Origin of the sequence: Afipia sp. DC4300-2b1, assembly GCF_049895725.1 — a bacterium.
GTDB classification, from domain to species: domain Bacteria; phylum Pseudomonadota; class Alphaproteobacteria; order Rhizobiales; family Xanthobacteraceae; genus Afipia; species Afipia broomeae.
In genome coordinates this window covers 19,608-244,558 of sequence record NZ_JAFCSX010000006.1, presented here as the reverse complement: position 1 = coordinate 244,558, position 224,951 = coordinate 19,608, and the positions used below count along the sequence as shown (strand labels likewise).

Here is a 224,951-nt window from a genome sequence, read left to right as displayed (position 1 = left end):
GAGATGTGGTAGATTTCTTCATGGCGTTGCTCTCCTTTGCGGATTCGACACCCCGAGCCTACAGGCTCAAGGTGAGCAACGCCTGCCCTCCAATTTCAACATTGACCGGGACATCCCCGGCCCTCCGGGCCGAGTTGGATAGCGTGATCAACCAATGCAGTTGTGGAACGATTGCTGATTGCCGCATCATCGATGCGTTGGCTCCGGCCCTGTAAGAGAAGAAGACACGGCACCTACCAAGGCTGCGCTCGGACCGACTTGCACTGCAGGCGGCTTCTGACTGCTCGCAGCTCCCGCCCTGCATCGGCTGCGAACAAAGCAAAAGAAATGACAGGGGCCGCAGACCGAGCCAACGCCCGGCCGGCGTGGCGGGCAACGGGTTTGGATCGCATAACCGATGTGATCGCACGATCTTGTTCGTTGAATGGCATCCAATCCGTCAGGGAGTTCGCCCCGCAATTGATTTTCCTACTTTTTGAATTTTACCTGTCCCGATTTTCCCTCGGCGGTTTTGATGGTCAATGTGATTATCGCGCCCGCCGCTATCGGGGTTTTCGTGTCTCCCTTCAGCGAATTCTCGCCCTGAGGCACAAGAAAAAGAAGCGCACCCGAAAGCGGGCGAAATTTTGACCCGGCTGCCGCTCACCATCCCGCTTGGCCCAAGCGAGACGCCGACCAGCTTCACCTCACGCCTAGCTGCCGAGAACGGCCTGACCGCGGATGAATTCTGCGGCGACTGGGGCCTCGCTTTCGTGCAGATCATTTGGGGCGACAGGCGCGCGATCGCCAAGATCGCCGACCTGAGCGGTGCCTATCAAACGTCCCTCCAGGAACAGGCCTTCGTCCGGCACGATAGGATTTTTCGCCATATGGGTCAGCCAATTTGAAAAACGCCATGCTTCATCGAGCGATGTCTTGAAGAGGTGACGCCGTTGCTCGTGCGTCTGGCCTGCGAGGCTGACCGAACACACATGCTCGACCCGTGCCTTGAAATCCGCTTGCTTGGGCTTTTCCGTGGCGTTTCCCGACCTAGGCAACACAATTTGCGCAGCGCCTGTGGACGCTAGCAGCGCTTCCCGCGTGTTGATGGCTCAAGACGTTCTCGACATAGACCTTCTGCAGAAACTCGACCGTGAGGTCGGGAGCCTGCGAACGCAGGTAGTCGATGATGTCCTGTTTCTCTTCGGGTGTAGCGGGAAGCATTTTGGTGATCGCAATAGGAGTATCTTTTTTACTTACCGCGCCGCAGCGGTTCTGCGAAGCGCTGCTTTGCCAGTGGCGCAGGAAGAGCAGATGTATCCCGTTATCTGCTCGGGCCGTATGACCAAACAGTTCGATTAGACGCCGGACATACTCCCCGTCGCGTCAGCGTCAAACCCGAATCGGCCCAAGGACTCAAAATCGCGAGAATGACAAGGATTGTACTTCGAATTTTCTCTCGCCATCATTTGATGTCGCAGCCATTGATGAGTCGCGCCATGGCCGAAACTCAGTCGTCCGATCCGTCGCTTTGGCAGGCCCGCGCCGCGCGGGCGCGACGCATCGCCAGCATGTTGCTCGGACGTGACGCGGAGACGGTGTTGGCCTATGCCCGGGAATGCGACGAACAAGGTCGGGGCGTCTCCGCGAAAACCATATCCTCCCCCTCCCTCGTACCGGCCGCTTCGCCCCGCGTCGTGCCGTTGATGTCGGTCCGTTCTTCGGCTGGCACACGCGCCGCCTAGCACCTTCACAGCGGCCAGTTCATCTTACCGCCGGCCAATCAGCGACGTGTCGATTCCGCCGATCGCAAGTTTGTCTACGCCATCCTTCGCCCACCAGCATTGGCTTGTTGCGGAGTGGGCGTTCATGCCTTTTCTACTTGTCCCCGACGTTCGGTGCATACGCGACCGAACGGCTTGGGGGACGCGATGGCTGGGACCGCACGCTTCGATGAAACCGCGTCTCGCGGTGCACGCATGTTGCGCACGGCGCTCGGCCCGGCCATCGCCACCTTCCTGCAGGATTCATCCGTCGTCGAGGTGATGCTCAACCCCGACGGCCGGCTTTGGATCGATCGGCTCAAGGGTGGACTGGAAGACACCGGCGAACGGCTGTCGCCGGCCGATGGCGAGCGCATCGTACGCCTGGTCGCGCATCACGTCGGCACCGAAGTGCATCCGGGTTCGCCACGGGTCTCCGCCGAACTGCCGGAAACCGGTGAGCGCTTCGAAGGTTTGATCCCGCCTGTCGTCGCCGCCCCCACATTCGCAATCCGCAAGCCGGCGGTCGCGGTGTTCACGCTCGACGATTATGTCGCCGCTGGCATCATGCAATCGCGACAAGCCGATCTGCTGCGCCTCGCCGTTCAAAAGCGCCGAAACGTGTTGGTGGCCGGCGGCACCTCAACCGGCAAGACCACACTGGTCAACGCGCTGCTGGCCGAGGTCGCCAAGACCTCCGACCGCGTGGTGCTGATCGAGGATACGCGCGAACTGCAATGCGCGGCGCCGAACTTGGTGGCGCTACGCACCAAGGACGGCGTCGCCTCGCTGTCCGACCTGGTGCGCTCGTCATTGCGGCTGCGGCCAGACCGAATCCCCGTTGGCGAAGTGCGCGGCGCCGAGGCGCTGGAGCTTCTCAAAGCCTGGGGCACCGGCCATCCCGGCGGTATCGGCACCATCCACGCCGGTTCGGCCATCGGTGCGTTGCGCCGCCTCGAACAGCTCATCCAGGAAGCAGTCGTCACCGTGCCGCGCGCGCTGATCGCGGAGACGATCAATCTCATCGTCGTCCTCGAAGGCCGCGGCTCCCAACGCCGCGTCGCCGAGTTGGCCGCGGTCCGCGAGCTCGCGCCGGGTGGCGACTACGTCCTCGTCTCCAGCAACCCCGAAACCATCCCCGAAAGTATCTCATCATGATCGTCCATCGCGTTCGTCCGCCAAGCCGTCTGCCCATCACGGCGATCTTGTTCGCCTTGACCACGCTTCCCGCACACGCGGCCGGCGCCAACATGCCGTGGGAGCAACCGCTCAATCAGATCCTGCAATCGGTCGAGGGGCCGGTCTCCAAGATCATCGCGGTCATCATCATCGTGACGACCGGACTCACGCTCGCCTTCGGCGACACCTCGGGCGGTTTCCGGCGGCTGATCCAGATCGTGTTCGGGTTGTCGATCGCGTTCGCGGCGTCGAGTTTCTTCCTGTCGTTCTTCTCGTTCGGCGGCGGTGCGGTGATCTGATGACTGAGCCCGTCGAACCCGTTCCCGGCTTTTACGCGCCCGTGCATCGGTCCTTGAGCGACCCGATCCTGCTCGGCGGCGCGCCGCGCACGGTCGCCATCGCCAACGGCACGCTCGCGGCAGCGATCGGCCTCGGCCTGCGGCTTTGGATTCCAGGTCTCCTGCTGTGGGCGATCGGACACGCGGCCGCGGTGTGGGCCGCGAAGCGCGACGCGCAATTCGTCGATGTCGTGCGGCGTCACCTGCGCTATCCCGCGCATTTCGGAGGGTAACACGATGATGAACCTCGCCGAATATCGCAAGCGTCCTGCTCTCCTCGCGGACTTCCTACCCTGGGCTGCACTGATCGCGCCCGGCGTCGTCCTCAACAAGGACGGCAGCTTCCAGCGCACCGCCCGGTTTCGCGGACCAGATCTGGATTCCGCGACACCTTCAGAACTCGTCGGCACCACGGCGCGTCTCAACAACGCGTTGCGACGATTGGGCTCGGGCTGGGCGATCTTCGTCGAGGCGCAGCGCAACGCCGCCAACCGCTATCCGGACAGCCGCTTTCCCGATCCGGTGTCGGCGTTGGTCGATGCCGAGCGCCGCGCGCAGTTCGAAGAGCAGGAGGCGCATTTCGAGAGCGCTTATTATTTGACGCTGTGCTGGCTGCCGCCGGCGGAAGACGCCGCGCGCGCCGAAGCCTGGCTCTATGAAGGGCGCGAGCGCGGCGGTGTCGATGGCCACGAGGTGCTGCGCGGATTCATCGATCGCACCGGGCGCGTGCTGCAACTGATCGAAGGTTTTGTCCCCGACGCCGCGTGGCTCGATGATAGCGAGACGCTGACTTACCTGCACGCCTGTATCTCGACCAAACGCCATCGCGTGCGGGTGCCCGAGATCCCGATGCAGCTCGACGCGTTGCTGGTCGATGAGCCGATGGCGGGCGGACTTGAGCCGCGATTGGGATCGCAACATCTGCGAACGCTCAGCGTGATCGGATTTCCGACCGCGACCTTCCCCGGCGTTCTGGATGAGTTGAACCAACTCGCGTTTCCGTATCGTTGGTCGACGCGGGCGATCATGCTCGACAAGACCGATGCCACCAAGCTGCTCACCAAGATCCGCCGGCAATGGTTCGCCAAGCGGAAGAGTGTCGCGGCCATCCTGAAGGAGGTGATGACCAACGAGGCCTCGACGCTGCTGGATACCGACGCGGCCAACAAGGCCGCCGATGCCGACGCCGCTTTGCAAGAGCTCGGCAGCGACATGATCGGCCAGGCCTATGTCACCGCGACCATCACGGTGTGGGATGCCGATCCGCGCACCGCCGACGAGAAGCTGCGGCTGGTCGAGAAGGTCATTCAGGGCCGCGACTTCAACTGCATCGTCGAGACGGTGAATGCGATAGAGGCCTGGCTCGGCTCCCTGCCCGGCCATGTCTACGCCAATGTCCGACAGCCGCCGGTCTCCACCCTCAATCTCGCCCATATGATTCCGCTCTCCGCGGTATGGGCGGGGCCGGAACGGGACGAGCACCTCGGTGCCCCCCCGCTGTTCTTCGCCAAGACCGAAGGCGCGACCCCGTTCCGGTTCTCTGTCCATGTCGGCGATGTCGGCCACACCCTGATCGTCGGTCCGACCGGCGCCGGCAAGTCCGTGCTGCTGGCGCTGATGGCGCTGCAGTTTCGCCGCTACGAGCACAGCCAGATTTTCGCGTTCGATTTCGGTGGTAGCATACGCGCCGCGGCGATCGCCATGGGCGGCGACTGGCACGATCTCGGCGGCGCTTTGTCCGACGACAGCGCGACCTCCGTTACGTTGCAGCCGCTGGCTGCGATCGACGATGCGGCCGAGCGCGGCTGGGCGGCGGAATGGATCGCGTCGATCCTCGCCCGCGAAGGCATCACCGTCACGCCGGAAGCCAAGGAGCATCTGTGGACCGCGCTAACGTCGCTGGCCTCCGCGCCAGCCGGCGAGCGGACGTTGACAGGACTCTCTGTTCTTCTTCAATCGACCGCCCTGAAGCAGGCTCTACGGCCTTATTGTCTAGGCGGGCCATTCGGCCCCTTGCTCGATGCCGAGGCCGAACGCCTCGGCGATGCGCCGGTGCAAGCGTTCGAGACCGAGGGCCTGATCGGCAGCGCCGCGGCCTCCGCCGCGCTCTCCTATCTGTTCCATCGCATTGAAGGCCGGCTCGACGGCTCACCGACGCTCCTGATTATCGACGAGGGTTGGCTCGCGCTCGACGACATCGGCTTCGCGCAGCAATTGCGCGAATGGCTCAAGACCTTGCGCAAGAAGAACGCCTCGGTGGTGTTCGCCACGCAATCCCTCGCCGACATCGAGGGCAGCGCGATTGCGGCCGCCATCGTCGAGAGCTGTCCCACCCGGCTGTTCCTGCCGAACGAGCGGGCGATCGAACCGCAGATCATGACGGTCTATCACCGGTTCGGGCTGAACGACCGCCAGATCGAGATCATCAGCCGGGCGACACCGAAGCGCGATTACTACTGCCAGTCCCGCCGCGGCAACCGCCTGTTCGAGCTCGGCCTCGGCGATGCCGCGCTCGCCTTCACCGCCGCGTCGTCCAAGACCGACCAGGTCACCATCGCCGAACTCGTTGCCGAGCACGGCCGCGACGGGTTCGCCGCCGCGTGGCTGCGCCGCAAGGGCAATGACTGGGCGGCCGACCTTCTTCCCACCTTCATCACGGAGCCATCGCCATGACTCGTATCCGCTCGCTTGCAGTCGTCATTACAATCTCGGCCTCCCTCCTCGCGGCCGTTCCCTGCCCGGCGCAGATCGCTGTGTTCGATCCGTCGAACTACAGCCAGAACCTGATGACGGCGGCGAATACGCTGAAGCAGATCGATAACCAGCTCACGGCGTTGCAGAACCAGACTCAGATGCTGCTCAATCAGGCCCGGCATCTCACCAGCCTACCGACGTCACTGCTCAACGACATCGACCGCACCTTCACGCAAACCCAGAACCTGCTCAAGCAGGTCGACAAGATCGCCTATGACGTCCAGGCGATCGAGCAGACGTTCCAGAAGTACCAGGGCTTCAGTGCGTCGCAGAGCGATCAGCAGTTGATCAATGGCGCGCGTGATCGCTGGCAGACCTCAGTCTCGGCGTTCCAGCATTCGATGAGCGTCGGCGCGACCGCCGTCAACAACCTCCTCGCCACGCAATCACATACCGACACCTTGATCGGCGCCAGCCAATCGGCGGTCGGCGTGCTGCAGGTCAGCCAAGCCGGCAATCAATTGCTCGCGGTGCAGGCCCGGCAGATGGCCGATCTGACCGCGCTCGTCGCCGCGCAAGGCCGCGCGCAGTCGATCGAGCAGGCGCGGCAGACCGCCGGTGAAGACCAGGCCCGCGAGCAGGTGCGCAGATTCTTGACGAGCGGCCGAGGCTATCAGCCGCAATCCGTCCAGATGTTCCATTGAGGCCACGCATGATCACCCTCGTTCGCACCGCAGTCCTCTCGTTACTCGCGCTCGCCGCGACCGGCTGCACGATCCCATTGCGGCAAGCCCGCGACGAGGCTCCGCCGCCGGCAAGCGATCCGCTCGATGCCCGCCTGCTGCGCTGCAGCGCGCTGGGGCCAAAAGCTGCTGCCGACGATGCCGATTGCCAAAGCGCCTGGGCGGAAGCGCGCCAGCGCATCCTGCCGCCACCCGTGGGGAAGTGAGCCATGAACAACACCGGTGTCATCGATCGCTTCCTCGACGTGTTCACCCGCTACATCGATTCCGGCTTCGGCTTGGTCGGCGGCGATGTCCAGTTCCTCAGCACAACGCTGATCGGGATCGACATTACGCTGGCCGGCCTGTTCTGGGCGATGTCCGCGGATGACGACGTCATCGCGCGGTTGATCAAGAAGACACTCTATATCGGCTTCTTCGCCTTCATCATCGGCAACTTCAACAGCCTGTGCCGGGTGGTGTTCGAGAGCTTCTCCCAGTTGGGGCTCAAGGCTGCCGGTTCGGCGCTGTCGTCGGCCGACTTCCTGCGGCCCGGCAAACTCGCCCAGGTCGGTGTCGATGCCGGCAAGCCATTGCTCGAGGCGGCCAGCGGACTGATGGGCTACGTCTCGTTCTTCACGAACTTCGTGCAGATCTTCGTGCTGCTGGTCGCCTGGGTCATCGTCGTCGCCGCCTTCTTCATCCTGGCGGTGCAGCTCTTCATCACGCTGATCGAGTTCAAGCTGACGACGCTCGCCGGCTTCGTGCTGATTCCGTTCGCGCTGTTCAACAAGACGTCGTTCCTTGCCGAAAAAGTACTCGGCAATGTCGTCGCCTCCGGCGTGAAGATCCTGGTGCTCGCCGTCATCGTCGGTATCGGCACCTCGCTCTTCAGCGAATTCACGCAAGGCTTCGGCGGCGATCAGCCGACCATCGAGGACGCGCTCGCGATCATGCTGGCAGCGTTGTCGCTGTTCGGGCTCGGCATCTTCGCGCCTTCGGTCGCGGCGGGCCTCGTGTCAGGCGCGCCGCAACTCGGCGCCGGAGCCGCGGTCGGCACGGCGCTCGCGGCTGGCGGACTGGGTGTAGCGGGAGCTATGGGAGCCCGCGCCGGCGCCAGCATCGCCGGCAGCGCGATGGGTGCCGGCGCACGCGGCGTTGGTTCGCTCGCCGGGATGTCGCCGTCGTCTTCGTCATCATCATCGTCCTCACCGAGCGCCGGCACCCCCACCTGGGCGCAACGCCTGCACCGGGTCCAGAGCATGAAAAGCGGCGCATCCACTGCCGCCCACGCGGTCCGCTCCGGCGATCACGGCGGCTCGAATTCCGTTCCTCTCAATCAGGATGACCGCGCATGAATCCATTCCGCAGACCCAGCGTCCGCTACGGCAAGACGCCAGCGCCCGAGACGCCGTATCAAAAAGCCGCTCAAGTTTGGGACGAGCGCATCGGCTCGGCGCGGGTGCAGGCGCGCAACTGGCGGCTGATCGCGTTCGGCAATCTCGCGCTCGCCGCCGGACTTGCCGGGGGTCTCGTCTGGCACGCGATGCGCGGCACCGTGGTGCCGTGGGTGGTGCAGGTCGACCAGCTCGGCCAGGCCCAAGCCGTGGCGCCAGCGATCGCCGACTATAAACCGACCGACGGCCAGGTCGCCTGGCATCTGGCGAGATTCATCGAGCAGGTGCGGTCGATCCCGGTCGATCCGATCATCGTTCGGCAGAATTGGCTGACAGCCTACGACTTCGTCACCGACCGCGGCGCGATCGCGCTCAATGATTATGCCCGCACCAACGATCCCTTCACCAAAGTCGGCAAGATCCAGATCGCGGTCAATGTCTCCAGCGTGATCCGCGCCTCGGCGGATTCATTCCGGATCGCCTGGGTCGAGCGCCGTTACGAGAACGGCAGCCTTAGTGCGACCGAACGCTGGACCGCCATTCTCACCATCGTCATCGAGACCCCGCGCGATGCAGAGAAGCTGCGCCGCAATCCGCTCGGGGTCTTCATTCACGCCCTCAACTGGTCGAAGGAGCTCGGCTGATGCAATCCAGATCCCTGCTGCACATTATGCTATGCGCCGTCCCGGTGGCCGGGTGCGCCAACAACTGGAAACCGCCGCAGATCGGATACGACGATCTGGAACCGGCGGTGCTGCAAAGCGAACCGCCGAAGCCGATCCAGGTGGTCGAACTCCCCAAGATCCTTCCCCTTCCCGGCCAGCTCAAGCCGCTGCCGGGCAAGACCACGGCGAAACCTGAACCGAAAGACCCGAAGGAACGGGTCGCCAAGGCCAATGACGCCGCGCGCGTGCAGCCGACGCGGCATGGCTATCTCAACGCCGTGCAGGTCTATCCCTTTGTCGATGGCGCGCTCTATCAAGTCTATACGGCGCCGGGCCAAGTGACAGACATCGCGTTACAAGAGGGCGAACAACTGGTCGGCTCCGGCCCGGTCGCCGCCGGCGATACGGTGCGCTGGGTGATCGGCGACACCGAAAGCGGTGCGGGTCCGACCAAACGCATCCACATCCTGGCCAAACCGACGCGGGCGGATCTGACCACCAATCTCATCATCAACACCGACCGGCGGACTTACCTGATGGAGCTGCGCTCCACCGAGAAGACCTACATGGCCTCGGTGTCGTGGCAATATCCGCAAGACCAGTTGATCGCGCTGCGCCGGCAGAATGTGGCTGCCGATGCGGCGGCACCGATCGACAGCGGCCTCGATCTCGGCAAATTACGTTTCCGTTACAGCATTGAAGGCGACACGCCGCCGTGGCGACCAACCCAGGTGTTCGATGACGGGTCGAAGGTCTACATCGAGTTCTCGCACGGAATTACGCAAGGCGAGATGCCGCCGCTGTTCGTGATCGGCAGCGACGGCGGTGCCGAACTCGTCAACTACCGCGCCCGCCAGAACTACTACATCGTCGATCGACTGTTCGCCGCGGCCGAACTTCGTCTCGGCGGCGACAATCAGCAGAAGGTCCGGATCGTGCGCACCGACGGATGGAAACTATGGTGAGCGATCCCCGTCCCCATCCCGACGACGCGCTCACGGCGCAATTGCGGCTGCGGCCTGAGCGCCCGCGCGTGACCAGGCTGTCGCGCAAGGTGCTGGCCGGGCTCGGCGGTATCGTCGGCATCGCCGTGCTCGGCGCGATGATCTGGGCGCTGCAATCGCGCTCGGTGCGCCAGGACAACGGCACCGAGCTTTACAGCACCGACCACAAGACTACGGCGGACGGACTTCAGACGTTGCCGAAGGATTATGCCGGGCTGCCTCGCGAAACGGTGCCGCCGCCGCGCACGGTACCGCAACTCGGCCCGCCCCTTCCCGGCGATCTCGGGCGGCCGATCCTCGCCGCGCAAGGCGCTTCGACCGCGGGGCTCGATGCCGGCGAACAGCGGATCGTGCAGGAGAACGAAGCGGCCCGCGTCAGCCGCGTCTTCGCCTCGACCTCCGTGCGGCAGACCGCGTCAAGCAGCGCCGCGTCTCCCGCAACGTCCACGGCCAATGCGACAGTGGCCGACGGCAAGCCGCCACTCGATCCGGACTCGTTGCAGAACATGCAGGACCGCAAGCTCGCCTTCGTCAATGCTGCCGCCGACAAGCGTACCGTCAGTCCGGACCGGATCGAGAAGCCAGCGTCGCGCTACATTGTTCAAGCCGGCGCTGTGATTCCGGCGGCGCTGATCACCGGCATCCGTTCCGACCTGCCCGGTGAAATCACCGCGCAGGTCACCGAGAATGTGTACGACAGCCCGACCGGGAAATTCCTGCTGGTCCCGCAGGGCGCACGCCTGATCGGGCAATACGATAGCCAGATTTCGTTCGGCCAATCGCGTGTGCTGCTAGTGTGGAGCCGGATCATCATGCCGAACGGCAAGTCGATTGTGCTGGAGCGCCAGTCCGGCGCCGACAGCCAGGGCTATGCCGGCCTCGAGGATGGCGTCGACTATCACTGGGGCAATCTTCTGCGAGCGGCGGCGATCTCGACGCTGCTTGGGATCGGCAGCGAACTCGTGCTCAGCGGTGACAACTCATTGGTTCGCGCGTTGCGCCGCGGCAGCCAGGACACCATCAACCAGAGCGGCCAGACCCTGGTGCGTCGCCAACTCAACGTGCAGCCGACGCTAACGATCAGGCCGGGCTTCCCGGTACGCGTGATTGTCAACCGCGATCTCGTGCTCGCGCCTTACAAGACGTGATGGATGACTCCATGGCAAGGCTCAAGCTCGGTCTCCTTCCCGACGACAAACCTGTGAAGATCACGACCGAATTGCCGGGCTCCGTGCACCGCGATCTCCTTGCCTATGCGGAAGTTCTCACGCGCGAGACAGGCCAGCAGACCGATCCGATCAAGCTCGTCGCCCCGATGCTGGCGCGCTTCATGGCAACCGACCGCGTGTTCCTGAAGGCGCGCAGAGCGAAGCCCGTGCAGCAGGATTAGCCGGCGCGCGCGCGGCGCGGTTGATGCTGCGGACCCTTGTGCTGACGGAGCAGATCCAGAAAGTGCTGAAGCGCCGGATTGTCGTTGCTGGTGATCCAACACGCGAAGTAAGGTACCAGGCTCGGCCCATCGTGATCGGCCATCTCACGATAGATCACGCCCGGGTGCCGCGCTCCGGTGTCAGCCTCGTAGAGCAGGGTGATGTCGGATTCGATATCGAGGAGGCTCAGCACGAAATCTCGACCGATATGGGAATGACGAATGGCCGGCAGATCGCCGGATGCGTTGAGCCTGGACAACAAATGGTCCCTGAGTTCGGGACCGGGATCGCGGCCGAGCAGAATATGTTCCTTGCGCAGATCGTCCCACGTCAACGTGGCCTTCTCCGCGAGCGGATGGGTTGCTACCATCGCGACCAGGATCTTCTCGGACCATAGCGGGACGACGTCGTGCATGCCGCTGCGGAAATGACCGGCGACGATGGCGACATCAATCGAACCCGCGTTGAGCCGCTCCATCAACTGGCTGCGTTCGCCTTCCACATATTGCACGTCGACACTTGGGAAGGCCTGCTTGTACTCGCGGATCGCCATGCGCAGATGGCCTGAGGACGGCGAAACGTAGAGGCCGATGTTCAACGCGCCAGTCTTGCCGCGCGCGATGGTTTTGGCATTGATCAGCACCGTGTTGAGTTCGTCTAGGATGCGACGGATCGGTTTGAAAAACGCGTTGCTGGCGGCGGTCGGACGAATGCCATGGCGATGGCGGTCGAACAACTTGACGCCGAGCTGGGCCTCTAGACTCCTGACGCGGCGGCTGACCGTGGATGCGGGAATGCCGAGCAGCGTGCCAGCTTTGTGAAAGCTGCCCTGCTCGGCCGCGATCAAGGTCTGCAGCAGAGTCACCATCTTGATGCTTCTGATCATGGCCACACGCCCTAACGAAGGTGGATGGATTTGTCGGGCGTCATTCGCCCGAACAACGGTCGCGTCCAACAGGTCGGGATAACTATGCCACCGCGCGCACAGCCATTGGCTCGACGAGGACAGGGCCCGCGATGCCGGCCTGGCGATACATTACGGCCAGCGATTTATCCGATCCGTCGAGGTATCCTGCTAGCGCCATGGTCTCCCCGAGCCGTTGCGGCTCCGCGATGCGCGCAAGTGGCCACCCGGCGCGGCGCAGGACGCGCTCCATACGGGTGTCGGTGACCGTGACGATCTTCTCGGCGCCTGCAGCCTGCCCGGCCTCGATCATCGCCGCGAACAGCATGAAAGTTACTCGGTTCAACCCGTTCTCGTTGAGCGCGAACACGAGTTCGGTGTCGACGCAGAAACGCGAGCTCTCGAGAATTCGTTCGCTGCATGGCGGCTGTTCGCCGCCAAGCAGAATAGCGAACGTATCGGCCAACATGTTCGCCCCGGTAGTCGGAAGCAGCCGGACGCTGCCTGCCACCTTTCCGGCACCCGTCATGACCAACAGGTAGGTTGGACTCAATATGTCGTAGACATCCAATTCGACGTCCCCCGAGACTGAAACGGTCCAATCCAGGCGTTCTTTGAAGACGCGACGGCGTAGCCGGTACATGGCGTTGAGCAGATCAAGGTGCTGACCGAACATCCGATTGGTGAGCGCGATAGCATACATTGTGACCTCCGGGTTGGCGGAGCAGTAACAAAAGCAAATCTTCGCGACGTACGTCGCCTGTAAGATTCAACAGGGTGATGTTGCGCATTCAATTCGAGCTGGTGATGCATTGCATGGACGCGCGCAAGTGGCCCATCGCTAGGACACAACGCGGCGGAACGGACGGAAATCAGGAATTAGATCAACAGACCCTGGCGCAAGGCCTCGGCGACGCATTGGGCGATGGACACCGCGCCGAGTTTGCGGCGCGCATTGTCCAGGTGGAAGCTCGCGGTGCGCGGCGTGATTTCAGCGAGGACGGCGATGTCGGCGGCGGTTTTGCCGCGCGAGGCCCACATCAGGCATTGCCGCTCTCGCTGGGTCAATGTCACGGTCGGAGTCATTACGGGTACTCGGAGCTGCAGCTTCGCGGTGAGATGACTATGAAAATAGAGACCCAGAAGCTGAAATATCTCCTTAGATTCACCAATGAGCGAGTCTGGCATTCTCGAAAGATCGTCGCTGGCGAGCGTGAACGCCGCGACACGTCCGAAGCCACCGCGGATCGGGACAGTGAGGCCGGACCGGATCCCAAACGTGGTCGCTTCGTCGAAAAAGTCACGCTGCGCCCGCGTGCCCAGGGGTTTTGCGGCCTCTCCGCTCCAGGTGAACAGGTCATGTTCGAGCGCGGCGCGGCGCACGACCGGGTCCAGCTGCTGGTAGCGCGACGCAAAATACCGGTTGGTCCAGGATTTCGGGTAAGAAGAGATAAGGATCGGCTCATTATCGGTTATCCGCAAATATGCAAACCACCGAAATCCGAGCCGCTGTGCCACGCGTATCGCTATGCGTTCGAAATCACCTTCATTTTCCGCCGTATGAATGGCGTCGATGAATTCCTGAAAGATGTGCTCGACGGATTTCATCGGGACCGTCTATCGGCGTGGACCCAATGGGGAGGTGAATACCGGAAGCGCCGGGCGATATGGAATGACCGACACGCCGAAATTGCGGCCGTACTGCTGCTGAACCGCCGGCGTGTTGATTACGCCGACACGAATATCGGACGAACGTGACTCAGCTGCGGTCGGACTAACATTGAGGCCATTCATTTGGCGTAACGAGGATAATGCAAGGTGTCCAAAAGTTCTGCGGCGTAGGGATAGAACTTCTGCAAGCGGTACAGCGCCAGGCGTGGCGAGCCGGTATTCGACATCAAACATGCAGCACGGCCTCCTCCGCCCTCAAGACATCGTCCTCGACTTGGATTGTGACGTGGTCGATACCGAAATTATCCTTCATCACGCGGCGGGCGTTCTGCAGTGCGTCTCTGGCCTTCGAGATGTCAGCGACGACGAGATGGCAGCTCATTGCGTCAAACCCGGACGTCACAGTCCAGACGTGCAGATCTTGAACAGCGGTCACACCGGGGATGTCCATGAGCTTCCGTTCCAGCAATGCCAAATCGATATTCGGCGGCGTGCCCTCCATCAGGATATGCGTCACTTGTTTTAGGAGGGTCCATGTCCTTGGCACGATGAACAGGCCAATGCCGGCACCCATAATCGGATCAGCCAATCGCCAGCCCGTCCACATGATGATCAGGGCCGCGACAATAACGCCGACGGATCCCAGCATGTCGCCCAGCACCTCCAGATAGGCGCCCTTGACGTTCAAGCTTTCGGCTGACCCGCCGGCCAGCAACCGCATACTGATCAAGTTCACAACGAGGCCGATCGCCGCGACAATGAGCATCGGGCCGCTCAGAATTTCTGGCGGCGCTAGAAAGCGCTGATACGCCTCGTACAAGATGTAGACTGTCAGCAATAACAAAACTACGGCGTTGGTAAGCGCTGACAACACCTCCGTTCGCAAATAACCGTAGGTCAATTGTGGAGTGGCCTCACGCGCCGCGAAACGGATCGCGAGCAACGCCAGCGCAAGGCCGCCGACATCGGTCAACATGTGCGCCGCGTCCGCGAGCAGCGCCAAGCTGCCGGTAACCAAGGCACCGACCACCTCTGCAATCATGTAGGTGCCGGTCAGCGCCAGTGCCCAACGCAGTCGATTTGCGTGTTTTGCCGCTGCAGTTCCCGTCGAACCTCCGCCGTGCATCGCTAGACCTCCGCGTGTTTGTTATGCTGCGTGGCGGCGCCCCCGCCGAGCGACTTTCGCAGCCTTTCTTCGAGTTCGTCGAACAGAAAGAAACTGACGTCGTCCAGAGATCCATGCCCCCTTGCGAAGGGCTGCTCCAGAAGACGGACGAGGTACAACGCGTAGATAAACATGTAGGAGATGAAGCCGAACATCATTGCGGATGCCGGGTCCCCCTCCGTCTTTAGGAAGAGCATCATGATCACGATGGAGAACACCAGCGTCTGTACCAGCACGTGAACGGACGGTACGAACTCGACCCGCTGTATCTGATAGATGCGCAACATCGACCTGCGCAATACATCCTGCGTCGTCCGCAGGCGGACGACGAAATTTGCCGCCATGCCCATCCCTTCGAGGCGCCCGAAAATCGGCGTCAGCTTTGCAACCTCTTCCAAGACAGGTGGTATGTCCTTGTGATTGCGCGCATGGCTTAGACCCGCTCGCAATTTGTCAATCGTCGCCAACAGGATCTGCCGACATCCGCGCAGATCGAAATCCTTGTTAACCACAGCAAACGATTCGAGATCGCCGTCGATCGCCTCGATCGAGGTGCGAATGTCGGCGGGTATGCGCTCAGCTTCCTTGTAATCGGCGAGGATGCTGGAGAGAAGGAAACCGATGATGAAGATGGCGCCGCCGATCCCACTGGTCAGCAGCGCGTTCAGCTCGAGAAATTCCAATCCGAAATAGTGCACCCCGATCTTGACGCATCCGAGCACCAGGACGACGGCCACAACCGTAAAGAACAGCCGAAATTTCTTACGATAGCTAAGGCTCGCGCCTCCGAGATGGAGGTGCTGGATAATTGAAGACGCCATCTATGGTCCATTTCTTTCGGTTCGAACCGGCGTGAAGCCACGACCGTTCCACCGATATGTTTCACTAGTATCCAACTGCGAGACCTCTAAGCCGGCAATTCCTCCGGCGTTCGTCATCCTCACATCCAAAGCCTTCCTGCTAAACACGATCCGATAGCGGCCACGCGACTCCGCGTAGATTTCATGGAGACAGCCGTTACCGTTGCAGACGGCTGCCCGGTTCCCGCAGGCGAATTCCTCGAAATGCAGCGACACAAAGCGCCGGCCTCCTGCCTCAATTGAAACCGCGAAGTAATGGGCGGCGGCCGCCGCATTGCCGCACACGCGCTCAAGCGCAACTATTCGCCGTCTAATGTCGACTGGGAGTCCCTCGATGTGCTCGGATGCCCACGGTCTTTCCGTGGCCATGCCGCTGCGCGCCGACGACTGCCCGCTGGCCTGCAGGGACATCAGCAAAAACGCCGCGACCGGGATTGCCGACCGTCTTTTCAAGAGACGTTTCCTTTTGTCTGCACTGGCGTGCCTTCGTCCGTGCGATCGAAGAGAACCCCGATGCGCCGTTCGGACACCCAGATCCGCCGGCACGATCGAGAAATGTGATCCGAAGGGATGACGAGAACGAAACGAAGTGGAATGCCGAGAGGACTCGCGACCTCGAGCAACGCTCCGGAAGTACTCATGTTTCGGACGGTGCAGTCGATGACGGCGCCGCCGAAAGCAATCGTGCCGGCTTTCAGCACCCTTGTCCGCGGGCCCGACCTTTTCTCCTCCATGACTTTACTCCATGTCAGATCAATCGACTTTCTTCTCGGCAGCCTCCCCGCGCTTCACGATATCGCCCTTCGTGAAAAGGATGCCCTGCAGTTCGGTCCGCCAGGCTACCTTCTTGCGTAAGAGAAACTCCAGATTCATGCCGAAGTGCTTGAATTCTTCCTTCTGCGCGTTCGCCATGATCGCCTTGGCGCTTTTGTCTTTTTCGACAGACATTCTCTGTTCGTACCAGCTGATGGCCTCCGCCTCCTCGATCAGAGAAGTGATCATCCGCGCGAAGGTGCGAATTTCCTGCGAGAGTTCTTCCGGCGGTTCGTGATACTGGTCGAAACCCATGTTGATATCCTTCTGTTCAAACAAATGTTGCCTCGACGTCGTGTCCGATCGCGGGTGGCTTCAGCAGGCGCAATGCATTCAATGTCACCACGACGGTCGCACCGGTGTCCGCGAGAATGGCCGGCCACAACCCCGTCACACCGACGACCGTGGTGACGAGGAAAACGGCCTTGAGACCGAGCGCAACTGTGATGTTCTGCTTGATATTCAGCATCGTCCGCTTCGACAGATCAACCATAGCGGCCACGTCCGCGACGCGGCCGTGAAGCACCGCTGCGTCGGCGGTTTCCAGCGCGACATCGGTACCGCCACCCATCGCAATCCCGACGTCCGCAGCAGCGAGCGCCGGTGCATCGTTGATACCGTCGCCAACCTTGGCAACAGAGAAGCCCTCCTTCTGAAGCTCGCCGACGATTCGTTGCTTGTCTTGGGGAAGCAGTTCAGCCTGCACCTCGATTCCAAGTTGTTTGCCGATCGCCGCCGCCGTGCGTCGATTGTCGCCGGTCAACATCAAGGTCCGAATGCCGATATCCGCCAGAAGCTTCAGGCCTCTCGCCGCGTCCGGACGCGGTTCGTCGCGCATCGCGATCGCGCCTGCAGGCATCCTGTCGATCAGCACGACTGATACCGTCTTGCCTTCATCGTTTAGCGCCACAATGCGACTGTTTTGCTCGTCGCTCAGTGCCGTGATATCGTCGGCTGCCTGAGGCGAACCCAGAAAGATCTGTTTGCCATCGACCGTCGCACGGACGCCCTTTCCGCCGATGGCCTGTGAATCCGAAGCCGGCGGTAACGATAACTTCTGCTCCGAGGCTTTCGCCAGGATAGCCGTCGCCAACGGGTGACTGGATCCTGACTCGAGTGCCGCGGCGACCCGCAGCACATCGGCTTCTGTGGTACCGAACGAAACGATATCGGTGACTTGCGGTTTTCCGGCCGTGAGCGTGCCCGTCTTGTCAAAACAGGCCATCGTGATCTTGCCGATCTGCTCCAGCACGGCGCCACCCTTCAGCAGAAGCCCACGCCGCGCACCGGCAGACAGGCTGGCGGCAATGGCAGCCGGTGTCGAAATCACCAGAGCACAGGGACAGCCGATCAGGAGGATAGCCAGTCCTTTGTATATCCACTCATTCCATAAACCGCCCATGAGCAACGGCGGGACGGTCGCGATTAACGTTGCAACGACGACTACGCCCGGCGTGTAGTAGCGGGAGAAACGATCGATGAATCGCTCAGTCGGTGCTTTCGATTCCTGAGCTTCCTCGACCAGCCGAACAACCCGTGCGATCGTGTTGTCAGCGGCTGCAGCGGTGACCCGAACACTGAGTAGCCCATCACCGTTGATCGTCCCGGCGAACAGACTTTGCTGTGGCCCCTTTCGGATAGGCATGCTTTCCCCGGAGACCGGCGCTTCGTCGATCGAACTCTCTCCGGATACGATGATGCCGTCCGCCGGGATGCGATCGCCGGGGCGGACCTGGATCATCGCGCCTACCGTAAGCGTATCGGCCTGAACTTCGCGAACTTGGCCGTTCTCTTCGAGCCTCGCGGTCTTTGGAATGAGTTCAGTCAGATTTTGGATGCTGGCGCGCGCACGACTCGCAGCAACGCCCTCCAACAGTTCTCCGATCAGGAACAGGAAGACGACTGCGGCCGCCTCCTCCGTTGCGCCTATAAAGACCGCGCCGATGGCCGCGATCGTCATCAACATCTCGATTGAAAATGGCGTGCCCGTGAACGCCGCAGAGATAGCTCGTCTTCCGATCGGGATCAGCCCGACCAGCATGGCTATCAGAAACGCCCAACGTTCCGTTGCCGGAAATGCTTTCCCCAGCAGGAATGCCGCGGCTAAAGCCGATCCGGACGCAATCGTGAGAAGTCCTTTGCTCGTCCGCCACCAAGACCCATCGATTGGACCATGATCGTGGGAGTGACCGTCCTGATGCACGTCCGTTGATTGCCCTACAGTTGGGTCCACCTTTGCAAACACGTGCTCGGTGCCAATAACCTTGTAGCCCAGAGCCACTATCCGAACGCGCAATGTTTCCGTGTCCGGAAGGTCATGTTTTACAATGACAGTTCCTCTGGACGCGGAAACATTGACTTCCGTAACACCGGCAACGCGCTTCAGCGCGTTCTCGATCTTGATCGCACAGGAAGCGCAGTCCATTCCCTCGACCCGCATCCGCGTTGTCACCAGCGTTTCTTGGGTCATCGGCGACTCCTGTTACCGAAAATCGGAAGATTCATGAGCTTGGTGCCGCTACATCGGCCCCCGAAGAATGTGATCGAAGGGTCGTCGTCCAAGGTCTGGCCAGAATTCCGGTGTTTTGGCCAGTCATGTCTTGCTTTCCTTGAGTAGCCGTTGGAAGAGCGCCGCGACGGCGTCGGAAAAGCGGAGCGCCGAATTCTGAGAGCAGTGATCCTCGAGAAAATGCAACTGACTGACGAGGTCGTACGTGACCGGGTTGAGATTGATCTGTTGGTCAGCCCCGCCCGGCTGGCTCGCCAGCATTCCACTCATAAAGCCTTGCGCCCAAGCCATGTAATCGCGACGGAGTATGGCGTTGGACTTCACGTCATCTTTGAACCGCTGGCACGTGGCTGCGCCCAGGCCGACGACCTTGCCTTTGGTCGACTGCGCCTCGGCTCCGGACCACGAACCAGCGACCGCCAGAAGCAGCATCCCAACGGTCAGCTGGATTGACAGATGACGGACGCGCCGGCGAGATAAACGCCTCGCGGATTCTGACGCATCAGTAAAGCCGGTATGCCGCAAGCTCGACTTTATCGTCATGGAATTGTCCGTTGCTGCTCGCACTGGTCTATTTCGCAAACTTTGCCTGGCCCGATTTTCCCGCTTTCGTCTTCAACATCAGCGTCACGGACGCATTGGCGGGGATCGCCTTCTTGGCTTCTCCCTTCAATGCGCTATCTCCCGCGGGCGATAGAGTGATCGTTTCCTTCTCGGCACCGCTTGCAACGAGGGCCGAACCCGTAAAACCGTTCGTGGTAACCGGCTTGCTGGCCTCATCGACGATGTTGAACGTGATGGTGTTTCCGGAAGTGATGAGCTCGGCATGCACGCCCGCTACATCCTCCATCATCCCCCCGTTTGGGCCTTTCGAGCCGTGAGCATGTTGAGCCGCCGCGGGAACCGCCGACAACAACATCGCAGTCAGAATCAGAATAGCTCTCATGAGGTGTCTCCTTTTCAGTGTTGAGTTATGGCGTCGTCAGACACCGGGGTTTCGCGCCTAAACAGGACGTAGAGTGCGGGAAGAACCAGAAGGGTAAGAAGAGTCGAAGAAATGATGCCGCCGATAACAACGGTCGCCAGCGGTCGCTGAACCTCTGCGCCGGCCCCGGTCGCGATTGCCATCGGGACGAATCCCAACGAAGCGACCAATGCGGTCATCAACACTGGCCTCAACCGCGTAAGCGCGCCCTCCTCGACCGCCTCGACGATCTTCTTGCCTTCATGGCGCAACCGCTCGATGAACGTGATGATCACCAGACCATTGAGCACAGCGACACCCGACAGCGCGATGAAACCGATGCCCGCACTGATCGAGAGCGGAATGTCGCGTAAGATCAGTGCGAATATCCCTCCGGTCAGCGCGAGAGGGACGCCACTGAAAACGAGCAATGCATCCGGTGCAGACCCGAGGCTGACGAACAGCAGTATGAAGATCAGCATCAGCGCGATGGGAACGACAATCGTTAGCCGCTGGGTCGCAGAGACGAGTTGTTCGAACTGTCCGCCCCAGCCGATCCAGTAGCCTGCGGGAAGTTTGACCTTTTCCGCGATCTGGCGCTGCGCATCGGCGACGAACGATCCGAGGTCCCGTCCACGCACGTTTGCTGAGACGACGATGCGGCGCTTTCCATCCTCACGGCTAATTTGGTTGGGGCCCGGTGCAAGGTCGATTACAGCAAGCTCAGAGAGCGGGGCATATCGTATCTGGGCTAGCGGCGAGTTACCCCATAGCGCCGGCATCGCCTTCGCTTGGTTCTCGAGCGGCGGCAACGGAATCGGAAGCGCCTTGATCGCCTCCACATTCGACCGGAGATTTTCTGGAAGACGCACAACCAGATCGAAGCGACGATCGCCCTCAAAGACGAGACCTGCGGTTTTGCCTCCGACCGCGATCTCGACAAGATTCTGGACGTCGGCGACGCTGATTCCGTATCGGGCAAGCGCCTGACGATCGAGCTTGACGGTCAGAACCGGAAGACCCGAGACCTGCTCGGTCTTTACGTCGGCAGCGCCCTGCACAGTCTGGAGAACGGACTGAACCTGCCCAGCGACCTGCGCCAGCACGTCCAGATCGTCCCCGAATATCTTGACGCCGACGTCGCTTCGCACCCCCGAAATCAATTCGTTGAAGCGAAGCTGAATGGGCTGCGAGATTTCGTAGCTGCTTCCCGCGATCTCCTCGGCGGCTTTCTCGACCTCCTTGACGACTTCGGATTTGGGCTTCTTTGGATCCGGCCACTGGTCCCGCGGCTTCAGCATAACGTAGCCGTCGGAGATCGATGGCGGCATCGGGTCGGTCGCGACCTCCGCGGTGCCGGTTCGGGCGAAGGTCTCTTTGACCTCCGGGATCTTCAAAAGCCGCTTCTCGAGCAGTTTCTGCATCTCCAATGATTGCGTCAGGCTGGTCCCCGGAACACGCAAGGCCTGGACCGCGATATCTCCCTCGTCCAAACTCGGAATGAATTCGCCGCCCATCCGCGACGCGGCAAAGCCGCTTACAACAACCAGAACCGCGGCAAAGACGGCGACAGATTTGCGATACGTGATCGATTTTTCAAGAAGCGGCACGTAAACGTGTCGCGCACCGCGCATGAACCAGTTCTCTTTCTCCGATACTCGCCCGGTCACCATCAGCGCGACGGCGGCAGGAACGAACGTCATCGACAAAATGCTGGCTCCGAGGAGCGCGAGAAGCACTGTCAGCGCCATCGGCGTAAACATCTTGCCTTCGACGCCCGTTAGGGTCAGGACCGGCAGATAGACCACCGCGATGATCAACGTGCCAAAGAGGCTCGGCCGGATGACTTCGCGAGATCCGGCAAGGATCGTGTCGAAACGCTCTTCCCGTGTGAGGATACGCCCTTTCCGTTGCTGTTCATGAGCCAGCAGCCGCAAGCAGTTCTCCACGATGATCACGGCCCCGTCGATGATGATGCCGAAATCGATAGCGCCAAGACTCATAAGATTGGCGCTGACCTTGTTCTGGAACATCCCAGTGATCGTGAACAACATCGAGAGTGGGATTACGAAGGCAGTTGCGATCGCGGCCTTAAAGTTTCCGAGAATAAGGAACAGGATCACGATGACCAGCAACGCGCCTTCGACGAGGTTCTTTTCGACGGTTGCGATCGTTGCATCGACCAGATGTGTCCGGTCATAGATCGCGCGGGCCACGACACCGTCCGGAAGGGAGTTACCGATTTGATCGAGCTTGGCGGCAACGCGCTGCGCAACGGATCGACTGTTCTCGCCGATCAGGAGCATCGCGGTACCCAATACGATCTCATTTCCGTCGAGCGTGGCCGCACCAGTCCGTAGATCTTTGCCTTCCCTCACGTCGGCGACATCGGAGATGCGAACCGGCACTCCATTGCGGGATCCGATAACAATTTGCTTGATCTCATCGATGTTCGCGACCTGACCCGGCGTGCGGACGAGATACTGTTCGCCGTTGCGCTCGATATACCCCGCGCCGACGTTGGCGTTGTTGGCCGCGAGCGCGGCCATGACTTCGCGAAAACTAAGCTTGTAAGCCATCAACTGCGCGGGATTCGGAAGCACGTGGAATTGCTTCTCGAAGCCGCCAATCGTGTTGACCTCGATGACGCCCGAGACATTCCGAAGTTGCGGCTTGATGATCCAGTCCTGAATCGTGCGCAGATCGGTCGGACTGTAAGCTTGTCCGTCCGTTTTCTTCGCTCCGGCCTTGGCTTCCACCGTGAACAGATAGATTTCCCCAAGGCCGGTCGACACGGGGCCCATAGCGGTCTCGATGCCGGTCGGAAGGACATCCTTCACCCGTTGAACCCGCTCGTTGACGAGTTGCCTCGCGAAATAGATGTCAGTTCCGTCCTTGAAGACGACCGTGACCTGACTGAGTCCGTAGCGTGATAACGACCGCGTGTTCACCAAGTTCGGAAGTCCGCCCATGGCGGTCTCGATCGGAAAGGTGATCCGCTGCTCGACTTCGAGCGGTGAGTATCCCGGCGCGTTCGTGTTAATCTGGACCTGGACGTTCGTGATGTCCGGAACGGCATCGATTGGCAGACGCATAAAATTCCACACGCCAAGCCCGGCCATCAGCAGCACGCCGATCATCACCAGCCATCGCTGGCGTACCGAGAACAAAAGGATGGTGTCGATCATCGGACGTCTCCAAAGTGCAGATTGGGGAACGTGACGCCGAACCACGAAGCTGACGCGTAGCGTGTATGATGGTCGTCACGGCGCATGGATGAGCGCGTGGGATTATCAATGCTCATGAGATGCGGAGCCTTTCGCCAGCTCGGCTTTGACAACGAAGCTGTTCTTCGCGGCGTACTTGTCGCCTTCCAGAAGACCGAAGACGACTTCGACCTGCTCTGGATCTCGGGAGCCCAGTTCCACGTCCCGCACTTCGAACTTGTTTCCGTTTCTCACGAAGACGACATTGCGATTCTCAACGGTCTGTAACGCTTCGGACTTCACGACGACGGGGACCTCCTTGGCGGTCAAGATCAACTGGGCGGAAACGAACAGGCCGGCTCTCAGCCGAAGGTCGTCGTTCGATACGACCGCCCGTGCGAGCGCGCTCTGCGTGTCGCTACTGCCGATGGGCGAGATGTAGGAAAGCTTGGCTTCGATCGGCTTTCCGCCGTCTCCGATGTCAATAAGGACCGTGTCGCCGAGCTTTACCCTTGGAAGATCACGTCGATAGACCGACAGATCCACCCAGACGGTCGAGATGTCGGCAACCGTGAAGGCAGGTTTCTGCTCCGACGCGTACTCGCCGAGCGAAATCTGCCGGTCAATCACCGTGCCGGCGATCGGCGCCCGCATTTCGTAGACGGTCAGGCTCTGGTTGCTTTCGATCTTGGCGAGCAGTTCGCCTTTCTCGACCTGGTCTCCGATCCGCTTCTTAATTTCACGTACCACGCCCGGAAAGCGGGGCGTGACTTGCACGAGGGCTTCTTGATTGGGTTGCAGGATGCCATTCAACTGAAGAGCGTCGCGCAATGTACCTTTGGAAGCTGCAACGACTTCGATGCCTGCGGCAGCGACCTTCGCGTCGCTCATTTCGACACCTTCAGCGCCGTGTCCTTCCTCTTTTCCAGCGGCCGCTTCTTTCGTGGCCGGCGCCGCAGATTTGGACGGAGCGAAAGCATAAACGCCAGCTCCGACAGCGATTAGCGCGCCAATAATGAGCATGGTTCTGGAAATCTTCATCTTGCGCTCTCCCGCGCCAGTGCAAATGGATTGCCGACCAAACCTTCGATGGTGGCGACGGCGATGTGGAAATTCTGTTGCGCTTCCTGCTCACGCAGGCGCGCTTGCGCGACGGAAGCCTGCGCATCGAGGACTTCAAGAAGGGAAAAACGCCCCTGCCCATAACCTTCGAGGATCGCATCTGATGCCTGACGCGACTTCGGAATCGCCGTTTCACGCAGAATGGCGAGTTCGCGTAATGCGCCCTGAAGAGAGTCGTAAGCTCGTCCTGCGATCACGATTAGCGCGTTGCGGTTCGCCTCGCGCTCGGCGCGAGTCTTCGCCAGGCTCTCCTGAGCCGAGAGAATGTTACCCTGGTTCTGATCGAACACAGGAATTGCAGCCGAGATGCTCAACCGTACAGCGTTGTCTGCAGTCTCGTTGTAATGCCGCCATCCTGCGCCCACACGCAGGTCCGGGTATGGTCGCAGCCGCGCCTGCAGGAGCTCGGCATTACGCTGCGCATAAACCGCGGTCCATCGCACCAGTTGGGGATTGGCGTCGATCGCCGCGACGACGGCGCCGAACGATGGTGGGCGTCCCGTCGCATCAAGCCGCCCAGAGACGGCCGAGAACTTCGGAGCTGTATCACCCATCAACACAGCCAGTTCGCGTCGTGCGCTTGCAAGGAGTGATCTCACACGTTCGCGATCGGCCTTGACCAAAGAGGATGCGACCTCTGCTCGACCCGTTTCTGCCTGCGAGGATGCACCAGCCTCAACCCGGCGCTGCAGGAGAGGAGTTATCCTGTCGATCTGAGCGACCTGCTCGTCGAGAATCTGAATCCTGCGCTGCGCTCCAAGCACGCTGAGGTAGGCAACGGCCGTTTCCGAAAGCACCTCCAGGCGAATGGCCTTGCGCTGAATTTCGGCTGTATCAACACCCGCCTGACCAACGGCCATGCGTGCCTCCCGCTTGCCGAACAGTTCAAACAATTGACTGATCTGCAACGTGCTTTCGGCAGAGCGAGTGCCGCGGTATGCACCGGAGCCAAGGGAGTTGTCCTGTTCATAGGACACTTCCGGATTGATCAACGCACCGGCCTGTATCCGTTGGCCGGATGCAATGCCCACATCGCGTTCGGCCGCCGTCAGGCGGGGATTTGCAGCCAGAGCGCGTTGTAGCGCCGTCTGGAGCGACAATGTCTGGGAGTACGACACACCTGTGAGCCAAGGGCTGACAAGCAGTGCCGACGCACACGCAATTCGCGTGGCGACACTTCTGATCGACATGAAAATAGGAACCTGAAGAGCGGTCGAGAAAAGGCGCTCACGCGCCTGGCGAATGCATTCAGGTCAGGAATTTGGGGGGCGGAGTATCAAGTTCCGGGACGCGATCCCGACGGCAGACCTGCGGATATGCCAAGGAGGAGATCCGAGGCTCAACCGTGGCCGACATCTCGGGTGGCGCGGATATCGATACCGGGAAGCACCCATGACAGTGGTGCCCCGCCGCGGTCCCCTCATCAGAGTGACCGTCGTTTGTATCCACCGATGAAGCCACTACCGCGTTCGCCGGCGAACTGAATGGGCTGACGTCCGTCAGACCGTGCTGCAAGCAGCCAAACACGTACGTCAGCATCAGCAACACGACCGCAATCCTGCGCGGGGTACGCAGGTAGGAAGTCCGGTTGATGATCAGACGAGGTGACAAATCAGAAATCCAGTTCCTGTATGGGTTTACATAGCATGCATGACGAATGCATGTCGACCCGCAACAATATTACACTCTTGCCGCATGTTTGCCACGAACGAACAGGTGGCGATCCCGCCCTCGCCTCACGTTTTCCACGAGTGTTTTTCGGCAGAAAGTTCCCAACTTCCTGCCGAGGTTGAATTGATTTGGCGCTGACTACACTCAATCCCAAGCTGCATTATCATTCACCAGTAGCAACTAACGCCGTTTCCTTGCGCATCCGGTCTCGTAGCGCTGAAAGTATGTTTGACAGTTGCAGAAGTGCGGGACCATCGAGGTCGCCGCGAATGGATTCTTGAAGCCGCGCGCGGGTCGGAATGAGAGGCTTCAGACGTCTGATCGCTTTATCCGTCAGCGAAAGAAGCATAATTCTTCGATCCTCCATACAACGACTCCGTTGAATGAGATCGCGTTGTTCCAGCATCTTCGACTGAACCGAAACAAAAGATGAGTCGACGTGAAGAAGTGCCGCCACGGCTTTGACGGACAATCCGCTCCCATCACTCAGTTCTTCGATCGCCATCAAGATCATCCACTGCGGACCGCTGACACCAATCCGTTTTCCTAGAAGCTCCGCGATCCGCATTGTATAAACGCTAATCGCCGATATATGCCAAACCAAGCGATGAGTGACGTCGTCACCTTCAGATGTATCCTTGCGACGAGATCTCGACGGAACGTTGAGTGCGCGCCCCGCTCTCTTCACGGAATGCCCTCGGTCTGAACGCGGGGATGCTTCCGTCCTCGCGTGGTCGGCACGTTTGTCTGTTCTACTTATCATTTCATTCCTCACCAGCCAGCCGCTTGAGTTCGTTTGGGTCACTCTCGCGGAGGATGGCGTTAGCGACCTGATCGTAAGCGCGCGTTGCCGCCACCAGCTTGCTCATCTCATGCACGGTCCTGACGTTGGATCCCTCAAGTACTCCAGAGGCGAGCCGCACTTCGGTTGCCGCGACGTCCGTCGGCGAAGCTGCAGCAGAAAACAGTCCGCCACTCTCCGCGGAGAGCTGCCGCTGGTCCGCAAACCGGACAATGCGTAAACGCCCGATGGATCCCTTGCCGGTAGAGATTGAACCGTCGGGACCGATCGTGACCGGCCCGTCCTGCTGCGAGACCCTGATTGAGCCGGTCGAAGTCATCACCGGTTGACCGCTGAGCGTGACCAGTTGGCCTTTCGCGTCGAGCGTGAAGGCACCATTCCGCGTATATCTCTCACCACCAGGCACCGCGACGACGAAGAACCCGTCTCCGATCATCGCAACGTCGGTGGAATTGCCGGTCGCCTGAAGCGGCCCAGCTGAGAAATCCGTGAACACCGTGGCGGCGACGAGCGACCGCAACGGTGACGATCGGACGTCTTCTTCCTTCGCTTCCGTCAGATACTCCCGGAAGCGCAGACCTTCGCTCTTGTAGCCTGTGGTGGACTGGTTAGCGATGTTGCGGGCCACCGTATCGACCTGCTGACGCAATGTTACCAACCGCGAAAGACCGATAATGGACTTGTCGCTCATGGGTTGCCTCTCGGACGAGAGAGCTCCCTGCGCCTTTCCACGCAGCCGCAAGCGGTACGCTCTCGCGGTGGCGCGAAGTTGATTGCTCAACCGACGCCAGCGCGATCGTTATCGGAAAGTGACAGTCAGCTCGAAACGATTTCAGGAACGCATCAGCGTTCGGCGAAACACGTTCAGGCGAGCGACTTTGGGGGTGGAGTATTGAGGGTCGGCGAAAGCCCGTCGATTGAAATGGCTGTCCACTTCAGCCCGTATCCCATGGTCTCGCCAATCGCACTTGCGCAGGGAACTGGTATGACGCCGGCAAAACAACTGTGGCAGTGATGACTTAGCACTGCGGATTCGGAGTTATGCGATTTATCCGATGTCTGGCACGAAACGCCGGGGTCTGCTCCGAGAAACGCCATTCCGCACGCCCCATGTAAGGCGCCGCCGACCAGATAAACAACCAACAGAAAAACCGCCCCGAAAGAGCGCAAACTTCCTATATTCAAGCTGGACGCTGGTCGATAGTTGATCGCCAATTTGATTCTCCGGACACAAAATGTGTACCGCATGCTCATTGTGTCGTACTGCGACAAATCGCCATTCACATTGTGTGGGTTGCACTACGTGGAATGCCTGCGTTCTCCATATCCTGTGCCGACATCTTGCGCGATATGCCTATGGAACGATCATTTTGTACCGAAGGTCCGCTTGTGCGCGGGCGTCTAACTCCCGAAGCCGGGGTTCGGGGTGCTCCAGCAACGCGACCGCGATATCACTGCACATTTGAATTGGCGTGTTGTCTACCGCAAGCAATGGAACGGCCTCATCGAGTAAACCGCGGTCGATCAGCAACTGGCCATAACGATACTGCCCGCGAAATCTCCCTCCTCTGCCGAACGTCGATACAGTTCGACTGCTGTCGATATATCTTGAAAGCATTCCCAACCGTGTTTGACTGGCCCCCATGGAGTGGTCCGATTGGAATGTTAGCTTAGAGCCGGAAGAACGCACACAGGTACGGGACGACGTGTTGCGCACTCTGTCCCCGGATTGGGTGCATGAGCAGAACCTGGCTCCTTCCACCGAACTGTCGGCGCGGCTTAGCTCCTTTTTCGCGCCCTGACGCGATCCCGCAAGCCGCTCATGACATACCCCTACCAAGACTAGTACTTGGATCGGTATAAGGTCAAAGCCTCCGGCGTGGCGATTTCTCGGCGGGAAACTGATGAAGTCTGGATGTCGTCGTCCAAGGCAACGCTCCGCCGAATGGTCGGCGGAGAACTCTGCCCCACCGGCCATGTCAAATTTGAGACAGGCTGACTAGACTGGCTTTTCCTCTTCAGTGTCCTCCACTAACTTCGATCGAACTTGACGTCATCGGGTATCTCCCGCAGCAGCGTCTGTCCCTTGTTGAGACGCTCCGCCAGTGCCTCGACGAACGTCTGGAACCGCTCGCGTCCCTTCGCGTCTGCGCCGCCATTCACATCGGCGGGCAAGGACGGCGTCGCCGTCAACCAGAGACGGATGAAGAGTCCCAGCGTCTCGGTTCCAATCGCAGTGTCACGCTCCAGGCGCTGCACCTGCCGCGACAGACGGTCAAGCCGGCGCGACAACGCAGCTTCGGCCCGATCGGCGCCGTCCGGGGACAGGAAACTCGTGATCGCCGCATCGGCGATGGACGACCGGGAGATACCCTTGCGATCCGAATGATCGATCAATAGTCGCAAGGCTTCCGGCGACAAATGCATACTCGTTCGGACTTTCATCGCCATCGCCTCACAGCGTGATCCCATCGTCCGGGTCCATAGCGACCTGCCGTGCAACGCTGCGCATCCTGTGACGGATGGTGGCAGACCGAATGCCAGCCTCGCTCGATTGATCGTCGACAATGGCAACCGTTGGCGTTGGGTCCATCCCTTCCGGCACAATCGCTTCGTGTTTTGATAACGCGGGCTCACGACGGATTCCGCCGTTGGCATTATCGTTGGCGCGTTGCAACCTCTCCTCCTGTGGTACAGATGGGGGAATTGGCAGCGCCATCCAGTCATCCCCATTCTCTTGTGCTCGCGTGCTTGCCCCCACACAAGGGGGCGGCCGAACACGATCGGTGAGACGGCGATCCTCGAAATAGCGGACCTTCTTCGCACGGATCGGCGACGTCCCTGAAACCAGCACGACTTCGTCGGAGGGCGGCAATTGCATCACCTCACCGGCGGTCAGAAGCGGACGCGCTGTCTCCTGACGCGACACCATCAGGTGGCCGAGCCATGGCGACAGGCGATGACCGGCATAATTTTTCATGGCGCGGAGTTCAGTCGCGACACCCAGTGCATCCGAGACCCGTTTGGCGGTCCGCTCATCATTGGTTGCGAACGCGACACGAACATGGCAATTGTCGAGAATTGAATTATTCTGGCCGTAGGCCTTCTCAATCTGGTTGAGTGATTGCGCAATCAGAAAGCTCTTGAGGCCGTAGCCTGCCATGAAGGCCAATGCCGACTCGAAGAAATCCAGCCGTCCGAGCGCCGGAAATTCATCGAGCATGAGCAACAGTCGCCGGCGTTTTGCCTTAGCTTGGAGATCTTCTGTGAGACGCCGGCCGATCTGGTTGAGAACAAGACGAATGAGCGGCTTGGTTCGCGAAATATCCGATGGTGGGACCACCAGATAGAGTGTCGCCGGCGTCGCTCCCTCGACGAGGTCTCCAATGCGCCAGTCGCATCGCGCCGTCACCTTTGCAACCACCGGGTCGCGATAGAGGCCGAGGAATGACATCGCGGTCGAGAGCACACCGGATCGTTCATTCTCACTCTTATTAAGGAGCTCTCGCGCCGCCGATGCGACCACGGGATGCGAACGATCGGCCAGATGCAACGTCGTCATCATGGCACGAAGCGTCGCTTCGATGGTTCGCTTGGGGTCCGACAGAAAGTTGGCGACGCCGGCGAGCGTCTTATCCGCCTCCGCATACAGAACATGGAGAATGGCTCCGACCAGCAGAGCGTGGCTGGTCTTTTCCCAATGGTTGCGCCGCTCAAGCGCCCCTTCTGGATCCACCAGGATGTCGGCGATGTTCTGCACATCGCGTACCTCGCTATCGCCGCGGCGCACCTCGAGCAGCGGATTGTAGGCAGACGAAGCCGGATTGGTGGGATCGAACAACAGCACGCGGCCAAAGCTGGCGCGCCATCCGGCGGTTAATTGCCAATTCTCCCCCTTGATATCGTGGACAATGCAACTGCCAGACCATGTCAACAACGTCGGGACAACCAGACCGACACCCTTCCCGCTACGTGTCGGCGCGAAACACAGCACGTGCTCCGGTCCGTCGTGACGCAGATATTGACGATCGATCTTGCCGAGCACAACGCCATCGGGACTCGACAGGCCCGCGGTGCCTATCTCTTTGGTTGTGGCCCAGCGGGCCGAACCATAGGTCTTCGCTTCCTGCGCCTCACGGGCACGCCACACCGACATGGCAATGGCGACCGCGACTGAGACGAAGCCTCCCGAAGCAGCGATCAACGCACCTTCGACGAAGGTACCGGGTGCGTAGGCATCATAAGAGAACCACCACCAAAAGAACGCCGGCGGCGGGTACAGCGGCAAGCTGCCGATATGGGTCCAGGGCGCGCCGAGCTGCATCTGATAGGCGAGACGCCAAGCGGTCCACTGCGTCGCACTCCATGTCGTTGTGAGTACGATTATGCCGACAACGAGTATCTGACCCCAAAGAATCTTGGTTGCGGGCACGACGTCACCCCTAATGGCAGGCTATTGCCGTCAGAGAAGCGATCTACCTGGTTCGAAACAAGCCGCTTTGGTCGCTGATCGCAATATCGGCGAACACAGCGTGCAAAGACTGACGGTCGGCTACTTTGAGATTGAGGATGGCTGGGAAACGCAAGCCGCTTTCAGAGAGGCCAGTTCAGCAGTTGCAATGATTTCCTGGCGTCAGCAGGATCTGCTATTTTCTCTACCGCTTTCAACAACCGTAAGCTCGGTTCATAAGAGCGGCCAAGGAAAACAGCGATCGCATCGATGCCCTTTCTCGCACAGTCGCCGTTCGGTAACCTAAAGGAATTGGGCCACTTTCAGGACGGCCAACAACAACCGAATTCAATACGACCCTACTCCGACGCTAGGAACGGCGGACCGCGTGGCGGTGTCGGCATCCTAAAGGCCGGGTCACGAGGCCGCCTGAATGGCGCCATGCGGCTTTCCTTCGATGCGACGCCATATTCGGCAATCACAGTCCGAGGGATCGCTTCCGTCCAAAGCTCCAGTCAATGCTGCCGCCATCACGAACGATGCCGGTGATGTGCTGGCCGATGCGTTGATCCAAAACGGACTGCCACGGCACTAGGCTGAAACCAAGGCCGCCATCACCGTTTTCGATCATGGCAAAGCGCCCGCTGGCAAGATTGGTGGCGCCGACCAACGTTCCGCTCACACGTTCGTCAACGCCGGCCTGTTGGAAGGTGCGGCCACGGGCGGCCGCCATTTGCGGTCCGACGCGAGATATCTCCTGTTGTTCGAGACGGGCGACGAGATCGCGCGGCGCGCGGATGCCGCCGTCCGGCGCGCGCCAGGCATGACCCTGTTCGACCAACGCGCCCTTCCGTTGCTCCATCGCTTGCCGGACTTGCTGGCCGAATCCCGTTTCGGTCAGGGGTGTGCGCTGGCGTGAGGCCAGTTCGCGGTCGAGCCAGGTCGCACCTGCGCTGGCGATCTGCTGTTCCAGATCGAGGGTGGCAAGGATGCGCACCGAGGTCTGCGCCCCACGACGCGCATCATAATCGGCAGCACGAGACACGAAGTCTTGAGGGATACGCCAATGGTCGGCGTCGATGCGTTCGACGATACCGGCGCGGCGCAGTGCTTCCAGCCGCCGGACATGACTGCGAACATAGCTATCGGAGTCACCACCGGCGATGCGAACCGCGCCGCTCTCGGCGAGCGCGCGATGGACGCTCGGCAGATACACGCCGCTGCCGCCGGCCACCTCCGCGATGTTGCGATCGGAGGCGCGCGGGCCGGCGGATGTCCCGCTTATCTGGACGATGCTCCCCATGGCTGGAGCCTCGCTGCTGGAGGCCTCGGCCAGCGCCATATGATGGACACGGCCATCGACGCCGTCGATGACAAGACCGATGCGCTCGCCGAGTTCATCGTCGAGCCGCTTGCCGATGACCTGGCCGACGATGGGCTCCGGCGTGGTCGCGCTATGCAGAACATAGCTGCCGAGCGCGCGCTGCTCGCCACGCTCCGCAAGCGAGCGATTGATCGCCTTGATGATGTCGCCACGCTCACCCAATTCGCGCAGCGTGGGCTCCAGTCTCTCGGAGAACGACCAGACCCCTGGCTCCGTCTGCGTCGCCAGCCCGTACCGCTCCAGATTCCCCAGCCGGCCGATGAACAACGTCTGGTCGAGATCGGCGCGGAGCTGGCCTGCGTCCGGCCGCAGATCGAGCCGGCGTGACGGCACCTCCTCGACCAGGATACGGTCAAGCCGGGTGAAGCGTTCAGCCGTCATCTCGGCCTCTAGCTTTCCACGCAATTCAAGATCGGTCTCCGGGCCAAGCGAGAGGGTGACCCGCTCCTGGGCGCGGATGCGCAGGCCATCGGTGATGTAGTCTTGGGCAATGATCAAGTCCTTGCCGAGGTCGTCCTTGCCGCGGATCACCACATGGCTGTGCGGATGGCCGGTGTTGAAATGGTCGATCGCGACCCAGTCGAGCTTGGTGCCGAGGTCTTCCTCCATCTGGCGCAGCACGTCGCGGGTGAAGCCGCGCAGATCCTGCAGACGGTCACTATCCTCGGGCGCAACGATGAAGCGGAACTGGTGGCGGTCGTCGCGGCCACAGTCGAGGAACTCCCGGCCATCCGCGGTGTCGGTGCCCGGCCCGTAAAGCGTTCCGCGCGCACCATCACGTGTGGTGCCGTCGCGCTGGAGATAGCGCAGATGCGCGTCCGCACGTTTGCTCCCAACGTTGAGCTTGACGATGCGCGCCTTCACGATCACGCGCCGCAGGCGCGTGCCAAGCCCCTTCCCCTCGGCAGCACGCTTCAGCCGGTCAGCTGCGGCCTGCCCGCGGCCGATGCGAGAACACTTCCCTTTCCGGGGCCACACCGCGCCGGGACCGCGGCGCCTGCGGTTTGAGAATTGCGCCGGTGTCAGTGCGGCGCCGTTCGCCTTGGCAGATGCTTTCAGCACCTGATCGATGAAGGAGCGTGGGCGTCCGCCGGCGCGGGTACCGCGATTACCGATACGGCCAGTGCGGATACGGAAGTCGGAGGCTTCGTCGCTCATGCGAGCAAGAATGCGGACACGACAGCAAGGCGCAAGACTGTTTAAGCGACCGTCGTAACGGCGCGCGCAAATACAGGAGATCGGCGGCACGGCGATCTCCGCGCCTATCGCCGCGAAACGTCACGATCGACTGGCCGCGAGATGGCAAATACGACCGGTGCCGCGCCGACCATTGAAATCACACACCAACTGGTCAAACGCGGCATCGCTGCCATCTCGCCCGCATTCTCAAACTCGCGCTAACCAATGTGCAGACAACAACAATTTGCAAACGGGCACCGAAGGGCACCGTTTGCTTTAATCTTGCCGTCCTCCGCTCGTCTGCTGGTGTTCTCAGAGACTCCAGCCTGGCTTACGCCATTGCGCGAGACAGCACGAAGATGTGCGCGCGCAATTATGGCTTAGTTTGAGCGGGGGTTTGTCCGACGAACAAGCCGCCCGGAAACGGCGTGAGTGCCGACAGATCGACAGCACCGCGGTCATGTCCAACGGAGGATGACTGCGGCGTGAACGACATCCGCGTGTCCGAGGATTTGCGCTGCGATCGCGCGACGAATAACGACGCCCCGCGCCAGGTGTTCGGCTCGCCGGCTGCAGTCGCGTTGTCGCCAGATTGCGCGTCGGACAGCAGCGGTGCCAGAGATGCAACGTAGTTCCGGGTCTCGTCCGGCAGCGGACGGCCCGTCGCGAGGTGATCTTCGTAGCGGGCCGGGCCGACATTATATGCGGCCAGGAATCCGGACGCGCCGAAGCGGTCGTGCATTTCGCGGAGGTAGGCAGCACCGGCGAAGATGTTATCGTGCGGATCGTAAGGATCAGCACCGAGCGCATAGCGCTCGCGCAGTTCGGCGTAAGTGGCGGGCATGATCTGCATCAACCCGACCGCGCCTTTTGGCGAGACGGCCTTGACGTTGCCGTGACTCTCGATCCACATCACGGCGCGTATCCATGCCGCGGGAATCGCGAAGCGCTCGGCTGCTTCGCTGACGAATTGCGACCACGGCTCGACCGCGGCGGCGACGTGTGCCGGCGCGGTCTCGCAGCGGGCCGTCAAGGGAATGACGACCGCAAGCGATGCGGTGACGATCACGGCAACGCGCAGCGGCTTCGCGAGCGGCGCCACGGATTCACTCGCGCGGCGCGCGACGCGATGGACGGGTCCAGATCAGATGGAACGTGTCACCGCCGCTCACCACCTGGAACAGGTTGGCGCGGATCGGTTGGCCGAATGATGGATCGTCGATCAGCAGCGAGAGATAATCGCCAGCCTTGTCTCCGGTGCGCTTCCACCCTGCTCCGATCTCCACGTCGTCGGCAAGGACGCGGTAGTTTGGCGCATTCTCCGTGTCGGTCGCGATGGCCGGCACGATGATGATGATATCGCGTTTGAGCGTAAAGGTCCGGATGGTACCGGTGTATCCATCGACGGTGCGGGTAAAGGTGCCGATCTGTGCCATGGTGGCCTCCGTTGCTGGGTGGGTAAAACAAAGTGTCATTGCGTCGGGGCGCGCCACGCGAAGCGTCCGTCGCCGGCCTCGTCGGTCCAGATCGGCACTGCGCGCGCGACGATCGCGCTGCGTGGCAAGGGGCCGAAGTAACGGCCGTCGAGGCTGTCGGGCTCGTCCCAATTCATGAGGAAGATTTCGTCATCGGCGATCAGGCGGCAGCCTTGCCAGACCGGCAGCGGATGGCCGCGCAGATCGCGCTCGCGCGCCGGCACGGCTGCAATGCCATCGACCGTAATCTGCACGCCGAAACGACAGACGGTCTGCCCGGAAAGGGCGAAGATGCGTTTGAGGAGCGGCACGCCGCGCGGCAGATAGCCGCCATCTGACAATGTCGTTGCCAGCGGTTCAGGCGGCGTCACCACGACCAGCATGGTCACGTATAGGCGGTCTGGCGGCTGTACAGCGTAAAGACCGAGCGGAACGCTCGGCGTGAGGTTCCAGATATAATGTGGCCGAGGTTGCGCGCCGACGGTCGCGAGCAGGCTTATGACAGCGAGTGACGCAGCGAAGGTGCAGCCAGCGCGAAGTGTCATGGCGCAACTCGCCGCCGTTTGAGCCACGCCTTATGGCGCGTCATCGTGTAAGCGCGCGGTGTATCGCCGACGCTGAGGCGGTTGTGGATGTGATGCCAATGTTCGGGGGCGGCGTCGGCGGGGTCGATGCCGAGCGCCTCGACACCGTCGATCGCCTGCAAGACCCGCTCGACCTTCGGCCAGCCGGATATCGACAGCAGGATGACGCCGCCCGGTTGCACCAGCGGCACCGTCGTGAAGGACTCTTCCCCCTGGACTGCCCGGAGGATGTCGATGCGCGACAGCACCGTGCCGAAGTCGTTGGCGGCCCAGCGCATGACAGCGAAGATGGCACCTGCCGCGAACGACACACGGCGACGGTGACGATCGAGCCGCACGGAGGCGACGGGCTGGCCAAACCGGATGCGGTGCTCGATGCGTTTTGCTTGCCACGTCAATTCGACATGCGTCAGCGTGTCGATTGCGGAATGCGTGGTGCTCGGATCGCACGGCGCGGGCCTGCCGTTCAGTAAACCCGGTGACTCGCTACGCGCAGTTTCTGCGGGGTCTGGTGGGCGGGCGATCATGGCTATGATCGCCTCACCGGGGATCGGCCGCCGACGAGCGGGCCCAAGCCGCTCACCGGCTTGGCGGCATGGACGACGCCCTTGCCTTGGTCGGACGTTGACTGGCGCAGACCGATGTCGGCCCAGGCCTGCAGGTCTTCGAGGGCGTAGACGACACGGCCGCCGAGCTTGCGATAGCTCGGCCCGGTGCCGTAGGTGCGGTGCTTTTCCAGCGTGCGACCCGACAGGCCGAGGAACCGGGCCGCCTCGGTGGTGCGCAAATAGCGTTGCTGCGAATTGGCGAGGTTATCAGCCATGAATGCGCCCGGTTAAGTTCGGCTGCCATCGGGGATCGACGGCGCGACAGGCGCACGATTGCGAATTTCAGGCCCGGACAAGGATGCCGAAGATGCGGCTGTCGTTTATGTCCATCCCCTCGTCGTTGCGAACGACGCGCAAACACAGCGTTGCGTCCGACGGGCACTGACGCCCGGCGTCGCAAGTCGGATAGCTTGCGCGTCGGTTATTGGCCGATCAGCAAGTCGCGGTAGCCGCCTTGCATCCGACCGACGGCGTCTTTGACCAGCCGGATGATCTGCGAACGATAGGATGAGGTCAGCCAGTCGCGCCGGCTTTGGGTCCGCACATCCGGATCAAGCAGGGTGGCGGCGAGATCGCGGTAGGTCGCCTGTTGCTGATGACCGTCAAGTGCCCTCAGCATCAAGATCATGCGGCGGCGCTGCTGTTCGGTCAGGGGCGAGACGACTGGGCGCACCGCCGCATCCGTCAGGCGATGCCAGAGGTGAAGGACGGCTTCGACGCGCTGCGCCACGTGCATATCGAATGGGATAACGGCGGCGATCGGAGCGGATGGGTTCGTATCGGGAAGAATCCAGATCCGCTGCTCGTCGCTCGCCTCCCGCCACAAGATGTGGCGACCGTCTTCGCGTTCTACGGCGGGCGCCGATGGAATCCGGTCGAGCGTGATCGTGGATACGGTCCCGTGCGGCGCCGTCGTCAACATCACGGCAGCTGGAAGCACGTTGAATTCCCACAAGACCAGCGAGCGGTCGCTGCGTTGCCTCGGGTCGCACGGGAAAACTCAACCCCCAGTGCTGGGACAGCGCAAGGGCTGCCTCCAGCATGACGGTGGTCCCGCTCGCCGCATCGCGGCTCATGTCTTCGTAGTCTTGGCGGTAGTCGGGATTGCGCCGCAGGAACTCCCAGGCGAAACCGGCACGTTGCACACGATCGAGATAGGCGGACGCGTCGTGCGACCGCCAACTTTCATCATCCGGCATGCGACCACTCCAGCGTTACTCGGCCTTAAGCAAGGCATGCCCCTTCCCGTCGCCGAGTATTTGGACGCGTCGTCACGCGCAGAAGTCACCGCCGTTGCAACGCGTGTTGCAACACCGCGGTCAGTGAAAGGTGATGGAATAGGCGTGGTGCTTTGAAAACCGCGCGTCCTCAAATCATTGGAGCGGCGGTTTGAGCAAGTCCCGGTACCCGGCCTGCGTCATCCACTTGGCGCGTGCAAGATGGCTGTCATGCACGTGACGCGCGCGATCAGGTTCGCGGCTGGCATCAAGACCGAAAATCACCTGCACGACCTCACGCCAGTCGGCCCCCTCCTCATCGGCATCAAGCAGCCGAAGGTAGGTCTTGAGGTGCCGCTCGTCGTAAGGGGTGACATGCGGCAGGTCGGGAGGATGATCGTCAAAGGCTATCTTCGTCATGGCGAAAACCCGCGCCAGTCATCTGTCGAGATTCGTACCGCGCAAATACGGCGCTCTTGCTTCGGACCGATGACAGGTTTTGGGCCATTAACAGGTCGCCCGGCTTTTACCGCAAATAGTCAAGAGGTCCGTGTCCCGGCTGCCTCCGAACTCCATCGGATTCCAGGGGGCAAGCAGGATCGGTTTGTCGAGTATACTCCGTAGTGAAATACCCTACAAGACGAACACTTTTCGAATGGAGATTCGAGAGGTGTTCGCCCGCAACCTGCGCCGAACCCGGCACGCCAAGGGGCTGTCGCAGGAGGCGTTGGCGCATGAAGCGGACGTCGACCGCACCTATATCAGTTCGCTCGAACGCGGCGTTTACGCCGCGACCATCGACATGGTCGGAAAATTGGCCGAGGTACTCGGTGTCGAGCCCGATGCGTTGCTGCGCCGTGCGTCGAAGCCGTCGCGCGGCAAGTCCTGATCCGACGGCATCGCATCAGTTCTGGTCTCAAGATCCCATCGCGTGGCGGAGATTGCATCCTGCGATCTGCTGCGGCTGCGAAGACATCGTTCGCCCGGACTTGTGCCACAAAGAGACCTTGAATCTTCACCGTAGAAGTCATGTCGTCTTCACACCGGCCGCTTATGCGGTGCACCGAGGAACCGGTGCTGATGACGACAGATTCTCGCCTCCGGATATTTGCGCGCTTCATGGGGTTCCGGGATTGCCCGGCCTGTGGGGAGACGCTATTCGCGGCCGAGCATGCCGCGTTCGTCAGCGCGGATCGTGTCATCCTGCACTGGCGCTGTGACGCTTGCGATCATGCCTTTCAGACCCACGTCGACACGCGGCGCGCCCCGTCGGCGCGGGAAGCTGCGTAGCACTCCCTTCGGAGATGGACGCCCTCGCCGCGCATGCTTTGCGCGCAGCCGATCGGGTGACGCCTTGAGCGCGCGAGATGCCCCGCCTCGCGGCGGGGCATCTGAGAGCGGATCGATCAATCGGCGGCAGCCGTGCGAGCCTTCTGCGGGCGCGACCAGATCAGGGTGTAGCTACCGCCCTCTTCGTCGTCGAAGAGGTTCGCGTAGATCGGAGCGTTGAAGCTCGGATCGTCGAGCTTGACCGACAGGTAGTCGCGCTGTTCCGCGGAGCGCTTGGGCCAGGCGGCGCCGATCTCGGCCCGGCCAACATAGGCGCGGTGGCTCGGGGCGTTCTCGTTGGCCCGGTTGGTCTCGGGGACGAGGCGGACGTTCTTGGCCTGGAAGCTGAGCGTGACGATTTCGCCGATGAATGCGCCAGCTTCGTTCTTGGTGAAGGTGCCGATGTTCGCCATGGTAGTTCTCCTTGCTCTCTGTTTCCGAGCCGCGACCATCGCGGTCTCGATGGCGATCGACAGGCCGAAGGCGAGCGGCGCTGCATCCGTCTTCGGACCGAAGCGCAGCGGAGGATGCCAGGCGGGCAACTTTCTTGTCTTGCGCGAGGAATGGGCGAAGCCCAGGGGAAGAAAGTTGAACGACGGCATTGCAGCTAGCCGATCGAGGCGCAGCCGTCGTTCGGCCAGATCAGGCCATCGTAGAGACCCGATGACCCGCGCTCGGCGTGCCAGAGTCTTGCAAGGAGATAGGGGGAGCGAACATGCGCCTTACCACGCAACATCTGGCAATCCGGGATAGCGTCGTCGATGTCCGGGCCGTTGTGCGCCTGTCACTCCAACACGGCCGACCGAATGCGCCGCGCGCCACGATGTCGGCCAGCCATCGGCGCGCTGGCATCAATTCATCCGCGACGCGCGGCCCGTTCGAGGTTAATGCACGAACATCAGGCGACGCTCCGGGTGAGGTAAATCTCGCGACGGGCGACCGGCTGCCTCAGGTCGAGGTCAGACCGCCGCGCCGGGCGACGTCCTGATCCCCCCGCGATGTTCCACCGCCGAGCGGGGCATCGGCCAGCCGCAGCCAGGCGGTTGCACCGATGACTATCGCGCCGACGACGGCAAAGATGTTCTGCCACATCTCCGAAGGCGTCGTGAACGCGGCAAGGCCGTGCGTCGCGCAGAACCCGGCGACCGCGGCCGGTCCCGCGAACAGCACCGCAAGGACGAAACGGAGGAACGGTGCTCTGACCAGCGCGAAGGCGATCTGCCCCGCTGCGAGGGTCGCGCCGCCGGTAAGGAGAGCGAGCGTAATGGCGCCGACCGAACCCGCTCCGCTGTGATAGGCAAAGAGCCCAGCGGTGACGGCGACAAAAAACGGCAGGGCATAGACGGCAAGCGTGAACAACAGCCAGCAGAAGACGCCGAGTCCGACGAGATTGAGAACAACGCCGATTGCGATCATGGTGGTTCATCCTGTCACAAGAGTGCAAGGGTCGCGCCTTCCACCACCACCACGGCGCAAATCGAACCATAGCAAATTTGATCCGTTGTGGCAGCAGATATTCTGCGGCGCGTTTCAATGCGCCGCATCGTGTTTGAAATTCGAGGAAAAGGTCGTGACGCTTACGCGCCTCACTCCTCGGGTTTTTTGCCGAATTTCCAGACCGGGATGCCGAGCTTGCGCGCCTTATCGGCGAGGTTCTCCTGGATGCCGGTGCCGGGGAACACGAGGACGCCGATCGGCAGTACATCGAGCATCGCATCGTTGCGCTTGAACGGCGCGGCCTTGGCGTGCCTGGTCCAGTCCGGCTTGAAAGCGATCTGCGGTACCTTGCGATTGTTGGCCCATTTGGACGCGATCAGTTCGGCACCCTTCGGCGATCCGCCGTGCAGCAGCACCATGTCGGCGTGTTTGATGCGGGTCTTGTCGAGCACGTCCCAGATCAGGCGGTGATCGTTGAAATCGAGTCCGCCGCTGAAGGCAACCTTCGGTCCGGGTGGCAGCATCACCTCGGTCTCGGCCCGGCGCTTGGCGGCGAGATAGTCGCGGCTGTCGATCATGGTCGCGGTGAGCGCGCGGTGGTTGACCATCGACCCGGACCGCGGGCGCCACGCCGTGTGGGTTCGTCGTTCGTAGTGATCGGCGGCATGGTCACGAAAGAATTCCATGGCGTTGCGACGCTCGCTGAGTGTCATGCCCTCGGCGATGAGGCGTTCCAGTTCGACCGACCGCACCTCGGAGCCATCCTGTTCGCGCTGGCCACGCCTTTGCGCCTGCTCGTTATCGTCGAGGTGGCGTGCGATCCGCTCCGTCGCGCGATGGAATAGATTGACGGTCGACCACAAAAGGTCGTCGAGGTCGGGTTCGAGCCGGGTGTCTTCGAGGCTGACGATGAGGGCGTCGAAGATGTCGGCGACGGCGACGGCGGCGATGCGCGGGTCCGGCAGGGGCCGCGGATCGGGTTCGTCCTGGAACGGGCGGTGACCGTAGAGCTGGAGTTCGGTCAGCAGATGATCGGTCGGGGATGATGCCTGCGGCGGCTCGTAGCCGGTGATGTCGTCGTCGGTCGTCATGGCGGCTTCCTTTTGCTCGGATCGGCCGCGCCCACCGCGGCCTTCGTGGCGACGAAAGCCGTCGGGCGGGCCGGACCTGCACCGCTGAAGCGAAGCGGAAGCGGCCGGAGCACAGCGGAGGATGGTGGGGGCCGACTATTTTGTTTCGCGATGTAAAGGCGGGCCTGCCCGCCGACGGAAAATAGTCGGCCATCCGCCATTGCGGGGCCGGACCGTTTGACGGCTCGATCGCCCTCTCAGAAGGCCGGGGACGCGGACCTCTCCGACACGATGAGAAGCCCACAACCGGAGACGACGCATGATCGGAGCGCCGCTTGCCTCACCTCGTCCCGGCGCTGATGTCTGCATGCAAGAAGCGGCCAACGTCTTCCGGGGCGATCTGCACCCGCATCGCCGCCCGTAACGCACCGACGCCGAGACGCCGCAGATCTCCGTTAAAATCGCCGCAGCGTGGCGACAGCGTGATCGCCTCGATCCCGGCCGCCTGTGCTCGTGCACTCAAACTTTCCATCGCGCTATCGCCTGCCGGATCGTCATCGCGCACGATATAGAGACGGCGCAGCGTTGCCGGAAACAGGATGGCGGAAAGATGCGCCGCCGAGAGCGCGGCATTCATCGGCAGGGTCGTCATGACGCAGCGGAGCGACAACATGGTCTCGATGCCCTCGCCCGCCGCCATCACGTCGTCGGCAACACCGAAGCGGACAGCGTTGCCGAGGAGATGGCCCATCGCGCGTCGCGGCGTGTCGACTGGCGCCTTGTCGCAACCGGATGGGTCGAGCCAGGTGCGATGTGCGCCGGTGATGTGGCCTTCGAGATTGGTCACGGCAGCGATCATCGCCGGCCAGATCTGCGTCGGCGCGTCGGCATCGGGGCGATAATAGCAGCGCGGGTGGAATCGCAGTGCGCTGACGTCATCAAAATGGGTGATACCGCGGTGGCGCAAATAGAATTCGACGAGCGTGCCGGCGATCGGCCGCGATATCGCAATCAGCCGGCGGGCCGATTCCGGCGAGCCCATTGGCGCGGGCGATAAGCTCCTAGGAATTCCGGGCCTCGGCTCGGGCCGTGGCAGACTGAGGAAACTTCGTGCCTCCTCGGCGACGTCATGGAAATCGACCAAGCCGCAGCTTTCGCGGATGACGTCGAGCAAGTCGCCGTGCTGGCCGGTCGCCGCGTCGGTCCATTTTCCGGGACGGCGTTTGCCGGACGGGTCGCCGGAGAGCCGCACGAACATCGAGCGGCCCTGCGTATTCTTGGCGTCGCCGACCTGCCAGTAGTTTCCGACCCTGCACCCGTGGGAGAGATAATGTCGGCACACCGCTTCGGCCTCGCGCGCGAGGCGATGCGCCAGCTCTGCCGCATCATGCGCCATGTTACGCCGCCGCCCTGTCGGCGATACGCGCAATCGGGTAGCGCTCCAGCACCTTGGCAAGGATCGCTGGGCCGGTTGCATCGACTGGAACGAAGAACCGCAGCTTCCAGGAGATGATCTCGCTGAACAGACCATAGGCGCGCAGCCGGTCGCGCATCACATCTGTAAAGCCGGAAAGTTCGATCCGGTTGGCGCCCATCACGCGCGCGCGTCGAAGCTGAAGACCCTCGGCAAGATCGAGAATGGTCTTGCCGTCCATCAGCGCGGTGAAGGCGGCATCCGGAGATAGAGTTGAAGTCCCCGCCTCCAAAGCACTGGTGACCCAGGCCGGGGAGACCTTGCGGCCGATGATGCGCTCGCCGCTGTCGGTCTGAAGCCGATAGACCCGTGTCGATTCGTTCGGGAGACGCTTCCAGATCGGCAGCAGCAGACCGGCGACAATATGGATCTCGCTGTTTGTGAACGGCGGGACCTCCGCGACTTCGGCCTGCCAGGATCTCGTAAAGCCGTCGCGGTTGGCTTCCTGCCAATGGGTCTGCGGCATTGCCGCCAAAGGCATGGCGGCATGCTCCATCGGCCGGATCAGCCGAATGCGGCGTTCCACCTCGCCGTCGTCGAGCATCACGCTGCGCGCCGGCACCTGGACGGCGGCTCGGCCTGACTGGGTGTTGATCAGCAGCAAGGCGCGCGGGTCGGACAGACGCTCGAACGCCTCGTCGAGCGTCACCGGGCGGTTGCGCTCGCGCTGCGTGATCGTCAGGAGCCGGGTTTCGGCGGATGTGCCAGGATGGGTGTAGATCGTCTCGCGCGCGGAGACGGTAAAGCTCTCGGCCCGCAGCGTCTCCAGCCCGACATCGTAGGTGCCACTGGCAATCGCACCCTCGATGCGTGCGGTCAGCAACTGCTCGAACGCCGTGAACAGGATGTTCTGCAGGTCGATGGTCAGCGCCAGCAGGCGATTGAGGAACGTGGTGATCGGCGGCAGATCGTCCTTGATGCCCCCTGAGTCCGTCAGCTTCAATCCGGTCTCATCCTCGAACGCTTGAAGCGAACAGCCCGCGACCTTGCCGGTGACGAGCACGACATAGAGCTGGCGCAGCGCATCGCGCGCGTAATGGCTTTCGAGATTGTCCTCGGCGCGGAACAGGCCCTGCCCGCCGGTCTGGCGCTGGCCCTTGGTGATGGCGCCCAGCGTGTCGAGACGCCGCGCGATGGTCGAGAGGAATCGCTTCTCGGCCTTCACGTTTGTCGCAATCGGGCGGAACAGCGGCGGCTGCGCCTGATTGGTGCGGTTGGTACGGCCCAGTCCCTGAATAGCGGCGTCGGCCTTCCAACCGGCCTCCAGGAGATAATGTATGCGGAGACGCCGATTCCTGGCCGAGAGCTCGGCGTGATATGAGCGCCCGGTGCCGCCGGCGTCCGAAAACACCAGGATACGCTTGAGGTCATCCATGAATGCTTGGGTCTCGCCGAGATTGGCGGAACCAGCGCGGTTCTCGACCACCAGCCGATCGACGTGGTCTGCCCCGGTCTTGCGGATGATGCGCCGCGAGCGGCCTGTGACTTCCGCCACCATGTCCGTACCGAAACGCTGAACGATCTGGTCGAGCGCGCCGTGGATAGGCGACAGCGACGCAAGTTTCTCGATCAGCCGATCGCGGCGGGCGACCGCGTCCCGGCATTGCACCGGCTGGCCGTCTCGGAATACCGGCCGCGACGACAGATCGCCCTCGCTGGTGGTGAACGGCTCATAGAGCTGGGTCGGGAAGGAGTGCGCGAGATAATCCAGCACATATTCGCGCGGCGTGATGTCGACCTGGACGTCGCCCCATTCCTCGGTCGGAATCTCGGCGAGGCGCCGCTCCATCAGTGCCTCGCCTGTCGAGACGATCTGGATCACGGCGGCGTGGCCGGCTTTCAGATCGCGCTCGACTGACGCGATCAGCGACGGCGTCTTCATCGCGGTAATGAGATGATTGAAGAACCGCTGCTTGGCAGATTCGAACGCCGACCGCGCGGCCGACTTGGCCTGCGCGTTCAGCGTGCCGGTCGCGCCGGTGATATTCGCAGCCTTCATCGCGGCGTCGAGATTGTTATGGATGACGCTGAAGGCGCCGGCATAGGCGTCGTAGATGCGGATCTGCTCGTCGGTGAGTTTATGTTCGACCAGCTCGTATTCGACGCCGTCATAGGAGAGCGACCGCGCGGCATAGAGACCGAGCGCCTTGAGGTCGCGCGCGAGCACTTCCATCGCCGCGACGCCGCCCGCCTCGATCGCCTCGACAAACTCACCGCGCGTCGCAAACGGAAAGTCCTCGCCGCCCCACAATCCGAGACGTTGGGCGTAAGCGAGATTGTGCACCGTGGTCGCGCCGGTCGCCGAGACATAGACCACGCGCGCGCTCGGCAGCGCATGTTGCAGGCGAAGCCCGGCGCGGCCCTGCTGCGAGGCCGCGACATCACCGCGTTCACCCTTCCCGCCTCCGGCATTTTGCATCGCGTGAGACTCGTCGAAGATGATGACGCCGTCGAAGTTGGCGCCCAACCATTCCACGATCTGTCTGACCCGCGATACCTTCTCGTCACGCGCGTCGGAGCGTAGCGTGGCATAGGTTGTAAAAAGGATGCCTTGCTCAAGGCGGATCGGCGTGCCCTGGCGAAAGCGCGACAGCGGCGTGATCAGCAACCGCTCCATGCCGAGTGCCGACCAGTCGCGCTGGGCATCCTCGATCAGCTTGTCGGATTTGGAGATCCAGACCGCACGGCGGCGGCCCTTCAGCCAGTTGTCGAGCAGGATGCCCGCGGCTTGCCGGCCTTTGCCAGCGCCGGTGCCGTCGCCCAGGAACCAGCCGCACCGAAAACGCACCGCATATTCGGCATCGTCGGACGCGGCCGAGACGGCGTCGAAGGTTTCGTCGACCGTCCACGACCCGGCAAGAAAGCGGGAATGCGCCTCCCCGGCGTAGATCATGGATTCAAGCTGGGCATCGGACAGCAATCCGGCCGGCACGGTATTCGCTAGAACATGCGGGCGGTAACTCGGTTGCGGCGGCGCGACCGATGCCATCGCCGCCGATTGCACGAGTTTGGTCGGATGCGCGCACGCGCCGGGAATCCGGATCGACTGCAATCCGTATTCTTCATACAGCGCGTCGGTGATATTGCCGCCCTCAACCGGTTTCCAATCGATGACCTCATAGGCAAGCTCGATCGCTTCGGGTTCGGGAGCCGACGCCGGGATGGAGGAAGGGCGCGAGACGACAGGACGCGATGCGCCGGTGGCCACCGATCGAACGATGATCGGGCTGTCCAACGGGGCCGTGATCGGCAGCCGCGCCGGCACGCGTTCGGCGATCCAGCGGAGCAACGTGGCAACGTCAGGCGCGAGACCGGGCGAAGCTGGAAACGCGGTCGGATCGTCGGCCGCGCGCTTATCGATCACGGTGAGGCGCGTATCCATGGCGGTGCCGTGCCGGGCATAGACCGCCCCGTCGATCGCGGCCGAGAACACGATCCTCCCCCGCTCCTGCAAGCCGACGAACGCGTCGCGCCACACCGGACTATCCGGTGCGCAGTTCGCTCCGGTGATCGTGATCAGACGACCGCCATCGGTGAGCCGCGCCAGCGCCGACGAGATATGACGCAGCGCCGCGTCGGCAATGCGACGATCGACATGTGCGACGGCCGAGAATGGTGGGTTCATCAGCACGACGCTCGGCGTGATGCCGGCGTCGAGATGATCGTCGATATGTGCTGCATCGAAACGGGTGACGGGAACGGCAGGAAAGAGCAGTGAGAGAAGCGAAGCGCGAGCATCGGCGAGTTCGTTGAGCACGAGGGACGCGCCTGACAATTCCGCGAGAATGGCGAGCAAGCCTGTACCAGCCGACGGTTCGAGCACGATGTCGGAGGGCGTGATCGCGGCTGCGACTGAGGCTGCAAGACCAAGCGGGATCGGAGTCGAGAACTGCTGAAACGCATCGCTCTCTTCCGATCGCCGCGTGTGGGTGGGAAGAAGGCCCACAACCTTCGCCAGCATCGGCAGCATAGCGGGCGGCGACGCAGCACGCGCCCGCATCGCTGGACCGAATTTGCGGACGAACAAGACCGTCGCGGCCTCGCAGACGTCGTAGGCGGTCTTCCAGTCCCAAGCACCACCGGCATCGGAACCGGCGAAGGCGGATTCCATCGCCGCGCGCAGGCTGGCGGCGTCGACGCGACGGCCACGTTCGAGGTGGGAAAGGATCAGTCGCGCGGCCACAACGATACGAGCGGCGGGATTGGCATTTTCAAACATATCGGTCTCCTGAAATGGAAAAGCCCGGCGCGTCCCTGTCGCTGCAGGGGCCGGGCATGTGATGGGATGCTGTGAGATGGAGAGATGCGGAGCGGCTGGCGCCGCCCCGCGTTGGTCAATCATTCCGCCGCGATGACATGCGGCTGATCTTCATCGGCGTCGGGCTGGACTTCGTCGTCACCGGCGAGGAACGCGGGCAACGATTCCGCTTCACCGGCCGCCGCATCGGCCACAACTTCGGCATCGGCGGAACGCAGCGGCTCGGGCAGCCAGCCGGTGCCCTCCAACAGCCGCTCGGCCTCGCGCGCCATATCGCCCTTCTTGAGGTGGTCGATGAGCTGCACGGACGGTTCGCCCTTGGCCTCGCGCACCGCTTCCAGAATGCGGGGCTTGGTGACGCGGCCGAGATAGTTATCGACGCCGGTCTTCCAGCCCGCCGCCGCCATGTCGAGACCGACGGCGCGCGCCAGGACATCGGCCTGATCGAGTCTGCGGCGAACGCCATGCGCGGAGACGCGGCCCTCATTATATCGGTTGGCCGGTTCGTAGAGGGCGTTGACGCTGAGCGAGGCGCAATGCGCGAGCAACGATGCCTGTTCGGTCGCGTCGAACGCCATCAGTGCGTCCCAAAGCCCGCCGTCCTCCTTCGGCAATCGTGCCTTCCACACATCGTGACGCGCATCAATCGCCTTGGCCGAGGCGCAGTCGTTCAGTCCCGGCGCCTGGGCGGGAAGCGTCGGGGAGCGCACCGCGATTTCCAGACATCCGCTCGATGACGCGAAGCGATAGAACGTCGCCAAGACAAAGTTGTGCAGCACCGCCACGAAAGCCACCGACGTGTGGGTTGCCAAAGCATCGCGCAACGCCAGCGTCCGATGCGCGGTCAGGTCGGTCATGAGCCGATCCGGCAGCGGCTTGATCGCGTCGTCCTCATCATCTTCCGGTTCGGCCGGCGCGCCGCCGACCGTGATGATGGCGCGTTGGACCGCCACGTCGGCCTCGTCGCCGTCAGCGGTTTCAACGCCAACGTCGGATGCCGCCTCGATGTCAACGCCGAGAGGCGCTTCGTCCTCTCGCCGCACATAGCCGCGGTCGACTGACAGCGCGCCTTCGTCATCGACGCTGATGAAGACGCCGGCACGGGCGATCTCGGCCGGATCGTAGATCACCGGCCGGGCGTCGAAGGCGGATAGCGCCGCCTCGATTTCGCCGAGCCGTTGATCGATCTCGTCGGGCAGTTCGTCGGCTTCGGCGTATTCGGCCCCCAGCTTGTCGTACTCGGCCTTCAACGCCTCGATCGACGCCCGTTCGTCGTCGGTCAGATCGGCCGGGACGCCCTCCAACTCGCGCAGGTCCTCGGTGTGGCCATAGGGGAAATTGACCGCCACCGCGATCCACTTCCAGCCTTCGGCCCCAATGATTTCAGCCTCCGCCGTCAGCTTCTCGGTGACGAGGCGATCAAGCAACGGCACATCCTGCAGCCACCCGCCGTCATCGTGTTCGAACAGGTCGCGCATGACGGCGCCACCGGCCTGCTCATAGACGTCGAGCCCGACGAACTGGGCGCGACGGTCCGAAGCGCGGACGGTGTTCTCCGTCAGCATTCGTCTGATCTGGTACGGCTCGTCAAGTTGGGAGCGGCTGACATTGTCCCAGACCTGCTCTTGCCGCGCCTTGTCGGCGGTGACCGAGAACGCCATCAACTGTTCGAGCGTCATGCCGTCGTCGGCATAGACGTCGTGCAGCTTCGGGGATACCGATGCGAGACGCAGGCGTTGCTTGACGATCGCCGACGACACGAAGTGCCGGGCGGCGATGTCGTCCTCGCTCATGCCGCCATCACGCAGCAGCTTGAACGTGCGGAACTGGTCGAGCGGATGCAGACCGACCCGCTCATCGTTCTCAGCCAGGGAATCGTCCTCGGCGAGACCGTCGTCACGGATCACGCAAGGCACAAGCTGTGTCTTCGTCATGCGCTTCTGCTTCACCAGCAGTTCGAGGGCGCGATAACGCCGGCCGCCGGCCGGCACCTCGAACATGCCGGTCTCCTTGCCGTCTTGGTCGAGGACCGCCCGGACGCTCAGGCTTTGCAGCAAGGTGCGAAGTGCGATGCTCTCCGCCAGTTGCTCGATTGACACGCCGGCCTTGACGCGGCGGACGTTGGACTGGCTCAAGACCAGCTTGTTGAAGGGGATGTCGCGCGAGGGACTGAGTTTGATTTTCTGAACGGCTGTAGCCATGTCGATCACTCCACGACGGGCGGCCGAAAGGCTCTCTCTCGACCTCCAACCCGTCGCGGACACCCCGGCCCCCCTCTCACTCTCAAGCGCGCCGCAACGACGAACGGCTGAGGTAGAAGGCGAACGCATCACGCGGCCTCCTCGTTGCCCTCGGCGCCGGCGTCGATGGCGTGCGGCAGGAATGCGAGCAGGAAATCGGACGCCTTCGATGCCGCGCTCGCCGCGCGCACCACGGCGCGGTTATCCTCGCGCAGCACCTCCAGCCACGAGCCGATGTAATCGGCGTGGCGCACCGTCGGCACGATGCCGAGCGAGGCGCAGACGAAGGCGCCGGCGATTTCCGCGACCAGTTCTTCGCGCGCGTAGCATTTCGAGCCGAACGAACCGGAATGATCGCGCTTGAGCCGGCCGGCGGCGCCGGTCCAATGACCGAGTTCATGGAAGGCGGTGCGGTGCCAATTGATCGGCTCGAAATAGGCGCCCGACGGCGGCACCTGCACAAAGTCACCCGTGACATTATAATAGGCGCGTGCGCCGCCGATGCGGAAATCCGCACCGGTCGCGGCGATCAAAGCCTCGGCCTGCGGCTCGATCTGGCCCGGCGGTGGCGGAACGATCGATGCGGCGATCTCTTCGGGCAAGCCGTCGCATTGGTCGGTGTTGAAGACGGTGAAGCGCTTGAGGAACGGGATCGCACTTGGCTCTTCGCCAGTCTCGGCGGCGCGCCGGCGTTCGTCTTCCGGCGTGAAACGATCGGCGTAAACGACGGTTGTACCGCGTTCGCCTTTCCTGACATGGCCGCCGAGCCCAAGCGCCTGGCGGAAGGTCAGCCAGCTCTGGCCCGAGTAGCCGCGTTCGATGACGGCGCCCCACAGGATTAGCACGTTGATGCCGGAGTACCGGCGCTGCGTGGTGGCGTTGCGCGGCATCGCCAGCGGTGCCTTGACCGCCGCCGTGCCCCATGGCTGAACCCATGGCACCCGCCCGGCTTCCAACTCGGCGATGATCTTGTCGGTGATTTCCGTGTAAAGGCTCGCCCGCTCCTGGCCGGCGCGCACGCTGCGATCATGTCTGGACATCGCGGTTCTCCGCGACGGGCGCCGGAAGCCTCTCTCCCGACCCTTAACCCGTCGCGGCAACCCCGGTCCGCACTCTCACTCTCATTCGCGACGAATCCGCACCCGACGCAGGAGATCGCGCCCGGGACGCGCGCCACACCTCTGGCGTCAGGGATGGATGCCCGCAGGGTGAAGACCCGCAGCTCGCGGGGCTTCAGCGCAGCCGACAGCCCGGCCCGTAGGGCGACGCCACATGAATCCGCGGTTTCCAAGGCCGCCAGAACGATTGGCGCCAGCGGCAACGCCGGAAATCCCTGATTTTCACGGATTCTCGCTCTATGCTCGCGGCTTCACGAATCAGAGGAGCCATGATGGCAACGCAGATGACGAAATCGCAGTTGATCGAGCAGATTGCGACCAAGAACGAACTGGCCAAGAAGGACGTCAAAGGCGTCATCGAGACGCTCGCCGAGATCGGCTACAAGGAGCTGAAGAAGAACGGCGTGTTTCTCGTCCCCGGCTTTGCCAAATTCGTCGTCATCAAGAAGCCTGCCACCAAGGCCCGCGAAGGCACCAACCCTTTCACGGGCGAGGCGATGACCTTCAAGGCGAAACCGGCGCGCAAGATTGTCAGGGCACGCCCAGTCAAAGCTGCGAAGGACGCGGTGTAGCAGTTGGTCGCGACACCGGCGCGCCAGATCTACGCTGGTCTGGAGCCGCTATGACACGAACGTTCGATTCTCGTCGGTGACCGGACATGCCGAAAATAGGAGCCGCGTCGTGCTACGGTCCAGTTGCGGACATCGGCCGCCGCGAGGATAGCGGACGTTACTAACCGCGCTGACGTGCTCCCCTTAAACAAGCAAAGCCGAGCCTAATTTGTGACCCGTTGAAATCGAGGAAGCACGTCAACGACGCGGAATTCAGATCCGCAGAAACGACCTAAGCTTATGGTATGCTCTCGCGATTGCGGCCCGGACTCGGCGGCTCCAAGACTGCGCCTTCGCATCACGAACGGCATGCCGGGCGATTTGACCGCGCATGACCGACATGGCCATGGCGTCTGAAAAAGCCGGCAACCACTCGACCCGGCCAGCGCTGATGTAATAGTGCGATTTGCACGGCGCGTCACACACGGCGATGGATGGGCGAACCGTGGCCATGCCGCCTTCCGACGTAATCTGATGACTGTCCGGCACCAACAGGCTGACGCGATGACCGCAACCGCAGGCGCAGAGCAGCGCGCCAACCTCAAATTCTTCGCTATGGTAGACGACGCCGTTGCTGAGCGGCTTGGGTATGCGCTCGACAGCCTGATAAATGTATCTCACCCTGCCCGCCTTTCTCAATCGATCTCGAACGTCACCGAGTCAAAGATATACGATGTCGCGGCGCCTTCCCGGTCGAACAAGCCGAAGCGCTGTTTGAACCGGATCACGGCCATCGTCGCGTTCAGCGCATTCAATTCCGTGATTTGGGCATGTTTGCGGTATTCGTCGTCTTTGGCGTTTTCGACCGGCAGACGCACCGTGCCGACATTGTCGTCAAACGCCTTGCGATCGACGCCGGTGATACGCACAAATCCGCTGAGGCCGACGATTGAGCGGTTGAGACCCATGCCGCAGTCGACGAACGGAACGTCATTGGCGCTCAGCCAATCCACGATCAGACGACGCGCAGGGCCGTCATCGACGGAAACGAAGACGAAATCAAACTCCTTCAGGCGCGCGACGTTCTCGGATGTGATGCGCTCTGCGACCGGCTCGATCCCTGCGTGCCATTGGTCGTAATGTCGCGCCAGCACGTCGACCTTGAGCTTGCCGATGGCTTGCGAAATGAACCCCGGCAGCCTGAAGATCGTATGCACATGCACCTTGTCGTCGTCGAACAGCGCGATCTTCTCCAGATGCGTTCGCGCGAGGAAATCGAGAATATAGGAGCCCGTGCCGCCGAGGCCGATGATCGCGACTTTCTTGCCGCGCAGGAGGGCTGAGAGATCATTGATGTGATAGCGCGACGACATCGTATCCGGAAACCGGAGCGGCGAGCCCTGTGCCGCAGCCTTGACTGCGATGGCGCGCAAGGGCGTCGCCTGTGGATAGGCGGTCATCGCCGGCGCCGTGATTGTATCGAGATAAGTCTGCACCTTTTCTTCAAACGAGCGGTAGGTGCGCATCGCGCCGTTTTCATCGTGCAGTTTGAAAGAGAACGAGAAGTCGGTGACGAGGTCAGGTGTGACCGTGACGCGATCCGGGCCGCCGCCTAACCTAAGCTCGCGCCCCTGCTGATCACAAGGCCTGCTGCCGCGCCACCACGCCTGGTGGTTTGGGGGCGGATCGATGACGGCCCCGTTCAGATCGACGGGGCTTGCCCAGTCTCCATGCTGGAGCTGGCCGTCTTTATCGAGATACGGCAGACCGTAGAAGACGAGGTACCCGCCGACAAAGTCGATCAGATACCCCGTTTCCTCGAAGTCCTTGAGGAAGGCGTTATGATTCACCAGTTCCGGCAACCCGAAAGCGCATGCCATCTTTCACCTTTACTTTCTGACCGGGCGCCAAGGTTCCGCTCGGATTTTCGACAGGGCCATGTGAGTATTTGACGAGATATTCGTTCGACGGCTTGCCACCGCTGCCGAGATAGAGATCCACGACCCGGGCGTAAGTGATCTCTTTCGTATCGATCTCGTGGTCATCGCCATTGACGAGGATGTCGAACACCTTCTGGCTGTAGAAGTGCTCATCCTGCGTCAGATGGATCAGGGTCTCATCGCGCGGGATCTGCTCGTCTTCCTCGTCGCCCTCAACCTCGCGGTAGAGCTTCTCGTGCTTGGCGATGTCGGTAAGCGCGTACAGCGCCTCTCCCGTCGTGGGATTGGGCGACTGGTACGCCACCCGGTTGATGTGGACGCGCACCAAGTGCGCTTCGACAATGACAGACATTTCAGTTTTCCTTCTCCGCGTGTTGCGGCGCTTGCGTTTGACCCTGGCCGGTGGCATCTTGGTGTCCGGCCAGACAACAGAAAGGGCCTGAAAAAGCCCCGCACTGGTAACGGCCAGATTGGGGCCTGTTGTCTGTCCAGACAACAATGCGACATTACATAAGCTTTGTCAAGGATAGCGGATGCCGGAATCAGCGATGGGTGTTTGGTTGAAGGGCCTGAGGGAGGGCAGCAAGCTGACCTTGAGAGATCTGGCGCAGCGCAGCGAAGTCGATCACGCTTACATTCACCGGCTTGAGACGGGTGCGAAGGAGTCGCCATCGGACGAGGTGGTGAACAAGCTGAGCGTTGCCCTGTCGCCAAAGGAGCGCGATGCCGAAATATTCCGGTTTCTCGCTAACCATCCTAATGTCGACGTCGGTATGCTGAATTTCGTCCGCGAGAACGCAGATGTCACGTTCGCGGAATTTCACATGCTCACCACGGTGGTGAACCGGGGCACTCGACCTGACTACGCGACCTCGCTCGCCCGTATCCGTCGGATTCTGCAGGAGGATGACGATGGATGAACTGTCCGTCGCCATGAAGGCCCGAGAGTTTATCGCAAGCTGCGGGCCTTCGGCGCTCCCGGTGCTGGTTGAGAGGTATGCGGCCGAGATTGGCGGCTCGATCAACCAAGATACGCTTGGCGAAAATGAAGATGCGTGGTCCGTCAGGCTGCCATCGGGCAAATACAGAATCTGTGTGAACTGCGCTCACAACAGCAGGCGGCAGCGATTCAGTATCTGCCACGAGGTGGCTCATGCGGTTTTGGAAATCCCGGCAGATCATGCCCAGCCGAGCTGGCGTTACACGCAACGACCGCAAGGCGAAATCTTTTGCGATACCTTCGCAGCCGAACTTCTGCTGCCGTACAAGCTCTTCAAACCGCGCGTGGATATGGCGGATATGGGTCTCGCGGCGGTCAACGCGCTGGCAGACGAGTTCGATGCCTCATTGATCTCGACAGGATCCCGCTTCGCCACGTTCTCCCGCGCACCTTGCGCCTTTGTGCTCGCTGAAGGCGGCAAAGTCCGCTACAGCGCCCGATCTGCCGCCCTTCGCGATGCGCGAGCCTGGATTAAATCAGGTTCGGCTTTACCAACGAGTTCCTACAGCGCCCGCGCGCGCGCAGGTGAAAAACCGACAGGCCCTGAAGAAGCAGCGCCGGAGGAATGGTTTGAGGATTGGGAGCGTGAGGGCGCGCTCTACGAAGACGTGCTTCATCTTGATCGATGGGATCAGACGCTGACATTGCTGTGGTTTGAAGAGGACGAAGTTCCCCCGCCACGGCCGGAGCGAAAGCAGTGGGAAGAGCGGTCCTACGGTCTGCGCGAACTCGACGGTACCCTGCCTTGGCCGAGCGGGAAGAAGCGTCGATAGCGCCAAAGAAGGCAGCAGCGACAATCGCAGCCAAGACAAGGCCGCGAATTCATTCGACTTAAAGCCTCGTTCATGGTTTGTACCATAGGCTCGGGATTCGGGGCGAGAGCATGCTGCAGCAGGTCAGAACGGCAAATGGACAGGGATTAGGCGCGGCCTATCTCGATGCGCTGAATGCTGAGCAGCGGCGGGCGGTCGAGCATGGTTGCGATGTCCTGGCTGAGGCCCCACCCCTTCTGATCATCGCCGGCGCCGGCTCGGGCAAGACCAACACGCTTGCGCACCGTGTCGCGCATCTCGTCGTTTCGGGCGCCGACCCGCGACGCATCATGCTGCTGACGTTTTCGCGTCGGGCGGCAGTCGAGATGCAACGCCGCGTGGAACGGATCATGAAAAAAGCGCTCGGCCCGAAGTCAGGCGTGATGGCAGACGCCCTCGCCTGGTCGGGGACGTTTCATGCGATGGGCGCGCGACTGCTGCGCGAGTATGCGACCGATATCGGACTGGACGCTGCCTTCACGATCCATGATCGGGAAGACTCCGCCGACCTCATCAATCTCGTGCGGCACGATCTTGGCTTCTCGAAGATGGAGAAGCGTTTTCCGATGAAGGACACATGCCTTGCGATCTACTCACGGGCGGTGAACGCGGAACTGCCGCTCGGCGAAGTTCTCGGCGCGACCTTTCCATGGTGCGCGGAATGGGAAGCCGAATTGCGGAAACTGTTCAGCGGCTATGTCGAGGCCAAGCAGAAGCAGAACGTGCTCGACTACGATGACCTGTTGCTTTGCTGGTCGCAAATGATGATGGCGCCCGCGCTTGCCGACGATCTGTCAGGCCGCTTCGATCATGTCCTCATCGACGAATATCAGGATACCAACCGCCTCCAGGCGTCGATCCTACTCAACTTCAAGCCGACCGGGCGCGGCCTGACCGTCGTCGGCGACGACGCGCAATCGATCTATTCGTTTCGTGCGGCCACAGTGCGCAACATCCTGGACTTTCCCGGACACTTCACGCCCAAAGCCGAGTTGATCACGCTGGAACAGAACTACCGCTCCACCCAGCCCATTCTTGCCGCGGCCAACGCCGTGATCGATCTCGCTGCCGAGCGCTTCACCAAGAACCTCTGGTCGAACCGGCCCTCCTCCGATCTGCCCGCGCTTGTGAACGTCGCCGATGACAATGCGCAAGCGGGATATATCGTCGAGACTATCCTCGCCAACCGCGAAGCCGGGACTCGCTTGAAGTCACAGGCTGTTCTGTTCCGGACGTCGAGCCACAGCGCAACGCTTGAACTCGAGCTGACCCGGCGCAACATCCCGTTCGTCAAATTCGGCGGCCTCAAATTCCTCGAAGCGGCTCACATCAAAGACGTGCTGGCGACCCTGCGCTGGGCGCACAATCTGCGCGACCGCGTGGCCGGATTCCGGGTTGCTCAGCTTCTGCCCGGCATCGGCCCCGGCACAGCGGCAAAGTTTCTCGATGGGATTGCCGCGGGCGGCAATGCGGCTGCGGGTCTGGATGGCTTCCGGCCACCCTCGGCCGCGGCGGAGCATTGGCAGAATTTCGTCGAGACCATGAGCACGCTACATCTCGGCGCCGCGGGTTGGCCGGCCGAACTCGACCTCGCCTGCCGCTGGTATCTGCCGTTCATGGCGCAGCGTTACGAGGACGCCGCTCACCGTGAGGCCGACCTCAGCCAGCTCGCGCAGATTGCCGCGACCTATCCGACGCGCGAGCGGTTCCTGACCGAACTGACCCTCGATCCACCTGATGCCACCAGTGACCAAGCCGGGCCGCCGCTGCTTGACGAAGATTATCTGATCCTCTCCACCATCCATTCCGCCAAGGGACAGGAATGGTCGTCGGTATTCGTCCTCAACGTCGTGGACGGCTGCATCCCTTCCGACCTCGGCGTCGGCTCGACGCCGGAGGTCGAGGAGGAGCGCCGCTTGCTGTACGTCGCCATGACCCGTGCCAAGGATCAGCTTCATCTGATGGTGCCGCAGCGTTTCTTCACCCACGGCCAGCGCAGTTTCGGGGATCGCCACGTCTATGCCCAGCGCACGCGTTTCATTCCGAATGCGATGACGAAGCATTTCCAGAGTTGCCATTGGCCCCGGCCAAAGGCCGGCAGCGCTCCGGCACGAGCGGCCCGCGCCCCCATCGACGTGAAGTCACGCATGCGCGGCATGTGGGGATGAGCCGTCTCTGCCAGCCTTCGCCTCACACGTCTTTGGCCGAGGTCATCCGAACATCGCCCACTCAGCACCTCATTCCGGCATGTGGGTGAATGGATTGCGCGGTGGACTCAAGACGGCTTGCGGCCGATGCGCTTTCAGAAAACGCTCCCAGAAGATAACCATCTCTTCGACGACAATAATTGCCTCGATCCAATGACCATCGACCTCAACTTCCAGGTATTGCTCTTGGTAGCCGGGCTCGACGTAGTCATTGTCGACATAGGTGCCGGTGGATTTGGTCCTACGTATTAGATTATTCGTAGGGTAATTCGCCAAACAAACCGATCATGAGGTCACCATCGAGTTGTGCGAATGGGATGTCCACATAGTGATCAGGATGCCGTGGCTTCGCTCTTCCGTCATTCGGACCGTTCCGGGTATGGCCTCGAACCTGCTCTCCGCTTTCCTTAATATAGGGCAAGATGACCAATCGACCGTGGTTGATCGAGCGGATGGTGCCTTCCTTCCATAAAGTGCTTCCCTCGGACTCTTTGGTGGAAGTGGTGTGCTTCACCTGCCAGCCGATGCCACCGTCCTCCTCGTACCAGAAGACGACACCGTTCGAGACCAGCACCCTTTGACCATTGGCTAACGCCTCGGCCAACATTCTTTGCACGCTCGCGAGCTGGAGCAACTGATTGGCCCGCGGCAACAAGATTTGGCGAATCTTGGCTTTGGTCTTCCCCCAATGGGCATCAGCGCTAAAGCCAAACCCATTGGCAATGCGTGCCCGCATTGCGATGGCCGCGGATCGTTCACCCGCCGCATAAGGCTTGGACCACATATTGTCGTGCGAGAGGTAGAGAATTGAACGATGCCAGCGGCGTGCCGGCTCGCCGACCAAGACGACCCTCAGATAAGGCATCTCCGAAAGTTGCTCGCTCAATTCCTGCCGGAACGGCTCCGACTCCGCCGGGAGAACGATTTCCGAGGACACCGGGCGCGGATCGTTCGCGTGCCGCCGACGAGCGTCTGCCAGCATGAGCCCCTCTTCGTCGTGAAGCCGCTGCTTGGATTGCAGGCTCTTCTCGACTTTGAGCTGCAGCGAATGCTTCTTTGCGGCTTCCATGTCCCGGGCCGCAAGTGCTTCACGGAAGGCTTGGTTGAGAGTAGCTGCCGCCGACGCGGCAGCCTCGCGATCCGGATAGAGGTCGCCACGCACGCGCCCGTCCTCGGTCGGCACCCTCCGGTCGCGCCAGATGGGAGCTTTGTCACCCTGCTCGACCAATTCCTGCATCAACCAGTTACCGAACCGCGGACGATAGTTCGGCCACACTGCTAGTGCGATTTCAGAGTCGCGGGTGCTATCTCCCCATTTCATCGCATGCCTCGTTATTGATCAGCAGTGGTTCATCCGGCAAGGGGCCCGCCTCTGCGTCAGAGATCCACCGTACTGGGAGACCGGTCACGCGTCCGCGGCCGCTGTCATATCGACGAAGACGTGCTTCAGCCGAATGGCGTGGCCACCTTTTTGGGTCAGCGCGCCTTCAAAGATCGCGAGCGAAAGCGTGTGTGCTGCCTCTGGCGTGAGCTTGGCTGCCGCACCGTAGACCGTTTGCAGCCGCTTATCGATTGCATTGATCACATCTTGGACGGGAAGCGCCAAAACGTAGCCCAGCATGAATCCCCATTGGTGTTCGCTTCCGTATTGACCGGTGACAAACCGGTCAACCCCGTTCGAAACATATTTGGCGTTGAGATCGGAATGACTGGCACCGACCCGCTTGCACTCGATTGCCACGTAGGCGTCTTCATTGCCGAATTGATGTAGAAACTTCAGGGTGATGTCGATCCGGCCCAAAATCGTCGCATCACTGGCGGCCATATCTTCCAGTTCGTGTTCACCGCGGATCTCGAGATTTGTCAGTTCGAGATCCTTCTTCACCCGGCGCATGGCCTTGCGGATCACAATCGTCGTTGGCACTTCGAGCATGCCCGATTTGATATCGGGCTGCGCGGCCTGCGCGCCGCGACAAACGAGATCGAGCACCGTGGCGATCTGATCGGCCGACAATGCAAAGGCTGGCTGGCCGAACGGAACGTCAGGTGTGAGCAGCGCCATCCCGCCTCCTGAGCCAGTGATCGGCGAGAATGATGTCCGCGTCGTTAAGCCCGGCGGTCGCATCCCAGTAGCGAATCTCGCTGGGTTTCAAGATGAAGAGGTCGTCGGCCCCGTAGATGCGCAGTTGTCGCCGCTCGTTCAAATACGGCGGGACGTCGCTTTCGAGGCGGCCGCGAAGAAGCTCCACAAGCGCGTCGAGGTCGGCCGGATCACCCTCGTGCACGATGGCATCGCGCTTGGGTGCGCCGGGGACCATGATGAATCGCACCGCCGTCACGCCGGGCACACCGGTCGCTAAATCGGTCTTCTTCACACGCTTGGTATAGACAAATGCCTCAAGATGGCGCTCACCCCGCGCACGCAGGTAAGCATCCACGGATTTGCTGACCTGTCTTGCGTATTGTTTGAGATGGCTGGGCGACGGCGATTGCACCATGCTGATGCGTTCAGCGCGGTTCTCAAAGATCAGATGGCGTGCGCGAACGACGCTATCGCCTACGATAACGCATTCATCCGGCTCCAAGCCGTAGAGTGCGAAAACCGTCTTATCGAGTTGTCTCAACGCATCAGGATCGTTCGGATTCGCCGCGGCAGTGCGCTCCGCCGCGACCACGTCCGCAAGCCGATCCGCGTCGCAAGCCTCAAGAACTGGCATTCGCAGCGACAGCAGGTCGTGCGGCAGTACGGTGGGCCGTTCTAGGCCCCACGCCGGACCACCAAATGCGAGTTGGAAAGATGTTACACTCGAGTTGAGAATACCGCTCAAGACATTCGCGAGTGTGCCCTTTGTCTCAGCGAAGGAAATGCCAGTAAAGTTTTCCGTGTACAGTACATCGTGCTGGCTAATGGCCGCACTGTAGCGCCCTCGCTCGGCGCTCGCCTCTGATCCAGCTTTCAAGCAGATCAGAAGAGGCCCCCGAAAAATCGACCGGCTGCGGACCCGGTGAAGCGTCCGGTGCTCTAGCGTATCGAGCTTCCGCTTGTTGAGCCGAAACGGTGTAAAGACAGCCGGGGTAACAACAGGAAGCTCGAAGTATTCCGCGGGGGTTTTCGTTTGTCCGACCCCATTGACCTTATATCCTTGGCCGCGATTGACGCGCCTGATGATCCCGATGGAGGTCAGAACGTCGTCGAGAGTCGGGAAATTTCGCTCAAGGCGTTCGATCAACCAACCGTCTCGAACCGTACCGAATGTAGCTGCTTTCAGCATAGGCGGAGTGGCGAGCACGCGTGCGAGCGGGATGGTGCGGATTTCGGCAGGACCGAGATGGAAGACGCCGGTTCTTCTGAAATCAGGAGTCCATGGAATCGAGCCCACGAGCATGCGATCCGGCGTTGACGCCAGTGCGCATCGGGCGAAGAACAGCAAAGCCGGACCGGTCGCATCCGGAAACAATCCCTCCTTGCGCAGGAAGGAAAGATTGATCAGTGCCACGGGCGCGGCACGCTTCAACAATGCGGAGCGAGCCTGGACCGCGTGCACATCTTTGGAGAAAAACGGCGTCGACTTCATCACCATGCCGATGCGCCCGGTCTCGCCGGCGAGATCGGCAGCAACCGACAGGAACTCGTGGTCAGGGCTCCTGCGCGGCCGCAGCGTCTCGTCGTTGTCGACTTCGCGCTTGCGCGATCCGTCCTTCCGCCGGACAAATGTCCATGGCGGATTGCCTACGACGGCATCGAATTTCACAGTCCTGACGGCGTCGGGAAGCGCCTCCCCGATCGTATCGGCTTCGAACAATGTCGTGTTGATAAGCCGGTCGAATTTGAGATCGCGGATATCGCTGATAGGTTCTTCGTCGAGCTCAAGTGCCGCAAGGTACAGGCTGAACGCGGCGATCCCAAGTGCTGAGCGATTGATGTCGATACCGAAGAGCTGCGTATAGAGAATCTTGCGCACGAGTTTGCGATCAGCCTGCTTGCCTTCTGCGGCACGCCAGACAAGTCGGCGAAATGCCTCGACAAGGAATGCGCCCGACCCGCAAGTCGGATCGATGATCCGCGAGTCCCCCGGCAATTGCTCAAACACCGGGTCCAGCGTGAGGTGAACGAGTTCGACCGGAGTATAGTGCAAACCTTGTGACGCCGCTTCATCGGCAGCGGCTGATCGTGCGAATTGTTGGTAGATCGAACTGATGAGATCCACAGGAATCGCGTCAAAGCGGAATCTGAAAAGGCGACCTTGGCCGCGACGTTCCGCTACCAGGCTGCGCCCTTCGACGAAGTCCCGTATAAAATGAAGATGCTGATCTGTCAGGTAGTCCCGCTCGGCGCCGGGATTGTCCATCGGAAACAGATCGCCGTTGAAGGTTGCGCGAAGCCAGGCGAACAGTGCGAACGCGCTGGTCTTCGACGCAAACATCTTGCTCAAATCAGGAGAAAGCGATGCAGGAAGGAACGGCTGGGCAATGCCGCGGTCGAGAAGATACCAGGTGAAGATACACCGCCCAATAAATCGTTGGGCCAACTCGCGGGGCATGCGGCCGCTGCCGGCTCGTGCGCCCGGCAATGGCGGCGGATCCGTCAGCAGATCCTCAAGTGCGCTGATTTCGCTCAGGAGATCACGATCGACCCGGTGCCGCCGGTCGATCTTGGCTCCCACCGCACTCGACCAGAATGCACCAGTCTCGGTTGCGAGGCGGCCGCACATAGCATCAAGCGCGCGCAGCCGCTCACTGGAATCAAGGGCGAAGCAATCAAGCGGTGGCGTGGTTGTACCGGAGTGCGTGGCCGGCGCTGCGTAACAATCGTAAAGCCGGACCTCGGTCGGCGTGACGATCCACAATAGTGGCGCAACGCCGATATTCCACGCGGCTTCGTGCCAGCGATTGAGATCGTTGGCGCTCGGCGCATCCTCGCCTGCATCCTTGAAGATGCTTGTCGGAGTATTCTGTGCTGTAAAGACGGCATCCGCTCTTAGACCAATCCGGTCATCGGCGAAGACCCTCTTGAGCGTCGCGGACGCGCGGTCGTCGGCTGCGACGAATCCGGGCGCAGACTTGCCCGCCGGCGTCAAATATCCGGCGGCCTCGAGCGCCTTCTTGAAGGCGGAGCTGCTCATGCAGACCTCCGCCGTCGGACAATCGGACGCAATGCGACCGGGCGCTGTCGAGGAGACTGCGCGGGCGCGATGGCCTGAGCGGGAAAGAAATCGAGTTGCCCAGGAGCAGCCGATGGTCGCGGCAAGGCGAAGCCCTGCGAAAGAATATCGAGATGCGGATCGAGCTTGATGAGAAGGGCGTCGGCGACAGGAAGCAGCTCGGCATCATCAAGCCAGGCCCAGCGATGATCAGCGTGGATGGCGAGCGTTTTCCCCCACAGAGCCACGAACGAAGTATTACGCAATCTGCTGCGCAAGCTTGCGAGTACTGGCCGGTAGGCTTGCAGTTCGAGATGAAAACCATCGCGCAGCGTGACCGCGATCCGAAGCAGCAGGATGGTTTGCCATGAATATTTGGCGGGCGAGCCTTGGGATTTCGGGCGGATGTCGGCCGGAATCAAGGCGCGGCGGCTCGTCCACTCGCGAAGCTTGTTCGTCGAGAGGCCTGTTAGGCGGGAGGCATCGCGGGTCGAGACAACGCGCATTCTTGGTCCAAATTGAAGTTTGAGTCTTATACCCGATCTTTTCCTAAGATTGGGTATCATACCCGATATTTTGCCTGTGAATCCGGCGGAAATAGGCGGTCGGTGGGTCCCTCGGCTCACCGGAAGTCCCTCGTTTTCACTTTGATCTGCTCGAGATGGCGATAAGGATCCTCGATGTCCCGCGGCTTCGGCCCTTTGGGCAGGCTGCGCGGGTCGAGACTGGGGGCGCCGTAATGGAATTCGTCGCCGCGGCCATGCGGCACCGGGAACGCCATGTCGCGGTCACCGACACTGGCCAGTTCCGATGAGAGATCGGTCAGTTCCCGGGCGACCAGATGCACCACCTCGCCTTCCCGCTGGATACAGCCCCGCACGCCGATCATGCCGGCGCCGAGGATGACACGGCGCTGCCGCTCGAACACCTGCGGCCAGACCACCAGATTGGCGATGCCGGTCTCGTCCTCGATGGTGACGAACAGCACGCCCTTGGCTGAGCCGGGCATCTGCCGCACCAGCACGAGACCGGCGGTCTCGAGCCACCGGCCATCGCGCGCCGCCATGGCTTCTGAACATGTGACGATGCGCCGGCGCCGCAGATCGTCGCGGAGGAACGATAGCGGGTGGCCCCGCAGGGTCAGTCCGACATGGCCGTAATCCTCGACTACCTCGCCGCCCGCCGTCATCGGCCGCAGCGCCACGGGCGGCTCGATGATTTCGGGGACTATCGCCATCGCGCGGGCGGCAGCAGCCGCAAACAACGGCAGCGGTTCGTCACGCAGCGCCTTGATCGCCCACAGCGCCTCGCGGCGGGCGAGATGCAAACAGGATCGGAATCCATCGGCGTCAGCGATCTCGACCAGCGAGGCCGCAGGCACGCGGGCGCGCCGCCACAGGTCATCGACCGAGGCGAACGGCCGGTCGGCGCGCACGGCGATGATCGACGCCGCATCGGCATTGGCGAGACCCTTGACCATGCGCAGGCCGAGCCGGACCGCGAAGCGATCCCCATCATCGGTCGGCTCCAGCGTGCAGTCCCAGCGCGAGGCGTTGATGCAGACCGGCCGGACCTCGACGCCGTGATCGCGCGCATCGCGCACGATCTGCGCCGGCGCGTAGAATCCCATCGGCTGTGCGTTCAGGAGCGCGGCGCAGAACACATCGGGGTGATGGCATTTCAGCCAGGAGGAGGCATAGGCGATCAGCGCGAACGAAGCGGCATGCGATTCCGGAAAGCCATAACTGCCGAAGCCCTCCAGTTGCCGAAACGTCTGCTCGGCGAATTCCCGGGTGTAACCATTGGCCACCATGCCGCCGATCAGCTTCTCGCCGAACTTGGAGACGCCGCCGGTGTGCTTGAAGGTCGCCATAGCGCGGCGCAACTGATCGGCCTCGCCTGGCGTAAAGCCAGCGCATTCGATTGCGACCCGCATCGCCTGTTCCTGGAACAGCGGCACGCCGAGCGTCTTGCCCAGCACCTTTTCCAACTCCGGCTTGGGATAGACCACCGCCTCCTTGCCTTCCCGGCGCCGCAGATACGGATGCACCATGTCGCCCTGGATCGGGCCGGGACGGACGATCGCCACTTCGATGACGAGATCGTAGAAGGTGCGCGGCTTGATCCGCGGCAGCATCGACATCTGCGCCCGGCTCTCGATCTGGAAGGTGCCGAGCGTATCGGCCTTGCGGATCATGGCGTAGGTGCGCGGGTCTTCGGCCGGGATGGTGGCGAGGTCGAGCCTGGTGCCCTTGTGCTCGGCCAGGAGATCGAGGCCGCGCTTCATGCAGCTCAACATCCCGAGCGCCAGGCAATCGACCTTCATGAAGCGCAGCGCGTCGATGTCGTCCTTGTCCCATTCGATGACCTGGCGATCGGGCATTGCGGCGGGCTCGATCGGCACCAACTCGTCGAGCCGGTCGTGGGTCAGGACGAAGCCGCCGGGATGCTGCGACAGATGCCGCGGCGCGCCGATCAGGTCGCGCGCCAGGTCCAGCGCCAGTCGCAACCGCCGATCGCCGATATTGAGATTGAGATCTTCCGCATGCTGCGGTTCGATGCCGTCGCGGTGCCAGCCCGAGACCTGCGACGCCAGCATCTTGATCAGATCTTCGGGCAGACCCAGCGCCTTGCCGACATCGCGCAATGCGCCTTTCGATCGGTAACGGATCACGGTCGAGCACAGCGCCGCATGATCGCGGCCATAGGTTTCGAACACCCACTGCATGACGATCTCGCGCCGCTCGTGCTCGAAATCAACGTCGATGTCCGGCGGCTCGCGGCGCTCCTCGGAGACGAAGCGCTCGAACAACAGGTCATTGCGGTCAGGATCGATCGAGGTAACGCCAAGCACGTAGCAGACCGCGCTGTTGGCGGCCGAGCCGCGGCCCTGACAGAGGATGTCCTGGCTGCGGGCGAAGCGAACGATGGCATTCACGGTCAGAAAGTACGGCGCGTATTCGAGCTTCTCGATCAGCCGCAGCTCATGTGCGAGCGACGCCCTGACTTTGTCGGGCAATCCCTCAGGATAGCGTTCGATAGCGCCCTCCCAGGTCAGCTTCTCCAACGCCTGCTGCGGCGTCAGCCCCGGCAGGCTGCGCTCTTCCGGATATTGATAGGCCAGCTCATCGAGCGAAAAACGACAGCGATCGGCGATCTCGTCCGTCCGCGTCAGCGCCTCGGGATAGCGCGCAAACAGCCGCATCATTTCCTCCGGCGGCTTGAGGTAGCGATCGGCATGACGCTCGCGGCGAAATCCGGCGTCGTCGATGGTGACGTTGTGGCGAATGCAGGTAACGACATCCTGCAGCATGCGACGCGCCGGCACATGAAACAGCACGTCGTTGGTGATGACAGTCGGCACCCGCGCTCGCGTGGCCAGGTTGGACAGCTCATGCAGCCGCAGCGCATCGTTCGGCCGCCGCCGCAAGGTCAGCGCCATATAGGCGCGATCGCCGATCGCCTCGCGCAAATGGCGCAGCCGCCGCGCGCAGGTATCGTCGGCCTCATCGGGCACCAGCACCGCGATCAGGCCGTCGCCGTAAGCGACAACATCATCCCAGTTCAGATGACATTGGGCCTTGCCGCCGCGCTTCTTGCCGAGCGAGAGCAGCCGGCACAATCGCGCATAAGCGGGCCGATCGGTCGGATAGACCAACAGCGACATCCCGTCCGTGAGATCGAGGCGACAGCCGACGATCAACCTGACGCCGGTGACCTTGGCCGCTTCATGGGCGCGGACGATGCCGGCCAGCGAATGGCGATCGACGATCGCGAGCGCCTCAATGCCGAGCATGGCGGCTTGCGCGAACAATTCCTCGCAGGAACTGGCACCGCGCAGGAACGAAAAATGCGACGTCACCTGCAATTCGCTGTAACGCCCGCCGCTCATGCGAATATCCCGTGCACAAACCAGCGTTGCGATCCGGTTGCCGTGTCTTCACCATCACCGGCACGGAAGATCCAGAATCGTTCGCCGGCGTCGTCCTCGACCTGGAAATAATCGCGCACGGCGATCAGTTCGGCATCGCGCTTCCACCATTCACCGAATACCCGTTCAGGTCCGTCGGCACGCTTCACCCGGCGGCGGATGCCGCGCCAGGTGAAACTGACCGGCGGATGGTCAGGCAGGAGCGCCAGGGTTTCGATCGGCTCGGGCGGCGTGAACAGGCGCGACGGCCGCGGCCAATGCTGTGGCCAGCCCTCCCCGGTTGGCGGTGCGGTCGGCGCCACGCGGCCAACCGACCGCTCCGGGACGTCGCTGGCGATGGGCGTGATGCGATAGAGCCGCTCGCCGCCGATACGGTTGGACAAGGTATCGATCAGACCAGAGATGTCGGCGACCGTCTCCTCGGTCAGGGACGAGATGCCCTGCTTGGCTTCGAACGGCTCGGTGAGCGTCGCGGCCAGACTCATGATCTCGATGCCGAAGCCGGGATCAACGGTCTCGATCTTGTCGCAGAGCAATCGCGTCAGGCGCTTTATATCGCGCACGGGCTTGGCGGTGCCGATGCGGACCGCTTCGACGTAGCCGTCGGTGCGATGAAACAGCAGATCGAGCCGCCGCGCGCCGAGGCCCCTCGCCTCCAGCGCTTCGCAGAGCTGGACGACGAGCTTGCCGGTATAGCGCGCCAGCGTCTCAGGCGCGCCGATCGGTTCGGCGAACCCGCGCCGAACTTCGACGACATCGGGCGGCCGGATCGGATCGATTGGCTCGGCGCGCTCGCCGGTGGCGTGATCGAGGCGGCGGCCGAGTTCGGGGCCGAAGCGCAGCGCCAGCGGTGCACGCGGCTTTTCCATCAGGTCGCTGATGCGATCGAAACCCAACCGGCGCAGACTGTCCACCATGTCGATCGGCAATCGCAGCGCCGCGATCGGCAGCGGCATGATCGCCGCGGCGCTTGCGCCCGGCGGAATGACAATCGCGGGCCGCGCCACATAACGAGCGAGCGCGTGCGCCGCGCCCCAGGTGTCGGCCATCGCGGCCCGCGCGCCAATGCGAGCCCCCGCGAGCCGTTCGATCATGGCGACTAGCATCGCGGTCTCGCCGCCATGCAAATGCGTCGCGCCGCTGGCGTCGATGACGAGCCCGTCGGCCGGATCGGCGGCAACGACCGGCGCGTAACGCAATGCCCAGGTCGCCAGGCGCTCCAGCGCCGCGGCATCGGCCGCGAGCTCGGCGTCCTGCACGACAAGCCCCGGCACCAAAGCCCGCGCCTTGGTCGCCGGCATCCCGACCCGCACCCCCGCAGCGCGCGCCGCCGCATCTGCGGCCAGCACCACCCGCCGCTTCCCGTCACGGCCGACCAAGACGAGCGGCGTTTCACCGGACGGCGAAGCGCCGTTCGTGATCCTTCGCACCCGGTCGGTCGACCAGGTCGGAAGGAACAGCGAGACAACCCTGGGCATCACATGCTTCCAACTCAAACTCCGCGCTGTCTCCGGCGCGGCAACGGATTAGTTCTATCTGCCAGCGGGCGCGTCCGACGCCCGGCACCGGCAACGGCGATGAAGGCAGCGCGGTCACGCGCCAGCGCGTCACCGCAGCGGTGGGTTGTCCGAAATCCGCCGCTTCGGTCTGGCGGCGCCAGCGCCGAATGGCGATGCCGAGCGTCCCGCTGCTTTCGGCCGAAAGCTGTAATCGCCGCGAAGCCGTCATCGACAGCCGAGCGACCTCGGCGACCACAGCGCCCAAGCCGCCATGCCGTAGCCCTTCCTCAAAACAGGCGAGCACGGCCTTGTCGTCGCCAGCCTCGACATAGATGACGCGGTCCGGCGCCAGACCGGCCTGCGCCAGCGCCGGCGCGAACAAATCCGGTCGCGTCACGCACCACAGGATTTGTCCGTGACTGCGGGCGGCGATGCCGGCGGCAAACAGCGCTGCGGCAGCGCCATGGATGGCGCCGTTGCCGCCACCGGCCACTTCATGCAGCGCGCCGAGAGCCAACCCTCCTCCCGGCAGCACGCGATCGAGCAAGTCGATGCCGAACGGCAGCACCTGGCGATCACGCGTAGGGCTTGTCTCGAGCGACGCGATGCGTTCGCGAAGCCGGTCGACGATCGCCGTGTTATCGATCATGGCCGCCGCCGCGATTTTCCTGCGGGCGGCGAGACAACGAGATCGTCCCCGGCATAGGGAACGAGAAGATCGTGCGGATCGTCTTCGGGTCCGATCCAACGCCTGAAATCGCTATTGTGCAGAATGGCCGGCATCCGATCATGCACCGGTGCGATCAACTTGTTGGCCGGCACGGTGATGATTGCGAAGGTGCGCTCCCAGCGGCTGGTCAGCGGGTCTTTCCAGTTTTCCCAGATGCCGGAGACACCGAAGGGCGCGCCGTCGATGCGGCTGATAACGCGACGTTTGCCGTTCTGATCTTTCAGATTGAATCCGGTCATCGGGACGATGCAGCGTCGTTTGCGGTAGGCGTCGCGGAACATCCGCTGTTCGGTGATGGTCTCGGCGCGCGCATGGATTGGCTGAATGTGGGGTCGCGCATCGGCGTAATGCGGGATGAGACCCCAGCGCAACTCGCCTTCGGCCGGCTCGCCGGTTTCTGGGTGACGGCGAAACACCGGCAGCACCTGCGCGGGCGCGCCGCTGCGCATAACGGTGCCGGTCTCACGACATGATTGGTTCTCTGCGCCACCCATCCACGCGATCTCACCACTCCCAGATGCGATTAGAACAAATAGAGAACGATAAAGTTCGGACCGGAGTCAACCGGCATATTTTGGCTTTGAAATCGCTTGTGAAATCCAGCGGGTTCCCGTCGCCGCCCTATGAGGTTGGCGGCACGGCTGACCCCGGCCAATATGGGCGGGGGTCGGCTATCCAGGGCATCATGTGTAATCTCTACAGTATCACCACCAACCAGGAGGCGATCCGGGCGCTGTTCGGCGTCCTGAAAGACAGCGCCGGCAATCTGCCGAGCCTGCCGGCGGTGTTTCCCGACTGGGAGGCGCCAGTCGTTCGCGGCCCCGATAGCGCTCGCGAATTGATCAAGATGCGCTGGGGCATGCCGAACCCGCCGAAATTTGGCGGCATCAGCACCAACATCCGCAACCTCGCCTCGCCGCATTGGCGGCGCTGGACCAAGCCCGAGAACCGCTGCCTCGTGCCGGCGACCAGCTTTTCGGAATATAATGACAAGGCCAATTCGAAATCGCTGAAGAACACTGACGGGTCGCCTCACCCGATGGCCGGAAAGAAGGACGTCGTCTGGTTCGCGCTTAATCCCTCGCGGCCGCTCTTCGCCTTTGCCGGAATCTGGTCCGAATGGGAAGGCGCGCGCGGCACCAAATCCAATCCGATCGACGGCAAGCACCTCGTCTACGGCTTCCTCACCTGCGAGCCCAACAGCATCGTCGCGCCCGTTCATGCCAAAGCGATGCCTGTGATCCTGACAACCAAGCAGGAATGGGATGTATGGATGCGCGCTCCGTGGGATGAGGCGTCCCAGTTGCAGCGTCCCCTGGCCGCTTCGTCACTTGCCGAAGTGATGCGCGGCAGCGAAAAGGAAGACCGTGGCGATACTCTAAAATAACAGAAAATAGTCCGATCATGCTATGCTTGGCGGCCCAGAGTTCTGCCATGCCGCCAGCCACGCTCACCATCGAACAAATCCGTAGCCCGATCCGACGTCCCGGCGATCAAAGAGCAACTTTGATCGGGCTCGGGTTGAACCGCATTGGCCGGTTTATAGAGCTGCCCGACACACCGGCCACCCGTGGCATGATCGCGAAGGTCGGCCATCTCATTCGCGTCGTCTATGCGACCAGCGAACTCGATGCTTTCGCCGCGGAGGTCACGGCGGAATACCGGGACATCCTGATCGGGCAAGGAAGCCGCGTCGTCCGCGGCAATGTTCTTTGGGATCAGTTTGAGGCCGCGGTGGCCGAATATCATGCCTCGCATGGCAAGCGCGACCGGCGATTGCTCGAGGTTGTCAACGAACTATCTGTCGCCAAGGTTCTCGTCGACGACCCGGCTCTGCAGGCGGCGCGGATCGAATACGAGCCTGACCTGCTGCCCGACGGGCGCAGGATTGATTTCGTGGTCGATCGCGGCAGGGACAATCTGTACGTCGAGGTGAAGACGGTGCGGCCGAAGACCAAGGCGACACGGGAGGCTTACAGCAAGTTCGAGAAACGAAAGAAATATCATCCGGAGAATGTCGAGTTCATTGTAAATCCTCAACAGATGGGCGGCGCCATCTACGGCGACGCCTTCGCCTCACGCTCTCACTTCCTTGAATACACCATGGACTTTGAGGAGCGCCTCGCCGCCGCCAAAGCAATTCGACCGGGACCTGGCGTCCTCGTCTTCTGCGGCAATGGTTTTGCCTGGCGGAAGTCAAATCTCGAGGATTGGGCCGACTTCTACCATCTCGGGCGACATCGAGCGGACGATCCGTTCGGCCCGATGGAGAAAGATCATATCGAGAAGAAGAAGATCGAGCTCAAACGAAATGTCGATCATTTTGCGTGGCTTCAGCGTCCCTTTGAACAGGCGCGACGGTCAGGCCTTACTTTCCCAATAAGAGGTCCGGCATTCGGTCGCGGACGCTAGATACGCCCCTTGCGGGCAAGGGCTCGTCTTCCTTCATACGTCAATGGGATTTGCTTTCATCATGGCTTGGTCAAAGACCCCGGACGGATCATTTCTCGACAGCACCGGCAAGGTTCTGTTTTTCAGCAAAGACCGATTTGTGAACGACATCTGTCTCGGCCATTGCTGCTTCATATGTGGGGCACAGCCCGGCTCGAAGCCCTTTAACGATGAACACGTCATACCCGACTGGGTCTTGCGGAAGTTCAATCTGTTTGACAGGACGCTCACGCTTCCAAATGGAACGACGATCAAATACAGCAGATACAAGGTTCCTTGCTGCGAAGAGTGTAACTCACTCATGGGACTCCAGATCGAGCAGCGCATCAGCGCCGTGGTCAATTCCGGCCCGCAAGCGATCCGAGATCATATTGCGAATGGAAACTCCCTCGAATTCTTCGTGTGGCTAGGCCTGATCTTTCTCAAGACGCATTTGAAGGATCGCGACTTCCGTATCGAACGCGATCGCCGGCAGCCGGCCGACAAGATCGGCGATCTTTACGACTGGGAAACATTGCATCACATCCACTGTATCGTCCGCTGCTTCGTAAACGGCGCACATCTCGACAAGGACGTGTTTGGCTCACTCGGCGCGTTTGCCGCGAAAAGCGAAGGGTCGCTTGACGAATTCGATTACGCAGACCTGTTTGCGGCCCAAACGATGCTGTTGAGGCTTGGAGACGTTGTTCTGATAACAACTTTCAATGACGCCGGCGGAGCGCTTCAGGGGGCGATGCCGCGACTTGAGCGGATCGGAGGCGCTCTCTCGGAAATCCAGACCCGGGAGGTCATGGTCGATTTTGCATTTGTGAATCTGAGCCTGAAGGAACGGCCACGATTCCACACCGAGTGCGATCTGCTGAACGAAACTCTCACAGAACGCGCCGTGCTGTCCGATCAGTTTGAACTCGGCGATCTTGACTATGCAATGAGAGGCGCACTCTTGCGGCAAGCGCTGGGCGACCGGATCGATCATTTGCAAGCTGCCGGTAAGTCTGCGCAAGAGGTCGAGAAGGCCATCGACGACGGTCTCTTCACAGTTCTTTTCGATGACGATGGTAAATTTATTGAAAGAAGTTTCATACCTTTGCCGCCAAGCGCTCCAGCATCTTGAGATTTATGGCGACCACAAGCCGCACGACGGGGGACTCGTAATTATGGCGAAGCGAAAACGGCAGACACTGAAGCGAGAATACGAACGAAGGATCATTCTGTTTCTCGACTTCCTTGGCTTTAAAGAGATCGTCGAGAACACAGTCCGCGATGATGAAAAACTGCAATCCCTCCTGAAAGCGATTGATCGGTTGTATGACATAGGCCAAGAGGATGCGGATCTCTACAAGACACGAAGCATCACCACCTTTTCCGATTCCGTGGTGTTGTCGTATGCAATCCACGAACAGTCGGCCGTATTCTATCTACTCAACGACATAGCTTTTGCGGTCATCGACCTTGCGATCCAGGGCTATTTGGTGCGTGGCGCTGTCACCGTCGGAGACCTGGTCCATACGACACGCTATTTGGTCGGCCCGGCGATGGTGACGGCATATGAGATGGAATCCAAGCTCGCGAAGACCCCACGTGTGCTGATCGACCGCAAGTTGGTTTCGATCGCGCGCAAGGCTCATGCAGAGCAGCATGATGGAAAGCACGAAGCGGACTATGTGCGAAACTTCATGACCAAGGATGAAGACGGGCACCACTACCTCAACTACGTGTCGTGGAAGTCGGTGGTTGAAATCGTAGGAATGGATGACGACAACTATCCGCTCTACCTGCGCGATATTGGCATCATACTAAAGCGCGGCCTTGCGAAGACAGATCCCGGCGTGCTCTCGAAATATCTTTGGATTCACGAGCAATACGTTGCCGCGATCGAGCAGTTCGAGAAGCTCGGTGCAAAGCACGCCTACCGCATCAACAACCCTGAGAACTGCGAGGCGATCGAAGGGCTTTCTAAGCTGACCGAGGACGTAAGAAACGCAAAGCGCATCATAAAGGCGGCCAGGAAAAAGCAGGTGAAAGGAGGTTCGTAGCTCCGTCGTCTTGCGCGAAGTGCCCTCTTCATGGGCCATCATTTCTCGATCCTATCGCGATAGCAACCAAGCCCATTCAGAGGCGTTGAAGGAAGGCGACATGGAACAGGAGCGCGATGAACTAGCCCTTCAATTCGATGATCGAGACCTTGCTTCACAACTGCTCGATTCACTGGATTACGATGCCCAGCTGCGTGCGATTCACGCCCTGCTCGGGCGGCACCGGCGGGCCGCTGAGGAGTTGTCCAAAAGCATCAATGAGCTGGATGAATTCGCGCGGCGTAGCTCCGGGCTGGTCAACCAGCGTGCCGTCGACGACTGGGTAGATCATCTTCACGATTCAGTCTTTCAGGACGCCGCGCACAGCATGGCGGCAGTCGGAATGCTTGCGCCGTTTGTCGAAGCTCTCTTCAAGCAAGCGTTTCCAGGAATTAAATTACTGCTCGATCAACGATGCCTCACGCCGTCACCTCATAGCCGGTGGAGTATGAAAACTGACGTACGTTGGGACTGCCGTTTCACTTCTCCGCGCCGCCGCGATCTCGTCTCAGGAATTGTGGAGTTGGCGGATGCAACTGGCCTGAGCGCAGAACTCCCCGCCCACCTTCCTGCCACGTTGAGCGCTCTTTTCGGCTATCGCAACAAGATGTTTCATTTCGGATTTGAATGGCCCGAGTCCGAGCGCCAATCGTTCGCCCGTCGGATTCTCGACGAGGGCTGGCCGACGGACTGGTTCGGCCGCGCGACCACCGGCGGGGAGCCTTGGGTATTCTACCTCAGCCCCGCCTTCGTCGATCACTGCCTCGGAACGATCGACGCTGTCATCGTCGGGCTCGGCGCATTCGTGCGCCGCACGTCGCGAGCGCGCGCCTTAAACAATAAATGACTAGTCATCTTTGGCGGCGACATATGCGTGATACCCGCATAATCCATCGTGCTCATAATAGTCTTCAGCGCTAAGGCCGCTGCCGCAAATTGCGCAGGTCGCGTCAGTCGGAACAACGAAGTCGCAGGCGGCGCACCTACTCTCCTCGATCACATAGGTCTCTTCGCTGCATTCCGGACATGTCGAGATCGGCGCATCACCGCCATCTTTAATGGCGATGTGGGCTTCGCCGCCAAAGGTCTCGTCGAAAGCTAATGTCAAGACCGGTCCAAGCTCTGTTTCCGTACCGCACGCTGCGCAAAGGAGAACTACGTTCAACTGGACCGTATTGCCCGGCTCACGCTGTCGGACCAGAGACGACCTGCAGGAGGGACAGGTGAAGTCAGGAAGCGCACGCACGGCGGCATCCGTCTCCCATGCAACATTCTCTAGCGTCTTCCGGCAAGCTTGCAGTTCGGCTTCGAACAGGTCGGCATTCTCCAGAAGCGCGTTCCAGCACTCGGGTCCGAGCACTTTCAGCGGGTCCTCCTGCAACGCCTCGACGAGAAGCTGGCGGATGACCATAAACGCATCGGCGACCGCTTGCCGCGCTCGCTCTCGCGTTCCTTTGAAATAGGAATGCTCCATGTGGTGGCGGATTTCCGCGATCCCGTCGAAACGCTTCCAATCGAATGCGACGTCGAAAGTTTTAAAGCGCTTCTTAATGTCTTCGAGGCCGACGGTGTTGCGGCCTACGCCTTCGATTGAAACGTCGCCCTTGTCATTCCGCTGCGGCTCGAAACGTTGCGCCAGAAGAATCTCGTCCCCGGGTGACAGCCGGCGCAGCTTCTCCTTGCAAAGCAGCAACGCGCCAGCGTGAACATTGCGAACGGCCGACAGAACGCGACGGTCGTCGTTTCGCAGAAGATCCTCGACGCCGATCTGGATCGACTCGATAGCGTTGTCGAACAAGCTCATATGTGCATCCTGATCGGTGTGACAGATTGTCTACATCCCTTACTTCCATACAGGATCTGAGCGCAACGCGGGAGAAACCGGGCGCGGCAAGGCAATGAATTTGCTCGAACCCAACGACCACCATTAAGCCGTCGGCAAGCGCCGCCCGGTCGTGAGCACGAGCCACGATGATCGTCAGGTTGGTGAAGCCGGGAGACCTCTAGCCGTCCGGCCGTCCGATACGCGCGCCAATGTATCCGGCACTACGCTCACGCCATTTATTCTATTTATTTTCCCCGCATGCGCAGTCCAAGGTTCGGGAGAAATCGCTACAGGAATGATCGCATGGTACGCAGGTCGTCTCGAGAAAACGCTGTGCCGCCTTCCAAGAACGGCGTGCCGCGTCCGGTCGAACAAATACACGACGCTCTCACGCGCCCACTAACCCAAAAGGTAGTACAATCCGGTCGAACCATTCGCCGTCCCGAGCTGCGGAAAATTGTGCCTCTGGGCGACACGACGATTTACGAGATGGAGCAGCGCGGCGAATTTCCCCGCCGCTTTTATTTGACGGCGCGGTGTGTGGTCTGGGATCTCGCCGAAGTGGAAGCGTGGATCGAAGAGCGGCGCCGCGCATCCGACGCTGCACAGTTCAAGCGAGCTCCCGCCCCCGACGTCCGGTTGCGGAAGAACCGGCGGGTGAGGCAATGACGTCAGGTGCGATCGCCCGCATGGATGGCGGAAAGAGCGTCGGGGTGTGGCTCCCGCCCTTCGTCCAGGCGTTGATCATATCGGCCCACTCCTGCAGCATGTGCCGGCGTTGCTGCTCATATTCGGCCTTGTTGTAAACGCCGCGCGAGCCACGGCCCTCTTCGTGGGCGAGGCATTTCTCGATCCAATCGCGATTAAACCCGAGCTCATTGAGCAACGTCGAGCCGGTGCGGCGCAGGTCATGGACGGTAAAAGGCTCCAACGGAAGCCCTTGCGCCTTGGCACGTTCCGCGATCGCGGTCGTAATCCGGTTAAAGGTGGCACGAGACATCGGCGCGTCGGCATCGTAGCGCGACGGCAGGACGTAACGGGAGTTTCCGGCGCAGGTCTTTAGCGCGATCATGATGTCGAGCGATTGGCGCGACAGGTAGACATTGTGAGGCTTGCGCCGCTTCATCCTATCCTTGGGGATGCTCCAGACCGCATTCTCAAAATCAACCTCATCCCAAACAGCGTCAAGCAATTCGCTCTTGCGCACCATCGTCAGCAGAATGAAGCGGAGACCGAGCCGGATGGTCGGCAGTGTCGGCACGTGCTCGACCACTGCCAGTGCGATCTGGATCTCGGACGGGGAAAGTGCTCGGTCCTTCGACGTGAACGTCGCGATGGAGGCCGGAGCGACCTCGTTCGCGGGATTGGCGATCTTCTCACCATGTAGAATGGCGAAGGCGTAAATCTGTTTGACAATGTCGCGCACATGGATGGCGGTGGCCGGTGCGCCACGATCTTTGACCTTGATGCACTGTGCGCGAAGATCATCGGGCGTTATCTCGTCAAGGCGGCGGCTCTTCCAGACAGGATAGATGTCGCGATCGAAAATCGACTTACGCATGGCGCGGGTGCTATCGGCCATCGGGGCTTCTTTGAGCCATCGTTTAGAGATGGCGCCGAAGGTTTCGCCCGCCGCGATCCGGCGCTTGTCCCGCTGCTTTTGCTGAGCCGGCGAACGTCCCTCCTCGACCGCCTGCCTTGCTTTGAGACATTGCTCGCGAGCCTTAGCGAGGGACACCCCGCCAGCTCCGTAGCGCCCGATGGTCAAGGTTTCCCGGCGGCCGGCGAGACGGTAGTCAAATCGGAAAGTGATATGACCTGAGGGCGCCACTGCCGCGTACATACCGTCACGGTCTGCGACCTTGTACAATTTCTGCTGTGGCTTCAGTTGTTTAAGCGCGATGTCGGTAAGCATCGTCGTCGTCCCGGGCAGGTGAAAATCGCTGCTTCAGGGGCATTTTTACCGTCGGAAAAAATACCGTCAAGAGAAAACATTTAATAAGTAATTACAAAGGCATACGCCGATATCATGCCAGTGATTGGCTCGAAACGGGCTGACGGTATCGGGAAAACGACCAAGATGCCAAAATGCGATACCGTCGGCCATACCGTCAGGACCAAGCGCTCGCTCGCAAATGGCGGCGAATGATTTCGGCTGATTCTTTGAGTTATTTCAGTAGCTTGTGTCGTACTATGGCGTGGTTTCGGCGACGTTCGGATAGGCTCGGATTATTCCCACTCGATCGTGCCCGGCGGTTTGCTCGTCACGTCGTAGACCACGCGGTTGACGCCCTTCACCTCGTTGATGATGCGCGTTGCGGTTTCGCCCAAAAACTTCATGTCGAACGGATAGAAGTCCGCCGTCATGCCGTCGGTGGATGTCACCGCGCGCAGGCCGACCACATACTCATAGGTGCGGCCGTCGCCCATCACGCCCACGGTCTTCACCGGCAGCAGCACCGCGAACGCCTGCCAGATGGTGTCGTAGAGACCCGCCTTGCGGATCTGGTCGATATAAACCGCATCGGCCTCGCGCAGGATGTCCAGCTTCTCGCGGGTGATCTCGCCCGGACAGCGGATCGCAAGCCCCGGACCCGGAAACGGATGGCGTCCCACGAACACGTCCGGCAGACCGAGTTCGCGGCCCAGCGCGCGCACCTCGTCCTTGAAGAGTTCGCGCAGCGGCTCGACCAGCTTCATCTTCATGCGTGCGGGCAGGCCGCCGACATTGTGATGCGACTTGATCGTCACCGACGGGCCGCCGGTGAACGAGACGCTTTCGATCACGTCGGGATAGAGTGTGCCCTGGGCGAGGAAGTCCGCGCCGCCGATCTTCTTGGCTTCTTCATCGAACACATCGATGAACAGACGCCCGATGGTCTTGCGCTTCACTTCCGGATCGGTGACGCCTTCAAGCTCGCCGAGGAAGGTCTTCGACGCGTCCACGTGAACCAGTGGAATATTGTAATGATGCCGGAACAGATCGACAACGGTCTTGGCCTCGTCCTTGCGCAGCATGCCGTGATCGACGAACACGCAGGTGAGCTGATCGCCGATGGCTTCGTGAATCAGGATCGCCGCGACGGATGAATCGACGCCGCCCGACAGGCCGCAGATCACCCTGCCGTTGCCGACCTGCGCGCGGATTTTTTCAATCGCTTCCTCGCGGAAGGCGCGCATGGTCCAGTCGCCCTTCAGTCCCGCGACCTTGCGCACGAAATTCCTGATCAGCTTCGCGCCATCCGGCGTATGCACCACTTCGGGATGAAACTGCATCGCGTAGAACTTGCGCTTGTCGTCGGCGATCACGGAGATCGGCGAGCCCGGCGCTTTCGCCACGCCGCGAAAACCGTCCGGCAGCTTGGTGACTCGGTCACCGTGGCTCATCCAGACGTAGTGCTTTTCGCCGACCTTCCAGACATCCTCGAACAGCGCACAATCGTCCGTGACCTCGATCAGCGCGCGGCCGAACTCGCGGTGATGGCCGGCCTCGACGGTGCCGCCGAGCTGCTGCGCCATGGTCTGCTCGCCGTAGCAGATGCCGAGCACAGGCACGCCCGCGGTCAGGATCGACATCGGCGCGGACGGTGCATCCTGATCGAGCACCGAGGCCGGGCCGCCGGAAAGGATCACGGCTTTAGGCTTCATCTCCCGGAAAGCCGCTTCGGCCTTCTGGAACGGCACGATTTCTGAATAAACGCCGTCCTCACGGACACGGCGCGCGATGAGCTGGGTCACCTGCGAGCCGAAATCGACAATCAGAATCTTTTCGTGAGCGGCCGCCACGTCGGGCGTCGCTGGAGCGGTCTGGCTGTGTGCTGTCATGGGCAGGAAATACGCGACGGGGCGCGGAGTCGCAACCCGGCAAAGCGGGTCCACTGGCGCAATCCACCCATCAAAAAGCTCCCCGTTGACTTGCCTTAAATTAGGTCAATATTACTGACCTAATTGTATATCGGGAGGGGAACATGCAAGATCTGGAAAAGACTCTCGACCAGCGGACCGCCTTCGCAGACACGTGGATCGCCGCCTGGAACAGCCGCGATCTCGAGCAGGTTCTGGCGCTCTATGCCGACGACAGCGAAATGGTCTCGGACAAGATCATCAAGCTGGGTTTCGATCCGACCGGACGGCTGCGCGGCAAGGACAACCTTCGCGCCTATTGGGGCCGCGCCCTGCCCCTGCGCCCAAAGCTCCATTTCACGCTGATCAATGCCTTCGTCAGTCCGGACAGCCTTGTCGTGTTTTACCGCGATGAACTCGGACACGAGATCTGCGAATATCTGCGCTTAAATGCCGACGGCAAGATCGTTCAGGGATCGGCCAACCATCTTCACGGCTGACAGATCAGGTCCGGCGCGTCATCACCGACACAAAGAACCCGTCCGTTCCGGTCCGGCGCGGGGTCATGAGCAACCCCTCGTCCGACTGGATCGTTGCGGCGGCGAAATCGTCCGCCTTGTCCCAAAGCACCGACATCACCTGCTCAGGTGGCACCACCGTATAGTCCGGATGGCGCGCCGTGAAAGCTTTCACCTGCGCGTTGTTCTCCTGCGGCAGAACCGAACAGGTGATGTAGGCGATCCGCCCGCCCGGCTTCGCCAGCGAGGACGCGCGATCCAGCACTCCGATTTGATCCTTGATACGAACCTCCAGTGCGCCGGGGCGCATCCGCCACTTCGCATCGGGATTGCGCCGCCAGGTTCCCGTGCCGGTGCACGGCGCGTCGATCACCACGAGATCCGCCGACGCCTTGATATCGGACAGCGTATCGTCGGGGCCCTTCGGCGTGCGTACATCGGCGTTGTGAACGCCCGCGCGCGACAGCCGCTCGTGGATCGGCGCGAGCTGCCGCTTGTCGTGATCCGTAGCAATGAGCCGGCCCTTGCCCTGCATCATCGCCGCCAGCGCCAGCGTTTTCCCGCCCGCACCGGCGCACATGTCGATCACCTGCTCGCCGGGCTTCGCCCCGGTCAGGAACGCCGCAAGTTGCGAGCCTTCGTCCTGTACCTCGACCCCGCCCTTGATGAAATCCTCTTCCGAATGGATGCCCGGATTGCGCGCATCGGCGCCGAGATCGATCCGCAAACCCCATGGCGACCACGGCGTGGCCCGGGCACCAAGGTGCTTCATTGAGCCAAGCACCTTCTCATGCTTGGCCTTCAGGGTGTTGACGCGCAAATCGAGTGGCGCACGACTGGCCATCGCGGTGGCTTCCTCCACACGCGTATCACCGAACACGGCGGCGAATTGAGCATCGAGCCATTCAGGGTAATCGCCCGCGACATGCGCCGGCGCATCCTTCAGCGTCCGCGATGTGAAAGCGGCGCGTTCGGTCTCCGTGAGAGGCTCGGGCGCGAAACGCCCGCCATCGCACAGCGCCGCAACGGCATCGGCGCTGAGCCCGCGTTCAAGCTTGAGCATGCCGAGCAGCCGCGCACGCGGCGTGTCGGCATCCATCAGCCACGCCGACGACGCGCGGCGGCGAAGCACGTCGAACACCAGTCCTGCAATCGCGGCGCGGTCGCCCGAACCTGCGAAACGATGCGCGGTGCCCCACTCCTTCAGCGCGTTCGGCGCGGGAATGCGCTGCGCGTCGATCGCTTGAAGAATCTCAATGGCTGCGGACAGCCGCGCGGCAGGCGTCATCGTGGTCTTTCAGGCATGCAAGATCAGAGAACAGACGCCTGACCTAGCCGCGTCTCAGATGAGAAACAAGACGCGAATGGCGAAATACAGCCACATGGCCAGCAGGACCAGCGCCCCTGAAATGAAAAACAGCGATCCGCGCGCATTTGCGGTGGTGACCAGAAATCCGGCCTGAAACACCTGCAGCACCACGAACACCCAGGCCAGCAAGACCATGATCAGATCGGCATGCCGGGTCTCGATCGCCAGCACGACCACCACATAAAACAGCGTGTGGAGATGATAACCGAACCAGTCGCCATCCACGGCAGGCCTTGTCCCATCGCGGCCGCGCCAGAACAGGACAAGCAACGTCAGGCCGACCAGAACGAATGTCGGCAGCAGAATCATCTGAATCATCATTTGAAATACCCCAAATCCGGCGCAGCCCGCGCCTGAGCAGCCTCTGCCCGCCCGGAAAATCATTCCCGGCGGACTGTGAACCTGTCCACAGACAACGACGACCAATGCTCAGAAGTTCCATTTTCAGGGTCAGACCGGGTGCTGAGATGACCAACGCAACAAAGGGCATGACAACTCTCCGCGGCGTCGCCGTGCGCAGCCTCGGCGTCGTTCTCATGATGGGCGCGCTGGCAGCCGGCGCTTTCAGCCTGCGCACCGCCGCGCTCACGCATCTCGGAATCATCGCCAAGGCACCCGCTGTGGAATTTGAAATCCGGCTGCCGCCCGCTGCGGCGGGGGCCGACCTGAAGCGCGATGCGCAGGTGCAGCTCCTGACCGATCTCAATCAGACGCTGGCGCAGCTCGATGACGATCTGCGCGCGACCGCAGACGGACGCGCCGTGCTGCGCGGCCACGTTCCGCTGAAGTTCCGGACCTCGGAGCGCATGGTCATTCTCAGCCTGCCCGGTCAGGCGCAGCGCGCATTCAAGCTGCGGCTGCCGCCGAACCCCAGCCCGTCCGATGAATTCGGACCATGGCACATGGTCGATCGCGTCGTGTCCGGCGCGCACACTGAAACGGCACGAGGACGACCGGACGACACCTTCGCTATCCGTTACCGCGTGCTGTGAAGCACCGGTCGCCAGAATTTTTATAACCGAAGCATTTTCAAGATCGCTATTTTCAACGGGGACGCACTTCATCACCTAAAAATTTTTCCATTTTCTCCGCACGTTTTAAACGCACCACACTGATCATCAGGCCATCTCACTGACATGCGCCGCGTGTAAGTTGCTCCGCAAAGGAGCCTCGCCATGTCCAGCGTAAAGCCCAGCTTCCGTCTGACCCAGATCACCGACACACATCTCGGCGCCCGCTTTCCCGAGTTCATCGAAAATTTCCACCGGGTGAGCCAGCACATCGACGACAACAGGCCCGACATCGTCATCAACAGCGGCGACGTTGCGTTCGACGGCCCGGATCATCCGGACGATCTCGATTTCGCAAAAGCCCTGCACGACGCGCTGCCCGTCGACTGCCGGTATCTTCCCGGCAATCACGACATCGGCGACAATCCGACCCTGGTCGGCGTGCAACCCACACAGCGCGCCTCCGAAGAAAACCGGCAGAACTTCATTGCGACATTCGGCGAAGATCGCTGGCAGTTCGATGCCGCGGGCTGGTGTTTCATCGGACTGAACTCGCTGGTGATGAACACCTCACTCCCCTGCGAGGCCGAACAGCGCGAATGGCTCGCCGAGCAATTGTCCGAAGCGCGCGGCAAGCCGGTGGCGCTGTTCATTCACAAGCCGCTCTACAAGGACTCACCAGACGATGCAGAGCTTGCGGCCACATCATTCCGCTACGTCCCGATGCCAGCGCGCAGCGATCTGGTCGACATGCTTGGCAGCGCGAAGCTGCGGCTGGTGGCCTGCGGCCATGTCCATCAGCGCCGGGACGTCACGTTCGGCAACGTGCGCCACATCTGGGCGCCATCGACCTCCTTCGTGATCAAGTCCAACGCGAAGCAGGAACTGATCGGCATCAAGGAAACCGGGCTGGTCGAATACGCTTTTCAGCCGGACGGTTTCGAAGTCCGCCACGTTCGCGCGGCGGGGCAGGTCAATCTCGATCTGTTTTCGGTGCTGGAGCCCTCGACGGTGGTGTGACCTTGAATGTCGGAACTGAAATACCTCATTCGATGCACATGCGATGCAATTCCCTCTCCCGTGGGGAGAGGGTTGGGGTGAGGGCGTAGAATCTATCGAGAGAGCGTACGCCCTCACCCGATGCACTTCGTGCATCGACCTCTCCCCACGGGAGAGGTGAAGCCGCGTTACACCTTGTCGGGCCCGACGCGCACAAGCTGCTTGCCGAAGTTCGCACCCCTGAGCAGGCCGATGAACGCTTCCGGCGCGCTCTCGATACCCTCGGTGACGAACTCCTTGTGCTTGAGCTTGCCTTCCTTGAGCCACTGCGACATGTCGCGGATGAAATCCGGGAACATCGCCGCGAAGTCGCTGACGATGAAACCGCGGAATGTCAGGCGCTTCACCAAGATGGCGCGCATGATCGAATTCGCCCAGGGCGGCGTCGGCGTGTCCTTGCCGAAGATGGTGTTGTAGTCGGCGATCAGTCCGCACACCGGGATTCGCGCGAACGGGTTCAGCTGCGGAAACACCGTATCGAACACCTTGCCGCCGACGTTCTCGAAGTAAACGTCGATGCCCTTCGGACAGGCGTCCTTCAGCTTGGCCTTCAGGTCTGGATCGCGATGGTCGAGACAATCGTCGAAGCCGAGTTCGTTCTTGACGTAGTCGCACTTGTCCTTGCCGCCCGCGATGCCGACCGCGCGCGCGCCCTTGATCTTCGCGATCTGGCCGACCGCCGAACCAACAGCGCCCGACGCAGCCGCAACCACCACCGTCTCGCCCGCCTTCGGCTTGCCGATTTCAAGCAGGCCGGTGTAGGCGGTCATACCCGGCATACCGAGCACACCCACCGCCGTCGAGATCGGCGCGATTTTCGGGTCGACCTTGCGCAGTCCCTTTCCGTCCGACAGGCCGTACTGCTGCCAGCCCGAATGCGCGAGCACGATGTCGCCCTTGGCGAAACCGGGGTTGTTTGACGCAACGACTTCGGCGACCGTGCCGCCTTCCATCACGCCGTCGATCGGCACCGGCGCAGAGTACGACGGCCCGTCGCTCATGCGGCCGCGCATGTACGGATCCAAAGACAGCCAGATCGTTCGCAGCAGGATCTGCCCCTCGCCCGGCGTCGGCACCGGATATTCCTCAAGCCGAAAATTGCCCGGCTTCGGTTCGCCCTCAGGACGGGATGCAAGGACGATACGCTTGGCTGACTGGGACATGGTGTTTCCTCGGTTTCTATGAACGTGAGTGTTATTTAGCCGAGAGAACCACGCATGGCCATGTCGCCACGCGCGGGCGGAGCGGCATGGCATCCATGCCGCTCATTTCCGTTTAAAACAGAATAAAAATGGTCAGTGACGCGAGCGCCGTCAGGCCGTCAGCTTCGCCAGCGCCTTGTCGAACGCCTCCGCAGCGCTCGGCAAGTCCTTGAAGGACAGGCCGCTGTCCGCGGGCTGCTTCTGCTTGTCCGTGGCCGTCGGGCGAATTTCGGCGACCGGCTTGCCGCCGTCGAGAAATGCCTGCGGCGCGATCACATGGAATTCGTGATCTTCCGCCGGTGCGTCCTTGAGGAGAAACACCCCGAGATAGGCCGTGCTCTCGCCGCGGCGATAGGAGATATAGCGCTCGATCGCGACCGAGCCGTCGCGCTGCATGCCGCCGAGCTTGGCGTAGCCTTTCGAGTCCAGCAGCCGGTGCGCCTTGAAGCCTTTCACGCCTTCCGACTTCGCTTTCGCGGTCTCCTCGGATAGGTCGTATTTGGCCGCCATCTCCTTGCCGACTTCGGCAAGCTGTTCCGACACCGAGTGCTCGAACTCCTTTAGCTCCGAGCGCGGCTTCGATGCCTTGCGCGGCTTGGCGGCGTTGCGCTTCTCAAGCTCCGCCTTGCACTTATCCGCGACATCCGCGACCGACCTGCGCTCAGCGTTAACCAGCAGGTTCTTCAGATCCTGATCGGAGAGCGCGGTAATCCTGTCGTCTGTCCAGTCAACCATAGTGTTCTTCTTTTCTGAAATGTTGGACGCATTGCGGCCGAACCCGGCCGGTTCAATAAGCGAGGGATGTGCTTGAATGAGCGCGGCCATATTGCGCGAAGCAACACGGATGCCGCGCGAGTGTACGCGTTTTGACAGGCCGTTGAGGCCGAAATTGGACGGGCTTTTTAGCTGCCGCCCGGATAGTTCGGGCTTTCGCGGGTGATGGTGACGTCGTGGACGTGGCTTTCGCGCAGACCCGCGCCGGTGATGCGGACGAATTCCGCCTTGGCGTGGAAGTCCTCGATATCCTTCGCACCGACATAACCCATCGCGGCGCGCAGGCCGCCGGCGAGCTGATGGAGCACGTTGGCGACTGGGCCCTTGTAAGGCACCTGCCCTTCGATGCCTTCCGGCACAAGCTTGAGCGTGTCCTTGATATCCTGCTGGAAGTAGCGATCGGCGGAGCCGCGTGCCATCGCACCGACAGAGCCCATGCCGCGATAGGCCTTGTAGGAGCGGCCCTGCCACAGGAACACTTCGCCCGGCGTCTCGTCGGTGCCAGCCAGCAGCGAGCCGACCATCGCAACGTCCGCGCCGGCGGCAAGCGCCTTGGCGAGATCGCCGGAATACTTGATGCCGCCGTCGGCGATCACCGGAATGTTCGCCTTCTTCGCAGCTTCCACCGCATCCATGATCGCGGTGAGCTGCGGCACGCCGACACCTGCAACAATCCGCGTGGTGCAGATCGAGCCCGGCCCGATGCCGACCTTGATCGCATCCGCGCCGGAATCGATCAGCGCCTGCGTTCCCTCGGTGGTTGCGACGTTGCCTGCGACAACCTGCACGGCATTCGACAGCCGCTTGATGCGGTTGACCGCCTCCAGCACCCGCATGGAATGACCATGCGCGGTGTCGACAACGATAACGTCCACACCCGCCTCGATCAGCTTTTCGGTGCGCTCGAAGCCGCCATCGCCAACGGTGGTTGCGGCAGCAACACGGAGGCGGCCCTGCGCATCCTTCGACGCGAGCGGATAAGCCACCGCCTTTTCCATGTCCTTGACCGTGATGAGGCCGACGCAGCGATACTGGTCATCGACCACCAGCAGCTTTTCGATACGGTTCTGATGCAGCATCTTCTTGGCTTCAGTCTGGCTGACGCCTTCCCTGACCGTGATGAGGTTCTGATGCGTCATCAGTTCCGAAACCTTCTGCTCCGGATCGGTTGCAAAGCGCACGTCGCGGTTGGTCAGAATGCCGACCAGCTTGCCCGGCTGGCCGTTGCCGCCGCCGGTCACAACAGGAACACCGGAAATGCCGTGATCCTTCATCAGCGTCAGCGCATCGACCAGCTTGGCATCAGGTCCGATGGTGAGCGGGTTCACCACCATGCCGGATTCATATTTCTTGACCTGACGGACCTGCGCGGCCTGGCCGTCCGGATCGAAGTTGCGGTGAAGCACGCCGATACCGCCCGATTGCGCCATCGCAATTGCCATCGCAGCTTCGGTGACGGTGTCCATCGCCGAGGCAATGATCGGAATGTTGAGCGGAATGGCGCGGGTCAGGTGGGTCCGGACATCGGCGTCGGACGGCATGATGTCAGACAAACCGGGTTTCAGCAGCACATCGTCGAATGTGAATGCTTCGCGAATACCCTGACCCGATTGCGTGATTGCCATTGCCAACTCCGTTCGGCAGCCCGTGGCTGCGGTAAAAACCTCTGGATGTGCAAAATCGAGCGGTCCGCTAACGCGTCGCTCGAATCGAAGCCCATCAGTGGGGTTGGCGGTGGTCGATAGCACGCCCCCATGACGTTTCAAAGCATTTCGCTCGAAAATCAGAGGTTTTTACGCATGGGACATCTGCAATAGCCCCTCTGGCAACAGGCTTTCCCGGAACGGGTCACCTCACGGCGAGTTTATTGACCCCGCCCCTCAAGACTGGCCTAACAGGTGTCATTCTCTTTTCGCCCGTCTTTTCTTCAAATCCTTCCACACAGCAGAGCCGATGCAGAAGGAACGCCTGATACCGCTGATCGTGGCTTGCGCCCTGTTCATGGAAAACATGGACTCGACGGTGATCGCGACCTCCTTGCCCGCCATCGCCGCCGACATCGGCACCAGCCCGCTGACACTGAAACTCGCGATCACGTCCTACCTGCTCTCGCTCGCCGTTTTCATTCCGGCAAGCGGCTGGACTGCCGATCGCTTCGGCGCGCGCGCCGTGTTCAGCATCGCCATCGGCGTATTCATGGTCGGCTCGATCGGCTGCGCCCTGTCGACGTCGGTCACCGATTTCGTCATCGCGCGCATCATCCAGGGCATCGGCGGGGCGATGATGACGCCGGTCGGGCGGCTGGTGCTGCTGCGCTCCATCGACAAGAGTGCGCTGGTCAACGCGATGGCGTGGGTCACGGTGCCCGCGCTGATCGGCCCCGTGATCGGACCGCCGCTCGGCGGTTTCATCACCACGTATTTCTCCTGGCACTGGATTTTCCTGATCAACATTCCGATCGGGTTGCTCGGCATCTGGATGGCGCTGAAGTACATCGATCCGATCAAGAGCGAGAATCCCGAACGCTTTGACGTGGTCGGGCTGGTTCTCGCGGGATTGGGGGTTGCCGGTCTGGCCTTCGGGCTGTCGGTCGCCGGTCTCGGCCTGCTGCCATGGCAAATCGTCGTCGGATTGATCGTGGGCGGCGCGATAAGCATGGGTCTCTATCTGTATCACGCCAAGCGAACCGCATCGCCGGTGCTGGACTTCACCCTGATCAAGCACCCGACCCTGCGCGCCAGTCTCACCGGCGGCTTCATGTATCGCCTTGGCATCGGCGCGCTGCCGTTCCTGCTGCCGCTCCTGATGCAGGTCGGTTTCGGTCTGTCGCCGTTCAAGTCGGGTCTGGTGACATTCGCCTCCGCGGTCGGCGCGCTCGGCATGAAGACTCTTGCCGCGCGGATCATCCGCACCTTCGGCTTCCGCAACATCATGGTCATCAACGCGGTGGTGAGTTCGTTCTTTCTGGCCGCCTGCGCCCTGTTCACGCCATCGACGCCGCTGCTGCTGATCATGATCATTCTGGTGGTCGGCGGCTTTTTCCGCTCGCTGCAATTCACCGCGATCAACACCATGGCCTACGCAGAAGTCACCCCCGGCGAAATGAGCCGCGCGACGACGCTAGTCAGCGTCAACCAGCAGCTTGCGATTTCAGCGGGCGTCGCGGTCGGCGCCTTCGCCGTCGAGGCGACAATGGCGGCGAACCACTCCATGGAGCTCAGCGCGGGCGATTTCTGGCCGGCGTTCCTGATCGTCGCCGTGCTGTCGGCGCTGTCGGCGTATTCGTTCTGGAAATTGCCCGAGGATGCAGGCCACGAAATTTCGGGCCATCGGGTGCCAGTGGAGGAGACCCCGCAAGCTGCGGAAGCCGCCGCGGCGGAGCAAACCCACGACGCTCGCGACCAGAAGCTGGGTTAATCGCTAAGACGATTCGTTCTGCGCATTGTCGCCGCGAAATCCCAGCGCCAACACATAGCGCTCGGATGAATCCTGCCGGCTGGCGGCAGGCTTCACATGCTTCACAGTCTTGAAATCGCGTTTGAGCTGCGCCACCAGCTCCGCCTCCGCGCCGCTCTGAAACACCTTCGCCAGAAAAGTCCCGCCGGGATTGAGGATTTCGCAGGCGAACGCCGCAGCGTTCTCGACCAGGCCGATGATACGCAACTGATCGGTCTTGCGGTGACCGGTGGTGTTGGCGGCCATGTCCGACATCACGACATCCGCGCCGCCGCCGATCATTGCGCGGAGCTTCTCGGGCGCGCGGTCGTCGAGGAAATCCATTTGCGCGAACGCCACGCCCGGAAGTTCCGGCATCTCCAGAAGATCGATGGCGATAACCTTGCCCCTGCCCTCCATCGCGCCGACGCGTTTCGCAGCGATCTGGCTCCATCCGCCGGGCGCTGCGCCGAGATCGACCACCACCTGCCCTTGTTTGAGGAAGCGCTGCTTGTCGTCGATCTCGCGCAACTTGTACGCGGCGCGCGAGCGGAAGCCGTCGCGCTTGGCCTGCACGACATACGGATCGTTGAGCTGACGTTCCAGCCAGAGTTTCGACGACAGCTTGCGCTTGCCGCCGCTTTTCACTGTGACATGCAGCCGTCCGGTGGTGTCTTTCGCCATGAGAGTTGGTTTCCAGCGGCATGATCCCCGAAAAGCGGGAACCGGTTTTCGGAAAGGATCATGCCGAACAAAAAGCAGATGCGCTCACGCACCCCTTACGACGTTTCAGCCGCGCCGTCACGGCATCTGAACGGATTTAGCAGGCCAGGATCGCGCCGTCGGCCCGCATCATTTCCACCAGCATGCCTTCGCGCAGGCCGCGGTCGGCGACGCGCAGGCGCGGCAGCGGGAATGCCTTGCGGATGGCGTCGAGGATGGCACAACCCGCGAGCACGAGATCGGCCCGCTCGGTGCCGATGCATGCATTGCGCGCGCGGTCCTGATAGGTCATGTCGAGCAGCCGCGCGATCGCGTGGTCCATATCACTGTCGTTCATCCACAAGCCGTCGACCTTGCGCCGGTCGTAGTGGGAAAGACCGAGATGGATGCCTGCAACCGTCGTCACGGTGCCGGACGTGCCGAGCAGATGCATGCCGGACAGATTGTGGCCGTGGCTGGCTGCGAACGGCGCAAGATGCTGCGCGACTTCATCGACCATCGCGCCATAGGATTCGCGGCTGACATGGGTGCCGCCAAAACGCTCCGCGAGCGTGACCACGCCGAGCGGCAGTGAAATCCACGGTCCCTTCAAGGGAGGCGCATGCGGCTCGCCCGCCGGGCGCTCGATCCGCACCACTTCGGTCGAGCCGCCGCCGATGTCGAACAGGATTGCGCCCTTCGCACGGGGGTCGAGCAGCGGCGAACAGCCGATCACCGCCAACGTCGATTCCGTCTCGCGGTCGATAACTTCAAGCTTGATGCCGGTCTCGCGCTCGATCAGGTCGAGGAATGCGTCGGCGTTGTCGGCGGCGCGGCAGGCTTCGGTCGCGATGGTGCGCAGCCGCTTCGCGCCCCTGGCGCGGATCTTGTCGCCGCAGACGCTCAGCGCACCGACCGCGCGGGAAATGGCTGCATCGCTGATCCGGCCCGTGGTCGAGATGCCCTCCCCCAGCCGGATGATACGCGAGAACGAATCGATCACGCGGAAGCCGTCGTTCGAGACTCGCGCAATCAGCAGACGGCAATTGTTGGTGCCGAGATCGAGGGCGGCATAGGCCGCGGGGCCGCCCTGAACGCGGAGATGTCCGCGGCCATGCGCCTCCTCCGAAACCGGTACTGGCGGGCTGACGGACGGTTCGCCACCGTCGTGCAACCGCACGTCTTCGTTCATGGCTAGTGTCCCGTATCCGACGTTCGATTCACCCCGCAGCACCTCCCGAACGAACGTCGGATACGAAAGGACACTAGCAAGTTATAATTCCAGTGATCCTATGGTTCTGACATTCGTAAAGTGCCGGGTGAGACGGGATACGAATGTCAGAACCGGATCACTGGTCCATCTCTGCGGCGTGAGCGTCACGCCACGGCAATCCTGTTCAAATAAAGTTTAACAGCGTACGTGCCCGGCGCAACCGCAGCATACCCGATCACGCATTGTGGCTGGGATTCAGGCGTCTTAAGTTTAACGCGCAGCCCACACCCCACGGCCGGAGTGCGATTTTCGTCGCCGGACCGTGATTTTCAGCGGATTTTTCATGCTCGATCACCCCTCCCGCGTCTCGTCCGACAACGATATCGCACTGCAAAAATTCGGCGTGGGACAGCCCGTCCGGCGCAAGGAGGACGATACGCTGGTGCGGGGCAAGGGAACCTACACCGACGACATCAGCCTGCCGGGCCAGGCTTATGCCTGGATCGTCCGCAGCACCCACGCCCACGGCATCATCAAGGGCATCGATGTGGAGGCCGCCCGCGCCATGCCCGGCGTGCTCGGCGTGTGGACCGGCAAGGACCTCGCCGCGGCCGGCTACAATCCCTTCACCGTCGGCCTGCCGATGAAGAACCGTGACGGCTCACCGCTGCTGCAAACCAACCGGCTGCCGCTGATGACCGACAAGGTGCGCTTTGTCGGCGATCCGGTTGCGTTCGTCGTCGCGGAAACGCTGGCGCAGGCGCGCGACGCCGGAGAAGCGGTCGTGGTCGATATCGACCCGCTGCCGTCGGTCACCAGCGCGGAAGACGCCGCAAAGCCCGGCGCGCCGCTGCTCTACGACCACATCCCCGGCAACGTCGTGCTCGATTATCATGCCGGCGACGACGCGGCGCTCGATGCCGCATTCGCACGCGCGTCTCACGTCACCCGCCTCGACATCGTCAACACGCGCCTCGCCGTGGTTGCGATGGAGCCGCGCGCGGCGCTCGCCAGCTACGACAAAAAGAGCCAGCGCTTCACCATCGAAATCCCGACGCAGGGCGTCGCCGGCAACCGCACGTCGCTGGCGAAAACCCTGAATGTCCCAAACGACAAGGTTCATCTGCGCACGCATCATGTCGGCGGATCGTTCGGCATGAAGAACGCGAACTATCCCGAATACATTTGCATCCTGCATGCCGCCCGTGAGCTCGGCCGCGCGGTGAAATGGACCGACGAGCGCTCGACCAGCTTTCTCTCCGACAGTCACGGCCGCGCGCAGGACGTGCATTGCGAACTCGCCCTGGCTGCTGACGGCGCATTCCTCGGCGTGCGCGTGCGCGGCTTCGGCAATCTCGGCGCCTACATCACCGGCGTCGCGCCGCTTCCGCTGTCGCTCAACATCGCCAAGAACATCAACAGCGTCTATCGCATGCCGTTGATCGGCGTCGACATCAAGTGCGTGCTGACCAACACTACGCTGATGGGCGCCTATCGCGGCGCGGGCCGCCCGGAAGCCAACTACTTCATGGAGCGGCTGATCGACCGCGCCGCGGACGAAATGGGCATCGATCGCCTTGCAATGCGCAAGCGCAACTTTATCAAGCCCGCACAGATCCCCTACGCGGCCGCGAACGGCCTGACCTACGACAGCGGCGACTTCCCCGGTGTCTTCAGCAAGGCCGTCGAACAGGCTGATGTCGCAGGCTTCGCCAAACGCAGGAAGGAAAGCCGCAAGCGCGGCAAGCTGCGCGGCATCGCCGTCGGCTCCTATCTCGAGATCACCGCGCCGCCGAGCGCGGAGCTCGGCAAGATCGTGTTTGAAGCCGACGGGACGGTCAGGCTCATCACCGGCACCCTCGACTACGGCCAGGGCCATGCCACGCCATTCGCGCAGGTGCTTGCCGCGCAGCTTGGCGTGCCGTTCGACGCCATCAAGCTGACGCAGGGCGACAGCGACATCGTTCACACCGGCAACGGCACCGGCGGCTCGCGCTCGATCACCGCCAGCGGCGCCGCGATCGTCGCCTCTTCGAAGCTGGTCATCGAGAAAGGCAAGCAGGCGGCGGCCTATGTGCTGGAGGCTTCCGAAGGCGACATGGAATTCGCCAACGGGCGCTTCACGATTGCCGGCACCGACCGCGGCATAGGCATCATGGAACTGGCGGCAAAGCTGCGGAATTCGAAAATGCCGGAGGGCGTGCCCTCCTCGCTCGACGTCGACCACACCGTGCAGGGCGTGCCCTCCACATTCCCCAACGGCTGCCACGCCGCCGAGGTCGAAGTCGATCCAGACACCGGCAACGTGCAGATCGTCCGATACAGCGGCGTCAACGATTTCGGCACCGTGGTCAATCCGATGATTGTCGCCGGACAAATTCACGGCGGCGTCGCGCAGGGCATCGGTCAGGCGCTGATGGAATGCGTGACCTACGACGACAACGGCCAGCCGGTGACAGGCTCGTTCATGGATTACGCCCTGCCACGCGCCGGCGATATTCCGTCAATGACATTGGGCAGCCACCCCTCGCCCGCGACCTCGAACCCGCTTGGCACCAAGGGCTGCGGCGAAGCGGGCTGCGCCGGAAGCCTCGCGACCATCGTCAACGCCGTGCTCGACGCATTGTCAGATGAAGGCGTGACCAGCATCGACATGCCGCTGACATCGGAAAAGGTCTGGCGCGCGATTCAGGATGGGCGGAAAGCGAAGAAGTCAGCGTGAGACGGCGTTCCACTACCGTCCTCAAATATTAAGTCGTCATTCCGGGATGCGCCGAAGGTGCAGGCCCGGAATCCATGATGATGCGCGGGAATCCGGTGAGTGGCCATGGATTCCGGGTTCGCGCGAAGCCGCGCGCCCCGGAATGACGGCGGAGAATGTCGAGCGCTTCAACACATTCGATGTCGTCCCCGCGAAGGCGGGGACCCATAGCCACCGCATATCGTGGTGATGCAGGGACACGATCAAGCAGAGCGATACAGCTGTTGTTTCTGTCATTCCGGGGCGCGCCTCTTCGCGCGAACCCGGAATCCATTTCTCCAACACCGCGATGGATTCCGGGTTCGCTCGCAAGTGTGCGAGCGCCCCGGAATGACGGCGGATAGTATCGCGCAGATGGCTGCAACATTTCGTGATGGGGATACGCGTCCCCGTGTTCTGAAGCGCGCTTAAGTTCACTGCGTCCTGTTCGTGAGGGGCGCTTCTCGAGGGCGCTTTGAAGCGGAGCAGGATGCGGCGCCTGCGCGTGTGTCTCGCAAACACAACGTCCGGGAGGCTGGGGTCACCGTCCGGGCCAACTATGTGGCTCTGCCGTTCGCCGGCTGGACGCGGAGCGGACGAAGGCGGCGAAAGCCGTCCGGATCAGGGGTCGAGTAACCTCCCCCGTCCGCACCCGGAAGTACGGTCCCCTCGCCCAAAATCGCCGCAATGGAGCGCCGCAAGGCGATGCGCTTCCGGAAGACCATCGCCTCGCACGCGATGCCGGAAGCGAGACGATACAAAGGTGCGCCTCGCGGCGCTCCATGCCCCTCAAATTTCTAGGGGCAGAACGAAAGCTTACCTCGCACGATGCGCGAGAACGAATGCGCACGCCTTTCGTTGGCGCGAATGGGGCAAGCCCCACACGCGCATGCTGTTTGAAAATTGAATCTGGAAGAGCCGAAGCGACGCACGCTGTCGCATCACACTCAGTCGTCGTCCCCGCGCAGGCGGGGGCCCATAACCACAACAGGCCTGGTGACAGCGAGAAGATTGCTCCAGCATCTCCCTCAAGTCGATGACTTAGGGAGTATGGGTCCCCGCCTGCGCGGGGACGACGTGGAGAGACTACGCGATGCCTGATGATCCGCGAACCCACGCAAGAATGAACGAACCTATGCCGCCATGGTCTCGCGCGGCTGGTAGATCGCGATATGCTGGCAATGCGCGATAGGCTTTGAGCCGTTGGCGACGATCACGCCGTCAAGCTCGACGAACTTGTGGCCCTTGCGATCGTAGTTGCCGGTGACTTTCGCACGCACGGTGAGTTCGTCCTCAACCGCCGCCGTCGCCAGATAACGGATCGTGCTGCCGACATGAATCCACGGGCCCAGGATGGCATTCTCCATCAGCGCCCAGTTCATGGTCCGCAGCAGCATGCCGGTGTGAACGATCTTCTCGTTGCCATAAAGCGGATCGGTCTCACGCACGTCGCGCAGATAGTCGGCTGAACCCTGCACGCCCAGCGTGAACGGCGGAATGGAAAGCCACTTGCCGGTCGCGTAGGACGTCTCGCTGGCGGGAGCCGTCTTGCCGACAACCGCAGCGCTCTGGAAATCGCCGAGCGAAATTTTCGGTGTATCGGATGGCATCGATGCGGTCCCGGTGGCGCACAACTCGCCGCGGCTCTCGATCTTGATGGCAAGACCGCCGTCGATCTCTTCCGCCGTCACAACCGCCGTCTCGCCGTCGTAGACCGGCTTGAAGAACCGGCCATCCATCAGACCCCGTTCCAAAAACGCGCGGCCCCATTTCGCCACCGGCATGTGGGTCATGTAGGCGAACACATCGACGCCGGGCACCAGTCCGCCCTGGAATCCAAAGCGGCGCGCGACCTGATCGTCGTGCATCTTGTTTTCGGAGTTTTTGGCCAGATTGTAGGCGTTGACGCTGTAGGGCTTGAGCGCGGTCATCAGTTTCCTCGGTTTCGCTGCGTTTCTTGGCCAAATCGTACGCAAAGCTCGCCCGAAGACAAGCTGTTCCAATGCATGCCTTGCAGTCGACATCCCCGGCCTTCCACTCGCCATTTTCACGCCGTTGGGTTACCAGCAGCGCAAACCTGAACGGAACAGCCTTGACCCACACGACCCGCATCTATGTCGACGCCGACGCCTGCCCGGTAAAGGACGAGATTTACCGCGTGGCAGAGCGCCACGGGCTGCCCGTCAGCGTGGTCGCAGGTAATTTCATCCGCGTGCCGAACCATCCGCTGATCGAGCGGGTTGCGGCAGGTTCGGGGATGGATGCCGCCGACGACTGGATTGCGGAACGCGCGCAAAAAGGCGATATCGTCATCACGTCGGACATCCCGCTGGCGGCGCGCTGTGTCAAGGCAGGGGCCGACGTGATCGCCCCGAACGGCAAGCCGTTCTCCGAAGAATCCATCGGCATGACACTGGCGGTGCGCAACCTGATGACCGACCTGCGCTCCAGCGGCGAAATCACCGGCGGCCCGCGTTCGTTCTCGCCGCGCGACCGCTCGGCGTTCCTGTCGGCCCTCGACCAGACCATCCGCCGCATCCAGCGCGCGCAACAGAAGTAAGAGCACCGCGACGATATGGCGCCTCCCCTCATCCAGTTGAAAGACATCGCGCTGACCTTCGGCGGAACGCCGCTTCTGTCCGGCGTCGAGCTTGCCGTCTCGGCCGGCGAGCGCGTCTGCCTGATCGGCCGCAACGGCTCGGGCAAATCGACGCTGCTGAAGATCGTCGCGGGTCTTGTGGAAGCCGATCGCGGCAGCCGGTTCGTGCAGCCCGGCGCGACCATCCGCTATCTGCCGCAAGAGCCGGACTTCGACGGCTTCAAAACCACGCTGGCCTATGTCGAAGCGGGGATGAATCCCGGCGACGACCACTATCAGGCGCAGTATCTCCTTGAGCAACTGGGTCTGACCGGCACGGAAGATCCGGCGAATCTCTCCGGCGGCGAAGCGCGCCGCGCGGCGCTGGCGCGCGTGCTGGCGCCCTCGCCCGACATCCTGCTGCTCGATGAGCCGACCAACCACCTCGACCTCACCACCATCGAGTGGTTAGAGGGCGAACTCGCCAGCCGCCGCAGCGCGCTGGTGATCATAAGCCACGATCGGCGCTTCCTCTCAAACCTTTCGCGCGCCACCGTCTGGCTTGACCGGGGCCAGACCCGCCGCATCGAGAAAGGATTCAGCGCATTCGAGGAATGGCGCGACGAGGTGCTGGCGGAAGAAGAGCGAGACCAGCACAAGCTGGATCGCAAGATTGTCATGGAAGAACACTGGCTGCGTTATGGCGTCTCAGGACGCCGAAAGCGCAACGTCAAGCGCCTTGGCAACCTGTTCGAACTCCGGCAGCAGCGCCGCGACTATCGCGGCACCGCCGGCAAGGCGAACCTCGCCGCTGCGGAAGCCGAAACGTCCGGCAAGCTGGTGATCGAAGCCAGGCACATCGGCAAGTCCTACGGCGAGCGCAAGATCGTCGATGATTTCTCCACCCGCGTCACGCGCGGCGATCGTATCGGCATCATCGGCCCCAACGGCGCAGGCAAGACCACGCTGGTCGGGCTTCTGACCGGCGGCGATGCGCCGGACACCGGCACCATCCGCCTCGGCGCCAATATCGAGATGGCGACGCTGGATCAGCATCGGGAAAGCCTCGATCCGAAAACCACGCTGGCCGATGCGCTGACCGGCGGACGCGGTGACAGCATCATGGTCAATGGCACGCCCAAGCACGTCATCGGCTATATGAAAGACTTTCTTTTCGCCAGCGAGCAGGCGCGCACCCCGCTCGAAGTCCTTTCGGGCGGCGAGCGCGGACGGCTGATGCTGGCCCGCGCGCTGGCAAAGCCTTCGAATTTTCTGGTGCTGGACGAACCCACCAACGATCTCGATCTTGAGACGCTCGACGTGCTGGAGGAAATGCTCAGCGACTATCAGGGCACCGTCATTCTGGTCAGCCATGACCGCGATTTCCTCGACCGCGTGGTGACATCCGTGATTGCGCCCGAAGGCAACGGCAAATGGGTCGAGTATGCCGGCGGCTATTCCGACATGCTGGCGCAGCGCGGCGCAGACTTGCAGGAAAAGAACATCAAGGCGGTGGCCGCCGAAACGTCAAAATCCGCAAAAAGCGCTGCCAACGCACCGGCGACGTCATCGAAACGCCGCCTCAGCTTCAATGACAAGCACGCGCTGGAAACATTGCCGAAGACGATGGCCAAGCTGCAAGCCGAGATCGCAAAGCAACAGAAGCTGCTGGACGATCCCGAGCTCTATACGAAAGATCGCAAGGCATTCGATGCCGCGTCCGCCGCGATCGCCAAGGCGCACGGCGAACTCGACGCCGCCGAGGAAAAGTGGCTGGAGCTTGAAATGTTGCGCGAGGAAATCGAAAGCGGCGTTTAGCGCTTCAGATAGTTCAGCGCACCTCGTCCGGCAGCAGCGCCTGTCGCGAAACACGCCTGCAACAGATAGCCGCCGGTCGGCGCTTCCCAGTCCAGCATTTCGCCGGCGACAAAGACGCCGGGCATTTTTCGCAGCATGAACTGCGTATCGATCTCGTTCAAGGCAATTCCGCCTGCGGTTGAAATCGCGCGATCAAGCGGTGCGACGCCGGTGAGCTTGACGGGAACAGCATCGATCAAGGCGGCCAGCGCTTCGGAATCCATCGCCGACAGGTTCAGTCCGCCCGCAATCGCTGCCTCCTGCAACAACCCAATGGCGACCGGCGGAAGACCTGCGGCCTTTCGCAGATAGGTTGACATCGACTGCTTCTGCCGCGGCGCGCTGACGCGTGCGATCAGATCGTGTTTCGCAAGATCGGGCCGCAATGCGACGTGGAGCACGACCTCGCCATGCGCAAGCACCGCATCGCGCAACGGCGCCGACAGCGCATAGATCGCGCCGCCTTCAATGCCGTCGCGTGTAATCGTCGCTTCGCCGCGCACAGTCTCTCCGCCAAAGGACAATTCAACGCCTTTCAGGGGCTGCCCCTCAAAGCGGTCGCGAAACAAATCCGACCATCCAACGCGGAAGCCGCAATTGGCAGACCGCAGCGGCGCGATCTCAATGCCCTTCGCCTTGAACGAATCGATCCAGCCACCATCTGCGCCTAACTTGGGCCAGCTTGCGCCGCCGAGCGCAATCACCGTCGCGTCGGGCTCAAGTGACGTCCGACCTGCCGGGGTCTCGAACTGCAGCCCGCCATTCGCGCTCCATCCCGTCCAGCGATGGCCAAGCGCCAACTGCACGCCGGACTGATCGAGACGCCGCAGCCACGCGCGCAGTAACGGCGATGCTTTCATCGCTTGCGGAAACACCCGCCCGCTCGATCCCACAAATGTCGGCTGGCCGAGAGTATCGCTCCATGCGCGGAGCGCCGTAGGCGGAAACGCTTCAATGGCCGCGCGCAGATGCGGGGCGGCTTCTCGATAGCGCCCGAGAAACGCGTCGAGCGGTTCGCTGTGGGTGAGATTGAGGCCGCCGCGCCCGGCCAGCAGGAACTTGCGGCCGACCGACGGCATGCGATCATAGACGGTGACGTGCGCACCGCCTGCGCTCAAAACTTCAGCCGCCATCAGCCCCGCAGGACCGGCACCGATGACGGCGATATTCAAGACGCTTACCCGCCCATCGACGGCAGCTTGATACCGGCTGCCTTCGCGGCCTGCTCCACATATTTGAAGGTCTGGAAGAACGCGCCGCCAAGATCACGCGCGGTGGACATGTCGCCGATCTTCGCGAAGTTCGCGGCGATGGCATCCGGCGTCCACTGATCCTGCGGAAGGTTGAGGCCTTCGGTCTCGACCACCTTGATGACTGCGAAAGAACCTGCGCCAGCGCCCATGATGGTGCGGGTGGGTGCGTCTTCGCTCAGCAGATAAAGCACCGCAGGCGTAATCGATTCCGGCTTCATCAGAGCAAGGATTTCCGGCCCGATCAGGCCTTCGGTCATGCGCGTTGCCGCCGTCGGCGAGATGGTGTTGACCTTGATGTTGGTCTTGCGGCCTTCCTCGGCCAGCACATTCATCAGACCGACCATGCCGGCCTTGGCTGCGGCGTAGTTCGCCTGACCGAAATTGCCGAACAGGCCCGACGACGAGGTGGTGAGAACGATGCGGCCATAGTTGCGCTCGCGCATCCCGTCCCACACTGCCTTGCAGCAGTTGTAGGTGCCGGTCAGATGCACGGCGATCACCTTGGCGAAATCCTCCGGCTCCATCTTGCCGAACGATTTATCGCGCAGGATGCCCGCGTTGGCGACCATGAGATCGACGCCGCCCCACTTCATCGCAGCGCGTGCGACCATCTCCTTGACCTGCTCGAAGTTCGAGACGTCTGCGCCGTCCGCCATCGCCTCGCCGCCAGCCTTGCGGATTTCCTCGACGACCGCTTCAGCTGGGCTGACCGAACCGCCACTGCCGTCGCGGGCCGCACCCATGTCATTGACGACAACCTTCGCGCCAAGCTTGGCCAATCCCAGCGCGTGCGCGCGTCCGAGGCCTGCACCTGCGCCGGTGACTACCGCAACGCGTCCGTCGAATCTGATTGCCATGATCGTCCCTTAAAGTTTGGCGAAAGAAATGCGTTATGCGAAGAAGTGCATTCCGAGCCAGTCCGCGACCAGCGCAGGCTTGGGCTCACCCTCGATTTCAAGCGTCGTGTTGGTGCGTGCCAGCAGTTCTTTCGGCGACTTCATGGTCGCCTCCGCCAGCACGAACCGCGCGCGCACACGCTTGCCGGCGCGGACGGGCGTGAGAAACCGGATCTTGTCGAAACCGTAATTGATCGACATCGCCGCGCCATTCAGCGTCGGCATGGTTGCATAGGCGAGCTTCGGCAGCACCGACAGAGAGAGAAATCCGTGCGCGATGGTCCCGCCAAACGGCGTCTCACGCTTTGCGCGTTCCGGGTCGATATGGATGAACTGGAAATCCTCCGTCGCATCGGCGAATGCGTCGATCTGTTTCTGATCGATGGTATGCCACTCCGAAACACCGAGCTCCGTGCCCACGAGCTTCAGGTAGTCTTCAAGATTCATCGCTGCGCCCACGAACCATCTCCCGGCTGAAATTCGAATTGCGTTCGCACATTCCACAGATCAGCCGTCCGGCCAAGCAAAATTTGCTGACCAGCACGGTTGCATGAGCGGCATTCGCTCTCGCTGAGGGCGACCATGAACGCCGTTTCAAACAAGTTATGAGATGGAGCCGGGACGGAAAGCCGCCCGGGCGTTATCGGGCCGCGCTCTGACCGCTCTGCAATTCCGGAAAATCCTCCTCCCGGAATTCCTGGCCGCGCAAAGCATCCTTGCGGTCGTTGTCATGCTCGAGGCGGCGCAGTTGCACGCGGCGAATCTTGCCCGAGATCGTTTTCGGCAACTCCGTCACCAGTTCGATACGGCGGATGCGTTTAAATGGCGCCAGCCGCGAATGAACATACTGGAAGATCGACAGGGCAGTGTCGCGGGACATCGCAGTACCGGACACCACAGAGACGTAAGCCTTCGGAAGCGCAAGACGGATCGGATCCGGCGTTGGCACCACCGCGGCCTCGGCAACCAGGTCATGTTCCAGCAGCACACTTTCAAGTTCGAACGGGCTGATGCGGTAATCGGAGGACTTGAACACATCGTCGGAGCGGCCGACGAAGGTCAGGTATCCGTCGTCGTCGAGAAACACCACATCGCCGGTCTGATAGACCTCGCCATCTGCACCTTTCGGTTTGCCGTCCTCGCCCTGATAGCCAAGCATCAGCCCCGCCGGACGATTGGCGCCGAGCACAAGGCAGACCTCGCCTTCCTTCGCCGGATTGCCGTCAGCGTCCGCGACACGCACCGTATATCCCGGCATCGGCCGGCCCATCGATCCGATCTTCACCGGCTGCCCCGGCGAATTGCCGGCAAGCGCGGTGGTCTCGGTCTGGCCATAACCGTCTCGGATCGTGAGGCCCCACGCCGCCTTGACCTGATCGATGACTTCTGGATTGAGCGGCTCGCCAGCGCCGCAAACCTCGCGCACCGAGACCTTGTAGTCCGCCAGCCGCTCCTGAATGAACAGCCGCCACACCGTCGGCGGCGCACACAACGTGGTCACACCGCAGCGGGCAACCGTTGCGAGCAACCCTTTCGCATCGAAGCGCGGTTGATTGACGATAAAGATGGTCGCGCCGGCATTCCACGGCGAGAAGAAACAGCTCCACGCATGCTTGGCCCAACCCGGCGATGAAATGTTGAGGTGGATGTCGCCCGGCTGAAGGCCGAGCCAGTACATCGTGGATAGCGATCCCACCGGATAGCTGCTGTGGCTATGAAGCACGAGCTTCGGCTTGGCGGTGGTGCCCGAGGTGAAATAGAGCAGCATCGGATCGTTCGCGCCCGTCGCACCCTCCGGCGTGAACGTCTCCGTATAGTTCGCCGCGTCTTCGAACTTGCGCCAGCCCTCATGGTCGGCTGTCGCCGCGACAACAATCTTGGTGAAATCCGCGCCGCCAAGCCCTTCGAATTTCGCCACTTGATCCTGCGTGGCAACAACGGCCTTTGCCTTGCCGCGATCAAGCCGATCACGCAGTTCATCCGCTGTCAGCAATGTGGTCGCGGGGATGACGATGACACCCAGCTTCATCGCAGCCAGCATGGTCTCCCACAGCGGGACCACGTTGCCGAGCAACAGCAGCAGGTGGTCGCCGCGCTTCAGGCCGAGATCACGCAGAAAGTTCGCGGTCTGATTTGAGCGGCGCGACAGTTCCGCGAACGACAGTTTCGTCTCGGTGCTGCTCGCCGCATCGACGATCCAGAGTGCCGTGCGGTCCCGGCTCTCGGGACTGGACGCCAGCCCGGCATCGAACCAGTCGAGCGCCCAATTGAACTGCTTCTCATCCGGCCAGCGGAAATCCGCAACGGCCTTGTCGTAATCGGTGCGATGTTTGAGCAGGAAAGCGCGCGCGTCCTGGAATGTCGTCATCAAGGAATCCTATTTCGCCAGTCCACGCACATGCTTGATGATGCCGGAAAAGTCCACGCCGCCATGGCCGGCCTTCTCGAACGCATCATAAATACTTTCGGCATGCGCGCCGAGCGGCGTCGCAGCTCCCGCGGCCTTCGCAGCCTCCTGCGACAAACGCAGGTCCTTCAGCATCAGCGCCGCGGCAAAGCCCGGCTTGTAATCGTTGTTTGCGGGCGAAGCCGGAACCGGCCCCGGCACGGGGCAATAGGACGTCAGCGACCAGCACTGGCCCGACGACGTCGAAGCCACATCGAACAACGCCTGATGCGACAGGCCGAGCTTCTCGCCGAGCGCAAACGCCTCTGAAACGCCGATCATCGAGATGCCGAGGATCATGTTGTTGCAGATCTTGGCCGCCTGCCCTGCACCGGCCTCGCCGCAATGGACGACCTTCTTGCCCATGTTCTCAAGGACAGGCTTTGCGGCCGCGAAAGCAGCAGCGGTCCCGCCGCACATGAACGTCAGTGTCGCGCCCTTTGCACCTCCGGTGCCGCCGGACACCGGCGCGTCGATCGATGGCAGGTTGTGTTCTGTTGCATGAGCGTGCGCCAGCCGCGCGCTTTCCACATCGATGGTCGAGCAGTCGATCATCAGTGTGTTCTTGCCGACTGATGGAATGATCTCTTTCCAAACGCCCAGCACATGCTTGCCCGCGGGCAGCATGGTGATGACGATCTGCGCGTCCTTGACGGCCTCACCGGCGCTGGCGGCGATGCCGACGCCGTCCGCTTTCGCCGCATCTCTGGATGCCTGCGCGAGATCGAAGCCCTGCACCTTGTGCCCGGCCTTGACGAGGTTGGCCGCCATGGGTCCGCCCATGTTGCCGAGACCGATGAATGCAATGTTTGCCATTTCCTGCCCTCGTTATTGCTGCTTTGGAACCAGTCAGTCCGGAAAGACCAGCTTATACTTTCTATTCGGCGCGAAATACTTCCCGACAATCTCCGGCGTCACATCCTCGATCCGCGAAGGCGACCATTTCGGATTGCGATCCTTGTCAATGATCGCGGCGCGGACGCCCTCCACGAATTCCGCGCTGGTGAAGACCGCCAGCGCAGAATTGTACTCACGGATCAGACACTCCTTGAGCGATTTGGAATTTCGCGCGCGGCGAAGCAGTTCCAGCGTCACCTTGAGCGCTGTCGGGGATTTCTCCGAAAGCGCCTTGAGCGCCGCGAGCGCGAAATCCGAGCCGTCGCCTTTCAACGCGGTTACGATCTCTTCGACTGTGTCGTGAGCGAACGCGCGATCGATCAGGTCACGGTGCTTCGCGATGGGAGCCTGACCGTCCTGAATGCCAAAACGCGCCAGAATTACGCGAACATCGTTATCTTTTGCCTGCAATGGAGCATTGGTTAGTGCATCCCGAAGCGCAGGCCACTCATTCGTGGCAATCAGCACATCCGCGGCGCCGGCATACACCGCATCGGCACCGCTCATCGTCTGGCCCGTCAGCGCGAAATAGGTTCCGATCTCGCCAGGGGCGCGGGACAGCAGCCAGGTTCCGCCGACATCCGGGAAGAAGCCGAGACCGACCTCGGGCATCGCCATTTTGGTCTTTTCAGTCACGATCCGATGCGCGCTGTGCGCCGAGAGACCGACGCCGCCGCCCATGACGAGACCATCCATGTAGGCGACATAGGGCTTCGGAAAATCGGGAATGCGCGCATTCAGGATGTATTCCTCGCGCCAGAACACCGGCCCGAGATCGCCGCCCGCTTTCGCACTTTCATAAAGGCCCCGAATGTCGCCGCCTGCGCAAAGGCCGCGCTCGCCTGCACCTTCGAGCAATACCAGAGATACACCGGGGTCCGTCTCGAACGCATCAAGCGCGGTGACAATCTCGCGCGTCATCTCAAGCGTCAGTGCATTGATCGTCTTGGGACGATTGAGCCGGATAATTCCCGCCGCGCCCTCGCGGCAAATGATCACGTCTTTCTCGGGCGTTTCCGTCATCGCCGCGTGCGCGCTCATCGCGCGCCCTCGACCAGCTTGCGGGCGACAATCACGCGCATGATTTCATTGGTTCCTTCGAGAATTTGGTGCACACGCAGATCCCTGACGATCTTCTCGATTCCATATTCCGCCAGATAGCCATAACCGCCGTGCAATTGCAGCGCCTGATTGGCAATCTCGAAACCGGCATCGGTCCCGAAGCGCTTGGCCATGGCACAGAGCATGGTCGCATCGGGGTCCTTGCGATCGAGCGCCGCCGCGGCCCGCCACAGGAACGTCCGCGCGGCTTCCAGTTCGGTCGCCATATCGGCGAGCCGAAACTGCAAGGCCTGGAATTCATCGAGGCGCTGGCCGAAGGCTCTGCGCTCTTTCGTGTAGGCGAGCGACTTGTCGAGCGCCGATTGCGCGCCGCCGAGCGAACACGCCGCAATGTTGAGACGTCCGCCATCAAGACCAGCCATTGCGACCTTGAAGCCGATACCCTCCTCGCCAAGGCGATTTGCGACCGGCACGCGGGCGTTCTCGAAAATCACCGCACGGGTCGGCTGCGCGTTCCAGCCCATCTTGCGCTCGTTCGCGCCGAACGAGACACCCGGCGTGTCGCGATCGATCACCAGTGTGGAAACGCCACGTGCGCCTTCACCGCCGGTGCGAACCATCGCGACGTAGATATCGCTGGTTCCAGCGCCGGAAATGAACTGCTTCTGTCCGTTGAGAACGTAGTGATCGCCGTCACGCACCGCGCGGGTCGAAAGCGCGGCGGCATCCGAGCCTGCGCCCGGCTCGGTCAGAGCGTAGCTCGCGATCAGTTCCATGGAGCACAGACGCGGCAGCCATTTCTGACGCTGCGTGTCCGAGCCATAGGCATCGATCATCCACGATGCCATGTTGTGGATCGAAATGAATGACGACACCGTCGGGCACCCGGTCGCGAGCGCCTCGAAGATCAGCGCCGCGTCGAACCGCGTCAGCGCCGAGCCTCCCACATCGTCACGGATATAGATGCCGCCCATGCCGAGCGCTGCCGCCTCGCGCATCACGTCGACGGGAAAAAACTTTTCCTCGTCCCACTTTTGCGCGAAGGGAGCGATTTTCTCGGCGGCAAACTCGCGCGCCATGTCGCGAACCGCGATTTGATCCTCGGTCAGGGCGAATTGCATGGCGCGCTCGCTTGCTGGATTTAGTTCATCGTTGGGATGGTGAACTCAGCGCCGTCCTTGACGCCGGATGGCCAGCGCGAGGTGACGGTCTTGGTCTTGGTGTAGAAGCGGATCGAGTCCGGTCCGTGCTGGTTGAGATCGCCGAACCCGGACTTCTTCCAGCCGCCGAACGTGTAGTAGGCAATCGGCACCGGGATCGGCACGTTGATGCCCACCATGCCGACATTGACCTTGGCCGCGAAGTCGCGCGCCGCGTCGCCGTCGCGGGTGAAGATCGCAACGCCGTTGCCGTAGTCGTGATCCGACGGCAGCGCCAGCGCCTCGCTGTAGTCGTGGGCGCGCACCACCGACAGAACGGGGCCGAAGATTTCTTCCTTGTAGATCCGCATATCCTTCGTGACGTTGTCGAACAGACAGCCGCCCATGTAGAAGCCCTTCTCGTAGCCCTGCATCTTGAAGCCGCGGCCATCGACCGCAAGCTTGGCGCCTTCCTGGATACCGATCTCGACGTAATCCTTGACGCGATCCAGCGCAGCTTTGGTCACCAGCGGGCCGAAGTCGGCGCTTGGATCGGTCGAAGGACCGATCTTCAGGCTCTCGACCCGCGGGATCAGCTTCTCCATCAGCCGGTCCGCGGTGGTCTTGCCCACCGGCACCGCCACCGAGATCGCCATGCAGCGTTCGCCCGCTGAACCGTAGCCTGCGCCGATCAGCGCATCGACGGTCTGGTCCATGTCGGCATCCGGCATGATGATGGCGTGGTTCTTGGCGCCGCCGAAGCACTGCGCCCGCTTGTTGGTCTGCGCGGCACGCTCATAGATATACTGCGCGATCGGCGAGGAGCCGACGAAGCCGACGGCCTTGATGTCCGGATCGTCGAGGATCGCGTCCACCGCTTCCTTGTCGCCGTTGACCACATTGAGAATGCCGGCGGGCAGTCCCGCCTCCATCATCAGCGCCGCCAGCGCCATCGGCACCCCCGGATCGCGCTCCGAGGGTTTCAGGATGAAGGCGTTGCCGCAGGCGATCGCCGGGGCGAATTTCCACATCGGGATCATTGCCGGGAAGTTGAACGGGGTGATGCCGGCCACCACGCCGAGCGCCTGGCGCATCGAATAGATGTCGATGCCGGGGCCGGCGCCTTCGGTGTACTCGCCCTTCATCAGGTGCGGAATGCCGCAGGCGAACTCCACCACTTCCAGCCCGCGCTGGATGTCGCCCTTTGCGTCGGGCACCGTCTTGCCGTGCTCGCGCGCCAGAAGTTCCGCCAGCTTGTCGTAGTCGCGCTGCACCAGTTCGAGGAACTTCATCATTACCCGCGCGCGGCGCTGCGGGTTGGTGTTGGCCCACGCTTCCTGCGCGGCCTTCGCATTCTCGACCGCAGAGCGGACTTCCGCCTTGGTCGCCAGCGCAACCTGCGCCTGCACCTCGCCCGTCATCGGCTCGAACACGTCCGCAAAACGCCCCGACGTGCCCTTGACCTCGCGCCCTCCAATAAAATGACCGATCGTGCGCATGCGTATCCTCCAAAAGCGTGTGTTTGGAGGCTTTTAGCATCGCGAATACGGGGTTAGGAACCGGGTTCTGCGCACAGCACGGTGGCGCGCAATGCAAAGAGACCGGGTAGCTCAGTTCTCGGTTTTCGCCGCTTTGGGCTTCTTCGCGCCCGGTTTCGCTGCATTCTCGGATCGCAGGGCCGCCTGGCGACCAGCGCTGAGGATTTCGTCGGAGAACTCACTCGTACCCGCGGCACGCGCCAGAATCATCGCCCCCATCATGGTCGAGATGACGCCGATGGCTTCGCGGCGGGCTGTCTTCGGCGGCAGTTCCGGCAATTGCTCGACCACCATCGAAATCATGTCTTCGACTTTGCTGGCAAAAGCCTTGCGTGTCTTGGGATTGGCACGAGATACCTCCGTGCCGAGCGACGGCAACGCGCAACCGTTGCCAACGTCGTCGCGATGCTCGGCTGTAAGATAGCCATTCACGATCGCAGCGAGACGGCTGCCGTCGGTCTCCCGCTCCGCGCGCTTGCGCCACCGCCCGGTGGTCTGCTGCATCGCATACGCAAAAGCTTCACTGATCAGGGCGTCGCGAGACGGAAAGTGAGCGTAGAACCCGCCGTGGGTGAGACCGGATTCCTTCATCAGTTCCGCAACACCGAGGCTCGCGGCCCCACGCTCGCGCAGCCTCACGGACGCGTTCTTCACAATCCGGGCGTGGGTCTCAGCCTTGTGATCTTTCGAATAGCGCATCGTCGCCTCATCAAATGTCCCGGATCATATAATAACACATTCCTGAGCCAGAAGCGCTCATTTCGCACTGTAAAATAGCTGCCATGCGCGGATTTGACGGCAGGAAGGAGATCGCGCACCATTCGCATCTACCCGCTGCACTGCGCAAATGTCAGGCTCCCCAAAAATGCAAACAATCAATGACCACTGCACCGTCGCACGCGGCGACAACGGCATCGCACAATTGACAATCTGCAATGCGGGTCCGCTGAACATCATGAACTCGGCCGTCATTCGCAGCGTTCGCGAGGGACTCGAGCTTCTCGCCACAGACACCAGCATCCGCGTGCTGGTGGTGCGAGGCTCCGGCGAGAAAAGCATGATCGGCGGAGCGGACATCAAGGAGATGGCCACGCTCGATCAGGCCTCGGCTGAAAAGTTCATCACCGGCCTGCGGGACCTGTGCGAAGCGGTTCGGCAATTTCCCGCACCGGTCATCGCGCGTTTGCGTGGATTTTGCCTCGGCGGCGGACTCGAATTTGCCGCAGCGTGCGATCTGCGCATCGCTTCGCAGGACGCAAAGTTCGCCATGCCCGAGGTCAAGGTCGGCATCCCCTCCGTCATCCATGCGGCATTGCTGCCGCGATTGATCGGCTGGGGACGCGCGCGCTGGCTGATCCTGACTGCGGCGACCATCGATGCGCCGACGGCACTCAACTGGGGCCTGGTCGATCAGGTCGTGGCCGAGACCGATCTCGACGCAGCGATCGCAGCAACAGCCTCAGCGATTGCGGAATGCGGACCGGAAGCCATGCGAAGCCAGAAGGCTTTGCTGAAACAGTGGGAGGAACTCCCCCTCACCGAATCCGTCAATCTGAGTGTCGGTGTCTTCGGAAAGTCGTTCCTCACCGGCGAACCCCAGCGCCACATGCAGGCCTTTCTCGACAGACGAAAATAATTCATCCGTCGCACGAAAATATCTCATGCCTGTGGCATGCCACGGCATGTTTTAAACGTCGGGCTGCTTGTCCGCATATGATTCATGCTTTTATTGTCATCACGCGGATTGCTATTTCCGCATCTTTTCATATGATGCATGTCATCTAACACGGCGCTGCTCCGTGCGCGAACCAGGAGAGTTGCATGTCTACGTCCGATCCCGTTGTCATCGTATCCGCTGTCCGCACTCCCCTTGGCCGCTTTCAGGGCGACCTGTCTTCGTTCAGCGCGCACAATCTTGGCTCACACGCCATCGGCGCGGCGCTCGAGCGCGCAAAACTTTCACCCGAGCGAATCGACGAAGTTTTCATGGGCTGCGTTCTGCCCGCCGGACAAGGGCAGGCCCCCGCCCGCCAGGCGGCACGCGGCGCAAAGCTGCCTGATGCCACCGGAGCCACCACCGTCAACAAGGTGTGCGGTTCGGGCATGAAGGCCACCATGCTCGCCCACGACATCATCAGCGCAGGCTCCGCAGACATCGTGATCTCCGGCGGCATGGAGAGCATGACCAATGCACCGTATCTGCTTCAAAAGGCGCGTGGCGGTTATCGCGTCGGCCACGACCGCATCATCGACCACATGATGATGGATGGTCTTGAGGACGCCTACGAGACCGGCCGCTCGATGGGCGATTTCGGCGAAGCCGCCGCGGAAGCCTATCAGTTCAGCCGCAAGGATCAGGACGAATATGCAATGGAGACGCTGACCCGCGCACGCAATGCCGTCGAGAGCGGAGCGTTCAAGAAGGAGATCGCGCCTATCTCCGTGAAAGAGAAAGCCGGCGTTCGCGTCGTCGAGAACGACGAACATCCGTTGAAGGTCGATCCGGCTAAAATTCCGAATCTGAAACCGGCATTCCGCCCCAACGGCACCATTACGCCAGCGGCCTCCTCGGCCAATGCCGACGGCGCAGCAGCGCTGGTTCTGACGCGCCGCTCGATCGCCGAGAAGGAAGGCCTGCCGATCCTTGCCGAGATCAAGGGCCATTCGACTCACAGCCAGGCACCCGACTGGTTCACCACCGCTCCTATTCCGGCGATCCGCAAGCTCCTCGAAAAGATCGGCTGGACCGCAAGCGACGTCGATCTCTACGAGATCAATGAAGCCTTCGCCGTGGTGCCGATGGCGGCCGCACGCGATCTGGGAATTCCGCGCGACAAGCTCAACGTCAATGGCGGCGCATGCGCGCTCGGCCATCCCATCGGCGCAACCGGTGCACGGCTGATCGTGACCCTGCTGCATGCGATGGAAAAGAACAACGTCAAGCGCGGCATCGCTTCGCTGTGCATTGGCGGCGGCGAAGCGACCGCCATCGCAGTCGAGCGCAAGCTCAACTGATCGCGCGCCGCGCAAACTTGTAGTGCATCGGCTGGATTTCCGCCGGTGCCATGTGCCGCACACCCGACAAGCGGGCTGCGTTGTTCCTGTGCAAGCAACCTGTGGTGAGATCGTGAAACGAAACAGCGCGATACGACGCATCGTCGTCACTGGAATGGGTGCAGTGTCCCCGCTTGGCGCCGGCGTAGAGGCCAACTGGTCGCGGCTGATTGCCGGGCAGTCCGGCATCCGCGCACTGTCCGATAATGTCGCGGCTGACCTGCCGGTGAAAGCCTGCGGCATCGTCCCCGACATCGTCGAAGATCCGGAATTCGGATTCGATCCTGATCGCGCAATCCCGAAGAAAGATCAGAAGAAGATGGACCGCTTCATCCAGTTCGCCATGATGGCGGCGGACGAAGCGATCGCACAGGCCGGATGGAAGCCGGAAGATGCGCGGTCCCGCGAGCGCACCGCGACCATTATTGGCTCAGGGGTCGGCGGATTTCCCGCCATTGTCGATGCGGTCCGCACCGCCGACGAACGCGGCGTGCGCCGCCTCTCGCCGTTCACCGTGCCGTCATTCCTGGTGAATCTCGCGGCGGGACAGGTTTCCATCAAGCATGGCTTCAAGGGAGCACTTGGTGCACCCGTGACCGCATGCGCAGCCGGCGTTCAAGCCATCGGCGATGCCGCCCGCCTTCTTCTTGCGGGTGAAGCGGATGTCGCAATCGCCGGCGGCGCGGAAGCCTGTATCGATCGCGTCAGCCTCGGCGGCTTCGCCGCCGCACGCGCGCTCTCGACCAATTTCAACGACGATCCGCAGCGCGCATCGCGCCCATTCGACCGCGACCGCGACGGCTTCGTGATGGGCGAAGGCGCGGGTATCCTAGTCATCGAAACACTCGACCACGCGCTGAGCCGCGGGGCAACGCCGATCGCCGAACTCGTCGGCTACGGCACCACGTCCGACGCCTATCACATGACCGCCGGTCCGGAAGACGGGGACGGCGCGCGGCGTTCGATCGAGATTGCCCTTCGGCAAGCAGGGATTTCGCCGATCGAGGTTCAGCATCTCAACGCGCATGCGACCTCGACACCTGTCGGCGACAACGGCGAGCTCGCGGCGATCAAAGCCGTATTCGGGACCGAAGGCCGGGTCGCGGTCTCCTCCACGAAATCTGCAACGGGTCACCTGCTCGGTGCAGCCGGCGGCCTCGAGGCGATCTTCTCGGTGCTGGCGCTGCGCGATCAGATCGCTCCCGCGACCCTCAATCTCGATCATCCGGATGCCGCAGCTGAAGGTGTCGATCTCGTTCGTGGCGCCGCACGGCCGATGGCCATGGAGCACGTACTGTCGAATGGATTCGGCTTCGGCGGCGTCAACGCAAGCGTTCTGTTCCGCGCCTGGTAAGGCGCGACCTGACGCGGAAAGCTAAACTGGCTTGCGTGTCAGCCGCTTGTTCTTCGCGGTGAGATAGTCTCGCGTCACCGGCGTCGCACCGCGCCCGGGCTTGTACATCAGTTCGTCCGAAGAAACAGTGCGTCCTGATGTGGAGCGCAAGACCAGTGGTGCAACCGCCGACTCGCTGACGCGGTCGAACGCGACGGCCGGTTCGTTGCCGCGCCCCGACACCCAGCGGTCGCCCCATTGCATGATGGCCATCAGCGCGACCTGAAGTTCCTTCGCCTTTACTGTCGGAACGTATTCAAAGCGCGTTCCGCGCTTGCCGACATCCATCTGGGTTAGCATTCCCTCTTCCACGAGGTGCCGGAGCCGATCCGTGAGCGTATTCCTTGCAATGCCAAGACCGCTCGTAAATCCTTCGAATGTGCGGACGCCCGCCAGCGCATCCCGCAGGATCAAAAGCGACCACGCGTCGCCGAGCACGGCGAGCGAACGGGCGATCGAGCAGTTCAACCGGCTGAAAGAAGGCTCTCGCATACCAGTCATTTCCTTCATTTAGTTGTTAATCGAGACTAGTTGCAATATCGGACTATTTATAACATTTCGCACCGGGCCGCCAAGCGGCGATCATGGGAGGTCATCATGCACAACGTTCAGATCAACGCTTTCGGCAAGCCATGGGAAGTTGTCGAGACTGTCAGCCTCCCCGATCCCGGAGCACCGGGTGCCGGCGAAATCGTCGTCGACATGGAATTTTCTCCGATCAACCCGTCCGATCTCGTGCTGATGCGTGGGATGTATGGCGTGAAACCGAACTTGCCGGCACCGGTTGGCGCCGAAGGCGTCGCCCGCGTCGCCAAGATCGGCTCCGGCGTGACCGGAATCAAGGAAGGCGATCGTGTTCTGTTTCCGCGGGGCGCGTCGACCTGGCTCACACGCGCCAAGGTCAAGGCCGACGGTCTCTTTGCATTGCCGGCGAACGCAGACCCGCAGCAGCTTTCGATGCTGATGGTCAATCCGCCGACGGCGTATCTCATGCTGACCGAGTATGTCGCCCTCAAGAAAGGTGACTGGGTGATCCAGAGCGCGGGAAATTCGGCCGTCGGACGCGCCGTCATCGCCATCGCAAAGAAGATGGGCATTCATACCGTCAGCGTCGTACGCCGCCCCGAACTGATTGAAGAACTCAAGAAGCTTGGCGCCGATGTGGTGCTGGTCGAGGGTCCGGATCTGGCCAAGCGTGTCAGGGAAGCGACCGACAAGGCCAAGATCATGCTCGCGCTCGACAGCGTCGGCGGACCTGGCCTGATGCCGCTGAACGATTGTCTCGCCAATGGCGGCACGCTTGTCGCCTACGGCGTGATGAGCGGCGGACCCGGCCCCTTCTTCACGGCTCCGAATATTTTCCGCGACCTGACGCTCAAGGGATTCTGGCTGTTGAACTGGTTTAACAAAAACTCGCCGGAACGCGCTTTGGAGGTTCAGAAGCAGGTGGCGAGCTGGATCGCGGATGGAACAATCTACACACCGGTGGAGGCAACCTACCCCCTCAGTGAGTCCAAGGCCGCGATTTCCCACGCCGCCAAAGGCGCGGGCAAAATCCTGTTCAAGGGCGGCTGAGAAATCGCTTCAAAACCGGAAGCGAACGTTCATCGGCGCTTCGATGATGCATGGGTGGGCTTCCCTGTTCAGGGCAGCCAGACTGGCCTAGAACAATCCGCATCATCGGAGCGCCCCATGACCCAACCTGCTATCGACCACCGCAATGCCGATCAGATCGCCTACTGGAATGGTCCAGGTGGCCGGCACTGGACCGACCGGCAGCAGCTCCAGGACGTTGTGCTTGCGCCGGTCTCCAAAATCCTGATCGAACGTGCGACCGTCAAGGCTGGCGAAGCCATCATCGACGTCGGTTGCGGCTGCGGTGCCACCTCCTTTGATCTCCTGAAACAGGTAGGAGCCACCGGCCGCGTGACCGGTATCGACATTTCCGAGCCGATGCTGGGCCGGGCCCGAGAGCTTGCGCCGGCGAATGCGCCGGTCGAGTTCGTGCTGGCGGACGCCACAGTGTATCCTTTTGCGCCGGAAAGCGCGGACATGCTGTTCTCCCGCTTCGGCGTGATGTTCTTTGCACAGCCCACGGACTCTTTTGCAAACATGCGCAAAGCTTTGCGGCCGGGCGGTCGCCTCGCCTTCGCCTGCTGGCGGACACCGCGCGACAATCCATGGATGATGCTCGGCCTGCAGGAGGCTTACAAATTCGTGCCGAAACTTCCCGAGGTGAAGCCGGACGATCCGGGCCCGTTCTCGTTCGCGAGCGAGGAACGGGTCCGCGGCATCCTTGGCGACGCAGGTTTCTCGGATATCAAAATGGAGCGAGCCGATCTGTCGCTCGACATCGCGACAGGCCGCGGCCTCGAAGCGGCCATCGAGACTGTCCTTGCGATCGGTCCCGCCAGTCGCGCGCTCGACAACCAGCCGCCGGACAAGATCGAAGCGGCCACGCAGGCGATTCGCACAATGCTTGCCGCGCACCAGAAGGGCGACACGGTCCCTCTCGGCGGCTCGATCTGGATCGTTACCGCGGCGAACAGCCGCTAGTCCCTGGCAATCCGAATTCCCTGCCCGCATGGGCCGCGTGTTGCTGCGGGAACATAACATCGTTCTCGGCGCTTATTCGTATGCAGCAATCCATTGCGGAGACAACGATGGCGCGGAAATACTCGAAAGGTGCAGCAAAGAAAGTCGCGCGTGCGATGCACAAGCGAAAGAAGGGTACGCTAAAGAGCGGCGGATCCGGCAAAACGGTCAAGAGCCGGAAGCAAGCCATCGCGATCGGCCTTTCCGAAGCCCGCAAGGAAGGAAAGAAGGTGCCGGCAAAGAAGTCTGCGTCAAAAGCCCGGAAAACAAAGAAGGCAAAAAAGACGAAGCGGTCGACGTCATAACGCGCAGGTCAAATCCTCCAGCACCGCGGACATTAAGTTTGTCGCGTAATGCCGATGGCAAATGTGGTTTTCCACTGGCCCCAGCCTGCCCGCTCGACAAGGCCAAGGCGGACTTTTAGTCTGCGCGCCGAATCCGGGGACAGGCTGAACGATGCTACCGAAGATCTGTCGTGCGCTGGCGCTTGCAGTTGCCTTGTTGGTGCAACCAGGCGCGGCGACGGCACAGGCGGACACCAGCGTTGAGATCACCTTCTGGAACTCGGTGAAAGACTCAAAAAATCCCGCTGAAATCTCAGCCTACCTCGATAAATATCCGAATGGCACATTCGCCGCCCTTGCCAGGATACGGCTGGACGCCCTGAGACAGAAAGCCAACCAGCCTCCCGGCGAACAATGGGCCGCCATCGGGTTTGCCGCGCGCGGCGCCTGGGGCGCCGTGTGGCAGAAGGCAACGCGGGATGAGGCCGAGGCGCGCGCGCTGACCCTGTGCGTCAACAACGGCGGGCGCGGTTGCAAGGTCTCATCCACGACCAAATGCGGCGCGATGTCGTTCTACACCACACGTATCCGCCGGACCCGTTACTGGGGCGCTTTCACAGCCGAAGGCCCTACGCTCGGTCAAGCCATCGATGCTGCGGCAGCGCGCTGCCGCAAGGAAGGCCGCAGCCCGTCGGATTGCAACATCCGGGTTTCGTTCTGCGCGGATGGAAGCCACAAGAGCTGATTGCCCGGGGCCTCAGCGGCGCTTAGGCCGCCGGGATCACATCGACCGCCACGGCCAGCTTCTGCTTGCGCGATCCGACAATAATTCCATCGACAGGCGAGACATCGGTGTAGTCGCGGCCCACCGCGAGAACGACATGATCGTTGCCGATCACCAGATCGTTGGTGGGGTCGAACCCCACCCATCCGATCTCCTCGCCACACCACACCGACACCCAGGCATGCGTCGCGTCCGCGCCCTGGAGCCGCGGACGCCCCGGCGGAGGCGTGGTCCGCAGATAACCGCTGACATAAGCCGCAGGCAGCCCGAGGCCGCGCAGCCCCGCGATCATGATATGTGCGAAATCCTGACAGACCCCTCGCCGCTTCTTGAAGACCTCTAACAGCGGCGTCGATATCTCCGTTGCTTTCGAGTCATAGACAAAGTCACGGTTGATCCGTCGCATTAGTTCAACCGACGAGACGAACGCCTCACCGCCGGCCGGAAAACATTCCGCAGCATAGGCGGTAATTATCGGCTGGATCGGCACAAGCGGGCTGGCGAACAAATATCCGACAGGAGAGACCGCTGCGAGGCCGTTCGACGTGAAGGCTGCCTCGCGCACCTGTTCCCAACCGGGAGAGGCCATGTCGCGCGGCAGAGCAGTGCGTGTAACGTCCACGCGCGATCGCGCATCAATACGCAGAACGCGGTGCGCGGTCTCGATCACGATACTTTCAGTACGGATGCCGAAGAAGTCCGTCCTCACCGCACGATCGAGCGGTGTCGGCTTGATCTCGACGTGATGGGAGATCAAATGCTGGCCATCGCCGTTTTTTGGCTCGAGCCTCAGTGAGCAGCGCGCAAAGCTGACCGGGCTCTCATAGGAATACGTGGTGACATGACGAATGTCGTAAATCACGCAAACCCCGTGAGCTTCTCGGGGCGCAACGCGAGACTTCCGTGCGGAAAGTAGTGCGATCCGATCGCATCAGCCAGATTCAGCAGGTCCTGCTCAAGCGAGAACAGGGTCTTTGCATCGAATGACTCTGCCTCCCCCGCGATCATCGCAGCCTGGAGGCTGACAGCACAACGATGCGGCGGGTCGATCAGGCCGCCTTCGCGCATGCTCGGCAGGCTCGCGATGTGCTCGTTGAGCGCCGCGATCTGGAACGCCACCGAACGCGGATTGAAGGAATCCAGCACAACCAGGTCGCGCACCGGCGCCAGTACGGGCCCGACCATATAGCGCGAACGATAGGTGATCTGGCAATCGACCAGCGTCAACAGCAGGTCGAGGTCCTCGGCAGTTGCCTTGTCGTCGGCGAACTGACGCGCAAAACGCGCAGTGTTAATGGCCCGCTCGACGCGGCGGCCCATCTCGAGAAAGCGCCAGCCCGCGGCGCGGTTCATGTTCTCTTGCGCAAGACCTGCGAACGTCGCCAGTGATTGCAGGGTCCACTCCGCGGCCTCAAGCAACGCCTCATCGTCTTCGGCCTTTTCCGACAAGCGTTCGACCATGCCGGTGATGACATGCCACGCATCGGGCGAAAGGCGCTCGCGCAATGTCGTGGCGGTGCGTTGCGCGGAACGAACCAGCGACAGCGCCGAGCCGAACTTGTCCTTGGCCTGAAGCGCTTGCGCCGCTGTGGTCGCGAGTTTGGTGCGCGTCGATGGCGAGGTTGCGCCCCACGCCACAAGCAACCGCTGAATGCGTTCGATCACCGGTTGCATCGGCGATGGGCCCTTGCCGGGTTCACGCAATGCGCCGCCGAGCGCACGAACCAGCCGCAGCGTGGCCTCGGCCCGCTCCAGATAACGGCCAAGCCAGAACAGATTGTCTGCCGCGCGGCTTGGCACCCATCCGGCAATGCGCCTGATACGAACGGCATCGCTCGGCGGCAACAACGTGGACGTCGCGACTTCCTTCTCCGATACAACCCAGACGTCGGCGGCGCGTGCGCCCTCGCCCATTGAAACCGCGCGCGCATCAGGCTTGTCGGCGATGCGGCAGAACCCGCCCGGCAGGATGGTCCAGCCTTTCGGCGTGGCGGCGGCGAAAACCCGAAGAACGAAGGGGCGTGGAGAGATATGCCCGTTGTCCCAAACCGGCGTCGTGGAGAGGCGCACCATCTCCTGCCCGACATAGTCGATGCCGCGTTTGCCGATAGCATCGACCAACTGCGCGCGCTCATCTTTGGAAAGGGAACTGCCGACAATCGGACCACGGCCCGGGAAACCAGGTACAGACGGTCCGTAAGCACCGTCGATCGCCATGTCATCGAGGCGCGAAAGCACCTCGTCACGGGCGGATTTCTGCCCGCACCACCACGTGGCGATGTGCGGCATCTTCAGGTCTTCGCCGAAGAAGCGCTGGCTCAGGCTCGGCAGGAAACCGAGCAGCGTCCGCGCTTCCATCACGCCGGAACCGGGCATGTTGGCGACAGCCACGCCGCCCTTTCTGATGACATCGATCAGGCCCGGAACGCCGAGCATGGAACGCGCATCGAGTTCGAGGGGATCGAGAAAATTCGAGTCGACCCGCCGCAGCAGCACGTCAAGGCGCTTCAGGCCGGCAACGGTGCGGACGTGCAGCCGATCCTCGCTCACCGCGAGATCATCACCTTCCACCAGCAGAAAGCCAAGATAACGCGCCAATGTGGCATGTTCGGAATAGGTTTCGCTGGAATTGCCCGGCGTCAGCACCCCGATGCGGGGTTCGTCGCGATCGGCAATGGCCCGCAGGCTGTCGCGGAACGCCTCAAAGAACGGCGCGACGCGCTCGACATTCATCGATGTGTAGAGGTTCGTCAGTGCGCGTGACAGCACCAGCCGGTTTTCGAGGGCATAACCCGCACCGGACGGCGCCTGCGTGCGATCATTCAGCACCCACCAGCGCCCGTCGGGCCCACGGCCGATGTCGGCCGCGTAGAGATTGAGATAATGTCCGCCGGGCGGCGTCACGCCGCAAACCGAGCGCAGATATTCCGCGCTACCGGCGACGGCGGCCGCCGGCAAAGCACCCTCCGCAATCAACCGGCCTTCGCCATACAAATCGCGCAAGATCTGTTCCAAAAGCTCCGCGCGCTGGGCGACGCCTTCCGAAATCTGCTTCCATTCGGCTTCGTCGATCAGCAGCGGCAGATGGCTGAGCGGCCAGGAACGATCCGCAGCGTCACCCGGTGCGCGATATGTGACGCCGGCGTCGCGCATATGCTGATCCGCGGACGCAAAGCGGCGTTCGATCTCGCCCGGCGTGAGCGTGGAGAACGCGTCGAAGAACCGGGTCCATACCTCGCGGGGCTGGCCCTCTGAGTCGAGGAATTCGTCCGGAATTCCGGGCAACGGCGTATAGCCGCGGGTGCAATCCAGAAGATCGCGCTGCGCTGCTCGCGGTGCCTTTTCTCCGCTGTCCGTGTCCGCCATCCGACTCGCTTTCTGCTCTTCGCGACAACTTCGCCGATTATGGCGGCGGCCTCAATGCGGGAGCGGCGTCCGGAGGTCCAGAGTCAGGGGAAATTCGAGGGTCCGTTCCTCGGAAGGCACAGTTATCGGGCCCGGCGTGTGCCCGTGGTCCTGAAAGCGGGCAAGCCGCCTCGCTTCGGCCTCGTAGCTATTGACCGGCTTGGTGTCGTAGCTCCGCCCCCCTGGATGGGCGACATGGTAGACACAGCCGCCCAGCGAGCGGCCATTCCATGTGTCCAGAATGTCGAAAGTCAGCGGGGCGTGAACCGGGATCGTCGGGTGAAGACCCGACGATGGCTGCCACGCCTTGAAGCGCACGCCGGCGACGGCCTCGCCCGCGCGTTCGGTATTCGTCATCGGCAACCGGCGGCCATTGCAGGTGATCACGTGCCGGCCCTCGATAAAGCCGTTGACCTTGACCTGCAATCGCTCGACTGACGAGTCGACATAACGCACCGTACCGCCTGCGGAGCTTTCCTCCCCGAGCACATGCCAAGGCTCCAAAGCCTGACGCAGCTCAAGCGTCACACCGCCGTGCTGAACGCTCCCGAACACCGGAAACCGAAACTCGAGTTGCGCCTCGAACCACTCCGGCTCGAAATCGTAACCAGCCTGCTTCAAATCCCAGAGCACACCCCTGAAATCCTCCCAGAGGAAATACGGCAGCATGAAGCGATCATGCAGTGTCGTTCCCCAGCGAACGAAGCGGCCATCCTGCGGTTCGCGCCAGAATTTCGCGATCAACGCGCGGATCACAAGCTGCTGCGCAAGGCTCATGCGCGCGTCAGGCGGCATCTCCAGCGCGCGGAATTCGACGAGACCGAGACGCCCTGTGGAGCTGTCGGGTGAGTAAAGTTTGTCAATGCAGACTTCGGCACGATGGGTGTTGCCGGTAATGTCTACCAGCAAATGCCGGAAGGTGCGATCGACCAGCCACAGCGGCACTTTCTCGCCTTTCGGCGGAATGTTAGAGAGCGCGATTTCCAGTTCATAGAGCGCGTCGTGCCGAGCTTCATCGATACGCGGGGCCTGACTGGTCGGTCCGATGAACATCCCGGAAAACAGATAGGACAGCGACGGATGGCGCTGCCAATAGAGCACCACGCTCTTGAGCAGATCGGGCCGCCGCAGGAACGGCGAGTCCGCAGGCATGCCGCCCCCCACAACAACGTGGTTGCCGCCGCCGGTGCCGGTGTGACGGCCGTCGATCAGGAAACGGTTCGCGCCGAGGCGAACATGCGCCGCCTCCTGATAAAGGCTGATGGTCGTATCGACGATTTCGCGCCAGTTCTTCGCCGGATGAATATTGATCTCGATCACACCGGGATCTGGGGTGACCTTGATGACCTCTACGCGCGGATCGTAAGGCGGAGCGTAACCTTCGACATGAACCTGAAGCTTCATGTCCTCTGCGGTTGCCTCCACCACCGCGATCAGTTCGAGATAGTCCTCGAGCTTCTCCACCGGCGGCATGAATGCGCAGAGAATGCCGTCGCGAATCTCAATTGACAGCGCCGTGCGGACACCGCCCTTTCCGCCAGCCTGCTGCTCCTGAATGAACTGGCGCGGCCCGCCATCTGCCAATGCTCCCCCATCGAATACGGGCGGCTGAGCGACCGGCTCGGATGAAGCAGCCGTAGCATCGAACACCGGCAGCGCTTCGCGCTCTTCCGTCGGGTCCTGCTCAACGATATAGGGATAATCCTCCGGCGGAATCCATTGCAGTGAATTCATCGGCAGCCGCAGACCCAGCGGCGAATCGCCGGGCATCAGGAACAGATTTCCGCGCCGGAGATTCCATTTCTCGCTCCGCCAGCGGCTGGCGGCCTTCGCATTCCAGCGCTGTACCGGCAGCACGAAGCCACGCGGCACGTTCAGTCCCTGCTGAAACACCTGCGCCATGCGCGAGCGTTCTTCCGGATCGGCGAGTTTTGAATCGCTTGGATCCACATTGCCGGGAAGACTGTTCTCCTTCAGCAACCAATGCGCCTGATCCTCATAAGCCGGCAAAACGTAGTCGGCATCGACACCGAGTTTCTCGGCAACACCTGCTGCGAATTTTTCCGCCTGCTCGATCTTCGCAGAGCGTGGCCCTTCCATCGGCGCGATCAGATCGGGATTCCGCCAGATCGGCACGCCGTCCTTGCGCCAGTAGAGCCCGAAAGCCCAGCGTGGCAGGCTTTCACCCGGGTACCACTTACCCTGCCCGTAATGCAGCAGGCCGCCTGGTGCAAAGCGCGTGCGCAAGCGGCGGATGAGATTATCGGCAATGCCGCGCTTGGTCGGGCCGACTGCGGCTGTATTCCACTCAGCGGACTCCAAATCGTCGATCGAGACGAATGTCGGCTCACCGCCCATCGTCAGCCGGACGTCTTCGGCCGCGAGATCGGCATCCACCTTTTCGCCCAGCGCATCGAGACGCCGCCATGAATCGTCGGAGAATGGCTTGGTGATGCGCGGCGCCTCGTTGACGCGTGTCACCTTCATCTCGAAACCGAAATCGACATTGGCAGAACTGACATTGCCGCTGATCGGTGCTGCGGTCCGGTAGTGCGGAGACGCCGCGACGGGGATATGTCCCTCGCCTGTCAGCATGCCCGACGTCACATCGAAACCGATCCACCCGGCGCCTGGCAGATAAACCTCCGCCCACGCATGAAGATCGGTGAAATCAGCCTCGACTTCTCGGGGCCCCTGCAACGGGTCGATGTCAGGGCGTAACTGAATGAGATAGCCGGAGACGAAGCGCGCCGCCAATCCAAGATTGCGTAGCGCCTGGATCAGAAGCCAGGCGGAGTCGCGGCACGAGCCCGCGCCGCTCCGCAACGTCTCTTCAGGCGTCTGAATTCCCGGCTCCATGCGGATGACGTAATTGATCCTGTCGCGCAGCTTCGCGTTGAGTTCGACAAGGAAGTTCACAGTGTTGGTCGGTCCGCGCGGAATGCTCGCAAGATATTCCGCGAGCAAAGGCGTGACTGGCTCGGTCTTCAGATAGGGCGCAAGCTCGTCGGCAAGGTCAGCCGGATATTGAAATGGAAACGTTTCCGCGTACGGCTCGACAAAAAAATCGAACGGATTGACCACCGCCATATCGGCGATGAAGTCCACCTCGATCTTGAATTCAAGCGTCGGCTCGGGAAACACGAAGCGCGCTAGCCAGTTCCCTTGCGGATCCTGCTGCCAGTTGACGAAATGCTTCTCGGGCAGAACCTTCAGCGAATAGCTGGAAACCCGTGTGCGCGAATGTGGCGCCGGCCGCAATCGAATGACCTGCGGACCCAGGCTGACGGGCTGATCGTACCTGTAATGTGTGACGTGATGCAGGACGACGGCGATGGACACTGCGCAACAACCTCAATGGCTTGTTTTTTGAGCAGAACACCTGGCTGAGCCTCTATCAAGCGCTAACAACGAGCAGGAACTGCCTAACGCATTGGCGAATCGGGGTTTCGTGCCGAAATGCCGAGCGATTTGATGCGCGACGCCAGCGTTGTGGGCTTGATCGCAAGCAGTTCCGCCGCGCCATCCTTGCCAAATATCTTGCCGCCGGACGCCTTCAGCGCAGCCAGGATATTGTTGCGTTCGTGTTCCCGCATTTCGTCGTCGGTCATGATGGCTGGCGGCGCTCCATTTCTGGGACGCCGCGACGCTGCGGGGAGTTCGGCCCCCGCTTGTTGGATCGGCAGGTCAATCCGTAGCCGCCCGTTCTGGGCCAGAATGGCCGCGCGTTCGATCACATTCTGCAGTTCGCGGACATTGCCGGGCCAGTCGTATTGCATCAGGCGGCGAACATCGCCTTCCGACAACCGCAGGTCGGATTTCAGCGATTTGCCCTCGCTGCTCAGGAAGTGCTGTGCAAGCAATGGAATGTCTTCACGGCGGTCGCGCAGCGGCACGGTTTCGACCGGAAATACATTGAGCCGGAAATAGAGATCCTCGCGAAAACGCCCCTGCTTCACCTCCTGTTTCAGTTCGCGGTTGGTCGCGGCGATAACACGGACATTGACGGCGCGCGTGCGTTCCTCGCCGACGCGCTCGAAATGCCCTTCCTGCAACACGCGCAGCAGCTTGCCCTGAAGCTCCAGCGGAATTTCTCCGACTTCATCGAGAAACAGCGTCCCGCCATCAGCCAGTTCAAACCGTCCGACGCGATCGCGCAACGCCCCGGTGAACGCTCCGCGGACATGGCCGAAAAATTCACTCTCGAACAGTTCACGCGGAATGGCTGCACAGTTGACCCGGATCAGCGGGCGGTCGCTGCGCTGGCTCGCCTCGTGGATAGCGCGCGCGATCAGTTCCTTGCCGGTCCCGGATTCGCCGGTGATCATTACGGTCGCGTCGGTCGGCGCAACGAGGCTGACCTGCCGCAGCGTCTTCTGCACTGCCGCGGTACGCCCGATAATGCCGCGGGGATTCGTCTCGGTGCGGATTTCCTCCTGCAAATAGGCGTTTTCCTGCTCGAGACGCTCGCGCAATTGATCGACTTCCGCGAGCGCCGCGCGAAGCTTTTCGTCCGCCTCGCGGCGCTGGCTGACATCGCGGAACACGATCACCGCACCGACCACCACGCCACGATCGCGGATCGGTGTGGATGTGTACTCGACCCAAACCGGCGTGCCGTCCTTGCGCCAGAACACCTCGTCATTGACCTGATGCACCGCGCCGTCGCGGAACGCGGCATAGATCGGACAGTCCTCGTGCGGATAATGCCGCCCATCGTGATGGGTATGATGCACGGTGGAGTGAATATCGGTGCCGACCAGTTCCTCAGCCGACCAGCCGAGCAGGCGCTCGGCGACAGGATTGACGAATGTGGTCTTACCTTCGGCATTGACGCCGTAGATGCCCTCGCCCGCCGCACGCAGGATCAACTGGTTCTCGCGCTCAATGTCGCGGAAGACGCGCTCGACGCGCTGCCAAGCTGCGATGCCGCCGCGCATGTGATCTTCCGCTGTGACATCGACCAGCCGGCGGCGGCGCTGTTCAAGATCGCTCATCGCCAGCAGCACCAGCGGCGTGCCCTCCTGCGGGATCAGCGACCCGGTATATTCCAGCCGAAGTTCGTTTCCCGCAGCGTGACGCGGCGTCAGCGACGTGGTCCAGAACGAGCCCCTGTCGAACACGGCCTGCGTGAAAACAATCAGCGCGGGCAACTGCCCGGCATGCAAGGCGCTGATCTTCATCTGCCGCAGCAGAGCACGGTCGTATCCGAGCAGCGTGCACACGGCAGGGTTGGCATCGACGATGCGATCCCCGTGGGGGTCCAGCAACATCATCGGCTCAGCCGCAAAATCGAACGCCGCGCCCCACAGATCAAGGCTCTTTTCCGGTCCCGACGACAGGGAAACGTCCATGAGCCCTCGCTACGAAATATCGTAATTAGATTACGAATAATCGTATAACACGAAATCTCGTAACCGACAATGTTACCGCTGCGGCGCATTGACATTGATAAATCGCGCAAAACGGCGGTGGCACGAGGTTTGCGTAATGGATTGAAACGCCATGCAGGAGGTTTCATGTCCACCTTCGATAATCCGTTCGATCCGAACCGCCGCCTCTCCTCTTTCGGCTGCGCTTGCGGCCGACACACGAGCGAAGCCGAGCACGAAGCCGCGCTCCAGCTCCAGGCTGAGACCCCACACAGCGAGGACCGGCGCTACGAAGGCGTTGTCGCCTCCGCCGTCATGCGCGCGATGTTTCCTCAGGATGCTGCACGCCGCGCATTCCTGAAATCGGTCGGCGCGGCGACCGCCGTCGCCGCCGTCTCGCAATTCTTCCCTCTGAAGACCGCGACCGAAGTGTTTGCGCAAGGCGCACCGCTCGAGAAGAAGGATCTCAAGGTCGGGTTCATTCCGATCACATGTGCGACGCCGATTATCATGGCGAAGCCGATGGGCTTCTACGAGAAGCAGGGCCTCAATGTCGAAGTGATCAAGACCGCCGGCTGGGCGGTGATCCGCGACAAAACCATCAACAAGGAATACGACGCGGCGCACATGCTCTCGCCGATGCCGATCGCAATTTCAATGGGCGCGGGCTCCAACCCGATTCCCTACACCATGCCCGCCGTCGAGAACATCAACGGTCAGGCCATCACCCTCGCGATCAAGCACAAGGACAAGCGCAACCCGAAGGACTGGAAGGGTTTCAAGTTCGCGGTGCCGTTCGACTACTCGATGCACAATTACCTGCTGCGCTACTACCTGGCGGAGCACGGTATCGATCCCGATACCGACGTTCAGATCCGTGCGGTGCCGCCGCCGGAAATGGTCGCCAATCTTCGCGCCGACAACATCGATGGCTTCCTCGGTCCCGATCCGATGAACCAGCGCGCGGTCTATGACGGCGTCGGCTTCATCCACATCCTTACGAAGGATATCTGGGAAGGCCATCCCTGCTGCGCGTTCGCGGCTTCCAAGGAATTCGTCACCACGATGCCGAATACCTATGCGGCGCTGCTGAAATCGATCATCGATGCAACGGCGTTCGCCCACAAGGCCGAAAACCGCAAGCAGATCGCGGAGGCGATCTCGCCAGCGAACTATCTCAACCAGCCGCCAATCGTGCTCGAGCAAATTCTCACCGGCACCTTCGCCGATGGACTCGGCAACATCGTGACGCAGCCGAACCGCGTCGATTTCGATCCGTTCCCTTGGCAGTCGTTTGCGGTCTGGATCATGACCCAGATGAAGCGCTGGGGACAGATCAAGGGTGACGTCGACTACGCCGGCATCGCGAGCCAGGTCTATCTCGCCACCGATACGGCGAAGCTCATGAAGGAAGTTGGTCTGACACCCCCGACAACTATCACGAAATCGTTCAGCGTAATGGGTAAGCCTTTCGATCCGGCAAAGCCCGAGGATTACCTCAAGAGCTTCAAGATCAGCAAGGCGAGCTAAGCATGACCTCATCGCTGAAACTTCGCGCGGCCGTGCTGTCGATTGCGATCTTTCTCGCCTTCATCGGCGCGTGGCATCTTGCCACGCGCGGCAGCGGATCGGTCGCCACGATGAGTCCGGAATACGCAAAGCTGATGGGTGTGACAGCGACCCAGGGCAAATCGGCAATGCCGGGCCCGCTCGATGTCGGCGCCAAGCTCTGGCAGCACATCAAGAGCCCGTTCTACGACAACGGTCCGAACGACAAGGGCCTCGGCATCCAGCTCGGTTATTCGATCGCGCGCGTCCTGCTTGGCTACTTCCTCGCCGTGATTGTGGCGATCCCGCTCGGATTTTTGATCGGCATGTCACCGCTGATCAGCAAGGCGCTCGATCCTTTCATTCAGGTTCTGAAACCTATGTCTCCCCTCGCCTGGATGCCGCTGGCGCTCTACACCATCAAGGATTCCAATACGTCCGCGATCTTCGTGATCTTCATCTGCGCGATCTGGCCGATGCTGATCAACACCGCATTCGGCGTCTCCGCCGTGCGCAAGGAATGGATCAACGTCGCCCGCACGCTCGAGGTTGGATCCATGCGCCGTGCCTTCACGGTGATCCTTCCGGCAGCTGCACCGACCATCCTGACCGGCATGCGCATTTCCATCGGCATCGCATGGCTCGTCATCGTCGCCGCGGAAATGCTGGTCGGCGGAACGGGCATTGGCTATTTCGTCTGGAACGAATGGAACAATCTCTCGATCACCAACGTCATCATCGCCATTCTGGTCATCGGCCTGGTTGGAATGATGTTCGATCAGATCCTTGCGCGATTTACGCGCATGGTCACGTTCCCGGAGTGATGTGATGATCGATAAATTCATCTCTATCGAAGGCATCGCCAAGCACTATCCGGCACCGGATGGCGGGAAGACGACTATCTTCGAGGACCTCTGGCTGTCGATGCCGCGCGGAGAGTTCGGTTGCGTGATCGGCCATTCCGGCTGCGGCAAGACGACCGTTCTCAACATTCTAGCCGGGCTGGACGAACCCTCCGAAGGCACCGTGATCGTCGATGGTCAGGCTATCGAGGGCACCAGCCTCGATCGAGCCGTGATCTTCCAGAGCCATGCCTTGCTGCCGTGGCGCACGGTGATGGGCAACGTCGCCTACGCGGTTTCGTCGAAATGGCGCAAGTGGGACAAGGCGCGCGTTCGTGCCCACGCTCAGAAGTTTATCGACATTGTCGGTCTCACCGGGTCCGAGCACAAAAGGCCCTCAGAGTTGTCCGGCGGCATGAAGCAGCGCGTCGGTATCGCGCGCGCGCTGTCGATCACGCCGAAAATCATGCTGATGGATGAGCCCTTCTCCGCACTCGACGCGCTGACGCGCGGAACGTTGCAGGACGAGGTTCGCCGCATCTGCCTGGAGACCGGCCAGACCGCCTTCATGATCACACACGACGTGGACGAAGCGATCTATCTCGCCGACAAGATCTTCCTGATGACCAACGGCCCCGGTGCGGTGCTTGCGGAGGTTCTGGAAAATCCGCTGCCCAAGGATCGCGGCCGCATCGATCTTCACCGTCATCCGCAATACTACGCCCTGCGCAATCACATCATCGATTTCCTCGTGACGCGCAGCAAAACCTTCGTGGACACCAACAAGGCCCACGATCCTCGCAACGTGCCCGTCGTCCGCCCCGGATTCACTGAGCCCGCGATCGTCACCAGCAACACACCTCTCGATAAGACCGCAGCCGGCCAGACCAGTGCCGCCTGACAGCCCTTCAAAACTGGAGAATTGACATGAAGCGATCCGACCTCACCGAAAAGCTGCTCGACATCAAGCGAGAGAACGGCTGGACCTGGAAGCACATCTGCGAACAGATCGGCGGCCATTCCGACGCGCTGATTGTCGGCGCCATTCTCGGACAGATGAAACTGACCAAGCCACAGGCGGAGAATGCCGCCAAGCTGTTCGGCCTGTCGAAGGCCGAGACCGCGATGATCAACGAAATTCCCATGCGCGGCGACGGCACCCAGATGCCGCCGACCGATCCGCTGATTTATCGTTTCTATGAAATGGTGATGGTGAATGGACCGGCCTGGAAGGCACTGATCGAGGAGGAATTCGGCGACGGCATCATGTCGGCCATCGATTTCGATTTCGCCATGGAACGCGTGGCGAACCCGAAGGGTGACCGCGTCAAGTTCGTGATGACGGGCAAGTTCCTGCCGTTCAAGTATTACGGCGCAACCGGCAACAATCTCGAATACGGCTACAAGGAAGCCTGAATCACCGCATCAGGCGGATGGCGTCGTTGAAAAAATCCGGGCCGCCAAAGTTACCGGACTTCAGCGCCGTCACCGCATCGCCTTTGCTCCAGCCCACGCAGCGGAGCACCGGGACGCCTGCGGCAATCTCGGGACCGACCAGAAACGCCGGGATGCCGAGGCGGTCGACCACAGCGCCCGAGGTTTCACCTCCCGCGATCACAAGCCGCCGTACGCCGGCAGCGACCAGACCTTCGCTGATCGCCGCCATCGCCTGCTCGATGGCGTGACCGGCAGCGTCACGGCCATGCCTCGCCTGTAGCGCAGAAACCTGATCGGGCGTCGAACTGCTCGCTATCAGGACCGGCTCCTTGCCAAGATGATCGCGCGACCAATCAAGCGCGCGCCGGACCTCGGATGATCCTGCCACAATCTTTTCAGGATCGAGCCGCAGCACGGGCATCGATTTCTCCGCATGCGCGATCTGCGCCAGCGTGGCCTGCGAGCAGCTTCCGGCAAGACAAGCGACGGGGCCACCGATCGCCTTTTGATCGGCACTCGCTGAGGCCGCCCTCACCCTGCCCGACGCGACAAGGCCGCGGGCAAGCCCAAGGCCCATTCCCGACGCACCCACCGATAAACGATGATCGAGCGCAACCTGACCAATGATCTCAAGTTCGGGATCGAACACGGCATCGATGATCGCAGCACCAATGCCCTGTTTGGCAAAATCGATCAGCTTTGCTCGGATCGCTTCGGCGCCCTTTGCGACGGTGGCGAGATCAACCAAACCGACCTTGGATTTACTCTGCCGCGCCAGCACCCGCACCAGATTGGAGTCATGCATGGGGTTCAGCGGATGATCCTTCAACGGGCTTTCATTCAGCGGCACGCTACCCACGAACAGGTTGCCTTGGTAAACTGAGCGCCCCGTTCTGGGAAACGCCGGCGTCACCAATACGATGGCGTCGCCGGAATCAGCGCGCAGCGCGTCCATCACTGGACCGATGTTACCCGAATCGGTGGAATCGAACGTCGAACATATCTTGAACAGCACATGCGTGGCGCCGCGCGCCCGCAGCCACTTGTCCGCTTCGCGAGAACGCGCAACCGCCTGAGACGCCTCGATGGAACGGCTCTTCAGCGACACCACCACGGCATCGACATCGGGCAGCGCCAGCGCGTCATCGGGAACGCCGATGGTCTGCACCGTCCGTAGCCCGCAGCGTGTCAGCATGTTGGCAAGATCGGACGCGCCGGTGTAATCGTCCGCGATGCAGCCCAGAGCCAGTGTCACGCGCGCGCTCCGGTCCTGGACTTCGCAGCATAAGGCGCGAACCAGCCGAGGCCTTCGGCCGTTTTTCCTTTCGGCCGGTACTCGCAGCCGACAAAGCCGCCATATCCCAAACGGTCGAGTTCATCAAACAGGAAGGGATAGTTAAGTTCCTCGGCTGACGGCTCGTTGCGCGAAGGAACGCTCGCAATCTGGATGTGGCCGATCATCGGCATCATCTGCCGCAACGCCATGGTGACGTCACCATGGACGATCTGCCGATGATAGATATCGAACTGCAGTTTCAGATTAGGCATTCTCAGATCGTTGATCACGCTCGCAGCGAAGTCGAAATCGTTCAGGAAATATCCCGGCACGTCACGCGGATTGATCGGCTCCAGCATGAGATCGATGTTTTCCTTGGCGAGCGCCTCGGCAGTCCAGGCCACGGAGCGGCGAAACGCATCGACTGCTTTCGGATCGCGGCGATCGGCAATTCCCGCCATCAGATGAAGCCGTTTGACGCCGGTCGCAGCGGCATATGGCAACGCCTGCTGGACGCTGTTCTGCACGTCGGCAAAGCGATCCGGCAACGCCGCAAAGCCGCGCTCGCCCTTGCTCCAGTCGCCCGGAAACAAATTGAACAGTGCCTGTGTCAGGTTATTGCCGTGAAGTCGTTGACCGACTTCGTCAGGCGAATGCTCGTAAGGAAAGAGAAACTCCACCGCTGAAAAGCCCGCCTTCGCCGCCGCGTCGAAGCGGTCGAGAAACGGCACTTCGTTGAACATCATGCTGAGATTTGCCGCAAAACGAGGCATTCGATGATTCCGTTTCTTGTAATTACAACTCTGCTCTACTCACCTGGCAGTTTCGTTCCAGTCACACGCGCATACATCCGAGCCACCGAGGCGTCATCGTCGCGGCCCATCCCCGCGGCCGACGTCATCAGGAACATCTGCAATGCCGCCGCCGAGACCGGCACCGGGAATTTCGCGGTTCGCGCCATGTCCTGAATGATGCCAAGATCCTTGACGAAAATATCGACGGCGCTGCGCGGCGTGTAGTCGCCGTCCAGCACATGCGGCATACGGTTCTCGAACATCCATGAATTTCCAGCCGACGCCGTGATGACTTCGTAAACCTTGGCGATGTCGAGACCCTGCTTCGCCGCAAAGGCCATCGCCTCGCTGGCCGCTGCGATATGCACGCCTGCCAGAAGCTGGTTGATCATTTTGAACGCCGCGCCCTGCCCTGGTGCATCGCCGAGTTCGTAGAGCTTTGCGGACATCGCATCGAGCGCAGTCCTTGCCTTGGCGAATGCGGCTTTGCTGCCGGAAGCGAGGATCGTCAGTTCACCCTGCGCGGCGCGTTGCGCACCGCCGCTGATCGGCGCATCGAGATAATGCCGTCCGGTTGCCTCGAGCTGTTTCGCCAGCCGCCGCGCGACATCCGGGTCCATCGTCGCGGACGATATAAAAACCGACCCTTTGGGCAAGGTCTCCGCCACACCTTGCGGGCCGAACAGGATCGCCTCGGTCTGCGCGGCGTTCACGACAACACTGACGACCGCATCTGCCTCTCGCCCGGCCTCCGCTGGCGACGCTACGCCCCGGCCACCCTCCGCCGCAAGACGCGCGACCGCTTCCGGCGCGACGTCGCAACCCGCGACATCGAAGCCTGCGCGCTTGAGCGACAGCGCCATGCCAAAGCCCATCGAGCCGAGACCGATGACTCCAACGCGTCCCATTTTTTCGGACATATCTCTCCCTGTTTTTGCCTGTTCGTACATTGGGCGTCGAACGGTTACGGGCTTGGTAGCACGGCCAGCGGCCCGTCCAAAATGGCGTTTGAGCCGTCCCGAAAAGCATGAGAAAAGGCGATCCAAGGGGCTCCACAATGTCAGAAACACGACTTCGCGATCAGATCTGCCAGTTCGGCCGCTCGCTGTTTGAGCGGGGTTTGACCCCCGGATCGTCTGGGAACATCAGCGTCCGCCTCGACGACGGCGGTTGGCTGGTGACGCCGACCAACGCATCACTCGGATTTCTGGATCCTGCTCGAATCTCGCGGCTGAATGGATCGGGGCGCCTGCTGTCGGGCGATGCGCCCACCAAGGAAATCCCGTTGCATGCAGCGCTGTACGAGACGCGGCACAACGCACGGGCCATTGTGCATCTGCATTGCGCCCACTGCGTTGCCGTATCCATGCTACCCGACATTGATCCGAAGGCAGCGTTGCCGCCCCTGACGCCCTATTACGTGATGCGCTGCGGTGCAACAGCGTTACTGCCTTACTACCGTCCCGGTGATGCTGCGGTTGCAGATGCGATCCGGGGACTAGCCGGCAAGTATTCGTGTGTGATGCTATCCAATCACGGGCCGGTGGTCGCGGGCGACACGCTGGAAGCAGCCGTGTTTGCCATGGAAGAGCTTGAAGAGACCGCAAAGCTTTATCTGATGCTGCGCGGCATGAACCCTCGCACGCTCACCCCGGAGCAGGTCGCCGATCTGGTTTCGACATTCCATTCCCCCGCGACGGCAACTGGCGGGAAACAGAGCCCCGGGTAACCCCGCGACAATACGGCACGGAAAAGACGTGCATCGTTACTGAAGCGTCACGGCCATGTAACGGCACTGACACATAGAACTCCGACAAGCAGCGCATGTCTTGAAGGAGGATTCCATGCGCATTGCTGCTACATTGTCGTTGCTTGCACTGACCGCTCTGCCCGGTTTTGCATCGGCTCAAACGTCCGGTCAGGCCTTCCCTGCAACACTCGCCGGCCACGCCGTTATGCCGGCCGGGTCGTTTATCGAAGCCCCCGCGGATGCTCCCGCGGATCTGAAGGTTTCCGGCAAGTTCACCACCGGCGTCCGCGTTGATGCAGTTGGCACCATTGAGGGCAAATCCTTCGATCGCCCAACCGGTGTCAAGCTGCCGTTCAAGGGCCAGCCCCTGCAAGGCCACTCCGGGATCAAGAAAGCCGCCGATGGCACCTTCTGGGTGCTCAGCGACAACGGTTTCGGCAGCAAGGCGAATTCGCCGGACTCGATGCTCTTCCTGAACAACTATCGTATCGACTGGGGCAAGGGGACCGTTGAGCGCGTCTCCACCGTCTTCCTGCGGGACCCGGACAAGAAGGTGCCCTTCCGCATCGCAAACGAGGGTACCGAAACGCGCTACCTGACTGGTTCGGATTTCGACACCGAAAGCTTCCAGCCGATCGGCGACAAGATCTGGATCGGTGACGAATTCGGCCCTTACCTGATCCGCGCCGACCGTACCGGCAAGATCGAAGCCGTGTTCGAGACCGAACTCGACGGCAAGCCAGCTCGCTCGCCGGATCATTATGCGATCACCTCGCCGGCCACGCCCACCACGCCAGTTGCATTCAACATCCGCCGCTCGAAGGGTTATGAGGGCATGGCCGCTTCGCCGGATGGAAAATTCCTTTATCCGCTGCTCGAAGGCCCGGCCTGGGACGCCGAGAAGAAGGATTGGGAAAAGACTGCTGACGGCAAGGAATATCTTCGCATTCTTGAGTTCGATGTCGGCGCGGGCAAGTGGACCGGCCGTCACTGGAAGTACGTTCTCGAGAGCAACGGCCTCGCGATCGGCGACTTCAACATGATCGATGCGACCACCGCGATGGTGATCGAGCGTGACAACGGCGAAGGTACCGCCGACAAGGCTTGCGAAGGCCCGAAGAAGCCTGACTGCTTCCACGACCTCGCCAAGTTCAAGCGCGTCTACAAGATCGAAATAACCGACGCCAATGCCAACGGTCCGGTCCGCAAGATCGGCTATATCGACCTGATGAAAATTGCGGATCCGGACAAGAAGGCGCGCAAGCCGCTGAACGAAGGCGTCCTCACCTTCCCGTTCTGGACCATCGAGAACGTCGATGTCGTGGATCAGACGCACATCATCGTCGGCAACGACAATAATTTGCCGTTCTCCACCAGCCGTGAGCCTAACAAAGCTGACGACAATGAGTTCGTGCTGCTGAATGTCGCGGAATTTCTGAAGGCCCGCTAGTTTCAATTACAACCAAGCAACATGAAAGGCCGCCCGATAGGGCGGCCTTTTTGTTTCTGCCGTATACAACCTCAGGAGCGCTCGCGTCACGCGTTGCTGCAATCGCAAATCACAATCACGCGATGTAATTTTTCATGTTGCGCCGCCAGAATGATTTACGCGCGGCTCGTCTTGCGTCACCGCAAACCTGCGATACGCTCTCGCCTCGTAAAACGTCAAAAAGCCAAACTCCCCGGGAGGATAAATTATGTTTTACGCTTTCAGCCATCATGCTCTGAATTCGGTTGCCGCCGCAGCGTTCCTTTGCGCTTCGGCGATTTCGGCGTCGGCTCAATCGCAAAACAATAATCTCGACAAGCTCGGCAACTTTCAGAAAACAGGCGTTACTGAAATACCAACTGTGCCGCAGACAGGCCGAAAGGTCGATGCGATCAAGGCCAATCTCGCCAAGATCAAATTGCCACCAGGATTCAAGATCAGCCTCTACGCACTGGTGCCGGACGCACGGCATATTGCCGTCGGACCGCAAGGCGTCGTGACATTCGTCGGCACGCGCAAGAGCAAGGTCTATGCGGTGACCGACCGCGGCAAGGCTGGCTTCGCGGAAGAGGTGAAGGAGTTCGCGCCTTCGGTGAATTTCACCATTCCGAACGGCGTCTGCTTTTCCAGGGATGGCTTCCTCTTCGTTGTCGAACAGAATCGCGTTCTCAATTTCCCCGCGGCAGAATTCTTCTATGAAAGCCCCGACATCGCCGTGGCCGTCGTCGCCCCGCAAGGCGAGTTGATCCCGAAAGAGGACGAAAGCTTCAATCACACCGCGCGGGTCTGCCGCATCGGCCCGGACAACAAGGTCTACATCTCGCTCGGGCAGCCGTTCAACGTGCCGGCGAAGAACAAACTCGATGGCTTTGTGAAGAATGGCATTGGCGGGATCATCAGAATGGATCAGGACGGCAAGAACCGTGAGGTTTATGCCGGAGGTATCCGCAACTCCGTCGGCATGGACTTCAATCCGAAGAACAATCAGCTCTGGTTCACGGATAATCAGGTCGACGGGATGGGCGATAACATTCCTCCGGGTGAGCTGAATCGCATTACGCAGCCCGGACAGAATTTCGGCTTCCCCTATTTCGGCGGCGGCAAGGTTCGCACCGTCGAGTACAAGGCCGATACGCCGCCCGCCAACGTGGTCTATCCTGAAGTGGAGATGGACGCCCATGCCGCTGACCTCGGCATGGTGTTCTACAATGGCAAATCGTTCCCCGCCAAATATCGCGGCGGCATCTTCTCGGCCCAGCATGGATCGTGGAATCGGACCGATCCAATTGGAGCGCGCGTGATGTTTACATCGCTCAAGCCTGACGGCAGCGCAGACAAGACCGAGGTCTTCGCCTCCGGCTGGTTGACGCCGGACGGCGAATACACCGGTCGCCCGGTAGACGTCGCAACGCTGCGCGACGGCTCACTTCTGGTGTCGGACGATCTCGCCGGCGCGCTGTATCGTATCACGTACGAGGAGAAGTAAGGCACCCATCACCTGCCGTGAACCGGCCCTCCGGTTCACGGCAGAGCTGATCCAACAACAAGAAAAGCAGTTCATGCGATCGAAGCCAAACAAACACACCGGACCATATCTGGCCAGCCTGCTGGTTCTGCTGACGCTGAATGGAGTGGTCAGCACATCGCAGGCCGCGGGTGACGCCAAGGCTGGACGAAAGAAGGCCCAGATGTGCTCGGCCTGTCACGGCATCGACGGCATCGCGAAGATCCCGATTGCGCCCAACATTGCGGGTTCGCCCGCGATGTACCTGGAGAAGCAGCTCAAGGCCTTCCGCTCCGAGGAGCGCAAGGAAGAGAACATGAATGTCGTGGCAAAGCCGCTGTCAGACGCCGACATCGCCGACCTCGCGGCCTGGTATTCCGGGATAGCCGTTGAGGTCACTTTGCCAAATTGAGAGACGCGCAAACGCCCACCTATCGTACACGCGCGATGTAGTAAGCGAGATCGGCGATCTGCTCGTCGGTGACCGGCTGAAGGACGTCTGCCATGGTCGCATCATAGCCATGGCGGCTGTTGTCCTTGTATTCCCGCATGGTCTTGGCGAGATAATCCTCGCGCTGATTGGCGATGCGCGGGATATTGTCGCGCCCTGCATAATCGGTGTTGTGACAGGTATTGCAGCGGTGCTGCTGTGCCAGTGCCTGTGCCCGCTGCATGCGCGCCGGATCTCCTGAATCATCGGGCGATGAAGGCTTCTTCAATGCCGCGATAAAATCAGAGAACGCGCGCAAATCGTCATCAGTCAGCGGTTTCGCCATTTCGTTCATGATGTCGAAGGTCCGCAGTTTCTCGCGAAACATATAAAGTTGGATCAGCACATACGCCGGCTGCTGTGCACCAAGCGACGGCGTGTTCTCGATTTCTGATTTCCCCGTCTCGCCGTGGCAAGCAAGACAAGGCGCCATGCGTTCCTGCAGCGTCTCGGCCGATGCTCCGGCAGAAGCGACAATCAGGGCGAGAAAAACCAGCAGATGGTGCATCGGACAGTCCAATAAGTGTCATGCCGCTGCTATTGCGGCACGCTTCAGGGGGCCGGAAGCGTTTCCGCTTCCGGCTTTTGATGCTGATGAGTTATCGCGAGGCGGTCTTCTGCTTGCCGTAGGTGATGCGATAGACCGCACCATTCCAGTCGTCGGAGACCAAAAGTGAACCGTCCTTCATCTGCTGTACGTCGACAGGACGGCCGATATACTTGTTGTCTTCAAGGAAGCCTGTAAGGAATGGCTGCATCGATTTAACAGTGCCATCCTTGTTCAGCGTGACAGCGACCACGTCGCCGCCCTCCTTCTTGCTCTTGTTCCACGATCCGTGACGCGCCACGAAAATCGTGTTCTTGTAGTTTTTCGGGAACATGTCGCCGGTATAGAAACGCATACCCAGCGCAGCTGTATGCGGTCCCATCAGGCCGACGGGCGCTGTGAACTCCGAGCAGGCGCGGCCCCATCCGAATTCAGGGTCGGTGAAGTTACCCTGATAGCAGTACGGCGATCCGAAGTGCTCACCAACCTTCTTGACGCGATTAAGTTCGTCTTCCGGAAGATCTTCTGACAGCCAGTCACGTCCGTTGTCGGTGAAGTACAGCTCTTTCGTCGCCGGATTCCAGTCAAAGCCGACTGTGTTGCGCACGCCGAGCGCGACAACCTCAACACCCGAGCCATCGAGATTCATACGGCGAATCTGCGCATGCTTGTCGCTCGGCATGACGTTGTTTCCGGGCTGGCCAATCGGAACATAAAGCTTGTTGTCCGGCCCAATGCCAATGAACTTCCAGCCGTGCGCCTCGTCCTTCGGCAGGTCGTCATAGATCAGCGTGGGCTTCGGCGGATTATCCAGCTTGTCCTCGACATTCTCGATCTTTGATATCTTCGACAGCTCGGCGATGTAGAGCGTACCGTTGTGAAAAGCGAGCCCATTTGGTCGGTAAAGACCCGAGGCAAGAATCTTGACGCTGCGCTTTCCATCCTTGCTGGTGATGGCGTAGACCTTGTCGACCAGCCGGCTGCCGACAAACACCGTACCCTTGTCGCCTTCCCGGAGCGAACGCGCATTCGCCATGCCCGATGCGTAAACTTCAATGTTGAACCCGGGCGGCAGTTTCAGCTTGGCCGTCGGCAACTTGTCAGCGGCAGCCGGAATGGGTGGCGGTGCAACCGGCGCCAGCTTGGCGGCCGCCGCATTGTCCGGGCGTCCGATCAAAGGTGAACCGGGCGGCAATGCAGCCGGGACCTGTGCAGTCGCGGCGGGTGCCGGCGCCGCAGCCGCTGGAGCAGGAGAAGCCGGTGCAGGCGCTGCTGCCGGGGCTGATGAACTGGAAGCGGCAGGCTGCTGACCGTGAGCACTCAGCGCAAACAAGCCGGCAAAGGCACTCGCGAGCAGCATGCTGCGCGACGTAGATGCTAACTTCGTCATTCATTCCTCCCTGTGAAAAAGGCTCTTATCACTCACCGACTATGGAGCGGTACGCGTGAGCCTTTGGTCGCAGTGTCGGATATTTTCTGTTCGCTTTGCAATTGGAAAAAGCACTTTTGCATCGCGCTAGATGCGCGACAGCTCTTCGATGGCTGCAACGACAGCGTCTTTCACACCGGGGTCGTAAAGCGAATGCCCGGCAGTCTCGACCGTTCTCAGCTTTGCACCGGGCCATGCCTTGAGCAGCGCGTGGGCTGTTGATGGCGGGCACAGGAGGTCGTAGCGGCCTTGCACGACAATTCCCGGAATGCCCTTCAGGCGTCCGGCATTTTCCAAAAGGTGTCCAGGGTTCATGAAGCAGTTGTTCTGAAAGTAATGCGCTTCCATAAACGGCGACGACGGAAGACCGCGGGCGTCATTCGCTACCGCAGCAAAGTCCAGCCGTGTTTTCGAAGGCTTGTGTTCCGACAGAATACGCTCGGTGTCGTGCCACGCGCGGGACGCGGGTCCATGGATGGCTGGATCGGGATCGAGAATGCGCCGCCAATAGGCGTCGAGCGGCTGGTCGCGCTCGTCTGGCGGCAGCAGGCTGAGAAAATCATCGTTCAGGTCAGGATAGAAGCGCCGCAAGCCGCCGATGAATGTCCATTCCAGCTCATCGCGGGTGCCTAGAAAGGTCGCGCGCAGCACGATGCCGCTGACGCGCGACGGATGCGCCTGCGCATAGGCGAGAGCCAATGTCGCGCCCCACGACCCGCCGACAACCAGCCACCGCTCAAAGCCCAGCCTCGCGCGGATGATTTCCATGTCGGCAATCAAATGCGGCAGCGTGTTGTCTTTGCGCGATCCCTTCAGGCGGCTCCTGCCCGCCCCGCGCTGGTCGAACAGCACCGCATGAAAGCGAAGCGGATCGAACAACCGGCGATGGTCGGGCTGGCAACCGCTACCGGGGCCGCCGTGCAGATAGACCACGGGGATGCCGTCGGCGCGGCCAACTGTCTCCACATAAAGCTCGTGGCCCCCGCCCACCGGAAGATGCTGCACGGTCAGCGGCGCAAACCTGTCAGCCTTTTTGGACGAGGCGGTGTCAGCGGCGTCAGGCCCCATGTGGATCAGCCTCGAATGTGCCGCCTGCAAAGTTCCGATAGATGAACCGGCGGCTGTCTCCGGCCGCCTCCGTCATAGCTGTCTTGAATATCCGCTCGTGAGCAGGCGACAACGCACAGGCCGGATCGGTGTTGCCGGCATTGCCGGTCAGCGCAAATGCCTGACAGCGGCAACCGCCATAATCGATCTCCTTGTACTCGCAACTCTGACAAGGCTCCGGCATCCAGCCGGTGCCGCGATAGCGATTGAATGCTTCCGAATTCTGCCAGATCCAGGCGATAGAGTGATCACGCACTGATTCAAACGCGAGGCCGGTGATCGTTTCCGCGGCATGACATGGCAATATCTTGCCCGACGGCGAGATATTGAAGAACTGTCGCCCCCAGCCCCCCATGCATTTTTTTGGACGCAGTGCGTAGTAATCCGGGACGACGTAGTCGATGGCGAGGATACCCTTCAGCCGCACCTCGGCTTCCTCGACGATGCGGGAGGTTTCCTCGATCTGTTGCACCGTCGGCATCAATGCAGCGCGGTTCTTCAGCGCCCAGCCGTAATACTGCACGTTGGCGACTTCCAGCCGATCGGCATCGAGATCGACGGCCATCTGGATAATGTCGGCAAGCTGAAACAGGTTTTGGCGATGCATCACAGCGTTGACCGTCAACGGCAGGCCAAGTTCGCGCGTCCACCCCGCAACCTCGATCTTCTTCGCGTGCGCGTCCCTCAATCCTGCGACGCGGTCGGCGGTGCCCCGCTCGCTGCCCTGGAAACTGATCTGCACGTGGCACAGCCCGGCCTCGGCCAAAGCAGCCAGCCTGTCCTTCGTCAACAAGACAGCGGAGGTGATCAGATTGGTATACAGGCCAACATCGGTCGCATGCTGAACGAGTTCGACCAGATCCTTCCGCGCGGTGGGCTCACCGCCGGAAAAATGGATCTGAAGCACGCCGATTGCCGCGAGTTCACTCAGCACGCGCTTCCACTCTTCGGTGGACAGTTCCGCGCTCCCTCGCTCCAACTCCACCGGATTTGAGCAATACGGACACTGCAGAGGACAGCGATGTGTCAGTTCCGCCAGAACAGCCAGGGGGATGCCGAACGTTTCTGCGTGCGATTTACGCTGTTCCAGCACCGCCAATCCATCCGTCGGATCGGCGTCAACAGGGGAAGCATCGGCGAGCGTCGGGCTCATGATTTCCTATCCTGTGCCTCCGCAAGAAACCCCTTCTCGGCGAGGTCCCGCAGCATGGCAATGACGTCCGCGCCGATCATACCACGATCGGCGGCATACTTGGCAGCGAGGACATCGATGATCTGATCGACAGTTCGAACACCGTCGCAGAGTTGCAGGATTTCCACGGCAATCTCGTCCGGCGCGAGCACCCGCTCCGGCACCAGAATGACCCAGACTCGCCGGGCTTCGTCGAACTTGAGCTTGGCGTGCCGGGCCAGCACGGGCCGGCTCCCTTCAGTTATGTCGATCCGGCGGCTCCGCAATGCCATCAGGCCTGCTCCGGCACAAAAGCGCCCGGAGGCACGTGGCCATCGACGTACGCGTGATAGAGCGCATCAAGCTGGACCCACAGCACGTTGGTCTTGAAGATCAGCGCATTGCAGACCGCTTCCCGTTCCTGCGGCGTCGCCGCATGGCGCTTGACGAAATCGAGAGCGAAGTTCGCGTCTCGCGGCGCCTGTTCCATCCGCCGCTTGAAATAACTCATGATGTTCGGATTAATGAAATCGTAATGCGCGAGCATTCCCGAAATTCGCTCCTCATGCAGATTCGGCGCGAACAACTCGGTCAGCGAGGATGCGATCGCCTCCAGCGGAGTCTTGTCGCGGACGAAATGAACGTAGGCATCGACTGCGAAGCGCGTCGCCGGGAGAATACCCTCCGCGGATTCCACATAGGCACTGTCCAGCCCGAGTCCCTCGGTCAACTTCAGCCAGCGCTCGATGCCACCTTCGGTGCCAACATATCCGTCGTGATCTTCGATGCGGTGCCGCCACTCGAGCCGGATGTCGCGATCGCGGAAACGCGAGATCACCACCGCGTCCTTGATGGGAATGGAACTTTGATAATAGTAGCGATTAAGCGCCCAGGCCTGCACCTGCCCCTTGTTCAGCTTGCCGCCATGCAGCAGCCGGTGAAACGGATGCAGGTTGTGATACCGGGTCGCCCCGATCTGCCGCAGCGCGGCTTCAAGATCATCCGCCGATGCGAGCGGCGTGCCTGCCTTCAATGCGAACACACTCGTTGCGATCAAATGGTGATCTCCATTCCGTCCGAGGGAATCTGCCATCCTGAACTCTCGGCGGCTTTTCGCTCTGCGGAGTCCGGAAACAGAACTGGATTCGAATTGTTGATATGCAGAAATATCTTGCGCGCGATGCCGAGGTCCGCAAGCGCCGCAATGGCGCCGTCCTCACCCGACATCGCCATATGCCCCATGCGCTGGCCGGTTTTTACCGCCAGCCCGGCGGCGATCAATTCATCGTCGCGCCAGAGTGTACCGTCGAAAAAGATTAAAGGAGCGCCCTGAAGCCGCTGCCGGAGATCGGGAGTGAGCGCTGCGCAGGCCGCGAGAAAATAAAGATACTGTCCACTTCTCTTATCGATGATCCGCAACCCGAGCGTATCGCCGGGCTCGTCGCTCTCAGGTTGTGGCGCGCTTTCGAGATACCAGGCGCGCTTACCGGGCACGGCAAACGGCAGGATTTCGAGCCCCGACGGTGACCCGTCCGGAAGCACGGGTTCGAACGCCGTATCAAACTCAATCGGCTGGCGCCGCACCCGCTTCTCGTCGAGCACGTTGAAAATACTGTTCGACTTGAGAACGGAAAGCACGCGCTGATGGGCATAGATCGTGAATGGCCAGCCCTCACGGAGCGACAAAAGCCCGGCAACAGCATCGACCTCGCCGTTGGTCAGGATAATGCCGGCAATCGGGCTATGGCGGAGATGGCCCGTCTTGGGATGAAGCTGTGGCGTCGCGATCACCTGCTGGCGCAGGTCAGGCGAGGCGTTTATCAAAAACCAGTGCTCGCCGTCAGCGCTTACTGCAATCGAGGCCTGGGTCGCCTGCAGTTCAGGCTGCGAGCCGCGGGCCGCGCGGCAGACCTCGCAATTACAATTCCATTGAGGAACACCGCCGCCCGCCGCAGCCCCAAGAACGACGACGCGCATAAATAAACTCCGCGCTCGATCAATGTGACCGAACTTTATCGCGACGAAATCTCATGTCACGGAACTCGGTGTCACAGACGCAACAAACCCGGCGTCGCGCAGGAATGCTCCCGATGGGAAGAATTCCTGACGCAAACCGGACAGCTCAGCTGCTGAACTATTAACGATACGCGGCTTACTTCCGCGCCGCGCAGGCGTACATATTGATTTCCATACCAACTGGCACTTCGACGATCTTTGGAGTCTTCCAGGCCATTTTCTTGGTCTCCTTCCCATTCCAGACGGGACTTTGCGCCACCGCCGACTCTGAAGCTAACACGGACTTTCGGGGTGGTGTCATCCATTTTTCGGAGCCTCCGGCACAAGTTTGTGACCGCACCCCCGATAGTGTGCGACGCACCAATTTCCGTTCCGATACGCAGGACGCCGGATAATTTTCCAAACAATGGGCTTTACTTGGATACCTGTCAGCTTGAACCTAGAGCCAACAAAGACGCCGTGAACGGCGCGATTCTTTACGCAAGCACACAGGTCGATGCACCGTTCGGACCGAGCAACGGAACTCTCCTGCGTTGACCGTTAAGGGAGGAAACCCAAGTTGAGCCTGCCCCGCACACGCATCAAAATGTCCGATGCAGATATCGTCAGCCGATTTGAACGCCTGGGTTACAAACTCGCGGTCGACCAGATCGCATTCACAACGGAGAGCGTTGAAGATTTTTATGATGCCCGCGAAACGCTGTGGACTGGCGTAGGCACTGTCAAAATTTATGAAGAAGGCGGCATGTTGTTGGTCGAGAAAGCGCAGCCGCGCGCCGGCCAGCCCACCCGCGACATCGCGGTTATCAGCCTCGGACACGCACGCGCCGTGATGGGCGTGCTTAAACCGGACAAATCCGCAGAGTTGCCGCGTTATGCCGGCACCATGGCATAGCGGATAATTCCATAGCTTGTTGATAGCGCGTGCCGCCGGTTCAGATTTGAGCGGCGGTGTTCTTCGGTATCCGATCCGCGAATTCCGAGTCGGCGTTATGTCGCTCCCTGCAGGTCCCGACGGAGGCGGGTCAACGATCAAGTGCTGCGCGCGAATGGCGGCGGCGTCCGACCGCCGCCGATGACTATTAGTGGCGCCCTATCACTTGTAAAAGCTCGGCCGCGTGGTCCTCCGCGCGGCCGATGTTCTCGATGACGACATCGGGTACTGCCGCAATAACGGCCCTGCGAAGCCTCTCATCCAGTTGACCATCGCTGGAGCGCGCCCTTGCAGCAAGACGTTGCGCAAGGACTTCCGGCGGAGCCGTCACCGAGACCACCGTCACGTTGGCATATGATCTGCGCGCAAACTCGACGATGGTGCGAGACGCGTTCACGACAACGGCATGTCCGGTCCGGATGTCATCGACGATCGAGCGCGGCACGCCATAGCGCAAGCCATGCGCCTCCCACTGAAAGGCAAAGTCGCCGTGCGCAAGCATCTGTCCGAATTGCATCGGGCTGACGGCCTCGTTGTTTTCGAACGACGAGGCCTCTCGGGTGACAATCCGCTGCGGGAAGACGACCTTGATGTCGCCGGCACAGGCTGCCTGTGCAAGCCCAATCAGCGTATCCTTGCCCGCTCCGCTTGGGCCAACAACCAGAACCAACCGGCCCGGCCCGATCAAATCCGTGCTTGGCACGGACAGTGTCGCGATATCGGTCATGCTACACGATGTCCTTCACGCCAAACGCTGCGCACCACCGGCAGATCTTGTGCAAGATGCACGCGGATCAGATCCGCGCGTTTGCCGGCAACGATTTCACCCCGGTCAGAGAGGCCAACAGCTTCCGCGGCGGTTTTAGTGACGGTTCGCACCGCTGCTGCCAGATCAATCGCCGGCACATGCTGGGGCAACTGCATCGCCGCCATGAGAAGACTCGACGGGATATAGTCAGACGACATGATGTCGAGCAACCCCTCGCGGGCGAGATCGACAGCAGCAATATTGCCGGAGTGCGAACCGCCACGCACGACATTCGGCGCACCCATCAGAACGGCGATGCCTGCCTGGTGAAGCCCCCGCGCCGCTTCCATCGTGGTCGGGAATTCGGCGACGGAGACGCAGTCGCGGATTGCATCGGCAACATTCTCCTCGGTGGTGTCGTCATGACTGGCAAGCGGGATATTGTAGCTGTGCGCAAGCGCCACGATCGCGCGCATGTTTGTTTCACCATAAGTCTTTTGGTAGGCAAAACGGCGCTCGAACATCACATCAAGTTCTGCGTCCGTCAGACCGCCGCTCTTGCCGCGATAATAATCACGCAGCTTGCCTTCGTCGCGAAACTGGCGCTGACCCGGCGTGTGATCCATCAGCGACATCAGCCGTATATCCGGCCGGCCGACCAGTTCCTCCGCTTCCTCGACGACGCTCGGCATCGGAATTTCACAGCGCAGATGCAGGAAATGCTCCGCGCGCAGCAACTTTGCATCGCGTGCCGATGAAATAGCTTCCGCTAGGATGCCTGCCTGACCATCGACATCCTCCGCACCTTCCTCACGCCAGACGCGCAAGGAATCCAGAACCGTGGTGATGCCGCTGGTGGCGAGTTGCCCGTCATAAGACACCACTGCCGCCACCGGGTCCCAGAACACCTTGGGCCGCGGCACATAGTGAGCTTCCAGGTGATCGGTATGCAGTTCGATCAGCCCCGGCATCACAAGATCGCCTTCCATATCCTCGCCGCGCTCGGGTGCGTCACCCTCGCCAACCTCGGCGATCGCGCCTCGAGCGACTGCAACCCAGCCCCGTTCGATGACGCGGTCCCTCAGGACCACGCGTGCGTTGCTAAAGATGCTTTCGTTCCGTTCGGAGACCATTCTTTTCCTCTTATGCTGCCGCCGCGAATGACATGACGTCAATGACACGATCGGCAATCAGATGACGAACCTCGTCGTCGTGAACGATGGCTACCATCGCCACGCCGCGCATTTTCTTCTCAGCAACCAGATCCACGACAATCTTTCGGTTGACGCCATCGAGTGAGGCGGTCGGCTCATCGAGCAGCAAGATCGGCATGTCGGATATGAAGCCACGGGCGATGTTAACTCGCTGCTGTTCGCCCCCGGAAAAAGTCGATGGCGGCAATGTCCAAAGCCGCTCCGGGATGTTGAGACGACTCAACAATGTGCCGGCCTGCGAACGAGCATCGTCGCGCGCGATGCCGTTCGCGATAAGTGGCTCCGCGACAACATCAAGCGTGGCAACACGCGGTACGGCACGCAAGAACTGGCTGACATAGCCGATGGTCTGGCGGCGAACGCGGAGAATATCCCGAGGCTGCGCTGTGGCAATATCGATCATCGCTTCGTTGTGGCGCACCAAGATATGCCCTTCATCGCAGCGATAGTTGCCGAAAATCATTTTCAGGATGGACGACTTACCCGCGCCTGACGGGCCGGACAGGACCACGCACTCTCCCGCATTGACCCGCATCGAGACGCCCGACATGATCGGCAGCCGGACGCCGTTCTGCAGATGCATCGTAAACGTCTTGCTCGCATTCGAGATTTCGATCATCGGAGACATGGGCCGCTCATGCAGGCAGGATCGAGGAAACAAGGAGCTGCGTGTAAGGCTCGTGCGGATCGTCAAGCACCTGATCCGTCAGGCCTGTCTCGATCACCTCGCCGCCCTTCATCACCATGACTCGATGCGACAACAGCCGGGCCACCGCGAGATCATGCGTTACAATCACGACCGCAAGCCCGAGTTCGTTGACCAGTCCGCGCACAAGATCGAGCAGCCGCGCCTGAACGGAAACATCGAGCCCTCCAGTCGGCTCATCCATGAAGACAAGACGCGGTTCGGTAACGAGGTTGCGGGCAATCTGAAGCCGCTGCCGCATGCCGCCGGAATAGGTCTTCGGCGCATCATCGATCCGATCGGTCGAAATCTCGACACGCTGCAACCATGACGACGATGTTTCACGAATTTTACCGTAATGCCCCCAGCCGACCGCCATCAGCCGCTCGCCGACATTCGCGCCCGCCGATACCGCCATGCGCAGACCCATCGCCGGATCCTGATGCACGTAGCCCCAGTCGGTGCGGAACAGAAACCGCCGCTCCGCCTCCCCTAGGGTTGCAAGGTCGCGCGTAACGCCATCTCGCATACGGTACGCTACACGGCCTCTGCTCGGGTGAAGCTGCGTTGACAACATTTGCAGCAGCGTCGATTTACCCGAGCCGGACTCTCCGACGATCGCCAGCACCTCGCCTGGATAAAGCTGAAACGAGACGTCCTTGCAGGCGAGGTGCCGGCCGTAGGACTTGCTCAAGCCTTCGCAGATAAGGAGCGGCTGATCGTCGTCACGCATCATGTCACCTGATGGTCGGCGCCGAAACCGGCGCCCTGATGGCCGTCCGCGCGGCGCGTTTCGCAATAGTCCGTATCGGAACACACGAACATCCGGCCGCCCCGATCGTCAACCACAACTTCATCGAGATAGGACGTCTTCGATCCGCACAATGCGCAAGGCGCGTCGAAGCGGTAGGTTTCGAACGGATGATCCTCGAAATCGAGCGATGTGACCTTGGTATGCGGCGGAATCGCATAGATGCGCTTCTCACGTCCGGCACCAAACAGTTGCAAAGCCTCACAGTCATCCATTTTTGGATTGTCGAACTTCGGCGTCGGGGACGGATCCATCACGTATCGCTCGTTGACCTTCACCGGATAGGCATAGGTCGTTGCGATGTGGCCGTGGCTCGCGATGTCCTCGTACAGCTTGACGTGCATCAAGCCGTACTCCCCAAGCGCGTGCATGCGCCTCGTCTCCGTCTCGCGCGGTTCAAGAAACCGCAGCGGCTCCGGAATTGGCACCTGATAGACCAGCACTTGATTATCGTTCAACGCTGTTTCCGGGATGCGATGCCGGGTTTGAATCACCGTCGCATCCGATGTGACCGTGGTGGTTCTCACGTTCGCTGTCTTCTCGAAGAATTTGCGAATGGAGATCGCATTCGTGGTGTCGTCCGAACCCTGGTCGATCACCTTCAGGGTATCCTTGCGGCCGAGGATCGCCGCCGTCACCTGCACACCGCCGGTGCCCCAGCCGTACGGCATCGGCATTTCGCGGCTGGCGAACGGCACCTGATAGCCTGGAATGGCGATTGCTTTGAGGATCGCGCGGCGGATCATCCGCTTGGTCTGCTCATCGAGGTACGCGAAGTTATAGACGGGCGCATTCATTCGGCGGCCTCCGCCAGCGAAACGTCGCTGTCCTTGGCAGCCTCGAATTCCTTGCGCAGTTTCCGCAGCAGGCCGAGTTCGGACTGGAAGTCCACGTAGTGAGGAAGTTTCAGGTGCTCGACGAAGCCTGTCGCTTGCACATTATCGGAATGTGACATCACGAATTCCTCGTCCTGCGCAGGCGAGCGCACCTCTTCACCCAACTCGCGTGAACGCAACGAACGATCGACCAGCGCCATCGACATGGTCTTGCGTTCGCTCTGCCCGAAGGCCAGGCCATAGCCACGCGTGAAGCACGGCGGCTGCTCCGCCGAGCCCTTGAACTGGTTGACCATCTGGCACTCCGTCAGCGTGATGGACCCGAGCGGCACCGCGAAGCCGGCATCTTCCGCAACAAACTCGACCTCGACCTCGCCAAAGCGAATCTCGCCTGCGAATGGATGCGTCCGGCCAAAGCCACGCTGGGTCGAATAGCCCAGCGCCAGCAGAAAACCTTCATCGCCCCGCGCAAGATTTTGCAGCCGCAGATCGCGATCCGCCGGAAAGCTCAGCGGCTCCCGCGTGAGATCGCCGACTGGCTGAACGGCGTCTGCTTCCGGAGACGGCTCGATCAGGCCATCTGCACCGAGAATATCGGTCACGCGCGGCATCGGAACGTCGTCAATGACGCCCTGTGCCGGTTCCGGGATCGCCACACCTTCCGTAAGCGAGGGATCAAGTAATCGATGGGTGTAATCGAATGTCGGCCCCAGAATCTGCCCGCCGGGCACATCCTTGAATGTCGACGAGATGCGGCGGCGCACCTGCATATTTGCAGTGTCGAGCGGTTCGGTCGCGCCAAAACGGGGGAGTGTCGCCCGGAATGCGCGTAGCAGGAAGATCGCCTCTATCATGTCGCCCCGCGCCTGTTTGATTGCCAGCGCTGCAAGTTCGCGATCGTAAAGCGAACCTTCGGTCATGACACGATCCACGGCCAGCGAGAGCTGCCCGGAAATCTGTGACAGTGAAAGATCGGGAACTTGCGGATCGCCACGACGCTCATGCGCGAGCAGCCGGTGTGCATTCTCTATGGCGCGTTCGCCGCCTTTGACAGCAACGTACATGGATCAGGCCCCTCTCGCAGTGATGAGCGTATTGCGCGGCAACGCCACCAGCTCAGCCCCGCACACCAACAGCAGGTCAACACCACGGGGAAACAGCGCGTGGTTGGCCTGCATGCGCTCGGCAAAATCGGAAGGCAGCCCGCCCGCGCGCAATGTCGAGGTGCCGCGAATACCGGGACCGCTCAAGGTCTGAGCCGGTCCTTCCGTCAGCGTGCCAACCTGAATCACCAGCGTGGTCGATCGATCCGGATATTCCGGCGTCCCAGGCGCAAAACCCTCGAAGTCGGGCAACGCCGCGCCATCATGTATCAGGGCGAAGGCGGCGCGGGATGCATCGCTTGTCAACGGGGCACCTGTCTGAAACCGCAGCCATGTATCAATCGCGGGTTCGGCTGAAAAGCGGTCGTCAATCCAGATTGGCGTGTCGTGGTCGAACAGGGCCAGCGAAACGGCGGCAGTGGCGGTCATCATAGGCGACGGTGCATGAACTCCCTCTGCGACGGTTTGGACCGAGCCGGGGCGCGCCAGCGCGTTCATCACGCTGCGGAACACGGATTGCGATGACTGTACTGGATCGACAAAGCCACCACTGGAGCCAAGGCTGGCATTGAGTGTCATCAGCCCTCACCCCTGACCAGCGTGTAGAAATCGACGCGGGTCGCCGCAGTCTCCGCCGCTTGCCGCAATCGCGCGTCTTCAAGCTCGCGACGCAACGGAGCAATGACCTTTTGTTCGACATCAGCCTTGAAACCGCTGTTCTGGATCAGCGCATCGCACAAGGCGATCAGCCTCGCCTTCTCACCATCCCGCCCCAGCACATAGCCGAAGCCAAGTTCACCGGAGGCTAGCCGCACCGCTGCGCGTGAAACGCTGGCCTCGCCGAGATTGAAAGGCGCGCCGTCACCGCCGATCCGGCCCCGAACCATGACAAGCCCGTTCTCGGGCTGCCGGGCTGTTTCGTGAGACGGAACATCGAGCGCTTCGAGGCAGGCCGAAATCCGCTCCGTCGGGGTATGCGCAAGCACGGACATCGCGTTACGGCGACAGGCTTCCGGTGTGGCGTGCGGTTGGGTCATGTCCAGCTTGCCGATTCCAAGTTGTCTATGTTAGTAGACAACTTCGTAACGCGGTGCCATGACAAACTGGTGACGTCGCCATGATTTTCACAGCGTCTGGAATTGGCCGCCCAAACATGTCGTTGCATCCATGAGTTTGTCAGGAGAGCCAGCGACCGGTGTCGCACTCTGGCGCCGTGTCGCGGATTCCATCGAGCAGGCCATCGCCGACGGAACCTATGCCCGCGATACACGCCTTCCCGGTGAACTGGAAATTGCGGAAATCCACCGTGTCAACCGTCACACGGTGCGGCGCGCGCTGGCGGCGCTGGCCGAGCGCGGGCTCGTCCGCGCGGAGCGTGGCAGCGGCACCTATGTCGAGGCTCCGCGTATCGCCTACCCGCTGCGCTCGCGAACACGTTTTTCCGAGATCGTTGGCGCTGGCGGTCTTGAGGCCAGCGGTCAATTGCTGAGTGCGTCAGTCGAACCCGCGACACGCGAGCTTGCCAAACGGCTGGGGCTCAAGACGGATGCGCCGCTGCTGCGGATCGATGCGTTGCGCATGGCGAACCGTGTTCCAATCTGTCTTGGCACCACCTGGCTCGACGCAAGCCGCTTTACCGATGGCGGGCGGGTCTATGAGAAGACCCGGTCAATGACCAAGCTGCTCGCGCATTTTGGCGTGCGTGATTATCGCCGCGAATGGACCAATGTCTCCGCTTCTATCGCGGATGCCGCCGATGCGACGCGGCTTGATCTCGCCCTTGGCCGCCCTGTTCTGGTCGCCGACAGCCTGGATGCGGAGCCGACTGGGACGCCCCTGCTCACCACTCGCGCTCGCTTCGCGGCGGAGCGCGTCCAGTTCGTCATCGAGAACAAGTAGGCTTGAAAGTCAGTGCGGCGCTTCACCGGCGCGACCGATGATCGCAAAGCGCAGGCGGCTTGAGATCAAATCGATCACAGCGACCGCAGCCAGAATCATCAGGATCAGGGTCGAGACTTTCTGCCATTCCAGCACACGGATTTGTTCGGCCAGTTGCAATCCGATGCCCCCGGCGCCGACAATACCGATGATGGTGGCCGAGCGCGTGTTGGATTCAATGAAGTAGAGAATTTGCCCGGCCAGCACGGGAAGCACCTGCGGCATCAAACCGAAGCGAATTTCCTGTAGTTTGCTGCCGCCCGCCGCGCGGATACCCTCGACCTGCTTGCGGTCGGCTCCTTCGATAGCTTCGGAGAAAAGCTTGCCGAACGCACCGAAATCCGAGGTCGCAATCGCCAGCACGCCGGCAAACGGTCCAAGTCCCACGACATTGATCCACACCAGCGCCCAGATCAGCGTATCGACGCCCCGGATCGAATCCAGAAAGCGGCGCACCGGAAAGCGCAGGAAAACTGACGGAATGATGTTCCGTGCCGCCAGCAGGCTGACCGGCAGCGCCAGCACTGCCGCCAGCAACGTGCCGAGAAACGCGATCGACAGCGTTTCCCCCATCGCGACGAGATAGGTCGGAAACGACGTGCCGGGGTCCGGTGGGATCATCAGCGTGATGAACCAGCCGAGTTGCCTAAATCCGGTCACCAGGCGATCGATCGAGAATTCAAGATACCAGCAGCCGAAGATAAACAGCGCGATCGCGGCCAACCCGACAGCGAGTGCCTTAATGCGTGACGTGTGCGATCCCCGGAAAAGGTCCGGATACTGAATTGCAAGTTCCTTTGGATCCCGTGTTGCCGGCGTCATATGCGCTGCTCCGATCCGAACAGCCGCCCGCGCAGCCAGCCGGTGCAGATATCGATGACAAACACGGTGACGATGATCATCAGCAGAATTGCGCTGACATCGGAGTAGAAGAACTTGCGCACCGCCACGACCAGTTCCTGGCCGATGCCGCCTGCCCCGACAAAACCCATCACCGACGCTTCTCGCACATTGATCTCGAACCGCAGCAAGGTGTAGCTCGCGAAACCCGGCATAACTTGCGGAAGCACGGCAAAGCGGACGGCGGACATCCAGCTTGCGCCGGTGGAGCGGACACCTTCGAGCGGCTTCATGTCGATATTCTCGGCCTGCTCCGAATAGAGCTTGCCCAGCGCGCCTATCGAGTGAATCGCGATGGCCAGTACGCCGGCCATCGGACCTAGACCAAAAGCAATCACAAAGATCAGCGCAAACACGATGCTGGGAACTGTGCGGCAGAACTCCAGAGACCTGCGCACAACAAACCGCAACGCGGGATGCGGCGACAGATTGGCGGCAGCGAAGAAGTTGAGGCCAAATGCACCTAATGCGCCCATCGTGGTGCCGACATAGCTCAGCAGCAGCGTTTCCGCGAGCAGCTTGAGCCATTTTTGCCAGCCCCAAAACCATTCGGCGGGATCGGTCCAGACGCGCTTGCCCGTGTCAAGATTCAGGATGCGGTCGAAGTAACCGACAAAATTTCCGATCTTTTCGACGAAAGTCTTCGGCGCGACCTCAGCGCCAAAGCCCGCGACGATCAGCAACACGATGAATACGACGAGCCCTGCCGCAAAGCGCAGTCGTTTGCGAGAGATAGCCGCGTTGTAGGCGGATTCGAGCGCCGCGATCTGCTGGGGCGGATAGCTGGAAAGGCTGATTGTCAAAATGAAACTGTTCTATGCAGGAAAGAGGAAGGGCCGAACAGGCACATCTGTCCGGCCCTCCGTCAGTCAGGATGCCTTCTTCTTGCGAAGACTGTCGACGAACTTGATCAGTTCGATCATGCCGTCCCAATCCTTGGTGGTGGCCGGGGCGAAGTCTTTCTTCTGTCCGTCGGAAAGCCTGTCGAAGGCTGCCTTGTCCTTGGCAGGAGCCTCAAAGAAAGCCTTCTCGATGCTCGCCTTCAGATCGGCAGGCATGTCGGTCAAAACCGCGTATGGGCCATTGAGGATCGGGGCTGACTTGTGAACGATGCGGAAGTCTTCCTTCTTCATCGCCGAACCGTCGGCATTCTTCAGCATGCCCTTGGTCAGCATCTGGGCAAGGGTCGAGTCGTTATCGGCGGTCCACTGATTGGCAGCGACGTCAACCGTCCCCTGCGAGAGTGCCAGCAGCGCATTTTCGTGGCTACCGGTGAAAACCACCTTGCCGAAATATGATTCGGCGTCGGTGATCTGCATCTTGTTTAGCTCGAAGCGCGGAACATTGTTGCCGGAGGTCGAATTCGGATCGACCAGACCGAGGTTCTTGCCCTTGAGATCGTCGATGCTCTTGTAAGGGCTCTTCGCCAGCACGAAGAACATCGAATAGTAGCCGGTAGTGCCGTCGATGTTGCGGTCATGTGCGAACGCATCGGTATGCACACCCGTCAGACGAGCGCGGGCGAACGACGCCGAGCCGTAGCTGGCAACATGGATGGTTCCGGTGCGCTGTCCTTCGATCACCGCGGCGTAGTCATTGGCGATGCGAAGGTTCACCTTCACGCCAAGTTCCTTGCTCAGGTAGGAAATGAAAGGCGCCCAGCGCTCGGTGACGCCGGACGCGTTCTCAGCAGGAACAACTGCGAAAGTAAGTTCGGGATACTTGGTCTTCCAGTCCTGGGCTGACGCAGCGGTGGCGCTGAAGGCGAGCGCAGCAGCACCCGCAATGACGAGACGGCGATTGATCATGGTGTCCTCTGTATGGTCGGTTATCGCAGGGTTCAGGTCGAATTCGATGGGTCAAAGCATGACGCAATCCAAAGACTGCTTCACGACATCGGCACGCTTATGCAACCGCGGCAGTTCCGAAAGCTGGAGCGAGATTCCCGGGCACAAAGCCCGGGGTTTCGTCCATCACTTCGCCAGCCTCGAGATCGTAGAGTTCGCGCGCGATCGTGTCGGTGAGTGCAGCAGGCACTCCGTCGAACACGATACGCCCGGCGGACATGCCGATCAGGCGGTCGCAGTATGTCCGCGCCAGATCGAGCGAGTGAAGATTGCAGATCACCGTGATGCCGAAATGCTTGTTGATCCGCAGCAGCGCATCCATCACGATCCGGGTGTTACGCGGATCGAGCGACGCAATCGGCTCGTCCGCTAAAATAATGTCGGGCTGCTGAACCAGCGCCCGGGCAATCGCCACGCGCTGCTGTTGGCCGCCGGAAAGCTGATCGGCGCGCTGTGCAGCCATCGGCATCATGTCGAATTGCTCAAGAGCGGAAATCGCAATGGCCTTGTCGTCCTGCGGCCAGAGCTGAATCAACGATCGCCACTGGGGCACGCCCGCAAGACGCCCCATCAGGACATTGGTCAGGACATCGAGCCGCCCGACGAGATTGAATTGCTGGAAGATCATCGCCGATCGCGCGCGCCAGCGGCGCAGATCACGACCCTGCAAGGCGGTCACGTCCACGCCTTCGAACACAATTCGTCCACCGGTCGGCTTCTCCAGCCGATTGATCATTCGCAGCAGCGTCGATTTTCCCGCGCCCGAACGGCCAATCACGCCGACGAAGCATCCCGGCTGAACCGAGAAAGAGGCATTGTCGACGGCCGTCTTCGCGCCAAACCGGCACGTTAATCCGTCTACCTCAAGCATGTGCCAACTCCGTCTCAGTAAGTTCATTCCTCGCTAGCGTGGGTTTCCTACAGTTGTGTGACACATCCGCCTGCGGCGGTTGCCCTCCCCCGAAATCGCGTATGCTGTGACGAAAAGCCTTTGTCATCCAAACTTCACGATGTCGTCATGAAACGGCATGAAGAGATGTTGACCTCTCGTCCAATGCATCGGCATTCACCGGGAAAAACCACCTCGAGAACAGACATTCATGGCCGGCAAGATTCTATCAGCACAACCGCTTATCGATCCGACCGCGAACCTGCGTGACAGCAGCGCCGGGGTTTATTGCGAAATTGGCGCGCGCACCGTCCTGCACGAGGTCAAGCTCGGCGATTATTCCTACGTCGTGAATGACAGTCAGATCGCCTACGCCACCATCGGGAAGTTCTGCTCGATCGCTGCGATGACGCGAATCAATCCCGGCAATCATCCGATGCATCGCGCGTCGCAAGCGCACTTCTCTTATCGCGCGAGCGCCTACTTTCCCGGCGAGGCAGATGAATCCGAGTTCTTCGCCTGGCGGCGCAGTCACCAAGTGACATTCGGTCATGACGTCTGGATTGGACACGGCGCCATTGTGCTTCCGGGCCGCAACATCGGCACCGGTGCGGTGGTCGCAGCCGGTGCTGTCGTCACGAAGGACGTCCCGGCCTATACGATTGTCGGCGGAAATCCCGCCAGGCCGATCCGGCGGCGTTTTCCGGAGCGAATCGCAGATGAGCTGATGACGCTGGCATGGTGGGATTGGGACCACGAGCGCCTGCGGGCCGCATTACCTGATTTCAGGAATTTGCCGGTCGAAGCCTTCGTCGAGAAATACCGCCATAACGCATCCCCGGATCTGGTTTTGAAAGCAGTTGGCACATGACGGACATCCTGATTGAAGGCGGCGAAGCGCTTGTTGGAAACGATCTTGTCGATGCATCCATTCACGTTGTGGGCGGAATGATCGCTGAGATAAGGTCCCGCAGCGGCGCAGCTTCCCTGCGCCTCAATAGTAATGGCCTTATCGCTCTTCCCGGCATTGTCGACATGCATGGTGACGCGTTCGAGCGCCAGATGATGCCGCGTCCCGGCGTCGACTTCCCGATCGATGTCGCACTTGTCGACAGCGACCGCCAGGCGATTGCCAACGGCGTCACCACTGTCTTCCATGCCACCACATGGTCCTGGGAACCCGGCCTGCGCGGAACCGAAAACGCGCACCGGCTACTCGATGCCATCGAAGGCATGCGGCCCCGGCTCGCGGCCGATACCCGCTTTCATCTGCGGCAGGAGACGTTCAATCTCGATGCCGAGCCAACCATTGCCGAGTGGATGGCCGCTGGACGTGTCGATCTCCTCGCCTTCAACGATCACATGCATATGACAGCCGCGTCGATGAATAACCCGAAGAAGCGCGCTCGTATGGTGGAACGATCAGGTCTCACTGAAGGTGAATTCGACACACTGGTCGAGCGGGTCATGGCCCGAGCCAGCGATGTGCCGGATTCGATTGCACGGCTTGCCTCCATTGCCCGCGACCACGGCATCCCGTTGCTGTCTCATGACGATGAATCGCCGGATCAGCGCGCTGGTTTCCGGACCATGGGAATCGACATCGCCGAGTTCCCGATCAATGAGGAAACCGCACGCGCAGCGATCGAGGCCGGCGACTTCACCGTGTTCGGAGCGCCGAACGTCGTGCGCGGGGGCAGCCATACCGGCTGGACCAGCGCGGCCGATATGGTGAGCAAAGGCCTGTGTTCGATTCTGGCTTCTGACTATTACTACCCTGCACCACTGCTCGCGGCGTTCCTGTTGGCCGCAGACAACATCCTGCCTCTGCCACAAGCCTGGGCGCTGATCTCCAGTGCTCCCGCGGCGGCCACAGGCCTGCGTGATCGCGGCCAGATCGCGACCGGAAAGCGAGCCGACATCATTCTTGTCGATGCGCAGGAGCCGCTCAGGCCTCGCGTCGTCGCGGCGATTGCCGGTGGCGATATGGTTCATTTGACCGAACCACAGCGGCTTTTGTCGGCAGCACCCGCCTTACGCAGGGTTGAACCGGCCTGAGCGAGCGGCTACTCAGGACCGCATGCCGCAACACCCCCGTTACGCCATCTACTTTGTGCCATCGGCGCAGAATGCGCTTTATCGCTTCGGCGCGGACCTGCTTGGGTACGATGCGTACTCGGGCAAGCCGCTGCCCTTTGCCGATGGCATCGAAACGGAAATCAAAGGCTGGAGGAAGCTTACCGTCGATCCGCGCAAATACGGCTTTCACGCCACGCTGAAAGCTCCAATAAACCTCAGATCCGGCAAGACTGAAGATGAACTTGCCGGAGCCCTGCAGGAATTTGCCCGCGCGCCGCGCGCGATCCCCCGGATTGCACCCGTCGTTCGCGCTATCGGGAGTTTCATCGCGGTCGTGCCGCGCGATCATTGTCCCGATCTCCAACAGCTTGCGGCCGAATGCGTCACTGCGTTTGACGATTTCCGTGCACCGCTGACACCCGAGGACCGAGAACGGCGTAACATATCCGCGCTGACGGACGGACAGGTCATGCATCTGGATCGCTGGGGCTATCCGTACGTGTTCGAAGACTTCCGTTTTCACATGACGCTGACGGGCTCTCTGCCGTCCGAGCAGCGCACGGTCGTGCTGAGTATCCTTCAGAAGCGCTTTGCGGCGCTGAACTTGCAGTCGGTATCGGTCGACCGGCTGGCGTTGTTGCGTCAGAGCGATGCGACGTCGAACTTTACGATTTTGTCGGATTGGCCGCTTGTGGTCGCCTGATCGTGATTACGTTTGCAGCACCGTTGCGACCAGACGCGTCTGATAAGGATTCATTGTCCGCAGAGCGTTCAGAACCTTGCCATATTGAGTTCTGTCTGCATCGACCACGACCAGGATGATTCCAACCACGGAAAGCAGGGACGCGAAGTCCTGACCGTCGATGGCTCCCCCGTCGATCAGGGTGGTGCCGTTGTAGGCAAGTGCGCAGCCATTCTGCGTCGACAGTGCAGTTTGAGGTGAAGGTTCAGACTTGCTGCGCGCGCCAGACGGAAGAACGCGAAGCTCGCCGACCTCGACTTCGAGCTCATCCAAGGTAACCGGGCTTCGCATCGCGTCGAAGAAGCCCGGCCTGCCTTCGAGGCCAAGCTGCTTCGAAATTTGTTTCGTCTCCGTCGCATCCACAGTTAAGGCACGCATGCCGCGCCGGGCGAACTGTTTGGCCAGCGCAAGTGTGAATGCGCAACTTGCAGCCGGACCATTGGCTCCGACGATCAGAATCGCACCGGGCGACTTCTCCAAGGCCTGGGCAAGGATACCTGGCAGATCGCCAAGCCCATCAACATGAAGGGCTTTCGCCTTCGGATCAGCGCGGCTCGCGGCCAAGACCGCCTTACGCGAAACGGTCGCGAGATTGAATATCTCGCTGCGCTCGGGCAGATCCTTGTCGTCACGCCTGACGCCGTCAAACTGATTGAGGAAAGCCGCCGCAAAAATTCCCGCAAGCAATCCGATGACGAGGCCGCCTGCCACCACCAGAGTTCGTGGCACGACATACTGCGCGGGTTGAATGGCCGCCGGGGAAATGACGCGGGAATTTGTCCGATCCAGCATCCCTTCTTCGCGAACTTCCTTGGCACGCCGCTGCAGCGTTTCATAGACGACCCGCTGTGCCGCGACGTCGTTCTCCAGATCCTTCAATTTCTGAACAGGCGGCTGTCCCAATGCTGAAACCTGCCGCGCAGCGATAATCTGCCGGTTGAGCTCGCCTTCGACCGATTTGGTCCGTTGATACTCCGTTTCGAGACTGCGCTGGATTCTCGCAAGCTCGGCGTCGATCAGCTCGCGAATCTGCTTAACCTGCGCTCGGGCCGTAATAACGGCCGGGTGCAACGGACCAAGCGATACGGCGCTATCGGTTTCGGCCTTTTTGGCCTCCGCGTAACGCGCACGTAAATCGAACATGGTCTGCGATTGCAGCGCTTCCGCGATGGTATCGATCGGCGGGTTGTTCGCATTGCGTTTGCGAAGAATATCCATCCGCGCCAGCAGTTCGGCGCCGCGTATTCTCTGGGCGGAAAGTTGGTTGGTCAGATCTGTCAGCTCGCGCTCGCTCAGAAGGTTCCCTTCTCCGCCAACGAGGTTGTTCTGAATGCGATAGGTTTCGACCTGCTTCTCAGCGTTCGTCAGGTTCTGGCGCAACGTGCTCAAGCGGGATTCGAGGGCCTTCGCCGTCCGGCTTGCAGCCTCGGTTTGCATTTGCACTTGCACTTCGAGATAGGCCTGAGCAATTGCGTCGGCTATCTGTTTCGATTTTTCGGGAGAGGATGACGTCCAAACCGAAACGTCGAGGACAAATGTACGGTCGGGCCGGCGAACATCGATCCGCTTCCGCAATGTGCGAAGCACGGCTCGGGTGCGCGCGTCCACCTCGGAGGATGACCCAGCCGAATCCCCACCGTCACTCGCGACGAATTCGGGATCGCTGGTCAGATTGAGCTTGATAACAACCTTCTCAAGCACTTCCGTCGAGGTGATGACCTGGACCTGGCTCTCGACCACCGCGAACGTCGCGTCGGCAGACGCCGCGGCAGGGCTGAGATCGTTCGGCAAAATCTGGAGCCCGCGTGGATCGATCAAGATCTTGATCTGCGAAACATATCGCGGGGTCATGAAGAGAGCGATCACCAGCGCCAAGAGCGCACATGTCGCGGTGATTGCTGCGATGAGTTTCTTGCGGCGGCCAAAGGCGGTCGCGAGGCCACGAAAATCGATGACCGCGGCCGGCGTCTCGCGCATGTCGATTGTCATTGCCATGCGCGAGCACCTGCTGAGCGCACCGAGAATGACGGACTTGACCGCATACGCATGGGACTGCCTGAACGCAACAAGGTCACCCGAGCCAACACCCCGAGCTTGGGCGGAGTTTGGTCCGGTTATGGTTAATATTGCTTGAAGAAAGGGCCTTTCGCAGGGCTGATAACCGCCGTCGCCCTCGAAATCGTCAGGCTGAAGTACCGTAAAGATCGATGGCTTCGATTGTACTCGTCCGGTTCACACTGTGCGGCCCCCGCTGCACTGCTCCATCCCGCAGCCGCACGGTGCTGTGCACGCTCTGGCGGACAACCTTCCGGTCCAGCGTGTCGATCCGGCAAAACGCCAGGCCCGTACCATAGCCTTCCGAGCAATCCTGCGCGGGCCGCCACAACGAGCCGTCGTAGTGAAAGAAGTCGCCGGCGGGACGTGCGCAGCGATGGTCCACAAGGATCGGATTGCCGGCGTGCGGTTGCCATGGCCCGGCGAGATCGGGAGCCCAGAACACACTGAGCGTATCCCAGTTTGAACCCCGCCAGGTTCGCGTTGCCGCGAACATCCACCACAACCCATCATGTTGGCAAACTGTCGCGTCCGAGGCTTCGACGTTTTCAAGCAGTATCGCTTCATGAACCCAGCGGTCTGGGAACCGTTCCGCGCGATAAAGATCGACGGTTCTCGACTGCAGGGATTCCGGTATCATCCATATTGCACCGGAATGCGTGAAAACGTGCGGATACGACAGATGAAACTGCGTCTCGAGAACGGGTCTCGGCCGCTCGAAACCGTCTGCTCCCAACAACGATGTCGAGATCAAACCCTTTCCTGATGCGTGGTCGTACTCCTCGACAAAGAGATGCGTCTGCCCGTCAGACACGAACAGAAATGGGTCGGCATAATAGCGCCCGCCGTCATCAGCCAGCCGACGGTAAGCGCTTGCGCCCGGCAGAGACGTCCTGGATTCCGTTTCGTTTATTTGCCGCCACGCGACAAACCATCGCGGCGCGCGATGACAGAGCCGCGCAATGCGCGCATTCAATTTTTCGGCAAGCGACGTTGCACCAAACGACAACACCGGACCTGAGTGAATTGCTTTTGACCTCGCCTGTATCGGCGACGGTTGGGAATCGCGCATCAACGGTGCGGTCATAGCCTTCACACACAACTGCAACAGCGCCGAGAAGATCGTATCTAGCGCCCGCGTCGCCACCGTCCTGTCTTCAACGGCGGGCAGCCCCGAGATGACGACCCGCCCCTCTCGGTCCACAATCGTCAATACAGGGCTGCGCGCGTCCAGCACAGCCAGCAAGGCCGCGTCATCCGATGCCGCTCCGTCGTAGAGAACTGCTATATCCGGCAAAGCACTAGTCGCAGTTTGCCCGGCCAAATCCACGACCAGACCGCCGCTCATTGCGTCGCGCCTTTCCAGATATGGCTCGAATGCCTTCTCATTGAGAAGGTCGCAGGCATTTCCGGCTTGAAGACGAAAGGCAAACTTCTCCAACATCAGAAGGAGTGTGAATGCGCGCGGCGGCGGTGGGCCATCGACCAGCCGCACCACTGGATCGATATCGGGATGACGTGCAAGACGCATGACCAGTTCGTGTTGCCACCGCCACAACCGCGCATGGTTGAGGCATATTGTTATTGTGCGCTTGCTTGTTGTCTCGGTCATGAGGGACAGCCGGGCTTTAGGAGGCCGAGCGCGTCCAGCGTTGTGCGATCCAGCCTGCTTTCATTGGCGCGATCAACGATTGCCATTCCACCGGATCCGTTGAGCTCCCAGATCGACCAACGGAATGTTCGGCGCTCAGCCGCGCACCGCACATCCAGTAACCACGTCGCCCGCGCCTGATCGCCAGCCGTACTATTACGGGTCGCGCCAAACTCGCCGAGCAGGATACGGCGGGTGTCAATATTGTTGCGCGTAGCCCATGCCGCGACGCTATCGAAAGCGGCGTCGATGACCTTGGCGTCCCAGCCCTCGCTAAAGTATGTAGCGATTGCGGCCTTTGCCGCGATCGACTGCCTGGCTTTATCGGCAGCGGAGAAAGCCGGATCTGCGGCAATCCGGTCTTGCACCGCGCGGATGGCTGAACTCTCCTCACCCTTGATCGCCGGATAAGGGAGCGCCTGCATGTCACGCCAGAACCGCTCGCGCGGCTCCGATGACTCGACACCCTGGTGCGTGAAGAGATGCGGCTCGTAATAGTGAAACGAGTAAATAACATTCTCGTCGCGAAACGGAGCGGGATCGAGAAGCCCCAGCCCTCTCCAACTGCCTCCCTGAGCTCCGGTGACCACTAGGGTCAAGCGCGGAGCTTCCTGTCGCGCAGCCCGGTACAATGCCTCCATCATCGTCTGCCAGCGACCCGCCGTCGCCGTATCGTAACCTGCAGGCGGCTCGTTGACAGGCTCCAGCGCCACGTTCGGGTCATTCATGTTTGCAAGCAGTCGCGCGGTGCGTGAAACCACCGCCGCATAGGCCGTAAACAGCGGCCTTTCTGCACCGACGAAGATCGCTTCAGGGCGATATTGAGCAACCTGAGAATTGGAGTGAAAATTGACGATCACGCTCAAACGTTGCGCACGGAATCGCTGGATCGTTGCCCGCAGGATGGTATCGAGCGCGTCGCGCCGCTCTCCTGTCATCTGGAGAAACGGCCCGGGGTCGACCGTCAGCCGGACAAAATCAAACCCGGATGCTTGAACCGCTGTGATCAATTCATCCGGAACGTAGTGTTCTGCGGTCGCGAACGGCGGCCAAGTGTACAAGGAACTGTCCAGGGGCGAGACAGACGCCCAGTTCAGCGGCCGGTGTACACCGATCCCTCGCTGGAATGTCTTGGCACCATCAACGGCGTAAGCCGTGGTCACCGTCATTGCAGCGATTATCATCGCCAGTATGCGCAGAAACCTTCGCATCACGAAATCCAGCGGCGGAGCCGTGCGGTGTGGTCGCACATCGTCAATAATGTGATGATCAGAATGTCCGCCGATTTGACCGACAGCGCATTGTTGGTCAGCGCCAATGCGAAAAACATCCCCGTCGCCAGCATAACGATCGCCGATCGTCCTTTTAGAAGCGCCCGGAAAAGATTGGCCAGCAGCAGCGCGAACAGAATCGCACCTATCAAACCAAACTGGACGGTAAAGACAACGAAAGAGCTCTCGATGAACGGTAGTCCAAAAATATCGAGCGCGATCCGCTGAACCCGCGCAATATCGGCGCCGAACAGGAACTCCTTCCAGCTCAGATAGTCGAACACGCCATAGATACTGACGCGCGCGAGAGAGCTTTGATCGACGAAACCTCCTTCGAACCGGCTCAAAGCGCCAGCGGCAAACATGATACCGATGACGGCGATCAGTACGATCAGCCCCGCGATCGCAAGCATCATTTTCCGCTGGATGGAATCGACCCGCGATCGTGCCGGCATGGGCTCGAGAATCAGAAATAGCGCACATGAAACACAGGCGGCCACACTCGCAATTCGCGCTCCGGATGCGAGAGCACCCACAAACAGAATGACAACACCCATCAGCTTGAACGACGGCCTCCATCGCGCCACGCTGAGGAAGCAGATGCCGACAGCACACCATTGGCCGAGCTGTAATGGATGATCAGACAATCCGGTCGGGCGGAAAACATCCTCACCAGCGGCATAAGGCAGCAAACGCATCCTGAGGGCGAATTCGGCGATGCCGACCGCTGCGCTCAGGATGAGAAACAACAGGATCAGTTCGCCAAGGTTCGATCGCCACTGATTTGGCAGCGTCATCATGACGAACACAGCCATGCACGCGACGATATATGTGTCGAGGATATAGCCGGATGACGTGCTCTGGCCGCTCATCGAGAGCATGAGAAGCAAGCCGCAAATGCCAGCCAGAAAAACGATAATCGCGCGAAGGATACCCACATCCTGTGCGCTCAGCTCGATGCGATAGTTGAACAGAATCGTAACTGCAATCAGACCGATCCCGTAGAATGCGGGGTGGATCTTCTCGATCGTCGAGCCTTCAAGCGTCGTATAATTGACGAACTGGTTGAGAATGAGCGCGTTAAGTCCAATCCTGAGCAGGACAAAAGCAAGGAACGACAGATAAAGCATGCGCAGCAGAACACGGCTGTCGCTCGGCTCGGTAACGGCGTAACCGGAACGGATCATGGAAAGCTGCGCTATAGTGGCCAGTGCAATTTACCCTAGGCAATCCGCGTTAACAGTTGGCTAACCAAACGGTGCGTAAGGGTGGATGTTGGTTTCCGCCATGCGCAGCGCCGCGGTATGCGACGAATGCAAGAAACTCCGAAAATGTCATCCGTCCGCGTTTTGTGCATCACGCCTTTCGGTCCTTCGGGCAAGGGCGGCATCGACCGGCTTTATCACTATTTCCGCGAGTTCATTGCCGAGCAAAACGAGCCGGGGATTGATCTACGCTTTGCGCAGTCTCGTGGCGATGCGCGAGGCAACCGCTGGATTGCGACATTTCCGCTCATCCTCGCAAAAATCGGCTTCACACTCAGCCGCTTCCGTCCGCATGTGGTCCATATCAACTACGCCACCGGTGGAAGCTTACCGCGCAAATATGCCATCCTGAAACTCGCGAGGGGATTTGGCGCGCGAACCATCGTTCATTTCCACGGCCAGTTTATTGAGGATCAGGTTGCTGCGCGCACGGTGCCAGGCCGGCTGTTTAGCGCGATTGCCAATCAGGCCGACTGCGTCGTCGCGCTCGGCAAAGTCCATGCAGACGCCTTCGAGCGCATCGGCGTTCAGCCTCAACGGATCGTGATCGTTCCCAACGGAATTCCCGATTTCGCAGCCGATCTTCCGCTGCCCAAGCAAGACACCGGCTCGATGGAAATCCTTTTTTCCGGCCTGCTGACCGAGAACAAAGGTATGCACGTCCTGATTCCGGCACTCGCTCGCCTTCGTCAGACGACCGAGAACTGGCACTGCACAGTCGCCGGTAATGGTGATGTCCAGCACTTCGTAGACATGGCCCATGAAGCGGGCCTCGACCAGAAAATGACTTTCACGGGATGGATCGAAGCGAGCGAAATGCTCGATCAAATGCGCAAGGCAGATGTGGTGATCCTGCCCTCCCGCACCGAGGCCTTGCCGCTCAGCTTGATAGAGGGTGCCTGTGCCGGCGCAGTTCTCGTTGCGACCGATGTCGGCAATGTTCGTGACATCGTGGAAGACGGTGTTAACGGGCTTCTCGTAGCGCGGGAACCGGAGCCAATCGCCTCAGCGTTGCTCGAAATCGCCGCCAACCGTTCTCGTTTGGGCGAGATGCAATCCGCCTCGCGTCAAATCTATCAACGGCATTTTACGCTGTCGGCGTTCGCCCAGCGGCTTCGCGAACTCTATCGGCAGGTCGCGAAAGCCCCCTAGCAGCTTGCATCCGGCTCACGTCATGTGAGGGATAGCCAGCCGCTGATCGATGAATTTGCGCTTTCCCCTGCCCGTCATTGGCAGTTCATCGACGATCTTCAAGTGAATTGTGAGATCGCCAGCGGCACGCTCCGTCATTCGTGTGAGATAGTCCGAGAAATCGGGTTGCTGACCGCCTTCCGTGACCACCCTGAGTTCGACCTCGCCTGGAACAAACTGACAGAACTGTACTTCACGCGTCAGATCATGCCGGTCGATCGGCACGCACAGTCCATTAAAGGGAATAAGAGATCCGGACCGGCTAACCAGGTATTCGCTGCTCCGCCGCGGCGCCAGGTGATTCAGAACGAGCCGGTATCCATTACTCGCGCTTGGCAGTTCGACCAGTTGCGCGGCATCGCGCGTGTCGTAACGGATGAGCGGCATGCCTCTGAACATCAACCCAGTCGATACGACACGGCCGGTTTTACCGGGCGTGGTGATCGGCTGGCCGTCATCGTCGACGAGTTCCGTGTATCCGTAAATCGGGTTGAATTCGTACGTATCCGGCTCATTGGCTCGCTCCACGGCGAACGCAACCTTCTCGCTCAATCCATAGAAAGGCACGATGGTCGCCTGATCGAATACTTGTGCGAAGAGATCACGCTGATGCGGGAACAGTTTTTCCGAAATCGGAAAGATTCCGCGGATCTGCGGCAATGGTGCAGTTCCGGTCCGGAGCAGATACTGAGCGAAAATTGCCATCGCGGAAGGATAGCCATGAATGAAGCGGATATTCTTTTCCCGGATGGCCGCCAGATAGGACGCCATCGTCGCATCATCGAGATGAAAAACGGATAACCGCAGTTCCTTCAGCGCCGGCTCTATCTCCATGTGGGAGTTCTTGCCGTCGATCAAATCAAATCCGCGAAAAACGCAGCGCCAGTCATGCGCCGTGAATCCGGTCCTCGACCACGCATCGTGAATGAAAGCGTACTCGATCGGGCTGCGATTGCGATCAAGCATGATCGACAACGGCTCGCCGGACGACCCATCGGTCGAAGCGCGGTCGAGGCGATCGAGCGGAACGGTGCACATCTTGTCGCGGTGGTCGAGCACGATCTGTCGCGAAAGGACAGGCAGCCGAGACCAGGCTTCGCTTCCCAGCAGTTCGTCGGGAGCGATATGACCAACCACAGGCTTGAGCGTACGAGCGTAGTATGGCGCATTCCGGATCGCCAGCTGAACCACTTCACCAAGCGCCTGCTGGCGATAGGATCGTACAAAATCTGTATCCGTCTTCGCGCGATCGATCACACCGCGCCAATGACGATAGGTCTTGCCGAATTTGATAGAAGTTGGCACGTACTGAAGGAAGCGGCCGAGATGGGCCCGCGTCGATAGCGGCAACCGGACATATGCACCGCGCGCGACGTCTAGAACTGTCATCGGTTTCCCCCCTGATTTGGCGAACATGTCTATGTACCGCAGCCAATAAGAGGCCTGCGGTAAATCGGACATTTACCTTAACCGTGCATGGTCAAATTGATGGTTATTCAATCAAAACACGTCGCGGTTTACGTACCGGCCCTGAACCGGGGCGGAGCGGAACGCGTGGCAGCCCTGCTGGCATCCGGTTTCTTCAAGGCCGGCTGGCGCACCAGCCTGCTCGTTGATTTCGAGGCGTCTGAGAACCGCGCCCTGATCGACGCGGGCGTGTCAATCTGCGTGCTCGGAAGCTCCCATGCTCGCTCGATTCTCACCCTCACCGGTTTCTTACGGTCGCAGAAGCCAGACGTCGTCCTCGCGATCGGCGGTGCCGCGAACGTCAAGCTTTCTGTGGCCCGCCTTTTGGCGGGCGGCCAATCCCGCATTGTACTTTCGTATCACGGACGTTCCGATGTCGGACGCGGGCGGCTTGGTCACTTGTCGTACTCATTCGCGCCGTGGCTGGCGCGACGCGCCGACGCGGTCGTTTGCGTATCCGATGGGCTGCTCGAACATCTCCGTGACGACTGGAAGGCGACGCCGGACAAGCTGACGCGTATCTACAATCCGGTGTCGGTTGAGCACGCGATACGCGCGAGCCATAGCGACATCCTCCAGCGCCCACCCGTCGTTCTCGGCGTTGGAAGACTTAATCCGGAAAAGAACTTTGCTGCACTGGTTCAGGCGCTTCCCCATCTGCCCCCTGATGCACGCGTCGTGATCTTTGGCGAGGGTCCCGAACGCGATAACCTGCTGGTCCTCGCAAAACAGTTGGGCGTCGCAGACAGACTTGAACTTCCAGGCTACCGCGATGACCCATGGCCCTGCTATGCGCAAGGCCGGTGTTTCGCATTGACGTCGCGCCGGGAAGCCTTCGGCAATGTAGTTGTCGAAGCGCTGGCCTCAGGACTTCCCGTCGTATCGACACGAAGTGGCGGCCCCGATGAAATTCTCCAGCACGGCCGTGTCGGCTCGCTCGTGGACCATGGCGACATCGATGCGCTCGCGCGGGCCATCAACCAGGCACTTGCTGATCCCGGCGATCCTGCACCGCGGATCGCACGCGCGCGCATGTTTGACGCCGAGACCGCGATCGGCAGCTATCTCGGCTTGTTCAATACGATACTGATTCGGCGGTAGCCGTTGGGGCGGATTGTCCGCGCCAGATTTCCCACGGCCGGTCAAGCATCCGCACCAGCGCAAATCCAGATGCAGAAAGCGTTGATGCATACACCGCGATGAATGTCGCGGTTCCTCCGAACAATATGATCAGTGGCAATTGCCCGCCCAGAAGCACGCGGGTGCCGAGGGTCGCGGCTGAGGCCAGCCCAAATGAAACTGCCAGCCCTGCAATTGCGCGCCACGGAACAGTAAATGGCAACAGGCGTGTGGAGAGAAATGCGCTGCCCGCAAGCGAAACCAAGGATGAAAACGCCGCGATTATGGCGGCAGTCTGCGGACCGCCTTGCGGAATCAAAAGGAGGCCGAGCAGCAGCGAAATCACCGCAGGCGGAGCCATGCTCACGAACTGCTGCCAGTTCTTTTTCGTGATGTAGAATGCGTTATCGAAACAGAAGTTCTTCAGGCTCGCGAACAGCGTTGCGAAGGCAATCCATGGCATGACCCGCGCGGCCTCAACGCGGTAAGCCTCCGGCAACACCAGTTCAGCAAATGGCTGCGCAAGCAGCGCGATGCCGACCGCCACGGCACCGCACAGCAGGATCAGAGTCAAAATATTACCGCTCTGAACGCGGCCAGCCGCTTCTCGCCCTTCAGATGAATAGCTGCGGACAAGCATCGGAAACAGATACGGATTAAGCGAGCCGCTGAACAACTCAACCGGCTGCCTGGCGAGAGCATACGCTGCCGCATAAAGCCCGACGCTCGCAGGTCCAAGGGCATGATTGAGGATGAAGCGATCGAGCCACCCGACTGTCTGCGCCAGCAGCGTGACCGATACGATCGGCACTCCGAACAACAGAGCGGCGCGATAACCCTGACGTGAAAAATAAGGCCACGGCAGGTCGCGGAAAGCCACGGCACAGGCGAGCGTTCCCAAAACAAGTGTTACCAGGGAAATCCCAAGCGACGCAGCAAAGAACGTCGGTTCAATCGCCAGGACAGCTCCTACCCCGCAACCGAGCGACAGAACGCCCCGCGCGATCTCGACACCCGCGTAAAGCCCATGACGCTGCTGTGTCTGCAACAGCGTTAAACCAAGCCGCAACACCGCGAAAGCCAGCACATAGACCGCGACGGCAACCGTGAACCACCCGGACAGGCTGGGCTGGACGATTGCCAGCAGCAGCGCGCCCAGCAATGACAGGACGCAAGACACAACGGTCAGAACAAGCGCCCGGCCGAGCCTGCCTGCGGACGGAACACGATCCTTGCTCTCGCTGCTCAGTACAAACAGACGCACCCATCCGCCGGTGGCCATATCGAGAATTTCGCCTGTCACAACGATGAGAGCAAACATCCCGTAGTCGTCCATCGACAGCAACCGGGTCAGCACCAGCAGCAGGGCGAATGTCGACAGACGGGGCACCAGATTAGCCCCGAAATAGAGCACGACGTTCAGGTTTTTCATCGGAGACCTGCGTCTGCGAAATTCGAGGCCGGCGCCTGATCCGGCTGCAAAGCCGGCAAAACATTACTCATGGAAGTGGCGGCAGACTGAACATCGATCCGTGTGCGGAACTCCCGCGTCTTCAGATCATTCGCACGAAAGACGATGCGTGCGGCAATCTCCATAACGCCGAACGCTGGTGAATATTCCGCACCCTCAAGCGTAACGGAGACGTTCGGCTGAGCGGAGACCTGCATCAGCGCCTCCCCGCCACGTGTGACAACGACAGTCGCCCCCTCAATCCTCGCCGAACATTCCGGATGAAGCAGAAACCCAATGCTGATTGAGGTCAGCGGCTTTGACGCCTGGTCTCCCGTCGCGAGGAGTTTGTCCCGCACCGTAAGCCCGCTGGCATCGACAGTGATCGTGCGCTCACACAACAGCCCAAAATCGCGAGCATACCCGTCATGTTGAGCTGAGACATCGACGCCGTGACCCGTCTCACGCAGACCGGTAAATTCCGAAGTGGCCTTACGCCGCCAATTGAATGCACCCGAAATTTCACTCTGGTCGGCTCCATTAATGCAGAGTGTATTGTGAACCGCCGTCCCGCGCAGGCGGTCGCGGACGCTGCCACCAGAGTGGTACAGGTACGTTCCGGGATCGACGAGCACCGGTCTTCCGTCAAGATGCAGCGTCAGCGACAGCGCATCAGCGTGGCCGTGCGCCGCAATCGACAGATAGCCGAGGGGGCCATGGTCAAACACGGCCAACGACTCGCGCCCGCTCATCCGGCCTCTTGAGACCGTATATCCTCCGCGCTCGAATATGCGCGTGCCTGCGCCTGACATCGATGTAGCGTCAGGCCAGCCGACAAGAAGATTTCGCAACTGTGGAGCGACGTAATCCGCAGCGAGATCCTGGCGGCCGGTCAAGGCCGCAATCCCGTTCACAACTGATCCTACATAAAGTGGCTCATGGCCTGCGCCGGACGCTATGACACGGCCCTCATCGTCATCACCGATGCGAGGATGATTTCCCGAGCTATCGAGCAACCATCGCAAATGTTCTCCAGCGGACGCGACGCGTGCAATGACGTTATCCGGAAACGGCATGCCGGCCGCTTCCGCGACAGTGAATGCAAGCACATACCACTCGCATGTAAACGCGGTGTATGTCGGCGACTGTTCCGCACCCACGCCATCGTCGTGGATCTGACGGAATGCTTCGGCGATCAGTATTGCCCTCGCCGCCGACGCATCAATTTCAGCCCCCTGCCAAAGCGTGCCCAGAACGAAAAGAGCCGCCTCCTCCGCAATTAGATGGTTGTTTGCCGACGAATAGCGCGATGGAAAACGCTTGAGCCAATAAGCATGCGCGGCCAAGCAAGCCGCGATCTTGCGAGAAAGCCGCGCCCCAACCCGCTCTCGGCCAACCAGTCCGATTGTCAGCAGGATCGAGACGACGCGCAGGGCCAGTTCGATTCCGGAAATCCAGTTGATCCCCTTGAACGGCGGGTTCGCATCAATCCAGCTCTCGATCAGATCGAGCGCCGACTGCGCCAATTCATCATCGTTTTCCAGTCTGGACAGCGCCGCGATCACCGGCACGAATTGCAGGCGGTTCAGTTCCCAGACCAGCTTCACGTCGCCGCGGAGCCGATCGTGCCGGTACTCGATATCAAAGCAATAGGCGTTATCCGGCCAGCGCAACCCCGACACGGGATCGAGATGCCAATCCATCTCAGTGGACAGATGGAAATCGTGGCCGAGCGCGCGATAGATTCCCGGCGACATCGCGGTCGGGGCGACCGATTGCCAAAGCGCACGCGTGCCGGCGTCGATTGACTGCAGCCGGTCGATATCGATTGAAAGAAACGGCAGATCCGAAGATTCGATCGCAAAGGCTGAATAGTCGTAAGATCTTGTCGCGGACAGGCGGCGCTTTCCGGCTTCGCGCAACCGATGGCCAAGCTCCGGAATGCTCATAGCCCGCAGCCGGTTGACGTACCATCCAAGTTTGGCGAACGAAGCTGCCATGTCGACAGACGATCCTAGCGTGCTTGCGGGGTCACGGTGACCGGCGCTTTAGCCTCAGGCCGGGTGGTCCTGTTCTTGATCAGCGCGGCGTACGCTCCGAGCAACTTCGGCGCCTCGTGCTCCCAGGACAAGTCGCGTTCAATGCGCTGCCGGCCGAAAGCGCCCATCGCTGCACGACGTTCAGGGTCATCGAGGAGTTCGATGATCTTGGCCGCCATGTCTTTCGGATCGTTGTGCCGGGCATAGAGCGATGCATCTGCTGCGGAGACCCGCCCTTCTGTCAGATCGAATTGAACGATCGGCTTGCTCAGCGCCATGTATTCCATGATCTTGTTCATGGTGGACTTGTCGTTCATTTCGTCAGCTTTGTCTGGATTAACGCAGACATCCGCCGTGTTCAGCATCTCGAAGAGATCGTGATCACTGGCGCGGCCCGTGAACGTGACAAAGTCATCCACGCCGAGCGTTTTCGCCAGCGCCTTCATTTCTTCGAGCGCGGGGCCTCCGCCGACCAGCCCGAAATGAATGTCAGACCGCTTGAAATCTTCCACAATCACCTTCACTGCGTTCAGCAACAGATCGATCCCCTCCTGTGCGCCCATGACGCCGACATAACCGACCAGGAAGCGGCGGCCCTTTCGCAACAGCGGGTTGGGCGGAATGATTTGGATGCGGTTGAGGTCCGGGCCGGAGCGGACAACGAAAACGTTTTCGTCACGCATGCCGCCGCGGCTCAGGGCGATCCTGCGATAGGATTCGTTTGTCGCGAGCGAGATGTCAGCCGTTTTGAACGTCAGCTTCTCAAGCAGCACAAGCAACCGATACAACACATCCTTCCGGCCGAATTTCGATACGTAGAGTTCCGGATTGATGTCGTGATGATCGAACACGAACATCTTGCCGAGGAAGAGCTTGTAGAATCCGCCGATCAGAAAGATCGTATCGGGGGGGTTGCATGCATGAATCACATCGAACCCGCGCGCGAAAAGAATCTTCCAGCTCAGGAAGAACTCACAAGCCAGCGCCCAGCCGTATTCGAGCGGATAGCCCGATGCACGCTTTGCTTCGAAGGGCATCCCGTGGCGATGAACATGAACGCCATCGATCAGTTCGTAGCTCTTCTGCGCGTTAAACCCCTTCGGGCAGATCACGGAGACCACGCAGCCGGCTTTCACCATCGTTTTTGCTTCCGACCATACACGACGGTCGAAAGGTACGGATAAATTTTCGACGATGATCAGGACGCGAAGCGGCCTTCCATCCTTGACCAGGCGCGGATCACCAGTTGATTCCGACATAACGCGCCTTCATCTCTGGAGATTCCCACAACCGGGCAAGATCGAGAACGATCTGATCTTCGCTGAGCATCGGCTCGATGCTTCGGAATTCAGGCGAGGCGTTGCCGATGATAATGACGTCGGCTGCGACCACGGTCTTTCGCAGCGAAGTCATCATGATCGAACCAATATGCGGGATCGCTTTCTCGATGTACTGCCTGTTCACACCCGTAAGCTTCGAGAGATTGACGCTCGGGTCATAAAGCTTAAGGTTGAACCCCTTGCCGATCAGACGCTCGATTAATTCGACCTGCGGGCTCTCGCGTAAATCGTCCGTACCGGGCTTGAAACTGAATCCGAGCACGGCAATGTCGCGTTGGCCGAACCCAACAACCTTCGCAATAGCTCTTTCGATCTGATTGCGGTTACTCGGAAGAATATTGGAGAGGATCGGCACTTCAACGTCGAGTTGACGTGCAAGATACGTCAGCGCGCGTGCATCCTTGGGCAGGCAGGATCCACCGAACGCATACCCCGGCTTGAGATAATAAGGGGAAATGTTGAGCTTCGTATCGGAGCAAAACACATTCATCAGCTCATAGCTGTCGATATTCAACGCCTGGCAGATGTTTCCAATCTCGTTTCCGAAGCAGACTTTCAGGGCATGCCATGTGTTGTCAGCGTACTTGATCATTTCGCTGGCTTCGAATGATACCGTGAAAAGCGGCGCGCGAATTCCTTCGTAGAGGTTAGCAACCGCAAGGGCGGCGGCCGGATCGTCCGCCCCGACGACGGTCTTTGGCGGTGCAAAGAAATCGGCAACCGCCGTGCTCTCGCGGAGAAATTCGGGATTGTACGCGACGGATAGCCCTTCGCCGCAGCGTCGTCCGGATTCACGCTCGAGGATCGGAATGATTGTGTTGCGCATCGAACCCGGAATCATCGTCGATCGCACGATGACAAGGTGATCGCCCTGCTTTTCCCGAAGCGCACGGCCGATTTCCGCAATAACGCTGCAGACGGTATCGATGTTGATGCTGCCGTTATCCCGGCTCGGCGTCCCGACGCAGATCAGCGAGATGTCGGTATCGCGTATCGCCTGATTGACGTCGTCGGTTGCCGTCAAGCGTCCAGACCGGACCCCTTGCTGCATAAAGTCGTCAAGACCGGCCTCCACGACCGGCGGCTTGCCTTCGCGAAAGCACTGCCGCTTGATGTCATTGGTATCAAGTCCAATAACCGTGTGGCCTGTGCGCGAAAAACATGCGGCCGATACGGCTCCAACATAGCCCAACCCGAAAATGCTGATGCGGCGGGGAGCAGTCGTTTGCGGTATAACGGGAGCGATGACCGGCAAGCGATCAGTCGCCGTTTGCGCGCTTCCCGGAGCGAGTTCGATTAGATCGGAGCCATCGAGCCATGAATTCATTTGAGCCGCCTCGTCTTTTTTTTATGTCGTATGCTGACGATGATGAAAGGGAAAGACAATGCGGGATCTCATCGCTTGTTAGGCTTACCTTGCCTCAAAATGATTGGATCGATTAACGCTTTGTTAACCTACCGATCAGAACAGGATTGGATGTATAAAATTGGCTCTATAAGCGCGTCACAACGGCGTAGGATCTAAGGGCGAAGCAAAGCGTAATGCTCAGAACCACATTTCAGGTGCTTGCGTGGACTTCTATTCTCGCAATCGTGATTATAACGGACGGCCCGATTGGGTTGCGTCCGGTCACTCACCTGCCGGGCAGCGTTGAACGATTTTTCGCTCTTCTCACGGTCGCGACGCTGTTCACGCTCGCCTATCCGAACCGAATTTCCTTTATTGGGCTTTCGCTCGTGCTCGCCGTCTTCGTTCTTGAGTTTGCACAGGTCGCCTCATTCGGCCGCCATGCTCGCTTGCGGGATGCTGGCGTCAAAGTGCTCGGTGTCTTCGCCGGACTGGCGGTCGGCTATTTCTTGCGGGCCGGAATTGACCTGATACGCGCGAGATTCTCGGGCGATCCAAAAGCGCTTCCCAAGGCCGCAAACCAGTCCTGATAGTCAGGTAACTGCGCATCCGGCCTTGGTGCTATCGTAAAGTTGATCGCGATTTTCCGTCAGCGACAGAACCGCTTTTTATCCAGGACAATCAGACTTCAAGGGTGTCACCACCCTTGAGATGGAGGATTTCGCGGGCCTCATCAGGCGTGGCGACCTCCAGGCCGAGCCCCTCGATAATCTTGCGCGCCAGGCGCACCTGCTCGGCGTTGGACTCTGCCATGCGGCCCGGCGCTGCCCATAGGGAATCTTCAAGTCCGACGCGGATGTTGCCACCCATGGCAGCCGCCATTGCCGCGATCGGTAACTGGTTTCGGCCGGCACCCAATACGGACCAAACGTACTGATCGCCAAACAACCGATCCGCTGTGCGCTTCATATGCAGCACATCCTCCGGATGGGCACCGGTGCCGCCCTGCAAACCGAACACCGTCTGCACAAACAGTGGAGCCTTCACCAAGCCCTGATCGAGGAAGTACTTCAGATTATAAAGATGAGCGGTGTCGTAGCACTCGAACTCGAAGCGCGTTCCGCTTCCCGAAAGCTTGCTCAGCACATACTCGATGTCCTGGAATGTATTTCGGAAGACGATATCCTTGTTTTCGACATGCTTGCGCTCCCACTCGTGTTCGAACTTCTTGAAGCGATTGAGCATGCCGAAGAACGCAAAGTTCATCGACCCCATGTTCAGCGATGCGACCTCCGGTTTGTAAAATTCCGCGGGCCGGACCCGTTCATCGACTGTCATGGTTGGCGAACCGCCGGTCGTAAGATTGACCACCGCATTTGAACGCTGCTTGATCACCTTGAGGAATGGCGCAAACGCTTCCGGGCTCTGATCTGGCTGGCCGGTTTTGGGATTGCGTGCGTGAAGATGAACGATAGCGGCACCCGCTTCCGCCGCGCCGATAGCAGCGTCGGCGATTTCCTGCGGCGTCACCGGCAGCGCCTTGGACATCGACGGTGTATGAATCGCGCCGGTCACAGCGCAAGTGATGATGATTTTACGGCTCATTTCTTGTCTCTTTCTTTTTTGCAGGCTCGTGGAACTAGTCGCTCTGTTTGGCCTTGTGCGCAACCAGCGCCGCGAGACGCTCGTTGCGGCGGATCGTCAATTTTTCAACGCGCTCAGGCGTTGGCAGGTGCGGCCAAGCCTTAATGACGTGATCGACGTTAGGGCTCTGGTACACCTCAGGTCCGGCGGACGCTGCCGCGAGTTCCTTGTAAAACCCGGTGTAGCGCGCGCAGTAATCCGGGATTCCACCGGGCGCGTTGAGTTCGATTGTCTCGAACGGCCCGAGGAATGACCATCGCAACCCGAGGCCATCCTTAACAGTGTGATCGAGGTCTTCGGCCGATATGTACCCCTCGCCCACCAGCCGGAAAGCTTCCGCCAGCAGCGCGCCCTGTAACCGATTGAGCACGAAGCCGTTGATCTCCTTGTTCACCGTGACCGGCACTTGACCGATGGCGCGATAGATTTCGCGTGCACGCGAAATTGCCTGAGGGGATGTCCACGGCGCACCGCAAAGCTCGACCAAAGGCACCAGATGCGGCGGATTGACCGGATGACCGACGAGACAGCGGGCGCGGCCTTTCAGGTTCTCCGTGAAACGTGAAGCCACGATGGCCGATGTCGACGACGCCAGAATCGTATCCGGCGCGGCAAGACGATCCATTTCGGCGAACAGCGCAATCTTGTCGTCAATTTTTTCGGGACCGTTCTCCTGAACGAATTCAACGTCCTTCAGGGCATCGGCCAGATCGCTCGCCACCGAGACATGCGCCGCTGCGCCATCCGGGTCCTCGGCAAGCCCATGCTTCGCGAGCGAACGCAGCTCATCCCTAATAAGATCGGGCGCAGCACTCAATGTCGGCGCATGCGGATCGGTGATCCGCACATTCCAGCCCGCGCGCGCAAAGATTGCGGCCCAGGCGCGTCCGATCAAACCAACTCCGACAACGGCGACGCTTCTTTTACTGGACATATTTTCTTGTCTTTCGCCTTACAACCACAATACCTTGCGCCGCAGATCGAGATCGTCGCGCAGAGCCTTCGAGGGCCCCTCGTGAATGATACGCCCACGCTCAAGCGCCACTGTCGTATCCGACAACGCCAGCGCAAGATCGAGATGATGGTCAACGATGATGATCGCGACCTCCTTGCGCAACCGGTCGAACGCCTCGAACAGTTGCTCGACGACGGCGGGAGCGAGTCCCTCGAACGGCTCATCGAGCAGCAGCACGCGCACGTCACCCGACAACGCGCGCGCCACCGCCACCATCTGCTGCTCGCCGCCAGACAGATAGTCCGCGGGGCTATCCAGCCGCTCCCGGATACGCGGGAAGTATTCGTAAACCCGCTCGCGGGTCCAATGTACACCATTACCGGTCTGTCGTTTCAAGCCGCCCAGATCGAGATTGTGTTCAACACTCATGCCCGCGAACAACCCTCGCCCCTGCGGGACATAACCGATGCCAAGCCGCGCGCATTCGGCGGATGCACGCCCGACCAGTTCAGCGTCGGCAAGCTTGATCGACCCGTTTGATGCCGGCGCGATGCCGACCAGCGTCTTCAGCAGCGTGGACTTTCCGGCGCCGTTGCGGCCGAGCAGCGCGACGATTTCGTTGTTATGCAGCGTGAAATTGACGCCGTTGAGAATATGGCTCTTGCCGTAGAACGTGTCGACGCCCGCTACAGTGAGCAAGGCGCTTGCTTTCGCCGATGTCTCGCGCGGCTTTGCCGCCACGGCGGCAGCACCGGAGCCGATATAGATCTCCTGAACCTTCTTGCTGCTGCGCGCATCCTCGACGGTGCCGTCAAGTAGCACACGCCCCTCATTCATCACCGTCACATGGTCCGCGAGCTGGAACACCCGATCAATGTCGTGTTCCACGAGCAGCACCGGTAGATCAGACGAGATGCGCTTGATGATCGCTCCAATGCGTTCACGCTCGGCAGCGGCAAGCCCCGCGAGCGGCTCATCAAGCAGCAGCACACGCGGCGCGGTCGCCAGCGCAACGCCCATATCGAGCAGCCGCTGGCCGCCATAGGATAGCGCGCCCGCCTCCGCCTTCTCGATGCCCGCGAGGCCGAGATAACGGATGACCTCGTCGGTCTCGCGGTTGATCGCCTCAATAGACAGCGCGTTGGTGAAGGGATCGAACCGGCGCGGATGGCGCGCCTGCACCGCGAGGCGGATATTTTCGCCGACACTCAGTTCCGGAAACAGATTGGTGATCTGGAATGAGCGGCCGATGCCTGCTTCAGCGATCTCTTCCGGTGAATGACCGGCAATAGGCTTGCCCATCAAGGAGGCCTGCCCCTCATCTGGTGGAAACATGCCGGACAGGAGATTGAATGCCGTGGTCTTGCCTGCGCCGTTGGGGCCGATCAGCGCATGCAGCGTTCGGTCGGCGATTGAAATATTGATTCCCTGCACCGCCTTGATGCCGCCAAAACTCTTCACCATGTCGCGGGCGGCCAGCACCGGCCCTTCGATCACGGCTTTTGGCCGCAAGAATTCCGGCAGCGGCAGCGCCTCGACTTTGCGGGCCGACATCGCTGCTTCCTCCGTGATCCTTTTACGGAACGGCGCAAGAAGTTTCTCGCCCACGCCGATCAGGCCGTTCGGCGAGAACACGATAAAGCCAACAAATACGAGGCCAAACCAGAGCAGCCAGTTTTCGGTGTAGATACCGAGAAACTCGCGAAACAGGATGAAGAACAGCGCGCCCAGCGCCGGACCAAGGAAACTGCGCATACCGCCGATCACGACCATGGCCAACAGCTCGCCGGAGAATGCCACCGAAATCGGGTCGGCGGACGTCATGCGATTCTTGTACAGCAGCAGAATGCCGGCGAGCCCGGTGAGCGCGGCGGACAACACAAAGGCCGCAAGCTTGTAGCGGTTGGTCGGATAGCCGAGAAACCGCGCGCGCTGCTCGTTCTCGCGGATCGCCACCAGCACGGAACCGACCGTCGAATTATGGAATCGCCACAGCAGCAGCAGCACCGCAAAGGCGATGGCCGCGACGAACCAGTAATAATTGGCTTGGGAGTCGAGGTTGAATCCAAAAATGGCCGGCCGGACGATACCGCCAATTCCGTTCTCACCGCCGGTCACATCGGTCCAGCGGAACGATACCGAGTAGAGCATCGCCGCCAACGCCAACGTCAACAGCGAGAAATACACGCCGCGCCGCCGCAAGATGAGAAAGCCGAACGGCACTGCTACCAATACGATAATAAGGATCGCGCCGACTGCCGGGCCGAAAAACGATTCCGGCATCAGGTTGCGCTGGAGCAGCGCAGCGGCATAGGCCGCGAGGCCGAACCACGCGCCGTGGCCGAACGACACTAAACCGGTATGTCCGACGAGAATGTTCAACGCCATGCACGCGATGCCGAACACGACGACTTCCGTGGCCGACGTCGTCGTCAGGCCGAGCGCGTTCAGTACCGGCGGCAGCACAAGCAGGCCGATGGCAGCAATGACCAGTTGAACGGGAATCCGCTTGAGCATGACAGACGGCCTCACTCGAAGCGCGTGATTCGCTCGCCGAACAGGCCGCGCGGCCTGAACACAAGCACCAGAAGCATAAGGAAATAAATCGCAGCGGTGGATGCCGCCGAGTAGCCGATGCCGACCATGACGCCCTTCACCAGCCCAACCAACAGCGCGGCAACGACGACGCCCCAGAACGATCCGAGACCGCCAATCACCACCACGACGAAGGCCGGTGTGATGATCTCATTGCCCATCGCAGGATGGATCGCGTAGATCGGCGCGAGCAGCACACCGGCCAGTCCCGCAAGCCCGATACCGAGTGCAGCAACAGCGGACATGTAAGGCTGCAGGGAAATCCCGAGTGCGCCGACCATGTCCGGGTTCTGCACGCCCGCACGCACCACACGGCCGAACGCAGTTTTTCTCAGCAGGAACCATAATCCCGCGACGCAAGCGACGGCGATGCCGAGCAGGACAACGCGGTAGAACGAATAGATGAAAGAGCCGATCGCCACCTGCCCGCGCAAATCCTGCGGGATCGAGTATGACAGCGGCGGCGCGCCGAAGATCATACGCAGCGCCTGCTCCGCGACCATCGCCAGTCCGAATGTCAGCAACAGGGAGAGAATGGGATCGGCGCGATAGAAACGCCGGAACAGCAGCCGCTCGATCACGACGCCGAGCAATGCCACCGCCACCGGCGATAGTACAAATGCTCCGCTGAACCCGAGATAGGGCGAGATCACCAGAGTAAGGTAAGCACCGATGGCAAAGAACGCGCCGTGCGCAAGATTGACGATGCCGCCGAGCGAAAAGATCAGCGATAACCCAAGCGCAATCAGAAGGTAGTAAACGCCGTCAAGCAGTCCATTCAGAATCTGCTGTGCGAGCAATATGCCGGACATAGTCGCCGCCCCGCGATCGATGAGCCACGTGCAACACGTGTGCCGAAACAAGGAAAGAAGAGTGCGACCCTCCGAATGCCACGGAGGATCGCATCAAGTCGGTGTTACGACGGGAACGTGCAACTGTTCTCTTCTTTGGTAGCAGCGATGACTTCGAGGTCTTCGTTCGGACCGGGTACGGGACCGCTCGATGAGAAGATGTCCCATTGATTCTTGATCTGAGCTGCAGGTAAGGCCTTCACCGCATACATCTCGTGCATGAGCTGATGATCCGAGGCGCGGAAATAGCCCGGCCTGGTCTTCAGAAGATCAAACTTTGCACCCTTCTCGAGGTGCTCGATGATCTTCGGCGATTCCGCCGACTTCAGATCGTTCATGGACTGCGCCACGATCTTGGTGGCGATGTAATCGCCCCACGCCTGATTTTCCGGAGGCTTCCCGTACTTCTTGCTGAAGGCTGCCACGAACGCCTTGCTGCCGGGCGTGTCGAGCAGATGATGCCAGACCACCGGCCATGTGCCGACGAAGTTACCCTTGCCCGCCGCCCAGGCCAGTGCGGTGTCGAAGCCGAAGCCCCCCACCGGATAGGTCAGGCCGAACTCAGCATATTGCTTGAGGAAGTTGGTGATCTGGTTTCCGGCGAGATTGATGACGACGAGATCCGGTTTCGCATCACGGATTTTCAGCAGATAGGCCGAGAAATCGGTGGCGTCGGTCGGCACCAGATCGTCACCGGCAAACTGGCCGCCGCTGCCTTCCATGAAGCGCTTGGCGACGCGCAGCAGGTCATGACCGAATGCATAGTCCGCCGTCAGCGAGTACCACTTCTTACCCTTGACGAGACCTTCCTGAAGGAATGAGCGGCCCACCGTCTTCACATACATCGAGTTCTGGGACTCGACATGGAACATGTAACGCTGGCAATCCTTGCCGCGCAGCGCATCCGAGTTGCCGCCGGTGTTGATGAACAGCGTCTTGTTGCGCGATGCGACCTGCGCGATGGTCAGGCACGACGCCGACGAAATCTCGCCGATGATACAGGCGACCTTGTCGCGCTCGATCATGCGTTCCGCCTTGGTCGAAGCGGTCTGCGGATTGACCGAGTCTTCCTTCAGCAACTCGACCTTGCGGCCCATCACGCCGCCCGCCGCATTGATTTCTTCCGCCGCAAGATCCGCGGCCATCACGCCGTATTCGCCAAGTGGCCCGAGAAAGCCGGTGCGCGGTGTCAGATGGCCGAAACGGATGACGTCGGCCGACTGAGCGCGCAGGATCGACGGCGCGGAAAGTCCAGATACCAGCGCCAGACCGCCGGCCGTCTTCAGCAAACGGCGTCGCGTGAATTTATCCTTGATCGACATAAGCCTTCCTCCCTGTGACGGCCGCGTTTTGCGGCGCTTACTTTCCGGCCGGGCGCCGCGCGATTATTGAGCGCTTATATCGCTTGCCGTGATCTGTGATCACACTTAGACTGACAAACCATCGTCGCCTTGTCGAGTCCCTTGTTTCGCGATGCACGCCCCGCAGGATAAACGGTCATGAATCGCCCCGCCGCGCTTGATCTGGTTGAGCCGCTTGACCGGCAGACGTTGGGCGGGCGCACCTATGCGCAATTGTCTGACCTTCTGATCTCCGGCCGGATGGCGCCGGGCGAAAAGATTTCGCTGCGTCAAACCGCGGAGGTCCTCGGCGTCTCTATCATGCCGGTGCGCGAGGCCGTCTCGCGGCTGGTGGCCGACGGAGCGCTCGAAGTGACACCGAACCGCGCCGTCCGCGTGCGTCTGATGACGGCAGCTCAATTCCGCGATCTGACACAAGCGCGCATCGCGATCGAAGGACATGTCGCGGCCGCAGCCGCCAGAAACCGGAATGACGACGATCTCAAATCCATCGCGCGAGCAGAAGCCGAGATGCGCTCGGAAAGCCGTGCGGCCAAGCCGAACCTACCCCGTGCGGTTGAATACAATAAATCGTTCCATTTTGCCGTCTATGAGGCGGCACATTCGGCGACTCTGGTGGACATCATCCGCGCGCTCTGGCTGAAGGCCGGGCCGGTCATCAACCTCGACCTGCGTGCCAATCCTGAACGCCTGGCGAAAGGCGACGCCGTGCGTTTCCACGCGAAGGTTCTGGCCGCCATCAAGGCCGGGGATGAATCCGGCGCGCGCGAGGGCATCGCCGCCGACATCAACAACGCCGCAAAGGTCATTCTGTCGCGCGGCGGTCTTCCTGAACAATAGTTGTTATTGCCTGGAGATGACATGAATCTCGATATCAAGGGACTGCGCGTGCTGGTGACGGCTGGCGCCAACGGAATCGGGCTCGCCATTGCGCGGGCGTTTGCCGGCGAAGGCGCAAATGTTCACATTTGCGACGTCGATACCGAAGCACTTAAGGCACTAAGAACCAGCGATCCGGCGTTGACGCAAACTGTCTGCGATGTCGCGGATCGCGCGGCGGTGAAATCGCTTTTCGCGGAAGCGACTTCCGTTCTCGGCGGTCTCGATGTGCTGGTCAACAATGCCGGCATTGCCGGACCGACCGCCAAAGTCGATGAGATCAATCCCGAGGACTGGGATCGCTGTCTGGATATCTGCCTCACGGGACAGTTCAACTGCACTCGTCTTGCTGTGCCATTGCTGCGCGAGAGCAAGAATGCGTCGATCGTCAACATTTCGTCCGCAGCAGGACGACTTGGATTTGCGATGCGTGCGCCCTATGCCGCCGCCAAATGGGGGGTTATCGGGTTCACGAAATCCCTTTCCATCGAACTCGGCCCGGATAACATCCGCGTCAACGCCGTCCTGCCCGGACTGGTGGCTGGAGACCGCCAGCGGCGCGTGCTTGAATCCAAGGCACAGCAGCGCGGCATCTCATTCGCACAGATGGAGCAGACGGCGTTTTCCTACACATCGATCAAGGAATATGTCACGCCGCAGCAACTTGCAGATCAAATCATCTTCATGTGCAGTCCGAAAGGCCGGACCATTTCAGGTCAAGCCATCTCGATCTGCGGCGACACGCAAATGCTGGGCTAATCCTGGAGCAGGAACAGAAATTATCAGCATTTAAGGGTATGCCTCTCCTCACCTGGCGCCCAAACACATCCGGTGAAGGGAAACCGCGCTAGCGGATGCCGAAGGCAGCCATTGTCAAACAGCAGCCGCCATCCGTTTGTCGAATCCGTTGGGAAGTTCGATATCGACCTCCAGCGTCGAAACGCTCTTGCCGCGGTCCATCCGAACGATGACCTTTTCCGGATCGAGCACGACATGCCGTGAAACCACGGCAAGGATCTCTTCCCGCAGGATTGCCAGAAGATCGGGCTGGCCGCGTAAGCCGCGTTCATGCGCCAACAGAATCTGCAGCCGTTCCCGAGCAACCGGCGCGGAAGCAGGACGGCCGCTGAACAGCCGCAACAGATTCATGCTCATGCAGCCCTCCGTCCCAACAATCGGTCCATCAAGCCCTTGCGCTCGACCGGCACTGTCATTGCGATCGATTCACCCATCAGGCGTCGGGCGGCATCCATGTAGGCGCGGGCCGGTGCGCTCGCAGCATTGTTGAGCGTAACGGGAGAACCGACGTTCGAAGCCCGCAGCACGTCCTGGCTCTCGGGAATGATCCCCAGAAGCGGTGTGGCGAGAATCTCGAGGATGTCATCGATGCTCAGCATCTCTCCCCGCGCGGCGCGCCCCGGGTCGTAGCGGGTGATCAGCACATGCTTCTTCACCTGTTCGCCCTTCTCGGCCTTCACGGTTTTGGAATCGAGCATGCCTATGATGCGGTCTGAATCACGCACAGACGAGACTTCGGGATTTGTAACGATGACGGCTTCGTCCGCATAGCGCATCGCAAGGGTCGCTCCGCGCTCGATGCCCGCCGGGCTATCACAGAGAACCCAGTCGAACTTGCTGCGCAGGTCTTCGATAATGCGCCCGACACCCTCTTCAGTCAGTGCATCCTTGTCCCTCGTTTGGGACGCTGGAAGCAACCAAAGATTCTCAAGGCGCTTGTCGCGAATAAGAGCCTGGGAGAGCTTTGCTACGCCCTGCACGACATTGATCAGGTCGAACACCACACGGCGCTCTGCTCCCATGACAAGGTCGAGATTGCGCAACCCGACGTCGAAATCGACGACAACGACCTTCTCCCCGTTTTGCGCGAGTGCTGCACCGAGTGCGGCGGTGGAAGTCGTTTTTCCCACGCCGCCTTTACCTGACGTCACGACCAAGACTTTGGCCATCCTTACCTCCTTCGCTGGTTAATTCAGCGGTGTAATTCTCATGATATCGCCGTCGAGCCACGCCTGAGCGGGCCGATTGCGAAGCGTCGCGTTGATGTCTTCTGCAGTCTGGTAGTAACCGTCGATGGCCAGAAGCTCGGCTTCGATCTTCTGGCAATAAATCCGTGCGGCCGCGTTGCCATTGACGCCCGCCATCGCCCGGCCACGCAGCGTTCCGTAGACGTGAATTGAGCCGCCGGCGACAATCTCGGCACCGGACCCGACTGAACCCAGCACCGTGACGTCGCCTTCGGTAAAGACGACGGATTGGCCTGAGCGCACAGGCTGTTCCAGCAGAAGAGACGTTGGTTGCGGTTTCGCTTCCGGCTTCTTCGTTTCGGTCTGCTCGAGCACGCAGTGGCGTCCGCCGCTCAGCATCGGCGGCATGCTCGTGGTGAGCAGTGACGCATCCACGCCCTCGATCCCGAGAACGCGGACATTCCGATCTTCCAGGCTTTTGACGAGATGAGCGATCGCGGATTGGCTAAGGGCCAGTGCCGATAGATCCAGAACGACCGGCTTTCCGACAAAAAATCCGGGCGAACGCGCGAGTGTCGCGTCTATTTCCTCAAGCCAACCGACAATTGGAACCGTTGGGGAAAACACGAACGCAACATAGGACCGCCCCCGGAGACGCACCAATTGACGTTGTGGTACCGCTTCTGCGTCCATGACCGCCGACTCACTCTTCGTTATTGAATAGTTAAAGACTGAGCCGCGTTGGTTAACGGTTAGTTAATGCGCCCTTTTTCATTGCGATAACGAACAACTATCGGTGTGACCGCCAACACAAGCCTTCCACACTTGCAATCGAATCTGTTGCGGCAGCATTTTCATATGCGATTGCGTCGCTCTCCGAACACACATCGCATCTGCCGAAAGACAATTTTCTGCGCAATCAACGGCTGTAAAAATAGAATCAAAACAACTGAAAATTGTCGAGAACCAATTCTTATCTCAGTTCGGTCGAGTTTTTGACTTACTAATGTCCGGTCGCGGTTCCATCAAATGTGGGTGATTGTCCGCCGCTCGTTCAGCAGACGGAACATTTGCCGAGGGACAGGCGATGAAAGCGTTTTGGACGGAGCAGCCGCGAGATGTGACTCAATGGCTGAAGCGGACGACATTGCATTATGCAGGTCCGGTATCCGACGCCCTGTTTCAAGTTTCCCGACTCCCAAACTTTGTGTCTCGTCTTGACCGATCCCGTGGATTTTCCGTGCGACCGGCTTTGACCACTGGAATCTTGTTCATCACACCCACGAAACCATCCACCGCCATGGCCACATCACCTCTGAGGTGACTGAGACCCAACGGTTAAACGTTGTGAGGAGTAGCGTATGAGTACCTTGAGCCCGCAGGACCATCTCAATCCCCAAAATCCGTTGTATTATGCGCCGCGCTGGTTGCGTGAAAGATCGGCGCGTCCTTCAGCCTCGCTTTCAGAATCGATATCCGGGTTTTCAGAAACAGGATCCGAGCGCCTCCGGCGCCCAATTTCCACTCGGTCTTCTTACGACGCCCTGCTTGAGGGAGCGGTTGCCGAAGCCTTGCAGCATCCCCTTGATCCTGAGGTCATCCACGAGCCGCCGGAATTCGCGCATGACCGTGACCAGCGGCGGGCTCTGCTTGGCGTCGCCGGCCGCTTCGGCGCAGCCATCGGCATTTCGGCCATTGTGGCACTCTTCTTCGTGATCATGGTTCCTGCTTCGCAGGACAATGCACGACTGCCAGACGGCGCCGGTTCATCCGCCTCCGGGATATTCCAATCGATGAAAGCCGCACTTTACGCGCCAACTCAGGAACGCGAGGATTCGAAATCCGCTGTTTCAGAGACCGTTCTCACGTCAGCCCGAACCAACCAGCCTGCTCCCACGCACGAGCAGTCCGAAACGCTGCTGCAGCAATTTCTGCAATGGCAGCAAAAACCAGCTCAGGTGCCTTAATCACGAGGGTGAGCGACCGGAACGCGAAGGACAATTGACGATGATGCACGACAGGTCCAGTGTGACCGTGGTCTCGTGGAGTGAGCGATGACCTGTCGTTGGATCGCTCCGGCACTTGGTGTTTTGCTCGCAGGCTCCGCGGGTGCGGCGCTTGGAGACAAGCTGGATGTTGTCCGAGACCTTGCGGGTCGCGTCGGGCCGGTTATCGGTTCGGCGCTGGTCTGCCGCGACATCGCCCGGCCCCGCATTCAGGTGATCGTCGATAAGTTTGCCGTCGTGATCAAGGAAGCCTCGCCCGGCGAGGCGGAGCGCGCCGACGTTACGCAGCTGTTTGATCGCGCCGTGGCGGACGGCCGCCGTGCAGTAACGGCAGGTCAGATCGATTGCGCTTTGGCAGAACGTCAGCTCGCTGATCTCGAAAAATCGATCACCGGGCCAGTCTCACCCGGTGCGGCCGCTCCCGTAACTTCAGCGCCAGCGACTTCACCCAGTGCCGCAAACACGGCGGTCCGCGGCATAAGCGATCGAGAAATCCGGTTCGGGATTTCGGCACCATTCTCCGGATCCGCAAAGGAGCTTGGACGCCAGATGAAACTCGGGATCGACGCTGCCTTTAATCGAGTGAACGACGCCGGGGGCGTGGAAGGCCGGATGCTTCGGCTGATAGCGGCAGATGACGGTTACGAGCCGACACGAACCGCGGAGACAATGAAGCAGCTTTACGAGAAAGAGCGGGTGTTCGGCATCATCGGAAATGTTGGAACGCCCACAGCCGTCGTCGCGGTCCCGTACGCACTTGAGCGAAAGATGTTGTTCTTCGGCGCCTTTACCGGAGCCAATCTCCTCCGCCGGGACCCGCCCGACCGCTACGTGTTCAACTATCGCGCGAGCTACGCAGAAGAGACCGATGCCGTGGTGCGATACTTGGTGAAAGTGCGACGGATACCGTCGAAACAGATCGCCGTTTTTGCCCAGCAGGATCCCTACGGAGATTCAGGCTTTGCCGGCGTTGCCAAGGCGATGCGGACGCTGGGAGCTGGCGACAGCACGGTTCTGCGGCTTAATTACCAGCGCAACACCGTGGATGTGGATGATGCAGTTGCTCAGTTGAAGGCGCATAAGACGCCGATCAAAGCGATTGTCATGGTTGCGACCTATCGAGCCGCCGCAAGGTTCATTGAAAAAACCCGCGACCTCTATCCTGCGATGATTTACACCAACGTATCGTTCGTCGGCAGCACGGCCCTTGCCGATGAATTGATGTTGTTGGGAAAACGCTATGCCGCTGGCGTTATAGTAACGCAGGTTGTGCCCGCGGTGGCCGGTTACTCGAGCGTGGTTCTCGAATACAAGTCGGCCTTGGCGAAATATTTTCCCGGTGAAGCGCCGGACTATGTTTCGCTCGAGGGGTACGTTGCGGCGAACGTGCTGGTGGAAGCGCTAAGACGTGCCGGTCCGCAACTCGACACCGAGAAACTCGTCGATACGCTCGAAAGTATGCGCAACCTGGACATGGGACTTGGCACATATCTTAATTTTGGGCGCGGTGAACACCAGGCCTCTCACAAGGTGTGGGGTACAGCGTTGGATGAAACCGGAAAGTATCAGGCAATCGAACTGGAATAGAGTTTGATGTCACCCAGGCGAAGCGTGAACGCCCTTTCGAGGCACATTATTGCCAATGTTCTAACTCAATCGGGAATTATCGACGATTGTAACAGGCAAGAACCTGGCCTGTGAGCTTGCATGCTTTAACAATCCTGCGTGGAGTTATGTGATGTCCTGGGATCAAACGTTTGCAGCGCAAATCGACTTACCGAACGGCACGGTTGCGACAACTCTTCGCGACGCCATGGGGTATATCGACGAGCTTTCAGAAGCTGAAAGGGAAACGAGTGAATGGAAGAATGCTCGCGATGCAATCGCTCAAGCTGCAGATGAGATCGGTTCTATCTGGTTCGCGCGGATCGCAGTTGTTCGTGCAATTCAAGTGAACGAACTCGAGACCGAACACGCGAAGAATGAGCTCGTCTGATTGCGCGCGGTGCCCGCATCCATCGGATGAAATCTAGCAACGCCAGCGACGCCTGAGCGTTGCGCGCAGGATTTCATTCTTCCCCACAATTCACCGCTCCATGCGGTCAAACGAACGCCATTCGGGGTTCCAATTGACGCGTGCAGCTTCTGATCTCACAGTTGCACTATGGCCCGATCAACGACTCCCATCTGCCCAAACTGCTATTTTCCGGAGCGGCTTCTTTTGCCGCAGACAGGCGTTGGGCCGCGTTTCTATCGATGCATCGAGTGTGACGAGCCTGACCCGTTAAACCTCCCGGACGTGAGACGCTGGTTGAAGGACGTAGAGGAAACCGGGATCGAGCATACCTCTCTTGACTGATGCGAGCTTACCGATTGATCGTTTAACAACGTCCCTTGGATCGGGTATCTGACGCTTCTTACGACAGGAGCGTGCCATGAATTCTCAGCGCACATTATTCAACCCCGATGAGATCGCCCTGCTGAGAACCATTCTGGATGAAGTTGCGGCCCTGCTTCCCGCCCAAAAGCGCACTTCAGAAACTAAGGCACTTATGGCGCATAGAATCCTGATCTGCGCCGCGAAAGGAGAGCGTGATCCCGTCCGGCTTCGCACTGCGGCTATTCTTGAATGCAACACAGGTGGCCGCGACCAGTTTAGCGAAACCTTGGATGGCTCCTGGTGGGGTGGATAATCCCAAAGTGCAATACCACTGCGCAAACTTCTCTCATCACCGCAATCAGTAGCCGCGCTGGCGATCCACCACATTTTGAAGCGGTCGCCCTGCCTCGAAGCTCAATATCTGCGTGGCAACATATGACGCGATAGAGTCGGGATCTGTATCCGCTGCATTGTGTGGGGAGATCGTCACCGCAGGATGTGCCCAAAGAGGGCTGTCAGACGGGAGTGGCTCTCGTTCGAACACGTCCAGCGTCACTGCTTTAAGCGTTCCATCCTCAAGACAGGCGACGATGTCCCTCTCGTTCTGGAGTCCGCCACGGCCGGCGTTAATCACCACCGGCCCGCCAAGAGGACCGTCATTTGCAAGCTGCTCAAAAAGATTTCGCGCAAGAAACCCTCGCGTTTCGGGCGTCAGAGGCAGAAGCACGACAAGAATATCCGTTCGTGCAAGAAACGCACTAAGCTGGCCGGATCCTACATAGCATTGGATACCGTCGATTGATTTTGCACGCTTGCTCCATCCCGCGACCTGAAAGCCGATTTCGCGAAGTGCGAATGCAGCCTGCCGGCCCAATACGCCCATTCCAAGTATGCCCACACGGACAGCTCGGGCTGGCCATTGCACGCGGGGTGCCCAGACACGCGTTCTCTGACAGTCAGCGAGATAAGCCTGTTGCCGATGATGCATCAGCGTATGCATGACGACATACTCTGTCATGCGAGACGTCAGATCATCATCCGCGACGCGGACAAGCGGCACGGCTGGAAGCAGCGGATCTTGCAAGACGGCATCAACACCCGCACCAAGATTGAATATCGCTTTTAGGTTCGGGAAAGTGCGAAGAAGGCCCGGTTCCGGCTGCCAAACAGCCGCATAGTCCACCGCGTCTGGGTCAGTTGCGTCAGCCGGAAACAAAGCAACATCCCGGTCCTTGAACTTTTGATTGAACCGCAGCTTCCAGCGATCAGGAGCCCAATTATCAGTGCCTCCGCTGATAAGCAGCGCCAACGCACCCTTCGACATCCGGAAACTCCAATTGCGTTATGGCTTCAGCTGCTCAGCAAGCAAACTCAGCCGCTTATAGCGGCCAAGGAAGCGCGTGCCAAATCCGCGTCGGCTGCTCTATGGATGGTCCGGTACATCGCGCCGCCTAGGTCCGCATCACCTATCGCTTCCAAGCAAATGATGCTTCGCCCTCTCTGAAGCTATTCAATTGATCGGATATGGAGAGCGGCTCTTTCGGAAGCCGCTCGAATCGCGTTAGGCCCGCTCGATTTCAAGAAACGCCTGATTTTATTGCTCCATTTATCATCTTGCGTGTATGATAAATTATTAATATCGTCATACTCACCATGCGACGTGAAAGTCTCACGTAACGTTGTTGAGTGCAGGTGCACCAGTGATTGATGTTGTTCTTCGGGCTTCAGGAAAATCGCTGCTGACGCATTTTTCCCGCCGCTTCAAGTCTGGAACGGCACAATGCGGTGCCGTCGCTCTCGTTTCATCCATCATGTGCGCACTGGATGCATCAGCACATGACTCTTCGTCTTCGGCCACCAGCACGCTTCCCTCAATCGAGGTCACCAGCAAGCGACAGGACAACAGCGCTCCTGCAAATCCGGTCAGCAGCACGTCCGGGTCTCCCGATGCACCGGAGAATGAACCTGTCACGTCGGCCAGCCAGAAAAATGTCAGCGGCGAAGAGGTCAACGCACGGCTCTTCTCGCGGCCTGCCGAAGCTCTCGAGGTCGTCCCCGGTCTGATGATCACGCAGCACAGCGGCGAAGGCAAAGCCAACCAGTACTTCCTGCGCGGCTTCAACCTCGACCACGGAACAGACCTTGCCATCTCCGTCGACGGGATGCCCGTCAATATGCGTACCCATGGCCACGGGCAAGGTTACGCGGACCTGAACTTCCTGATCCCTGAACTGATCGGGTCGGTCAACATCAAGAAAGGCCCCTACTTCGCGGACGAGGGCGACTTCGCTTCGGTAGGAGCCGTGCACGTCAATCTCATCGACAGCATCGCGAAGTCGACGCTGTCGACCAGTATCGGCAGCTTCGGCTATCGCCGGATGCTTGGGATCACGTCCACGAAAGCCGGAGACGGCACGCTCCTCATCGCCGGTGAGGCGAGCACCTACAATGGACCTTGGGACAATCCCGACAAGGTGCGCAAGCTGAACAGTGTCGTCCGCTACACACAGGGTACAGCCGACAACGGCTTCTCGCTGACAGGCATGGCTTACAGCAATAGCTGGAATTCGACCGACCAAATTCCGCTGCGTGCGATCACGTCCGGACAGATCGGGCTTTACGGCGCGCTGGATCCGACCGACGGCGGCAGATCCAACCGCTTCTCGATTTCAGGCCAGCTTAGAAAAACCGAGGCGGAAGGAACCACGAAGCTCAATTTCTACGTCGTCAGGAGTTCGCTCGATCTCTACAACAACTTCACCTACTTCCTGAATGAAGCTGCCCCAGGCTTCGATCCCAACGCTCCCCTTCTCGGCGACCAATTCCACCAGCGCGACAGCCGCGTGATCGGCGGGCTGAACGCGTCTCATACCTTCAACCATACGTTCGCCGGCCTGCCGATGCAGACCGAGGTTGGCATACAGAATCGCTACGACAGCATTAGGGTCGGCCTCTCGAACACCGTTCAGCGCCAGTTTGTGTCGGGCACGCGAGAAGACAAGGTCCAGGAAGGCAGCACCGGCCTCTTCATACAAAACACCGTTCATTGGACCAGCTGGCTCAGGACTATTGTCGGCTATCGCGGCGACTTCTATGCAACCAACGTTGACTCACTTCTCACTCCAGCCAATTCCGGCAAGGCGACTTCTTCGATTGGCAGCCCCAAAGCCAGCATCGTATTCGGACCGTTCGCTAAGACCGAATTCTTCATCAACGCCGGTGAAGGTTTCCACAGCAACGATGCCAGAGGCGTGACAATCAAGGTATCGCCGACCGATCCCAGCGAAGCCGTGTCGCCGTCGCCATTCCTGGTCAAGACACGCGGAGCTGAAGTCGGCATTCGCACCAGGATCATTCCCGGCCTGGACAGCTCTCTAAGCCTGTTCATGCTGGACTCTGCGTCCGAGATTCTTTTCGTCGGTGACGCCGGCGACACCGAGCCAAGCCGTCCCAGCCGGCGTTACGGTATCGAGTGGACCAACCATTATCAGCCTACCCCCTGGCTGGCGTTCGACGGTGACATCGCTGTGACTCATGCGCGGTTCCGCGGCACCAATCCGGATCAGGCTACTGCCTATGCGGACCTGGCTGGCTACCCCGAAGCCCAGATCGGAAATGCGCCCGGCAACTATATTCCGGGCGCGCCGAACATGGTCGCGTCCGCCGGCGTCAGGATCGGCGAGCGAACGGGATGGTTCGGCGCACTGCGTTATCGCTATTTCGGGCCGCGGCCGCTCACCGAAGACGGCGCCTTCGTTTCACCGGCGACCGGCCTTCTCAACGGCCAGGTCGGCTACCGCTTCGAGAATGGATGGCGCGTTCAACTCGACGCCTTCAATCTGACCGACAGCAAATCCGACCAGATCACTTACGCCTATGGATCGTTCCTGAAGACCGATGCGTTGTTTGCGCAATGCCGGTCCGCAAATCCACCGCCTGCAGCGGTGTGTGCGACCGGCGTAATGGATCGTGTCCTGCACCCCGTCGAACCCTTCGCCCTTCGTCTGACTGTCGCTGGCCAATTCTGACGCAGCCATCCTTGACCGATTCATCTACCTGGATGACATCTGAGCCAGCAGCGCATTGAACGTCGCGCTCGGACGCATCACCTCTGCACATTTTTTCGGGTCGGTGAGATAATAGCCACCGATGTCCACAGGCTTGCCCTGAACCGCTTGGAGTTCCGCTATAATCTTTCCTTCATTTTTGGTGAGTGCTTCGGCCAGCGGCTTGAATTGCTCCTGAAGAGATTTGTCCTCTGTCTGGGCTGCCAACTCCTGTGCCCAATACATTGCCAGGTAGAATTGGCTTCCGCGATTGTCCAATTCGCCGGTGCGCGGTGAAGGAGACTTGTTGTTGTCGAGCAGCTTGCCGGTGGCAGCGTCCAGCGTTTTCGCCAAGAGCTTGGCTTTCGAGTTGCCCGCCTTGATCCCGAGATCTTCCAGAGAGACTGCAAGCGCGAGGAATTCGCCGAGAGAATCCCATCGCAGATGGTTTTCTTCCACCAGCTGCTGCACATGCTTGGGTGCCGAGCCGCCCGCTCCGGTTTCATACAGGCCGCCCCCTGCCATGAGCGGAACGACCGACAGCATCTTGGCCGAAGTACCCAGTTCCATGATCGGAAACAGATCGGTCAGATAATCGCGCAGAATGTTGCCAGTCGCGCTGATGGTGTCGAGACCGCGGATAACACGCTCAAGCGTGTAACGCATGGCGCGGACCTGACTCATGATCTGGATATCAAGTCCGGATACGTCGTGTTCCTGCAGGTACAATTTGACCTTGGCGATAAGCTGCGCCTCATGCGGACGATAGGGATCCAGCCAGAACAGCACGGGCATCCCGGAGTTGCGAGCGCGGCTCACAGCAAGCTTCACCCAGTCCCGGATGGCAGCATCCTTGACCTGGCACATGCGCCAGATATCGCCCTGCTCGACGTCCTGGCTGAGCAAGACCTCGCCGGTCGCAATATCCGTAATATTGGCGACACCATCCTCAGGGATTTCAAACGTCTTGTCGTGCGAGCCGTACTCCTCGGCCTGCTGCGCCATCAGGCCGACATTGGGCACGGTGCCCATCGTCTTTGGATCGAATGCGCCGTGCCACTTACAGAAATTGATCATTTCCTGATAGATGCGGGCGAAAGTGCTTTCCGGCATCACCGCCTTGACGTCCTTCAGGCGGCCGTCGGCGCCCCACATCTTGCCGCCATTGCGGATCATCGCAGGCATCGACGCATCGACGATGATGTCATTCGGCGAGTGGAAATTCGTGATTCCCTTGGCGGAATCGACCATCGCCAGTTCGGGACGATGCGCGTGGCAGGCGTGCAGATCGCTCTTGATCTCATCCTGTTTGCTCTGTGGCAGACTGGCGATCTTGTTGTAGAGGTCAACCATGCCGTTATTGACATTGACGCCTAGCTCTTCGAACAGCGCGCCGTGTTTTTCGAAAGCGTCACGGTAGAAAATCCTGACGCAGTGGCCGAACACGATCGGATGCGAGACCTTCATCATGGTGGCCTTGACGTGCAGCGAGAACATGACGCCGGTCTTGTAGGCGTCGTCGATCTGCTGCTCATAGAACGCCAGGAGGGCTTTCTTGCTCATGAACATGGAGTCGATGACTTCTCGATCCTGGAGCGACACCTTGGGCTTGAGCACGACCGTCTTGCCGCTCTTGGTGATAAGCTCCATCTTGACGTCACGCGCGCGGTCAAGCGTTATCGACTTCTCTCCGTGATAGAAGTCGCCGTGATGCATATGCGAGACGTGCGAACGCGACGCCTGACTCCATTCAGCCATGCTGTGGGGATGCTTGCGCGCAAAATTCTTCACTGCTAGCGGCGCGCGGCGATCGGAATTTCCCTCGCGCAGGACCGGATTCACGGCACTGCCGATACACTTGGTATAGCGCGCACGGACCGCCTTTTCCTCGTCAGTCTTTGGACTGTCGGGATAATCGGGGACTTTGTACCCCTTGTCCTGCAATTCCTTAATGGCCACCTTTAACTGCGCGACCGAGGCGCTGATGTTCGGCAACTTGATGATGTTGGTGTCAGGCAGAAGCGTCAGGCGACCGAGTTCAGCCAGATTGTCGGACACGCGCTGTTGTTCGGTCAGAAATTCCGGAAACTCGCCGAGAATGCGGCTCGCCACCGAGATATCGCTCGTGGCGACATCAATGCCCGCCGGCGCAGCGAACGTGCGCACAATAGGCAAGAAAGATGCTGTCGCCAGCGCGGGAGCCTCATCGGTCAGAGTGTAGATGATCGTGGGAGATGCCGTAGTCATATCCTGGTTTCCTCACTGACCGGCGTGCCTGGAGCCGTAAATTCCAATGTACAAACAGGACATGCTTGTCCCTCGCCAATAGCTTTCTCACGAGCTACTGGCGACCGCAATCGGCAATTTGGCGATCATTCCCACAGTAACACCCGGCCGGAATAAAGAATGAATCGGTGGATCTGGGCGCTGATAGCCCTGATCGGCCTGACCCGATTCTCTGGCGGATGACGGGCCGGTCTTGATCGATGCATTGGTCAACCAAACCGAACTCGCCGTGCCACTGTCCATCAATACCGGAACATTCTGGCTGCATAGACCCGATCGTCCCCTGCTCCATGAGCGCCTGTGCCGATGACCGCCATTGCCGGTAACCAAGCGGCAAGCATCCGTCAAACCGCGCTGCCCTTCAGGAAAAGCCGGGCCGTGGTCCGCGCACGCCGTTCAATCTCCCTGTGGCCGGGAACCGCTGCGTGACCGAACATCACCGCACGCTGCGGCTGGAACGCAAACATTCCGAGCAGCATGCCGGCGGCTTCCGCGGCATTTTCGATCTTGATCAGGCCACGTTCGGCCTGTGTCTTCAGCCAGCTGGCAAGCGTATTCTCGCTACGCTTGATCGCCTTGCTGTAGAACGTCTCGGCGATCTCGGGAAACTGCTCGCTCTCGCTCAGCACCATTCTCTGCATCGCAATCACTGTGTCGTCGAGAACAAGCTCACCGAACAGCGTCAGCGCTTCGGTCAACGAGGCTTCAATGTTGCTACCGTCGCAAGCCCTCAATCGAATCCGCGTGGTGAACTGGTCAAGGCCATCAGTGATAATCGCTTCAAACAAAGCAGCCTTGTTGGGAATCAGCCGATAAAGCGTCTTCGTGGAAACCCCCGCTCCACGCGCGACGCTTTCCATGCTTGTCGCGGCATATCCGCTGACAGCAAATTCCTCCCTCGCTGCGCCGATAATCACCGCGCGCGTTTCGTCGTCGGGGCGCGCCTGTGGTCTCCCGCGACCGCGCCGCACCTCACTCTTCCCTGGTTCTCTCGATTTTGTGATCGCCATCGCGAGCCATGCCTTTAGATGATGACTGTCATTCCATTGACAGTCCCAACATGGTCTCTATTTTGGAAAATATCAAGTTTCCTAATTGCGAGGCTCGCCATGAGCACCCAGACCGCCGGATTGAAGACTGTCGACAGCTTTCAGCCGACCACCCAAAAGACGGTTACGGAACCGGAAACAGCCGATCTTGCCACCGCGCCCCCGTCGCAGCCCGGAAAAAGGAACCGGGTCCAGCGCACCCTGATCGCTGGGGCTGCGGTCGCCCTTCTCGCCACCGCCTCCTGGTATGGCTGGGATTACTGGTCCGTCGGACGCTTCCTGGTCTCGACCGACGACGCCTATGTGAAGGCCGACAACACCACGATCGCCCCAAAAGTTTCGGGCTATCTCGATCTCGTTCCGGTCGGCGATAACCAACAAGTGAAGGCCGGTGATGTGCTGGCACGGATCGACGATCGCGACTTCAAGGTCGCGCTCGATCAGGCCAAAGCCGATGTCGCCGCAGCCGACGCTGCAGTGGAAAGCAAGCGCGCCCAGCTCGATGTGCAGCAGGCAGTGATCGCCGCAGCGGAGGCGACACTTAATGTCGACATTGCCACGCGGACATTCACAGCCCAGGAAAACAAGCGATACAGCGATCTCGCGGCGACGGGATTTGGCAGCATCCAGAACGCACAGAATGCACAGGCCCGTGACGGAACAGCGCTTGCAGCCATCGAGCGCGACAAGGCGAACCTGACGTCCGCACAGAAGCAGGTCGAACTGTTAAACGCGGAGTTGGCACAGGCGATCGCGGCCAACGCGCGAGCAAGGGCGCAACAGCGGCAAGCCGAGCTCAACCTTTCCTACACGACCATCACCGCTCCGATCGACGGCGTGGTCGGCAATCGAACCCTTCGCGTCGGGCAGTTCGTGCAGGCCGGCACGCAACTGATGTCGCTGGTGCCCTCGCACGGCGCCTACATCATCGCGAACTACAAGGAAACGCAGCTCGGCAGTGTGCAGGCCGGCCAGCCGGTCGATATTGAGGTCGATATGTTCCCCGGCAAGTCCGTGCACGGCCATGTCGACAGTCTCGCACCCGCCAGCGGACAGGAATTCGCGCTGTTGCCGCCGGACAATGCTACAGGCAATTTCACCAAGATCGTGCAGCGCATTCCTGTGAAGATCGTTCTCGATAGCGCTGATGTGGACCTGCGGCCCGGCATGTCGGTGCTTCCCAGCATTCAGACAAAGGCCGTAGTAGCGGCCAACATGCAACACCCGCACGGTCAGTCCGCCAAATCACAGCTTGTTTCGAACAGGTGATGCCATGTCCAGCCTCACCCTCTCCGGTTCTGCACCCCGCCCAACTCCTGCGCCGGTAGTTCAAGGAGAGCGCGCCAGCGCCACCGTATGGGTCGCCATTCTGGCCGCCATGATCGGTGCGTTCATGGCGATCCTGAATATTCAGATTACGAATGCCTCGCTGCTGAACATCGAAGGCGGCATCGGCACCGGCGTCGATAACGGATCATGGATCTCCACGTCCTATCTGATCGGCGAGATCGTTGTGATCCCGCTGACTGACTATCTAAGCCGCGTGTTTTCCTTCCGCAACATCATGCTGAGCTTTGCGAGCCTCTTTGCCGTTTTCTCGGTAGCGTGCGCGTTTGCGACCGACCTGCCGACGATGATCGGGTTTCGCGCCTTTCAGGGATTCTTCGGCGGCGTGCTGATTCCCATGGCCTTCACGCTCGTGTTCACCAAGCTACCGAAAGCACAGCAGCCGATTGGACTTGCGATGTTCTCGTTAGCGGTGACTTTCGCGCCGGCGATCGGCCCGACCATCGGCGGCTATCTCACAGAGAATTACGGCTGGCAGACGATCTTCTTTGTCAACGTTGTGCCGACGGCCGTAATGGTGACGACGCTCTACTTTACGCTTGAACGGCAGCCGCTGAACCTTGCCTTGCTTCGCGAGGGCGATTGGTTCGGCATTGCGACCATGGCGGTCGGCCTTTCTGCGCTGCAATCGGTGCTGGAAGAAGGCAACAAGGACGACTGGTTCGGCTCGCCCTTTATCGTCAAGCTGGCACTCATCGCCGGTGTGAGCCTGTCTCTGTTCATCGCCAACGAGTTACTCGTTGAGAAGCCGCTCATTCGTTTGCGCCTGCTGAAAATTCGCAGCTTTGGACTGGGAACCGTCGCAGCCGTCTTTATCGGTTTCGCGCTGTTTGGATCGATCTATCTGCTGCCGGCCTATCTCGGCCAGGTGCAGCGCTACAACGCGGAGCAGATCGGTGCCGTGCTGGCCTGGACCGGCCTGCCGCAGTTGTTGCTGATTCCGCTGGTGCCCAAGCTGATGGAGCGTTTCGACATTCGTTTCATCGCCTTCCTCGGCACTGCCATCTTCGCGGCAAGTTCTTTCATGAATACAACCATGTCGCTCGACTATTCCGGCGACCAGCTCTTTCTCCCGAACGTCGTTCGCGCCGTCGGTCAGGCGCTGCTGCTGACCCCGCTCAGCGCGATCTCGCTGGGAAGCGTGGCGCCGCAGGACGCGCCGGCCGCCTCGGGCATTTCCAACATGATGCGAAATCTCGGCGGCGCGGTCGGCACTGCGATGCTGTCCACCATCGTGACCAAGCGTGAGCAGTTTCACTCCAACATCATTGGTCAGTCCGTCGATCTCGCCCGCGAAGAAGTCCGGGAGCGGATCGCGACCATGACAGACTACTTCATGGCACACGGCATGACCGATCCTGCAGGAGCCAGGCACCAAGCCATCATCGCGCTGGGCAAGACCGTCAAGCAGCAGGCGCTGATCATGGGCTTCAGCGACACGTTTGCCGTCGTTGGCATCGTACTGGTGCTCGCAGGCATCGCCCTTCTCCTGACCGGAAAGCCAAAGGGAGGCGTCGCTGCGGGCGGCGCCCACTAAGTCTCGAGAACGGAAGACCACCAAATCCACCCTAACGCAGTATGGAGCATAAGATGTCGACGATCCGCCTTCACCGCACCACCCGTTTGACACCCGAGCAGTACATCGCCGGTCTGACCGATTTTGGACCCGGCCGGTCGAAGCTCTTTGGCAACAGCGCCGACGAATATCTCAAGGTGCATCACCTTGACCGCACGATGGCCGATGTCACTGAGGGCTCCGGAGGCGTCTGGGAACGACTGCATTATGACTGGTCAGACCCTAACCGCGTGGTTCTTGTAACGACCGACTCGAACGTCTGGGGCGGCACATCGGGCCATACCTACATCTTCAAGCGCTGGTCCGATGGCACAACCGACATCGATGTCGTTGTCGTCCGCGAAGGAAAGAACCTCAAAGGATACCTGCTCGGCTTCGTGCTTGCGACCATTGGAAAGCGCGTCCTGAGCACCGCGTTTGAAAACTCCGTCAAAGCGATCGAAGACAGAAACGGCGCCGCATCGCGCTCAGACAAGGCTAACTCCAGCCTCGCAGCCTGAGCGACGGGCACGCAAATGCTCTTGAAGATGCGAAGCACGGCTGCACTTGCCGCCGTGGTTCCCACAGACGGCTGATGCGGCGTGGAGGCCTTGACCTATCCTTCACCTCGTCTCGTTATGGCGCAGCGATGGATAGCGCCAGTCGATCGGACCTCTGAGCGCCAATTCTTACCCGCCGCGAGTGGTAAGCGCTTAGGTCTGCGCGGTGCCCAATACTAATGATCGTTGCATGACCCATCTCTAACTGAAGAAGCTGCATCATCCGTCTCTGGCTGGGAGCATCCAGCGCAGAGGTAGCCTCATCCAGAACAATGATGTCCGGCCGATGCAGCAGAAGCCTTGCAAAGGCGAGCCGCTGTTTTTCGCCTCCCGATAAGATTTGATCCCACGGCAAATCACAATCAAGCTGAGATTGAAGATGCATCAATCCAACCTTGGCGAGTGCATTGCATAGTTGCGACGTTGACCATCTATTTGGCGCCTCTGGATAAGCCACTGCCCGCCCGAGCGTGCCCGATGGCAGATAGGATTTCTGCGGAAGTAACAACAAACGGCCGGGGCTCACACCAACGTTTCCCCGCCCCCAAGGCCACAATCCTGCGATCGCTCGAACCAGCGTACTCTTGCCAGTGCCGGATTCCCCTTCGATCAGGACGCGATCTCCATGACCGACTGAGAGACTGAACTCGTCCAACACCATCTTGCCGTCGTCCAGAGCCACCGACACATTTTCCAGACTGACGGCAGTGGAACCTGTTGTCACCTTGTGGCGGATACGGTTGTCAGCCTGCGCACCTTCCGCTTCGAGCCGATCAAGCGACACCATGAGCGATGCCACCCGTGACGCATTGGCCGTCCAGTCGGCAAATCGCGGATAATTGTCAACTAACCAGCCGAACGCACTTTGCACGAACGCAAACGCTGATGCCGCTTGCATCATTTGTCCGAGCGTCATGCTACCCTCCAGATACTTCGGAGAGCACAGCAGCAGAGGAACGATAGGGACGATGAGACTGGAGCCTTGAGACACCACTGTTGCGCGAACGTGTTGACCGGCAAGCAGCGACCAATGATGAATGACTGCGGAGAGCGAACGATCCAGCCCTTCGCGCTCCTGCTTCGCTCCACCCAGGAGTGCAATGCTTTCGCTGTTCTCGCGTACTCTCGTCAGGGAATAGCGATACTCCGCCTCAGCCTGATTTTTCCGCTCGACGATCGTTACGAAACGTCGACCGATAACGATCATAGCACTGCTGGTTATCACCGCATACAGAACAGCCGCGACAACCAGAAACCCATGAATCGTGATTGAGATACCGAAAATACTGAACGTGACCTGCCCGCCAATCGTCCACAGAACCGCGATGAACGTCATCGCAGAAAGAAATGCGGAGATAATGCCGGCGACAAAATCAATGGGCGCATCGGTTGCAATCCGGAGATCATCCGCCAAACGATACTCGGGATGCTGGTGGCTGCCGCTCGCAAAATTGAGTTGATAGTAACGATTGTCGGCCAGCCACCGGGATGTCACCCTGGCCGTGAGCCACGCCCGCCATCGCCGCTGCAAGCTCATGCGAGTTGCTACCTGAGCCACACCGAACAGCAAGGCACCAATGACCAGTGGAATGAATATCAATGTCAGATGCAGGACGGAGGCCTGATCTTTCCCCTCGACGGCATCAAAGAGAGATCGGTTCCAGGTATTGATTCCGTAATTGAATCCGAGTTGAGCAAGAATCAGAATGAGTAAACCCGTACTCATCCATAGTGCGTGGCGATCACCCTGACGGATGTTCCAAAACCCTCGTGCGCTGGACCAGAAGCGAAGAAGAAGCTTCTTGCGGTGAGATGCATTGATTTCTGTGTCAAGCATCGGATCTTACCTCAATGCTTCGATGAGCGATCCCGTATCGGCGCGAGGAGCAAACAGGTAGTCACACTGAATCGCGTTCTCCCACGTCCAGACCTTGTTGGGAATTGCCGGCATGACGACCAACTCCGTAGCTCGGAGACTATCTGCACTCTTGATCACATTCAGGCAGACATAGTCGACTCGGCTGAGCCAGGACATGAGAGCGTCAAGGCGCAGCTGATGATCTGACGCTTCAGCCCTGAAGTCCCTGTGAAGCACCTCGCACAGTATCCATGGCCGATCTTTTACAATGCTTGCTTCCATGCCGCGTAACACCGGAAGCTCCGCCCCCTCGACATCGATCTTGAGCAATCCAATCTTGCCTATTTGCAGCGCAGCGCGGATGTCATCAAACCGATAACACGCTGCAAACTGCTCTTTCCAGCTTCGGCCCGGGCGCAGAGACACGTCCAGGCTTGCGGAAGGATCCAGATTTTCTTCTGGATCAAGAAGGAGCTGCTGCAGTCCATTCCGGTCCGAAAGGCCCGCTGGCACAATCCGGCAATCCGGCCTCCGCGCGGAGGCAATGATATCGCTGACGAGGCTGGCGCAATAATAATTCGGTTCGAAACCGAGATAGCCGTGCGCATGAGGTACGGAGAGATAATCCAGCAGGGTCTGGCCACGATTGGCGCCGACATCGATCAACGTCTCACGGCGCAATTTAAGCAACTGTGAAATAAGTTGAGTTTTCCAATCCGGGCGCCAATCAGAGGCACCCCTCGCGACAGAAAGTTCAGGAAGGAGTTCGTCCTCGGCAGACTCAAGCACGACATGCTTCGCACCGATCGCATTCATCAAACCCTCCGTGTGCCACACTTGGCCAAATTATTTTGCCGGAAGACCAGATTGCTCCGCTGGTTGCAGTCGCCACTCCACCTGAACATCGCAATGGCAGTTCGGGGAGTGCAAAAATGCTTTCACCTCATTCGGTCGGAAAAAGACTTATGGGATCCGGCTTTATCAATTTGTGCCAGTTCCAATTGTCTAAGGTTTTGCGACAATTGCCAAGCATTTGTCATTCATTGCTCCAGACGTGCTGGTCTGAGCGGCCGTTATCCTACGCGAAATCCACGGTTTTTGCGAGTTGTCGAGGCAAAGACCGGATCATATTTTCGACAGCGCCCGCGGAGCCGCTCGCAATCCGGCGTGCGAGTCACGCTCCCCCTTTTAGTCGGCTATGCAGCGTTTCCGACAGCATCTGTCTGGCTTTTCGGGTAGCGAGACTGCTGTCCAGATTGGAATCGGCGCAAAAATTGAAGAAGCTTGCTCGGCCCGAAGCTACTCACCAGAGACCATTCAACTTACAATCAATGGCTGATCATCCACGGCCTTGCCGTAGGAAAACCTTTCGCACCGGAACGAGACTTTGTTACCAGCCGCGACGGCTTGGTCGAACAGCAGCCGCAACCAGGCTTGTGTGAGGCCTTGTATTCGCCGAGCGTTTTCGGCGCGTTGGCACTGCGTTCGTTGATCGCATGCGACTTGCGGGTCGATGCAGGCATGCATGAAAAATGCGGAGCGGTCAGGATCGCCCGCGGCGCAGCGACTGAGCAATGCGGGCAGTCTTGCGGGATGTCGTATTCCGACATCGGCCGCATCTCGGTGAATGGTCCGCACTCGTTGCAAAGATACTCGTAAACCGGCACAGCCCGTCTCCCTCGGTTTGTCCTGTTGTCGCTCGATTCCGCTGATATGGAGGCGGCAAGATACGCACCGCCTCCACGTCGCGCGGGAGCTACTTGTCTTGTGACAGCGGCATATCGATGCCGCCCTTGATATGTTTGATGGGTCCCGCCGACGACGGCATGACATCGAAGTCGAAAATCTCCGTCGGCAACCATAGCGTGGCGCAGGCGTTCGGCACGTCCACCACACCGGAGATGTGACCCTGTACGGGCGCCGTTCCGAGGATGGAGTAAGCCTGCGCGCCGGAATACCCGAACTTTTTCAGGTACTCGATGGCATTCAGACACGCCTGACGATAGGCAACCGTGACATCGAGATAGTGCTGCTTGCCAGCCTCATCGACCGAGATGCCTTCGAAGATCAGAAAGTCCTTGTAATTCGGCGTCATCGGCGACGGCTTGAATACGGGATTTTTAATGCCGTACTTCGCCATGCCGTCCTTGATGACATCGACCTTGATGTGCAGCCAGCCGGCCATTTCGATGGCGCCGCAGAAGGTGATTTCGCCGTCGCCCTGGCTGAAATGCAGGTCGCCCATCGAGAGACCCGCGCCCGGAACATAGACCGGGAAATAGATCTTCGAACCGCGCGACAGATCCTTGATGTCGCAGTTGCCGCCATGTTCGCGGGGCGGAACTGTGCGCGCACCTTCGGCGGCGGCTTTCGCCTTGGCGTCGCCCTTGAGGCGTCCCATATGCGCGGTCGGGCCGAACGGCGGATTGGCAAGGCCCGGTACGCGGGTCGGATTGGTCGCGATCAGGGCAGTCTCGCGCTCATTCCACATCGACAGCATCTTCGGATCGGGCAGACAACCGATCAGGCCGGGGTGAATGAGCCCCGCGAAGTTGACACCGGGAATGTGCCGCGACGACGTATACATGCCCTTGAAGTCCCAGATTGACTTCTGTGCCAGCGGGAAATGATCGGTCAGGAATCCGCCGCCATTCTGCTTGGAGAAAAAGCCGTTGAAGCCCCACAAGCTTTCCTTCATCGGGCCGACATCGAGCAGATCGACGACCAGAAGGTCGCCCGGCTCCGCGCCCTTGACACCGATTGGCCCCGACAGAAAGTGCACGATCGACAGGTCGATATCGCGCACGTCATCGGCCGAGTCGTTGTTCTTGATGAAGCCGCCGGTCCAGTCGTAGGTCTCGATGATGAAATCATCGCCCGGACTGACCCACTCCACCATCGGGATCTCCGGATGCCAGCGATTGTGAACCTTGTCGTTTTCGTAGGCCGACTGGTTAAGATCGACCTTGATCAGTGTATCTGGCATTAGATGCTCCCCTGGTTACAAACGGCTTCGTTAAACTGAAAGATATTTGGCGACCTGCGCGGCATCGATGCCGTCGCGCTTCTCGTCGCGGACGATCTCGCCGTTCTCGATCACGAGAACGCGGTCGGCGACATCGAGCGCGAAGCTGAGAACCTGCTCGGACACGATGATCGATAAACCCCGCTCGTCGCGGATGCGCTTCAGTGTCCGCGCCATTTCGCGAATGATCGACGGCTGGATGCCTTCGGTCGGTTCATCCAGCAGAAGAACCTTCGGCTTGGTCGCAAGCGCACGTGCGATGGCCAGTTGCTGCTGCTGGCCACCGGAGAGATTTCCTCCGCGCCGGCCCTTCATCTCGAGCAACACCGGAAAGAGCTCATAGATATCGCCAGGCACTTCCTTATCGCCCGACGTGACCAGCCCGGTTTCGATGTTTTCCTTCACCGTCATGGTCGAGAAGATCATGCGGCCCTGCGGCACATACGCGAGGCCCTTGGCGACGCGCTCATAGCTCTTGAGCGTGCTGAGTTCGCTTCCTTCCATGGTGACCGAACCGCTCTTGGTCGGAACGATTCCCATCAACGACTTCATCAGCGTGGTCTTGCCCATGCCGTTACGGCCCATGATCGCAACGATCTCGTTGGGCGCGACGGAGACATTGAGACCGTGAAGGACTTCACTTTGTCCGTATGCGACGTGAAGATCGGAAATCGCCAGCATGGTGTCTTCCTTGATTGCGGACTTAGTGGCCGAGATAGACTTCGATGACCTTCGGATCGTTCTGGACCGCCTCCATCGAACCTTCCGACAGAATTTTTCCTTGATGCAGCACGGTCACCTTGTGCGCGATGTCCTCGACGAATTTCATGTCATGCTCGATCACCAGCACCGAACGATCCTTGATGATACGGTTGAGCAACTCGGCGGTCTTGATCCGCTCGCTGACGCTCATCCCCGCCACCGGCTCATCGAGCATCAACAGGTCCGGGTCCTGGATCAGCAGCATACCGATCTCGAGCCACTGCTTCTGGCCGTGGCTCAGTAATTCGGCGCTCATGCCGAGGCGATCCTTCAGGAAGATCATCTCGGCGACCTCCTCCACCCGGTCGCGTACCGTCGCGTCGCGCTGGAATGTCAGAGCACCGAACACCGTACGCCCGCGCGGATAGGAGATTTCGAGATTCTCGAACACAGTGAGATCGTCGTAGATCGACGGCGTCTGGAATTTGCGGCCGACGCCGGCCTGCACGATCTGGTTCTCCTTCATCTTGGTCAGTTCCTGATTACGGAACTGGATCGAACCGGAAGTTGCCTTGGTCTTTCCGCAGATCAGATCGAGCACCGTGGTCTTGCCGGCGCCATTTGGGCCGATGATGACGCGGATTTCGTTCTCATCGACATAGAATGACAGGTCATTGACCGCCTTGAAGCCGTCGAATGAGACCGTGAGTGCCTCGACCGCGAGCAAAAATTCCTTGGGTTGATGACCGACCAGCATGATGTGCTCCTATTCCGCCGGTGCGCCGTCGGCGACCGAGCCGCCAGTCCAGCCGTTCTTGCCGTCCGCCTTCGGCTTGCGCGATGAGATCAGACGGTCGATGCGGCTCTGGATGTGATCGCGCCAGATGCCGGCGAGACCGTTCGGGAAAGCCAGCACCACTGCAATGAACAGACCGCCGAGGCCGAACAGCCACAGTTCCGGGAAGGATTCCGACAGGCTGGTTTTGGCGAAATTGACGAGAAGTGTTCCGTAGACCGCGCCGAGGATGGAGAGACGCCCGCCGACGGCGGCATAGATTACCATCTCGATTGATGGCACGATCCCGACGAAAGACGGCGACATGAAACCGATTTCGAGGGCGAACAGCGCACCACCGATGGAGGCGAACACTGCCGCCGCGCAGAAAGCGAAAATCTTGAAGTTGGCAACACTGTAGCCGGAGAACCGGACGCGATCCTCCTTCTCGCGCATCGCAACCAGAATACGCCCGAGTTTCGAATGACGAATAAACTGCGCGATGCCGATGCATCCGAACAGCAATGCCACTTCCACGAAGTAGAGGATGAACTTGGCATTGTCGGTGCGGATATCCCAGCCCTTCAGCGTGCGCAGATCGGTAATGCCGTTCACGCCGCCGGTGTAGCCCTGCTGACCGATAATCAGGATCGTCAGGATCGCCGCGATCGCCTGGGTGATAATGGCGAAGTAGGTGCCGCCGACGCGCCGCTTGAACATCGCGGCGCCGATGATGAAGGCAAAAATCGCGGGCACCGCGATGATCGCGATGATCGTGAACGACAAACTGTGAAACGGTTTCCAGAAGAAGGGCAACTGCGTGAGCTGATTCCAGTCCATGAAGTCCGGAATTCCGGGCGTCGACTGGATCTTTGTGTTCGCAACGCTGGATGCTTCCAGCTTGAGGAACATCGCCATGCAGTAACCGCCGAGGCCGAAGAACACGCCCTGCCCCAGGCTGAGAATGCCACCGTATCCCCAGCAAATGACAAGGCCGATCGCGACGAATGCGTAAGTGAGATACTTGGCGACCAGATTGAGCCGGAAGATATCAAGCGTCAGCGGCAGGATGACGACCAGCAGCACCGCGAGCGCAATGATGCCGATGAGTTCGGAGCGGTTCGTGAAGCGCGGGTTGTCGTGCACGGTCTTGGCGACAACAGTTGGTTCGGAGCTTTTCTTGGACATCTTCCTGGCCTTTTCACTTCCGGACCTTGAGGGCGAACAGCCCCTGCGGCCGCAGCATGAGGATGCCGACAATCGCGAGCAGCGTGAGAACCTTGGCCATCGATCCCGACATGAAGAACTCCATGGTCGACTGGGCCTGGGAGATGGTGAAAGCTGAGGCAATGGTGCCGAGCAGGCTCGCTGCGCCGCCAAACACGACCACCAGGAAGGTATCGACGATGTAGAGCTGGCCGGAGGTCGGGCCCGTTGAGCCGATCATCGTGAAGGCTGAACCTGCAACACCTGCGATGCCGCATCCGAGGCCGAAGGTATAGCGGTCGACCTTCTCGGTGTTGATGCCGACAGCGCCGGCCATCACGCGGTTCTGCACCACGGCGCGGACCTGCCGCCCCCAGCGCGACCTGTACATGATGTAGGCGACGGCAACGGTGATCAGCACCGTCAGGCACATCACGAAGATGCCGTTGATGGGCACTTCAATGGTGTCGGTGAGTTTCAGCGAGCCCAGCATCCACTGCGGTAGTTCGACGCCGACTTCACGTGCGCCGAAGATCGAGCGATAGGCCTGCTGCAGGATCAGGCTCAGGCCCCAGGTCGCGAGCAGCGTATCCAGCGGGCGCTTGTAGAGATGGCGTATCAGCGCCCACTCCACCAGCATTCCGAGCGCGCCGGATGCGATGAACGCAAGGATCATAGCGATGAAGAAGTAGCCGCTGAACAGCGAGGGCAGATAGGCTTGAAAGAAATTCGACGTCATCCAGGTGACGTAGGCGCCAAGGATCATGAATTCGCCGTGCGCCATGTTGATGACGCCCATCTGGCCGAAGATGATCGCGAGGCCAAGCGCCATCAGAACATAAACGGAGAAAAGAATGAGACCTGCGAAGCCTTGCATCGCAAAGATCGCGCCAAGATCACCAATCGAATAGTCGCCGAACATTTCAATTCTCCGCGAAGAGGAAGTCTCGCGCCGCAGACGAATCCGCGGCGCGAGGGCTGCGGGCGTGGACTGACGATCCACGCCAGGGAGCTCAGCTATCGAAGAGAGACTTACTGGTAGCCCTTGGGGAACGGATCGGGCTCGATCAGATCGGGCGTCTCGTAGACTACCTTGAACTGGCCATCGAGACCGGCGAGACCGACGCGCGTCTTGGACCACAGGTGATGGTTCTTGTGGATCTTGACGTAGCCTTCCGGCGCCTTGGTGAACTCGATGCCGGTTGACGCTTCGGCGATCTTGTCGATGTCGAAGCTGCCAGCTTTCTCGACCGTCATTTTCCAGAGCCACGGGCCGAGATAGGCAGCCTGTGTGACGTCTCCGATCACGGTCTTTTCGCCCCACATCTTCTTGAAGGCCGCGACGAACTCCTTGTTATTCGGGTTGTCGAGCGACTGGAAGTATTTCATGCAGGCGAATGCGCCAGCGATGTTCTCGCCGCCGATACCGTCGATTTCGTCTTCGGTGACCGAGATGGTCAGCAGCGTCTGCTTCGACAGGTCGATGCCGGCCGCCTTGAGCTGCTTGTAGAAGGCGACGTTCGAACCGCCGACGATGATGGCGTAGATCACATCCGGCTTGGTCAGCTTGATCTTGTTGATGACCGAGTTGAACTGGGTGTGACCGAGCGGGAAGTATTCTTCGCCGACAACCTTGGAGCCGGCGAGATGGCCTTCGATATGCTTGCGCGCGATCTTGTTCGAGGTGCGCGGCCAGATGTAGTCCGAGCCGAGCAGATAGAATGTCTTCGCGCCCTTGGTCTTGTTGACCCAGTCGAGACCGGCGATGATCTGCTGGGTGGCTTCCTGGCCGGTGTAGATGACGTTCTTCGACTGCTCGAGGCCTTCATAGAAGGTCGGATAGTAAAGCATGCCGTTGTACTGCTCGAACACCGGCAGCACCGCCTTGCGCGACGCCGAAGTCCAACAGCCCATCACAGATGCGCACTTGTCGTTGACCAGCAGCTTCTTTGCCTTTTCGGCGAAGGTCGGCCAATCGGACGCGCCGTCTTCCTGGATGAACTTGATCTTGCGGCCGAGTACGCCGCCCGACGCGTTGATCTGCTCGATGGCCAGCTTCTCAGCCTGCACCGATCCCGTTTCCGAGATCGCCATGGTGCCGGTCACGGAGTGCAGGATTCCGACCGTGACTTCGGTGTCGGTAACCGCAAGGCCCGTGGTGTTGACCGCGGATGTTGCCGGCCCGGCACCGAACGATGGCTTTGAGACCAGTGACATGGCGGGCAGCGCCGCCATCCCCATCAGCATTTTTCGCCGGAACGCGGACTGTAAGCCCTGATTTTTGTCGTCTGACATGACCACCCCTTTTTGCTGGAAAACCGTCTTGATGGGGAAAAGATGGCCCGGATTGTGCAGCGCACAGATACGCGAAATCGCGCATACGGCACCGCAAAAGCGCGACGTAGATTTTCGGAACAGGATCAGGACGCAAAGCGCGTGACGATGGAGATCAAAGTGGCCGGGCGGCAGCGGATAGACCGCGTCAGGCGCCAATATAATCAATGGGTTGCCAACCAGACCCTTGAGGACTACGCGCTTCGCTTCACGGCCAAGAGTGCGCGCCGCTGGTCGGCGGCGCGCGTGGCGAATACGGCGCTGGGCGCAATCTCGTTTCTCGCGCTGGAAGCCATCGGCGGCACGATCACGCTGAACTACGGGGTTACCAACGCCACCGCCGCGATCTTGGTGGTCAGTGCCATCATTTTCTGCTGCGGGCTGCCGATTGCCTATTATGCCGCCAGATACGGCGTCGACATCGATCTGCTCACCCGCGGCGCCGGGTTCGGCTACATCGGCTCGACGATCACGTCGCTGATCTACGCGTCCTTCACTTTCATCTTCTTCGCCATTGAGGCCGTGATTCTCGCGATGGCGCTGGAACTATGCTTCGGCATCCCCCGCCCGATCGGCTATCTCATCAGCGCGGTGGTCATCATCCCGCTGGTCACTCACGGCATCACACTGATCAGCCGCTTCCAGTTGTGGACCCAGCCGTTCTGGATTCTGCTCCACATTCTGCCCTTCGCGGCCATCGCCATCAAAAGCCCCGGCTCGTTTACCGAGTGGACCGCGTTTCCGGGCGAGCATGGCAATCCATCAGGCCATCTCGACCTGCTGTTGTTCGGAACCGCAGCTTCCGTGGTGTTCGCGCTGGTGGCGCAGATCGGCGAACAGGTCGACTTCCTGCGGTTTCTGCCACGCGACCGGAGAACCTCGAAGCGCGCATGGTGGCTCGCAATGGTGAGCGCCGGTCCTGGCTGGATCGTGCCCGGCGCAATCAAGATGCTGGCCGGATCGTTTCTCGCATTCTTTGCGATCAAGCACGGCGTAACCGCCGAATACGCCGCCGAGCCCGCGCACATGTATCTCGAAGCGTTCCGCTACGTGCTTGCGCAGCCTGATCTCGCACTGGCGCTAACCGGCACGTTTGTCATCCTGTCGCAGCTCAAGATCAACGTCACCAACGCCTATGCAGGCTCGATCGCATGGTCGAATTTCTTCTCGCGCCTGACGCACAGCCATCCAGGCCGCGTGGTGTGGCTGGTGTTCAATGTGCTGGTCGCGCTGCTGCTGATGGAGATCGGCGTATACAAGGCGCTGGAGCAAACGCTGGCGCTCTACTCGAACGTCGCCATCGCATGGGTCGGCGCGCTGGTCGCCGATCTCATTGTCAACAAGCCGCTCGGCCTGCGCCCGCAACACATGGAGTTCAAGCGCGCGCATCTCTACGATATCAATCCGGTCGGCGTCGGCGCGATGACGATCGCAACGATCGTATCGATCAGCGCATTCTACGGCTTCTTTGGAACCACAGCGAAGGCGCTTGCGCCATTCGTGGCGTTGACCGTGGCATTCCTGACCGCGCCGGTGATCGCGTGGGCGACGGGTGGAAAGTATTACATCGCGCGAAAACCCAAGCGGAGCTGGCAGAACCTCGAAACGATCAAGTGCTGTATCTGTGAACATGCGTTCGAGCCGGAAGACATGGCTTCCTGTCCAGCCTATGCCGGTCCGATCTGCTCGCTGTGCTGCTCGCTCGATGCCCGCTGCCATGATCTGTGCAAGCCGCATGCGCGGGTACAGGCCCAGTTTTCCGAAACCCTTGGCAAGATGCTTCCGGAGTTCATATACGCGCGGATCAACTCGCAGCTAGGGCATTATCTCGGCGTGTTTGCGCTGTCTGCAGGACTGGTCGGGCTGACGCTTGCCCTGATTTACCTCCAGACCTCCACCGCGATCCGGTTCGATCAGGTCCAACTCTCCGACGTGCTATGGAAAGTTTTCTTCGCGCTCTCGATCATCATCGGCGTGGTGGCATGGCTGTTCGTGCTGGCGCGGCAGAGCCGCCAGGCTGCCGAGGCCGAAACCAGACGGCAGACCACGCTGCTGATGCAGGAGATCGACGCCCACCGGCAGACCGACATGGAGCTTCAGCGCGCCAAGGAAGTCGCCGAATCCGCCAACCTCGCCAAGAGTCGCTACGTGGTCGGATTGAGCCACGAACTGCGCTCACCTCTCAACGCCATCAGCGGATACGCGCAACTGCTCGAACAGGACGCGACCATCCAGCCGAAGCCGCGCGACCAGATCCGCGTCGTTCGCCGAAGCGCCGATCATCTTTCGGGCCTGATCGATGGTCTGCTCGACATTTCCAAGATCGAGGCCGGACGGCTTCATCTGTCGCGTGACGAAGTGCGACTGCACGCCTTTCTCGATCAGCTTGTCGGCATGTTCCGACTTCAGGCCGCGGCAAAGAATGTGGAGTTCGTGTTTCAGCGGCCTGAAACCCTGCCCCCTGTTGTCTATGCCGACGAGAAACGTCTGCGGCAAATTCTCATCAACCTCCTGTCGAACGCGATCAAGTTCACCCAGAGCGGCAGCGTGCATTTCATCGTGCATTACCGCAGCCCGGTCGCGGAATTCGAGGTGCGCGACACCGGCCCCGGCATTCACGCCGACGATCTGGAACGCATCTTTGCGCCGTTCGAGCGCGGCGCGCTCGGCATCTCCCAGCCGCAAACCGGAACGGGCCTCGGCCTGACCATCAGCAAGCTGCTTGCTGGCGTGATGGGCGGTGACATCCGCGTCACCAGCACCGTCGGAAAGGGCAGCACATTTCAGGTCAAGATGCTGCTGTCGGAGGTCACCAACCCCACACGCATCAAGGCGATCAATGCGCCGATCTACGGCTATCACGGCCCGCGCAAGACCATCCTCATCACCGACGACGATCCAACTCACCGCGATCTGCTGCGTGAAGTCCTGGCCCCCCTCGGCTTCATCATCTTGAGCGCGCCAGACGGCGCGACCTGTCTCAATCTCGCGCAGCACTGCCAGCCGGACATGTTCCTGCTCGACATCTCGATGGGCGAGACCGACGGTTGGTCGGTCGCCGAAAGCCTCCGCACGGCCGGCCATCACAATGCCCGCATCCTGATGATCTCGGCGAGCGCGCTTGAAGCTCACGGCACGCCGCTGGCGCAGCCGTTCCATGACGGCTACCTGATGAAGCCGATCGATGTCCCGCGCCTGCTGGAACTGATCGGCCAGTTGCTCAAGATCGAGTGGTCGTATGAACCCGGCCCGGTTCAGCCGAGCGAGGCCGAAGTCGCCACATGGAATGCGAACGACGATCCGGGGCCGCCCGCTCAATATGTCAATGAGTTGATCGATCTCGGACAAATCGGCTACGTCACAGCCATCCACCTCAAGCTCGACCAGATCAACAACGATCATCCGGAGCATGCGGCTTTCGTGTCGCAGATGCGTTCGCTGGTGGAACGGTTCGATCTCGGGCAATACATGGCAACCCTTCAGAATGTGCAGCGCCATGAGTATTGAAACCAAATCACGCGACACGGTGCTGATCGTCGATGACTCGCCGGAGACACTGCGCATGCTGACCGATGCGCTGGATGGCGCCGGCATGACAGTGATGGTTGCGCTCGACGGCGCGTCCGCCCTGCGCATCGGCGAGCAGATCACTCCCGATGTGATTTTACTCGATGCGGTGATGCCTGGCATCGATGGATTTGAGACGTGCCGCCGCCTCAAACGTGAGGCAGGGCTTGCCAATGTTCCAGTCATCTTCATGACCGGTCTCGCCGAAACGGAGCATATCGTGCGCGGTCTTGAGGCCGGCGGCGTCGACTACGTTACAAAGCCGATCGTGATCGCCGAGATGCTGGCGCGGATCAAGGTTCACACCGCCAATGCCCGCATGACTCACAGCGCGCGCGCGGCCCTCGACGTATCCGGGCGCTTTCTCTTCGTCTCCGATCATCTTGGTCAGATGATCTGGGCGACACCGCAGGCCCAAAAATTGCTGTGTCCAGATCCGCTCGAGGCCACCGGCAGGAAATTCGAGCTTCCTGCATCATGGCTTGCCTGGCTCGATCAGATTTCCAAAGGAAACGGCGATGCCAGGGCGCCGTCAGATCAATCGCTGGACCGCAACAGTAAATTTCGGATTCATTACGTGGGGCGGCTCAGTCCGGATGAGTTTCTGTTCAGACTGGCCAATGATGCAGCTTCCAGTTCTCCTGATGAATTCAGCAAACAACTTGGACTGACCCTGCGTGAAGGAGAGGTGTTGTCGTGGCTCAGTAAGGGCAAGACCAATCGCGACATTGCCCAGATCCTCGGCCTGAGCCCGCGCACAATCGACAAGCACCTTGAACAGATCTACGCGAAACTTGGAGTCGAGAACCGGACCGCCGCTGCCGCGGTTGCTAACGCTAACCGGAGGTCTTCCGCTTAACCAGAGATTCGCTGAAAGCGTGCCGGCTGGCTGGCGACCCAGTGTTGATCGCGCCCGTCTCCGGGTAGATTCCGTTCTCAGCCCATGAACCGGAGTATTCGGAGCGAAAAGCACCCTCCAACACGCATGCTCGAGGATTCGTTAGTCAGCCGCTGCTTGTCGCTATCGCGCTAAATGGGGACGGCCCGCTCGCCGCAATAGCCGATACCTCAAATTCTCGACTTCGCGCTCGTCCTTTACTTCGTAAAGATGATCCAGATTGCGTCCGCCCGGCCAATACCGAGCAGGCATTTTCGCAATATAGTGAAGGATTTCTGGTATTTAAGTACCTTTTAAGGCAAAATGCGTTGCGCTTGCGCCACAGTTCCTGAAACTCGGTAAAGACGTTATTTCGCCCCATGTGTGTTCTGGTAAGGTCAAACCGGTCGTTGTGAAGAAATTTTTAAGTATTTTCGGCGTAGGGGATTTTCTGATGCGCGCATCATTTTTCGCCGTTCCAGCGTTCTTGCTGGGCTGCTCGCTTTCCCCGATGGCTTATGGGCAAGCGTTTTCAATCAACGACGCGCTAAAGCAAGCCATAGCGACACATCCCGGAGTTGGAGAGGCGGCGGCTAACCGTCGCGCCACCGAATCGGAATTGCGCCAACAACAATCAACACTGCTGCCGCAGGTACGAATCGAAGCTCGCGCCGGCCCGGAACGCTTCAATCAGCAAGTTGTGCCCGCACCGCTGGGCAACGATACATGGCGAAACGGGCGCGATGTCTCGATTGTCGGACGCCAGCTGATTTTCGACGGATTTACATCTCTGAACGAAATCTGGCGACAGTCTGCACGCGTGAACGCCGCTGCAGCGCGCGTCCATGAAAGAACAGAGTTGCTGGCCTTGGATGCCGCCGAGGCTTACATCGATGTCATTCGCTACACCCGCCTGATCACGATTGCCGAAGACAACGTGCGTGTCCATCGCAGCCTGTTTGGGAACGTGCAGGCCCGCTTCAACGGCGGCCGCGCGGGCGAAGGCGATCTAGAACAGACCCGGGAGCGCGTGGAGAACGCGGTGGCGACCCTGGCAGGTTTCCGCCAAAGCCTCGACGAAGCCCGCGCGAAGTATCGCAAGTCGGTCGGCCTTGAACCGTTCAACCTGCGCAATCCCAACCGTCTTCCGGGGCTTCCCAGAACGAAGGATGAGTCGCTCGCTGTCGCTATCAAATTCAATCCCACTATCCAGGCTGCAGAAGCGGATGCGCGAGCGGCGAAGTATGCATTCCGCAGTACGTCCGGGGCGTTCGTTCCGAACGTGTATCTGGAAGGCCGCGCGGCATCGGGCATCGATGCCAACTCATATGTTGGCAAGCGCGATGATGTCAGCGGGAAGGTTGTCGTAAGCTGGGATATCTTCCGGGGCGGCCAGGATACATGGCGCCGATCCGAAATGGCGGAGCGATATGTTGAAGGAACGATGCGGCATGCGCGGCTTCAGCGGGACGCTGTGGAATCAATCGATAAGGCCTGGGCTGCGCGCACGCTGACCGCAGACCGAATTGCCGCTTTGCAGCGGCAAATCGCGTCCGATCGGAAAGTCATCGTCTCCTACCAGAAAGAGTATGAGCTCGGTCAACGCTCGCTGGTCGATTTGTTGAACGGTCAGAACCAGCTTTTTAACGGGTTCGTCTCACTGGTCTCTTCGCAAAGCGTTGCAGTGTTCGCTGACTATCAGTTGCTTGCTGCCATGGGGGGCCTGATCGAGTATGTAAAGGCACCGCCACCGGCCGATTCCGCGCCGCTGGACGTTGAACCTTTCGGTCTGTTCCCCACCAAATTGCCACCTATCATTCTCCACACGCCAAATTCCGGCCCCGAGCCTTTGCCCGTTAAGCGGGTCGAACCGGTTCCAGCTTTGAACTATGCGTCTGCCACTGGATTCAGCCCAGGACCGGGAAACGACAGTTTCTCAGGCCGGTGGCAGGGCTCGAATCCTGCGCAGGAGCTGATCGACGCCGCATCGAAATGGCCAAGCGTCGGGACGCAGCCCGGACGTTGAAACTGCCGGGTTAGGCGTCCGAACCAAGGGCCGGGAAGAGCAGACAAATGAGGGGCGAGCGCTCCCCCATTAGTCTTAACATTAAGGTTTTCTTATCTTTTTACCCGACCGGGCTAGGATAACGCATTGACCCCTGGCAGGACGACAACCCTTGAAACCCGAAGCGGCAATTGAACGAAATGCGTCGATGCCAAGCGGGCCCGAGACCGGTGGTCGCTTAAGGGATCCGCTTGCGGCTGCGCTGGTCTACCTTGCTGGCTTTCATGGACGATCCATTAGCCGTGAAGCCTTGATAGCCGGTCTGCCCATCGTCAACGGCCGGCTGACCGCTACGCTCGTCGAACGTGCAGGCTTGCGCGCCGGGCTCGAGATTGAGCCGGTCAAACGCGCGCTCCTCGATATTCCCGCTCTCGTGTTACCGGTTCTGCTGATCTTGAAGGACGGCATGCCGTTGATCATGACAGGCGTCGATGCGGCCGGTGAAACGGCTCACGTCATAGACCCGGAGCGACCCGACGCGACGAAAAATCTCACCATTGCTGCGCTGGCCTCGCTCTATTCCGGCTACGCGTTCCTGGTCAAACCCGCAGCGACAGCTGACGCGCGCACGGTTGCCGCGGGCGATCTCCCTCAATCACACTGGTTCTGGTCCGTGGTCCGCAAATTCGGATCGAATTACGGACACGTTGCGCTCGCGGCACTCCTCGTTAACTTGCTGGCCCTGGCTGCACCGCTATTTACGATGAACGTCTACGATCGCGTCGTCCCGAACGGAGCGATCCCGTCTCTTGTTGCTCTTGCTGTCGGCCTTGGCCTCGCAATCGTTTTCGATTTCGTCATCCGGATTGTCCGAAGCCGGATCGTAGATCTGACGGGCAAGAAGATCGACGTCGTGCTCGCCGCCAATATTTTCGAGCATATCCTCGCGGTGAAAATGGCAAACAGACCGGCGTCTGTTGGCATTCTCGCCAACCAAATGAGGGATTTCGATTCAGTCAGGGAATTCTTTACATCGGGAACGGTGGTCGCAGCCACTGACCTCATCTTTGCGATGATATTTATCGGCATACTCTTTGTTATTGCGGGCCCGCTCGCATGGATCCCCTTGCTGATGTTGCCGATCATTATCGCAACCGGCTTCATTCTGCAGCGGCCGCTCGACCGTGCCATGAAGAGGCTGCAAGCGGAATCGGCTGCGCGGCATGGCGTGCTTATCGAATCATTGTCAGGCATTGAAACCGTTCGCGCCACCGGTGCAGAATCCCGCATGCAAACCCTCTGGGAGCGATCCGTAGCAGCAACGGCGCGCTCGGGCGAAGATGTCCATTTCTGGTCATCGCTTGCCCTGACGATTTCAAGCTCCGCTCAGCAGATCACGAGCATGTTGCTGGTGGTGATCGGCGTCTTCCTGATTCTCGACGGCAAGATCACCATGGGCGCCCTGATTGCCGCAAACATGCTGTCCGGCCGCGTACTGGCCCCGATTTCGAGCCTTGCATCCGTTATCACCCGGGCGACCCAGACAGTAAGCGCGTTGCGTTCGATCGACCGGCTGATGTCACTTGAACGCGAACGCCCGCCAGGTCGCGCTTTCGTAACCCGAAAGATCGAACGAGGCGCCGTCAGTTTCGACAACGTAAGCTTCCGCTACCCTGGCACCAAGCAAAGCGCGCTTGAAAATGTGTCGTTCAAGATCGCTCCGGGAGAGCGAGTTGCCATCATTGGCCGCGTCGGCTCAGGGAAGACGACGGTCGGTCGCCTCTTGACCGGATTCTACGAACCGCTTGAAGGCAGTATCGCCATCGATGGTATCGATTCACGTCAGTATGACCCAGCTGACCTTCGCGCCGGCGTCGGCTTCGTCATGCAAGATACCGACCTGTTCTTCGGAAAGCTGCGTGACAACATCACACTCGGAAAACCGTCAGCCAGCGACGAAGAAGTCATCGAAGTCGCTCGCCTGTCCGGTGTCGAGCAGTTCATCGCCGGCCATCCGCTCGGTTACGATATGCCGATCAGCGAGGGGGGCCGCAGCCTTTCTGGCGGGCAAAAGCAAGCCATCGGCTTGGCGCGTGCCATGATCCGGAAACCCAAGATCATCTTCATGGATGAACCGACTGCGCATTTCGATGTACGCAGCGAGGCGGAATTCCTTGATCGTCTGAAATCAATAGCGATGTCCGACATGACGATCATCGTCTCGACCCACCGCCCTTCCCTATTGACGCTAGTCAACCGGATTCTTGTTTTTGAACAAGGCAAACTCGTGGCCGATGGCCCCCGCGAAAGCGTTCTTGCCAGTCTTCAGGCTGGAGCAAAGCGGGCAGCCGAAGCACCGAAGTTCGACAAACCTATCGTGAAAACAAATGCAGCAGTCTGACTTTGCTTTCGCAAATGATATTCGAGCTGCGGTCGAGCTGCGCACGCCGCGCACATCACGGCTGGTCTTGCTGTGTACATTGGCGCTTCTTGTAGTTGGCGTTGTCTGGGCGCATTTTGCCGTCCTCGACGAAGTCAAACGCGGTAACGGCCGGGTGATTTCCTCCCGTCAGACTCAGGTTCTGCAAAGTCTCGAAGGCGGGCTGGTCCTGGAAATTCTGGTGCGGGAAGGAGATATCGTAAAGCAAGGCCAGGTTTTGATGAGAATTGACGACACCAAGTTTTCAGCAGACCTTGGTGAGGTTCGTGAACGGCGCGCGTCAAACGCTGCACGTGTTGCGCGCCTTCAGGCTGAAGTGATCGGCGCTGAAAAGCCCATCTTCCCAGAGGAACTCATCAAGCTCGCCCCCCAGATCGTAGAAACCGAGCAGAACCTGTTTACTGCGCGCGTGAAGAAAGTATCTCAGGACATCGACGTTCTCGCGCAGCAGGAAACGCGGCTTGCCGCCTCACTCAAACTTCTCAGCCGCGAGGTAGAAATCACCCGCAATCTGTATGCGCAAAAGGTAGTGCCCGAGATTGAGATGTTGCGTCTCGAACGGCAGGCCAGCGAAATTCGTGGGCAGCTTGCCGAAACGCAATCGCGCATCACGAATATCAAGACCGCGTTCCGGTCGCAGTCGGAAGAAGATCTGGCTAAATCTCGCGGAGATCTGGCTGTGCTGGAAGAGAATATCAAGTCCGCGCAGGATCGCGTCCGCCGGGCCGATCTCAAATCTCCGGTTAACGGCATTGTCAATAAGCTGAACGTGACCACTGTCGGAGCAGTGGTTCAGCCGGGCGCGAACCTGATGGACATTGTTCCGCTAGATGACAGCCTGCTTGTCGAGGGCCGAATTCGTCCGCAGGACATCGCGTTTATCAGGGCGGGACAGGATGCAGTGGTCAAGATTACCGCTTACGATTCGTCGGTCTATGGCTCTCTCAAGGGGAAGGTCGAGCGTATCAGCGCGGATACGATCGCCGACGACAAGCCCGAGCGTGGTGAAAAGGGCGAAACGTTCTATCGGGTCATGGTTCGCACAGACAAGAACCATCTTGGAACCACCGAAACTCCGCTTCCGATCATTCCCGGCATGGTTTCCACCGTGGAAATCCTGACTGGAGCAAAATCGGTGCTCGATTATGTCGTGAAGCCCGCCCGTATGCTTCGCGATGAAGCTCTTCGCGAGCGTTGAAGCCTTTCGGTAACGAAATAGTCAGCATTAACGCTGCGTTACCCTCGGCGATATTTCAAATTCTACGTATTCTGTTTCTGGCTCTTCACTCTGCGGCGCAGAATACCCGCCCCTGCCCGCGCCGTTTAACGCTGCGCTAGCCGCCTCCATTCAATGATCGCTCCATCACACGGGAACGGGATCAGCTTTTAAGGCTGGCCGACGCTCCCGGGATGCAGGGGCGTTATCATGGCAAGTTTTTCAACGGCGCGTACCGTTACAGGTGTAATTGTTGGCCTCGCGGTTTTGACGGCTGGCGTTTTTCCTGGGGAGGCTGCCTCAAGGGCCAAACCCAGGAAGTATATTTTCGACGACCTCGTTACCCCGTCGATGCTGGAGTCGCCAGTACCGCCTGTCCAGACGCAGGCCGCGACAGGCGCCCGCTTCTTTTCGATCAACAGCGTTTTGGCAAAGCTTGATGGCAAGTCCGTTCCGAACGAGCCCGTTCGACTCGCCTCCGTCGCAAGCGATAGCGTTATTTCGGACGCTCCCAGCGAATTCACCGGTGTCGAGCAGTCACAACTCTCGACAACCGAGCCTTTTGGCCTTTTCACCTTCCGCGCTCCCGAAGGGATGTTGTGGCGCAAGTGGCGCAACGTAAGGAGCCAGATTGACAAAGAGATGAACGAGATTTCGAGTTGCAAGGCGAATTCTTCGACCTGCAGTAGCGCTGCCAAACGGTTTATGCTGATGGTCGATGACGTGCGTGAACGCAACGGCGCGGCAAGGCTCGAGACCGTCAATCGCCTTATCAACACCGCGATCCGCTACACCAGCGACCTCATCCAGCATGGCGAGGTCGATCTGTGGTCTTCTCCGCTGGCTTCGCTACGCACTGGCCGGGGCGACTGCGAGGATTATGCAATTGCAAAATACATGGTGCTGCGGGAAGCTGGCATTCCTGAACAGGATCTTCGCATTCTCCTGGTGCGTGACCGCGCTGTCCGTGAGGATCACGCGGTGCTCGCAGTGCGCAAGGATAGCGGCTGGACCATTCTCGACAACCGGCGCGGGACGTTGTTCGCTGACAGCGATCTGCCGCAGTTCACGCCGCTTGTGGCGCTGGATACAGGTGGAGTGAGCCTGTTTGCCTCGCCTTATCTGAGCCAGCGCATGAACAGCGACAACAAGGCCGTAGCACCAGCAGCAGCCGATCCCTGGGGTATGGCTCTTCCGAGCGATGCAGCTGTCCAGGACACGGCCGTGAACCTCGACCTAAGCGACATTCAGTCGTCTTCGGGGGCATCGGGACTGACCAATTTTCCGCTTCTGCTCTGACGGTTTTCGCAGCACAGGTGTTCCTTAAAAATACCCGGCACTGCACCTGCTATCGCGGTGCGGTGGCAACGGTCGCGTGGTAGACTTCAGTCGGGACAAGACCTCCAGGCGACTATGGGGACGATCGTGAGCAACAAGATTCTATATGTCAGGCACCGGCTTGGAATCGGAAGGGCTTTCGCAACGGGTGTATTGATCCTGGCGGGTTTAGGCGTGTCTGCTCACGCCCAAGATGCTCAAACAGTGGAGCGCACGGCCAAGGGATCTACGGCGAAGCCAATCCGGGTCGGTGTCTATCTCAATGTGCAGCCGGATTGTAGTTCCGGCGTTCTCCCCACCATCCGCCTCCTGAGCCCGCCTGCGAACGGGACGGTTGAGGTCAAGCGCGGGAAAGTCACTGCTACCAACTACAAGCAGTGCCTGGCGCTTGAGGTGCCCGGCTATGTTGCGTTCTACAAATCAAAGACTGACTTCATCGGCGTGGATGTCGTGACGCTTGAGGTCAAGTACCCGAACGGCCGCACCGAAGTGCAAAAGATCAGCGTCACTGTCGGCGACGGCAAAGGCGGACGAAACATTTGAATGGGAAAGCGCGGCGAAGCAAAGCACCCGCATCAGGCATCCGCCCGAAAAACCAAAGAAAAACCCGCCGGTTCGCTCCGGCGGGTTTGTTCGTCTTGTGAGGTGCCTTAGGTCGTGGCCGCCAGATGGAGCTGATGCTCGGTGCCGGCGAACGTGGCGTTGATGATGTCACCATGGCTGGTGCCGGCAAACCCCGCAAGCACGGCTACATCGTGTGAGCCGCCGGCGAAATTGCCCTGACCGGTGGTGTCGACCTGAACGGTGACATCGTTGCCGGACTGGGCGAGGTGGATGAACTTCTCCACATTCGAGCTCGGCGCAAAGACCTGATCGAGAAGTGCAGAGAGATCGATCTTGTCACCTTCCGCATTGTTGAAGTTGAGGATCGTATCGGCGTGTCCCAGCGTGCTCGCCGGCAGCGCGAACGTATCCGCGACGCCGTTCGTACCGGACAACGTATGACCGCCATTGTCAGCTACCTCGGCGAGAGACGTATCGAAATCGACCTCGACGAATGAACCGGTAGATCCATCGGCATAGGTGAAGATGCCCTTTGCGGCAACCGACTGTCCATCGATGGTTCCCGTACCTGCCGCTGCGTCAAGATTGATGCCGGTGATGCCAAGGCCAGTCAGCGATCGCATCTCGCCAGCATCGGTCACACCGTTGTGGTTGGCATCCTGCCAGACTGAAAGCTGTGCGAAAGCCTGATCCTTACTGTCGATCACGCCGTCATGGTTGCTGTCGAGACTCGCGAGTGCCGCGAGAGCGTCAGTGAAGTTTCCACCTGCGAAGGTGGGCGTGAACAGTTCACTGCCATTGTCGATCTTACCGTTGCCGTTGACGTCGAGCGCCAGCAGGCCGTCATGCCCGTTGCTCGTCCAGGCAATTTGATCCTTTACGCCATCGGAATTGATGTCGAACTGAACACCATCGGCCGACGAAGTGAAAGCAAAGCCATTGTGGTCGAGATCGAGGACGATTGGGTCGGCAGTAAAGGCAAAGTTGGCCGTGGTTAAAGAGTCGAGGTCAAAATTGCCGGATGTCGTGCCAACCAATGTCACCTCACCCGCCGCGATGGTGCCATTGTTATTGGCGTCGTTGATGTACCAGATTCTCGTCTCGTAAGCACCTGAGGTCGAGCCTGTGAGCAGGATCGCCTTTCCACCAGCGTTAATGCTGAAGACGTTGCTGTTGATGATGCCAGCGATGCTGGTTGTGTCATCGACATTGTTTTCGGTCGCATCGCTGTACAGCGCAACTTTATCGGTGATGTTCGCATTGCCACTGCTTGCCGATGTGTATGCGTTGATCCCAGTACCGCTTGCGCCGTTCTGAAGCACTGAACCAGAGCCAAGGAAGGCCCCAAAGTTCAGGATATCGCCGCCAGAGCCGGCGGTAATCGTGAGTATGTCGGAGCCATTCAGGGCACCGGTCGTGGCAAATTTAATGATGTCCGAACCGCCGACGCCATTGATGGTGTCATTGCCAGCGCCGCCGATAATAACGTCATTGCCCGCACCGCCGGTGATGACGTCGTTACCTGCTCCACCGGTGATAATGAACTTGCCGTTAGTTTCGGCTGCGCCGTTCCAGGTCAAAACACTACCCGACGTGAGCGCAGAACCGTCCACAGTTAGCGTTTGCCCGGCAGCAACCAGGCCATCAACCGTGGTGATGCTTGTCGAGGCGTTACCCAATACGATTGTCTCGACGTTCGTCACGTTGTTGAGAGCAGTCGTGTTAGATGTCGAACCGGTAAATGTCAGCGTGTCGTTGTCGGCACCGCCATTGATAATGTCTGAGTTCGTCAGATTACCAGCAAGCGCGAACGTATCGTCGCCATCGCCACCGGAAAGATTATCGTTGCCTGTGCCCGCCGTGATCGCGTCATTTTGAGCGCCGCCGGTGATGACGTCGTTGCCCGCACCGCCGGTGATGTTGAACGCGCCATTGGTTTCGGCGGCACCATTCCAGGTCAGAGTCTGACTGGAGCTGAGAGCACTGCCGTTAATCGTCAGCGTCGCACCTGAGGCAACCAGTCCATCGACAGTCGTCACGCTGGTGGTTGCACCGGCAAGGACAATCGTCTCGACATTCGTCACATTGGACAGATTGTTGGTGGGCGCCGTCGTCAGCGTGAGCGTATCGCCGGTTCCACCGCCGAGATCGAGTGAGGCTAGCGCGGCAAGCTGAGCAGCGGTCAGCGTGATGCTGTCGTTGCTCGAGCTGCCTTTCAGATTCTCGACGCTGGTGATGGTAACTCCGGAGAGATCGGCCGTTGTCGCATTCGACAAGATGATCGTATCGGTGCCTCCACCAAGATCGATCTTGTTGCTGGTGCCCCCAATCAAGTTCGCGAGCTGCAAGGCGCTGATAGTCAGCGTATCGTTGTTGTTGCCGCCTTCGACATTGCGGGTCTCTGCGCTCGAAACGGTGGTCGAGCTGGCGCCCGAGATATCCACTGCACCATCGACCTTCACAGTCAACGTGTCGTTGCTGCCGTTTAGGTTGATTGTCGACAACGCAGCCCACTGCTGAGCCGACATCGTGACGCTATCGACGCTGCTGCTGCCATTCAGTGTTTCGACACTGCTGATCGTCCCGCTTGTAAAATCGACTGTCGTGCCATTGGTGAGCGTGATCGTGTCGGAATCAGCTCCGCCATCGATCGATTCACCGGCCACCCAATCGCCATTGGCCAGTTGGAGGTTATCGTTGCCTGCGCCACCCGAGAGCTTGTCGGCGCCGCCATTGCCATCGATCGTATCGGCTCCGTCGCCGCCGAAAATGTAATCTACGCCGTTGCCGCCCGTCAGGAAGTCGATTCCGGCATAGCCGTACATGACGTTCGTGCCGTTGGCGAGCGGAGCCGAAATCGGCGTGCCGGAGCTGCCGTTGTTCCCGCTCGTTCCGACGTAGAGACCGAATGCATTGGCCGCATTTCCGGCAGCGTCGGTAAGGACCACGATGCTGGACGTACCCGTGGCACTCGGCGTCACCGTGATGTGGTTGCTGGCGTTGGTAACGGTTGAAGTACCGTTGCCCGTTACCGTCACCGCTTCCGACACGTCGAACTGAATGTTGGTGTCGGTGACTACCAGATTGGAAACGGTCGGAGCCGTATTGTCGACCGTATAGGTGTGGTTATCCGTTCCCGTCGGGGTTGTGTTGACGAGTGCGTTGCCCGCCGCGTCGGTGATGTTTTGACCGCCAGCAAAGGCAAGGCTGACCGCGCCATTCAGGTTCGCAAGATTTCCACCAGAAACCGTGACGTCATACTGCGTACCGCCGCTGCCGGCGACGGCGGCAACGCTGATGCCCGCCGTCGTGCCACTGACGGTGAAGTCGGTCGCATCGACACCGCTTACCGCTTCGCTGAAGGCGACGCGGAAGATCAGGCTGTCGGCGTTGGTCGTGCTGACGGATGGGGTCTGGGTAACGATCGATGTCACCGTCGGCGCTACGGTATCCACCGCATAGGTGGTGCTGGATGCACCGCCGGTGCCGGTATTGCCGGCGACGTCGGTGTAGGAACCAGTCAGCGAGACTTGGTTGCCGGACGATACGTTTCCGTTCACCGGCGCCAGAGTCATCGTCCAGGTCTGACCGCCGTCGGACGTCGAAAGATTCGACAGTGTGCCATTTTGAGCGGTGAAGTCTGTGATCTCGAGATTGCTGACCTTCTCTGAAAACACGACGCTAACCGTAGCCGTCTCGCCAATTTTCAGCGCAGTGTCATTTATCGTGATTGACGTGAGCGTCGGCGGGATCAGGTCGATGGCCAGCACCTGGGCCAACGTCTTGGTCACGCCACCTTCGAACTGGAAGCTTTCGAAGTTGGTGAACTCGTCCGTGATCGTGCCAGAGCCGCCGGCATGGGTAATTTTCACTCCACCGGAAATCGCCTCGATCGCGGTGATCTCGCTGATGCTGAAATCCAGCTTCACGATGTCTGCGGTGGTCTGGGCACCGCCGTCGGCGATCACCTTGTGGGGATCGGTGTTGCCGCGCTGTGTGAGATCGAGAATGTCATCGCCCGTGCCGCCATGGACGGTGACGGTCGAGGTGTCGAGGGCAGTACTCGCGAGCGAGCCGATGTATTGAATGTTCACGCCGCCAGGGCCAGCGGTAATGTCGATGTCCTCGACGCTGTCCATGCGAATGGATCCGCCGTCTGACATCGTGACGATGATGTCGGTCGAGTTCGGACCAGTGGCCGGCACGATATCGGTGCCTCCAGTCGCCGCCGCGATGGTGACGGTGCCGGTGGCGCCGGTGATGTACAGTGTGTCCGAGCCGGTGCCGCCATCGACGGTGTCCTGTCCGTCGCCTTGCGCGTAGTTGATCTTGTCGTTGCCTTCCTGGGCGAAAATGATGTCGTCGCCCGTGCCAGCGGTAATAGTGTCGTTACCGCCGGTGCGGCCGCTTTCCGTGGCCAGTTCACGTTGATGCGAAGCAATATAGGCGAGTGTGTCGGCGCGCGTCCATTGCGCGCCGTTGCCGGCTGGATCCAGAACCGAATTGGTTCCTTCGAGCCCGGCAAACACGGCCCAGCCGGAGCCGGCCGGATATGTCGCCGCGGACAAGCCCGCCGCAGCCCTGAGAACGTCGGTGTTCATGACATCGCCGTAGATGATGTCCTTACCGGCGCCGCCGTTGATGATGTCGTTACCAGCCGCAGACTGCACGACGCCGCTGCCAGCCAGGCTGCCGACAACGCCCGTCAGGTCGCTGGGATTCACCACATTGGTGTAGGAATGGCCGCTGTCCAGCGCGTTGAGCGCGGCCACCGCGTTCGGGCTACCGGCCACGTTGAGGCCGACGGCTTCGATCGTGTAGCCGTATTGGCCGGCACCGGTGCCGGTGATGGTGTTGATCTGTGTCTGGGTAGCGTTGGTCGTCGGTTCGCCGTCGGAGATGAAGATCACCTTGTTCACCGAGGCGCCTGTCAGCGGGACAGACGAAACCGGATCGCTGCCGGATGTGCCAGGTGTGAGGTAGTCGATCACGGCATCAAGGCCGTCGGCATAACTCGTGTTGCTGCCCGGATCGGCGCCGATATACAGGCGATTGCCGCTATTGGTGATGCTGCCGTCCGCGTTCGCGGCGTCCAGCGCGCTGGCCAAGGCGGCGGCGTCGGCGGCCGCATTCGCATGGCTGTTCGTCACGATGTTATACGTGCCCAGTTGCGTGTAGCCGCCACCGAAGGCGTACATGCTCACCCGCACATTGGCGGCGCCCGAGTTGTACAGGCTCTGGAGCAGCGCGCCCACCGCCTGCTGCATCGCAGTCATCTGTTGTGCGCTCAGGCTCGCGGTCGTATCGAGGACCAACACCACATTGGCGCTGGAACCCGCAGAGATGGTCGGCGTCGCGCCCGGATCTCCAACGATGGTGTCGTCGCCCGCGCTGCCATTGATCACACCCCTTACGTTCGGCGACGTATCGACGAAATGCGCCGGGTCACTGGGATTGTCGTCGCTGTCGTTGGAGCCGACGAAGAGCTGCGCCGTTGCGGTCAGAGAAATAGTGAGATTAGCTTGATTGCTAACGTCACCGTCGCTGTCGGTCAGGGTGTAGTGGAAGGTATCGGTGCCGCCGGAGTTGGACGTGCGAGTATAGTCGTAATTGCCATTGGCATCGATATGCAGGGTGCCGTAGGTGCCGGTGACGTTGAAGCCCCCATTGCCGTCAGAAACACCACTCGTCACGCCACCGATGTGAGCGCCGTCAGCGCCCTGCTTGTCGGCGCCGCCGGTACCTGTACCGCTGCTGATAGTGCCAGCGATCAGATTACCGGAGGCATGCGAGCCGACCGCCGCCGTCCCCAGGCTGTTGGTGTCGGACACCGCGCTTGGCTTGTCGTCGATGATGGTGACGTCGAGGCTGTCGGTGGCGGTCGAGTTGTTGCTGTCGGTGACCTTCACCGTGAAGCTGTCGGTTGCCTGATCGGAACCAGCCGCGTTGGCTGCGGCGCTGG

193 protein-coding genes and 5 pseudogenes are annotated in these 224,951 nt (G+C 60.5%); 72 read left to right on the top strand and 126 right to left on the bottom strand.

The window, feature by feature from the left end; translation table 11 throughout:
• The 14 genes and pseudogenes from ACP7AL_RS23615 to ACP7AL_RS23550 all read left to right on the top strand — a co-directional run.
• A pseudogene (locus tag ACP7AL_RS23615) lies at positions 1 to 215 on the top strand (MerR family transcriptional regulator); the annotation flags it as partial.
• A 112-nt stretch (positions 216 to 327) separates the two neighbouring features.
• Complete coding sequence (locus ACP7AL_RS23610) at positions 328 to 630, top strand: hypothetical protein (protein ID WP_152544148.1); 303 nt, start codon at positions 328 to 330, stop codon at positions 628 to 630.
• Complete coding sequence (locus ACP7AL_RS23605) at positions 627 to 887, top strand: TniQ family protein (RefSeq protein WP_152544149.1); 261 nt, start codon at positions 627 to 629, stop codon at positions 885 to 887. The genes ACP7AL_RS23610 and ACP7AL_RS23605 overlap by 4 nt, the downstream gene beginning before the upstream one ends.
• A gap of 1,023 nt (positions 888 to 1,910) precedes the next feature.
• Positions 1,911 to 2,900 carry a P-type conjugative transfer ATPase TrbB gene (gene trbB, locus ACP7AL_RS23600; RefSeq protein ID WP_024920087.1) on the top strand — a complete coding sequence of 330 codons (990 nt, stop codon included), beginning with the start codon at positions 1,911 to 1,913 and terminating at the stop codon, positions 2,898 to 2,900.
• On the top strand, positions 2,897 to 3,220 hold the full coding sequence (locus tag ACP7AL_RS23595) for a TrbC/VirB2 family protein (RefSeq protein ID WP_024920088.1): 324 nt from the start codon (positions 2,897 to 2,899) through the stop codon (positions 3,218 to 3,220). The genes trbB and ACP7AL_RS23595 overlap by 4 nt, the downstream gene beginning before the upstream one ends.
• Positions 3,220 to 3,492, top strand: coding sequence for a VirB3 family type IV secretion system protein (locus tag ACP7AL_RS23590; RefSeq protein ID WP_024920089.1), 273 nt, complete (start codon positions 3,220 to 3,222; stop codon positions 3,490 to 3,492). Before ACP7AL_RS23595 ends, ACP7AL_RS23590 begins: the two co-directional genes overlap by 1 nt.
• A 4-nt stretch (positions 3,493 to 3,496) precedes the next feature.
• Positions 3,497 to 5,932: a conjugal transfer protein TrbE gene (trbE, locus tag ACP7AL_RS23585; protein WP_024920090.1), complete on the top strand. Its 2,436-nt coding sequence runs from the start codon at positions 3,497 to 3,499 to the stop codon at positions 5,930 to 5,932.
• Complete coding sequence (trbJ, locus tag ACP7AL_RS23580; protein ID WP_024920091.1) at positions 5,929 to 6,657, top strand: P-type conjugative transfer protein TrbJ; 729 nt, start codon at positions 5,929 to 5,931, stop codon at positions 6,655 to 6,657. Before trbE ends, trbJ begins: the two co-directional genes overlap by 4 nt.
• A gap of 8 nt (positions 6,658 to 6,665) precedes the next feature.
• Positions 6,666 to 6,902 carry a putative entry exclusion protein TrbK-alt gene (gene trbK-alt / locus ACP7AL_RS23575; protein WP_235099773.1) on the top strand — a complete coding sequence of 79 codons (237 nt, stop codon included), beginning with the start codon at positions 6,666 to 6,668 and terminating at the stop codon, positions 6,900 to 6,902.
• Positions 6,903 to 6,905: 3 nt separating this feature from the next.
• The gene (gene trbL, locus ACP7AL_RS23570) at positions 6,906 to 8,033 is read left to right on the top strand and encodes a P-type conjugative transfer protein TrbL (RefSeq protein WP_024920093.1); all 1,128 of its coding nucleotides are present in this window, start codon (positions 6,906 to 6,908) and stop codon (positions 8,031 to 8,033) included.
• Positions 8,030 to 8,716, top strand: a complete 687-nt coding sequence (gene trbF / locus ACP7AL_RS23565; protein ID WP_024920094.1) for a conjugal transfer protein TrbF — start codon at positions 8,030 to 8,032, stop codon at positions 8,714 to 8,716. Before trbL ends, trbF begins: the two co-directional genes overlap by 4 nt.
• Positions 8,716 to 9,702 carry a P-type conjugative transfer protein TrbG gene (trbG, locus tag ACP7AL_RS23560; RefSeq protein WP_024920095.1) on the top strand — a complete coding sequence of 329 codons (987 nt, stop codon included), beginning with the start codon at positions 8,716 to 8,718 and terminating at the stop codon, positions 9,700 to 9,702. Before trbF ends, trbG begins: the two co-directional genes overlap by 1 nt.
• Positions 9,696 to 10,889 (top strand): TrbI/VirB10 family protein, encoded by a 1,194-nt coding sequence (locus tag ACP7AL_RS23555; protein WP_024920096.1) that lies wholly within the window; start codon positions 9,696 to 9,698, stop codon positions 10,887 to 10,889. The genes trbG and ACP7AL_RS23555 overlap by 7 nt, the downstream gene beginning before the upstream one ends.
• Positions 10,890 to 10,900: 11 nt before the next feature.
• Positions 10,901 to 11,131, top strand: coding sequence for a DUF2274 domain-containing protein (locus ACP7AL_RS23550; protein WP_024920097.1), 231 nt, complete (start codon positions 10,901 to 10,903; stop codon positions 11,129 to 11,131).
• Here the strand turns inward: ACP7AL_RS23550 and ACP7AL_RS23545 are convergent.
• The 27 genes and pseudogenes from ACP7AL_RS23545 to ACP7AL_RS23415 all read right to left on the bottom strand — a co-directional run bounded on the left by ACP7AL_RS23545 (position 11,128) and on the right by ACP7AL_RS23415 (position 38,175).
• The gene (locus ACP7AL_RS23545) at positions 11,128 to 12,126 is read right to left on the bottom strand and encodes a LysR family transcriptional regulator (protein WP_235099770.1); all 999 of its coding nucleotides are present in this window, start codon (positions 12,124 to 12,126) and stop codon (positions 11,128 to 11,130) included. The two genes, ACP7AL_RS23550 and ACP7AL_RS23545, sit on opposite strands and share 4 nt — an antisense overlap.
• A 13-nt stretch (positions 12,127 to 12,139) precedes the next feature.
• Positions 12,140 to 12,778 carry an acyl-homoserine-lactone synthase gene (locus tag ACP7AL_RS23540; RefSeq protein WP_024920099.1) on the bottom strand — a complete coding sequence of 213 codons (639 nt, stop codon included), beginning with the start codon at positions 12,776 to 12,778 and terminating at the stop codon, positions 12,140 to 12,142.
• Between the two features lie 176 nt (positions 12,779 to 12,954).
• Positions 12,955 to 13,683 carry an autoinducer binding domain-containing protein gene (locus tag ACP7AL_RS23535; RefSeq protein ID WP_024920100.1) on the bottom strand — a complete coding sequence of 243 codons (729 nt, stop codon included), beginning with the start codon at positions 13,681 to 13,683 and terminating at the stop codon, positions 12,955 to 12,957.
• A 289-nt stretch (positions 13,684 to 13,972) separates the two neighbouring features.
• Complete coding sequence (locus ACP7AL_RS23530; RefSeq protein ID WP_024920101.1) at positions 13,973 to 14,872, bottom strand: cation diffusion facilitator family transporter; 900 nt, start codon at positions 14,870 to 14,872, stop codon at positions 13,973 to 13,975.
• Positions 14,873 to 14,874: 2 nt separating this feature from the next.
• Positions 14,875 to 15,732, bottom strand: coding sequence for a hypothetical protein (locus ACP7AL_RS23525; RefSeq protein WP_024920102.1), 858 nt, complete (start codon positions 15,730 to 15,732; stop codon positions 14,875 to 14,877).
• Positions 15,733 to 16,224 carry a hypothetical protein gene (locus ACP7AL_RS23520; protein ID WP_024920103.1) on the bottom strand — a complete coding sequence of 164 codons (492 nt, stop codon included), beginning with the start codon at positions 16,222 to 16,224 and terminating at the stop codon, positions 15,733 to 15,735.
• Entirely contained in the window at positions 16,221 to 16,505 is a 285-nt protein-coding gene (locus ACP7AL_RS23515) for a PilZ domain-containing protein (RefSeq protein WP_024920104.1), read from the bottom strand. The genes ACP7AL_RS23520 and ACP7AL_RS23515 overlap by 4 nt, the downstream gene beginning before the upstream one ends.
• Before the next feature lie 19 nt (positions 16,506 to 16,524).
• On the bottom strand, positions 16,525 to 16,839 hold the full coding sequence (locus ACP7AL_RS23510) for a hypothetical protein (protein WP_024920105.1): 315 nt from the start codon (positions 16,837 to 16,839) through the stop codon (positions 16,525 to 16,527).
• 16 nt (positions 16,840 to 16,855) lie between these two features.
• Complete coding sequence (locus tag ACP7AL_RS23505) at positions 16,856 to 19,054, bottom strand: heavy metal translocating P-type ATPase (protein WP_024920106.1); 2,199 nt, start codon at positions 19,052 to 19,054, stop codon at positions 16,856 to 16,858.
• Positions 19,055 to 19,177: 123 nt separating this feature from the next.
• Positions 19,178 to 19,636: a hypothetical protein gene (locus ACP7AL_RS23500; protein WP_024920107.1), complete on the bottom strand. Its 459-nt coding sequence runs from the start codon at positions 19,634 to 19,636 to the stop codon at positions 19,178 to 19,180.
• 28 nt (positions 19,637 to 19,664) lie between these two features.
• On the bottom strand, positions 19,665 to 20,039 hold the full coding sequence (locus ACP7AL_RS23495) for a hypothetical protein (protein ID WP_024920108.1): 375 nt from the start codon (positions 20,037 to 20,039) through the stop codon (positions 19,665 to 19,667).
• A 14-nt stretch (positions 20,040 to 20,053) separates the two neighbouring features.
• Positions 20,054 to 23,245: an efflux RND transporter permease subunit gene (locus tag ACP7AL_RS23490; RefSeq protein ID WP_024920109.1), complete on the bottom strand. Its 3,192-nt coding sequence runs from the start codon at positions 23,243 to 23,245 to the stop codon at positions 20,054 to 20,056.
• 105 nt (positions 23,246 to 23,350) lie between these two features.
• Positions 23,351 to 24,304, bottom strand: coding sequence for a divalent metal ion exporter adaptor subunit IhpB (ihpB, locus tag ACP7AL_RS23485; protein WP_024920110.1), 954 nt, complete (start codon positions 24,302 to 24,304; stop codon positions 23,351 to 23,353).
• Positions 24,301 to 25,575, bottom strand: a complete 1,275-nt coding sequence (gene ihpA, locus ACP7AL_RS23480; protein WP_024920111.1) for a divalent metal ion exporter subunit IhpA — start codon at positions 25,573 to 25,575, stop codon at positions 24,301 to 24,303. The genes ihpB and ihpA overlap by 4 nt, the downstream gene beginning before the upstream one ends.
• 644 nt (positions 25,576 to 26,219) lie before the next feature.
• Positions 26,220 to 26,624, bottom strand: a complete 405-nt coding sequence (locus ACP7AL_RS23475; protein ID WP_051472501.1) for a MarR family winged helix-turn-helix transcriptional regulator — start codon at positions 26,622 to 26,624, stop codon at positions 26,220 to 26,222.
• A gap of 196 nt (positions 26,625 to 26,820) precedes the next feature.
• Positions 26,821 to 27,549 carry a flagellar basal-body rod protein FlgF gene (flgF, locus tag ACP7AL_RS23470; protein ID WP_024920113.1) on the bottom strand — a complete coding sequence of 243 codons (729 nt, stop codon included), beginning with the start codon at positions 27,547 to 27,549 and terminating at the stop codon, positions 26,821 to 26,823.
• Between the two features lie 1,340 nt (positions 27,550 to 28,889).
• Positions 28,890 to 29,303, bottom strand: a complete 414-nt coding sequence (locus tag ACP7AL_RS23465; RefSeq protein WP_006021161.1) for a hypothetical protein — start codon at positions 29,301 to 29,303, stop codon at positions 28,890 to 28,892.
• A 10-nt stretch (positions 29,304 to 29,313) separates the two neighbouring features.
• Positions 29,314 to 31,290 carry a conjugal transfer protein TraG gene (locus tag ACP7AL_RS23460; RefSeq protein ID WP_024920114.1) on the bottom strand — a complete coding sequence of 659 codons (1,977 nt, stop codon included), beginning with the start codon at positions 31,288 to 31,290 and terminating at the stop codon, positions 29,314 to 29,316.
• 496 nt (positions 31,291 to 31,786) lie between these two features.
• Entirely contained in the window at positions 31,787 to 33,850 is a 2,064-nt protein-coding gene (locus ACP7AL_RS23455; protein WP_024920115.1) for a DUF3363 domain-containing protein, read from the bottom strand.
• A gap of 394 nt (positions 33,851 to 34,244) precedes the next feature.
• The gene (locus tag ACP7AL_RS23450) at positions 34,245 to 34,973 is read right to left on the bottom strand and encodes a lytic transglycosylase domain-containing protein (RefSeq protein WP_425994763.1); all 729 of its coding nucleotides are present in this window, start codon (positions 34,971 to 34,973) and stop codon (positions 34,245 to 34,247) included.
• Positions 34,974 to 34,977: 4 nt separating this feature from the next.
• Positions 34,978 to 35,307, bottom strand: a complete 330-nt coding sequence (locus ACP7AL_RS23445) for a DUF736 domain-containing protein (RefSeq protein ID WP_425994761.1) — start codon at positions 35,305 to 35,307, stop codon at positions 34,978 to 34,980.
• 35 nt (positions 35,308 to 35,342) lie between these two features.
• Positions 35,343 to 35,891, bottom strand: coding sequence for a S26 family signal peptidase (locus ACP7AL_RS23440; protein ID WP_425994759.1), 549 nt, complete (start codon positions 35,889 to 35,891; stop codon positions 35,343 to 35,345).
• Positions 35,888 to 36,352, bottom strand: coding sequence for a DUF2840 domain-containing protein (locus ACP7AL_RS23435; RefSeq protein WP_425994788.1), 465 nt, complete (start codon positions 36,350 to 36,352; stop codon positions 35,888 to 35,890). Before ACP7AL_RS23435 ends, ACP7AL_RS23440 begins: the two co-directional genes overlap by 4 nt.
• Before the next feature lie 107 nt (positions 36,353 to 36,459).
• The gene (locus ACP7AL_RS23430) at positions 36,460 to 36,753 is read right to left on the bottom strand and encodes a helix-turn-helix transcriptional regulator (RefSeq protein WP_024922042.1); all 294 of its coding nucleotides are present in this window, start codon (positions 36,751 to 36,753) and stop codon (positions 36,460 to 36,462) included.
• Positions 36,754 to 36,959: 206 nt separating this feature from the next.
• Positions 36,960 to 37,478, bottom strand: coding sequence for a DUF2285 domain-containing protein (locus ACP7AL_RS23425; RefSeq protein WP_425994757.1), 519 nt, complete (start codon positions 37,476 to 37,478; stop codon positions 36,960 to 36,962).
• Between the two features lie 64 nt (positions 37,479 to 37,542).
• Positions 37,543 to 37,737, bottom strand: a pseudogene (locus ACP7AL_RS23420) (transcriptional regulator domain-containing protein); the annotation flags it as partial.
• A gap of 174 nt (positions 37,738 to 37,911) precedes the next feature.
• A complete protein-coding gene (locus tag ACP7AL_RS23415; RefSeq protein WP_024922040.1) occupies positions 37,912 to 38,175 on the bottom strand; it encodes a DNA -binding domain-containing protein in 264 nt (87 codons plus the stop codon).
• A gap of 235 nt (positions 38,176 to 38,410) precedes the next feature.
• Between ACP7AL_RS23415 and ACP7AL_RS23410 the strand changes: the two genes are divergently transcribed.
• Positions 38,411 to 38,644, top strand: a complete 234-nt coding sequence (locus ACP7AL_RS23410) for a helix-turn-helix domain-containing protein (RefSeq protein ID WP_024922039.1) — start codon at positions 38,411 to 38,413, stop codon at positions 38,642 to 38,644.
• A 517-nt stretch (positions 38,645 to 39,161) separates the two neighbouring features.
• On the opposite strand, the gene ACP7AL_RS23405 is transcribed toward ACP7AL_RS23410, so the two are convergent.
• The 8 genes from ACP7AL_RS23405 to ACP7AL_RS23370 form a co-directional block, all read right to left on the bottom strand.
• Positions 39,162 to 39,497, bottom strand: a complete 336-nt coding sequence (locus tag ACP7AL_RS23405; protein ID WP_024922037.1) for a DUF736 domain-containing protein — start codon at positions 39,495 to 39,497, stop codon at positions 39,162 to 39,164.
• Between the two features lie 194 nt (positions 39,498 to 39,691).
• On the bottom strand, positions 39,692 to 39,820 hold the full coding sequence (locus ACP7AL_RS23400; RefSeq protein ID WP_425994755.1) for a hypothetical protein: 129 nt from the start codon (positions 39,818 to 39,820) through the stop codon (positions 39,692 to 39,694).
• A gap of 212 nt (positions 39,821 to 40,032) precedes the next feature.
• Positions 40,033 to 40,500: a hypothetical protein gene (locus ACP7AL_RS23395; protein ID WP_425994753.1), complete on the bottom strand. Its 468-nt coding sequence runs from the start codon at positions 40,498 to 40,500 to the stop codon at positions 40,033 to 40,035.
• Positions 40,501 to 40,670: 170 nt separating this feature from the next.
• Complete coding sequence (locus ACP7AL_RS23390) at positions 40,671 to 41,612, bottom strand: DUF2493 domain-containing protein (RefSeq protein ID WP_425994751.1); 942 nt, start codon at positions 41,610 to 41,612, stop codon at positions 40,671 to 40,673.
• Between the two features lie 319 nt (positions 41,613 to 41,931).
• Positions 41,932 to 42,987 carry a DUF7146 domain-containing protein gene (locus tag ACP7AL_RS23385; RefSeq protein WP_425994749.1) on the bottom strand — a complete coding sequence of 352 codons (1,056 nt, stop codon included), beginning with the start codon at positions 42,985 to 42,987 and terminating at the stop codon, positions 41,932 to 41,934.
• A 1-nt stretch (position 42,988) separates the two neighbouring features.
• On the bottom strand, positions 42,989 to 47,284 hold the full coding sequence (locus ACP7AL_RS23380; protein WP_425994747.1) for a strawberry notch-like NTP hydrolase domain-containing protein: 4,296 nt from the start codon (positions 47,282 to 47,284) through the stop codon (positions 42,989 to 42,991).
• 119 nt (positions 47,285 to 47,403) lie between these two features.
• Positions 47,404 to 49,524, bottom strand: a complete 2,121-nt coding sequence (locus ACP7AL_RS23375) for a ParB/RepB/Spo0J family partition protein (protein ID WP_425994745.1) — start codon at positions 49,522 to 49,524, stop codon at positions 47,404 to 47,406.
• Positions 49,525 to 49,652: 128 nt separating this feature from the next.
• The gene (locus tag ACP7AL_RS23370) at positions 49,653 to 50,603 is read right to left on the bottom strand and encodes an ArdC family protein (protein WP_425994743.1); all 951 of its coding nucleotides are present in this window, start codon (positions 50,601 to 50,603) and stop codon (positions 49,653 to 49,655) included.
• Between the two features lie 350 nt (positions 50,604 to 50,953).
• Between ACP7AL_RS23370 and ACP7AL_RS23365 the strand changes: the two genes are divergently transcribed.
• Positions 50,954 to 51,253 carry an HU family DNA-binding protein gene (locus ACP7AL_RS23365; protein WP_425994741.1) on the top strand — a complete coding sequence of 100 codons (300 nt, stop codon included), beginning with the start codon at positions 50,954 to 50,956 and terminating at the stop codon, positions 51,251 to 51,253.
• Positions 51,254 to 51,505: 252 nt separating this feature from the next.
• On the opposite strand, the gene ACP7AL_RS23360 is transcribed toward ACP7AL_RS23365, so the two are convergent.
• The 3 genes from ACP7AL_RS23360 to ACP7AL_RS23350 are packed head-to-tail and all read right to left on the bottom strand — an operon-like array spanning position 51,506 to position 53,524.
• Positions 51,506 to 51,913 (bottom strand): DUF6527 family protein, encoded by a 408-nt coding sequence (locus ACP7AL_RS23360; RefSeq protein WP_425994739.1) that lies wholly within the window; start codon positions 51,911 to 51,913, stop codon positions 51,506 to 51,508.
• Positions 51,914 to 51,927: 14 nt separating this feature from the next.
• Positions 51,928 to 53,082 carry a ThiF family adenylyltransferase gene (locus tag ACP7AL_RS23355; protein ID WP_425994737.1) on the bottom strand — a complete coding sequence of 385 codons (1,155 nt, stop codon included), beginning with the start codon at positions 53,080 to 53,082 and terminating at the stop codon, positions 51,928 to 51,930.
• On the bottom strand, positions 53,072 to 53,524 hold the full coding sequence (locus ACP7AL_RS23350; RefSeq protein ID WP_425994735.1) for a multiubiquitin domain-containing protein: 453 nt from the start codon (positions 53,522 to 53,524) through the stop codon (positions 53,072 to 53,074). The genes ACP7AL_RS23355 and ACP7AL_RS23350 overlap by 11 nt, the downstream gene beginning before the upstream one ends.
• Positions 53,525 to 53,720: 196 nt before the next feature.
• On the opposite strand from ACP7AL_RS23350, the gene ACP7AL_RS23345 reads away from it, so the two are divergent.
• The 3 genes from ACP7AL_RS23345 (at position 53,721) to ACP7AL_RS23335 (ending at position 57,152) form a co-directional block, all read left to right on the top strand.
• Positions 53,721 to 54,092 carry a helix-turn-helix domain-containing protein gene (locus ACP7AL_RS23345; RefSeq protein WP_425994733.1) on the top strand — a complete coding sequence of 124 codons (372 nt, stop codon included), beginning with the start codon at positions 53,721 to 53,723 and terminating at the stop codon, positions 54,090 to 54,092.
• Positions 54,085 to 54,945 carry an ImmA/IrrE family metallo-endopeptidase gene (locus ACP7AL_RS23340; RefSeq protein ID WP_425994731.1) on the top strand — a complete coding sequence of 287 codons (861 nt, stop codon included), beginning with the start codon at positions 54,085 to 54,087 and terminating at the stop codon, positions 54,943 to 54,945. The genes ACP7AL_RS23345 and ACP7AL_RS23340 overlap by 8 nt, the downstream gene beginning before the upstream one ends.
• 110 nt (positions 54,946 to 55,055) lie before the next feature.
• The gene (locus ACP7AL_RS23335; RefSeq protein ID WP_425994729.1) at positions 55,056 to 57,152 is read left to right on the top strand and encodes an ATP-dependent helicase; all 2,097 of its coding nucleotides are present in this window, start codon (positions 55,056 to 55,058) and stop codon (positions 57,150 to 57,152) included.
• Positions 57,153 to 57,221: 69 nt separating this feature from the next.
• On the opposite strand, the gene ACP7AL_RS23330 is transcribed toward ACP7AL_RS23335, so the two are convergent.
• From ACP7AL_RS23330 to ACP7AL_RS23290, 9 genes and pseudogenes are all read right to left on the bottom strand, one after another.
• Entirely contained in the window at positions 57,222 to 57,467 is a 246-nt protein-coding gene (locus tag ACP7AL_RS23330) for a hypothetical protein (protein ID WP_425994727.1), read from the bottom strand.
• Entirely contained in the window at positions 57,445 to 58,512 is a 1,068-nt protein-coding gene (locus ACP7AL_RS23325; protein ID WP_425994725.1) for a hypothetical protein, read from the bottom strand. The genes ACP7AL_RS23330 and ACP7AL_RS23325 overlap by 23 nt, the downstream gene beginning before the upstream one ends.
• 84 nt (positions 58,513 to 58,596) lie before the next feature.
• The gene (locus ACP7AL_RS23320) at positions 58,597 to 59,253 is read right to left on the bottom strand and encodes a hypothetical protein (RefSeq protein ID WP_425994723.1); all 657 of its coding nucleotides are present in this window, start codon (positions 59,251 to 59,253) and stop codon (positions 58,597 to 58,599) included.
• 1,429 nt (positions 59,254 to 60,682) lie between these two features.
• A pseudogene (locus ACP7AL_RS23315) lies at positions 60,683 to 61,540 on the bottom strand (HsdM family class I SAM-dependent methyltransferase); the annotation flags it as partial.
• Between the two features lie 770 nt (positions 61,541 to 62,310).
• A complete protein-coding gene (locus tag ACP7AL_RS23310; protein WP_425994721.1) occupies positions 62,311 to 62,754 on the bottom strand; it encodes a hypothetical protein in 444 nt (147 codons plus the stop codon).
• Positions 62,755 to 62,954: 200 nt separating this feature from the next.
• Positions 62,955 to 66,224: an error-prone DNA polymerase gene (locus tag ACP7AL_RS23305; RefSeq protein ID WP_425994719.1), complete on the bottom strand. Its 3,270-nt coding sequence runs from the start codon at positions 66,222 to 66,224 to the stop codon at positions 62,955 to 62,957.
• A complete protein-coding gene (locus tag ACP7AL_RS23300) occupies positions 66,221 to 67,741 on the bottom strand; it encodes a Y-family DNA polymerase (RefSeq protein WP_425994717.1) in 1,521 nt (506 codons plus the stop codon). Before ACP7AL_RS23300 ends, ACP7AL_RS23305 begins: the two co-directional genes overlap by 4 nt.
• On the bottom strand, positions 67,656 to 68,411 hold the full coding sequence (locus tag ACP7AL_RS23295) for an ImuA family protein (protein WP_425994715.1): 756 nt from the start codon (positions 68,409 to 68,411) through the stop codon (positions 67,656 to 67,658). The genes ACP7AL_RS23300 and ACP7AL_RS23295 overlap by 86 nt, the downstream gene beginning before the upstream one ends.
• A complete protein-coding gene (locus ACP7AL_RS23290) occupies positions 68,408 to 68,986 on the bottom strand; it encodes an SOS response-associated peptidase (protein WP_425994713.1) in 579 nt (192 codons plus the stop codon). The genes ACP7AL_RS23295 and ACP7AL_RS23290 overlap by 4 nt, the downstream gene beginning before the upstream one ends.
• A gap of 191 nt (positions 68,987 to 69,177) precedes the next feature.
• Between ACP7AL_RS23290 and ACP7AL_RS23285 the strand changes: the two genes are divergently transcribed.
• The 5 genes and pseudogenes from ACP7AL_RS23285 (at position 69,178) to ACP7AL_RS23265 (ending at position 73,865) form a co-directional block, all read left to right on the top strand.
• Positions 69,178 to 69,879: an SOS response-associated peptidase gene (locus ACP7AL_RS23285; protein ID WP_425994785.1), complete on the top strand. Its 702-nt coding sequence runs from the start codon at positions 69,178 to 69,180 to the stop codon at positions 69,877 to 69,879.
• Between the two features lie 47 nt (positions 69,880 to 69,926).
• Positions 69,927 to 70,103 (top strand): annotated as a pseudogene (gene rpmD, locus ACP7AL_RS23280) (50S ribosomal protein L30); the annotation flags it as partial.
• A gap of 862 nt (positions 70,104 to 70,965) precedes the next feature.
• Positions 70,966 to 72,057 (top strand): hypothetical protein, encoded by a 1,092-nt coding sequence (locus ACP7AL_RS23275; protein ID WP_425994711.1) that lies wholly within the window; start codon positions 70,966 to 70,968, stop codon positions 72,055 to 72,057.
• Between the two features lie 43 nt (positions 72,058 to 72,100).
• Positions 72,101 to 72,979, top strand: a complete 879-nt coding sequence (locus ACP7AL_RS23270) for a hypothetical protein (protein WP_425994709.1) — start codon at positions 72,101 to 72,103, stop codon at positions 72,977 to 72,979.
• A 100-nt stretch (positions 72,980 to 73,079) separates the two neighbouring features.
• The gene (locus tag ACP7AL_RS23265; protein ID WP_425994707.1) at positions 73,080 to 73,865 is read left to right on the top strand and encodes a hypothetical protein; all 786 of its coding nucleotides are present in this window, start codon (positions 73,080 to 73,082) and stop codon (positions 73,863 to 73,865) included.
• Here ACP7AL_RS23265 and ACP7AL_RS23260 read toward each other — a convergent pair whose 3' ends face one another.
• The gene (locus tag ACP7AL_RS23260) at positions 73,866 to 74,822 is read right to left on the bottom strand and encodes a hypothetical protein (RefSeq protein WP_425994705.1); all 957 of its coding nucleotides are present in this window, start codon (positions 74,820 to 74,822) and stop codon (positions 73,866 to 73,868) included.
• A gap of 279 nt (positions 74,823 to 75,101) precedes the next feature.
• On the opposite strand from ACP7AL_RS23260, the gene ACP7AL_RS23255 reads away from it, so the two are divergent.
• A complete protein-coding gene (locus ACP7AL_RS23255; RefSeq protein ID WP_425994703.1) occupies positions 75,102 to 75,512 on the top strand; it encodes a helix-turn-helix transcriptional regulator in 411 nt (136 codons plus the stop codon).
• Here the strand turns inward: ACP7AL_RS23255 and ACP7AL_RS23250 are convergent.
• The gene (locus ACP7AL_RS23250; RefSeq protein WP_425994701.1) at positions 75,454 to 76,758 is read right to left on the bottom strand and encodes a tyrosine-type recombinase/integrase; all 1,305 of its coding nucleotides are present in this window, start codon (positions 76,756 to 76,758) and stop codon (positions 75,454 to 75,456) included. The genes ACP7AL_RS23255 and ACP7AL_RS23250 overlap by 59 nt on opposite strands.
• A 314-nt stretch (positions 76,759 to 77,072) precedes the next feature.
• Positions 77,073 to 78,668, bottom strand: coding sequence for a glutamine-hydrolyzing GMP synthase (guaA, locus tag ACP7AL_RS23245; RefSeq protein ID WP_425994699.1), 1,596 nt, complete (start codon positions 78,666 to 78,668; stop codon positions 77,073 to 77,075).
• Between the two features lie 143 nt (positions 78,669 to 78,811).
• On the opposite strand from guaA, the gene ACP7AL_RS23240 reads away from it, so the two are divergent.
• Complete coding sequence (locus ACP7AL_RS23240; protein ID WP_425994697.1) at positions 78,812 to 79,186, top strand: nuclear transport factor 2 family protein; 375 nt, start codon at positions 78,812 to 78,814, stop codon at positions 79,184 to 79,186.
• 4 nt (positions 79,187 to 79,190) lie between these two features.
• Here ACP7AL_RS23240 and ACP7AL_RS23235 read toward each other — a convergent pair whose 3' ends face one another.
• Entirely contained in the window at positions 79,191 to 80,492 is a 1,302-nt protein-coding gene (locus tag ACP7AL_RS23235) for an RsmB/NOP family class I SAM-dependent RNA methyltransferase (protein ID WP_425994695.1), read from the bottom strand.
• A gap of 54 nt (positions 80,493 to 80,546) precedes the next feature.
• Entirely contained in the window at positions 80,547 to 80,894 is a 348-nt protein-coding gene (locus ACP7AL_RS23230; RefSeq protein ID WP_006020214.1) for a hypothetical protein, read from the bottom strand.
• Between the two features lie 146 nt (positions 80,895 to 81,040).
• Between ACP7AL_RS23230 and ACP7AL_RS23225 the strand changes: the two genes are divergently transcribed.
• Positions 81,041 to 81,565, top strand: coding sequence for a hypothetical protein (locus ACP7AL_RS23225; protein ID WP_425994693.1), 525 nt, complete (start codon positions 81,041 to 81,043; stop codon positions 81,563 to 81,565).
• 183 nt (positions 81,566 to 81,748) lie between these two features.
• Positions 81,749 to 82,603, top strand: a complete 855-nt coding sequence (locus ACP7AL_RS23220) for a metallophosphoesterase family protein (protein ID WP_425994691.1) — start codon at positions 81,749 to 81,751, stop codon at positions 82,601 to 82,603.
• Positions 82,604 to 82,770: 167 nt separating this feature from the next.
• Here the strand turns inward: ACP7AL_RS23220 and ACP7AL_RS23215 are convergent, their stop codons facing one another.
• The 3 genes from ACP7AL_RS23215 to guaB form a co-directional block, all read right to left on the bottom strand.
• Positions 82,771 to 83,805, bottom strand: a complete 1,035-nt coding sequence (locus ACP7AL_RS23215) for an NADP-dependent oxidoreductase (RefSeq protein ID WP_425994689.1) — start codon at positions 83,803 to 83,805, stop codon at positions 82,771 to 82,773.
• Between the two features lie 150 nt (positions 83,806 to 83,955).
• On the bottom strand, positions 83,956 to 84,579 hold the full coding sequence (locus tag ACP7AL_RS23210; protein WP_425994687.1) for a hypothetical protein: 624 nt from the start codon (positions 84,577 to 84,579) through the stop codon (positions 83,956 to 83,958).
• Positions 84,580 to 84,746: 167 nt separating this feature from the next.
• Positions 84,747 to 86,243 (bottom strand): IMP dehydrogenase, encoded by a 1,497-nt coding sequence (gene guaB / locus ACP7AL_RS23205; RefSeq protein ID WP_006020209.1) that lies wholly within the window; start codon positions 86,241 to 86,243, stop codon positions 84,747 to 84,749.
• Positions 86,244 to 86,571: 328 nt separating this feature from the next.
• On the opposite strand from guaB, the gene ACP7AL_RS23200 reads away from it, so the two are divergent.
• A complete protein-coding gene (locus tag ACP7AL_RS23200) occupies positions 86,572 to 88,035 on the top strand; it encodes a DHA2 family efflux MFS transporter permease subunit (protein ID WP_425994685.1) in 1,464 nt (487 codons plus the stop codon).
• 3 nt (positions 88,036 to 88,038) lie between these two features.
• Here ACP7AL_RS23200 and ACP7AL_RS23195 read toward each other — a convergent pair whose 3' ends face one another.
• Together ACP7AL_RS23195 and ACP7AL_RS23190 are read right to left on the bottom strand one after the other, a co-directional pair.
• Entirely contained in the window at positions 88,039 to 88,737 is a 699-nt protein-coding gene (locus tag ACP7AL_RS23195; protein ID WP_425994683.1) for an RlmE family RNA methyltransferase, read from the bottom strand.
• A gap of 136 nt (positions 88,738 to 88,873) precedes the next feature.
• Positions 88,874 to 89,947 (bottom strand): Ppx/GppA phosphatase family protein, encoded by a 1,074-nt coding sequence (locus tag ACP7AL_RS23190; RefSeq protein ID WP_425994681.1) that lies wholly within the window; start codon positions 89,945 to 89,947, stop codon positions 88,874 to 88,876.
• A gap of 364 nt (positions 89,948 to 90,311) precedes the next feature.
• Between ACP7AL_RS23190 and ACP7AL_RS23185 the strand changes: the two genes are divergently transcribed.
• The gene (locus ACP7AL_RS23185; protein ID WP_425994679.1) at positions 90,312 to 92,690 is read left to right on the top strand and encodes a xanthine dehydrogenase family protein molybdopterin-binding subunit; all 2,379 of its coding nucleotides are present in this window, start codon (positions 90,312 to 90,314) and stop codon (positions 92,688 to 92,690) included.
• Between the two features lie 1,151 nt (positions 92,691 to 93,841).
• Here ACP7AL_RS23185 and ACP7AL_RS23180 read toward each other — a convergent pair.
• A complete protein-coding gene (locus tag ACP7AL_RS23180; RefSeq protein WP_425994677.1) occupies positions 93,842 to 94,639 on the bottom strand; it encodes a hypothetical protein in 798 nt (265 codons plus the stop codon).
• A gap of 161 nt (positions 94,640 to 94,800) precedes the next feature.
• Between ACP7AL_RS23180 and ACP7AL_RS23175 the strand changes: the two genes are divergently transcribed.
• Positions 94,801 to 95,268, top strand: a complete 468-nt coding sequence (locus ACP7AL_RS23175) for a YaiI/YqxD family protein (protein WP_425994675.1) — start codon at positions 94,801 to 94,803, stop codon at positions 95,266 to 95,268.
• A 15-nt stretch (positions 95,269 to 95,283) separates the two neighbouring features.
• The gene (locus tag ACP7AL_RS23170) at positions 95,284 to 97,104 is read left to right on the top strand and encodes an ABC-F family ATP-binding cassette domain-containing protein (protein ID WP_425994673.1); all 1,821 of its coding nucleotides are present in this window, start codon (positions 95,284 to 95,286) and stop codon (positions 97,102 to 97,104) included.
• Here the strand turns inward: ACP7AL_RS23170 and ACP7AL_RS23165 are convergent.
• From ACP7AL_RS23165 to ACP7AL_RS23125, 9 genes are all read right to left on the bottom strand, one after another.
• Complete coding sequence (locus ACP7AL_RS23165) at positions 97,101 to 98,315, bottom strand: NAD(P)/FAD-dependent oxidoreductase (RefSeq protein ID WP_425994671.1); 1,215 nt, start codon at positions 98,313 to 98,315, stop codon at positions 97,101 to 97,103. The genes ACP7AL_RS23170 and ACP7AL_RS23165 overlap by 4 nt on opposite strands.
• Positions 98,316 to 98,320: 5 nt before the next feature.
• The gene (locus tag ACP7AL_RS23160) at positions 98,321 to 99,253 is read right to left on the bottom strand and encodes an SDR family NAD(P)-dependent oxidoreductase (RefSeq protein WP_024921326.1); all 933 of its coding nucleotides are present in this window, start codon (positions 99,251 to 99,253) and stop codon (positions 98,321 to 98,323) included.
• 33 nt (positions 99,254 to 99,286) lie between these two features.
• The gene (locus tag ACP7AL_RS23155) at positions 99,287 to 99,751 is read right to left on the bottom strand and encodes a MaoC family dehydratase (protein ID WP_006020198.1); all 465 of its coding nucleotides are present in this window, start codon (positions 99,749 to 99,751) and stop codon (positions 99,287 to 99,289) included.
• Positions 99,752 to 99,932: 181 nt separating this feature from the next.
• Positions 99,933 to 101,660, bottom strand: coding sequence for an AMP-binding protein (locus ACP7AL_RS23150; protein WP_425994668.1), 1,728 nt, complete (start codon positions 101,658 to 101,660; stop codon positions 99,933 to 99,935).
• Positions 101,661 to 101,669: 9 nt separating this feature from the next.
• Positions 101,670 to 102,554: a 3-hydroxyisobutyrate dehydrogenase gene (mmsB, locus tag ACP7AL_RS23145; RefSeq protein ID WP_024921324.1), complete on the bottom strand. Its 885-nt coding sequence runs from the start codon at positions 102,552 to 102,554 to the stop codon at positions 101,670 to 101,672.
• 33 nt (positions 102,555 to 102,587) lie between these two features.
• The gene (locus ACP7AL_RS23140) at positions 102,588 to 103,676 is read right to left on the bottom strand and encodes an enoyl-CoA hydratase/isomerase family protein (protein WP_425994666.1); all 1,089 of its coding nucleotides are present in this window, start codon (positions 103,674 to 103,676) and stop codon (positions 102,588 to 102,590) included.
• Positions 103,673 to 104,818 (bottom strand): isobutyryl-CoA dehydrogenase, encoded by a 1,146-nt coding sequence (locus ACP7AL_RS23135; RefSeq protein WP_425994664.1) that lies wholly within the window; start codon positions 104,816 to 104,818, stop codon positions 103,673 to 103,675. The genes ACP7AL_RS23140 and ACP7AL_RS23135 overlap by 4 nt, the downstream gene beginning before the upstream one ends.
• A gap of 20 nt (positions 104,819 to 104,838) precedes the next feature.
• Positions 104,839 to 106,335, bottom strand: coding sequence for a CoA-acylating methylmalonate-semialdehyde dehydrogenase (locus tag ACP7AL_RS23130; protein WP_425994662.1), 1,497 nt, complete (start codon positions 106,333 to 106,335; stop codon positions 104,839 to 104,841).
• A gap of 111 nt (positions 106,336 to 106,446) precedes the next feature.
• On the bottom strand, positions 106,447 to 107,073 hold the full coding sequence (locus ACP7AL_RS23125) for a TetR/AcrR family transcriptional regulator (RefSeq protein WP_006020192.1): 627 nt from the start codon (positions 107,071 to 107,073) through the stop codon (positions 106,447 to 106,449).
• A 166-nt stretch (positions 107,074 to 107,239) separates the two neighbouring features.
• On the opposite strand from ACP7AL_RS23125, the gene ACP7AL_RS23120 reads away from it, so the two are divergent.
• From ACP7AL_RS23120 to fabF, 3 genes are all read left to right on the top strand, one after another.
• Complete coding sequence (locus ACP7AL_RS23120; protein WP_024921320.1) at positions 107,240 to 108,010, top strand: enoyl-CoA hydratase; 771 nt, start codon at positions 107,240 to 107,242, stop codon at positions 108,008 to 108,010.
• Positions 108,011 to 108,195: 185 nt separating this feature from the next.
• Entirely contained in the window at positions 108,196 to 109,389 is a 1,194-nt protein-coding gene (locus tag ACP7AL_RS23115) for an acetyl-CoA C-acyltransferase (protein ID WP_006020190.1), read from the top strand.
• Between the two features lie 130 nt (positions 109,390 to 109,519).
• Positions 109,520 to 110,782 (top strand): beta-ketoacyl-ACP synthase II, encoded by a 1,263-nt coding sequence (gene fabF, locus ACP7AL_RS23110; protein ID WP_024921319.1) that lies wholly within the window; start codon positions 109,520 to 109,522, stop codon positions 110,780 to 110,782.
• 21 nt (positions 110,783 to 110,803) lie between these two features.
• On the opposite strand, the gene ACP7AL_RS23105 is transcribed toward fabF, so the two are convergent.
• Positions 110,804 to 111,313 (bottom strand): winged helix-turn-helix transcriptional regulator, encoded by a 510-nt coding sequence (locus tag ACP7AL_RS23105; protein WP_425994659.1) that lies wholly within the window; start codon positions 111,311 to 111,313, stop codon positions 110,804 to 110,806.
• A 105-nt stretch (positions 111,314 to 111,418) separates the two neighbouring features.
• On the opposite strand from ACP7AL_RS23105, the gene ACP7AL_RS23100 reads away from it, so the two are divergent.
• The 4 genes from ACP7AL_RS23100 (at position 111,419) to ACP7AL_RS23085 (ending at position 114,445) form a co-directional block, all read left to right on the top strand.
• A complete protein-coding gene (locus ACP7AL_RS23100) occupies positions 111,419 to 112,396 on the top strand; it encodes a zinc-dependent alcohol dehydrogenase family protein (RefSeq protein ID WP_425994657.1) in 978 nt (325 codons plus the stop codon).
• 117 nt (positions 112,397 to 112,513) lie between these two features.
• Positions 112,514 to 113,377 carry a class I SAM-dependent methyltransferase gene (locus ACP7AL_RS23095; protein ID WP_425994655.1) on the top strand — a complete coding sequence of 288 codons (864 nt, stop codon included), beginning with the start codon at positions 112,514 to 112,516 and terminating at the stop codon, positions 113,375 to 113,377.
• Between the two features lie 80 nt (positions 113,378 to 113,457).
• Complete coding sequence (locus tag ACP7AL_RS23090; RefSeq protein WP_425994653.1) at positions 113,458 to 113,721, top strand: DUF6496 domain-containing protein; 264 nt, start codon at positions 113,458 to 113,460, stop codon at positions 113,719 to 113,721.
• A 151-nt stretch (positions 113,722 to 113,872) separates the two neighbouring features.
• Complete coding sequence (locus ACP7AL_RS23085) at positions 113,873 to 114,445, top strand: DUF4189 domain-containing protein (protein WP_006020184.1); 573 nt, start codon at positions 113,873 to 113,875, stop codon at positions 114,443 to 114,445.
• A 22-nt stretch (positions 114,446 to 114,467) separates the two neighbouring features.
• Here the strand turns inward: ACP7AL_RS23085 and ACP7AL_RS23080 are convergent, their stop codons facing one another.
• From ACP7AL_RS23080 to ACP7AL_RS23065, 4 genes are all read right to left on the bottom strand, one after another.
• Entirely contained in the window at positions 114,468 to 115,346 is an 879-nt protein-coding gene (locus ACP7AL_RS23080; RefSeq protein WP_425994651.1) for a transglutaminase family protein, read from the bottom strand.
• On the bottom strand, positions 115,343 to 117,850 hold the full coding sequence (locus ACP7AL_RS23075) for a circularly permuted type 2 ATP-grasp protein (RefSeq protein WP_425994649.1): 2,508 nt from the start codon (positions 117,848 to 117,850) through the stop codon (positions 115,343 to 115,345). The genes ACP7AL_RS23080 and ACP7AL_RS23075 overlap by 4 nt, the downstream gene beginning before the upstream one ends.
• 51 nt (positions 117,851 to 117,901) lie before the next feature.
• Complete coding sequence (locus ACP7AL_RS23070) at positions 117,902 to 121,231, bottom strand: DUF2126 domain-containing protein (protein WP_425994647.1); 3,330 nt, start codon at positions 121,229 to 121,231, stop codon at positions 117,902 to 117,904.
• Positions 121,232 to 121,314: 83 nt separating this feature from the next.
• The gene (locus ACP7AL_RS23065; protein ID WP_425994645.1) at positions 121,315 to 123,243 is read right to left on the bottom strand and encodes a sigma 54-interacting transcriptional regulator; all 1,929 of its coding nucleotides are present in this window, start codon (positions 123,241 to 123,243) and stop codon (positions 121,315 to 121,317) included.
• A gap of 165 nt (positions 123,244 to 123,408) precedes the next feature.
• Here ACP7AL_RS23065 and ACP7AL_RS23060 point away from each other — a divergent pair, with 165 nt between their 5' ends.
• Genes ACP7AL_RS23060 through cynS form a run of 4 tightly spaced genes read left to right on the top strand, consistent with a single transcriptional unit; the run spans position 123,409 to position 127,067 of the window.
• Positions 123,409 to 124,791, top strand: a complete 1,383-nt coding sequence (locus ACP7AL_RS23060; RefSeq protein ID WP_024921313.1) for a CmpA/NrtA family ABC transporter substrate-binding protein — start codon at positions 123,409 to 123,411, stop codon at positions 124,789 to 124,791.
• 2 nt (positions 124,792 to 124,793) lie between these two features.
• Complete coding sequence (ntrB, locus tag ACP7AL_RS23055; RefSeq protein ID WP_425994643.1) at positions 124,794 to 125,633, top strand: nitrate ABC transporter permease; 840 nt, start codon at positions 124,794 to 124,796, stop codon at positions 125,631 to 125,633.
• A gap of 4 nt (positions 125,634 to 125,637) precedes the next feature.
• Complete coding sequence (locus tag ACP7AL_RS23050; protein WP_425994641.1) at positions 125,638 to 126,552, top strand: ABC transporter ATP-binding protein; 915 nt, start codon at positions 125,638 to 125,640, stop codon at positions 126,550 to 126,552.
• 26 nt (positions 126,553 to 126,578) lie between these two features.
• Positions 126,579 to 127,067, top strand: a complete 489-nt coding sequence (gene cynS / locus ACP7AL_RS23045; protein ID WP_006020176.1) for a cyanase — start codon at positions 126,579 to 126,581, stop codon at positions 127,065 to 127,067.
• Position 127,068: 1 nt separating this feature from the next.
• Here the strand turns inward: cynS and otnK are convergent, their stop codons facing one another.
• The 3 genes from otnK to ltnD are packed head-to-tail and all read right to left on the bottom strand — an operon-like array spanning position 127,069 to position 130,108.
• Complete coding sequence (otnK, locus tag ACP7AL_RS23040; protein ID WP_425994638.1) at positions 127,069 to 128,343, bottom strand: 3-oxo-tetronate kinase; 1,275 nt, start codon at positions 128,341 to 128,343, stop codon at positions 127,069 to 127,071.
• The gene (gene otnI, locus ACP7AL_RS23035) at positions 128,340 to 129,137 is read right to left on the bottom strand and encodes a 2-oxo-tetronate isomerase (RefSeq protein WP_024921310.1); all 798 of its coding nucleotides are present in this window, start codon (positions 129,135 to 129,137) and stop codon (positions 128,340 to 128,342) included. The genes otnK and otnI overlap by 4 nt, the downstream gene beginning before the upstream one ends.
• Before the next feature lie 35 nt (positions 129,138 to 129,172).
• Complete coding sequence (gene ltnD / locus ACP7AL_RS23030) at positions 129,173 to 130,108, bottom strand: L-threonate dehydrogenase (RefSeq protein WP_425994636.1); 936 nt, start codon at positions 130,106 to 130,108, stop codon at positions 129,173 to 129,175.
• 107 nt (positions 130,109 to 130,215) lie between these two features.
• Between ltnD and ACP7AL_RS23025 the strand changes: the two genes are divergently transcribed.
• The 4 genes from ACP7AL_RS23025 to ACP7AL_RS23010 all read left to right on the top strand — a co-directional run bounded on the left by ACP7AL_RS23025 (position 130,216) and on the right by ACP7AL_RS23010 (position 134,313).
• Positions 130,216 to 130,887, top strand: a complete 672-nt coding sequence (locus ACP7AL_RS23025) for an aldolase (protein WP_425994634.1) — start codon at positions 130,216 to 130,218, stop codon at positions 130,885 to 130,887.
• 115 nt (positions 130,888 to 131,002) lie between these two features.
• A complete protein-coding gene (locus ACP7AL_RS23020; protein ID WP_425994632.1) occupies positions 131,003 to 132,358 on the top strand; it encodes an esterase-like activity of phytase family protein in 1,356 nt (451 codons plus the stop codon).
• A 247-nt stretch (positions 132,359 to 132,605) separates the two neighbouring features.
• Positions 132,606 to 133,883: a PQQ-dependent sugar dehydrogenase gene (locus tag ACP7AL_RS23015; protein WP_425994630.1), complete on the top strand. Its 1,278-nt coding sequence runs from the start codon at positions 132,606 to 132,608 to the stop codon at positions 133,881 to 133,883.
• Between the two features lie 73 nt (positions 133,884 to 133,956).
• Entirely contained in the window at positions 133,957 to 134,313 is a 357-nt protein-coding gene (locus ACP7AL_RS23010; RefSeq protein WP_425994628.1) for a c-type cytochrome, read from the top strand.
• 19 nt (positions 134,314 to 134,332) lie between these two features.
• Here ACP7AL_RS23010 and ACP7AL_RS23005 read toward each other — a convergent pair whose 3' ends face one another.
• The 8 genes from ACP7AL_RS23005 to pqqA form a co-directional block, all read right to left on the bottom strand.
• A complete protein-coding gene (locus tag ACP7AL_RS23005; protein ID WP_425994626.1) occupies positions 134,333 to 134,899 on the bottom strand; it encodes a c-type cytochrome in 567 nt (188 codons plus the stop codon).
• A gap of 91 nt (positions 134,900 to 134,990) precedes the next feature.
• Complete coding sequence (locus ACP7AL_RS23000; protein WP_425994624.1) at positions 134,991 to 136,328, bottom strand: PQQ-dependent sugar dehydrogenase; 1,338 nt, start codon at positions 136,326 to 136,328, stop codon at positions 134,991 to 134,993.
• Positions 136,329 to 136,454: 126 nt separating this feature from the next.
• Positions 136,455 to 137,435 carry a prolyl aminopeptidase gene (gene pip, locus ACP7AL_RS22995; RefSeq protein ID WP_425994622.1) on the bottom strand — a complete coding sequence of 327 codons (981 nt, stop codon included), beginning with the start codon at positions 137,433 to 137,435 and terminating at the stop codon, positions 136,455 to 136,457.
• Complete coding sequence (pqqE, locus tag ACP7AL_RS22990; protein WP_425994620.1) at positions 137,425 to 138,627, bottom strand: pyrroloquinoline quinone biosynthesis protein PqqE; 1,203 nt, start codon at positions 138,625 to 138,627, stop codon at positions 137,425 to 137,427. Before pqqE ends, pip begins: the two co-directional genes overlap by 11 nt.
• Positions 138,624 to 138,938, bottom strand: coding sequence for a pyrroloquinoline quinone biosynthesis peptide chaperone PqqD (pqqD, locus tag ACP7AL_RS22985; RefSeq protein WP_425994618.1), 315 nt, complete (start codon positions 138,936 to 138,938; stop codon positions 138,624 to 138,626). The genes pqqE and pqqD overlap by 4 nt, the downstream gene beginning before the upstream one ends.
• Positions 138,938 to 139,702 (bottom strand): pyrroloquinoline-quinone synthase PqqC, encoded by a 765-nt coding sequence (pqqC, locus tag ACP7AL_RS22980; protein ID WP_425994616.1) that lies wholly within the window; start codon positions 139,700 to 139,702, stop codon positions 138,938 to 138,940. Before pqqC ends, pqqD begins: the two co-directional genes overlap by 1 nt.
• Positions 139,699 to 140,622 (bottom strand): pyrroloquinoline quinone biosynthesis protein PqqB, encoded by a 924-nt coding sequence (gene pqqB, locus ACP7AL_RS22975; protein WP_425994614.1) that lies wholly within the window; start codon positions 140,620 to 140,622, stop codon positions 139,699 to 139,701. The genes pqqC and pqqB overlap by 4 nt, the downstream gene beginning before the upstream one ends.
• A gap of 175 nt (positions 140,623 to 140,797) precedes the next feature.
• Positions 140,798 to 140,878, bottom strand: coding sequence for a pyrroloquinoline quinone precursor peptide PqqA (pqqA, locus tag ACP7AL_RS22970; RefSeq protein WP_009031067.1), 81 nt, complete (start codon positions 140,876 to 140,878; stop codon positions 140,798 to 140,800).
• A gap of 342 nt (positions 140,879 to 141,220) precedes the next feature.
• Between pqqA and ACP7AL_RS22965 the strand changes: the two genes are divergently transcribed.
• Entirely contained in the window at positions 141,221 to 141,556 is a 336-nt protein-coding gene (locus tag ACP7AL_RS22965) for a hypothetical protein (protein ID WP_425994612.1), read from the top strand.
• A gap of 187 nt (positions 141,557 to 141,743) precedes the next feature.
• Here ACP7AL_RS22965 and phnN read toward each other — a convergent pair whose 3' ends face one another.
• The 8 genes from phnN to phnG are packed head-to-tail and all read right to left on the bottom strand — an operon-like array spanning position 141,744 to position 148,029.
• Positions 141,744 to 142,322 (bottom strand): phosphonate metabolism protein/1,5-bisphosphokinase (PRPP-forming) PhnN, encoded by a 579-nt coding sequence (phnN, locus tag ACP7AL_RS22960; protein WP_425994610.1) that lies wholly within the window; start codon positions 142,320 to 142,322, stop codon positions 141,744 to 141,746.
• On the bottom strand, positions 142,319 to 143,476 hold the full coding sequence (locus tag ACP7AL_RS22955; RefSeq protein WP_425994608.1) for an alpha-D-ribose 1-methylphosphonate 5-triphosphate diphosphatase: 1,158 nt from the start codon (positions 143,474 to 143,476) through the stop codon (positions 142,319 to 142,321). The genes phnN and ACP7AL_RS22955 overlap by 4 nt, the downstream gene beginning before the upstream one ends.
• Before the next feature lie 10 nt (positions 143,477 to 143,486).
• The gene (phnL, locus tag ACP7AL_RS22950; RefSeq protein WP_425994606.1) at positions 143,487 to 144,185 is read right to left on the bottom strand and encodes a phosphonate C-P lyase system protein PhnL; all 699 of its coding nucleotides are present in this window, start codon (positions 144,183 to 144,185) and stop codon (positions 143,487 to 143,489) included.
• Between the two features lie 7 nt (positions 144,186 to 144,192).
• Entirely contained in the window at positions 144,193 to 144,975 is a 783-nt protein-coding gene (phnK, locus tag ACP7AL_RS22945; RefSeq protein WP_425994604.1) for a phosphonate C-P lyase system protein PhnK, read from the bottom strand.
• Positions 144,975 to 145,850 (bottom strand): alpha-D-ribose 1-methylphosphonate 5-phosphate C-P-lyase PhnJ, encoded by an 876-nt coding sequence (locus ACP7AL_RS22940; RefSeq protein WP_425994602.1) that lies wholly within the window; start codon positions 145,848 to 145,850, stop codon positions 144,975 to 144,977. The genes phnK and ACP7AL_RS22940 overlap by 1 nt, the downstream gene beginning before the upstream one ends.
• Positions 145,847 to 146,953 carry a carbon-phosphorus lyase complex subunit PhnI gene (locus ACP7AL_RS22935; protein ID WP_425994600.1) on the bottom strand — a complete coding sequence of 369 codons (1,107 nt, stop codon included), beginning with the start codon at positions 146,951 to 146,953 and terminating at the stop codon, positions 145,847 to 145,849. Before ACP7AL_RS22935 ends, ACP7AL_RS22940 begins: the two co-directional genes overlap by 4 nt.
• Positions 146,954 to 146,956: 3 nt before the next feature.
• Positions 146,957 to 147,571, bottom strand: a complete 615-nt coding sequence (gene phnH, locus ACP7AL_RS22930; RefSeq protein ID WP_425994598.1) for a phosphonate C-P lyase system protein PhnH — start codon at positions 147,569 to 147,571, stop codon at positions 146,957 to 146,959.
• Positions 147,571 to 148,029, bottom strand: a complete 459-nt coding sequence (gene phnG / locus ACP7AL_RS22925; RefSeq protein ID WP_425994596.1) for a phosphonate C-P lyase system protein PhnG — start codon at positions 148,027 to 148,029, stop codon at positions 147,571 to 147,573. Before phnG ends, phnH begins: the two co-directional genes overlap by 1 nt.
• Positions 148,030 to 148,159: 130 nt before the next feature.
• Between phnG and phnF the strand changes: the two genes are divergently transcribed.
• Positions 148,160 to 148,891, top strand: coding sequence for a phosphonate metabolism transcriptional regulator PhnF (gene phnF / locus ACP7AL_RS22920; RefSeq protein WP_425994594.1), 732 nt, complete (start codon positions 148,160 to 148,162; stop codon positions 148,889 to 148,891).
• 9 nt (positions 148,892 to 148,900) lie between these two features.
• Here the strand turns inward: phnF and phnE (ACP7AL_RS22915) are convergent, their stop codons facing one another.
• The 4 genes from phnE (ACP7AL_RS22915) to phnC form a co-directional block, all read right to left on the bottom strand.
• A complete protein-coding gene (gene phnE, locus ACP7AL_RS22915) occupies positions 148,901 to 149,752 on the bottom strand; it encodes a phosphonate ABC transporter, permease protein PhnE (RefSeq protein ID WP_425994592.1) in 852 nt (283 codons plus the stop codon).
• A complete protein-coding gene (gene phnE, locus ACP7AL_RS22910; protein ID WP_425994590.1) occupies positions 149,749 to 150,633 on the bottom strand; it encodes a phosphonate ABC transporter, permease protein PhnE in 885 nt (294 codons plus the stop codon). Before phnE (ACP7AL_RS22910) ends, phnE (ACP7AL_RS22915) begins: the two co-directional genes overlap by 4 nt.
• 66 nt (positions 150,634 to 150,699) lie before the next feature.
• Complete coding sequence (phnD, locus tag ACP7AL_RS22905) at positions 150,700 to 151,638, bottom strand: phosphonate ABC transporter substrate-binding protein (RefSeq protein WP_425994588.1); 939 nt, start codon at positions 151,636 to 151,638, stop codon at positions 150,700 to 150,702.
• A gap of 97 nt (positions 151,639 to 151,735) precedes the next feature.
• Positions 151,736 to 152,548, bottom strand: a complete 813-nt coding sequence (gene phnC / locus ACP7AL_RS22900; protein ID WP_425994586.1) for a phosphonate ABC transporter ATP-binding protein — start codon at positions 152,546 to 152,548, stop codon at positions 151,736 to 151,738.
• Positions 152,549 to 152,777: 229 nt separating this feature from the next.
• On the opposite strand from phnC, the gene ACP7AL_RS22895 reads away from it, so the two are divergent.
• Genes ACP7AL_RS22895 through ACP7AL_RS22885 form a run of 3 tightly spaced genes read left to right on the top strand, consistent with a single transcriptional unit; the run spans position 152,778 to position 155,348 of the window.
• Entirely contained in the window at positions 152,778 to 153,437 is a 660-nt protein-coding gene (locus tag ACP7AL_RS22895; RefSeq protein ID WP_425994584.1) for a chloramphenicol acetyltransferase, read from the top strand.
• On the top strand, positions 153,434 to 154,624 hold the full coding sequence (locus ACP7AL_RS22890; RefSeq protein ID WP_425994582.1) for an alpha-D-ribose 1-methylphosphonate 5-triphosphate diphosphatase: 1,191 nt from the start codon (positions 153,434 to 153,436) through the stop codon (positions 154,622 to 154,624). Before ACP7AL_RS22895 ends, ACP7AL_RS22890 begins: the two co-directional genes overlap by 4 nt.
• A 22-nt stretch (positions 154,625 to 154,646) precedes the next feature.
• Entirely contained in the window at positions 154,647 to 155,348 is a 702-nt protein-coding gene (locus ACP7AL_RS22885; protein ID WP_425994580.1) for a DUF1045 domain-containing protein, read from the top strand.
• A gap of 6 nt (positions 155,349 to 155,354) precedes the next feature.
• Here the strand turns inward: ACP7AL_RS22885 and ACP7AL_RS22880 are convergent, their stop codons facing one another.
• From ACP7AL_RS22880 to ACP7AL_RS22860, 5 genes and pseudogenes are all read right to left on the bottom strand, one after another.
• Positions 155,355 to 156,974: a GumC family protein gene (locus tag ACP7AL_RS22880; protein WP_425994790.1), complete on the bottom strand. Its 1,620-nt coding sequence runs from the start codon at positions 156,972 to 156,974 to the stop codon at positions 155,355 to 155,357.
• A gap of 147 nt (positions 156,975 to 157,121) precedes the next feature.
• Positions 157,122 to 157,364 (bottom strand): annotated as a pseudogene (locus ACP7AL_RS22875) (Wzz/FepE/Etk N-terminal domain-containing protein); the annotation flags it as partial.
• Positions 157,365 to 157,569: 205 nt separating this feature from the next.
• The gene (locus tag ACP7AL_RS22870; protein WP_425994578.1) at positions 157,570 to 159,054 is read right to left on the bottom strand and encodes a glucosamine inositolphosphorylceramide transferase family protein; all 1,485 of its coding nucleotides are present in this window, start codon (positions 159,052 to 159,054) and stop codon (positions 157,570 to 157,572) included.
• Entirely contained in the window at positions 159,051 to 160,304 is a 1,254-nt protein-coding gene (locus ACP7AL_RS22865; protein WP_425994576.1) for a glycoside hydrolase family 5 protein, read from the bottom strand. Before ACP7AL_RS22865 ends, ACP7AL_RS22870 begins: the two co-directional genes overlap by 4 nt.
• On the bottom strand, positions 160,304 to 161,551 hold the full coding sequence (locus ACP7AL_RS22860; RefSeq protein WP_425994574.1) for a VpsF family polysaccharide biosynthesis protein: 1,248 nt from the start codon (positions 161,549 to 161,551) through the stop codon (positions 160,304 to 160,306). Before ACP7AL_RS22860 ends, ACP7AL_RS22865 begins: the two co-directional genes overlap by 1 nt.
• Before the next feature lie 81 nt (positions 161,552 to 161,632).
• On the opposite strand from ACP7AL_RS22860, the gene ACP7AL_RS22855 reads away from it, so the two are divergent.
• Complete coding sequence (locus tag ACP7AL_RS22855) at positions 161,633 to 162,781, top strand: glycosyltransferase family 4 protein (protein WP_425994572.1); 1,149 nt, start codon at positions 161,633 to 161,635, stop codon at positions 162,779 to 162,781.
• 15 nt (positions 162,782 to 162,796) lie between these two features.
• Here the strand turns inward: ACP7AL_RS22855 and ACP7AL_RS22850 are convergent, their stop codons facing one another.
• A complete protein-coding gene (locus ACP7AL_RS22850; RefSeq protein WP_425994570.1) occupies positions 162,797 to 164,209 on the bottom strand; it encodes a CoF synthetase in 1,413 nt (470 codons plus the stop codon).
• 87 nt (positions 164,210 to 164,296) lie between these two features.
• Here ACP7AL_RS22850 and ACP7AL_RS22845 point away from each other — a divergent pair, with 87 nt between their 5' ends.
• Complete coding sequence (locus ACP7AL_RS22845) at positions 164,297 to 165,388, top strand: glycosyltransferase (protein WP_425994568.1); 1,092 nt, start codon at positions 164,297 to 164,299, stop codon at positions 165,386 to 165,388.
• Here the strand turns inward: ACP7AL_RS22845 and ACP7AL_RS22840 are convergent.
• The 4 genes from ACP7AL_RS22840 to ACP7AL_RS22825 all read right to left on the bottom strand — a co-directional run bounded on the left by ACP7AL_RS22840 (position 165,363) and on the right by ACP7AL_RS22825 (position 171,490).
• Entirely contained in the window at positions 165,363 to 166,838 is a 1,476-nt protein-coding gene (locus ACP7AL_RS22840; protein WP_425994566.1) for a lipopolysaccharide biosynthesis protein, read from the bottom strand. The two genes, ACP7AL_RS22845 and ACP7AL_RS22840, sit on opposite strands and share 26 nt — an antisense overlap.
• Positions 166,835 to 168,559: a heparinase II/III domain-containing protein gene (locus tag ACP7AL_RS22835; protein ID WP_425994565.1), complete on the bottom strand. Its 1,725-nt coding sequence runs from the start codon at positions 168,557 to 168,559 to the stop codon at positions 166,835 to 166,837. The genes ACP7AL_RS22840 and ACP7AL_RS22835 overlap by 4 nt, the downstream gene beginning before the upstream one ends.
• Before the next feature lie 311 nt (positions 168,560 to 168,870).
• Positions 168,871 to 170,154, bottom strand: coding sequence for a glycosyltransferase family 4 protein (locus tag ACP7AL_RS22830; RefSeq protein WP_425994562.1), 1,284 nt, complete (start codon positions 170,152 to 170,154; stop codon positions 168,871 to 168,873).
• Complete coding sequence (locus tag ACP7AL_RS22825) at positions 170,135 to 171,490, bottom strand: nucleotide sugar dehydrogenase (RefSeq protein WP_425994560.1); 1,356 nt, start codon at positions 171,488 to 171,490, stop codon at positions 170,135 to 170,137. Before ACP7AL_RS22825 ends, ACP7AL_RS22830 begins: the two co-directional genes overlap by 20 nt.
• A gap of 287 nt (positions 171,491 to 171,777) precedes the next feature.
• Between ACP7AL_RS22825 and ACP7AL_RS22820 the strand changes: the two genes are divergently transcribed.
• Entirely contained in the window at positions 171,778 to 172,173 is a 396-nt protein-coding gene (locus tag ACP7AL_RS22820; protein ID WP_425994558.1) for a hypothetical protein, read from the top strand.
• A gap of 91 nt (positions 172,174 to 172,264) precedes the next feature.
• Here ACP7AL_RS22820 and ACP7AL_RS22815 read toward each other — a convergent pair whose 3' ends face one another.
• From ACP7AL_RS22815 to ACP7AL_RS22795, 5 genes are all read right to left on the bottom strand, one after another.
• A complete protein-coding gene (locus ACP7AL_RS22815; protein WP_024921272.1) occupies positions 172,265 to 173,188 on the bottom strand; it encodes a 3-keto-5-aminohexanoate cleavage protein in 924 nt (307 codons plus the stop codon).
• 34 nt (positions 173,189 to 173,222) lie between these two features.
• Positions 173,223 to 174,161: a 3-hydroxyacyl-CoA dehydrogenase gene (locus tag ACP7AL_RS22810; protein ID WP_425994556.1), complete on the bottom strand. Its 939-nt coding sequence runs from the start codon at positions 174,159 to 174,161 to the stop codon at positions 173,223 to 173,225.
• Between the two features lie 18 nt (positions 174,162 to 174,179).
• Positions 174,180 to 176,699, bottom strand: coding sequence for an ATP-binding cassette domain-containing protein (locus ACP7AL_RS22805; protein ID WP_425994554.1), 2,520 nt, complete (start codon positions 176,697 to 176,699; stop codon positions 174,180 to 174,182).
• 11 nt (positions 176,700 to 176,710) lie between these two features.
• Positions 176,711 to 177,589 carry a branched-chain amino acid ABC transporter permease gene (locus ACP7AL_RS22800; protein WP_425994552.1) on the bottom strand — a complete coding sequence of 293 codons (879 nt, stop codon included), beginning with the start codon at positions 177,587 to 177,589 and terminating at the stop codon, positions 176,711 to 176,713.
• Between the two features lie 104 nt (positions 177,590 to 177,693).
• Positions 177,694 to 178,950 carry an ABC transporter substrate-binding protein gene (locus ACP7AL_RS22795; RefSeq protein ID WP_425994550.1) on the bottom strand — a complete coding sequence of 419 codons (1,257 nt, stop codon included), beginning with the start codon at positions 178,948 to 178,950 and terminating at the stop codon, positions 177,694 to 177,696.
• Between the two features lie 177 nt (positions 178,951 to 179,127).
• Between ACP7AL_RS22795 and ACP7AL_RS22790 the strand changes: the two genes are divergently transcribed.
• Positions 179,128 to 179,829: a GntR family transcriptional regulator gene (locus tag ACP7AL_RS22790; RefSeq protein WP_425994548.1), complete on the top strand. Its 702-nt coding sequence runs from the start codon at positions 179,128 to 179,130 to the stop codon at positions 179,827 to 179,829.
• Between the two features lie 21 nt (positions 179,830 to 179,850).
• Positions 179,851 to 180,627: an SDR family oxidoreductase gene (locus ACP7AL_RS22785; RefSeq protein WP_425994546.1), complete on the top strand. Its 777-nt coding sequence runs from the start codon at positions 179,851 to 179,853 to the stop codon at positions 180,625 to 180,627.
• A gap of 114 nt (positions 180,628 to 180,741) precedes the next feature.
• On the opposite strand, the gene minE is transcribed toward ACP7AL_RS22785, so the two are convergent.
• The 3 genes from minE to minC are packed head-to-tail and all read right to left on the bottom strand — an operon-like array spanning position 180,742 to position 182,546.
• On the bottom strand, positions 180,742 to 181,023 hold the full coding sequence (minE, locus tag ACP7AL_RS22780; RefSeq protein WP_006020124.1) for a cell division topological specificity factor MinE: 282 nt from the start codon (positions 181,021 to 181,023) through the stop codon (positions 180,742 to 180,744).
• The gene (minD, locus tag ACP7AL_RS22775; protein ID WP_425994543.1) at positions 181,020 to 181,835 is read right to left on the bottom strand and encodes a septum site-determining protein MinD; all 816 of its coding nucleotides are present in this window, start codon (positions 181,833 to 181,835) and stop codon (positions 181,020 to 181,022) included. The genes minE and minD overlap by 4 nt, the downstream gene beginning before the upstream one ends.
• A gap of 18 nt (positions 181,836 to 181,853) precedes the next feature.
• On the bottom strand, positions 181,854 to 182,546 hold the full coding sequence (gene minC, locus ACP7AL_RS22770) for a septum site-determining protein MinC (protein WP_006020122.1): 693 nt from the start codon (positions 182,544 to 182,546) through the stop codon (positions 181,854 to 181,856).
• 668 nt (positions 182,547 to 183,214) lie between these two features.
• On the opposite strand from minC, the gene ACP7AL_RS22765 reads away from it, so the two are divergent.
• From ACP7AL_RS22765 to ACP7AL_RS22750, 4 genes are all read left to right on the top strand, one after another.
• Positions 183,215 to 183,820, top strand: a complete 606-nt coding sequence (locus ACP7AL_RS22765) for a hypothetical protein (protein WP_425994541.1) — start codon at positions 183,215 to 183,217, stop codon at positions 183,818 to 183,820.
• An 87-nt stretch (positions 183,821 to 183,907) separates the two neighbouring features.
• A complete protein-coding gene (locus tag ACP7AL_RS22760) occupies positions 183,908 to 185,446 on the top strand; it encodes an ABC transporter substrate-binding protein (protein WP_425994539.1) in 1,539 nt (512 codons plus the stop codon).
• Positions 185,447 to 185,597: 151 nt separating this feature from the next.
• On the top strand, positions 185,598 to 185,855 hold the full coding sequence (locus ACP7AL_RS22755) for a hypothetical protein (RefSeq protein ID WP_425994537.1): 258 nt from the start codon (positions 185,598 to 185,600) through the stop codon (positions 185,853 to 185,855).
• A gap of 439 nt (positions 185,856 to 186,294) precedes the next feature.
• The gene (locus ACP7AL_RS22750; protein ID WP_425994535.1) at positions 186,295 to 186,552 is read left to right on the top strand and encodes a hypothetical protein; all 258 of its coding nucleotides are present in this window, start codon (positions 186,295 to 186,297) and stop codon (positions 186,550 to 186,552) included.
• 45 nt (positions 186,553 to 186,597) lie between these two features.
• Here the strand turns inward: ACP7AL_RS22750 and ACP7AL_RS22745 are convergent, their stop codons facing one another.
• On the bottom strand, positions 186,598 to 187,563 hold the full coding sequence (locus ACP7AL_RS22745) for a 2-hydroxyacid dehydrogenase (RefSeq protein ID WP_425994533.1): 966 nt from the start codon (positions 187,561 to 187,563) through the stop codon (positions 186,598 to 186,600).
• Positions 187,564 to 188,050: 487 nt separating this feature from the next.
• Between ACP7AL_RS22745 and ACP7AL_RS22740 the strand changes: the two genes are divergently transcribed.
• The gene (locus tag ACP7AL_RS22740) at positions 188,051 to 190,267 is read left to right on the top strand and encodes a TonB-dependent receptor (protein WP_425994782.1); all 2,217 of its coding nucleotides are present in this window, start codon (positions 188,051 to 188,053) and stop codon (positions 190,265 to 190,267) included.
• A gap of 24 nt (positions 190,268 to 190,291) precedes the next feature.
• On the opposite strand, the gene ACP7AL_RS22735 is transcribed toward ACP7AL_RS22740, so the two are convergent.
• Positions 190,292 to 192,532: an NADP-dependent isocitrate dehydrogenase gene (locus ACP7AL_RS22735; RefSeq protein WP_425994531.1), complete on the bottom strand. Its 2,241-nt coding sequence runs from the start codon at positions 192,530 to 192,532 to the stop codon at positions 190,292 to 190,294.
• Positions 192,533 to 192,915: 383 nt separating this feature from the next.
• Positions 192,916 to 193,581, bottom strand: a complete 666-nt coding sequence (locus ACP7AL_RS22730; RefSeq protein WP_425994529.1) for a TetR/AcrR family transcriptional regulator — start codon at positions 193,579 to 193,581, stop codon at positions 192,916 to 192,918.
• Positions 193,582 to 193,680: 99 nt separating this feature from the next.
• Here ACP7AL_RS22730 and ACP7AL_RS22725 point away from each other — a divergent pair, with 99 nt between their 5' ends.
• From ACP7AL_RS22725 to ACP7AL_RS22715, 3 genes are read left to right on the top strand one after another with little or no spacing between them, the layout of a single operon-like run.
• Positions 193,681 to 194,889, top strand: coding sequence for an HlyD family secretion protein (locus ACP7AL_RS22725; RefSeq protein ID WP_425994527.1), 1,209 nt, complete (start codon positions 193,681 to 193,683; stop codon positions 194,887 to 194,889).
• Positions 194,890 to 194,893: 4 nt separating this feature from the next.
• Complete coding sequence (locus tag ACP7AL_RS22720) at positions 194,894 to 196,504, top strand: MDR family MFS transporter (RefSeq protein WP_425994525.1); 1,611 nt, start codon at positions 194,894 to 194,896, stop codon at positions 196,502 to 196,504.
• 53 nt (positions 196,505 to 196,557) lie between these two features.
• A complete protein-coding gene (locus ACP7AL_RS22715; RefSeq protein ID WP_425994523.1) occupies positions 196,558 to 197,043 on the top strand; it encodes a hypothetical protein in 486 nt (161 codons plus the stop codon).
• Between the two features lie 115 nt (positions 197,044 to 197,158).
• Here the strand turns inward: ACP7AL_RS22715 and ACP7AL_RS22710 are convergent, their stop codons facing one another.
• The 9 genes from ACP7AL_RS22710 to urtA all read right to left on the bottom strand — a co-directional run bounded on the left by ACP7AL_RS22710 (position 197,159) and on the right by urtA (position 206,943).
• A complete protein-coding gene (locus ACP7AL_RS22710; RefSeq protein ID WP_425994521.1) occupies positions 197,159 to 198,919 on the bottom strand; it encodes an ABC transporter ATP-binding protein/permease in 1,761 nt (586 codons plus the stop codon).
• A gap of 6 nt (positions 198,920 to 198,925) precedes the next feature.
• The gene (locus ACP7AL_RS22705) at positions 198,926 to 199,756 is read right to left on the bottom strand and encodes an FkbM family methyltransferase (RefSeq protein ID WP_425994519.1); all 831 of its coding nucleotides are present in this window, start codon (positions 199,754 to 199,756) and stop codon (positions 198,926 to 198,928) included.
• Positions 199,757 to 200,268: 512 nt separating this feature from the next.
• The gene (locus ACP7AL_RS22700) at positions 200,269 to 200,607 is read right to left on the bottom strand and encodes an FmdB family zinc ribbon protein (protein WP_425994517.1); all 339 of its coding nucleotides are present in this window, start codon (positions 200,605 to 200,607) and stop codon (positions 200,269 to 200,271) included.
• Positions 200,608 to 200,696: 89 nt separating this feature from the next.
• Positions 200,697 to 201,926, bottom strand: coding sequence for a formamidase (gene fmdA / locus ACP7AL_RS22695; protein WP_024921253.1), 1,230 nt, complete (start codon positions 201,924 to 201,926; stop codon positions 200,697 to 200,699).
• A gap of 30 nt (positions 201,927 to 201,956) precedes the next feature.
• Positions 201,957 to 202,646: an urea ABC transporter ATP-binding subunit UrtE gene (gene urtE, locus ACP7AL_RS22690; RefSeq protein ID WP_425994514.1), complete on the bottom strand. Its 690-nt coding sequence runs from the start codon at positions 202,644 to 202,646 to the stop codon at positions 201,957 to 201,959.
• Between the two features lie 22 nt (positions 202,647 to 202,668).
• On the bottom strand, positions 202,669 to 203,424 hold the full coding sequence (urtD, locus tag ACP7AL_RS22685; protein ID WP_006020105.1) for an urea ABC transporter ATP-binding protein UrtD: 756 nt from the start codon (positions 203,422 to 203,424) through the stop codon (positions 202,669 to 202,671).
• A gap of 9 nt (positions 203,425 to 203,433) precedes the next feature.
• Positions 203,434 to 204,630: an urea ABC transporter permease subunit UrtC gene (gene urtC, locus ACP7AL_RS22680; RefSeq protein WP_006020104.1), complete on the bottom strand. Its 1,197-nt coding sequence runs from the start codon at positions 204,628 to 204,630 to the stop codon at positions 203,434 to 203,436.
• A gap of 13 nt (positions 204,631 to 204,643) precedes the next feature.
• On the bottom strand, positions 204,644 to 205,570 hold the full coding sequence (urtB, locus tag ACP7AL_RS22675; RefSeq protein ID WP_006020103.1) for an urea ABC transporter permease subunit UrtB: 927 nt from the start codon (positions 205,568 to 205,570) through the stop codon (positions 204,644 to 204,646).
• Between the two features lie 110 nt (positions 205,571 to 205,680).
• Positions 205,681 to 206,943 carry an urea ABC transporter substrate-binding protein gene (urtA, locus tag ACP7AL_RS22670; RefSeq protein ID WP_006020102.1) on the bottom strand — a complete coding sequence of 421 codons (1,263 nt, stop codon included), beginning with the start codon at positions 206,941 to 206,943 and terminating at the stop codon, positions 205,681 to 205,683.
• Positions 206,944 to 207,102: 159 nt separating this feature from the next.
• Between urtA and ACP7AL_RS22665 the strand changes: the two genes are divergently transcribed.
• From ACP7AL_RS22665 to ACP7AL_RS22635, 7 genes are all read left to right on the top strand, one after another.
• Positions 207,103 to 210,489, top strand: coding sequence for a hybrid sensor histidine kinase/response regulator (locus ACP7AL_RS22665; RefSeq protein WP_425994780.1), 3,387 nt, complete (start codon positions 207,103 to 207,105; stop codon positions 210,487 to 210,489).
• Positions 210,479 to 211,408 carry a response regulator gene (locus tag ACP7AL_RS22660; RefSeq protein WP_425994511.1) on the top strand — a complete coding sequence of 310 codons (930 nt, stop codon included), beginning with the start codon at positions 210,479 to 210,481 and terminating at the stop codon, positions 211,406 to 211,408. Before ACP7AL_RS22665 ends, ACP7AL_RS22660 begins: the two co-directional genes overlap by 11 nt.
• Positions 211,409 to 211,880: 472 nt before the next feature.
• Positions 211,881 to 213,452, top strand: a complete 1,572-nt coding sequence (locus ACP7AL_RS22655) for a TolC family outer membrane protein (protein ID WP_425994509.1) — start codon at positions 211,881 to 211,883, stop codon at positions 213,450 to 213,452.
• Between the two features lie 187 nt (positions 213,453 to 213,639).
• Positions 213,640 to 215,832 carry a type I secretion system permease/ATPase gene (locus ACP7AL_RS22650; RefSeq protein ID WP_425994778.1) on the top strand — a complete coding sequence of 731 codons (2,193 nt, stop codon included), beginning with the start codon at positions 213,640 to 213,642 and terminating at the stop codon, positions 215,830 to 215,832.
• Positions 215,819 to 217,069 carry an HlyD family type I secretion periplasmic adaptor subunit gene (locus tag ACP7AL_RS22645; protein WP_425994507.1) on the top strand — a complete coding sequence of 417 codons (1,251 nt, stop codon included), beginning with the start codon at positions 215,819 to 215,821 and terminating at the stop codon, positions 217,067 to 217,069. The genes ACP7AL_RS22650 and ACP7AL_RS22645 overlap by 14 nt, the downstream gene beginning before the upstream one ends.
• 228 nt (positions 217,070 to 217,297) lie before the next feature.
• Complete coding sequence (locus ACP7AL_RS22640) at positions 217,298 to 218,386, top strand: transglutaminase-like cysteine peptidase (protein ID WP_425994505.1); 1,089 nt, start codon at positions 217,298 to 217,300, stop codon at positions 218,384 to 218,386.
• A 114-nt stretch (positions 218,387 to 218,500) separates the two neighbouring features.
• Positions 218,501 to 218,968, top strand: coding sequence for a hypothetical protein (locus ACP7AL_RS22635; RefSeq protein ID WP_425994503.1), 468 nt, complete (start codon positions 218,501 to 218,503; stop codon positions 218,966 to 218,968).
• A gap of 107 nt (positions 218,969 to 219,075) precedes the next feature.
• Here ACP7AL_RS22635 and ACP7AL_RS22630 read toward each other — a convergent pair whose 3' ends face one another.
• Positions 219,076 to 224,898: an Ig-like domain-containing protein gene (locus tag ACP7AL_RS22630; protein WP_425994501.1), complete on the bottom strand. Its 5,823-nt coding sequence runs from the start codon at positions 224,896 to 224,898 to the stop codon at positions 219,076 to 219,078.
• Between the last annotated feature and the right edge of the window lie 53 nt (positions 224,899 to 224,951).

Coding starts and splice junctions, on each gene's coding strand:
- ACP7AL_RS23135 (WP_425994664.1), bottom strand. CDS start 104,818: ATGCAATTCGCCCTGACCGAGGATCAAATCGCGGTTCGCGACATGGCG.
- urtB (WP_006020103.1), bottom strand. CDS start 205,570: ATGTTCGGCGACTATTCGATTGGTGATCTTGGCGCGATCTTTGCGATG.
- ACP7AL_RS22805 (WP_425994554.1), bottom strand. CDS start 176,699: ATGCTCAAGCGGATTCCCGTTCAACTGGTCATTGCTGCCATCGGCCTG.
- ACP7AL_RS23225 (WP_425994693.1), top strand. CDS start 81,041: ATGACCAACGCAACAAAGGGCATGACAACTCTCCGCGGCGTCGCCGTG.
- ACP7AL_RS23270 (WP_425994709.1), top strand. CDS start 72,101: ATGGCGAAGCGAAAACGGCAGACACTGAAGCGAGAATACGAACGAAGG.
- ACP7AL_RS22860 (WP_425994574.1), bottom strand. CDS start 161,551: ATGATCCGTTCCGGTTACGCCGTTACCGAGCCGAGCGACAGCCGTGTT.
- ACP7AL_RS23180 (WP_425994677.1), bottom strand. CDS start 94,639: ATGACCGCGCTCAAGCCCTACAGCGTCAACGCCTACAATCTGGCCAAA.
- ACP7AL_RS23015 (WP_425994630.1), top strand. CDS start 132,606: ATGTTTTACGCTTTCAGCCATCATGCTCTGAATTCGGTTGCCGCCGCA.
- flgF (WP_024920113.1), bottom strand. CDS start 27,549: ATGAGCGACAAGTCCATTATCGGTCTTTCGCGGTTGGTAACATTGCGT.
- ACP7AL_RS23185 (WP_425994679.1), top strand. CDS start 90,312: ATGCTCGATCACCCCTCCCGCGTCTCGTCCGACAACGATATCGCACTG.
- ACP7AL_RS23495 (WP_024920108.1), bottom strand. CDS start 20,039: ATGAGAGCTATTCTGATTCTGACTGCGATGTTGTTGTCGGCGGTTCCC.
- ACP7AL_RS23510 (WP_024920105.1), bottom strand. CDS start 16,839: ATGGGTTTCGACCAGTATCACGAACCGCCGGAAGAACTCTCGCAGGAA.
- ACP7AL_RS22800 (WP_425994552.1), bottom strand. CDS start 177,589: ATGTCCGGCATATTGCTCGCACAGCAGATTCTGAATGGACTGCTTGAC.
- minD (WP_425994543.1), bottom strand. CDS start 181,835: ATGGCCAAAGTCTTGGTCGTGACGTCAGGTAAAGGCGGCGTGGGAAAA.
- ACP7AL_RS23115 (WP_006020190.1), top strand. CDS start 108,196: ATGTCTACGTCCGATCCCGTTGTCATCGTATCCGCTGTCCGCACTCCC.
- ACP7AL_RS23130 (WP_425994662.1), bottom strand. CDS start 106,335: ATGCGCACGATCGGTCATTTTATTGGAGGGCGCGAGGTCAAGGGCACG.
- trbB (WP_024920087.1), top strand. CDS start 1,911: ATGGCTGGGACCGCACGCTTCGATGAAACCGCGTCTCGCGGTGCACGC.
- ACP7AL_RS23455 (WP_024920115.1), bottom strand. CDS start 33,850: ATGAGCGACGAAGCCTCCGACTTCCGTATCCGCACTGGCCGTATCGGT.
- ACP7AL_RS22645 (WP_425994507.1), top strand. CDS start 215,819: ATGCAGCAGTCTGACTTTGCTTTCGCAAATGATATTCGAGCTGCGGTC.
- trbE (WP_024920090.1), top strand. CDS start 3,497: ATGATGAACCTCGCCGAATATCGCAAGCGTCCTGCTCTCCTCGCGGAC.
- phnN (WP_425994610.1), bottom strand. CDS start 142,322: ATGACCGATATCGCGACACTGTCCGTGCCAAGCACGGATTTGATCGGG.
- pqqA (WP_009031067.1), bottom strand. CDS start 140,878: ATGGCCTGGAAGACTCCAAAGATCGTCGAAGTGCCAGTTGGTATGGAA.
- ACP7AL_RS23075 (WP_425994649.1), bottom strand. CDS start 117,850: ATGGCGGACACGGACAGCGGAGAAAAGGCACCGCGAGCAGCGCAGCGC.
- urtD (WP_006020105.1), bottom strand. CDS start 203,424: ATGCTGGTCGGTCATCAACCCAAGGAATTTTTGCTCGCGGTCGAGGCA.
- ACP7AL_RS23380 (WP_425994747.1), bottom strand. CDS start 47,284: ATGTTTGAAAATGCCAATCCCGCCGCTCGTATCGTTGTGGCCGCGCGA.
- ACP7AL_RS23140 (WP_425994666.1), bottom strand. CDS start 103,676: ATGAGCGCGCACGCGGCGATGACGGAAACGCCCGAGAAAGACGTGATC.
- ACP7AL_RS23120 (WP_024921320.1), top strand. CDS start 107,240: ATGCAAACAATCAATGACCACTGCACCGTCGCACGCGGCGACAACGGC.
- ACP7AL_RS22785 (WP_425994546.1), top strand. CDS start 179,851: ATGAATCTCGATATCAAGGGACTGCGCGTGCTGGTGACGGCTGGCGCC.
- ACP7AL_RS22765 (WP_425994541.1), top strand. CDS start 183,215: ATGAGTACCTTGAGCCCGCAGGACCATCTCAATCCCCAAAATCCGTTG.
- ACP7AL_RS23230 (WP_006020214.1), bottom strand. CDS start 80,894: ATGATGATTCAGATGATTCTGCTGCCGACATTCGTTCTGGTCGGCCTG.
- ACP7AL_RS22955 (WP_425994608.1), bottom strand. CDS start 143,476: ATGGTCTCCGAACGGAACGAAAGCATCTTTAGCAACGCACGCGTGGTC.
- ACP7AL_RS23395 (WP_425994753.1), bottom strand. CDS start 40,500: ATGATCGCAATCGGCGTTGTTCTCAATCTCGTCGGACTCGGCGTCTTC.
- trbL (WP_024920093.1), top strand. CDS start 6,906: ATGAACAACACCGGTGTCATCGATCGCTTCCTCGACGTGTTCACCCGC.
- ACP7AL_RS23350 (WP_425994735.1), bottom strand. CDS start 53,524: ATGTCTGTCATTGTCGAAGCGCACTTGGTGCGCGTCCACATCAACCGG.
- ACP7AL_RS23260 (WP_425994705.1), bottom strand. CDS start 74,822: ATGAGCTTGTTCGACAACGCTATCGAGTCGATCCAGATCGGCGTCGAG.
- ACP7AL_RS23065 (WP_425994645.1), bottom strand. CDS start 123,243: ATGGACGTTTCCCTGTCGTCGGGACCGGAAAAGAGCCTTGATCTGTGG.
- minE (WP_006020124.1), bottom strand. CDS start 181,023: ATGAGCATGAATCTGTTGCGGCTGTTCAGCGGCCGTCCTGCTTCCGCG.
- ACP7AL_RS22725 (WP_425994527.1), top strand. CDS start 193,681: ATGAGCACCCAGACCGCCGGATTGAAGACTGTCGACAGCTTTCAGCCG.
- ACP7AL_RS22810 (WP_425994556.1), bottom strand. CDS start 174,161: ATGTCCAGTAAAAGAAGCGTCGCCGTTGTCGGAGTTGGTTTGATCGGA.
- ACP7AL_RS23060 (WP_024921313.1), top strand. CDS start 123,409: ATGTCCACCTTCGATAATCCGTTCGATCCGAACCGCCGCCTCTCCTCT.
- ACP7AL_RS23305 (WP_425994719.1), bottom strand. CDS start 66,224: ATGAGCGGCGGGCGTTACAGCGAATTGCAGGTGACGTCGCATTTTTCG.
- ACP7AL_RS23265 (WP_425994707.1), top strand. CDS start 73,080: ATGGAACAGGAGCGCGATGAACTAGCCCTTCAATTCGATGATCGAGAC.
- ACP7AL_RS22635 (WP_425994503.1), top strand. CDS start 218,501: ATGGGGACGATCGTGAGCAACAAGATTCTATATGTCAGGCACCGGCTT.
- guaB (WP_006020209.1), bottom strand. CDS start 86,243: ATGGCAATCACGCAATCGGGTCAGGGTATTCGCGAAGCATTCACATTC.
- ACP7AL_RS23515 (WP_024920104.1), bottom strand. CDS start 16,505: ATGGAGGAGAAAAGGTCGGGCCCGCGGACAAGGGTGCTGAAAGCCGGC.
- ACP7AL_RS23250 (WP_425994701.1), bottom strand. CDS start 76,758: ATGCTTACCGACATCGCGCTTAAACAACTGAAGCCACAGCAGAAATTG.
- ACP7AL_RS23475 (WP_051472501.1), bottom strand. CDS start 26,624: ATGCGGATCGCGGAGCTTCTAGGAAAACGGATTGGTGTCAGCGGTCCG.
- phnE (WP_425994592.1), bottom strand. CDS start 149,752: ATGACGCCGGCAACACGGGATCCAAAGGAACTTGCAATTCAGTATCCG.
- ACP7AL_RS23190 (WP_425994681.1), bottom strand. CDS start 89,947: ATGAACGAAGACGTGCGGTTGCACGACGGTGGCGAACCGTCCGTCAGC.
- ACP7AL_RS22750 (WP_425994535.1), top strand. CDS start 186,295: ATGAATTCTCAGCGCACATTATTCAACCCCGATGAGATCGCCCTGCTG.
- ACP7AL_RS23275 (WP_425994711.1), top strand. CDS start 70,966: ATGGCTTGGTCAAAGACCCCGGACGGATCATTTCTCGACAGCACCGGC.
- pqqB (WP_425994614.1), bottom strand. CDS start 140,622: ATGCGCGTCGTCGTTCTTGGGGCTGCGGCGGGCGGCGGTGTTCCTCAA.
- ACP7AL_RS23290 (WP_425994713.1), bottom strand. CDS start 68,986: ATGGGTGGCGCAGAGAACCAATCATGTCGTGAGACCGGCACCGTTATG.
- ACP7AL_RS23300 (WP_425994717.1), bottom strand. CDS start 67,741: ATGCCCAGGGTTGTCTCGCTGTTCCTTCCGACCTGGTCGACCGACCGG.
- ACP7AL_RS22830 (WP_425994562.1), bottom strand. CDS start 170,154: ATGTCGGAATCAACTGGTGATCCGCGCCTGGTCAAGGATGGAAGGCCG.
- ACP7AL_RS22940 (WP_425994602.1), bottom strand. CDS start 145,850: ATGAATGCGCCCGTCTATAACTTCGCGTACCTCGATGAGCAGACCAAG.
- trbJ (WP_024920091.1), top strand. CDS start 5,929: ATGACTCGTATCCGCTCGCTTGCAGTCGTCATTACAATCTCGGCCTCC.
- ACP7AL_RS23505 (WP_024920106.1), bottom strand. CDS start 19,054: ATGACCCAAGAAACGCTGGTGACAACGCGGATGCGGGTCGAGGGAATG.
- ACP7AL_RS23415 (WP_024922040.1), bottom strand. CDS start 38,175: ATGACGAAGATAGCCTTTGACGATCATCCTCCCGACCTGCCGCATGTC.
- fmdA (WP_024921253.1), bottom strand. CDS start 201,926: ATGCCAGATACACTGATCAAGGTCGATCTTAACCAGTCGGCCTACGAA.
- phnL (WP_425994606.1), bottom strand. CDS start 144,185: ATGTCTCCGATGATCGAAATCTCGAATGCGAGCAAGACGTTTACGATG.
- ACP7AL_RS22850 (WP_425994570.1), bottom strand. CDS start 164,209: ATGACAGTTCTAGACGTCGCGCGCGGTGCATATGTCCGGTTGCCGCTA.
- ACP7AL_RS23085 (WP_006020184.1), top strand. CDS start 113,873: ATGCTACCGAAGATCTGTCGTGCGCTGGCGCTTGCAGTTGCCTTGTTG.
- ACP7AL_RS23440 (WP_425994759.1), bottom strand. CDS start 35,891: ATGACACTTCGCGCTGGCTGCACCTTCGCTGCGTCACTCGCTGTCATA.
- trbK-alt (WP_235099773.1), top strand. CDS start 6,666: ATGATCACCCTCGTTCGCACCGCAGTCCTCTCGTTACTCGCGCTCGCC.
- ACP7AL_RS23020 (WP_425994632.1), top strand. CDS start 131,003: ATGCGCATTGCTGCTACATTGTCGTTGCTTGCACTGACCGCTCTGCCC.
- urtA (WP_006020102.1), bottom strand. CDS start 206,943: ATGTCAGACGACAAAAATCAGGGCTTACAGTCCGCGTTCCGGCGAAAA.
- guaA (WP_425994699.1), bottom strand. CDS start 78,668: ATGACAGCACACAGCCAGACCGCTCCAGCGACGCCCGACGTGGCGGCC.
- ACP7AL_RS22655 (WP_425994509.1), top strand. CDS start 211,881: ATGCGCGCATCATTTTTCGCCGTTCCAGCGTTCTTGCTGGGCTGCTCG.
- ACP7AL_RS23590 (WP_024920089.1), top strand. CDS start 3,220: ATGACTGAGCCCGTCGAACCCGTTCCCGGCTTTTACGCGCCCGTGCAT.
- ACP7AL_RS23210 (WP_425994687.1), bottom strand. CDS start 84,579: ATGGTTGACTGGACAGACGACAGGATTACCGCGCTCTCCGATCAGGAT.
- ACP7AL_RS23240 (WP_425994697.1), top strand. CDS start 78,812: ATGCAAGATCTGGAAAAGACTCTCGACCAGCGGACCGCCTTCGCAGAC.
- ACP7AL_RS23375 (WP_425994745.1), bottom strand. CDS start 49,524: ATGGCTACAGCCGTTCAGAAAATCAAACTCAGTCCCTCGCGCGACATC.
- ACP7AL_RS23105 (WP_425994659.1), bottom strand. CDS start 111,313: ATGCGAGAGCCTTCTTTCAGCCGGTTGAACTGCTCGATCGCCCGTTCG.
- ACP7AL_RS23050 (WP_425994641.1), top strand. CDS start 125,638: ATGATCGATAAATTCATCTCTATCGAAGGCATCGCCAAGCACTATCCG.
- ACP7AL_RS22820 (WP_425994558.1), top strand. CDS start 171,778: ATGCTCAGAACCACATTTCAGGTGCTTGCGTGGACTTCTATTCTCGCA.
- ACP7AL_RS23325 (WP_425994725.1), bottom strand. CDS start 58,512: ATGAAATGGGGAGATAGCACCCGCGACTCTGAAATCGCACTAGCAGTG.
- ACP7AL_RS23200 (WP_425994685.1), top strand. CDS start 86,572: ATGCAGAAGGAACGCCTGATACCGCTGATCGTGGCTTGCGCCCTGTTC.
- ACP7AL_RS23340 (WP_425994731.1), top strand. CDS start 54,085: ATGGATGAACTGTCCGTCGCCATGAAGGCCCGAGAGTTTATCGCAAGC.
- ACP7AL_RS23410 (WP_024922039.1), top strand. CDS start 38,411: ATGGAGATTCGAGAGGTGTTCGCCCGCAACCTGCGCCGAACCCGGCAC.
- ACP7AL_RS23160 (WP_024921326.1), bottom strand. CDS start 99,253: ATGGCAATCAGATTCGACGGACGCGTTGCGGTAGTCACCGGCGCAGGT.
- phnC (WP_425994586.1), bottom strand. CDS start 152,548: ATGCTTGAGGTAGACGGATTAACGTGCCGGTTTGGCGCGAAGACGGCC.
- ACP7AL_RS23000 (WP_425994624.1), bottom strand. CDS start 136,328: ATGACGAAGTTAGCATCTACGTCGCGCAGCATGCTGCTCGCGAGTGCC.
- trbF (WP_024920094.1), top strand. CDS start 8,030: ATGAATCCATTCCGCAGACCCAGCGTCCGCTACGGCAAGACGCCAGCG.
- trbG (WP_024920095.1), top strand. CDS start 8,716: ATGCAATCCAGATCCCTGCTGCACATTATGCTATGCGCCGTCCCGGTG.
- ACP7AL_RS23525 (WP_024920102.1), bottom strand. CDS start 15,732: ATGGCGTCTTCAATTATCCAGCACCTCCATCTCGGAGGCGCGAGCCTT.
- ACP7AL_RS22745 (WP_425994533.1), bottom strand. CDS start 187,563: ATGTCGAAGGGTGCGTTGGCGCTGCTTATCAGCGGAGGCACTGATAAT.
- ACP7AL_RS22760 (WP_425994539.1), top strand. CDS start 183,908: ATGACCTGTCGTTGGATCGCTCCGGCACTTGGTGTTTTGCTCGCAGGC.
- ACP7AL_RS23405 (WP_024922037.1), bottom strand. CDS start 39,497: ATGGCGAACATCGGCACCTTCACCAAGAACGAAGCTGGCGCATTCATC.
- phnF (WP_425994594.1), top strand. CDS start 148,160: ATGAGTTTGTCAGGAGAGCCAGCGACCGGTGTCGCACTCTGGCGCCGT.
- ACP7AL_RS22650 (WP_425994778.1), top strand. CDS start 213,640: ATGCCAAGCGGGCCCGAGACCGGTGGTCGCTTAAGGGATCCGCTTGCG.
- pqqE (WP_425994620.1), bottom strand. CDS start 138,627: ATGAGCCCGACGCTCGCCGATGCTTCCCCTGTTGACGCCGATCCGACG.
- ACP7AL_RS22735 (WP_425994531.1), bottom strand. CDS start 192,532: ATGACTACGGCATCTCCCACGATCATCTACACTCTGACCGATGAGGCT.
- ACP7AL_RS23025 (WP_425994634.1), top strand. CDS start 130,216: ATGTCAGAAACACGACTTCGCGATCAGATCTGCCAGTTCGGCCGCTCG.
- ACP7AL_RS22795 (WP_425994550.1), bottom strand. CDS start 178,950: ATGTCGATCAAGGATAAATTCACGCGACGCCGTTTGCTGAAGACGGCC.
- ACP7AL_RS23220 (WP_425994691.1), top strand. CDS start 81,749: ATGTCCAGCGTAAAGCCCAGCTTCCGTCTGACCCAGATCACCGACACA.
- ACP7AL_RS22640 (WP_425994505.1), top strand. CDS start 217,298: ATGGCAAGTTTTTCAACGGCGCGTACCGTTACAGGTGTAATTGTTGGC.
- phnH (WP_425994598.1), bottom strand. CDS start 147,571: ATGACACTCAATGCCAGCCTTGGCTCCAGTGGTGGCTTTGTCGATCCA.
- ntrB (WP_425994643.1), top strand. CDS start 124,794: ATGACCTCATCGCTGAAACTTCGCGCGGCCGTGCTGTCGATTGCGATC.
- otnI (WP_024921310.1), bottom strand. CDS start 129,137: ATGCCTCGTTTTGCGGCAAATCTCAGCATGATGTTCAACGAAGTGCCG.
- phnG (WP_425994596.1), bottom strand. CDS start 148,029: ATGACCCAACCGCACGCCACACCGGAAGCCTGTCGCCGTAACGCGATG.
- pip (WP_425994622.1), bottom strand. CDS start 137,435: ATGGGGCCTGACGCCGCTGACACCGCCTCGTCCAAAAAGGCTGACAGG.
- ACP7AL_RS23255 (WP_425994703.1), top strand. CDS start 75,102: ATGCGCAGTCCAAGGTTCGGGAGAAATCGCTACAGGAATGATCGCATG.
- ACP7AL_RS22845 (WP_425994568.1), top strand. CDS start 164,297: ATGGTCAAATTGATGGTTATTCAATCAAAACACGTCGCGGTTTACGTA.
- ACP7AL_RS23500 (WP_024920107.1), bottom strand. CDS start 19,636: ATGACGATAAAGTCGAGCTTGCGGCATACCGGCTTTACTGATGCGTCA.
- ACP7AL_RS23335 (WP_425994729.1), top strand. CDS start 55,056: ATGCTGCAGCAGGTCAGAACGGCAAATGGACAGGGATTAGGCGCGGCC.
- ACP7AL_RS23595 (WP_024920088.1), top strand. CDS start 2,897: ATGATCGTCCATCGCGTTCGTCCGCCAAGCCGTCTGCCCATCACGGCG.
- pqqD (WP_425994618.1), bottom strand. CDS start 138,938: ATGGCATTGCGGAGCCGCCGGATCGACATAACTGAAGGGAGCCGGCCC.
- ACP7AL_RS22885 (WP_425994580.1), top strand. CDS start 154,647: ATGCCGCAACACCCCCGTTACGCCATCTACTTTGTGCCATCGGCGCAG.
- ACP7AL_RS23540 (WP_024920099.1), bottom strand. CDS start 12,778: ATGTATGCTATCGCGCTCACCAATCGGATGTTCGGTCAGCACCTTGAT.
- ACP7AL_RS23285 (WP_425994785.1), top strand. CDS start 69,178: ATGTGTAATCTCTACAGTATCACCACCAACCAGGAGGCGATCCGGGCG.
- ACP7AL_RS23610 (WP_152544148.1), top strand. CDS start 328: ATGACAGGGGCCGCAGACCGAGCCAACGCCCGGCCGGCGTGGCGGGCA.
- ACP7AL_RS22715 (WP_425994523.1), top strand. CDS start 196,558: ATGTCGACGATCCGCCTTCACCGCACCACCCGTTTGACACCCGAGCAG.
- ACP7AL_RS23530 (WP_024920101.1), bottom strand. CDS start 14,872: ATGCACGGCGGAGGTTCGACGGGAACTGCAGCGGCAAAACACGCAAAT.
- ACP7AL_RS22935 (WP_425994600.1), bottom strand. CDS start 146,953: ATGTACGTTGCTGTCAAAGGCGGCGAACGCGCCATAGAGAATGCACAC.
- ACP7AL_RS23535 (WP_024920100.1), bottom strand. CDS start 13,683: ATGAAATCCGTCGAGCACATCTTTCAGGAATTCATCGACGCCATTCAT.
- phnK (WP_425994604.1), bottom strand. CDS start 144,975: ATGCGTGACGACGATCAGCCGCTCCTTATCTGCGAAGGCTTGAGCAAG.
- ACP7AL_RS23095 (WP_425994655.1), top strand. CDS start 112,514: ATGACCCAACCTGCTATCGACCACCGCAATGCCGATCAGATCGCCTAC.
- ACP7AL_RS23490 (WP_024920109.1), bottom strand. CDS start 23,245: ATGATCGACACCATCCTTTTGTTCTCGGTACGCCAGCGATGGCTGGTG.
- ACP7AL_RS22705 (WP_425994519.1), bottom strand. CDS start 199,756: ATGAATGCGATCGGTGCGAAGCATGTCGTGCTTGAGTCTGCCGAGGAC.
- ACP7AL_RS23370 (WP_425994743.1), bottom strand. CDS start 50,603: ATGTCCAGACATGATCGCAGCGTGCGCGCCGGCCAGGAGCGGGCGAGC.
- urtE (WP_425994514.1), bottom strand. CDS start 202,646: ATGCTGGCGATTTCCGATCTTCACGTCGCATACGGACAAAGTGAAGTC.
- ACP7AL_RS22755 (WP_425994537.1), top strand. CDS start 185,598: ATGTCCTGGGATCAAACGTTTGCAGCGCAAATCGACTTACCGAACGGC.
- ACP7AL_RS22840 (WP_425994566.1), bottom strand. CDS start 166,838: ATGAAAAACCTGAACGTCGTGCTCTATTTCGGGGCTAATCTGGTGCCC.
- ACP7AL_RS23390 (WP_425994751.1), bottom strand. CDS start 41,612: ATGACGACCGACGACGACATCACCGGCTACGAGCCGCCGCAGGCATCA.
- ACP7AL_RS22740 (WP_425994782.1), top strand. CDS start 188,051: ATGTGCGCACTGGATGCATCAGCACATGACTCTTCGTCTTCGGCCACC.
- ACP7AL_RS22890 (WP_425994582.1), top strand. CDS start 153,434: ATGACGGACATCCTGATTGAAGGCGGCGAAGCGCTTGTTGGAAACGAT.
- ACP7AL_RS23320 (WP_425994723.1), bottom strand. CDS start 59,253: ATGGCGCTGCTCACACCTGACGTTCCGTTCGGCCAGCCAGCCTTTGCA.
- ACP7AL_RS22895 (WP_425994584.1), top strand. CDS start 152,778: ATGGCCGGCAAGATTCTATCAGCACAACCGCTTATCGATCCGACCGCG.
- ACP7AL_RS23385 (WP_425994749.1), bottom strand. CDS start 42,987: ATGGCGCATGATGCGGCAGAGCTGGCGCATCGCCTCGCGCGCGAGGCC.
- ACP7AL_RS23005 (WP_425994626.1), bottom strand. CDS start 134,899: ATGCACCATCTGCTGGTTTTTCTCGCCCTGATTGTCGCTTCTGCCGGA.
- ihpA (WP_024920111.1), bottom strand. CDS start 25,575: ATGTCGATCAGAAGTGTCGCCACGCGAATTGCGTGTGCGTCGGCACTG.
- ACP7AL_RS23430 (WP_024922042.1), bottom strand. CDS start 36,753: ATGGCTGATAACCTCGCCAATTCGCAGCAACGCTATTTGCGCACCACC.
- ACP7AL_RS23555 (WP_024920096.1), top strand. CDS start 9,696: ATGGTGAGCGATCCCCGTCCCCATCCCGACGACGCGCTCACGGCGCAA.
- ACP7AL_RS23010 (WP_425994628.1), top strand. CDS start 133,957: ATGCGATCGAAGCCAAACAAACACACCGGACCATATCTGGCCAGCCTG.
- mmsB (WP_024921324.1), bottom strand. CDS start 102,554: ATGGCAAACATTGCATTCATCGGTCTCGGCAACATGGGCGGACCCATG.
- ACP7AL_RS22865 (WP_425994576.1), bottom strand. CDS start 160,304: ATGCGAAGGTTTCTGCGCATACTGGCGATGATAATCGCTGCAATGACG.
- urtC (WP_006020104.1), bottom strand. CDS start 204,630: ATGTCCAAGAAAAGCTCCGAACCAACTGTTGTCGCCAAGACCGTGCAC.
- ACP7AL_RS23195 (WP_425994683.1), bottom strand. CDS start 88,737: ATGGCGAAAGACACCACCGGACGGCTGCATGTCACAGTGAAAAGCGGC.
- ACP7AL_RS23345 (WP_425994733.1), top strand. CDS start 53,721: ATGGGTGTTTGGTTGAAGGGCCTGAGGGAGGGCAGCAAGCTGACCTTG.
- ACP7AL_RS23090 (WP_425994653.1), top strand. CDS start 113,458: ATGCAGCAATCCATTGCGGAGACAACGATGGCGCGGAAATACTCGAAA.
- phnD (WP_425994588.1), bottom strand. CDS start 151,638: ATGATCAATCGCCGTCTCGTCATTGCGGGTGCTGCTGCGCTCGCCTTC.
- ACP7AL_RS23295 (WP_425994715.1), bottom strand. CDS start 68,411: ATGATCGATAACACGGCGATCGTCGACCGGCTTCGCGAACGCATCGCG.
- ACP7AL_RS23445 (WP_425994761.1), bottom strand. CDS start 35,307: ATGGCACAGATCGGCACCTTTACCCGCACCGTCGATGGATACACCGGT.
- ACP7AL_RS23125 (WP_006020192.1), bottom strand. CDS start 107,073: ATGCGCTATTCGAAAGATCACAAGGCTGAGACCCACGCCCGGATTGTG.
- ACP7AL_RS22730 (WP_425994529.1), bottom strand. CDS start 193,581: ATGGCGATCACAAAATCGAGAGAACCAGGGAAGAGTGAGGTGCGGCGC.
- ACP7AL_RS23235 (WP_425994695.1), bottom strand. CDS start 80,492: ATGACGCCTGCCGCGCGGCTGTCCGCAGCCATTGAGATTCTTCAAGCG.
- ltnD (WP_425994636.1), bottom strand. CDS start 130,108: ATGTACGAACAGGCAAAAACAGGGAGAGATATGTCCGAAAAAATGGGA.
- minC (WP_006020122.1), bottom strand. CDS start 182,546: ATGGACGCAGAAGCGGTACCACAACGTCAATTGGTGCGTCTCCGGGGG.
- ACP7AL_RS23100 (WP_425994657.1), top strand. CDS start 111,419: ATGCACAACGTTCAGATCAACGCTTTCGGCAAGCCATGGGAAGTTGTC.
- ACP7AL_RS22660 (WP_425994511.1), top strand. CDS start 210,479: ATGAGTATTGAAACCAAATCACGCGACACGGTGCTGATCGTCGATGAC.
- ACP7AL_RS22710 (WP_425994521.1), bottom strand. CDS start 198,919: ATGCTTGACACAGAAATCAATGCATCTCACCGCAAGAAGCTTCTTCTT.
- ACP7AL_RS22870 (WP_425994578.1), bottom strand. CDS start 159,054: ATGACCGAGACAACAAGCAAGCGCACAATAACAATATGCCTCAACCAT.
- ACP7AL_RS23465 (WP_006021161.1), bottom strand. CDS start 29,303: ATGAAAGTCCGAACGAGTATGCATTTGTCGCCGGAAGCCTTGCGACTA.
- ihpB (WP_024920110.1), bottom strand. CDS start 24,304: ATGAAGATTTCCAGAACCATGCTCATTATTGGCGCGCTAATCGCTGTC.
- ACP7AL_RS23550 (WP_024920097.1), top strand. CDS start 10,901: ATGGCAAGGCTCAAGCTCGGTCTCCTTCCCGACGACAAACCTGTGAAG.
- ACP7AL_RS22835 (WP_425994565.1), bottom strand. CDS start 168,559: ATGGATTGGCATCTCGATCCCGTGTCGGGGTTGCGCTGGCCGGATAAC.
- cynS (WP_006020176.1), top strand. CDS start 126,579: ATGAAGCGATCCGACCTCACCGAAAAGCTGCTCGACATCAAGCGAGAG.
- ACP7AL_RS23150 (WP_425994668.1), bottom strand. CDS start 101,660: ATGACGACATTCCAGGACGCGCGCGCTTTCCTGCTCAAACATCGCACC.
- ACP7AL_RS22815 (WP_024921272.1), bottom strand. CDS start 173,188: ATGAGCCGTAAAATCATCATCACTTGCGCTGTGACCGGCGCGATTCAT.
- ACP7AL_RS23215 (WP_425994689.1), bottom strand. CDS start 83,805: ATGTCCCAGTCAGCCAAGCGTATCGTCCTTGCATCCCGTCCTGAGGGC.
- ACP7AL_RS22720 (WP_425994525.1), top strand. CDS start 194,894: ATGTCCAGCCTCACCCTCTCCGGTTCTGCACCCCGCCCAACTCCTGCG.
- ACP7AL_RS23400 (WP_425994755.1), bottom strand. CDS start 39,820: ATGTTGCGTGGTAAGGCGCATGTTCGCTCCCCCTATCTCCTTGCAAGA.
- ACP7AL_RS22790 (WP_425994548.1), top strand. CDS start 179,128: ATGAATCGCCCCGCCGCGCTTGATCTGGTTGAGCCGCTTGACCGGCAG.
- ACP7AL_RS23170 (WP_425994673.1), top strand. CDS start 95,284: ATGGCGCCTCCCCTCATCCAGTTGAAAGACATCGCGCTGACCTTCGGC.
- ACP7AL_RS23365 (WP_425994741.1), top strand. CDS start 50,954: ATGGCAACGCAGATGACGAAATCGCAGTTGATCGAGCAGATTGCGACC.